General features: G+C 46.2%; 220 protein-coding genes, 3 pseudogenes, 1 riboswitch and 1 other annotated feature (2 of these 225 only partly in view). Of the genes and pseudogenes, 56 read left to right on the top strand and 167 right to left on the bottom strand.

All coding sequences use genetic code 11. From position 1 onward, the window contains the following. Positions 1-700 carry the 5' portion of a sensor histidine kinase gene (locus ABMB67_RS01695; protein WP_251222252.1) on the bottom strand. 359 nt of this gene lie to the left of the window's left edge, so 700 of the gene's 1,059 nt are visible here — the first part of the coding sequence; the start codon lies at positions 698-700; the stop codon falls past the left edge of the window. Continuing rightward, positions 697-1,371, bottom strand: a complete 675-nt coding sequence (locus ABMB67_RS01690; RefSeq protein ID WP_251222251.1) for a response regulator transcription factor — start codon at positions 1,369-1,371, stop codon at positions 697-699. Before ABMB67_RS01690 ends, ABMB67_RS01695 begins: the two co-directional genes overlap by 4 nt. Positions 1,372-1,537: 166 nt before the next feature. Between ABMB67_RS01690 and ABMB67_RS01685 the strand changes: the two genes are divergently transcribed. Then, positions 1,538-2,482, top strand: a complete 945-nt coding sequence (locus tag ABMB67_RS01685; protein ID WP_251222250.1) for an ABC transporter ATP-binding protein — start codon at positions 1,538-1,540, stop codon at positions 2,480-2,482. After that, complete coding sequence (locus ABMB67_RS01680; protein WP_354570911.1) at positions 2,479-3,129, top strand: ABC transporter permease; 651 nt, start codon at positions 2,479-2,481, stop codon at positions 3,127-3,129. The genes ABMB67_RS01685 and ABMB67_RS01680 overlap by 4 nt, the downstream gene beginning before the upstream one ends. A gap of 185 nt (positions 3,130-3,314) precedes the next feature. Here ABMB67_RS01680 and ABMB67_RS01675 read toward each other — a convergent pair whose 3' ends face one another. Both ABMB67_RS01675 and ABMB67_RS01670 read right to left on the bottom strand, forming a co-directional pair. Further along, positions 3,315-3,776, bottom strand: a complete 462-nt coding sequence (locus ABMB67_RS01675) for a carboxymuconolactone decarboxylase family protein (protein ID WP_251222248.1) — start codon at positions 3,774-3,776, stop codon at positions 3,315-3,317. A gap of 241 nt (positions 3,777-4,017) precedes the next feature. After that, entirely contained in the window at positions 4,018-4,908 is an 891-nt protein-coding gene (locus tag ABMB67_RS01670; RefSeq protein WP_251222247.1) for an RNA polymerase sigma-70 factor, read from the bottom strand. A gap of 133 nt (positions 4,909-5,041) precedes the next feature. Here ABMB67_RS01670 and ABMB67_RS01665 point away from each other — a divergent pair, with 133 nt between their 5' ends. Further along, complete coding sequence (locus ABMB67_RS01665) at positions 5,042-5,398, top strand: winged helix-turn-helix transcriptional regulator (RefSeq protein ID WP_354570910.1); 357 nt, start codon at positions 5,042-5,044, stop codon at positions 5,396-5,398. Positions 5,399-5,433: 35 nt separating this feature from the next. Here ABMB67_RS01665 and ABMB67_RS01660 read toward each other — a convergent pair whose 3' ends face one another. From ABMB67_RS01660 to ABMB67_RS01580, 17 genes and pseudogenes are all read right to left on the bottom strand, one after another. After that, entirely contained in the window at positions 5,434-5,832 is a 399-nt protein-coding gene (locus ABMB67_RS01660) for a RidA family protein (RefSeq protein ID WP_251222245.1), read from the bottom strand. Positions 5,833-6,070: 238 nt separating this feature from the next. Further along, positions 6,071-6,355 (bottom strand): annotated as a pseudogene (locus ABMB67_RS01655) (NAD(P)H-dependent oxidoreductase); the annotation flags it as partial. 159 nt (positions 6,356-6,514) lie between these two features. After that, on the bottom strand, positions 6,515-6,973 hold the full coding sequence (locus ABMB67_RS01650; protein ID WP_251222244.1) for a helix-hairpin-helix domain-containing protein: 459 nt from the start codon (positions 6,971-6,973) through the stop codon (positions 6,515-6,517). 492 nt (positions 6,974-7,465) lie between these two features. Further along, the gene (locus ABMB67_RS01645; protein ID WP_354570909.1) at positions 7,466-9,016 is read right to left on the bottom strand and encodes an NTTRR-F1 domain; all 1,551 of its coding nucleotides are present in this window, start codon (positions 9,014-9,016) and stop codon (positions 7,466-7,468) included. Positions 9,017-9,687: 671 nt separating this feature from the next. Further along, positions 9,688-10,002, bottom strand: coding sequence for a YbjQ family protein (locus tag ABMB67_RS01640; RefSeq protein ID WP_251222640.1), 315 nt, complete (start codon positions 10,000-10,002; stop codon positions 9,688-9,690). 258 nt (positions 10,003-10,260) lie between these two features. Beyond that, a complete protein-coding gene (locus ABMB67_RS01635; RefSeq protein WP_251222641.1) occupies positions 10,261-10,968 on the bottom strand; it encodes a DNA alkylation repair protein in 708 nt (235 codons plus the stop codon). A gap of 177 nt (positions 10,969-11,145) precedes the next feature. Continuing rightward, positions 11,146-12,180 (bottom strand): LCP family protein, encoded by a 1,035-nt coding sequence (locus ABMB67_RS01630; protein WP_251222642.1) that lies wholly within the window; start codon positions 12,178-12,180, stop codon positions 11,146-11,148. Positions 12,181-12,247: 67 nt separating this feature from the next. Continuing rightward, a complete protein-coding gene (locus ABMB67_RS01625) occupies positions 12,248-13,093 on the bottom strand; it encodes a polysaccharide deacetylase family protein (RefSeq protein WP_251222643.1) in 846 nt (281 codons plus the stop codon). Positions 13,094-13,369: 276 nt separating this feature from the next. Next, a complete protein-coding gene (locus tag ABMB67_RS01620) occupies positions 13,370-14,494 on the bottom strand; it encodes a WD40 repeat domain-containing protein (protein ID WP_354570908.1) in 1,125 nt (374 codons plus the stop codon). Continuing rightward, positions 14,491-15,945: a HAMP domain-containing sensor histidine kinase gene (locus ABMB67_RS01615; protein WP_354570907.1), complete on the bottom strand. Its 1,455-nt coding sequence runs from the start codon at positions 15,943-15,945 to the stop codon at positions 14,491-14,493. The genes ABMB67_RS01620 and ABMB67_RS01615 overlap by 4 nt, the downstream gene beginning before the upstream one ends. A gap of 4 nt (positions 15,946-15,949) precedes the next feature. Continuing rightward, positions 15,950-16,653, bottom strand: a pseudogene (locus tag ABMB67_RS01610) (response regulator transcription factor). A gap of 194 nt (positions 16,654-16,847) precedes the next feature. Beyond that, positions 16,848-17,915, bottom strand: a complete 1,068-nt coding sequence (locus ABMB67_RS01605; protein WP_251222647.1) for a DUF4179 domain-containing protein — start codon at positions 17,913-17,915, stop codon at positions 16,848-16,850. Further along, positions 17,890-18,438, bottom strand: coding sequence for a sigma-70 family RNA polymerase sigma factor (locus tag ABMB67_RS01600; protein WP_354570906.1), 549 nt, complete (start codon positions 18,436-18,438; stop codon positions 17,890-17,892). The genes ABMB67_RS01605 and ABMB67_RS01600 overlap by 26 nt, the downstream gene beginning before the upstream one ends. Before the next feature lie 62 nt (positions 18,439-18,500). Beyond that, complete coding sequence (locus ABMB67_RS01595; RefSeq protein WP_435528537.1) at positions 18,501-20,258, bottom strand: ABC transporter ATP-binding protein; 1,758 nt, start codon at positions 20,256-20,258, stop codon at positions 18,501-18,503. Between the two features lie 423 nt (positions 20,259-20,681). After that, positions 20,682-22,646 carry a methyl-accepting chemotaxis protein gene (locus ABMB67_RS01590; RefSeq protein WP_354570904.1) on the bottom strand — a complete coding sequence of 655 codons (1,965 nt, stop codon included), beginning with the start codon at positions 22,644-22,646 and terminating at the stop codon, positions 20,682-20,684. Positions 22,647-22,844: 198 nt separating this feature from the next. After that, positions 22,845-23,726, bottom strand: coding sequence for a LysR substrate-binding domain-containing protein (locus ABMB67_RS01585; RefSeq protein WP_354570903.1), 882 nt, complete (start codon positions 23,724-23,726; stop codon positions 22,845-22,847). A gap of 172 nt (positions 23,727-23,898) precedes the next feature. Further along, the gene (locus ABMB67_RS01580; RefSeq protein WP_354570902.1) at positions 23,899-24,939 is read right to left on the bottom strand and encodes an acyltransferase family protein; all 1,041 of its coding nucleotides are present in this window, start codon (positions 24,937-24,939) and stop codon (positions 23,899-23,901) included. A 214-nt stretch (positions 24,940-25,153) separates the two neighbouring features. On the opposite strand from ABMB67_RS01580, the gene ABMB67_RS01575 reads away from it, so the two are divergent. From ABMB67_RS01575 to ABMB67_RS01565, 3 genes are all read left to right on the top strand, one after another. Then, positions 25,154-27,856, top strand: a complete 2,703-nt coding sequence (locus tag ABMB67_RS01575; protein WP_354570901.1) for a UxaA family hydrolase — start codon at positions 25,154-25,156, stop codon at positions 27,854-27,856. A 541-nt stretch (positions 27,857-28,397) separates the two neighbouring features. Then, positions 28,398-28,703: a PadR family transcriptional regulator gene (locus tag ABMB67_RS01570; RefSeq protein WP_354570900.1), complete on the top strand. Its 306-nt coding sequence runs from the start codon at positions 28,398-28,400 to the stop codon at positions 28,701-28,703. A 251-nt stretch (positions 28,704-28,954) separates the two neighbouring features. Next, a complete protein-coding gene (locus tag ABMB67_RS01565) occupies positions 28,955-29,143 on the top strand; it encodes a hypothetical protein (RefSeq protein WP_251222672.1) in 189 nt (62 codons plus the stop codon). A gap of 195 nt (positions 29,144-29,338) precedes the next feature. Here the strand turns inward: ABMB67_RS01565 and ABMB67_RS01560 are convergent, their stop codons facing one another. Then, positions 29,339-30,784 carry a DHA2 family efflux MFS transporter permease subunit gene (locus ABMB67_RS01560; RefSeq protein WP_354570899.1) on the bottom strand — a complete coding sequence of 482 codons (1,446 nt, stop codon included), beginning with the start codon at positions 30,782-30,784 and terminating at the stop codon, positions 29,339-29,341. A 418-nt stretch (positions 30,785-31,202) separates the two neighbouring features. On the opposite strand from ABMB67_RS01560, the gene ABMB67_RS01555 reads away from it, so the two are divergent. Then, positions 31,203-32,612 carry a glycoside hydrolase family 18 protein gene (locus ABMB67_RS01555; RefSeq protein WP_354570898.1) on the top strand — a complete coding sequence of 470 codons (1,410 nt, stop codon included), beginning with the start codon at positions 31,203-31,205 and terminating at the stop codon, positions 32,610-32,612. Positions 32,613-32,625: 13 nt separating this feature from the next. On the opposite strand, the gene ABMB67_RS01550 is transcribed toward ABMB67_RS01555, so the two are convergent. The 4 genes from ABMB67_RS01550 to ABMB67_RS01535 all read right to left on the bottom strand — a co-directional run bounded on the left by ABMB67_RS01550 (position 32,626) and on the right by ABMB67_RS01535 (position 37,757). Next, the gene (locus ABMB67_RS01550; protein ID WP_354570897.1) at positions 32,626-33,402 is read right to left on the bottom strand and encodes an HpcH/HpaI aldolase family protein; all 777 of its coding nucleotides are present in this window, start codon (positions 33,400-33,402) and stop codon (positions 32,626-32,628) included. Positions 33,403-33,437: 35 nt separating this feature from the next. Continuing rightward, positions 33,438-34,478 carry an NAD(P)-dependent oxidoreductase gene (locus tag ABMB67_RS01545; RefSeq protein WP_251222676.1) on the bottom strand — a complete coding sequence of 347 codons (1,041 nt, stop codon included), beginning with the start codon at positions 34,476-34,478 and terminating at the stop codon, positions 33,438-33,440. A 178-nt stretch (positions 34,479-34,656) separates the two neighbouring features. Continuing rightward, complete coding sequence (gene leuA / locus ABMB67_RS01540; RefSeq protein ID WP_354570896.1) at positions 34,657-36,357, bottom strand: 2-isopropylmalate synthase; 1,701 nt, start codon at positions 36,355-36,357, stop codon at positions 34,657-34,659. Positions 36,358-36,418: 61 nt separating this feature from the next. Continuing rightward, positions 36,419-36,674: a binding site (T-box leader), on the bottom strand. 81 nt (positions 36,675-36,755) lie between these two features. Next, positions 36,756-37,757: a methyl-accepting chemotaxis protein gene (locus ABMB67_RS01535; RefSeq protein WP_354570895.1), complete on the bottom strand. Its 1,002-nt coding sequence runs from the start codon at positions 37,755-37,757 to the stop codon at positions 36,756-36,758. Between the two features lie 665 nt (positions 37,758-38,422). Between ABMB67_RS01535 and ABMB67_RS01530 the strand changes: the two genes are divergently transcribed. Together ABMB67_RS01530 and ABMB67_RS01525 are read left to right on the top strand one after the other, a co-directional pair. After that, positions 38,423-40,174: an ABC transporter ATP-binding protein gene (locus ABMB67_RS01530; RefSeq protein WP_354570894.1), complete on the top strand. Its 1,752-nt coding sequence runs from the start codon at positions 38,423-38,425 to the stop codon at positions 40,172-40,174. Beyond that, positions 40,143-41,952 (top strand): annotated as a pseudogene (locus ABMB67_RS01525) (ABC transporter ATP-binding protein). Before ABMB67_RS01530 ends, ABMB67_RS01525 begins: the two are co-directional and overlap by 32 nt. A 400-nt stretch (positions 41,953-42,352) precedes the next feature. Here ABMB67_RS01525 and ABMB67_RS01515 read toward each other — a convergent pair. The 4 genes from ABMB67_RS01515 to ABMB67_RS01500 all read right to left on the bottom strand — a co-directional run bounded on the left by ABMB67_RS01515 (position 42,353) and on the right by ABMB67_RS01500 (position 44,243). Next, the gene (locus ABMB67_RS01515) at positions 42,353-43,018 is read right to left on the bottom strand and encodes a YczE/YyaS/YitT family protein (protein WP_354570891.1); all 666 of its coding nucleotides are present in this window, start codon (positions 43,016-43,018) and stop codon (positions 42,353-42,355) included. A gap of 64 nt (positions 43,019-43,082) precedes the next feature. Next, on the bottom strand, positions 43,083-43,574 hold the full coding sequence (locus ABMB67_RS01510) for a YajQ family cyclic di-GMP-binding protein (protein WP_354570890.1): 492 nt from the start codon (positions 43,572-43,574) through the stop codon (positions 43,083-43,085). Positions 43,575-43,618: 44 nt separating this feature from the next. Next, positions 43,619-43,777, bottom strand: coding sequence for a hypothetical protein (locus ABMB67_RS01505; protein WP_354570889.1), 159 nt, complete (start codon positions 43,775-43,777; stop codon positions 43,619-43,621). A gap of 184 nt (positions 43,778-43,961) precedes the next feature. After that, positions 43,962-44,243 (bottom strand): DUF2642 domain-containing protein, encoded by a 282-nt coding sequence (locus tag ABMB67_RS01500; protein WP_354570888.1) that lies wholly within the window; start codon positions 44,241-44,243, stop codon positions 43,962-43,964. Between the two features lie 174 nt (positions 44,244-44,417). On the opposite strand from ABMB67_RS01500, the gene ABMB67_RS01495 reads away from it, so the two are divergent. Beyond that, positions 44,418-45,137 carry a class I SAM-dependent methyltransferase gene (locus ABMB67_RS01495; protein ID WP_354570887.1) on the top strand — a complete coding sequence of 240 codons (720 nt, stop codon included), beginning with the start codon at positions 44,418-44,420 and terminating at the stop codon, positions 45,135-45,137. A gap of 79 nt (positions 45,138-45,216) precedes the next feature. Here the strand turns inward: ABMB67_RS01495 and ABMB67_RS01490 are convergent, their stop codons facing one another. The 3 genes from ABMB67_RS01490 to ABMB67_RS01480 are packed head-to-tail and all read right to left on the bottom strand — an operon-like array spanning position 45,217 to position 47,247. After that, complete coding sequence (locus ABMB67_RS01490) at positions 45,217-45,798, bottom strand: LOG family protein (protein ID WP_251222685.1); 582 nt, start codon at positions 45,796-45,798, stop codon at positions 45,217-45,219. Between the two features lie 19 nt (positions 45,799-45,817). Then, positions 45,818-46,063 carry a glutaredoxin family protein gene (locus ABMB67_RS01485; protein ID WP_251222686.1) on the bottom strand — a complete coding sequence of 82 codons (246 nt, stop codon included), beginning with the start codon at positions 46,061-46,063 and terminating at the stop codon, positions 45,818-45,820. Further along, positions 46,060-47,247 carry an LL-diaminopimelate aminotransferase gene (locus ABMB67_RS01480; RefSeq protein ID WP_354570886.1) on the bottom strand — a complete coding sequence of 396 codons (1,188 nt, stop codon included), beginning with the start codon at positions 47,245-47,247 and terminating at the stop codon, positions 46,060-46,062. The genes ABMB67_RS01485 and ABMB67_RS01480 overlap by 4 nt, the downstream gene beginning before the upstream one ends. Positions 47,248-47,513: 266 nt before the next feature. Here ABMB67_RS01480 and ABMB67_RS01475 point away from each other — a divergent pair, with 266 nt between their 5' ends. From ABMB67_RS01475 to ABMB67_RS01465, 3 genes are all read left to right on the top strand, one after another. Then, a complete protein-coding gene (locus tag ABMB67_RS01475) occupies positions 47,514-49,493 on the top strand; it encodes a YjhG/YagF family D-xylonate dehydratase (protein ID WP_251222687.1) in 1,980 nt (659 codons plus the stop codon). 169 nt (positions 49,494-49,662) lie between these two features. Continuing rightward, on the top strand, positions 49,663-50,727 hold the full coding sequence (locus tag ABMB67_RS01470; RefSeq protein ID WP_251222688.1) for an AbrB family transcriptional regulator: 1,065 nt from the start codon (positions 49,663-49,665) through the stop codon (positions 50,725-50,727). 114 nt (positions 50,728-50,841) lie between these two features. Continuing rightward, a complete protein-coding gene (locus ABMB67_RS01465) occupies positions 50,842-51,021 on the top strand; it encodes a hypothetical protein (RefSeq protein WP_354570885.1) in 180 nt (59 codons plus the stop codon). A 134-nt stretch (positions 51,022-51,155) separates the two neighbouring features. On the opposite strand, the gene ABMB67_RS01460 is transcribed toward ABMB67_RS01465, so the two are convergent. From ABMB67_RS01460 to nikR, 4 genes are all read right to left on the bottom strand, one after another. Then, positions 51,156-51,542 (bottom strand): VOC family protein, encoded by a 387-nt coding sequence (locus tag ABMB67_RS01460; RefSeq protein WP_354570884.1) that lies wholly within the window; start codon positions 51,540-51,542, stop codon positions 51,156-51,158. Between the two features lie 29 nt (positions 51,543-51,571). After that, positions 51,572-52,981 (bottom strand): hypothetical protein, encoded by a 1,410-nt coding sequence (locus ABMB67_RS01455; protein ID WP_354570883.1) that lies wholly within the window; start codon positions 52,979-52,981, stop codon positions 51,572-51,574. A gap of 254 nt (positions 52,982-53,235) precedes the next feature. Next, positions 53,236-54,606, bottom strand: coding sequence for a hypothetical protein (locus ABMB67_RS01450; RefSeq protein ID WP_354570882.1), 1,371 nt, complete (start codon positions 54,604-54,606; stop codon positions 53,236-53,238). A gap of 420 nt (positions 54,607-55,026) precedes the next feature. Then, entirely contained in the window at positions 55,027-55,449 is a 423-nt protein-coding gene (gene nikR, locus ABMB67_RS01445) for a nickel-responsive transcriptional regulator NikR (protein ID WP_354570881.1), read from the bottom strand. A 194-nt stretch (positions 55,450-55,643) separates the two neighbouring features. Between nikR and ABMB67_RS01440 the strand changes: the two genes are divergently transcribed. From ABMB67_RS01440 to ABMB67_RS01430, 3 genes are all read left to right on the top strand, one after another. Then, the gene (locus ABMB67_RS01440) at positions 55,644-56,840 is read left to right on the top strand and encodes a cation:proton antiporter (protein WP_354570880.1); all 1,197 of its coding nucleotides are present in this window, start codon (positions 55,644-55,646) and stop codon (positions 56,838-56,840) included. A gap of 57 nt (positions 56,841-56,897) precedes the next feature. Further along, positions 56,898-57,374 carry a TraR/DksA C4-type zinc finger protein gene (locus ABMB67_RS01435; protein ID WP_354570879.1) on the top strand — a complete coding sequence of 159 codons (477 nt, stop codon included), beginning with the start codon at positions 56,898-56,900 and terminating at the stop codon, positions 57,372-57,374. A 291-nt stretch (positions 57,375-57,665) separates the two neighbouring features. Next, complete coding sequence (locus ABMB67_RS01430) at positions 57,666-58,490, top strand: uroporphyrinogen-III synthase (protein WP_354570878.1); 825 nt, start codon at positions 57,666-57,668, stop codon at positions 58,488-58,490. Positions 58,491-58,551: 61 nt separating this feature from the next. Here the strand turns inward: ABMB67_RS01430 and ABMB67_RS01425 are convergent, their stop codons facing one another. The 4 genes from ABMB67_RS01425 to thpD all read right to left on the bottom strand — a co-directional run bounded on the left by ABMB67_RS01425 (position 58,552) and on the right by thpD (position 62,182). Beyond that, the gene (locus tag ABMB67_RS01425; protein ID WP_354570877.1) at positions 58,552-59,121 is read right to left on the bottom strand and encodes a GNAT family N-acetyltransferase; all 570 of its coding nucleotides are present in this window, start codon (positions 59,119-59,121) and stop codon (positions 58,552-58,554) included. Between the two features lie 291 nt (positions 59,122-59,412). Beyond that, entirely contained in the window at positions 59,413-60,321 is a 909-nt protein-coding gene (locus ABMB67_RS01420; protein WP_354570876.1) for a copper amine oxidase N-terminal domain-containing protein, read from the bottom strand. Positions 60,322-60,404: 83 nt separating this feature from the next. Further along, complete coding sequence (locus ABMB67_RS01415; protein WP_251222702.1) at positions 60,405-61,100, bottom strand: AIM24 family protein; 696 nt, start codon at positions 61,098-61,100, stop codon at positions 60,405-60,407. Between the two features lie 137 nt (positions 61,101-61,237). Next, positions 61,238-62,182, bottom strand: coding sequence for an ectoine hydroxylase (gene thpD / locus ABMB67_RS01410; protein ID WP_251222703.1), 945 nt, complete (start codon positions 62,180-62,182; stop codon positions 61,238-61,240). 266 nt (positions 62,183-62,448) lie between these two features. Between thpD and ABMB67_RS01405 the strand changes: the two genes are divergently transcribed. Next, a complete protein-coding gene (locus tag ABMB67_RS01405) occupies positions 62,449-63,855 on the top strand; it encodes a hypothetical protein (RefSeq protein WP_354570875.1) in 1,407 nt (468 codons plus the stop codon). A 106-nt stretch (positions 63,856-63,961) separates the two neighbouring features. On the opposite strand, the gene ABMB67_RS01400 is transcribed toward ABMB67_RS01405, so the two are convergent. Continuing rightward, positions 63,962-64,363 carry a DUF2203 domain-containing protein gene (locus tag ABMB67_RS01400; protein ID WP_354570874.1) on the bottom strand — a complete coding sequence of 134 codons (402 nt, stop codon included), beginning with the start codon at positions 64,361-64,363 and terminating at the stop codon, positions 63,962-63,964. A gap of 230 nt (positions 64,364-64,593) precedes the next feature. Between ABMB67_RS01400 and ABMB67_RS01395 the strand changes: the two genes are divergently transcribed. The 6 genes from ABMB67_RS01395 to yxiS all read left to right on the top strand — a co-directional run bounded on the left by ABMB67_RS01395 (position 64,594) and on the right by yxiS (position 68,920). Further along, the gene (locus ABMB67_RS01395) at positions 64,594-65,403 is read left to right on the top strand and encodes a hypothetical protein (protein ID WP_354570873.1); all 810 of its coding nucleotides are present in this window, start codon (positions 64,594-64,596) and stop codon (positions 65,401-65,403) included. Between the two features lie 4 nt (positions 65,404-65,407). Continuing rightward, complete coding sequence (locus ABMB67_RS01390) at positions 65,408-65,791, top strand: GntR family transcriptional regulator (protein ID WP_354570872.1); 384 nt, start codon at positions 65,408-65,410, stop codon at positions 65,789-65,791. Next, on the top strand, positions 65,788-66,477 hold the full coding sequence (locus ABMB67_RS01385) for an ATP-binding cassette domain-containing protein (protein ID WP_354570871.1): 690 nt from the start codon (positions 65,788-65,790) through the stop codon (positions 66,475-66,477). The genes ABMB67_RS01390 and ABMB67_RS01385 overlap by 4 nt, the downstream gene beginning before the upstream one ends. Positions 66,478-66,554: 77 nt before the next feature. Next, positions 66,555-67,937, top strand: a complete 1,383-nt coding sequence (locus ABMB67_RS01380) for a hypothetical protein (protein ID WP_354570870.1) — start codon at positions 66,555-66,557, stop codon at positions 67,935-67,937. A gap of 18 nt (positions 67,938-67,955) precedes the next feature. Further along, entirely contained in the window at positions 67,956-68,654 is a 699-nt protein-coding gene (locus tag ABMB67_RS01375) for an MmcB family DNA repair protein (protein WP_354570869.1), read from the top strand. Further along, positions 68,651-68,920 carry a protein YxiS gene (gene yxiS / locus ABMB67_RS01370; protein WP_354570868.1) on the top strand — a complete coding sequence of 90 codons (270 nt, stop codon included), beginning with the start codon at positions 68,651-68,653 and terminating at the stop codon, positions 68,918-68,920. The genes ABMB67_RS01375 and yxiS overlap by 4 nt, the downstream gene beginning before the upstream one ends. 102 nt (positions 68,921-69,022) lie before the next feature. Here yxiS and ABMB67_RS01365 read toward each other — a convergent pair whose 3' ends face one another. Next, entirely contained in the window at positions 69,023-69,781 is a 759-nt protein-coding gene (locus tag ABMB67_RS01365) for a PRC-barrel domain-containing protein (protein ID WP_251222712.1), read from the bottom strand. Positions 69,782-69,946: 165 nt separating this feature from the next. On the opposite strand from ABMB67_RS01365, the gene ABMB67_RS01360 reads away from it, so the two are divergent. After that, positions 69,947-70,579, top strand: a complete 633-nt coding sequence (locus tag ABMB67_RS01360) for an SIMPL domain-containing protein (protein ID WP_354570867.1) — start codon at positions 69,947-69,949, stop codon at positions 70,577-70,579. Between the two features lie 133 nt (positions 70,580-70,712). Here the strand turns inward: ABMB67_RS01360 and ABMB67_RS01355 are convergent, their stop codons facing one another. Both ABMB67_RS01355 and ku read right to left on the bottom strand, forming a co-directional pair. Then, positions 70,713-71,474: an exodeoxyribonuclease III gene (locus ABMB67_RS01355; protein ID WP_251222714.1), complete on the bottom strand. Its 762-nt coding sequence runs from the start codon at positions 71,472-71,474 to the stop codon at positions 70,713-70,715. 156 nt (positions 71,475-71,630) lie between these two features. Then, positions 71,631-72,443 carry a non-homologous end joining protein Ku gene (gene ku / locus ABMB67_RS01350; RefSeq protein ID WP_354570866.1) on the bottom strand — a complete coding sequence of 271 codons (813 nt, stop codon included), beginning with the start codon at positions 72,441-72,443 and terminating at the stop codon, positions 71,631-71,633. Between the two features lie 113 nt (positions 72,444-72,556). Between ku and ABMB67_RS01345 the strand changes: the two genes are divergently transcribed. Further along, positions 72,557-74,398: a DNA ligase D gene (locus ABMB67_RS01345; RefSeq protein WP_251222716.1), complete on the top strand. Its 1,842-nt coding sequence runs from the start codon at positions 72,557-72,559 to the stop codon at positions 74,396-74,398. Positions 74,399-74,448: 50 nt separating this feature from the next. Beyond that, the gene (locus tag ABMB67_RS01340; RefSeq protein ID WP_251222717.1) at positions 74,449-75,318 is read left to right on the top strand and encodes a dimethylarginine dimethylaminohydrolase family protein; all 870 of its coding nucleotides are present in this window, start codon (positions 74,449-74,451) and stop codon (positions 75,316-75,318) included. Positions 75,319-75,585: 267 nt separating this feature from the next. On the opposite strand, the gene pepF is transcribed toward ABMB67_RS01340, so the two are convergent. Together pepF and ABMB67_RS01330 are read right to left on the bottom strand one after the other, a co-directional pair. Beyond that, the gene (gene pepF / locus ABMB67_RS01335; protein ID WP_354570865.1) at positions 75,586-77,373 is read right to left on the bottom strand and encodes an oligoendopeptidase F; all 1,788 of its coding nucleotides are present in this window, start codon (positions 77,371-77,373) and stop codon (positions 75,586-75,588) included. A gap of 328 nt (positions 77,374-77,701) precedes the next feature. Beyond that, the gene (locus tag ABMB67_RS01330; RefSeq protein ID WP_251222719.1) at positions 77,702-77,917 is read right to left on the bottom strand and encodes a YozQ family protein; all 216 of its coding nucleotides are present in this window, start codon (positions 77,915-77,917) and stop codon (positions 77,702-77,704) included. Between the two features lie 136 nt (positions 77,918-78,053). Between ABMB67_RS01330 and ABMB67_RS01325 the strand changes: the two genes are divergently transcribed. Continuing rightward, positions 78,054-79,430: an amino acid permease gene (locus ABMB67_RS01325; protein WP_390188794.1), complete on the top strand. Its 1,377-nt coding sequence runs from the start codon at positions 78,054-78,056 to the stop codon at positions 79,428-79,430. On the opposite strand, the gene ABMB67_RS01320 is transcribed toward ABMB67_RS01325, so the two are convergent. The 9 genes from ABMB67_RS01320 to ABMB67_RS01280 all read right to left on the bottom strand — a co-directional run bounded on the left by ABMB67_RS01320 (position 79,411) and on the right by ABMB67_RS01280 (position 88,707). After that, positions 79,411-80,040 (bottom strand): LysE family transporter, encoded by a 630-nt coding sequence (locus tag ABMB67_RS01320; RefSeq protein WP_251222721.1) that lies wholly within the window; start codon positions 80,038-80,040, stop codon positions 79,411-79,413. The two genes, ABMB67_RS01325 and ABMB67_RS01320, sit on opposite strands and share 20 nt — an antisense overlap. A 225-nt stretch (positions 80,041-80,265) precedes the next feature. Further along, positions 80,266-80,391: a YjcZ family sporulation protein gene (locus tag ABMB67_RS01315; RefSeq protein WP_251222722.1), complete on the bottom strand. Its 126-nt coding sequence runs from the start codon at positions 80,389-80,391 to the stop codon at positions 80,266-80,268. Positions 80,392-80,512: 121 nt separating this feature from the next. Beyond that, a complete protein-coding gene (locus tag ABMB67_RS01310; RefSeq protein ID WP_354570864.1) occupies positions 80,513-82,171 on the bottom strand; it encodes a nucleoside recognition domain-containing protein in 1,659 nt (552 codons plus the stop codon). Then, positions 82,161-83,279: an NAD(P)/FAD-dependent oxidoreductase gene (locus tag ABMB67_RS01305; RefSeq protein ID WP_251222724.1), complete on the bottom strand. Its 1,119-nt coding sequence runs from the start codon at positions 83,277-83,279 to the stop codon at positions 82,161-82,163. Before ABMB67_RS01305 ends, ABMB67_RS01310 begins: the two co-directional genes overlap by 11 nt. Positions 83,280-83,356: 77 nt before the next feature. After that, on the bottom strand, positions 83,357-84,805 hold the full coding sequence (locus ABMB67_RS01300) for a metal ABC transporter solute-binding protein, Zn/Mn family (protein WP_354570863.1): 1,449 nt from the start codon (positions 84,803-84,805) through the stop codon (positions 83,357-83,359). A 204-nt stretch (positions 84,806-85,009) separates the two neighbouring features. Continuing rightward, the gene (gene dcd / locus ABMB67_RS01295; protein ID WP_251222803.1) at positions 85,010-85,540 is read right to left on the bottom strand and encodes a dCTP deaminase; all 531 of its coding nucleotides are present in this window, start codon (positions 85,538-85,540) and stop codon (positions 85,010-85,012) included. A 14-nt stretch (positions 85,541-85,554) separates the two neighbouring features. After that, entirely contained in the window at positions 85,555-86,757 is a 1,203-nt protein-coding gene (locus ABMB67_RS01290; protein WP_251222726.1) for a GTP-binding protein, read from the bottom strand. Between the two features lie 301 nt (positions 86,758-87,058). Further along, positions 87,059-88,054, bottom strand: coding sequence for a zinc-binding dehydrogenase (locus ABMB67_RS01285; RefSeq protein WP_251222727.1), 996 nt, complete (start codon positions 88,052-88,054; stop codon positions 87,059-87,061). A gap of 17 nt (positions 88,055-88,071) precedes the next feature. After that, complete coding sequence (locus ABMB67_RS01280) at positions 88,072-88,707, bottom strand: phosphatase PAP2 family protein (RefSeq protein ID WP_251222728.1); 636 nt, start codon at positions 88,705-88,707, stop codon at positions 88,072-88,074. A 192-nt stretch (positions 88,708-88,899) separates the two neighbouring features. On the opposite strand from ABMB67_RS01280, the gene mobA reads away from it, so the two are divergent. The 3 genes from mobA to ABMB67_RS01265 all read left to right on the top strand — a co-directional run bounded on the left by mobA (position 88,900) and on the right by ABMB67_RS01265 (position 90,964). Beyond that, positions 88,900-89,508 carry a molybdenum cofactor guanylyltransferase gene (gene mobA / locus ABMB67_RS01275; protein ID WP_354570862.1) on the top strand — a complete coding sequence of 203 codons (609 nt, stop codon included), beginning with the start codon at positions 88,900-88,902 and terminating at the stop codon, positions 89,506-89,508. 55 nt (positions 89,509-89,563) lie between these two features. Next, entirely contained in the window at positions 89,564-90,466 is a 903-nt protein-coding gene (locus ABMB67_RS01270; RefSeq protein WP_354570861.1) for a diacylglycerol/lipid kinase family protein, read from the top strand. A gap of 69 nt (positions 90,467-90,535) precedes the next feature. Continuing rightward, the gene (locus ABMB67_RS01265) at positions 90,536-90,964 is read left to right on the top strand and encodes a CBS domain-containing protein (protein WP_251222731.1); all 429 of its coding nucleotides are present in this window, start codon (positions 90,536-90,538) and stop codon (positions 90,962-90,964) included. A gap of 124 nt (positions 90,965-91,088) precedes the next feature. Here ABMB67_RS01265 and ABMB67_RS01260 read toward each other — a convergent pair whose 3' ends face one another. The 4 genes from ABMB67_RS01260 to ABMB67_RS01245 form a co-directional block, all read right to left on the bottom strand. After that, the gene (locus ABMB67_RS01260) at positions 91,089-91,586 is read right to left on the bottom strand and encodes a L,D-transpeptidase family protein (protein WP_354571119.1); all 498 of its coding nucleotides are present in this window, start codon (positions 91,584-91,586) and stop codon (positions 91,089-91,091) included. A 45-nt stretch (positions 91,587-91,631) separates the two neighbouring features. After that, on the bottom strand, positions 91,632-92,987 hold the full coding sequence (locus ABMB67_RS01255) for a sensor histidine kinase (RefSeq protein WP_251222732.1): 1,356 nt from the start codon (positions 92,985-92,987) through the stop codon (positions 91,632-91,634). A 12-nt stretch (positions 92,988-92,999) separates the two neighbouring features. Beyond that, positions 93,000-93,407, bottom strand: a complete 408-nt coding sequence (locus tag ABMB67_RS01250; RefSeq protein WP_251222733.1) for a response regulator — start codon at positions 93,405-93,407, stop codon at positions 93,000-93,002. Between the two features lie 251 nt (positions 93,408-93,658). Then, positions 93,659-94,378 carry a LytR/AlgR family response regulator transcription factor gene (locus ABMB67_RS01245; protein WP_251222734.1) on the bottom strand — a complete coding sequence of 240 codons (720 nt, stop codon included), beginning with the start codon at positions 94,376-94,378 and terminating at the stop codon, positions 93,659-93,661. A gap of 175 nt (positions 94,379-94,553) precedes the next feature. Here ABMB67_RS01245 and ABMB67_RS01240 point away from each other — a divergent pair, with 175 nt between their 5' ends. Further along, positions 94,554-96,182, top strand: a complete 1,629-nt coding sequence (locus tag ABMB67_RS01240) for a GAF domain-containing sensor histidine kinase (protein WP_354570860.1) — start codon at positions 94,554-94,556, stop codon at positions 96,180-96,182. 56 nt (positions 96,183-96,238) lie between these two features. Here ABMB67_RS01240 and ABMB67_RS01235 read toward each other — a convergent pair whose 3' ends face one another. The 6 genes from ABMB67_RS01235 to ABMB67_RS01210 all read right to left on the bottom strand — a co-directional run bounded on the left by ABMB67_RS01235 (position 96,239) and on the right by ABMB67_RS01210 (position 103,344). After that, positions 96,239-97,090 carry a 5'-3' exonuclease gene (locus ABMB67_RS01235; protein WP_354571118.1) on the bottom strand — a complete coding sequence of 284 codons (852 nt, stop codon included), beginning with the start codon at positions 97,088-97,090 and terminating at the stop codon, positions 96,239-96,241. 113 nt (positions 97,091-97,203) lie between these two features. Beyond that, positions 97,204-98,337, bottom strand: coding sequence for a zinc-dependent alcohol dehydrogenase (locus tag ABMB67_RS01230; protein ID WP_354570859.1), 1,134 nt, complete (start codon positions 98,335-98,337; stop codon positions 97,204-97,206). Between the two features lie 70 nt (positions 98,338-98,407). Then, on the bottom strand, positions 98,408-99,121 hold the full coding sequence (locus ABMB67_RS01225; RefSeq protein WP_251222737.1) for an MgtC/SapB family protein: 714 nt from the start codon (positions 99,119-99,121) through the stop codon (positions 98,408-98,410). 176 nt (positions 99,122-99,297) lie between these two features. Then, positions 99,298-100,083, bottom strand: a complete 786-nt coding sequence (locus tag ABMB67_RS01220; protein WP_354570858.1) for an HAD family hydrolase — start codon at positions 100,081-100,083, stop codon at positions 99,298-99,300. A 43-nt stretch (positions 100,084-100,126) separates the two neighbouring features. Continuing rightward, positions 100,127-102,169 carry an ATP-dependent DNA helicase gene (locus ABMB67_RS01215; protein ID WP_390188786.1) on the bottom strand — a complete coding sequence of 681 codons (2,043 nt, stop codon included), beginning with the start codon at positions 102,167-102,169 and terminating at the stop codon, positions 100,127-100,129. A 104-nt stretch (positions 102,170-102,273) separates the two neighbouring features. Then, positions 102,274-103,344 carry a branched-chain amino acid aminotransferase gene (locus ABMB67_RS01210; RefSeq protein ID WP_251222740.1) on the bottom strand — a complete coding sequence of 357 codons (1,071 nt, stop codon included), beginning with the start codon at positions 103,342-103,344 and terminating at the stop codon, positions 102,274-102,276. Between the two features lie 169 nt (positions 103,345-103,513). On the opposite strand from ABMB67_RS01210, the gene ABMB67_RS01205 reads away from it, so the two are divergent. Beyond that, a complete protein-coding gene (locus ABMB67_RS01205) occupies positions 103,514-104,296 on the top strand; it encodes a glycoside hydrolase domain-containing protein (RefSeq protein ID WP_251222741.1) in 783 nt (260 codons plus the stop codon). A gap of 87 nt (positions 104,297-104,383) precedes the next feature. Here the strand turns inward: ABMB67_RS01205 and ABMB67_RS01200 are convergent, their stop codons facing one another. After that, a complete protein-coding gene (locus tag ABMB67_RS01200; RefSeq protein ID WP_251222742.1) occupies positions 104,384-104,761 on the bottom strand; it encodes a hypothetical protein in 378 nt (125 codons plus the stop codon). 262 nt (positions 104,762-105,023) lie between these two features. Then, complete coding sequence (locus ABMB67_RS01195) at positions 105,024-105,158, bottom strand: hypothetical protein (RefSeq protein ID WP_285890298.1); 135 nt, start codon at positions 105,156-105,158, stop codon at positions 105,024-105,026. Positions 105,159-105,299: 141 nt separating this feature from the next. Here ABMB67_RS01195 and ABMB67_RS01190 point away from each other — a divergent pair, with 141 nt between their 5' ends. Then, a complete protein-coding gene (locus tag ABMB67_RS01190; protein WP_251222743.1) occupies positions 105,300-106,694 on the top strand; it encodes a hypothetical protein in 1,395 nt (464 codons plus the stop codon). A 426-nt stretch (positions 106,695-107,120) separates the two neighbouring features. On the opposite strand, the gene ABMB67_RS01185 is transcribed toward ABMB67_RS01190, so the two are convergent. From ABMB67_RS01185 to ABMB67_RS01165, 5 genes are all read right to left on the bottom strand, one after another. Continuing rightward, the gene (locus ABMB67_RS01185; RefSeq protein ID WP_354570856.1) at positions 107,121-107,333 is read right to left on the bottom strand and encodes a YwbE family protein; all 213 of its coding nucleotides are present in this window, start codon (positions 107,331-107,333) and stop codon (positions 107,121-107,123) included. A gap of 15 nt (positions 107,334-107,348) precedes the next feature. Then, on the bottom strand, positions 107,349-109,775 hold the full coding sequence (locus ABMB67_RS01180) for a heavy metal translocating P-type ATPase (RefSeq protein ID WP_354570855.1): 2,427 nt from the start codon (positions 109,773-109,775) through the stop codon (positions 107,349-107,351). 105 nt (positions 109,776-109,880) lie between these two features. After that, entirely contained in the window at positions 109,881-110,090 is a 210-nt protein-coding gene (copZ, locus tag ABMB67_RS01175; RefSeq protein ID WP_285890310.1) for a copper chaperone CopZ, read from the bottom strand. A gap of 59 nt (positions 110,091-110,149) precedes the next feature. Continuing rightward, positions 110,150-110,446, bottom strand: a complete 297-nt coding sequence (locus tag ABMB67_RS01170) for a metal-sensing transcriptional repressor (RefSeq protein WP_251222747.1) — start codon at positions 110,444-110,446, stop codon at positions 110,150-110,152. 213 nt (positions 110,447-110,659) lie between these two features. Next, positions 110,660-111,469 carry a S1C family serine protease gene (locus tag ABMB67_RS01165; RefSeq protein ID WP_354570854.1) on the bottom strand — a complete coding sequence of 270 codons (810 nt, stop codon included), beginning with the start codon at positions 111,467-111,469 and terminating at the stop codon, positions 110,660-110,662. Positions 111,470-111,614: 145 nt separating this feature from the next. On the opposite strand from ABMB67_RS01165, the gene ABMB67_RS01160 reads away from it, so the two are divergent. From ABMB67_RS01160 to ABMB67_RS01150, 3 genes are all read left to right on the top strand, one after another. Next, complete coding sequence (locus ABMB67_RS01160; protein WP_354570853.1) at positions 111,615-111,962, top strand: YojF family protein; 348 nt, start codon at positions 111,615-111,617, stop codon at positions 111,960-111,962. A gap of 15 nt (positions 111,963-111,977) precedes the next feature. Then, positions 111,978-112,649, top strand: a complete 672-nt coding sequence (gene bshB2 / locus ABMB67_RS01155) for a bacillithiol biosynthesis deacetylase BshB2 (protein WP_354570852.1) — start codon at positions 111,978-111,980, stop codon at positions 112,647-112,649. Positions 112,650-112,937: 288 nt separating this feature from the next. Next, positions 112,938-113,456, top strand: a complete 519-nt coding sequence (locus ABMB67_RS01150) for a GNAT family protein (RefSeq protein WP_354570851.1) — start codon at positions 112,938-112,940, stop codon at positions 113,454-113,456. Positions 113,457-113,566: 110 nt separating this feature from the next. Here ABMB67_RS01150 and ABMB67_RS01145 read toward each other — a convergent pair whose 3' ends face one another. The 22 genes from ABMB67_RS01145 to recQ form a co-directional block, all read right to left on the bottom strand. Then, positions 113,567-114,466 carry an SMP-30/gluconolactonase/LRE family protein gene (locus ABMB67_RS01145; protein ID WP_251222752.1) on the bottom strand — a complete coding sequence of 300 codons (900 nt, stop codon included), beginning with the start codon at positions 114,464-114,466 and terminating at the stop codon, positions 113,567-113,569. Between the two features lie 67 nt (positions 114,467-114,533). Next, positions 114,534-115,757: a CaiB/BaiF CoA transferase family protein gene (locus tag ABMB67_RS01140; protein ID WP_354570850.1), complete on the bottom strand. Its 1,224-nt coding sequence runs from the start codon at positions 115,755-115,757 to the stop codon at positions 114,534-114,536. 32 nt (positions 115,758-115,789) lie between these two features. Beyond that, positions 115,790-116,587: an SMP-30/gluconolactonase/LRE family protein gene (locus ABMB67_RS01135; RefSeq protein ID WP_354570849.1), complete on the bottom strand. Its 798-nt coding sequence runs from the start codon at positions 116,585-116,587 to the stop codon at positions 115,790-115,792. 58 nt (positions 116,588-116,645) lie between these two features. Then, complete coding sequence (locus ABMB67_RS01130; protein WP_354570848.1) at positions 116,646-117,938, bottom strand: TRAP transporter large permease; 1,293 nt, start codon at positions 117,936-117,938, stop codon at positions 116,646-116,648. Then, positions 117,935-118,441, bottom strand: coding sequence for a TRAP transporter small permease (locus tag ABMB67_RS01125; protein ID WP_354570847.1), 507 nt, complete (start codon positions 118,439-118,441; stop codon positions 117,935-117,937). Before ABMB67_RS01125 ends, ABMB67_RS01130 begins: the two co-directional genes overlap by 4 nt. A gap of 47 nt (positions 118,442-118,488) precedes the next feature. After that, positions 118,489-119,565, bottom strand: coding sequence for a TRAP transporter substrate-binding protein (locus ABMB67_RS01120; protein ID WP_354570846.1), 1,077 nt, complete (start codon positions 119,563-119,565; stop codon positions 118,489-118,491). A gap of 132 nt (positions 119,566-119,697) precedes the next feature. After that, complete coding sequence (locus ABMB67_RS01115; RefSeq protein WP_354570845.1) at positions 119,698-120,648, bottom strand: hydroxymethylglutaryl-CoA lyase; 951 nt, start codon at positions 120,646-120,648, stop codon at positions 119,698-119,700. Further along, positions 120,648-121,850 carry a CaiB/BaiF CoA transferase family protein gene (locus tag ABMB67_RS01110; protein WP_354570844.1) on the bottom strand — a complete coding sequence of 401 codons (1,203 nt, stop codon included), beginning with the start codon at positions 121,848-121,850 and terminating at the stop codon, positions 120,648-120,650. Before ABMB67_RS01110 ends, ABMB67_RS01115 begins: the two co-directional genes overlap by 1 nt. 175 nt (positions 121,851-122,025) lie before the next feature. Continuing rightward, positions 122,026-122,676 (bottom strand): GntR family transcriptional regulator, encoded by a 651-nt coding sequence (locus ABMB67_RS01105; protein WP_251222760.1) that lies wholly within the window; start codon positions 122,674-122,676, stop codon positions 122,026-122,028. Between the two features lie 538 nt (positions 122,677-123,214). After that, complete coding sequence (locus ABMB67_RS01100) at positions 123,215-124,324, bottom strand: isocitrate/isopropylmalate dehydrogenase family protein (RefSeq protein WP_354570843.1); 1,110 nt, start codon at positions 124,322-124,324, stop codon at positions 123,215-123,217. 18 nt (positions 124,325-124,342) lie between these two features. Next, positions 124,343-125,545: a CaiB/BaiF CoA transferase family protein gene (locus ABMB67_RS01095; RefSeq protein WP_251222762.1), complete on the bottom strand. Its 1,203-nt coding sequence runs from the start codon at positions 125,543-125,545 to the stop codon at positions 124,343-124,345. Positions 125,546-125,560: 15 nt separating this feature from the next. Continuing rightward, positions 125,561-127,075, bottom strand: a complete 1,515-nt coding sequence (locus tag ABMB67_RS01090) for a tripartite tricarboxylate transporter permease (RefSeq protein ID WP_251222763.1) — start codon at positions 127,073-127,075, stop codon at positions 125,561-125,563. A 52-nt stretch (positions 127,076-127,127) separates the two neighbouring features. Further along, positions 127,128-127,658 (bottom strand): tripartite tricarboxylate transporter TctB family protein, encoded by a 531-nt coding sequence (locus ABMB67_RS01085; protein WP_354570842.1) that lies wholly within the window; start codon positions 127,656-127,658, stop codon positions 127,128-127,130. A gap of 87 nt (positions 127,659-127,745) precedes the next feature. Then, positions 127,746-128,774: a tripartite tricarboxylate transporter substrate binding protein gene (locus ABMB67_RS01080; RefSeq protein WP_354570841.1), complete on the bottom strand. Its 1,029-nt coding sequence runs from the start codon at positions 128,772-128,774 to the stop codon at positions 127,746-127,748. Positions 128,775-128,855: 81 nt separating this feature from the next. Further along, positions 128,856-129,701 carry an HpcH/HpaI aldolase/citrate lyase family protein gene (locus tag ABMB67_RS01075; RefSeq protein WP_251222766.1) on the bottom strand — a complete coding sequence of 282 codons (846 nt, stop codon included), beginning with the start codon at positions 129,699-129,701 and terminating at the stop codon, positions 128,856-128,858. 248 nt (positions 129,702-129,949) lie between these two features. After that, positions 129,950-130,990, bottom strand: a complete 1,041-nt coding sequence (locus tag ABMB67_RS01070) for a LacI family DNA-binding transcriptional regulator (protein ID WP_354570840.1) — start codon at positions 130,988-130,990, stop codon at positions 129,950-129,952. A 243-nt stretch (positions 130,991-131,233) separates the two neighbouring features. Beyond that, the gene (locus ABMB67_RS01065) at positions 131,234-131,713 is read right to left on the bottom strand and encodes a hypothetical protein (protein WP_354570839.1); all 480 of its coding nucleotides are present in this window, start codon (positions 131,711-131,713) and stop codon (positions 131,234-131,236) included. A 117-nt stretch (positions 131,714-131,830) separates the two neighbouring features. Next, the gene (locus ABMB67_RS01060; RefSeq protein WP_354570838.1) at positions 131,831-132,478 is read right to left on the bottom strand and encodes a DUF8580 domain-containing lipoprotein; all 648 of its coding nucleotides are present in this window, start codon (positions 132,476-132,478) and stop codon (positions 131,831-131,833) included. A gap of 75 nt (positions 132,479-132,553) precedes the next feature. After that, positions 132,554-134,008: a hypothetical protein gene (locus ABMB67_RS01055; RefSeq protein WP_354570837.1), complete on the bottom strand. Its 1,455-nt coding sequence runs from the start codon at positions 134,006-134,008 to the stop codon at positions 132,554-132,556. A 15-nt stretch (positions 134,009-134,023) separates the two neighbouring features. Then, entirely contained in the window at positions 134,024-134,962 is a 939-nt protein-coding gene (locus ABMB67_RS01050) for a hypothetical protein (RefSeq protein WP_251222771.1), read from the bottom strand. 305 nt (positions 134,963-135,267) lie between these two features. Next, entirely contained in the window at positions 135,268-135,606 is a 339-nt protein-coding gene (gene ytxJ / locus ABMB67_RS01045; RefSeq protein ID WP_251222772.1) for a bacillithiol system redox-active protein YtxJ, read from the bottom strand. 86 nt (positions 135,607-135,692) lie between these two features. Continuing rightward, on the bottom strand, positions 135,693-137,813 hold the full coding sequence (gene recQ / locus ABMB67_RS01040) for a DNA helicase RecQ (protein ID WP_354570836.1): 2,121 nt from the start codon (positions 137,811-137,813) through the stop codon (positions 135,693-135,695). A 175-nt stretch (positions 137,814-137,988) separates the two neighbouring features. Here recQ and ABMB67_RS01035 point away from each other — a divergent pair, with 175 nt between their 5' ends. Further along, a complete protein-coding gene (locus ABMB67_RS01035; RefSeq protein ID WP_251222774.1) occupies positions 137,989-139,578 on the top strand; it encodes an ABC-F family ATP-binding cassette domain-containing protein in 1,590 nt (529 codons plus the stop codon). A gap of 700 nt (positions 139,579-140,278) precedes the next feature. Next, positions 140,279-141,181 carry a DMT family transporter gene (locus ABMB67_RS01030; RefSeq protein ID WP_251222775.1) on the top strand — a complete coding sequence of 301 codons (903 nt, stop codon included), beginning with the start codon at positions 140,279-140,281 and terminating at the stop codon, positions 141,179-141,181. Between the two features lie 81 nt (positions 141,182-141,262). On the opposite strand, the gene ABMB67_RS01025 is transcribed toward ABMB67_RS01030, so the two are convergent. The 8 genes from ABMB67_RS01025 to ABMB67_RS00990 form a co-directional block, all read right to left on the bottom strand. Next, the gene (locus ABMB67_RS01025) at positions 141,263-141,862 is read right to left on the bottom strand and encodes a DedA family protein (RefSeq protein WP_251222806.1); all 600 of its coding nucleotides are present in this window, start codon (positions 141,860-141,862) and stop codon (positions 141,263-141,265) included. Positions 141,863-141,942: 80 nt separating this feature from the next. Next, positions 141,943-142,143, bottom strand: coding sequence for a DUF6501 family protein (locus ABMB67_RS01020; protein WP_251222776.1), 201 nt, complete (start codon positions 142,141-142,143; stop codon positions 141,943-141,945). A gap of 169 nt (positions 142,144-142,312) precedes the next feature. Next, positions 142,313-143,569 carry a 2-oxoglutarate dehydrogenase complex dihydrolipoyllysine-residue succinyltransferase gene (gene odhB, locus ABMB67_RS01015; protein WP_354570835.1) on the bottom strand — a complete coding sequence of 419 codons (1,257 nt, stop codon included), beginning with the start codon at positions 143,567-143,569 and terminating at the stop codon, positions 142,313-142,315. Between the two features lie 16 nt (positions 143,570-143,585). Beyond that, positions 143,586-146,435, bottom strand: coding sequence for a 2-oxoglutarate dehydrogenase E1 component (locus tag ABMB67_RS01010; RefSeq protein WP_251222778.1), 2,850 nt, complete (start codon positions 146,433-146,435; stop codon positions 143,586-143,588). Between the two features lie 306 nt (positions 146,436-146,741). Then, positions 146,742-147,032: a hypothetical protein gene (locus tag ABMB67_RS01005; protein ID WP_354570834.1), complete on the bottom strand. Its 291-nt coding sequence runs from the start codon at positions 147,030-147,032 to the stop codon at positions 146,742-146,744. A gap of 169 nt (positions 147,033-147,201) precedes the next feature. After that, positions 147,202-147,846 (bottom strand): nitroreductase family protein, encoded by a 645-nt coding sequence (locus tag ABMB67_RS01000; RefSeq protein WP_354571117.1) that lies wholly within the window; start codon positions 147,844-147,846, stop codon positions 147,202-147,204. 141 nt (positions 147,847-147,987) lie between these two features. Continuing rightward, entirely contained in the window at positions 147,988-148,971 is a 984-nt protein-coding gene (locus ABMB67_RS00995) for a class I SAM-dependent methyltransferase (protein ID WP_354570833.1), read from the bottom strand. After that, positions 148,961-150,265, bottom strand: a complete 1,305-nt coding sequence (locus tag ABMB67_RS00990; protein ID WP_354570832.1) for an FAD-dependent oxidoreductase — start codon at positions 150,263-150,265, stop codon at positions 148,961-148,963. The genes ABMB67_RS00995 and ABMB67_RS00990 overlap by 11 nt, the downstream gene beginning before the upstream one ends. A gap of 140 nt (positions 150,266-150,405) precedes the next feature. On the opposite strand from ABMB67_RS00990, the gene ABMB67_RS00985 reads away from it, so the two are divergent. Continuing rightward, positions 150,406-151,020, top strand: coding sequence for a lytic transglycosylase domain-containing protein (locus tag ABMB67_RS00985; RefSeq protein WP_251222782.1), 615 nt, complete (start codon positions 150,406-150,408; stop codon positions 151,018-151,020). 56 nt (positions 151,021-151,076) lie between these two features. Further along, a complete protein-coding gene (locus ABMB67_RS00980) occupies positions 151,077-151,595 on the top strand; it encodes a manganese efflux pump (protein WP_251222783.1) in 519 nt (172 codons plus the stop codon). 8 nt (positions 151,596-151,603) lie between these two features. On the opposite strand, the gene ABMB67_RS00975 is transcribed toward ABMB67_RS00980, so the two are convergent. The 12 genes from ABMB67_RS00975 to ABMB67_RS00920 form a co-directional block, all read right to left on the bottom strand. Further along, positions 151,604-152,659, bottom strand: coding sequence for a TolB family protein (locus tag ABMB67_RS00975; RefSeq protein WP_354570831.1), 1,056 nt, complete (start codon positions 152,657-152,659; stop codon positions 151,604-151,606). A gap of 14 nt (positions 152,660-152,673) precedes the next feature. Next, a complete protein-coding gene (locus tag ABMB67_RS00970) occupies positions 152,674-153,531 on the bottom strand; it encodes a permease prefix domain 1-containing protein (protein WP_251222785.1) in 858 nt (285 codons plus the stop codon). Further along, positions 153,528-153,854 (bottom strand): PadR family transcriptional regulator, encoded by a 327-nt coding sequence (locus ABMB67_RS00965; RefSeq protein WP_251222786.1) that lies wholly within the window; start codon positions 153,852-153,854, stop codon positions 153,528-153,530. Before ABMB67_RS00965 ends, ABMB67_RS00970 begins: the two co-directional genes overlap by 4 nt. 216 nt (positions 153,855-154,070) lie before the next feature. After that, the gene (locus ABMB67_RS00960; RefSeq protein ID WP_251222787.1) at positions 154,071-155,117 is read right to left on the bottom strand and encodes a TAXI family TRAP transporter solute-binding subunit; all 1,047 of its coding nucleotides are present in this window, start codon (positions 155,115-155,117) and stop codon (positions 154,071-154,073) included. Between the two features lie 29 nt (positions 155,118-155,146). After that, positions 155,147-157,051, bottom strand: a complete 1,905-nt coding sequence (locus ABMB67_RS00955; protein WP_251222788.1) for a TRAP transporter permease — start codon at positions 157,049-157,051, stop codon at positions 155,147-155,149. Positions 157,052-157,085: 34 nt separating this feature from the next. Continuing rightward, entirely contained in the window at positions 157,086-157,820 is a 735-nt protein-coding gene (locus tag ABMB67_RS00950) for a class II aldolase/adducin family protein (protein WP_251222789.1), read from the bottom strand. A gap of 1,074 nt (positions 157,821-158,894) precedes the next feature. After that, positions 158,895-159,872 (bottom strand): agmatinase family protein, encoded by a 978-nt coding sequence (locus ABMB67_RS00945; RefSeq protein WP_354570830.1) that lies wholly within the window; start codon positions 159,870-159,872, stop codon positions 158,895-158,897. Between the two features lie 2 nt (positions 159,873-159,874). Beyond that, positions 159,875-161,134 (bottom strand): imidazolonepropionase, encoded by a 1,260-nt coding sequence (gene hutI, locus ABMB67_RS00940; RefSeq protein WP_354570829.1) that lies wholly within the window; start codon positions 161,132-161,134, stop codon positions 159,875-159,877. A 1-nt stretch (position 161,135) separates the two neighbouring features. Then, on the bottom strand, positions 161,136-162,809 hold the full coding sequence (gene hutU / locus ABMB67_RS00935) for a urocanate hydratase (RefSeq protein ID WP_354570828.1): 1,674 nt from the start codon (positions 162,807-162,809) through the stop codon (positions 161,136-161,138). A gap of 41 nt (positions 162,810-162,850) precedes the next feature. Continuing rightward, positions 162,851-164,395 (bottom strand): HAL/PAL/TAL family ammonia-lyase, encoded by a 1,545-nt coding sequence (locus tag ABMB67_RS00930; protein ID WP_354570827.1) that lies wholly within the window; start codon positions 164,393-164,395, stop codon positions 162,851-162,853. Between the two features lie 20 nt (positions 164,396-164,415). After that, complete coding sequence (locus tag ABMB67_RS00925) at positions 164,416-165,996, bottom strand: BCCT family transporter (RefSeq protein WP_354570826.1); 1,581 nt, start codon at positions 165,994-165,996, stop codon at positions 164,416-164,418. A gap of 249 nt (positions 165,997-166,245) precedes the next feature. Further along, positions 166,246-167,733 carry a helix-turn-helix domain-containing protein gene (locus ABMB67_RS00920; RefSeq protein WP_354570825.1) on the bottom strand — a complete coding sequence of 496 codons (1,488 nt, stop codon included), beginning with the start codon at positions 167,731-167,733 and terminating at the stop codon, positions 166,246-166,248. Positions 167,734-168,035: 302 nt separating this feature from the next. Between ABMB67_RS00920 and bla the strand changes: the two genes are divergently transcribed. Then, a complete protein-coding gene (bla, locus tag ABMB67_RS00915) occupies positions 168,036-168,944 on the top strand; it encodes a class A beta-lactamase (protein WP_354570824.1) in 909 nt (302 codons plus the stop codon). A gap of 632 nt (positions 168,945-169,576) precedes the next feature. Here bla and cas6 read toward each other — a convergent pair. The 6 genes from cas6 to ABMB67_RS00885 form a co-directional block, all read right to left on the bottom strand. Then, positions 169,577-170,530 carry a CRISPR system precrRNA processing endoribonuclease RAMP protein Cas6 gene (gene cas6, locus ABMB67_RS00910; protein WP_354570823.1) on the bottom strand — a complete coding sequence of 318 codons (954 nt, stop codon included), beginning with the start codon at positions 170,528-170,530 and terminating at the stop codon, positions 169,577-169,579. 690 nt (positions 170,531-171,220) lie between these two features. Beyond that, on the bottom strand, positions 171,221-172,030 hold the full coding sequence (locus ABMB67_RS00905; protein WP_354570822.1) for a hypothetical protein: 810 nt from the start codon (positions 172,028-172,030) through the stop codon (positions 171,221-171,223). Further along, on the bottom strand, positions 172,008-173,030 hold the full coding sequence (locus tag ABMB67_RS00900; RefSeq protein ID WP_354570821.1) for a hypothetical protein: 1,023 nt from the start codon (positions 173,028-173,030) through the stop codon (positions 172,008-172,010). The genes ABMB67_RS00905 and ABMB67_RS00900 overlap by 23 nt, the downstream gene beginning before the upstream one ends. 1 nt (position 173,031) lies before the next feature. Further along, positions 173,032-173,754, bottom strand: a complete 723-nt coding sequence (locus ABMB67_RS00895) for an RAMP superfamily CRISPR-associated protein (protein ID WP_354570820.1) — start codon at positions 173,752-173,754, stop codon at positions 173,032-173,034. Beyond that, complete coding sequence (locus ABMB67_RS00890) at positions 173,751-175,826, bottom strand: Cas10/Cmr2 second palm domain-containing protein (RefSeq protein ID WP_354570819.1); 2,076 nt, start codon at positions 175,824-175,826, stop codon at positions 173,751-173,753. The genes ABMB67_RS00895 and ABMB67_RS00890 overlap by 4 nt, the downstream gene beginning before the upstream one ends. Then, entirely contained in the window at positions 175,826-176,683 is an 858-nt protein-coding gene (locus tag ABMB67_RS00885; RefSeq protein WP_354570818.1) for a DUF6602 domain-containing protein, read from the bottom strand. The genes ABMB67_RS00890 and ABMB67_RS00885 overlap by 1 nt, the downstream gene beginning before the upstream one ends. A gap of 361 nt (positions 176,684-177,044) precedes the next feature. Between ABMB67_RS00885 and ABMB67_RS00880 the strand changes: the two genes are divergently transcribed. After that, positions 177,045-177,395 carry a VOC family protein gene (locus ABMB67_RS00880; protein ID WP_354570817.1) on the top strand — a complete coding sequence of 117 codons (351 nt, stop codon included), beginning with the start codon at positions 177,045-177,047 and terminating at the stop codon, positions 177,393-177,395. Between the two features lie 374 nt (positions 177,396-177,769). On the opposite strand, the gene ABMB67_RS00875 is transcribed toward ABMB67_RS00880, so the two are convergent. The 7 genes from ABMB67_RS00875 to ABMB67_RS00845 form a co-directional block, all read right to left on the bottom strand. Further along, positions 177,770-178,504, bottom strand: coding sequence for a Fic family protein (locus ABMB67_RS00875; protein ID WP_251225052.1), 735 nt, complete (start codon positions 178,502-178,504; stop codon positions 177,770-177,772). 667 nt (positions 178,505-179,171) lie between these two features. Then, a complete protein-coding gene (locus tag ABMB67_RS00870) occupies positions 179,172-180,113 on the bottom strand; it encodes a fumarylacetoacetate hydrolase family protein (protein ID WP_354570816.1) in 942 nt (313 codons plus the stop codon). A 33-nt stretch (positions 180,114-180,146) separates the two neighbouring features. Continuing rightward, entirely contained in the window at positions 180,147-181,175 is a 1,029-nt protein-coding gene (locus ABMB67_RS00865) for a zinc-dependent alcohol dehydrogenase (RefSeq protein WP_251225054.1), read from the bottom strand. Between the two features lie 33 nt (positions 181,176-181,208). Beyond that, positions 181,209-181,982: an SDR family NAD(P)-dependent oxidoreductase gene (locus ABMB67_RS00860; RefSeq protein WP_354570815.1), complete on the bottom strand. Its 774-nt coding sequence runs from the start codon at positions 181,980-181,982 to the stop codon at positions 181,209-181,211. Positions 181,983-181,986: 4 nt separating this feature from the next. Further along, entirely contained in the window at positions 181,987-182,760 is a 774-nt protein-coding gene (locus tag ABMB67_RS00855) for an IclR family transcriptional regulator (protein ID WP_354570814.1), read from the bottom strand. A gap of 231 nt (positions 182,761-182,991) precedes the next feature. Continuing rightward, positions 182,992-183,732, bottom strand: coding sequence for an SDR family NAD(P)-dependent oxidoreductase (locus ABMB67_RS00850; protein ID WP_251225057.1), 741 nt, complete (start codon positions 183,730-183,732; stop codon positions 182,992-182,994). An 815-nt stretch (positions 183,733-184,547) separates the two neighbouring features. Then, positions 184,548-184,700 (bottom strand): hypothetical protein, encoded by a 153-nt coding sequence (locus ABMB67_RS00845; RefSeq protein ID WP_354570813.1) that lies wholly within the window; start codon positions 184,698-184,700, stop codon positions 184,548-184,550. Positions 184,701-185,049: 349 nt separating this feature from the next. Between ABMB67_RS00845 and ABMB67_RS00840 the strand changes: the two genes are divergently transcribed. Continuing rightward, positions 185,050-186,957 (top strand): heavy metal translocating P-type ATPase, encoded by a 1,908-nt coding sequence (locus ABMB67_RS00840; RefSeq protein WP_354570812.1) that lies wholly within the window; start codon positions 185,050-185,052, stop codon positions 186,955-186,957. A gap of 129 nt (positions 186,958-187,086) precedes the next feature. On the opposite strand, the gene ABMB67_RS00835 is transcribed toward ABMB67_RS00840, so the two are convergent. The 7 genes from ABMB67_RS00835 to queC all read right to left on the bottom strand — a co-directional run bounded on the left by ABMB67_RS00835 (position 187,087) and on the right by queC (position 191,748). Continuing rightward, the gene (locus ABMB67_RS00835; protein ID WP_354570811.1) at positions 187,087-187,593 is read right to left on the bottom strand and encodes a DinB family protein; all 507 of its coding nucleotides are present in this window, start codon (positions 187,591-187,593) and stop codon (positions 187,087-187,089) included. A gap of 103 nt (positions 187,594-187,696) precedes the next feature. Beyond that, positions 187,697-188,158, bottom strand: coding sequence for a hypothetical protein (locus ABMB67_RS00830; protein WP_251225061.1), 462 nt, complete (start codon positions 188,156-188,158; stop codon positions 187,697-187,699). 43 nt (positions 188,159-188,201) lie between these two features. After that, complete coding sequence (locus tag ABMB67_RS00825; protein ID WP_251225062.1) at positions 188,202-188,684, bottom strand: PaaI family thioesterase; 483 nt, start codon at positions 188,682-188,684, stop codon at positions 188,202-188,204. Positions 188,685-189,432: 748 nt separating this feature from the next. Further along, positions 189,433-189,930: a preQ(1) synthase gene (queF, locus tag ABMB67_RS00820; protein ID WP_251193444.1), complete on the bottom strand. Its 498-nt coding sequence runs from the start codon at positions 189,928-189,930 to the stop codon at positions 189,433-189,435. Between the two features lie 17 nt (positions 189,931-189,947). Next, a complete protein-coding gene (gene queE / locus ABMB67_RS00815) occupies positions 189,948-190,661 on the bottom strand; it encodes a 7-carboxy-7-deazaguanine synthase QueE (RefSeq protein WP_251225063.1) in 714 nt (237 codons plus the stop codon). Then, a complete protein-coding gene (gene queD / locus ABMB67_RS00810; RefSeq protein WP_251225064.1) occupies positions 190,658-191,083 on the bottom strand; it encodes a 6-carboxytetrahydropterin synthase QueD in 426 nt (141 codons plus the stop codon). The genes queE and queD overlap by 4 nt, the downstream gene beginning before the upstream one ends. After that, complete coding sequence (queC, locus tag ABMB67_RS00805) at positions 191,080-191,748, bottom strand: 7-cyano-7-deazaguanine synthase QueC (RefSeq protein WP_354570810.1); 669 nt, start codon at positions 191,746-191,748, stop codon at positions 191,080-191,082. Before queC ends, queD begins: the two co-directional genes overlap by 4 nt. A 119-nt stretch (positions 191,749-191,867) precedes the next feature. Next, positions 191,868-191,911, bottom strand: a riboswitch (PreQ1 riboswitch). 113 nt (positions 191,912-192,024) lie between these two features. Between queC and ABMB67_RS00800 the strand changes: the two genes are divergently transcribed. Further along, complete coding sequence (locus tag ABMB67_RS00800) at positions 192,025-193,257, top strand: aminopeptidase (RefSeq protein ID WP_354570809.1); 1,233 nt, start codon at positions 192,025-192,027, stop codon at positions 193,255-193,257. 185 nt (positions 193,258-193,442) lie between these two features. Here ABMB67_RS00800 and ABMB67_RS00795 read toward each other — a convergent pair whose 3' ends face one another. From ABMB67_RS00795 to ABMB67_RS00785, 3 genes are read right to left on the bottom strand one after another with little or no spacing between them, the layout of a single operon-like run. After that, positions 193,443-193,889 carry a DUF948 domain-containing protein gene (locus tag ABMB67_RS00795; protein WP_251225067.1) on the bottom strand — a complete coding sequence of 149 codons (447 nt, stop codon included), beginning with the start codon at positions 193,887-193,889 and terminating at the stop codon, positions 193,443-193,445. 25 nt (positions 193,890-193,914) lie between these two features. Beyond that, a complete protein-coding gene (locus tag ABMB67_RS00790; RefSeq protein WP_251225068.1) occupies positions 193,915-194,256 on the bottom strand; it encodes a DUF5665 domain-containing protein in 342 nt (113 codons plus the stop codon). 58 nt (positions 194,257-194,314) lie between these two features. Then, positions 194,315-195,184 carry a VOC family protein gene (locus ABMB67_RS00785; protein ID WP_354570808.1) on the bottom strand — a complete coding sequence of 290 codons (870 nt, stop codon included), beginning with the start codon at positions 195,182-195,184 and terminating at the stop codon, positions 194,315-194,317. A gap of 310 nt (positions 195,185-195,494) precedes the next feature. Between ABMB67_RS00785 and ABMB67_RS00780 the strand changes: the two genes are divergently transcribed. Further along, the gene (locus ABMB67_RS00780; RefSeq protein WP_251225070.1) at positions 195,495-195,734 is read left to right on the top strand and encodes a DNA alkylation repair protein; all 240 of its coding nucleotides are present in this window, start codon (positions 195,495-195,497) and stop codon (positions 195,732-195,734) included. Positions 195,735-195,835: 101 nt separating this feature from the next. On the opposite strand, the gene ABMB67_RS00775 is transcribed toward ABMB67_RS00780, so the two are convergent. Further along, the gene (locus tag ABMB67_RS00775) at positions 195,836-197,020 is read right to left on the bottom strand and encodes an alpha/beta hydrolase (protein ID WP_251225082.1); all 1,185 of its coding nucleotides are present in this window, start codon (positions 197,018-197,020) and stop codon (positions 195,836-195,838) included. Between the two features lie 261 nt (positions 197,021-197,281). Beyond that, on the bottom strand, positions 197,282-197,833 hold the full coding sequence (gene msrA, locus ABMB67_RS00770) for a peptide-methionine (S)-S-oxide reductase MsrA (protein ID WP_354570807.1): 552 nt from the start codon (positions 197,831-197,833) through the stop codon (positions 197,282-197,284). Between the two features lie 83 nt (positions 197,834-197,916). Between msrA and ABMB67_RS00765 the strand changes: the two genes are divergently transcribed. Continuing rightward, positions 197,917-198,840: a nucleoside hydrolase gene (locus tag ABMB67_RS00765; protein ID WP_354570806.1), complete on the top strand. Its 924-nt coding sequence runs from the start codon at positions 197,917-197,919 to the stop codon at positions 198,838-198,840. Here ABMB67_RS00765 and ABMB67_RS00760 read toward each other — a convergent pair. The 6 genes from ABMB67_RS00760 to ABMB67_RS00735 all read right to left on the bottom strand — a co-directional run bounded on the left by ABMB67_RS00760 (position 198,837) and on the right by ABMB67_RS00735 (position 204,416). After that, positions 198,837-199,169, bottom strand: coding sequence for a HesB/YadR/YfhF family protein (locus ABMB67_RS00760; protein ID WP_354570805.1), 333 nt, complete (start codon positions 199,167-199,169; stop codon positions 198,837-198,839). The genes ABMB67_RS00765 and ABMB67_RS00760 overlap by 4 nt on opposite strands. 286 nt (positions 199,170-199,455) lie before the next feature. Continuing rightward, positions 199,456-200,391 (bottom strand): chemotaxis protein, encoded by a 936-nt coding sequence (locus tag ABMB67_RS00755; RefSeq protein WP_251225074.1) that lies wholly within the window; start codon positions 200,389-200,391, stop codon positions 199,456-199,458. A gap of 420 nt (positions 200,392-200,811) precedes the next feature. Further along, a complete protein-coding gene (locus ABMB67_RS00750) occupies positions 200,812-201,729 on the bottom strand; it encodes a class I SAM-dependent methyltransferase (RefSeq protein ID WP_251225075.1) in 918 nt (305 codons plus the stop codon). Between the two features lie 268 nt (positions 201,730-201,997). Continuing rightward, a complete protein-coding gene (locus ABMB67_RS00745; RefSeq protein WP_251225076.1) occupies positions 201,998-202,765 on the bottom strand; it encodes a SurA N-terminal domain-containing protein in 768 nt (255 codons plus the stop codon). A gap of 423 nt (positions 202,766-203,188) precedes the next feature. Further along, positions 203,189-203,467, bottom strand: coding sequence for a hypothetical protein (locus ABMB67_RS00740; protein ID WP_354570804.1), 279 nt, complete (start codon positions 203,465-203,467; stop codon positions 203,189-203,191). Between the two features lie 28 nt (positions 203,468-203,495). Then, on the bottom strand, positions 203,496-204,416 hold the full coding sequence (locus ABMB67_RS00735; protein WP_354570803.1) for a dipeptidase: 921 nt from the start codon (positions 204,414-204,416) through the stop codon (positions 203,496-203,498). A 139-nt stretch (positions 204,417-204,555) separates the two neighbouring features. On the opposite strand from ABMB67_RS00735, the gene ABMB67_RS00730 reads away from it, so the two are divergent. Together ABMB67_RS00730 and ABMB67_RS00725 are read left to right on the top strand one after the other, a co-directional pair. Further along, positions 204,556-204,987, top strand: a complete 432-nt coding sequence (locus tag ABMB67_RS00730; protein ID WP_251225078.1) for an Hsp20/alpha crystallin family protein — start codon at positions 204,556-204,558, stop codon at positions 204,985-204,987. A 12-nt stretch (positions 204,988-204,999) separates the two neighbouring features. Next, complete coding sequence (locus ABMB67_RS00725; protein WP_251225079.1) at positions 205,000-205,302, top strand: YppG family protein; 303 nt, start codon at positions 205,000-205,002, stop codon at positions 205,300-205,302. Positions 205,303-205,427: 125 nt separating this feature from the next. Here ABMB67_RS00725 and ABMB67_RS00720 read toward each other — a convergent pair whose 3' ends face one another. Beyond that, complete coding sequence (locus tag ABMB67_RS00720) at positions 205,428-206,645, bottom strand: EAL domain-containing protein (protein ID WP_354570802.1); 1,218 nt, start codon at positions 206,643-206,645, stop codon at positions 205,428-205,430. 178 nt (positions 206,646-206,823) lie between these two features. Between ABMB67_RS00720 and ABMB67_RS00715 the strand changes: the two genes are divergently transcribed. Further along, complete coding sequence (locus ABMB67_RS00715; RefSeq protein ID WP_354570801.1) at positions 206,824-208,389, top strand: HD domain-containing phosphohydrolase; 1,566 nt, start codon at positions 206,824-206,826, stop codon at positions 208,387-208,389. 52 nt (positions 208,390-208,441) lie between these two features. Here the strand turns inward: ABMB67_RS00715 and metA are convergent, their stop codons facing one another. After that, on the bottom strand, positions 208,442-209,350 hold the full coding sequence (gene metA, locus ABMB67_RS00710; RefSeq protein ID WP_251222218.1) for a homoserine O-acetyltransferase MetA: 909 nt from the start codon (positions 209,348-209,350) through the stop codon (positions 208,442-208,444). A gap of 177 nt (positions 209,351-209,527) precedes the next feature. Here metA and ABMB67_RS00705 point away from each other — a divergent pair, with 177 nt between their 5' ends. After that, on the top strand, positions 209,528-210,205 hold the full coding sequence (locus tag ABMB67_RS00705) for a reverse transcriptase-like protein (protein WP_251222217.1): 678 nt from the start codon (positions 209,528-209,530) through the stop codon (positions 210,203-210,205). Between the two features lie 147 nt (positions 210,206-210,352). Here the strand turns inward: ABMB67_RS00705 and ABMB67_RS00700 are convergent, their stop codons facing one another. From ABMB67_RS00700 to ABMB67_RS00660, 9 genes are all read right to left on the bottom strand, one after another. Further along, positions 210,353-211,210: a PHP domain-containing protein gene (locus tag ABMB67_RS00700; RefSeq protein WP_354570800.1), complete on the bottom strand. Its 858-nt coding sequence runs from the start codon at positions 211,208-211,210 to the stop codon at positions 210,353-210,355. A gap of 4 nt (positions 211,211-211,214) precedes the next feature. Continuing rightward, on the bottom strand, positions 211,215-211,688 hold the full coding sequence (locus ABMB67_RS00695) for a DUF4352 domain-containing protein (protein ID WP_251222215.1): 474 nt from the start codon (positions 211,686-211,688) through the stop codon (positions 211,215-211,217). Between the two features lie 68 nt (positions 211,689-211,756). Continuing rightward, positions 211,757-212,584, bottom strand: a complete 828-nt coding sequence (gene nadE, locus ABMB67_RS00690; protein WP_251222214.1) for an NAD(+) synthase — start codon at positions 212,582-212,584, stop codon at positions 211,757-211,759. Between the two features lie 36 nt (positions 212,585-212,620). Further along, entirely contained in the window at positions 212,621-212,941 is a 321-nt protein-coding gene (locus ABMB67_RS00685) for a hypothetical protein (protein ID WP_251222213.1), read from the bottom strand. Positions 212,942-213,163: 222 nt separating this feature from the next. Beyond that, entirely contained in the window at positions 213,164-213,400 is a 237-nt protein-coding gene (gene tlp, locus ABMB67_RS00680; RefSeq protein WP_251222212.1) for a small acid-soluble spore protein Tlp, read from the bottom strand. Positions 213,401-213,461: 61 nt separating this feature from the next. Then, complete coding sequence (locus tag ABMB67_RS00675; protein WP_251222243.1) at positions 213,462-213,881, bottom strand: acyl-CoA thioesterase; 420 nt, start codon at positions 213,879-213,881, stop codon at positions 213,462-213,464. Beyond that, positions 213,881-216,196 carry an AAA family ATPase gene (locus ABMB67_RS00670; RefSeq protein ID WP_354570799.1) on the bottom strand — a complete coding sequence of 772 codons (2,316 nt, stop codon included), beginning with the start codon at positions 216,194-216,196 and terminating at the stop codon, positions 213,881-213,883. The genes ABMB67_RS00675 and ABMB67_RS00670 overlap by 1 nt, the downstream gene beginning before the upstream one ends. Positions 216,197-216,247: 51 nt before the next feature. Further along, a complete protein-coding gene (locus ABMB67_RS00665) occupies positions 216,248-217,858 on the bottom strand; it encodes a copper resistance D family protein (RefSeq protein WP_354570798.1) in 1,611 nt (536 codons plus the stop codon). A 179-nt stretch (positions 217,859-218,037) separates the two neighbouring features. Beyond that, positions 218,038-219,321: a glycoside hydrolase family 18 protein gene (locus ABMB67_RS00660; RefSeq protein WP_251222209.1), complete on the bottom strand. Its 1,284-nt coding sequence runs from the start codon at positions 219,319-219,321 to the stop codon at positions 218,038-218,040. 195 nt (positions 219,322-219,516) lie between these two features. Here ABMB67_RS00660 and ABMB67_RS00655 point away from each other — a divergent pair, with 195 nt between their 5' ends. After that, a complete protein-coding gene (locus ABMB67_RS00655) occupies positions 219,517-220,134 on the top strand; it encodes a TVP38/TMEM64 family protein (RefSeq protein ID WP_354570797.1) in 618 nt (205 codons plus the stop codon). 5 nt (positions 220,135-220,139) lie between these two features. Here the strand turns inward: ABMB67_RS00655 and ABMB67_RS00650 are convergent, their stop codons facing one another. From ABMB67_RS00650 to acnA, 6 genes are all read right to left on the bottom strand, one after another. After that, on the bottom strand, positions 220,140-220,598 hold the full coding sequence (locus ABMB67_RS00650; protein ID WP_251222208.1) for a VanZ family protein: 459 nt from the start codon (positions 220,596-220,598) through the stop codon (positions 220,140-220,142). A gap of 193 nt (positions 220,599-220,791) precedes the next feature. Beyond that, positions 220,792-220,932, bottom strand: coding sequence for an acid-soluble spore protein N (locus tag ABMB67_RS00645; RefSeq protein ID WP_251222207.1), 141 nt, complete (start codon positions 220,930-220,932; stop codon positions 220,792-220,794). Between the two features lie 59 nt (positions 220,933-220,991). After that, positions 220,992-221,135, bottom strand: coding sequence for an FbpB family small basic protein (locus ABMB67_RS00640; protein WP_251222206.1), 144 nt, complete (start codon positions 221,133-221,135; stop codon positions 220,992-220,994). A gap of 60 nt (positions 221,136-221,195) precedes the next feature. After that, positions 221,196-221,903 (bottom strand): DUF421 domain-containing protein, encoded by a 708-nt coding sequence (locus tag ABMB67_RS00635; protein ID WP_354570796.1) that lies wholly within the window; start codon positions 221,901-221,903, stop codon positions 221,196-221,198. Between the two features lie 80 nt (positions 221,904-221,983). Further along, on the bottom strand, positions 221,984-222,124 hold the full coding sequence (locus ABMB67_RS00630) for a hypothetical protein (protein ID WP_354570795.1): 141 nt from the start codon (positions 222,122-222,124) through the stop codon (positions 221,984-221,986). Between the two features lie 193 nt (positions 222,125-222,317). Further along, the gene (acnA, locus tag ABMB67_RS00625) at positions 222,318-225,035 is read right to left on the bottom strand and encodes an aconitate hydratase AcnA (protein ID WP_251222203.1); all 2,718 of its coding nucleotides are present in this window, start codon (positions 225,033-225,035) and stop codon (positions 222,318-222,320) included. Between the two features lie 262 nt (positions 225,036-225,297). Between acnA and sspO the strand changes: the two genes are divergently transcribed. Then, positions 225,298-225,459, top strand: coding sequence for a small acid-soluble spore protein SspO (gene sspO / locus ABMB67_RS00620; protein ID WP_251222202.1), 162 nt, complete (start codon positions 225,298-225,300; stop codon positions 225,457-225,459). Between the two features lie 189 nt (positions 225,460-225,648). Here the strand turns inward: sspO and ABMB67_RS00615 are convergent, their stop codons facing one another. Further along, positions 225,649-225,897, bottom strand: coding sequence for a DUF2524 family protein (locus tag ABMB67_RS00615; protein WP_354570794.1), 249 nt, complete (start codon positions 225,895-225,897; stop codon positions 225,649-225,651). A 111-nt stretch (positions 225,898-226,008) separates the two neighbouring features. On the opposite strand from ABMB67_RS00615, the gene ABMB67_RS00610 reads away from it, so the two are divergent. The 3 genes from ABMB67_RS00610 to ABMB67_RS00600 all read left to right on the top strand — a co-directional run bounded on the left by ABMB67_RS00610 (position 226,009) and on the right by ABMB67_RS00600 (position 227,265). Continuing rightward, a complete protein-coding gene (locus ABMB67_RS00610) occupies positions 226,009-226,146 on the top strand; it encodes a small acid-soluble spore protein P (protein WP_251222200.1) in 138 nt (45 codons plus the stop codon). 250 nt (positions 226,147-226,396) lie between these two features. Next, on the top strand, positions 226,397-226,852 hold the full coding sequence (locus ABMB67_RS00605; RefSeq protein WP_251222199.1) for a LytTR family DNA-binding domain-containing protein: 456 nt from the start codon (positions 226,397-226,399) through the stop codon (positions 226,850-226,852). Then, positions 226,849-227,265 carry a DUF3021 domain-containing protein gene (locus ABMB67_RS00600; RefSeq protein ID WP_354570793.1) on the top strand — a complete coding sequence of 139 codons (417 nt, stop codon included), beginning with the start codon at positions 226,849-226,851 and terminating at the stop codon, positions 227,263-227,265. Before ABMB67_RS00605 ends, ABMB67_RS00600 begins: the two co-directional genes overlap by 4 nt. Positions 227,266-227,312: 47 nt before the next feature. On the opposite strand, the gene ABMB67_RS00595 is transcribed toward ABMB67_RS00600, so the two are convergent. The 3 genes from ABMB67_RS00595 to selA are packed head-to-tail and all read right to left on the bottom strand — an operon-like array spanning position 227,313 to position 230,140. After that, the gene (locus ABMB67_RS00595) at positions 227,313-228,191 is read right to left on the bottom strand and encodes a TIGR01777 family oxidoreductase (RefSeq protein ID WP_354570792.1); all 879 of its coding nucleotides are present in this window, start codon (positions 228,189-228,191) and stop codon (positions 227,313-227,315) included. Positions 228,192-228,224: 33 nt separating this feature from the next. Then, entirely contained in the window at positions 228,225-228,734 is a 510-nt protein-coding gene (locus tag ABMB67_RS00590; RefSeq protein ID WP_251222196.1) for an acyl-CoA thioesterase, read from the bottom strand. Further along, complete coding sequence (selA, locus tag ABMB67_RS00585) at positions 228,731-230,140, bottom strand: L-seryl-tRNA(Sec) selenium transferase (RefSeq protein WP_251222195.1); 1,410 nt, start codon at positions 230,138-230,140, stop codon at positions 228,731-228,733. Before selA ends, ABMB67_RS00590 begins: the two co-directional genes overlap by 4 nt. A gap of 151 nt (positions 230,141-230,291) precedes the next feature. Between selA and selD the strand changes: the two genes are divergently transcribed. Next, positions 230,292-230,686, top strand: partial view of a selenide, water dikinase SelD gene (selD, locus tag ABMB67_RS00580; RefSeq protein ID WP_285890168.1) — the start only. It continues 655 nt past the right edge of the window; only the first 395 of its 1,050 coding nucleotides appear in the window; it begins with the start codon at positions 230,292-230,294; its stop codon lies off the right edge, out of view.

Below are 230,686 nucleotides of genomic sequence, written 5' to 3'. Positions count from 1 at the left end.
CCAGTTCAACATCCATGTGAAGATTTTTGGCGCTCCATTTCGGTTCCAACATCAAGATCGCCAGCCGTACTTGCTCATCGAGACGGTAGATTGTCTTTTCGCTGATAATTTCAATATTTTCTACCTTTGACAAATTAAGAATGCTGGTGGAAAGGTCAACCAAACGTTCGGATTCTTGAATGATACTATTCAGGTATTCCTGTTTCTCTTTCTCACTGAGGCTGCCCTCTTTCAATAATTTAGCAAAACCGCTGATGGAGACGATCGGAGTTTTGAATTCATGGGAAAAGTTTCGCACGAAATCAGCGCGCAAAGTTTCAATTCCTTGCAGTTCCTTTACCATTTTGTTAAAGCTCGCGGCCAGTGTATCCAGTTCAAAAACATAACTACCCTTTACCTCAACTGAGAAATCACCTTTGGCCACCTTGTTGGTCGCTTTCATCATATCCCGAATCGGTTTGACGGATCGCCGGCTCAGCAGTGCTGCGATCACAACACCAAGAAAAATACTAATGTACAGCAATACATAAATACCACGTTTTGGATCCGACTGATTCAGGTCAATTACTTCAAGCCAATTCAGTAAGAAAGCAAACAAGCCTGCAGATAAGATAGACAAAACCATCACAAAAAAAACGAGAGCCACTAAGGAAAACGCAAGACTGATTTTTTTCGGGAAGATCTCTTTGAGTGATTTCATACACGTTTTACCATTTTATAACCGAGCCCGCGCACAGTGACGATTTCAAAGCCTGGGTTGTCTTTGAATTTGTCACGTAATCGGTTGATATGGACATTCAACGTATGGTCATCGGATTCTGATTCCAGGCCCCAAATATCTTCAATTAGCTGAAGCCGGGTAAAAATCTTGTTGGGATAGCTCAACAGCTTAAACAGCAGATAAAACTCCTTCGGGGGCAGAACCGTTTGTACGGCTCCTCTTGTGACCATAAGGGTGTTGTAATCCAAAGTCGTTTCCCCCAGTACAAGTTTGTGCTCAGTGGCAATTTGCGCCCTGCGCAGCAGTGCCTTGATGCGGAATAACATTTCCTGCTCATCAAACGGCTTCGTCATGTAATCATCTGTACCCGCAAGAAATCCTTTATGTTTATCTGTGATTTCATGAGTGGCAGTCACCATCAGAATCGGGATGTCGTCTCCCGTACCGCGCAATTCATTGCACAGCTGATAACCATCCATTCCGGGCATCATCAAATCCAGCACAATCAAATCAAAGCGGCGTGTCTCCATCCTGCTCAACGCCTCAAGTCCATTTTTTGCAGTATAAGCGTTATAGCCCCCATGTCTTAGCACGGCACACATCAGCTTTTGAGTATTGATATCATCTTCGACCACTAAAATGTCAAACACTGTCTGTCTCCCCCTTTTCTACTAGTATACTCCTGAAAGATAAACTGAATATCAACAATGCTGCGACGTAAAAATTGAGGTTCAGTTGATGTTTGAAAATTAGAGTGCAGGTAGGCTTCACACAAAGTCACAGAGTGGAAAATTAAAAGTTAGGAGTGGTTATCTGATGAGTAAAAATAAAACAGGCATCTCCTCTGCAATACAGTTGGAAGATGTTAGCAAAAGCTTTGGCTCATACCGCGCCGTCAGCGACCTTTCGCTTGAAGTAAACAGCGGGGAGATCTTCGGCTTTCTCGGTTTGAACGGGGCCGGCAAAACAACGACCATCAAGATGCTTCTGTCGTTGCTTAAACCGTCCTCCGGCAGCATCTACATGTTGGGCAGCAAGGTTGATTTCGGCAACTATCAACTATGGGACAAAGTAGGATATTTGGAGGAAGCAACTTTCTATCCGGAGCTGACGGTAATGGAAAACCTGGATATTGCACGCAGAATGCAATTGATTACTGATCACAAGTCCATTGACCGTGTGCTTCAGAAGCTTGGTCTCGATATTCATAAAAACAAAAAAGCCAAAAATCTTTCTTTAGGGAACAAGCAGCGGATTGGATTGGCGAAGGCTTTGATTCATAACCCGGAAATTTTGATTCTCGATGAACCGACTAACGGTCTTGATCCGGCCAGTGTCGTTGAGATCAGAGAGCTGCTGTTTGATTTATCAAGAAACTTTGGCGTTACGATATTCATATCGAGCCATCTGTTGGAGGAACTGGCCAAATTGGTCGACCGCATCGGGATTATGCACCAAGGACAGCTGATCCAGGATATGAAAATGAATCAGCTGCAGCAGTCGCTTGAAAAACGTTTGGTTCTAAATGGACGCGATCAAAGCACGATGCAGCGTATTCTCACGGAGCATGGATATGATGTCAAGAATACAGCTGACGGACGTCTAGAACTTACGGAAGCCCGAGCGATAGCACAGCCTGAAAAGCTTGCGGAGCTGTTAGTGCGCTTCAATCAGCCTCCTACACATTTGAGTATTGTAACTGAAGATCTGGAAGGTTATTTTCTGCGAGCTATTCGTACGGCAGGGAGGATTCAATCATGAATATACTTTCCTTTATTCATAATGAAGTACGTAAAGTCTGGCGTTCCACGGTGTTTTGGGTTATCCTTGCGGCATTTGCAATCTTGCCTGCAATGGTCGGTTTCTTCAATAGTTCTGGGGACAATTGGGAGACCTATTTTTCAGGTTTGCTTGGTTCCATCGCTTCCTTGCTGGTGGTTGGATTTTCCTTTACATCCGCATGGGTCTTTGGACGGGAGTACACGGACAACACGATCAAGGATCTTCTCGTCAAGCCGATTTCGAAATGGTATAGTGTGTTGTCTAAATTCATCGTTATTACAATGTGGAATGTGCTTTTGGCGATTTTTTCCTTTTTGGTACTCGTAGGAGCGGGAATCCTCCTTGGAGTCAGTGATAGTTCGTTACCTTTTATTTTAGGTATCTTTTTAACTTTCATGACGATATCGCTATTGATTACAGTGGTCAGTACAACGAGCGCTTTATTAGCAAATGTTACCAAAGGTTACCTCGCCCCGATCGGGCTGACGTTTGTCATCGTTATTGTTTCCAATGTAGTCATGCAGCTGGGGATCGGCCCTTATTTCCCCTGGACTATACCGGTGCTGCTTCTAACCGGAACTGATATCGGATTCATCAGCATCTCAATTCTTGCACTACGGGAATAGCAGGGTTTGTCGGTACTGTTGCATGGTGGAGATTTGCTGAGCAAAAGTAATAATTCCATGGGAGATTTGCCACAACCATCTTAGCCAGTTACATGAAGTTGATAACTCGAGTTATACAAGCCCTCACCTCATTGTTGAGATGAGGGCTTGTTAAGGTTACGAAAAGCGATCCAACCTCCTCATCCTTATTTAACCGCTTGAGCCTCGTAATCTCCCGGAAGCAGTTGCGCTGCAAGGGCTAATCGATTCCAGCCGTTAATCGTAATCATAATAGCGACAAGGTCGATATATTGCGTTTCATCAAAATGCTTGCGGACCCTTTCATACACTTCATCCGGCACTCCGCCCGCTGAAATAGTAGTGACTGCTTCAGTCAATTCAAGAACAGCCCTCTCTCTTTCTGAATAAAAGGGTGTTTCGCGCCATGCGCTCAAGCAATAGATTCTTTGCTCGGTTTCACCGATTGCCCGGGCATCTTTCGTATGCATATCGAGGCAAAAGCCGCAGCCGTTGATTTGAGAGGCGCGGATTTTAATCAATTCGATTAGTTTGCTGTCAAATCCGGTCGTTTTCTTATACTCCTCCAATTGAAGCATTAACTGTAAAACCTTCGGGTTAGTCTTGAAATAATTGACACGCTGTTTCATCTTACATTCCTCCAGTGCTTTATTTTGGTCTTTCACTAATCAAGACAAAATAGAGGATGATTGTGTGACACAAAAAAGAGGATCAGACAAAACTAATTAGCATGGAACAGCAATGGCTTAAATCGCCGCAATCCCGTTGTGAGAAACCCACTCACATCGGGCTTTTAAAGATCGTGGCGGCTCCACTCATAGCTTAGGGGCTGGGAAAAAGGTAAAAAAGCAACCTTTTGTCCCAGCCCCTTTATGACAACCCGGAAATAGCAATATGACTTAATTTATCAGGGTTGAGTACAATATAAATTCTTTCAATATATTTCTCGTTTTTATCCAAAGTAAAACTGATTACATGACTGGGCTCACCATCGATGATTTGAAGTATACCTGGACGGTCATTGACTTTCACAGGCATAAGCTTTCCTTTGAAAGCACCTTTTTTGCTAATGCCCAATAAAAAGGCAGCGACATTTGTTTTGCTGTATATCGGGTTCAATGCAGAAGTAACTTTGCCGCCCCCATCAGTTACGACTATTACATCTTCTGACAGAGCCTCGATCAGCTCAGACATCTCTCCGGTCGTTGAAGCCTTGATAAATGTTTTGACAAGATGATTATGCTTTTCGGCTTTGCCGGTGGAAAGGGGCCATTGACCTGCTAATTTCTTTTTTGCCCGGCTGTGGATTTTTCGGCAGTTTGCTTCAGATTTTCCGATAACTTCAGCAATTTCCTTATAGCTGTAACATAGTGCTTCTCTAAAAATAAAGATTGCTCGTTCTGCCGGTGAGAGCTGCTCCATTATAACGAGAAACGCATAAGAGACAGCTTCATCGTTGATTATTTTATCCAAAGGGTGCTCTGTTGAATGTACCTGGGGTTCGGGAAGCCAGGGTCCTGTATATATTTCTCTTTTGTACCTGGCGGAATTCAGGAAATTTAAACAACGGTTTGTGATCATTTTGGCAAGGTATGCTTTCATGTCATTAATTTGAGTAAGATCTGGTGTGAAGTTCAAAAATAAGTCCTGTACGACATCCTCAGCATCGGTAATCGTTCCAAGCATCCGATAGGCAATAGAAAAGAGAAATGGTTGATATGTTTGATAAAGAGCATCTATTTCTGACATTTGTTCGTTCATGATTACATGCCTCTCCCCTTTTTTGTCCTTCAATAATCATCCTATACACAAGTTTAAACAAAAGAAAGAATAATCACAGCTGGCAATTCAATAGTTAAATTAATAGCAGAACTTCCCGAAGGAGCGGATTTAGATGAAAAATGAAACGATAGAAACCTGTGTGCCATCACGTGTGGAGATAAAGAAAACCGGGTTTGGTTATACATTGTCTTTAATAGGCGGCAAATATAAAATGGTGATTTTGTACTGGCTGGCGGAAAATAAAGTTATGAGATTCAATGAGTTACAGCGCAAGATCGAAACGATTTCGTTCAAAACACTGAGCGTCATGCTAAAAGAATTGGAAGCAGATGTCCTGATTAGGCGGGAAGAATTCCCACATATTCCGCCAAAGGTTGAATATTCATTATCTGAGCGCGGCCGCTCGCTTCTCCCGATTCTCGATATGATGTGTGAATGGGGAGAAAAAAACATGGAACCCTTAAAATAGAAAGGTTCCATGTTTGGATGAAGTGTGGCTGTCGTTTAAGCTTTAGCTGCCCATATTTCGATTTCTATCTTAATTTCAGGCAGCCCTAACGCCGTAATATAGGCTACCGTCATCGCCGGATATTCGCTGCTAAACAGCTGTTCCCACTCTGAATAGAGGAAATCCCAATCAATCGGCTCTACCGCCCAAATATTCACTTTAATAATATCTTTCGAGCTCAATCCTTCCGCTGCCAAGACTTTTCGAATGTTGGCAAAGGTATGCTGGATTTGTTCATTCATTTTGTCAGGGAATTGTCCGTTTTGATCGACACCGACTTGCCCGGATGTCACGAATAATTCCGCGCCTCTTGGAATTTTTGTAATATGTGTGTAATTGCCGACCGGTTCCGGCATATTGGCCGGGTTTTTTCGCGTGATTTTATTGTTATCCATTGATATTCTCCCGTCTTTAGAAAAATTCTGCTGCTTCTCCAGCGACCTCTTTTTAGACACACTTCACCCTTGAAGAGATTTCTAAAAGAAAACAGCAGTGGAGTATCCATAACCGGAGGATAATTCTTTAAGCGATCTTTTCTTCATAACTGGATACTCCTTTCTTCTGCACAGACGGATTAACTAAACTGGTAAACTTAGTGTATCACAATCACTTAAGAAAAATCATCCATGTTTTTTATTTCACCATTCCTTCAATGAAAGCAAGATATTCGTTTGCGCTTCGGCTAAGGGTGTCACGTTTAGGCTTCAATTCTTCTTCCTCAGTTGCTCCCGGTGCGTGCTCAGTTCCGTAAAATGCATAGACGGACCGGTAATCAGCCTGGCAATAAAAGAATGTCGTTTCAAATGGAATCAACAGCTGCTCGAGCGTATAACGATATCTCCCCTCCTCGCTATAATCAGCTTTCCTGATCCCGGCCGAAACAGCTAAAGCGACTTTGCGGTTCTTTAAATGATGGCCTTTTCTCATCGTTTTAGGAGAGGTAGGAACTGTTATTGTTATCGTGATGACATTTGCCTTATTATTGTTTGCGTCCATTCCTGGCTGACAAAAAAGCTGAGTCCCTTTGTTCCTTTTGGGACCCAACTTTTGGGATAAACAACATCAGAGCCTGATCGTCTACTTATACCAGGCTGTTTGCGGGCGGTTGGTCGGATAGCCTGTTATGTCCCGCTCCTTCTTTCGTTGCTCAGTGAAATCAAACCATTGCTTCTGACTATTCGGATGGTTCGCGTAGTGAATTACGCAACGTAATTGATCCTCGACACAAGCGTCCGTCCATACTCCTAAGTGCTGTTCTAACTCATCGAAAAGTTCAGCTCCGTTTTTATCTTTAATTTCATATAAGGAAAAGATGTTTAATTGATACAATAGCTTTTCAGCTAATTTGGGACCAATCGACGGTACCGTTTGAAATTCAGCCAGGCCTTTTAACGTTTTTGCTCGTTCAACAGGAATATGTAGCAGATTAGCCAGTTGATCAGGGCGAAAACTATGGATATCGCATCTTTTCACTTTTTCTTTTTTCAATGTTGCTTTTTCTGCTGCAGTAAGCGGCAATTTTGGATAAGAACTCAAAGAATCCCTTCCCTTCCTTTTTGAAATCATTCAGTAAAATGTTCAAACCTAAGCTGGTCCAGATTGTCAGGATCAATGATTGCCATCATGATTGGATTTTCGTTTTCATCTGTCATCGTATATGTTCCATCATGTGCGTCGAGCTCTTCCACCGTTGTGATAAATTTCTTGCCCTGATAATGAATGGTGACGATTCCGTTACTATCAATCCCGACTGATCCGGCTTCTACGGCAGCGGTCGCTTCATCAATCTCCCTACTTTGGGAGATGGTTCAAACAAAACTCCAGCCCCGATTACGAGAACCACACATAGGGCAGTTATTAATATGACGTTTTTGAATTTCATAGCGGACCACCATATTTTTCACTTTGTATACTTCTTTTCTTTACGTTTATTTCCTTCTGCAAATAAAATGGGCAATCGTTAAAGTCTGGTAAGGCTCATAAAAGAAGTCTCCGCATAATTGCAGAGACTTTTTTAGCAGGCTGGATTTAACTTAAGGAAATCCCGCCTGTATAATAAAAGAGATAAGAAGCTGCGAGTGGAGACCCGGTCGTTTCAAAACCGCAAACGATCGCAACTCTTGTGCCAGCAGGGATGGTTTCACCAATTCCAGTTAGCTCACCAGCTAAAATTGTATTTGCCGGATAAGCTGTCCCCCCCATGTATGGCGTAGTGACAAAAGTTTGTGTCTCAGGAAGTATGGTGAATGTGTTGCTGCCTGAAGGTGCAGTGGCTAAAGCAACATATGGGAAAATCTGTTGACCCGAAGGTGGAGTAAAGGCCAGATTCGTTACAGACATATATATACTATCAACAGTAGCATCAAATGGCATGACAAAGGAAAAAGCCTCGCCTGATGGAAAACTGAAAGTAGTTCCTCCTGTAACGGTCATAGAAGGGCTAAAGTTGCCAAACCCTGAAGCCAAAACAGTGGCGGATTCCCCTGTACTGTTAGTAGTAAGTGATACGGTATCACCTGAAGCGAAGGTAATTAATCCTCCACCCGCTCCTGCCGGTCCGGTAGCCCCTGTCGCGCCCGTAACACCAGTTGGACCAGTAGCTCCTGTTGGTCCGGTAATTCCTGTGACTCCAGTAACTCCAGTGGCTCCTGTTGGTCCGGTGACTCCCGTAGGCACCGTAACTCCGGTAGCTCCTGTTATCCCCGTCACTCCAGCTGGTCCGGTGGCCCCCGTCGGTCCCGTCATTCCTGTCGCTCCTGTAACGCCTGTCGCGCCCGTGACTCCCGTAGGTCCGATAATTCCCGTCACTCCAGTTACTCCGGTAGCCCCAGTTATTCCAGTAACTCCCGTCATTCCAGCTGGTCCTGGCGCACCCGTGGCCCCTGTAACTCCAGTGACCCCGGTAATACCAGGCGGTCCGGTAACACCTGTGGTGCCGGCAGGCCCAGTGACCCCTGCTATCCCAGGCGGTCCAGTAGCGCCCATAGGTCCGGTGATACCCGCTGGTCCGGCAGGTCCTGTAACTCCGGGAACACCAGTTGGCCCGGCAGGTCCTTGAATTCCCTGCGGACCTTGAGGTCCGGTTGGTCCCGTAACTCCAATGCCGTTCCCAGTACCTGTCAGTAACGAAATGTCATCTACGATTACATCTGCTGAGCCTTCCGCGGGTAATGTGTTAATGAGAATTAAGGCTTGTGCCGCTCCTGCTGGCGCCGGCAAACTGGTTTGATAGACTTCAATCCAAGTATCGTTTTCGACATTCGGTATTCTGTCGACATCTACATGAGTGATGATGCCATAATCCATAAAATTGAAAGCATTGTCGTAGTAATTAATCGCCAATGTCATGGGCGGTGCCGGCATGTCTCCTACTTTGGCAAGTGAGACAATAAGCTCAAAGCTTTCACCAGGAGAAACAGGAACAGTTTGGTAAACAAATGAGTTTGTCATTCCTCCGCTTAATTGGACTGCGCGAAACCCTGAATGACTTTCATTATTTATGATTGTCCCATTTAGTGAAACCCAGGGTGATAACGTGTCCGCTTCAAAACTTGTATTTGTTATGCGGTTTGTAACCATTGATTCCCTCCTTTACTCGAAAGTTGATTTCTTCCAAAATTTTTGGAATCTCGATATTTTATGAAAACTCGGACGCGCTTGCTAACGGCTTGTTGTAAAAAAATTAAAATCTACCATACCCTAACTGATTCGAAAAGACAATGAACTTCAGGACCTGCTAAAAACCGACCCGTGCTAGGAAAGAGCATTTGGCTATTTTGTTCTCTTCCCGCTCATATTCCACTTTTTGCTGTCACTTTCAAATTATTTGTTTATGACCTTTTTGTATTTCATACCATTAACCCTGTTGAGCGGAGAGAGCCGTCCAACAGGGTTACGGTTGCCTTTTAAATGTTAAATATTGATTCTTTTGTTTTTAGATTCTGATTCTGCCTTTCCATTCTGAGAAGACGGTCCAATTCAATTGAAGGGGATTTACAATGATTCTGTTTGTATAGCGGAGAGACACAAATGTCATCATCTTTCATAAAATGTGTATGGAATTTCAACAATTTGTTCAGCACATAGGAAGGAATAGTGAACCCTTTGTAGGAACAGACTGAATGATCATATGTTCAAAGAGATTTTATAATATAAAATCCGGTTTTTTCTTCTTCATCGAATCAGGGCCAACAAAACTTTTCTGGCTCTCACTATTCTGTTTTTGCCACTATGTTAGTAATGGAGCGCGCCTATGATAATTTGACAGCAGTACCTGTAGCGACAATCATCATCATGCCATCTCGTAATGTCTCGAAGTCTAGGTCAATCCCGATTACCGCTTCGGCACCCATACGTCTTGCCTTATTCTCCAACTCTCTTAAAGCTTCCTCTCTCCCTTCTTGCAGCTTGCTTTCGTACGCCCCGCTTCTTCCTCCAACAATATCCGTGATTGACGCAAAGAAATCCCTAACGACGTTAGCCCCTAAAATAATTTCACTCGTGACGATCCCCAAATACGAACTAACCGGTCTTCCTTCGACGATGGTAGTAGTTGTCATAATCATCGTACTGTCCCCACTCCTCACAATAAGATAAACGTTCCTTAAATTAATTCGCTTCTCTATCAAAAAAACCCTTCTTGAAATTGGGTCTAATTTCCTTCATCGCTCCTGTTTAGCCAATCATACTGGCTGCTGCCTTGATCGGCTTGTGCCGTGACGAGGGCTTCAATGAAACGAGCACGCGCTATAACCGAGGTCAGGAAAATCCGGGTTGATTCTGGCTCCATACCGGGATGACTGGGCCAGTATTGCTTAGCTTGTTTACTTACCTAAAGCTAAATAAAAATCTCGCGTCTCCTTGTCAAACTTTTCAATCGCATACCTTAATGTTACTCTGGGCATAGTCGCCGCATGTTTGTCCAAAAAATGTTTTAATGCATGATTATTCTTTTTACCAGCTTCACGAATCCAGCTTCCTACAGCTTTCTGGATCAACTCTTCTTGATCATTGATAAGGAGCTCAGCTATTTTAAACGTATCTTCTATCTCTCCCTTTTTAATAAATGCATATGTACTGACAATAGCTGTTCTACGTTCCCATAAGTTCTTAGAGTGCGCCAATTCATATAAAATATCTCTTGGTTTATCGAGAAGATAGATTCCGACCACTGAAGGAGCAGAGCGATCTACAAAATCCCAATTATTAATTCGTTCATGTCTGCGAATATACAAATCAAATAATGCCTTTCGTTCATCATTTGAAAGCTTTTTTTGTTTAGCTTGGTAATCCATAATACTGACAGCCCCCATCCTTACTTCATAATAAGGACTTTCCAAGACCTTCTCGATCTCAGACAAAGGCATACCGATGAACTGTTTTGCTAACTGAAAAACCGTGCGCATGTTAAGCCCCAAACATAATGTATCAGGATCAGAGCTTTTGAAAAATCGTTTCATTTTTTCCACATTCTGCTCATTTCGCTGCTTTTCTAATTCCTTAATAAAGTCATGTGCATAATAATCATTCATGTGTGTGACATCCCCTTTCTTTCATAACACCTAACATTATAATAAAAGATTCCGCTAAATATTTATTTTATATTGCGGCGTTCAATATAGGATTGAGGACAGCAGCTAAAAATCCCGATTTATCTCAGGAAAAACGGATAAAATCGGGATCATGTTTTTAAAATAACACCTATTCAATTAATCCCATTCTATTTCGTTATTGATTTTTTCCTGCTCGCCTAATTCCAGTTCCTCTTTTAGCCGTTGAGACGTATTGGATAACCCTTCCTCTGTCGGTATGAAATAGTAAATATTATTTACTCGTTGATCTTCACCATCAATCTTAAACGTTTTTATAGTGGAAGTATTGATTGAGGCATATGTCTGCTGTAAACGGAAAATTTCCATCGGGCTCAGGCTCGTCTTAATGTTCTCTCCTAAAATATTTGCAATTTCGCCAATTTTAAAGAGCGTATTTGTTGAAATTACTTCGTCAATGCTCGCCTTAATAAATTGCCGTTGCCTTTCTTCACGCGAATAGACATTATTCACTTCACGTTTCCTCATTCGAACGAAGGCCAAAGCTTCCTCACCATCTAATTTCTTCTTCCCTTTTGTGAAATAAATTCGTTCTTCATCAACTGAATAGAAATTCTTTTCCCAGAACGGTTCCTTAATATCGACGGTTACGCCGCCCAATACATTGACAATATCTTTAAATCCATCAAAATTAACAGCGACATATTCGTCAATCGGTATATCAAGCAATTTTTCTACTTTTTCAACGGTAAGTTTATGACCCCCATGGTCAAACATAGAACCATACATGTACGCGGCATTTATTTTATGAAAGCCTGCATAGGGGCCGGCCTCTTCTGTTGAAAATTCCACCCTAGTATCTCTTGGGATCGTTGTCATTGTTATTTGTTTGGTATTCGGGTTTAACGTTACAACTATTAGTGAATCTGCACGACCATTATGACCACTCGGATCGTAATCATCCACTCCCATTAATAAAATAGATATTGGGTCCTCACTGCCGACTGTCACTGCTTCTTCTCTAAGCTCAGAATTTCCCTCTGGACGCTCTAACTCTACATAGGCTTCTTTTGTTGCTCCATATATCGTAATTAGAAAATAAGAAATATATATAACGCCTGCAACAGCCAGTAGTAAAATTCCCCATATTACATTCTTTCTCCATTTTTTACCTTTTGATACGGAAGTACTCACGTATACTACCACCTTTAATTCTAGTATAAAACTGCTACTATTTTTCGAAATCGTATTGTTCTTAATGTTAAAAGAATTGTACAGGTTTCACTGCTTCATCGATTGCCTTCATCTCATACCCATTATCCTGAAAATACGAGAGCAGTTTTTCTAAATGGGCCATAGTAGTTGATTTCTCATGCATCAACACGACCAACGGCTTTTTGGAAATGTTGTTTACTTGGTTGATTACATGTTCAACGAATTCACCATTAGTCAGCTTCCAATCCTCTGAATCAATATTCCAATCCCACAGAATATGTTGTTCACGCTCAATTACTGCCTTGAAAGGGTCTGTAATGTAAGGAAATGAACCAAAAGGAGCTCTTATTAAACGTGTTTCTTGGTCCGTTATTTCTCTAATTGAATCAAGCGTCTCATTCATTTCTCTCGCGAAGTCTTCAGGAGATTTATAGACTTGCGCTACATCATGAGTGATCCCGTGAGCACCGACGGCGTGACCGCTTTCGACCATCTTTCTTACGATCGTTGAGTTATTTTCGATGTTAGGTTTTAGCATAAAAAAGGTTGCTTTTGCATCGTAACGATTGAGCAAGTTTACAATTTCCTCTGAAATGGTTGGATGGGGTCCATCATCAAATGTTAAATAGACAACTTTTTCCGACTCCTGTGAAATGCTAGTATCGGCGCTTTCTTCTTCCCTTGAATTGTTTTCGATTATTTGACTACTTTTCAAAAATGGGGTTTTTTCTTCATAGGATGCCGCTTCATGCACGATGTGATTCTTGTCTGTTGCTTCCTGCTTCTGGCCAATTACCATTGCCCCTAATGAAAAACATATATACAGCATCAGTAAAGCTAAAATTGATGCGGCTAGTTTTCCTTTCTTGTTTAACTTGTACGTTCTTAACATTCTCTCACTCCTAAACTTCTTTGACCGGTTAGCAATTCAGGCAAACCAAAATCAGACAAAATCTGCTAAATTCGAATATCCTTTACTATAAAGTAAAGTTATCATAGAAGTTTGACCTACTTGTAAACAAAATGTCACAAGATAATAGTGAGCAGAATAACGGCATCTTTTGGAGGTAGTAAAAAAGCGAAAGTGAAGGAAGGATACTTAGAATGGTGATTGATTTGATAAGGGAGTGTGCCAATAGAAAACTCCTTTTGACACACTGAAGACTGGCTAAAATTCGACAATATAAGCCTGGTCACTGCTGTGGATAATTGGTGCTGCTGAGCTTGGACCTTGAATGGAGGAGGTTTGCTTTCGACCATAGATAAGAAGGTTGTTGCTAGTTGGACTCCAATACATGTCGATTGGAATGATTCCCTGGTAGACGGGCTCCTGATAGATGATGTTTTTCCCTTGTAATCTTCCGGCATAAATTGTGTCATTATCATACAAGGAATAAGCTATTTTTTTTCGGTCGTTCGATAATTTGAAAGTGGCTACTTTTTCGAGCAAAGAGGAAAGCTCTCCATTACGGTGATCATATTCGTATAATGTTTCCCCTTGGCCAATAAACATGAACTGGTCATTTGTTAGCCATACAGGCTTCCCGCCGCCTATTTGGTTCTTATATTGAATAGTAATGCCGCTTTCAGTAATCTTTCCCATGAAAATATTAAATTCCTGACGAGCGTGCGGCCAGCTGGTGATCAACAAACCTTTTCCATTATCAGAGATGGTAACTCCTGTAAGGGATTCATACTCCACCCCATCTAAAGAATATTTGCGATGAGTACCAGAGGCTGTGTCATATATCCCAATGGTAGCGTGATTACGGTCTTTACCACCTATCATCAGATAGCTCACATACCGACTATTATTAGACCATGCAACGTCTTGGAAATAACCACGGTTGTTAAGTTCAAAATCCCTTATTTCTGTTTTATTTCCGTTAGTCAGTGAAAACAAATTTAAGGAGGCTCTCACCGAATCCACGGTTAATCCAACCATCTTCTTTCCATCGGGCGACATTGCTAGATTGAACGTGTTTTCGTCAATCTCTTTTAGAAGCTCAGGTTTTTCATAGGGAGCGGAGAGAGAGTAGAGGTCATTTTGTAATGACTCTGAAGACTCGTCTTCTCTAAAAACACCAACGACGGAATCGGAAAAGGACCAGCCAAACAGCTGAGTTAAGCTTGGTAACGAATAAATTGTTTTCACTTGAAAAAGTTGGCTATGTGACTCTTCTGCATCTTTTTCTTCTAAATCTGGAATAATTATCGTTTCTGATCTTCCTCCATAACACCCGGAAGCCATTATGACGAGAAAGAAGAGTACTATAAGATGTCTCTGTTTCATGATGAATTCTCCTCCATATAAGCGAACTCGACATTGACGACAATATGTTCATCCGTGTTGGAGATTGTAATTGTTCCTCCATGTTCATCAACAATTGTTTTTACAATGCTCAGACCGAGGCCCACGCTTCCTTCCTCAGTGATTTTATGAGTTCCCGCGTAAAAAGGCTGAAAAAGCTTTGAATACTGGTCAGTTTCAAGTGGCGTACTTGGATTTTTGAACCGAAAATGGATACTGTCTTCGGCGATACCGGCTTTAACCAATATACTTGAAAAGGATGAACTGTATTTAATCGCATTGTCTATGAGATTTATAAAAAGTTGTCTTAATCGGTCCGGCTGACCGGACATGTACAAGTTGTTTTCAATTTCACAATCTATATACTTCTTATATCTCTCAGCCCGGAAAGCCATTGATTCGCATACATCCCTTAAAATTTCACCAGCGTCAACTCGTTCAAATGAATGGCTGAAAGAGGTTCTTCTGGATACTTCAAGAAGCTTAATGACCAAATCGTGAAGCCGCTGACTTTCTTCTACAATATGGTTCATTCCTTTGTTGAAAAATTTATGATCTGCATCCCCTTTTTCTTTAATCATTTTGGCATATCCGATAATAGACGTCAGCGGTGTTTTAAGCTCGTGAGTGATATTATCAAAAAACCGTTTTTCCTGTTCATTAAGCTCCTTTAGCTGATCCCTGTCTCTTTCAATCGTTGATATCTGATCCCTTATTTTGTTGATCATATCATTGAAATTTTCTGCTAGCCGCCCAATCTCATCCTGTCTGTTAAAATGGATATCAACATCTAAATTGCCTTTTTTTATTTCGGAGGAGGCTTCAGTCAGTTTAATGATTGGTTTCGTAATATGTCCAGAGAGAATGTAGGAAAAGAGGAACGCTACACCAAAGATAAGAAGGGCGATGTAGAAAATAAAATTCAAAATCCCGCTACTTTGTTGATAGAGGAGATTGAAATCTTTTGCAAACCGTAATATACCTACTTTTGTACCGTCAATGATTACCGGATAAGAGAAACGGATCTCAGCCTGATCCTGCTTATAGGTAATATGATAAGCAGATTCACCTGCAATAGCCTGTTTAAGATCGTCATCCCTTTTTCCAGAAAACAAAGTCTCCTCTGAAGAAGACAACAAAACACCATCCACTGTATAGACACTAACCTCACTGCCTGTGGCATGAGTTAAATCATTAACCATTTCATCAGCCATATCCATGAAATAAAATTCACTAATTGAATACTGATTAATTAAAAATGCCTGACGAACATACACGGTACTATTTTTCTTTAAATCTACCAGGTCTGAGGTAACGATCTTCTGATTATTGGACCAGATCGTTTCCTTTACAGTATGATTAAGCACGAGAAAAGAAAGGATAAAAATTAGAAAAAAGCCGAGTAAAAACTTTGCTTTGATCGTTCTCAGCATTTCTTTATTCCTCCTGTTTCTCGAACTTGTAGCCAACACCAAATACAGTTTTAATCAAATCTCCTGCGTTCAGTTTTTTGCGGAGTCGTTGAATGTGGGTATCGACCGTTCGTGTATCTCCTGCAAAGTCATACCCCCAAACTAAATCTAATAATTCTGAACGTCTATAAATTTTCCCCCTGGAATCAATTAATGTTATAAGCAAATCAAACTCTTTAGGTGTTAATTCGACTGTTTTTCCTTCTTTCTTTACGAGCCTTTCATCTCGTACTATCGTGAGATGGTTAACTTGTATGACCTTCTTATCATCTTCAGCCACTTGCTCGCTTGATTTTGCTAGATGATCAAGCCGTCGAAGGATCGTCCGAATTCTGGCTACATCTCACGGACATCAAATGGCTTTGTAATATAATCATCAGCGCCAAATTCCAAACCTAGTACTTTGTCTGTAATATCTGATTTTGCTGTGATCATAAGAATGGGTATATTATATTTTTCCGTCACCATTTTACATAAATCTAAACCGCTACAATCTGGTAACATCCAGTCAAGAAGAAGAAGATTGGGTTTGAATTGATCCAAATGCCTCATTCCTGCGGCTCCGCTTGTCGCGATGCAAGTCTGAAAGCCTTCTGCATTCAGTCCATAAGACAGTAAATCAGCGATAGGTTCGTCGTCCTCGATGATGAGAATTTTTGTTTTATTCATGAACAAGTCACTCTTCCTTTGAAATTTGCAAATATGGGATCATTATAGCAGTCTAAATGAATCTAGTACACCGGCTTAATAGTGAAATAAATGCTGTTTATGTACCAACGCGTAAAAATAAAAATGACTGAACTAGTAAAGTCCAGTCATTTTAATGGTTAAAACATACCTTTCTTCGATCACTTCATTGAGTCTTACGGCAATGTCACAATAAAGCTTTCAAACATCACAGCCTGCTGGTGGTGGTAAGTCGTTGTCGTTTCTGAGCTGTCGCTGCTGCCGGAGGTTGTACCGGTCGTCTCTTCCCTAATAAATGGGGTGATGGTTAATTGCTTCACTGTATCATCAATTGGCGTAAAGACAGTTTTCCCTGAAAATATCGTCTCTTCGTTATTTACCTCTCCTGAACCGGCTCCTGAAATGACAGAAGTCAATTCTCTTCCTGCATCATCAACGACAGTAAAATCTACAGAGGCAAATAGAGCAGCTTCTGATGGTGAAATCAAGTCAAAATGAATAGCGGTTCCACCTAGACCGGTTTCAATTGTTTTGACAACGAGCTCTAAATCTCCAGCTTCTTGTCGCTCGTCTACGTCAATGACGACATTGTTCTTTTGTGGCGTAACTGGGAAGGAAAAGTTCCACTTCTCTCCATTGCTACCTTCAAGTGTTAAATCGAGTGTAAATGATTCTGTAGGCAGAGTATTTTCAGGATAATCGAGCTCGATTTCGAGCACACCGCTTTCCTGCCTATCATCTATTATTTCGTGTTGTGTGATACCACTTGCAACTGCCTTGGGCGTTTTTCCGTCTATCTTAATCGAGTCAAGCCCAAGCACATAGTTTTCAATCGGAGCGTCCGATTCCGCTCGATACCCGATGCTAAACCGTGTACCATCATAGAAAGCTTCGTCGATTACCACGGTAGTTCCATCGCTGTGATCAGACTGGCCAACCACCTGAGAAAGACCTTGCTCGCTGACTTTCTTCAACCCGTCATCGCCAATCTCGGTGAAAATCGAGCCGATCAGCGGAATTTGCGAGACGACATTGGCCATCGCCGGTGAAACGGAAGCTGAGCCGATCAGCAGCACACCCGCAAAAACTGCCGCACCTGCACTGTAGAGCCATAGGTGCTTTCTCGATTTTTTTCGAATCGGTTCGGCTTCGTCTACCGTTTTCTCTATAATCGCATCCAGTTTATCAACTGGAACCTGAATTTGATCGAGCGTTTCTTTAAATGAACGTGGCTCGCTTGTCATCTCCATCACTCTCCTTTAATTTTCCGCGCAAAAGCTGTAACGCTCTATGAATGTTTGTTTTGACCGTGCCTTCCGGATGGTTGAGCAAGGAAGCAATCTGCTTCACCGTGTAGTCTTCATAAAAACGCAGGAACAGGACGGTTTTATACTTTTCATCGAGCTTTCCGAGCGCATCGAGTAAGTCGAGCTGATCCTCAGGCTGAACTTCATTGCGGGCGCTCGCCAGGCTGTCGAATATTTCTTCGTTCATTGGCACAACGCGCTGCTTTTTTCTTAAATAATCAAGCGAAGTGTTGATAAGTATTCGAGTGAGCCACGTTGAAAAATACTGCTCCTGTTTCAAGTCGGCGATCGCTATAAGCGCCTTATATACCGTCTCCTGAAAAATCTCCAGCGCTTCGTCTTCATTGCGGACATAAATGTATGCCAGCTTATAAAGCTTGTTCTTCTCCTCCTCCATCAGCTCCTGAAAGGCTTGCTTATCTCCTCTTTTTGCTCGTTTGATTTGCGTTAGCTTTTTCAAATGCCTTGAACCTCCTTTCGTCCTCTATTAGAGAGTTGAGAATGACAAAACGTTTCAATTTATTATTGATTAAATTGCTGCTCTGCCAGTTTTCGATAGAGAGGATGCTCTGCAAGCAGTTCTTCATGCTTGCCAATTCCGGTAATGGAGCCTTTTTCCAGCATAATAATCTGATCGGCATTGATAACGGTCGACAGTCGATGGGCAATCGCAATTGTCGTGCGTCCCTTCATTAACGTTTGCAAAGCTTTCTGAATAACGCGTTCGGATTCACTGTCCAAGCTGGAGGTCGCTTCGTCAAGCATCAGGATTTTTGGATCGCGGATCAGTGCTCTGGCAATGGCGATCCGTTGTCTTTGACCGCCTGATAATTTCATCCCCCGCTCCCCGACCTTCGTTTCAAAGCCATTCGGGAAACCATCGATAAAATGAGCGGCATACGCCAATTCGGCAGCCTGCCTTACCTGCTCATCTGGCACATTTTCCAACCCATAGCAAATATTTTCGCGAATTGTCCCATCCATTAAAGGGCTTTCCTGTGAGACGTAGCCAATTTGATTTCTCCAATCCGAAAGCTTTACATCCTGGAGGCTCGCACTGCCATAAAGAATATCTCCTTCAACCGGCTGATAAAATCGTTCCAGTAAACCAAACATCGTTGTCTTCCCGCTGCCGCTCGGCCCGACGACAGCTGTTACTTTTCCGGCTGGAATCGTACAGTTAATATCGGTAAGCACCCGTTCTTCTTCCTGTTGCGCGGAGGGGTAATAGAACGACACATGCTGGAAGTGGATATCCTGTTCTTCTGCCGGAATTGGCGTATATGTTTTTATCTGTTCCTCGGCTTGCAGCTCATCTGCATCTGAAACTAGCTTCTGAATCCGCTCAGTGGCTCCCATCGCCTTTTGAAACTCAGTAAAAAATGATGTCAGCTGCGTGAAAGGGAAGATCAGCTGGAACAAATAGAGCATCATCATCACCATCGTTCCGGCAGTTAAAGCACCAGAGGCAACCTGGGATCCGCTGTAGCCGATCAGTAGGACGAGCACAATCATCATCACCATTGTCATCAGAGGGCTGATGATCGCTAAAATTTTTGCCTGTCTGATTCCGAAGCGAAATAAACGGTCGACGGCGCTCGTTCCACGGCTTCCTTCCTCCGCTTCGGCATTATACGCTTTGACTAACCGGATATCACCGAGCACTCGCGCCATTCCTGCCGAGAAGGAGGCCATTTCATCCTGTGTTTTCAGCGAGACCTGATACATTTTTTGTCCGGCGGGGTGGAGAACAACGATTGCCAGCGGTACGACAAGCAGCATCAAAAGCATCATTTTCCAATCAATGATTAGCAAAATAATAGCTGCCCCGAGCACCGTAATAATCCCGGAGACGAATGATACAAGCTGATCGGTAATCAGTCGTTTCAATGTATCTGTATCATGGGTCATCCGGCTCATCGTTTCCCCAGACGGAGAAGCATCGAAATAAGAGATCGGCAAGTGCAAAATTCGCCGCCAAAGCTGCTTCCGCACATCGGCTACGACCCATTCCCCCATATAACTCATTAAATAATACGAAACTGCCCCCGCTACCGCCTGTAATACGAAAGCTCCGATTAAAACGGCAATAAGCATAACATTCAGCTGGCCGAGCGCAAACTGGTCAACAATATCACCTGTAAATACGGGAACGATCAGAATTCCCGCTGTCTCGATCAAGCTCAATAGTAGGGCAACGGCTATCATCCATTTCGGAATTTTCGCCTGTTTAATATAAGATAAAAACACGTTCCAATTATTCTGTTGTTTCATGTCCATTCCTCCCCATTGTAGCGGTTATCTGCATACCTGACCGCCGCTGCATATCGTAGACGAGTCCGATCTGCTCGCATTGGTGTCATCAACAAAGGTTTTCATCGTCACTCCCGTCAAATTCGCTGCAACGTAAAGCGGCTCCCCGTACATAAAACAATAGACCCTTACGTAAGGTAAGAGTCAATGTTTATTTTGATATTCTATTGAATTCATGCTTGTAAAACATTAAAGAACCAGGTCATTCCGAGTCCACTGAAAAACTTCCTTTTTCGTAACTCGAAGAAGAGTAATGGCTCCGCACGTTGCGCGCCTTGCTTCGACAAACTCATTTGTAGCAAGGCTTCAAAATCAGGCAACGGCTACGCTCATTACTTAAAAGCTGCTGAAAAAATATGATTTTCACTTTTTCAGCAGCTACGTCATTTCTCAAATTTTAAATCGTTTCATTTTTTCATTCAGTTCTTGAACTAGCTGGTCTAATGTATCAGTATTTTGCGCAATTTGTTCAATTGAACTTGCGGTTTGCTGAGTCGAAGCGGTTGTTTGCTCAATCCCCGCCGCTGATTCCTCGGAAATCGAGGCGATATGGTCAATAAATTGCTGCATGTCTTCCGAGTCCTGTTCAATCATTTTCAAGTCTGACGTATTTTGATTAATTTTTGTAATCATTTCGGCTATCGCAGCCGTCATTTCATTCAATGTTTGACCGGTAGCATCAATCTGCTTCGTCCCAAGCTCGACCTGTGAGTAACTGGAGCGCAAGGCGTCCGTTGCCTGCCTGGATTCCGTTTGAATTCCGGAGACGATCGCTTTAATATCCTCCGTGGAGTGAGCGGCCTGTTCAGCAAGCTTGCGAACCTCATCTGCCACAACGGCAAAGCCGCGACCGTGCTCACCGGCGCGCGCCGCTTCAATCGCCGCATTTAACGCAAGCAGGTTCGTCTGCTCGGCCACCGCTTGAATCATGTTAACAAGATTAGTAATGTCGCTCGACTTCTGCTCCAGACTAACGACCTTCGTCACTGCTTCATCAACTCGCTGGTGAATCGTGTCCATTTGCGTAATCGACGTATCCATTCTTTCTTTTCCTGCTTCCGTCAGCTTAAGCACATTACTGGCTGTTGAGGCGAGATCATCTCCGGTTTTGCTTGCTGATGTTATTTTTGCAGAATACGATTGCATCGTTTCCGTTAAATCAACTGTAGCGGAAGCTTGTGATTCCGCTCCGTTCGACAATTCCTGCATCGTCATTGAGATTTGCTGACTGCCATTCATGATTTCCTCGGATGATTGTCTCAGCATCGCCGATTGCTGATTGACCCGCCCCGTTAAGTGAGCTAATGTCTGAATGATCTCGCGTAAATGCGTTTTTGTCTCATTTACCGATTTGAACAATTTTCCGATCTCATCTTTTCTGCTTTTTGTCGTCAATGCAGCGGTGAGATTGCCTTTTGCAATTTCATCCATCACTTCCGTCACGTCCTGGATTGGCTTCGAAAAGCTTCTGCTGATTGCCCAGGCGATGAACGAGATCGCCAAAACCGTTATCCCTAACACGATAAAAAGGATAAGGACGATTCTGTTTTGAAATTGTCCGATGATCGATTCATCCTGATTAAAATTAATAATCCCGATCACCTCGGACTGGGTAGGGTCAAAGAGAGGAATGTAGGTTTCTCTCAAATTGCCCCTATCCTCTGTCACCTCTTCTCCGCGCATGACTTTTTCAATAAGCGGCTCATTGAGTCTGCTGTCAATCACATCATCATGCGAAGAGACCATGATCTCTCCGTCCGTATTAAAAATGTTTAAATCAACTCGCTGTAATGAGTCAGTAATCGAATTGAGAAATGTACTGCTCAGACCAGTCTGAAGAGTCCCGATTGTTTCGTTATCAACTTTGATTGGCACAAAAGCACGAACGGCCAGGCCGCTGTTCCCAAATTCAAAGCCTGCTAGTTCCTCCCCATTCAAAGCGGATTGAATCACAGCCATCCCGCTTTTATCATCGCCGAACTTTTCGGGGTTATGGGCTCTGTAGAAGACGTTTCCGGCCGAATCGCCAAATTCAAATACGTCGATCCCGTGCTCGGCTTGTAAGCGAGTATACATATGTTGCATGCTGAGATGAAGCTGCTCCCGGTCGTGATTTAAAAAGGCTTCCTTCAATTCCACATCATTAGCATAAAGTGAAGTGAGGGTGAGTAAATCCGTCGCGGCCTGATTTAGCTGAAGCGAGACGGTCGCTTTTGTTTCATTTTTGTTCTCTGTTAATAAACGAGAGAACCCGCTTTGCATTTCTGTGTAAAAAAAGATGCTTACACATAATAAAGGAACGAGGGAAACGAGTAAAAAGATAGTAAATAATTTAGAACGAATAGACGTAAACAACTAGTGCGCCTCCTACTTCATGATGGATTCTTCGATATGACTAGATTAGTATATGATAATTCGACAAAATTTGCTATAAGCAGTATAAAAAATGATTTTTTGGAAGTTCATCTCGCAAAACGCAGCAAAAACTCCCATTTGCAGCATAGCTGCAAGTGGGAGCAAGTCATAATCTATAATATATCTACTTTTCTATCGTCACACGCTCCGAAACACATCGGTCATAAACTCCTGCATCAACGGACTGATCGGACGGTCATGCCGGTAGATCACTGAGATCGACCGGTCGTGAATGAAGTTTGGTAACGGCCGGACGGCAAGCTTGTTTTGTTTTACTTCTTCCTCCACTGCTCGCTCCGATAAAATCGTCGCCCCCGTACCGAGAATGACCATCTGCTTGATCGCCTCAATACTCGTTAATTCCATTTGAATATGTAAGTCAAGCTTCTCGCGCTCCGCCCATTTATCAATGATTTGGCGCGTGGAACCGGACTGGTGAATATAAATCGGGACTTGTTCGATATCTTCGAGCGTTATCTGCTCTTTCTCCGCTAAAGGATGCTCGGGGGAATGAACGAAGACGAGACGATCCGGGACAATCGCTTTACATAGCAGCAATGAATGCTGGAGAGGTTGAATCGAGACGATGCCGAAATCGACCTGCTTTGCTTCGACCATCTTGATGATCGTAGGGGCTGAATGAACATGGAGCGTAATATGGACGTTCGGCCGCTTCACATGGAACTGACTGCAAATCGGCGGTAACAGATAGCTTGCCGGAATCGTACTCGCCCCGATTTGCAGCTCGCCTCTTTTATACGATTGATAATCCTTCATCACCCGCTCGGCTTCCGATACGAGCAGAAGAATTTTCTCCGCATACTGGTAAAGCATCGAACCAGCCGAGGTTAAGACGATTTCTTCCCCCTTTTGTTCATATAAAATCACCCCTAAAGACTCCCGCAGCTTTTTCAAGTGGAAAGAGACGGTTGGCTGCTTTAATTTCATCGCGCGCGCGACTTTTGTGACATTTTTCGATTGGCAAAACCGATAATAAATATCGAGCTGCTGCAAGTTCATTGTAAACCCTCTCTCCCCCTTATAGATTAATTCTATCGTATCATGAGTAATTCATTGAAATTATTAATTATACGAGTGGGTTTCTCACAACGGGCTTGTGGCGTATGAAGCCATTGCCAGTAGGTCCAAAGCTAGTTTTGTCTCAAGCTCATTAATCGGTTTCATTCCTTATTTATTGTGAAGGAGTGAGTTCCCTCCACTTCCTTCTTTTCGCACCGTAACGGATTGGCTGCTCAATAAACCGCCAAGACAACGTGGCAACCACAAGCGTAATCCCCATTTGGATCAACATCCAAATGAGCCGATTTTCTCCATTTCCTGCCGGAAAGAACAAAACGATAATCGGATAATGCCATAAATAAATACCGTATGAACGAATGCCGAACCACCGTAGCCACTTCCATTCGAAAACACGATTGATCCAAGTAGAGGGGTGAACGGCGGCGACGATCAAGCCAGCTGTCGCCAACGACTGCAGCACCATACCACCGCGGTACAGGAAAGCATCATACTCGGTCGTCTTCCACATCATCCAAAGCAAACCGGCCAAGCTGACAGTCCCGATAAAATTAAGGGCGAGACGCGCCCCATTATGATCAGCCAGCTTCTCCTTGACGATTTGGCTCGGTAAACTTAGCGCAAGTGCCGCTCCGATCAGAAAAGAGAAGGCGCGGGTATCTGTCCCGAAATAGACTCTGCTAGTATCGAATAGCCCCGGTTGATAGAGCGCTGCCATTTCAACGATCGAAGCCAGAGCTCCGATGAAGATCAAACCAGTGAGAAGCTTGCGGTTGCGAACAAACCGAAGCCCAAGTAAAAGCAACACTGGCCAAACGAGGTAAAACTGCTCCTCAACAGCGAGCGACCAGAAATGCAAGAGCGGAGATGGCTGTCCGAAATTAGAAAAATAGCCGACATCGTTAAAGATGAACCACCAGTTCGTCATATAAAAAAGTGATGCGAACCAGTCCTCCCACAGCTCCGCTAATTGCAGAGGATGAAACAGCGCTGTCCATAGCGCGACAGCCAGTAAGACGACAAGCTGGACAGGAAGCAGACGCTTGATCCGCCGAATCCAAAAATGGCGAAAATCAATTCGGTTAGTATACTTCCACTCCATCATGAGAAGGTCTGTAATGAGATAGCCGGATAAAACAAAAAATACGCCGACACCTAAAAAACCACCAGAGACCGCTTCCAGAACGATGGTCATTCTTTGAACATAATATAGGTAAGAACTGTTTATAAGAAAATATCAGCCGTTTTTTTCATTCTGTGATAAAATATGTACATGAGCTCATCTATGCTAAAAACGGGACTTCGATTTTTATTAAAAAATTTATAAAACGCTTTCAAGCTTTTTGAGCATCGTTTTAGCCATGATGATAGATTGTTGATAGAAATCTACAGTAAGGAGTTTGAAAACTATGAATTTATCTTACAAATTTGATGAAGTTGCTAGACTTCCGTTACCGGAAGATAATGTCGCAGTGGCGACGCGTCAGCTCGATGCTGGTACGGTGATTCACTATCAGGGGCAGGAGCTGACTTTGGATTATACAGTCATGGAAGGGCACCGCTTTGCGGTAAAACCAATTGCGCCGGGCGATGATATGCTTTCGTGGGCACTGCCATTTGGCGTCGCGCAGAAGGAAATCCAGCCTGGAAATTACGTGATTAACGACGGAGTGCTTGAGGCGCTGAGTGTGCGTGGGCTTGACTTCGCCTTGCCGCCGGAGCCGAATTTTTCCGACGATGTACCGGAATTTGTTCTTGATGAGGAAAGCTTTCAGCCTGCCCCTGCCCTGCCCACGTATAAGGAAACACGGACGTTCATGGGCTACCGTCGCAGCAAAGCTCGCGGAGTTGGTACAAGAAACATGGTCGTTCTACTCGGTACGACTTCACGCACCGGCAGCTATGTGAAGCAGCTAGCTTCACGCCTACAAAACGAACTGCCGAATTATCCGCAAATTGACGGAATTGTCCCGGTCGCTCATACAGAAGGAGACATAAAGCAGCCGAACAACCTTCCATTGTTATTACGGACCCTTTCCGGATTTATGGTCAACCCAAACGTCGGTGCCGTTCTGCTCGTCGATTACGGAAATGAAGGCGTTACCAACAAAATGGTTGAAGAATATGCAAGAAGCCACGATTACCCGGTTGATGATGTTCTGCACCGCTTTCTTTCTATCCAGGATGGATTTGAAGAAAGCTTGGCCAAAGGGGAAGAAATTGTCCGACAATGGTTGCCGGCTGTAAATGCAATCGAACGGACACCCGAGTCAATCAGCCATCTTAAAATCGCTTTGCAGTGCGGTGGTTCCGACTCCTTCTCCGGCATTTCCGCCAATCCGTTGCTCGGTTGGATTTCAAAGGAGTTAATCCAGTATGGCGGCGCTGCCAACCTTGCGGAAACGGATGAACTCATCGGAGCTGAACCGTATGTTCTGCAGAAAGTTCGCGACGTCGAGACGGCACGCAAGTTTTTAACGTTAGTCGATGAGTTTAAGACACGGACGGCCTGGCATGGGGCGAATGCCGAAGGGAATCCATCAGGCGGAAATAAATTCCGCGGACTCTATAATATTTATTTGAAGTCGATTGGTGCCGCCCGCAAAAAAGATCCGGATATGCGTCTTGATTATGCGATTGATTACGGTGCGCCAATGCACGATTCAGGATTTCATTTCATGGACAGTCCGGGGAACGATCTTGAAAGTATCGCCGGCCAGGTTGCCTCCGGCTGTAATCTGATTTTCTTTACAACAGGAAATGGTTCTGTGACCAACTTTCCGTTTGTGCCGACGCTCAAGGTCGTGACGACTTCCCGCCGGTTCGAGCTGCTTTCAAAGGATATGGATATTAATGCCGGTCTGTATCAGGATGGCATGCCGATGGATGAGCTCGGCAAGCAAACATTTGAATTAATGTTGAAAACAGCCTCCGGTCAACGCAGTGTCGGGGAAAGAGCAGGCCATGCGCAAGTACAAATTTGGCGCAACTGGCAGCAGACCGATGCGAGCAAACTTAAAGAGCTGCTCACTAAGCCGGAGCCGACTGGTGAGCCGATTGCCATCCGCACAGACGGAGCAGTCATCCCTTCTGTCACATTCAGCTTTACGCGTCAGAACGATCATCTCGCCAGTGACGCCATCGGCTTAATTTTACCGACGAGTCTCTGTTCCGGTCAGGTCGCCAATATGATCGCCAAGCGTCTGAATGAAAAAGAGCTCGGTCAGGAAAAAGGTCTGTCCCGCTTTGTGGCATTGGCTCATACGGAAGGCTGTGGGAACTCGGCTGGTCAGCCTGAGCAGATGTATGCCCGCACGATGATGGGCTATCTCCGTCATCCGCTTGTCAAACATTGTCTGCTGCTGGAGCATGGCTGTGAGAAAACACATAATGACTTTATGAGAAATCAAATGAAAGAAAATGGCATCGACCCGAGCCGGCTTGGCTTTGCCAGTATTCAGCTTGATGGCGGCATTAAAAAAGTAACGGAAAAGGTCGAAGCGTGGTTTACCGGGCAATTGGCTGTCACCTCGCCGCGAAAAGAAGAAGTTGTCGGGCTGGAAGGCTTGCGTGTCGGCATTATCACTGACGGTTCTATCACAGATGTTGATGGAGAGCAGTTAGCTGCTTTAACAAAAATGATTGTCAGTGCTGGCGGTTTGGTGGTGCTTCCTGACAATAGCCAATTACTTGAAACAGAAGCTTATCATAAGCAAGTATTCACATCAGCGGATATCGAGCCGTCGCTATCTTACGGAGAACATGCACGCAAAAACGGTTTCCATATTATGGAGGCACCCACTACGCACTGGGTTGAAACGATCACAGGATTAGCTGCAACGGGTGTCGAGCTCTTTATTGCCTTGACGAATGAACAACCAATGCAGACTCACCCGTTTGTGCCAATGCTGCAAATTTCTTCGAACCTGACAATGCAGCAACGATTCGCCAACGATTTAGACCTTGTCCTAAGCGGTGATCCATCCATCTGGACAGAACAAATTTTAGAACGTTGTAAGCAAACAATCGAGCATGATTATACGCCACGTCTCTTCAAACAGGGGAACATCGATTTTCAATTTACCCGTGGTTTGCTAGGTATCTCTTTATAAAATATAGGGCGGGACAAAAGGTAAAAAACCTTTTGTCCCGCCCTATTACGCTTCAAAGTTTGCTTGAAGGCGTATTTGTCCGCAGCGTGCCACATGCAAAATTGTTGCTCAAAATCTTCCTAAAATTAAAAGCCGCTAGTAACGACAAATTGTATCTTTATTGAATAATACAATTATATCGCTGAGCTTAAGTCTTTAATTTGTAGAATCACATTTCCACGTTTATGTCCTTCGTCAACATATCGGTTGGCTTCAACAACTTGATACATCTCTTAAGGATTATAGCTATAGCACATCAGGTCCACCATGACACTCATAAACAACCGCCTTCATAGCAACCATTTCATATTGCCTCCCTCAGTTAATTTTTATTTATATCGTTACATTTTTTCGGTGTTCGGATTACCGTGTGGAAAATACGTTTAACAATAAAAACTTAACACGACATCATTTATTTTATTGACGTCATCTCCAATGTAGTTTATTATTACGTTATACGATATAACGTTTAACGTAATAATTGTTGGAAAGGAGTGGGAATATGGTTAAGAAAAACAGATTTTCTGAACCTTCATTGTTGATTTTAATAAGTCTGGCTGAAAAAAACCGACATGGCTATGCGATTATGGAAGACATTGAAAAAAATTATGACATTAAGTTAGGCCCAGGTACATTATATGGAGCCATATCACGTTTAGAGAAAGCAGGGTATATAAGTGTCCTTGAATCACAAGAACGTAAAAAGCCTTACAAGCTGACAGAGGAAGGACAAATCTTTTTAACTGAGCAAATTAAAGAAATTCAGAAAGTTGCCTCACTTGGTATGAAAAGGCTTGGTTTATTATGAAGTGGTTTATATATCTCTATCCTAAAAGTTGGAGAAGACGCTATGGCAATGAGTTGATTGAGGTATTAACACAAACAGATAGGTCATTCAAAACAATAGTTGACTTACTTTTAGGCATAATTGATGCTTGGCACATGGAACTAAGTGAAAGGGAGATCTATGGATTTCGTATGAGTCAAGTATTGGTTTTTATTAGCTTAATTAATGTCCTAATTATTTCGAAATTGATATCATTAAGGGAGGTTATTTTGTTGGAACAAATTGCGCTGATTGTTGCTATGCTATCTTTTTTCTTAGCAATTGTTGTTTTAATAGTGAATATGTTCAAAGTTGGAATTTTACCAGCCTTTTCGATTAAAACGAGGTTAGCTAAAGTATCAGTTGGTTTAATGGGATCTTATGCGATCTTTTTTATAACCTTTTTAGTCTTAGCAAATTAATTAGTTATTCATGCAAATATTGAGTTACTATTGTAAAACGCCAACGGAGCCAAAAAATAACTGCACCTCAATGTTCATGTCATTAACATGTGAGGTGCAGCATGAATTCGCCGCGTTATTCATTTATTTTTGCAACGATTTGGACACATCTTCAAATTTCAGTTATGGTCAAGTCCATTGATGCTATCATGTCCGTTAATGAAGGGCCCCTTCCTTCTGAGCTCCTCCATCCGGACTGATTGCTTTTTTCATAAAAAAAGCAATCAACAACGCGACCACGCTCAAGGCAATTGCAAACCAGTACGCGTGATGAACACCGATTGTCATTGCTTCATCAAGCATTTGTTGCGTTACCGGGCCGGTCTGGGATTCAATAAAGCGGCTGCTTCCCTGTGAAACGATACTGACAAAAATCGAAACACCGAGCGCGCCGGCAATCGGCTGTAACGTTGTCGCAATCGCCGTGCCATGCGGATATAAATGAACAGGTAAATCATTTAACGCATTCGTTTCAGCCGGCATCATAATTGAAGTAATCGCCACCATCAGCACTAGATAGACGGCCATGAATGTCCACGCTGACATTGATGGGTCAATCGTGCTGAAGAAAATCATCACCGCGACTAAGACAAGCGAACCCGGTATAATCAGTTTTCTCGGACCGAAACGGTCGAATAGCGTGCCCATTACCGGAGACAGCAATCCGCTTAACAACGCTCCCGGCAAAAGCAATAGACCGGCGAGCTTCGCAGAAAAACCGAGCGGCCCTTGCAAATACATCGGCATGATGATTTCAGAGGCGAACATTGCCATAACGACAATGACAAAAACGCAGACGCCCTGAGCGTAATTCCGATACGTGAATACACGGACGTCAAGGAGCGGCTCCTCCAGCCTGAGCTGCCGCCAGACGAAGAAAATCAGCGACACCAGGCTGATCGCAATAATCGTCAGCACGGGTGCCGACATAAAGCCTTGCCCGCTTTCGCCGGCACTGCTAAACGCATATACAATTCCGCCGATTCCGATGCTTGAAAGGATAATCGAAGGAATATCGGCTTTCGGCCGGGTGACCTCGCCAACGTTTTGTAAATACTTAAGCGCAAATAAAATCGAGAATATGGCAAACGGGATCACAGAGATGAATAGCCAGCGCCAGCCAAGCAAATCAACGATCACGCCTGATAAAGTCGGCCCGAGTGCTGGGGCGAACATAATCACAAGGCCGAATGTCCCCATAATCTTTCCGCGCACTTCGACTGGATAGATTAATAGCAAAGCATTAAAGATAACCGGGATCAACAGCCCCGTTCCAACAGCCTGAACCATCCGGCCAGCTAAAAGCATTGGAAAAGTAAGGGCACAAGCGGCGATCGTCGTCCCGAGTAAAAAGATCGACATGACACCGATGAACATTTGTCTTGTCGTAAACCATTGTATCAACAAAGCGGAAACAGGCATTAATACGCCCATAACGAGCATAAATCCGGTCGCCATCCATTGGACGGTATGGGCTTCAATTGAAAAGACCTCCATTAGTTCCGTCAGCGCAATATTGAGCAATGTTTCGTTTAAAATAGCAAAGAATGCCCCGATCATAAATGTGATCAGGATCGGCTTCGTCTTCATAGTAGGGTTCATTGGCTCCTCCAGGTAAATAAAATAAAAAAACTCCTTATCATTTCTGAACAGGAGGACAACCATGCGTATATACAGCACTATAAGAGACAAGCCTTTCATGCAGGAAAAGGCTTATGAGTTATCAGCTATATGAAAAACCACCATGATTTCATCCAACCCTATTCAAAAAACGACAAACGCAATGCGACTGTCTTTTTTCATGCAGAAGATAGTAATAATCTTCTTCAATAGGATTAGTAGATCATGGTAACCACCCTTCCGACTTTTAATCATCATAATCATAGCGATCGTATAATGAAATGTCAAGCACTTTTATGAGGAGCATGACAGGTATACTCGTTATGATTACGGATGGACGACTGTCATATTTTGTATAATACAGCATATAGTAGACAAAAATGGCAATGGAGGGGCTGCAATGATCATTCATGTCGTTCGGGGCGGGGAGACACTTTGGCAAATTGCCGGCTACTACAATATGAACATTCAGACGATCATCGAACTGAATCAACTTGAGGATCCGAACCAGCTTGTTAACGGTCAGACCTTGATCATTCCCGCCGCGGGAAGTGCCTATGTCGTTCGGCCTGGTGATACCCTTTCGGCGATTGCCGCGCAATATGGCGTCTCCGTCCAGGCACTCATCGCCGCAAACCCATCACTGAATCCTAACTTGCTTTATCCCGGAGAAACATTGGTTATCCCCCCTGTTCACTATGTCGTCCAACCTCAGGATACCCTTTGGCATATCGCCAATCGTTTTGGCACTACAGTCGAAGCACTTGTAGCAGAAAACCAGCTTTCCAATGGGAATTTGATTTACCCAGGTTATCCATTGATCATCCCCCGACCGCGACCAGTTATTGAAGTCAATGCGTACACTTATCAGGAAGATCAGGACGCGGCCCAAACGATCGCTTCCCTTAGCCCGCTGCTTACCTATATGAGTCCATTCGCATATATGATAACGGAAACTGGAGAGCTCGAGCCGGTTGAGGATGAGCTGACGATCGCTGCAGCCTGGCAAAATCAGGTGATCCCAATGATGGCCGTTACAAATTTCACGGCAACAGAAGCAGGTTCCAATTTAGCTCATACGATTTTGGCGAGCGCCGGCTTGCAGGAGCAGCTGCTCACAAACATTGTGACAATTATGAGAGAAAAAGGGTACAGTGGCGTAAATATTGATTTTGAAAATGTTCTGCCCGATGATCGGGAATTGTATAATCAATTTCTCGAACGGGCTGTTGCACGCCTTCATCCGGATGGTTATTTTGTGTCAACCGCAGTCGCTCCGAAAACAAGTGGCGCTCAGGCCGGCTTGCTGTATGAGGCTCATGATTATGAGGCCCATGGCCGGATCGTTGATTTCGTCATCTTAATGACCTATGAATGGGGCTACCGGCTTGGACCGCCCCAAGCGATTTCACCGCTATCCAATATGAGACAGGTCGTTGAATATGCTTTGTCTGTTATGCCGCCTGAGAAGGTTTTTTTAGGGTTTCAAATTTATGCGCGTGACTGGCTAATCCCTCATGTCGAGGGTCAGGAAGCAGAAACATTCAGTCCACAGGAAGCTGTGCAACGAGCGATTCGGTATCGTGCACCGATCCACTATGATGCCCTCGCCCAGTCTCCGTTTTTCCGTTATACGGATGAAAACGGGCAAGCTCATGAAGTATGGTTTGAGGATGCCCGCAGCGCCCAGGCGAAATTTGACTTGATCAAAGAGTTTCAGCTGCGGGGAGTCAGCTACTGGGCGTTGGGCTATCCTTATCCGCAAAACTGGACGCTATTAGAGGCGAACTTTACGATTCGAAAAAGGTAGAAGGTGACACCATTCAAGATGAAGCGCCGCGGATCGCGGCGATCCCTTGCTTGACGGCCTGCTGATACAGCCAGACATCACCTGAATAAGCGATAAAGCGGTAGCCTTTTTCTTTCCAGTGAATCGCAGCTTCCACATCCGAGACAAAACAGCCTGCTGCTTTGCCGTGCTTCTCACAAACTTCAACGACCTGCTCCATCGCCTGAATTAAACGTGGATGGTCATATTGCCCGCTAATGCCCATCGATTGCGAAAGATCAAGGTTTCCGACAAACACGACATCAACACCTTCCGTAGCTGTAATTTCCTCGACATTACTCAGCCCGGTTTCGTTCTCGATTTGAGCGATAATCAACGTTTCCTGATTGCTTCTTTTCATTTTCTCTGAAATGTCACCGCCAATATAATCATCGTGAGCAAGGCTGAAGGCTGTTCCTCTTTTGCCAAGGGGTCCATATTTCGTTGCGGCGATAATTTGTTCAGCCTGTTCTTTTGATTCAACAAAGGGAATCATCAACCCCATTGCACCGATATCGAGAATCCGGCTCAAATGGCTATACTGGCTATCCGGCACCCGAACAAAAGGAAGAATAGAAGCGCCACGATTATAGCTCATCAATTGGCGCATCGATTCCATTCCGATGCCACTATGCTCCATGTCATAAATAATAAAATCCGAACCGGTTTGCTCCAAAATAGCGGCAACCCCCGGGGTGTTAAACTCAAAAACCATCGTGCCAATCGCCGTTTTCCCTGCTGTAAGTTCTTCTTTCACCTGATTTTTTCTCATTATACTGACTCCTTTTCTGCGTAAACGCTTTCAAATTATTGTTGATTCATAGCTTGATAGTGGGCGAGTTTTTGCTGAAAGCCTGGACGCGTAATTGCTTCCGGGTTGACGACGCTGTCTGGAATAAGACCTTGGGATAGACGAATGAGCCCGCGAATATCCTCTTCGCCAAGTCCGCGGAATAATTCATCGGTAAAACCGATCGCATGCGGGGCGAGCACGACATTATCAAGCCGGGTTAATGGGTCATTCGGGTCAAGCGGTTCTGTTTCAAACACATCAAGTGCAGCTCCCTGAATGCGGCGTTCCTGGAGACAGACGGTGAGCGCCTGCTGATCGATGACCGGGCCGCGTGATGTATTAATGAGAAACGCCGTTGGTTTCATCAACGAGAGCTCACGTCCCCCAATTAAATGATAAGTAGAGTCGAGCAACGGACAGCTGACACTGACAAAATCAGCCTGCTGTAACAAAGTATCCAATTCAACCAGCTCCACTCCGAGCGCCTGCGCCTCCTCCTTTGAAACAAAAGGGTCATAAGCGATCGCCTTGAATTTTAACGGCTTGGCGATCGAAAAGAATTCCCGTGCAATTCCCCCGAGCCCGATCGAGCCAACGACTTTGTTGACGAGTCCGATTCCCATGTAATTCGGCGTTTCCTCCCACGTTCCTTGACGGACAATGCGGTCTTTTTCCATCACTCTTGAGCTTAACGTAAGCAAAAACGTCAAAATCGAAACAGCCATCGGTCGCCGGACCGCTTTTGGAGCAGTAAAGCAAATAAGATCAGACTCGGTACAGGCCGTTAAATCGACATTGTTATAGCCGACCCCGGCACGGGCAATCGCCGCCAGGCGCGTCACACCGTTGAAGGAATCCTTCGTATAGCTTGGATACAGGCTGATCACAGCATCATATCCCATTAATTGATCCGGCGTTACGATACTCTTATATTCTTTGAAAAATTCATATTCGATTTGAGGATGCTGATCAAGTAATTCCAGTCCGATATCCGCTTTCAATTCCCCATCCGGGTTCAGAAAATCTCTCGTAATCCCAATTTTAAACGTGGCCAATACTGTCTCCCCTCACTTTCGTCAATTTAATATGTAATATATCACTTTGCAGACGAAAACTCAACTTCTGATTGCAAGCAGCGGCGGCCAAGAACGAGGCTGAAGAAATGGATGAGGCCGGGCAAAAGCTGAAAAAACAACCTTTCGTCCCAGCCCCATGAACAAAAACCGTAAACTGTTACATTTTAGCAGCCGCAGCGGCCTGCTTTTGCACCGTGCCAGCTTCAATAAGCTTATTCACAGCGCTGAATAGCGCTCTGACCGATGACGTCATAATATCAACATCAATTCCGCATCCCCAGTAGACCGTGCCGTCTTCTGCCGTGATTCCGACATAAGAGGCTGCGCGTGATTCTGAGCCGGTTTCTAAGGCGTGCTCCTTGTAGACCAAATTCGAATAGCGAATGCCGAGCTTCATCTGAAGGGCATTGCTGATTGCATCAAGTCTTCCGTTGCCAACTCCCTGCATCTCTTCTACGCGACCATCCTTTTTCATTTGCACGGTCGTTTCAAAGTCATCGTGCTGGGTGAAGCTGTAGGTGATAAATTCGATTGGCGCCGTAAGATTGACGTATTCTTTTAAGTAAATGTCATAAATCTCGGCTGGAAGCAGCTCTTTATGCTGACGGTCGGATACTTGCTTAATCCGGTAACCGAAGTTCTCACGCATTTTTGCCGGCAGGTCGAAGCCGTATTGCTGCTCCATCACATAGCCGATTCCGCCCTTCCCTGACTGGCTGTTAATGCGAATGATGTCTCCTTCATATTCACGACCGATGTCTTTCGGATCAATTAACAAGTAAGGGACATTCCATGTTGCGTCTTCGTGCTCTTCGCGCCATTTCATTCCTTTGGCGATCGCATCCTGATGCGAACCCGAAAAAGCAGTGAACACAAGGTCGCCTCCGTAAGGGTGACGCTCATGAACCTTCATTCTCGTTAACGGTTCATATGCAGCAATAATCTCACGAATATTGCCGAAATCAAGCTTTGGATCGACACCATGAGAATACATGTTCAGCGCAAGGGTGACTATATCGACGTTCCCTGTTCGTTCACCGTTGCCGAATAACGTCCCTTCGACCCGCTGCGCTCCGGCAAGCATCGCAAGCTCCGCATCAGCGACCCCGGTCCCGCGGTCATTGTGAGGATGAACCGAGACAATGACATTCTCCCGGAAATGTAAGTTGTCGCTCATATACTCAATTTGGCTGGCGTACACATGCGGCATGGAAAACGAGACGGTCGCCGGTAAATTGATGATCACCGGCTGATCAGCGGTCGGCTGCCACACATCAAGCACGCGGTTACAGATTTCAAGCGCGAATTCCATTTCCGTCCCGGTAAAGCTTTCCGGTGAATATTGGAACATGAAATTTCCTTCCGTTTCTGCCGCATATTTCTGAAGAAGCTTCGCGCCGGATACGGCAATCTCGATAATTTCCTCTTTCGACTTTCGGAAGACCTGTTCACGCTGAGCGACAGAGGTGGAATTATATAAATGAACAACTGCCTTTTTTGCCCCGCGTAACGATTCAAATGTTTTCTTAATAATATGGTCGCGCGATTGGGTCAAAACCTGGATCGTCACATCATCCGGAATCAGATTTTCTTCAATCAGCGTCCGTAAAAACGTATACTCCGTTTCAGAAGCAGCCGGGAAGCCGACCTCAATCTCCTTAAAGCCGATATCGACCAATAATTGAAAATATTTCAGCTTCTCTTCCAGATTCATTGGCACAACAAGCGCCTGATTTCCATCACGCAAATCAACACTGCACCAGACCGGAGCCTCTGTAATATACTCCTTCTCGCTCCATTTCATGCTCGTTACCGGCGGGACGAAATACCCTCTGGCATATTTGTTTACATTTTTCATCGTTAAACCACCCTTTCTAATCTGCGTTAGTAAAACAAAAAAGCCTTCCATCCCTATCGACAATAGAGACGAAAGACTGTGACATCTTACGCGGTACCACTCTGATTTCATACCGAAAACCGGTATGCAGCTTTAACAGATACGGGGCTGTTTGCCCTTATATCCTCCTATTATAACGGATAGGAACCGTCTCCACCTACTATCATTTCAGCGAGCTACTTCAAGGCGAGTTCTGATTTTTTCCACGGCTGTTTTGCACCAACCAACAGCTCTCTGAGCGCTTCTAAAATCGTACTATTCCTCTTCGTCGTATTTTAAGTGTTGGCAAAATCATACTACATCCTCAAAAGCTTTTCAAGTTTATTTTTTGAAAATTTCATCATGGGCTGCGAAATCGTTTATGTTTGTTCACTGACAATGACCGACCATCCTTTCCCTTCGTAATCATTGTAACCTTTTGTTTTGCAGTAAGCGATTATTTTCGGTTTTCCTTCCACTGTTTCATGCTGATAGCCGATCGTTGCCTTCCCCTGCTTAAGCAGCTGTACGGCAGTTAAGGAACCGAGATCTTTATTCAAAATGTCTTCCCTCTGCTTGGAAGCAATCACGATCCCGTCTTTATTAATTAAATACAGCTCCGACTGTTCATCAATTTTCACTGCATCAATAATGTCATAAATGTACTCCCAGTTAAACCACGTCGTCAAAACGCCGATTGCATTGTTGGAATCATCGAATATCGGAGCGGCATAGTTCATCGTAAAGCCCTGGACAGCAGGGGCGTGATACATATCCGAAGCGTATACCTTCCCTGATTCAAGCGCCTGTTGAAACCATGTCTCCCTCGAAAAATCAAGCCCTGTCAGCTGGGCATTGCTTCCCGAAGCGACAACAATTCCGTCAAGATTGACAATCGTTAAATCATAATAGACCGTATAAATCTTTTGCAGCTGACCGAGCAGCATCTCCGCTTCTGAAATCGTCTCCGGCCCCGGCAAAAGCAAGCAATGTTTAACCGCTGTAAATGTTGTCCATGCCTGTACATCACAATTGCGCTCAAATAAATTCCGATCAATTTTATCAATCGTATCAAAAGCTACATCGACGGTACGTACTGCTATCACTTCATTTGTCTTTTCCTGAATCGTGCGAATCAGCTGATTATTGATCGTATTCGCTTTAAGATTGTCATCGGCAAATTTTTTAATTTCGTTTGCCACGACAGAAAAGCCGCGTCCTGCGTCCCCTGCTCTTGCCGCTTCAATGCCTGAATTAAGGGCCAGCAAATTAGCATGGGTCGAAATACGGTTCGTCGTTTTAATCGACCCTTCCATTTGACTATATAGCTCTTTAAGCTCACTCCACAGCTTGGATACATTGAGCTGTTTTTCTCCAATCACGGTCATCCCCCCAAAAAGTTCTATCAAACTACTTATTTTGACAAAAGAAAACAAATTCCTTTTGCAAAACCAAAAACTGTGTAAGGTTATCTAACATGAAAAATCCCCTGACTGAGAGTGCAGGGTGGAGGGATAAGATTGATGCTGAATTTCGGAAAAAAATAAAAGCCTTACTCCCGTTGCTTTGTCCTTACTCGCAGGAAATCTTTAATCATCATCTCCGTTGTCTCCGTCGTCCCAATAGCCGGTATCATCTCTGGGAGAGCCGGAATCGTTACTATTCCCTGTTAGTCCCAATTGATTTAAAATAACAATTATTACGATCCCCACCACTACTGTGTTCACTCAATGGGAATCAATAAAAGCCAAAGATAAAAAAGCGAGAAATAACATCGTGATAATAACAAATAAACGTCGTACTACTTTTTTCATCAATTTCACCACCTAATGAATGGAATGAAAAGCTATTCTTTATCTAGCAGGGAAATCCCTCTTTTAGACATAAGAAAATCGCCACAGCCGGCTTTCCCAGCGCTTGTAGGGAATCAGATAGCCATCGTTTACATCCAACCTCTTTTATTTTTTTGAAAATAGTTTATCTTCTCAAAAATAAGCTATGATAAAAGAGCTTTCATAGACGGGGAAACCATATCAGGAGGCAAGTCATGAACAAATTATTATCGTTTGTCACGCGTTATCGGCTAAGCGTCGGCCTTGCTCTTGCGCTTATGATGTTCGAGCTTGTCGCCGAGCTTGTTCTGCCGTTGTTTTTAGCGAAAATTATTGATGAAGGCATTGTCGCTCAGGATCTCAGCGTCGTGCTCAAATGGGGCGGTCTTATGCTGGGGCTTTCGTGTTTATCGTTTATCGCCGGAATTGCGAATTCTTTTTACGCTGCTCATGTCAGTCAAAACACTGGATATGATCTGCGCAATTTTCTCTATCGTAAGTCTCAATTTCTATCAGCCGAACAAGCCCATGCGTTTTCCAGCTCTTCTTTAATCACGCGGCTGACAAATGATGTTCTGCAAATTCAAACAACGATTTTTATGAGTCTTAGAATTATGCTAAGAGCTCCCCTTTTAATTATCGGCGGAGTGGTGATGGCATTACTGGTGAATAGCAGAGTCGCTCTTATTCTTCTTATTTGTATCCCGCTGCTCGTCTTTTTTCTCGTCTGGATGTTAAAAAAGGGGGCTCGGCTGTTCTCTCAAGTGCAGATGAGACTGGATCGGGTCAACCACAGCATTTATGAAAATTTAGCCGGAATGAAGCTCATTAAAGCCTTTGTCCGCTCCTCCCATGAAGAAAAACGGTTCTCAACGCGCAACGAAGCTCTCATGACGGACACGATACGGGCATTGCGTCTCATGGAAATGACGATGCCTCTCCTCTTATTAGTGATGAACAGCGCTATCCTGCTTATTCTCTGGTTCGGCACCGTTCACATTCAAACCGGCGGGGCGCAAATCGGAGAGGTCGTAGCAATCGTCAATTATGCGACGAGGATTGCGTCGGCGCTCCATGTATTTTCGATGATTATTCTCGCCTTTTCCCGTGCCCGGGCGTCAGCGGGCAGGCTTGTTGAACTACTTGACGTGGAGGTGGAGGTGGAGGTGGAGGTTGAACGCAATTCCTCCTCTTCTCCTCCCGTGACAAGAGCGCTGCCTATTCAATGCAAAGAAGTTGGCTTCCGCTATCCCGCCGCCTCACGCAATGCCCTGACGGAAATAACGGCAGACATTAAGGCCGGTGAAACGATCGCGATCCTTGGCGCGACCGGCTCCGGCAAAACGAGCTTTTTGCAGCTGATGCCACGGCTCCATGATGCCACTGCCGGTGAGATCATCATCGGCGGACGCCATATTCGTGAGTGGAACCTGAAGGACTTACGGATGACGATTGGCTATGTACCACAGGATGTTACGCTTTTTTCGGGGACGATTAAGGAAAACATTACCTGGGGGAAGCAAGTTGCGACAATGGAGGAGGTTCATGCCGCAGCAGAGGCGGCTCAGCTTGTCGAAACGATCGCGGCAATGCCTGACGGCTATGAGACCGTCGTCGCCCAGCGCGGTGTGAGCTTGTCCGGCGGGCAGAAGCAGCGAATTTCCATTGCCCGCGCCTTAATCCGCCGCCCCTCCATTTTGTTACTTGATGATAGCACGAGTGCGCTTGATACGAAAACGGAAGCTGCATTACTGCATGCTCTGGCCTCGTATTCCTGCACAGCCTTGCTTGTCACTCAGAAAGTGAGCACAGCGCGACAGGCGGATCAAATATGGATTTTGGAGGATGGCCAGCTTATCGAGACAGGCACGCATGATCAATTATATGAAGCTTCCTCTTATTATCAGCGACTTTACCAGTCTCAAACGAAAGGAGATGCTTTCGGTCATGTCCAATCCCTTTACTAAAACATGGCAGAAGCGGGGAGATCCATCCTCCTCCAAACGACAGCCGATACGGAACTGGTCGGGTACATTGAAGCGGCTCTGGACCTATTTGGCTGTTTTCCGAAAGCAGCTTCTGGTCGTGCTCGGTCTCGTCTGTCTCAGCTCCTTGTGCGCCCTGCTCGGTCCGCTTTTTATCGGCTGGCTGCTTGATCATTATGTTCTTTTAGGTCAGTATGAGGGGTTGCTTTTTTTCCTCGTTCTGTTATTTAGTCTTTATACAGTTGGCTCGGCTTCCGTTTGGCTGCAAAATACCCTGATGATTCGTCTTGCCCAGAAAACCATATTTGCGCTGCGGAAGGATTTGTTTCATCATGTTCATGCCCTGCCACTCTCTTACTTCCAGCAGAAGAAGCATGGAGACGTGATGAGCCGGTTGACGAATGATATTGAAAATATTAGTGCGACATTGAACAGCTCTTTCATTCAAATTCTATCCAGCATCCTGACGTTCATCGGTATTTTGACGGTGATGCTCTGGCTCAGCCCATTGCTGACAGTCCTAACGTTAACCGTTGTTCCGGCAATGATCGTTGGGATGAAATGGATAACAAACAGGACAGGTCCTTATTTCAAGGAACAGCAGCGTCAAATGGGAGAAGTAAATGGCTTTATTGAAGAAACGATTTCCGGCCGCGCTGTCATTCAGACATTTTCGCGCGAGGACGAGATGATTGCTGCTTTTCAAAGCAAAAATGCCCAATTAAAAAAAGCCGGCTTTTGGGCGCAAACGTATTCCGGATTTATTCCGAAACTGATGAATTTGTTAAACAGCATCAGCTTTGCGATTATCGCCGGAATCGGCGGCATTCTCGCTTTACGGGAATTGGTGACAATCGGCACGATTGTCATTTTTGCGGAATACGCCCGCCAGTTCACCCGCCCTTTAAACGATTTGGCGAATCAGTTTAATACGATGCTTTCGGCCGTCGCCGGCGCAGAACGGGTCTTTGACCTGATGGATCAGGAGGGAGAAAGTGATTCCGAGAAAGCCGTCAGTCTTGCCACAGTCCGCGGTGAAGTTTGCTTTCAAAATGTATCTTTTTCTTATCAAAAAGAAGATTCCGGCAAAACGGTTTCGGATATTCATTTTTCTGTTTCCCCTGGTGAGACGATCGCCTTAGTCGGTCCGACCGGGGCGGGCAAAACAACGATCCTCCAGCTGCTTGCCCGATTTTATGAGGTTGATGATGGAACGATTTCGATTGATCGCCACGACACACAGCAGCTCAAGCTCGCCAATCTTCGGCAGCACATTGGCTTTGCCCTTTTTGTTTGAGGCGACGATCCGGGAAAATATTCGCTATGGGCGCCTCAATGCAACGGATCAAGACATTGAAGAAGCGGCGCGTCTCGCCAATGCCCATTCCTTTATTTCGCAGCTGCCGGACCAGTATGACACCTTGCTCAAGGAAGGCGGCCGCGGAATCAGTGAAGGTCAAAAGCAGCTTCTGGCAATTGCGCAGGTGATTCTGGCCAATCCGGCGATTTTAGTGCTTGATGAAGCGACAAGCAGCATCGACACGTTGATGGAAATCAACATTCAGCAAGCGCTCGCTACTCTAATGAACGGACGCACGAGCTTTATCATTGCCCACCGGCTGCAAACGATTGAAAAAGCTGACCGGATCCTCGTTCTCCAACATGGACGGATCGTTCAGCAAGGAACCCATCAAGCCCTCCTGCAACAGGACGGGCTCTACCGGGAGCTTTATCAGAAAGCGGCAACGGAAACCGGATAGCCGTTTATCTCTTAACGGAAACTCGTCAATGAGGTGACCCAGTAAGGAAAAAATGGAATAGAAGCGGGTAATGAAAGCAAGGAGATTTTAGCGAAGGAGCTGAATACTGACAAACGCCAATTGAACAGACTCTTTCAAAATCAGGCAACGCTACGATTATTACGAAAAAAGCTGCTGAAAAAGTGGAAACGACCTTTTTCAGCAGCTTTATCCATTAGTCCCTCATTCCATTACAAGGACAGGTTGTGACAATGATCCGTTTGCTCGGTTACACACTAAGAAATACAGATATTTTAGGATTATGAGCTGTCTGACAGGCCCAAAAAGCTGCGAGCGAGCTCTGCGCATTTTCACATGCCCAAAATTCAACTCGCCGCTTTCCATGCAGAAACTATCACATTTACGATGACATCGGCGTCTTTGCCGCAGCTGCGGTTGCTTTCTCATCGAGCTTCGCGACCTGCGCTCGCCAGAAAAATAGCGAGGATTGGATCAAAGGTCCAATCAGCACGACTGCCAGGAAGGTTCCTACAAAGACCGGGCCGCCCCCAAGAAGCCAGCCACAGCCCAGCGCTGTCGCTTCAATCACTGTTCTCGTCAAACGAATCGACCAGTTCAGTCTGGCCGCGAGCGCCAATGTAAAGCCGTCCCGCGGGCCGGCGCCGATTCCTGAACCGACATACATCCCTGAGCCAAACCCCATCAATAAAATTCCGACTACAAGCAGCAAAATATGGAGCCACAGCTGCCCGCCATCTGGGAGAAGGCCACTGGCCAAAATCAGGTTGAGAAAGACTCCGACCAGGATCGCATTTAAAAAGGTTCCAATTTGCGGCCGTTCTCTGTCCAATTGATACTTCATCCCAATTAAAAGCATACCGATAATAATGACACCGAGCCCAATGGAAATTGGAAATTTAGCAGCTAACCCCGTGTGAAGCACATCCCACGTTGATACCCCCAGCTCAGCCTGAATCATACAGGCACAGCCCAGCGCCAGCAGGAACGTCCCAAAAATAAAGAGGACCCATTTCTGCCAGCTTTTATATTTCGATAATTTTCTCATCTCTCCCGTTTTCCTTTCTCGTTACCTCAATAGCCAGGATCTTCCTGCTCAGCTTGGCCTGCCATTAGCGATAATTGATAAACTGGACATCAATCGCCAGATCAGCTTCCCTCACAGCTGTAATCACGGCTTGGAGATCATCGCGGTTTTTGCCGGTTACCCGGATTTGATCATCCTGAACCTGGCTCTTAACTTTTAAACCGCTGTTTTTAATAAGGGCTGTAATCTTCTTCGCTGTTTCCTTGTCAATGCCTTGAATGAGCTTGGCGCGTTGACGAACCGTTCCCCCGGAAGCGTTTTCGATCTTGCCGTAATCCAGGCTTTTGACGGAGATACCGCGCTTAATCAGCTTAGATAAAAGAACGTCCTTCAGCTGTTCAAGCTTATATTCATCGTCAGATACGAGCACAATTTCTTCCTTTTCAAGCGCCAGGCTGCTTTTGCTCCCTTTAAAATCATAACGGTTTTGAATTTCTTTCGTCGCCATCGTCACGGCATTTGTAACCTCCGCCGTGTCAACCTGAGATACAATATCAAATGAACTGTCCTTTGCCATATCTCTGATCCCCTCCATTTTTTTTCGTAAGTTCTGCCAGTTGATTAGTGTGTTGAAATCGGGCTGTCGGTTAGCCTTGGCGGTTCATCCTCATGGCTGTCACCGCTTTCCTGACAGTTTGTGATCAGAATGTTCAAGATAATAAACGAAACAACAATCAGCCAGATCCACCATTTTTTCCAAAGCGGTTTCTTTTCTGCCATATATGTATTCCTCACTTTTCACCTTCAGCTATCTCCAGTATATCACAAAATGAGCTTGTCCCAAGTTATGGAATCATCCTCGGGTTTTGTCGCAACTCTTTACATGAGTAGATAAAAGCAGGCAGGAAAAAACGTGCTTTTCTGCCCGCCTTCTGTGTTTCAGGCAAGAAAGTTGGAATGGTACTTACCAGAAAAACGGAATAAAAAATAGTGAAGCAATCGCGCCAAGAGCGAGTCCGGTCGCAAAGCCGCCCCAGCCATATCCGCCGCCCCAGCCGTAACCACCCCAGCCATAGCCATAGCTGTAGCCGCCAAATCGACTTCCTCCCCCTAATGGGCGAAGATAAACATGGTCGCGGGTAACCCGTTCAATAATTCCGCGATGCACTCGTCCGTCCTTTGTTTGAATGTGGACCGCTCTGCCGATCCCCTGTTGGCACATGCGATAGTAATTTGCTGAACTCATGCAATCCTCTCCATTCATAAAATAAGAGTTTCACTCCATTTCAGCATATGTAATGAATCCTTTTTTGAATGGACAAGAGCACAAGGCGCATGTGGAAATGTGAAAGAAAGGATCGGACATTTTCGTTGGAAAGGCATAGGATAACATATAAATTGGCTTGAAGGAGAGATACACATGCCGACATATCATGATGCTCTGGCTTTTTACCGCATTCCCGCAGCTCATCCCGGGGGGATGGCTTTAACGAAGCAACTGCTTGACAAGGAAACAATTCCAGCTACTACCCGGATTCTTGATGCCGGATGCGGACTTGGAATGACATCAATCTACCTGGCAAACACATACGAGGCCGAGGTGACCGCTCTTGACCTTAACCACGAGATGCTGCGGCTGACAGAGGAAGCCTGCCGTCAAGCGGCTGCTGAGGTCAGCCTTTGCCACGCCTCAATCGAAGCGTTACCTTTCCCGGAGAATACGTTTGATTTCGTTATTGCCGAATCGGTGACCGCGTTCGCCGATTATGAAGCTGCATTGACAGAATACAAAAGAGTGCTTAAGCCGGGCGGCATCGTCCTATCAATTGATATGCTGCAAAAGCAACCAATCTCGCCAACAGAGCTTGAAGAGGTGACCGGCTTTTACGGCATCAAACAGCTTCTAAACGAAACGCAATGGCTGGATGTTTTCCAACAGGCCGGATTTCGCGAAGTAAAAACACTTCTCTCCCTCTCGATTGCTGAATATTTGCAGCAGGCCACCGATGAGGAAATGACCGCTTCCCCGCACGACTTTTCCGCGTCTCCTGCAATGGCTGCGATCATCGAAAAGCATTATCAGCTTACGGTAACGCACCTCGACAATCTCGGCTACGGTGTTTTTCGCGCGCAAAAATGAAAAGACAAAAGGGTAGCTTTTTTCCCTTTTGTCTCAGTCTCGCAGGTGGAGATAGTACCCGCTCATTTCTCTGCCCTTCCTACGTTTGCTGCTCGGTCAGAAATGTTTTTACTGACGGAGGCTGATATGTATGAAGCTGATCAATGAGTCCTGCCGCTGTCGTATCGACCATCGTCATCGAACGGAATTTCTCCTGCAAAAATTGCTGATCGGCCATATGATTAAAGAACGCGACAAGCGGATCATAATAATTAGCGATATTCAACAGGCCAAATGGCTTTTGATGCAGACCGAGCTGCGCCCAGGTGAAAATTTCAAAAAACTCCTCCATCGTCCCGGCGCCCCCCGGCAAAACAATAAACCCTTCGGCTAATTGCTCCATCTTCGCTTTTCTCTCATGCATCGACTCTACATAAATAAGCTCTGTCAAGCCAAGATGGGAAACTTCACGCGGCTCCATAAAGCGCGGCAGTACGCCGATCGCTTTTCCTCCGGCCTTTAGCACCGCATCAGCGACAGCTCCCATTAAGCCAACGCTTGCCCCGCCGTAGACGAGCGTAATATTTCGTTTAGCGAGCTCCTGGCCAAGGGCGATCGCCCCTTGACGGTACACTTCAGATGCTCCGTTACTTGAACCACAAAAAACAGCTAATGTCTTCATCTCTTTTCTCTCCTCCTGATCAGCCTTGATCACGTACAGCTTTCACTAATTTTTGCAAATCGGGGGTCAAACCTTTAATCGCCTGCTCCTTGAAGACGGTCACTGGTACGCCTAAATAGCCGTAGGCCTGAACTTCCTGCTCATATTCGGGGTTGTCTTTAATATTTTTCGTCAGAAACGCAATTCCTTCCGATTCAAGAAATCGTTTGACGTACTCGCATTCAATGCAGTCATCTGTAGTATAGACGAGCACTTGAGAGCTCATAAAGACTGTTTCCCCCTTTCAAGCAAATCGCTTTCTTTCAGATTGAGAACCGCTTTTTCTAAAAGCTTCTTTTCCTGGGCGAGCGAAATTCGGACATAGCCTTCCCCGCCCGAGCCAAAAGCAACGCCTGGGGTGACGACGATTCCCGCTTCGTCCATCATGGCGTAGGTGAAATCCGTCGACTGAAAGCCTTCGGGAACACGGGCCCATAAAAACATCGAAGCGGGAGGCTCGTTGACATCCCAGCCGATCGAACGAAACCCTTGGACTAAGCAGTCCCGCCGCTCCTTATAGATCGCCCGCAAATCATCGCTAAAGCTGGATGTATCCGTCAAGGCGCGAATCGCCGCTTTTTGAATCGGCAAAAACACACCGTAATCGAGATTCGTTTTGAGCCGCTGTAAGCCCTCTATCACTGTTTCATTGCCAACGACGTAACCAATCCGGCAACCCGCCAGGTTAAAGCTTTTTGATAAGGAATTAAATTCGATTCCTACTTCCTCTGCGCCGTCAACAGATAGGAAGCTGATCGGCTTCTGCTCATAATATAGTTCAGAATAGGCAAAATCATGCAGGACAATAATTTGATGCTTCCGTGCAAAAGCGACCACCTGTGCAAAGAACTCGTGTGTAGCAAGGGCAGGAACAGGGTTGCCAGGAAAATTAAGAATCAGCAGCTTTGCCTTTTGGCAAATTTCTTCAGGAATTTGCTCCAGATCCGGCAGAAAATGATTTTCTTCCTGCAAAGCCATCGGATAAGGGGTTGCCTCAGCAAGAGAAATACCGGCAGCGTACGCTGTATAGCCCGGATCAGGGACTAAAACTACATCGCCGGGATTTGTCACAACTAATGGCAAATGAACGAGACCATCCTGGGAGCCCATTGTCATCAGCACTTGCTTATGAGCGGAAAGCGTGACGCCATATCTCCGCTCATAATAAGCGGCAATCGCCTGAAGCAGCTCAGGTGTCCCTTCTAACGAATACCGGTACAACGAAGGATCTTGAACAGAGCGGCTCAGCTCTTCCATCACGTAATCAGGCGGTGGCAGATCCGGGCTGCCGATACTCAAGTCAATCATCCGCTGACCTGCTTCTACTTTCTTCCGCTTGTAAATCGCTAATTCGGTGAAAATGCTTTTTTGAAAACGAGCCATTTTTTCAGCTAATTGAATGGTCTTCACATCGATCCAACCTTTCCTCTATAATGCTTTTATTATAACAGGAATGAAAGATGCGAAACATCCCTGAAAGCATCAGCCACTAACAGCAAGATGAAAAGACAAGTGGCGATTTGTCCTTTTAGAATCGGAAAAATATTGAAAGAAGCCGTAGTATGACGTGAATGAAATCTATTTTTATGGTACACTAGATTCGTAATTTCAAAGCGCTTACAACCTTTCACTTAAAAACTAAGTTTTATATTATCGAACAAAAGGGGTCTAACACAATGAGCAAACATTTAGAGTACATTATCGGTTCAAATGAAGATCTTTATGAGGTGCAGACAAATGCGGCGGGGCCGGAGGGGTCTCTCCCTCTTACTCCTGATATGCTCCTGCATTCACCGAGCGGGGATTTGTTCGGTCTCTCGCAAAATGTCGGGATGGGCTGGAATCCGAGCGAATTAAACGGCAAGCAATTTCTCCTGCTAAGCACACAAGGCGGGATGCGCGGTGAAGACGGAAAGCCGATTGCGCTCGGCTACCATACCGGGCATTGGGAAGTCGGACTGCTTATGAAAGCGGCCGCAGAGGAAATTAAAGCGAAGGGCGGCGTTCCGTTTGCCGGCTATGTCAGCGACCCGTGTGACGGTCGTTCTCAAGGAACGACCGGTATGTTTGATTCCTTCCCTTATCGCAACGATGCGGCTCTTGTCTACCGGAGACTGATCCGCTCGTTACCGACAAGAAAAGCGGTGATCGGGATTGCGACCTGTGACAAAGGCTTGCCGGCTACGATGATCGCCTTGGCGGCGATGCATGATTTGCCGACGATCATCGTTCCTGGAGGCGTGACGCTTCCACCGACTTCCGGCGAGGATGCCGGTAAAGTGCAAACAATCGGCGCCCGTTATGCCAATGATGAATTAACGCTTGAAGAAGCGGCCGACCTTGGCTGCCGTGCCTGTGCCACACCTGGAGGAGGCTGTCAGTTCCTCGGAACAGCGGCCACATCACAGGTTGTCGCTGAAGCATTGGGCATGTCTCTCCCCCACTCGGCGCTCGCCCCGTCCGGTCAGCCAATTTGGGAAGAGATGGCGCGCCAATCAGCAAGAGCGGCGATTACGATGGAGAAGTTGAAGCTGACAACGAAGGATATTATCACCGATGATTCGATCTATAATGCGATGGTCGTTCATGCGGCGTTTGGCGGATCGACGAATCTGCTGCTGCATATTCCGGCCATCGCCCATGCGGCAAAATGCCGCATCCCTACAGTGGAAGACTGGAATCAAATTAATCGCAAGGTGCCGCGGATCGTCAGCGTTCTGCCAAACGGTCCGGAGCATCATCCAACCGTACGTGCTTTCCTGGCGGGTGGCGTGCCGGAAGTCATGCTTCACCTTCGGAAGCTCGGTTTGCTGAAAGAAAATGCGCTTACCGTTACCGGGGAGACGCTTGGTGCTGTTCTTGATTGGTGGGAGACATCCGAAAGACGGAAAGCGATTAAGCAGCGCCTGATTGATGCCGACGGCATTCAACCGGAAGATGTAATTATGAGTCCTGAACAGGCAAAGGCCCGTGGATTAACGTCCACGTTCACCTTCCCTGTCGGCAACCTCGCCCCGGAAGGCTCGGTCATTAAATCAACGTCAATCGACCCTTCTGTCGTCGATGAAGACGGTGTTTACCGCCATACAGGAAAAGTGAAAGTGTTTACGACGGAAAAATCAGCGATTAACGCGATTAAAACAGGCGGGATTGAAAAAGGCGACATCATGGCTGTCATCGGCCGCGGCCCTTCCGGAACAGGAATGGAAGAAACGTATCAGCTGACGTCCGCCCTGAAGCATTTGTCTTACGGGAAATATGTTTCATTAATTACCGACGCGCGTTTTTCCGGCGTTTCAACCGGGGCGTGTATCGGCCATATTGGACCGGAAGCGCTTGCTGACGGACCGATTGGCAAGCTGCGCGACGGTGATGTTGTCGAAATTATCGTTGACCGCAATGAATTAAACGGAAGTCTCAACTTTATCGGCGAAGATCCAGATGCTCCTCTCTCTTATGAAGAAGCAGAAAAAGTATTGGCAGCCCGTGACTCTCACCCCGATCTGGCGCCTGATGCCGATCTTCCGGATGATACCCGGCTCTGGGCTGCGCTTCAGGCGGCGAGTGGCGGCACGTGGAAAGGCAGCGTCTATGATGTTGACCGGATTATTGAAACACTTGAAGCTGGAAAAGAAGCGTTAAAAAACCGCAAATAGAACCGAGAAAGGGTTGACTTTATAGGCTTCGGCTTATCTAGTCAACTCTTTTATTTTAAAACAACTTAGTATGTGAAATGATAATTTCACTATTTCGTAAGGCGAAATGATATAAGTTGTGATACAATTAAGAAGATTAGAAATTAGTTAGTGATAAGGGAGTTCGCCTATGAACGCAACAGGAATACGATTAACAGAAACATTACTTATTGGTTTTTTAGGCGGCCTGGTGTTCTCATCGCTCCATCTTCCCCTTCCGTGGATGATGGGAGCTCTCGTTTTTGTGATGGTGTGGCAAGGGGTAACAAAGCGGGAGGCTCACTGGCCGTCCACCTTACGTGATAGTGGTTTGGTTGTACTTGGAATTTATTTCGGGCTTTATTTCACCGCGGAAACTTTTTTGAGTGTCGGGCCATATTTTTTACCATATTTAGTTGTCACGATTGTTTTGATCAGTGCCAGTATTTTCATCAGTACGTTAGTGACCCATTGGATTGATGTCGACAAAATGACGAGTGTATTCGGCTCCATTCCTGGGGGATTAAGTGAAATGGTGATCGCGAGCGAGTCTGTCCATGCCCGCTCGTCGCTCGTTGCGATTTTTCAAACGGTACGTCTCGTTACCGTTTTGTTTGTCGTGCCGACATCTATTTTATTTTATTTCACCGAACGTGGCGCCGCCAACACGGTGACTCCCTTTCAGGCTTTCACCTTTGAAGGATGGACATATTTATGGTTTGCGCTGCCGATCGTCGCCGGAATTTGGTTGCGCGACAGAATTCCGGCCGGGATCGTCATTGGTGCCCTTGTCGTCACCGCAACCTTGAATATCAGTCCGGTTGAATTAGCGGCAATGCCTCCACAGCTGCTGATGGCAGCCCAGCTTGCAGTCGGAATCGGGATTGGCAAAAACATTTCATTTGCTGATTTAAAAATCGGCGGAAAATACTGCTTCGTTTATTTTATTACCTCACTCCTGCTCATTTTGGTTTCCTTCGGCTTAGGCGCGACCCTTGCCTATTTCACTCCCCTCACCTTGCCGACCGCTCTATTGAGCATTGCACCGGGCGGTTTAGTGGAGATGGCTCTGACGGCTTCTGCCGTCGGCGGAGACCCGGCGGTTGTCAGTGCCTTTCAGCTGACGCGCATTGTTGTGATTATCCTCTTTGTGCCCCCTTTCTTAAAATGGTACTTCAGCTCCAAGCAGGAAGCAGAACAGCGGATGACGAACTAAGAAGGAGCGGCCTCGCCTCTCCTTCTTACCACTTCTTCACGGTTTCTCGGTACAACACAGGAGATAAAAAAACATAATAGACACAAACTGCGAATCAACTTGAGGAGGAGTTATATGAATTCATTTATCGAGGTAACGGATAAGAAGTCAAAAGAAAAAATACTGATTAATACCTTGTTAATCGTAGACGTAAGAGGAAATTGCATCACAACAACGTTAGGTTTTACGATATACAAATACAAAACTTTAGAGACCTATGAAGAAATCATTCAAAAATTAACGACCAAACCATAACCTTGAAGAGGCCGGGACATAGCTAAACATCAAACAAAATCATCCCACGGCGCAAACTTTTTCAAAAGCGATACTTGCACATCCGCTATCATTTGTTAGGCTATTCACCTTTGGTCCCGGCTTCCATGTTATGGTTAACGCACTGGCTCCACCAGCTGTAGAAGCTCGCCGTTTGGTCCGGTGAAAAAGCTTGTTTTCGCCCCGTCAATCGCCACATTCGGTTTGTCCGTATGAAACTCGATTCCTTTCCCTTCATAAAAACGAACCGCTTCCTCCATATTTTCAACCGTAAATGCTAAATGATTGACGATCCCCGCTGCCGCATACTCTGCCCCGGGCTGCAAATCCTCGATCAGCTCAATTTCATGAGCCGGGTCCGTTTCAAAATATAAAAATGCCATTGATCGCTTCTTATTATCTCCCTTCGTTCGTAGGGACATCCCGAAAATCGTCGTATAATAATGAATGGATTCCTCTAAATTTTTGACGATAATCGCCGTGTGTTCAATTTTTTTAATCATGTTCTTCTCCTCTTTTCTTCCTTATATTGTTAATGAATCAAGTAAACAAACACTATTCCGATTACAAACATTGAAGCGATATAAATACCATTCCAGCGCAGCCCAACGATCACACCCGGTTTTCCTACCGAGCTGCTGACAAGCAAATTAAATGGATTAACGGGACTGAGCGCCGCCGACATCGACCAGCTCATCATAAAAAGCAGCGCGAGAACGGCTGGTGAGGTCCCGATAACAGCTGGGTCCATCTGGATGATCAGGACGGTCACGACAACAATCGTATGAATGCCGATAAACGTCAGCAACAAAATCATCAGAACAACCGTAACCGAAAATAGCAGAAAGGATTCAGATGCGATCAGATTTAACCACTGATTAATGGATGCCGCAAATGCGGTATCAGATAATGCCGTGGCAAAGACGCCTGCACTGATAAACATTACGACTTCATTATTCATCGAGCGCTCCATGTTCCGGCGATACTCGGCAAACGGTTGATTCAGTGCCTTCCATTTCCGGTTCAGGATGCTCCAGACGACCGGAAACAAAATCGCCACAAGACTGACGAGCAGCATCATCGGCCATCTCGTCATATATTCAAGCAGGAAAATAATCGTCATTAGCAGCACGAGCAGCCCGACAAGACGGAGCATTTTCCGGCGATAGTAGGCGGCTGAACCGCTATTTGCAATTGTTGCTTGTTGCGACTCGGGCTCTTCTTTTGGCGTGTAGCGCTGCCACTTTTTATAATAAAGAGCATATAGAAGATTGCCGACGACTAATTGAATCAGCGCAAAGCTTATCCCGAGCAACATGTAATCGGTAACATTTAGCTCCAAATAATAAAGCACAAGAGCCACTGAGGCAAAATACGGAGACCAGAGAATCACCGTTGAAAACCCGACTAAATAAGCTTTGCCGAGTAACACGGGATGTAATTTCAAATCCTTGACCATATCATGGACAACGCGGATCGAGCCGAGATTTAAAATCGGGCCAAAACAAAACAAAAAAAGCGAGATGCTGGCAAACAGCTTCTTTGAATCAGCGACCATCTTCTGTAAATAATAGTGAATCGCCTGAAAATACCCTCCAAGCTTAAACGGAATGGAGAGCAGGGGAACGAGCAGCACCAATGTTAAAAGCGGCAAGTTCATCAGCACGCCATCGGACATCGAACGAAGATCCTCTCCCCGCATAAAGGCAAGAAAAAAACCGACGGCAAACATCATCGAAGCAAAATAGCGTGGAAACGGGCTTGCCTTTGGCAGACATAGAAAGAAAGCAGCCATTGTCAGCAATGTCATTCCATACTGTAAAACAAGAATCGGCACAAAGAAATGGACAAGATAGAAAAAGCACATGCTCAGCAGCAGCCCTGACTTCAGTGTCAGTGCTCTTGGTGTTACTTGAGATTCTGCTTTCACGTGAGCCTGCATACCTATCGCCACCTTACAATGTCAGAAAGTTAGCACTTCTTTCTTCGTGATCAGAGTCATTATGACCTCCCTTCGTTTGCCTCACCCCCTGCTATGAAACAGGGAATCTTCGAAAGTAAGCGTTCTCGCGTTCTCGCAACGAACGACAAAAGCCCTCTTTCTATCATACATGAGCGCTTCTCAATGCACAATCTCTCTTCATTCGGCGATTCGCCCGGAAAGGAGCTGACAGCTCCCCTCCGGCCCTGTCGCTTTTACAAGAGCAGATACCCGAGCAAGACGCCCATCCCCCCATATACAAGGGCAAAAGGCAAATTCGCCCATGTTACGCGGTATGGGTTTTGCTTCGTGATCATCGACGTCATTGTGACTGTAACGCCGTATACGCCGACCGCGGCAGTAGGCAGGGCACCCGTAATCAATACCATTCCGATGCTTAATGGATTCATAATGTCATAGAGCGGCTGCAGCACTTCGACCAGGATGCCGATTGTCGCAATCGGATGAACGCCGATCATGCTCAAGACCAAATAAGTGAGCTGAATCAAAATCAGGATCAAGAGCGGATATTCGGAAGCGGCAAAAAACGGCTGCTGAATATAGTGCAAAAAAGGCGTTTCATTCAGCGCGCTGGAAAAGAACGCCAGCGAGAGGAAAAGCACGACGAAATTTTGCATATGATTCGTCCGTACCTTCCACGTCCGCCAGCCAATCGTAATAAAGCTGTTCCATCTTTTCAACAAAATCGACCAGATAAAGGAAAAGGGCAGGATGACAAGGGTAACCGATAAAATAAAGTTCAGCTGAAAGACGTTTCCAATCGTCACGACAGCGACTAAAAAAACCGATAAAGCAAGAAATAATTTGACAATTTGGCCAACAAGCCGCCGTGGTTGCAGAGAGCGGGCAGCGCCTGTACCGCTCGGCTCATAGCTGATCGACTGATATTTTTTACGGCCCCACAGCCAGTCGGCGAGCAGCACTGTTACCGAACAAATAATCAGCCACGGCAAGTAAGTTATGTAGCTGACCCCTGTCGCATCGACGGTGAGCGCGACGATGATCTCCATCGGGCTCCACGCCAATGCGAGAGAGAAGCCGCGTAATGTCGTCTGGCTGATAAACGTATCGCGCAACTTTTTCTTCGCCTTCGCGAGATTTTCAAGCAGTACCTCCTGCGTTAATGGAATCGACGATAAATTGACAAAGGTACATAGCATATATGTAGTGAACGAGCTTCTAACATAAAGCTTGCCGAGACTTGAAACATTTGCCTTCATTACTTCATTCATGCGGCGGTCAAAACGCCCGGCGTGAACGACGCTGTTCATCCACGGCAATACGGTTAAAAAAGCGAGCAGTTGCATCGTCGACGTCATATAAAGCGGGAGATCAAGGATCGGCAGTCCTGAATAAAAATAAAAAAGCATTCCTATGCTTAAAAAAATACAGCCAAGCGTGCGAAACAGCCTGCTTGCGCCTTTAAAGGATAAAAGCAGCATTGGGATCGCCAAGGCGCCAATGACATAGTTTATTTGTGAACTGGAAATAAAAGTATTAATGACATACAAAATGAGAATAGCAGAATAAAAAATGTACAAATGACGGAATAGAAATGGAAACATGGCCTTCTCCTCTTCATTCGTGACGGACGAATTATTTCGCCTCTCTACGGATCATCATTTTTTACTTTACTCCTCTTTTCCCCCTCTTTCAACTGTTTATTACACAGAATTACTGTTGATGAAATAACGGACAGGCATCAAATGTTTACTATCAGGAAAGCTTTACAGCTATCCTTCATTTTCTCTTTCCCATACAATTCTGAATAGGAAACAAATGATCCGATTGACGACACTGCTTTCATTGGCAGTTACCGTTGTCTTTGGTACACAGCAGGAAGCCGAAGCGGCGGCGACTCACACTGTAAGTCCGGCGATACGATGTGGACTGAAATCAGATTGGGAGCTTGCGAGAGTATACAAAGAGCTTGAGACGAAAGGGCGATTTCCCTTCTCTCAAGCTCTTTGCCGATTCCGCAGGGCTTACTCCATTGACGCCAGCGGAGAAACGGTGAATTTGCCGTATTTAACCCCTTTTAAACTAATAAGCTGATCACTGAAGGTGCGAATGTCCTTCGCTTTGCCTTTCACGACAATAATCTCCAGACAGTTGCTGTGATCAATATGAAAATGCGTCGTCGCCAGTACCTGATCGTGCATTTCATGCTGAATAACAGTCAGCTCCTGCAGTAAATCAGACTGATGATGGTCGTAAAAAATCAATACACTTCCGGCGACCATTTGCTCGTCATCTTCCCACGTCTGCTTAACGAGGGCATCGCGGACAAGATCACGAACAGCTTCTGATCGATTTTCATACCCTTTTGTTTTAATCAGCTGGTCAAATTTCAGCAGAAGTCCTTCCTCCATTGATACACCAAAGCGTTTTAACTGTTTATTAGACAAATCGATCGTCACTCCTCACGATGAATAGGTATTGCAATTGTTCTGCACTCTTTTTCTTGTTTTCGCTCCTGTCTTATTATACAAGAATGCGGACGTCGAGCATAGCGCGATTACGTTCTTACGAAAAAGGATTGAACAACGGCAAAGATGGGAAGATAAAAAGGAATCTTACACGAATAAAAGAGGTGAAGCCAGTGCAGTCCTTTCACGTCATCCTGCTGCTTTTTATCGGATATATCGTTTTTACGATTGATAAAAAGAAAGAAGCCTTCCCTGTTCCAGTTGTTTTAGTGCTGCTGGGCGTATGCCTGTCCTTTATTCCTTTTTTTCAGTCGATTGAATTGACGAAGGATATGATCTTTGACTGGTTTTTGCCGGCATTATTATTTATCTCTGCCTACCATTTTCCTTTTTCGCAATTTAAAAAGCAGATTGGGATGATTCTGTCGTTAAGCACGGCAGGTCTGCTCGTCATGGCGTTATTACTTGCCGCTTTAATCTATATCATGGCCCAGCCGTTTGTCGCGCTTTCCTTTCTTGAAGCGCTCGTCATGGCCAGTATATTAACACCATCCGACCCGGTTACGGTCATTTCCATTTTAAAACAATCAAGCGGAGAAGCCGACCTTGCCTATGTCGTGGAGGGCGAATCCATGGTAAATGACGGGACAAGCATCGTTCTGTTTACGGTCGTGGCCGGAGTGCTAGCCAACGGGGACAGCTTTAAACTCCTTTCTTTTTTCTCGGAATTTTTTATCGTCTCGCTCGCCGGCGTGCTCATCGGCGCCCTCTTCGGCTGGATTGTCACAAAAGCTGTACATCTGACGCATCATCGCCAATATCAAATTATGCTCAGCATTATTCTCGCCTACGGCAGCTTTTACTGCGCGGAGCAGCTCGGCGTTTCCGGTGTGCTCGCCTCCGTCACAGCAGGGCTGATGCTCTCAAGAACGTTCGAAAAATCCGAGAAAGAGAAGCATTTCCGCCAAAGTCTCGACGGCTTTTGGGATGCAGTTGAACCGAGTATTTTAGCGCTGCTCTTTCTCGTCATCGGAATTGTCGCGACGAAGTATCTCAGCTTCGAGGACAGTGGACTGATTGTGCTTATCTTTGTCGCCACCTTGCTTATCCGCTATTTGGTCGTGGCCTGGACGTCTCTTATGAAACGATCATGGCGTCATCAAATGACCCGCCAAAAGAAAGCCGTACTGACGATGGCCGGGATTAAAGGAGCGATGTCTGTCGCGCTCCTGCTCTCGCTCGAAGCCGACCTCGGGGGAGAGCATCATCATATCATTTCCCTCACCTTCGGGACGATACTTGTTTCGCTTTGCCTGCAAAGCATTCTGATCTATCCTTTGACAAAAAGGATCAACAAGCCCAGACGATAGCCGATTCGTTTAAAACGTGAACCGGAGGGGAAGTAACATTGTATGGAGGTGGTACAAGTGAAACTCTCATCACAGCAAATCGAGCAGCTGCGAAACGAACTGCTTGAGATGAAAGCCGACCTGGAAAAAAAGCAGCAACAGCATGCGCGTGCCGACAATCAACAGGCGAGCGGAATTGACAATCATCCCGCCGACCGTGCGAGCGAATATGAAGAAGAGGTCATGCAGCAAACGTTCCAGCTTGCCGATCAGCAACGGCTGGAGGAAGTGCGCGCCTCTCTCAAACAAATCGAGGATGGAAGCTACGGCATTTGCATCGATACCGGAGAGCCGATTCCTTTTGAACGGCTGGCCGCGACCCCTTACGCCAAACGGACGATTGAGGCCCAGCGCGAATTTGACGAGCGCGCCCAAGCGCTGACAAACGAACAGGCTCATCGAGAAACAATGCGCTCCCTCACCGACGCCGAAACAGCCGCGCAAAGGAATTCCAACACGACCGCGCGCCTGCGCGAGGAGCATGATGCTTTTTAGCCGTGTCGAAGGTTCCGGCTCAAGAAGCTCTGCTTTTTGATGCGGGAACCTTTGCCTTAGTAAGGACAATACCCTTCCATTCTTTTTATTCCCGAAGAAAAACAGAGCGTAACCGATGGTATTAAACACTATAAAGATAACGCCCCACGCAAACAAATCGTTTCCCTTTCGCTGATACGCCTGGATCATACAAAGCATTGGAGATGTAAATCCTCTTCCCACTCACAGCATCTCGCCGCCCATGTTATAATGGATGGAGAATAGACAGCTACTGGAGAGGATGGAAAACGGATGGGAAAAGGATTAGAAGGAAAAACAATCGCACTTGCCGCGTCACGAAAGGTCGACGACATGCGGACATTAATTGAAAAGCAAGGCGGCATGTGCCGCTCTTACCCGTTACAAGGCACGGTCTTCCTCGCGGCTGAGGAGATAGCTCCTCAATGGCGGGCGATCATTAACGGCGCTCCGGACTGGTTTGTGTTCACAACCGGAATTGGCACGGACGCGCTGATTCAGGCAGCCGATGAAATTGGTCTGAAAGAAGAATTGCTTGGACTGCTGCAGCGCACCCCCATCGCTTTACGCGGCTACAAAACGCTCGCTGTGTTAAAGAAGCAAGGCATCACGCCGGAAGTCGTCGACGAGGACGGGACGACCGCTGGACTTATCGCTGCGCTTAAGAAAAAGGAGATTGATTTCAACGGAAAGCATATCGTTGTCCAGCTGCATGGCATCACGTTGCCCCGCCTGACAGACTATCTCGAACAGCAGGGTGCGAAGGTGACGACGATTCTTCCTTATCAGCATATTGCCCCTGAAGCAAAGGTTGTTGAGCAGCTTTATCAGGCGCTGCACAGCGGCGAGCTCGATGCGGTTTGCTTCACGACCGCGATCCAAGTACGCGAGTTATTCGATTATGTAAAGCAGACAGGCGACTATGCCCAGACATTGGCGCTGCTCGAAAGCCGGGTTGTAGCGGTAGCCGTTGGAAAAGTAACAGCCGAAGCGTTAAAAGAGGAAGGTGTCACACGGATTGTCGCCCCGGAAAAGGAGCGGATGGGGGCGATGATCATCGAATTGGCGAAATATTACAAAGATCCCGCTTTATCATAAGTGTCAGACGTGAAAAAGCCGATATCGAAGAGTCCCGCTTCGGTATCGGCTTTCCGCTGCCCTACTTTTCATCGCAGCTTTCCTGATTTTGATAATAAATATAACAGTTTCGCCATTCATTGAAATCAAACAAAAACGCTTCGCGCACGCACTCAAGCGTCATCCCGAGGCTTTGAGCGACTTTGACGGATGGCAGGTTCTCTGTATCGATATGGGCTTCGATCCGATGAAAATGCAGATGATGAAAAGCGAGCTTTAGCAGCAGCCGCACACTTTCCTTCGCATACCCGCGCCGCCAAAATTGATTATGAATCGTGTAGCCAAGCCTTCCCCATTGAAAATGATCCCGCATTAGCGTCGAAAGATCGACGACACCAAGATGGGCCCCGTCACTCCGGCGAAAAACGCCGAACACATAGGAAATATCCTGAAAAGCAAGCTGCTGATGCTGGTGGACGATCGCTTGAAACCACTCCCTCGTGCAGCGTGACAGATCAAGCGGCCCTTCATCAAACTTATGCTTGGACGGGTGTCTCGTTTGATAATGATAATACCAGTTCTCATAATCGTTGTCTTCGTGGAGCCGGATCATAACCTGATCCGATTCAGCTGCTAAGCGAAGGCGGTTCAATACAATCCCCTCTCTTCTTTCCTCTATAATTGATTGTATTACCCGATGCTCACTTTAGACCGCTGAAATGGGAAGAGCGTAAACATACGATTAGGATGACCAGCCCCTGGAATGATGGATAATTCATTCCGTTATTTGAAAATGAAAGAGCAGCGCGTAATGGAAAATTCGCTGAAATCGCATGTCGCGTGTATCGATCATTTTTCTGAAAGATACGGGACTTAGCGAAAAAGGACTGGGCAAAAGGTTTTTTCCCTTTTGCCCAGTCCCTCTATCAAAGTGATCTTTTATTTACTTCATTAACTCCTCAAGTAAAGCTTGCGGCACATATGTTTTTCCTTCTTTTACAACCGGTGCCTGCGCAAGCTCGACTGTTTCGCCGTTGAGCTGATATGCGGCTTCTCCGATCGTCAGTGCTGCGCTTTTGTCCGCTCCGCTGATTTTTACGGTACCGCGCTCCCACTTCACTTCATAGCCGAAGCTTTCGGCGGCCGCCCGTAAAGCGATCATCGTCGTGCCGTTTTCAGCATAGCTGTCCTCTTCGATCGGATACCAAACGAGTTCCTCGTCCTCTTCAATCGGATCTAACGCGATGATTTTCGTGGCGGTCGTTTGTGCAGGCAGCCTTTTCGTCTCGATATCATAGAAAACAGCCCATTCCCGTCCGGCTAAATCCGCTTCTTCAATCGCTTCGCCGGCTTTGTTTTCCAATACCGTTTCTTCATTAATAAAGACTTGCAGCTTCTTGTCCTCGCTTAAGTAATTCTCATCAAAGCGACCAACCTTTACTTGATCGACTGACTCTTCGTCAGGAATGATGACGACCTCAGGATAAATGACAGCCGGATAAATCATCAGCATCGGTTTCGTCCGGTCGTAAAAGACATAGAGCTCTGTCCCTTCTTCGATGCTATCAGTATCAAGACGCTCGCCCGTGTTGCTGCCGATCACTACATCATCCGTTAATGGAAAAATCGTAATTAGCGAATTTTCCTCATTTTCCACCGTGATCGTAAGGCCTTCTTCAGTCGTTTCCGTCTCTACAACCTTGCCGATCACCGGCTGATAGCGCTCTACCTGGGTGACTTCCTCACCTTCAATAACCTCTGGAGTCTCCTCAGCGGCGACAGTCGATAGACTTGCCACCGTCGCACCGCTAATGAGCGCAGATGCGGCGATTACTTTCATCATTTTTTTCATCATTCATCTCTCCCTCTTTAAAGCATTTATTTGTGTAACGACAGCACGCTCGGAAAGGTGACAAACTTCCAGAAAAATTTTCTTTAACCGGACCGATCTGAGCCGCTCTTTTCCTCATAAGGCTGAACAATCACAAATCCTTCGCCGGAAAACTCCATCTGAATCGATTCGCCGCTTCCCCGCCCGAGAAAAGTCCGGTAGCTGATATCAGTGCGAAACTCCGGCTTCAGATGACCTGACCAGGCAACGGTCGCATTCGGGTCGGTCACCACCGGTTTCCCCGGCTCAACGAGTAAAGTGAGCGGCTCATAATGGGACGTAATCGCCACTCTTCCCTGCCCTTCAAGCGTGACATTAAATAATCCGCCCGAAACGACGCCGGCCATTTTTCGCATCAGGTGAATATCCCATCTAACCGAAGGCTCAAAGGCCAATAAGTCATTGCCATTGACCGTAATCGACTCCCCGTTCAAATCGAGCACGGTTACCTTTTTTCCCTGATCCGCCAGGTAGAGTACGCCGCGTCCAGATGCCTTCATCAACGCTGTGCCCTCTCCGGAAAAAGCTTTTTTAAACATTTTCCCGACACCGTGTTCAAGAATCCCTTCTCGTTCAAATTTAATCTTGCCGTTGTATGAAATCATCGAACCCGCTTTCGCCCATACGTCCCCGGCCAGATTGACTTCAAGAATCCGCTCCGTTTCAAGCTCGAAATAATCTCGTGCCGCTTCATTTTGCTTTGTCTTTTCGATAAACTCTCTGATTGAATAATCTCTCATCCCTGTCACTCCCCGTGTTTGCTAAAAAGGTATTTTAATCCAAGGATTATTGATTGTCAATTCAGAATTTTCTTCTCGTGCCACCCGTCAACATAGATTCAGGGTGTGCCCGTATTCGGCACACCCCGTCTATCCGCTTATTTACTTTCCATTAGAACTTTCGTATTCGCGATTGATTCATCGATTGGCTCAATCGGTTCGATATTCATCCGGTTTGCGAGAAATTCCGGTCTCGGTTTTCCGCCGGAGAATGGCTCTACCAGTTTATTTTCAATGCTGTTGAAAACGAAGAAGACATTACTTCTTGAGAAAGGCGAAATATTACCGCTGGAGCCATGCATAATATTACATTCAAAGAAAAGGACGGAACCGGCCGGACCTGTCGCCCGATCAATCTGACCATCAGCCTTGTCAACGAGCCACTTCAGGCTTTCGTGATCCGGCACGCCGAGCTCCTGTTTCTTGAGCGACTGCTTGTAATTATCATCCGGGGTCGCTCCAGGGCAAGAGACGTACCATTTATGAGAGCCCGGAATCAGCATCAGCGGTCCGTTAAACTCATGGTTGTCGGTAAGAATAATCGAGCAGCTTACCGCTCTCATATTCGGCATTCCATCTTCCACATGCCATGTTTCGAAGTCGGAATGCCAATAAAATTCCTTCCCTTTGAAGCCTGGCTTAAAATTAATACGCGACTGCGTGATATATACTTGGCTTCCAAGCAGCTGCTGGGCGATGGAAACGAGCTTTTTATTTTTTGACAGCCGTTTAAAAAATTCACTGTTTTTATGAATTTCAAATACGGAGCGTACTTCGTCGCTGTCCGGCTCCAAGATGACGTCATCGCTCTGTTTCCCTTTATTCTCATTGAGTACCCGCTTTAGTTCCTGCTGTAAAACGTCTATGTCCTCCTTGCTAAATAAATCCTGGAAAAGGAGATAACCGTTTTCTTCATAGCGCGCCAGCTCTTCTTTGCTTAACGGCCCTCCCATTAAGTTGGAGTTCTTGTGGATGACATCATCTTGTCTCCTCAAAATGCTTGCCTTCTCCCCGATTCTTGAAGGATACAAATCTGCTACCATACCTATCACTCCTTATCAATTTTCAGATGAATTTCGGTAACAGTACATGCCATTCCCGTTCTATTTAAAAATAAACGTAAGAGATTCTCACTTTCTTTTCAAGCACCGCTCATCAGCGGATCACGAGAGGAACATTTTTATTTGCGCACAGGCATAAAATAACAAGACGCACCCTCTTTGTGGATGCTCATTTTTTGAATTGCCCTTACTTTCTGAAAGAAATACGGTAAACTAGAGATAATATAGAGAAAGGTAAGGAGAACATTATGCGCAAACTAGCTTCCATTGGTTTTATAGTATCTTTGTCCTTATTTGCCCTCTTTCATTTTATCGAACTGACCTATTCATCCGCTTTCATTACAGCTGCCCTTTCCTGTTTCGGCATCTGTTCGCTCCTTTTCACCCTGATTCTTTTGCCTTGGCGGGCGATGCTGCCACCGCTGTTTATGCTGACGGCGGCGCTTTTGATTATGATCACGAGCGCCGAGGTCGAACCGGCTCTATTTTTCTCGGAGGGGGCAAGGCAAATGCGGGCCCTGCTCGTCATGCTTCTGCTTATTCCGATGGTCGGCTGGGTGTTGAAGCAAGAAAACTATATCGTGGCTTTAACCGGCTTTTTTCAAAAGCAGCTGCAGACGAGCAAACGATTTTATTTCGGGATCCTAACGACTACGCAAATAAGTGCTTACTTTCTTTTGTTTGGTTCGATTCCAGTCATGTTTCAGCTTTTGCAAAACATAGTAGGCGCGAAAAAGGAAGACGACTGGGAAAGCTTCAAAGCCTCGGCTCTGCTAAGAGGCTTCTCGCTCAGCACATTGTGGGTGATCAGCACGCCGAGTCTCGCCTATGTCGTAACAATTATGAAAGCCGATATCGTTCTGATCGTCATTCAAGGAACGCTGATCGCCCTACTTGGCGTTGTTCTGGCGGTGCTGCTCTTTCATTTTGACGAAAAGGCCTATTCACTGAACATAACCGAGGAACTTAAACAGATTTTTTCCGATTATAAGAAGGACAAACAGCAAACAGCGCTTGTGCTCGAATTTTGCGGGCTGTTTCTCTCCTTGCTCGCGGCAATCTTTTTAATGAATTCACTCTTGCCTTTTGATATTTTAACGATATTGCCGATCGTGATTTTCAGCTGGACGCTGCTCTATTTTCTGCTCAAACGAAAAACGGTTCAGCTTTATAAGGAATTCAGGCAATACTTTTCGCCGGAAAACGGCCTTCCCATGCGGGCGAGAGAGTTTAGTATTTTCCTTGCGGCCGGCTTTTTAATTTATTCGCTAAACGGCTCAGGCTGGGGCTATGTTGTCGTGGAAGGGGTTTATTCCATTACAGAGCAAGTCGCCTGGTTAAACCTGCTCTGGTTTCTCCCGTTTACTGTGCCGCTGCTGGCGATGGGCGGGCTTATGCCTTCGACCGTGATGGTGCTTGTCGGCGGTATTTTGCAGCATATTCCGCTTCCCTATCCGCCTGAATTGATCGTTCTCGCTTTAACGACAGGCAGTGTATTCGCGGTATTATTGTCGCCAATGATCGTACCGGCGATCGTGCTCAGTGGTGAAAACGGCAGGTCACCTTTAAAAAACAGCCTGTTCAGTCAATGGAAATTCGCGCTCCTTTTTTACATATGCACCCAAGCCTACATCCAGGCTATCGTTTTGTTCTGAACGAGGAGACAATGCCCGATTACAACGAGACAGAAAAAAGCCCAAACCGCTGCTGCTTTCTCCGGTTTGGGCTTTATGTTCAATTCGCTTTTCTTTCTATACGAAACTACGATTCGAGCGGTTTTCGACCGGCATATCCTTCATCGAGTCCATGGTAGTGAGTAATTTCTTTTTCCCCTTGCTTCCAGCATAGAAGCACTTCTTTCTCTCCTATAAAAGCCGGAAAATCAACTAAGCCGCGATCAACATCTTTTAGCTGCGCTCCCGATGCTTGAATATTTTGAAGATGAAGCCTAAACTGCATATCAATAAACTCAAGCTTGCTTTCCAATAAGAAGGTGCTCTCCGTCTCCGTCTGAAGCTTTTTGTAGCGGGCGCTTTTCAGTCGCTGTAAAGTTGTAGACATCTCATGTGCCTGTTTTTGCAGCTTCTGGAGTTCATGGAGTTCCTGTTCGAGTGTCGGCAGCCATTCGTTTGCTTCCTCAACGGTAAAATAAATTTTTGCCATTTCTTCACCTCCACCTCTATTTTATAGCAAAACAGCCGCTGAAGAAAAGGAATCGGCTTCAGTTCCCCTTTTGCAACTCTTCCAGTCTTCCGGCTTTATCGATTCGTGCTAGATTTAGGCGCTAAACTGCAAGACGGCCTATTTTTTTACAATTGTATTGACAGTCTAATTGTACTAGTGTACCATCTAATTAATACACTAATACATTATGACAATGGAGGTTTTACAATATGACTGCCTGGTGGAATTTAACGAAAAAGGAACTGCGTCTAGGATTACCGGCCTTTCTGCTCCCGCTTATTGCGTACGCCCTTCTCGCAAGTATTATGTTTTATATCGGCTCACGTCAGAATATGAACTGGGAGATGGTCATGATCATTTCAGTCGTCGCGATTGTGCTCCATCTGTTTTATCTCGTTTATTACTTCTATTATAGCCTGCAAGCTGAGCGAAAACGGATGCACCTCTGGCTTCATAATCCACTGCCCGGCTATGGGTTACTGAGCGCTAAGCTGACAGCAGGGCTGATTTCGATGGTCGGTTCCCTGCTTATCATCGGCGCGGTTACCGCTCTTACCTATTTTTTTGCCGGAACATTTGACGACCTGTTCCCCGCCCTGGTTTTAGGCGATGTCCTCAACCTTGGGATCCTTGGCGGCGTTCATCTGTTTTTACTTGCGCTTAATTTTGCGATTTATTTCTTGTTTTTCTGGATGATTTTCCTTTTAATCAGCCGTTATATCGGCAGCTTTTTCAGTATTATTTTGACGTTTATTCTCTTTATTTGTTTCGTCAGCGGCTGGGCCTGGCTATCAGAAACACCGCTTTTCCGCTTTTTGTCCGAATGGGGAGAAATTAATCTCTTGCAAGTCTCGCAACGTTTCCATTTCTCGGCTGATGCATCGGAAGGAATTCAATTCTTCCTGACTAACGAAGGAGCCGGCAGTATTTATCTCGGTACGTACGTCAGTGAAGCGCTCGTTGCGATTGTTTTATTCGCCGCCTCCTGCTGGCTGCTTGACCGCAAAGTGGAGGTGTAAACTGATGACTGATTTGTTTCAATCCTCACAGCCGATTTATACGCAATTGGCGGATCGGATCAAACGCCAAATTCTCAGAGGCGAATTAGCACCGGGAGATAAGCTGCCGTCTGTCCGAGAAATGGGCATACAAGCAAACGTTAATCCAAATACTGTGAGCCGCACCTATCGCGAATTGGAAGGGATGAGCATTGTGGAAACAAGACGTGGACAGGGAACATTTGTGACAGAGGACGAAAACGTTCTGACAGAGATGAGAGAAGAACTGAAGCAGCGGGAAATTTCCCAGTTTGTCAAAGGGATGCAGGAGATGGGCTATTCCTATACGGAAATTGAGAATGGGTTGCATACGTTTCTACACGGGGAAAATGGAGGAATGAACCAATGATTATCTTCAAAAATGTCACAAAAAAATTCATGACAAAGACGGCGCTGGCCGGTATTGATCTTACATTGACACGAGGAAAAATAATCGGGCTCGTCGGGGAAAATGGAAGTGGAAAATCAACGACGTTAAAGCTGATCGCCGGCTTAACCCAGCCATCAAGCGGACAAATTATGATTAACGGAAAAAAGGGAAGCCGGACTATTGCAAAGGAGGTTTCTTATTTGTCGGAGCTTGATGAATATTATGGCTTTTACAACGTCGGTCAGACGATCGATTTCCATGCGACACAGTTCCCCGACTTCAACCTGGAAAAAGCCGAAGAAATTCGCACGTTTATGAATTTGGAGAGGGACGCGAAGCTGAAGCATCTGTCAAAAGGAAACCGCGGCCGCCTGAAAATCGTTCTTTCCCTGGCGCGTGAAGTTCCGGTCGTCCTGATGGATGAGCCGCTTTCCGGGCTGGATCCGATGGTCAGAGATTCCATTGTCAAAGGATTAATTTCTTTTATTGATCTTGAAAGACAGCTCCTGTTGATCACGACGCATGAAATTAAAGAAATCGAAATGCTGCTCGATGAAGTCATCGCGATTAAAGACGGCGCGATTGTCGGTCATCACAATGTTGAAAAGCTGCGTGACGAACGGAATCAAGGCATCGTCGAGTGGATGACGGACTTATATCAATAACGACGAAATGGCACACCTTTGCTTTCGGTGCGTGCCCCCACGCTGCAAAAGCGTTATAATAGGGGGAGGGAAAGGAGATGGTTAACACGAACCTTCATCCATTCACGAAAGCATTAGGTGTGCTTTGTTACGTCACATCGATTCTTTATCTCGTTGAGCATTTTTATCATCATCACCTTTTTGTCCTGACGTACAGCATACTTGGGGCCTTTCTGCTCGTCTGCGCTTTCTTTTTCTTATCAATGGTCAGCAGGCTGATCGTTGCCCTTTTGCTCATCGCGGGAACTATCTGCTTTTATGTAGAACAAATCGAAATCGGGGACGTCATTAGCGGCTTCGGGGAAAATATAAATCTTCTGTCGCTCTTTCTGCTCATTCCGATTATTGGCACCTTTATGTCTTCGGCCGGTTATTTGTCAGCCTTGAAAAAAGCTGTTCAAGAACGGGAGCAGCGCAGCGGACAGCACCCTTACCGGCTCAGTTTTTTATTGACGGCGACGATCGGGATTATTTTAAACTTCGGCTCCATGGCGATTGTGAAACGAATCGCCGAAGAAAGCTTCTCCAGCTATCGCGATCAAAAGCTGACTTTGACGATCATGCGCGCCTTTGCTTTTTGCATGCTGTGGTCCCCATATTTCGTCAATGTCGGGCTTATTCTCGTTTTATTTGACCTGTCGTGGATTGAAATCGGCGGCTACGGTCTGTTGCTGGCGGCGCTTTACTTACTCGTCTGCGCCTTGATGTTTTCCCGTATTTCGTTTCCGGATGATCCGCTGATCGAGCGTCAGCCTGTCAAGCGGACAGCGGCTTCAACGCCTTCACTGACGCCGTTTTTCTTTTTTTGCGGAACACTGGTCGGCTTATCGTTTTTCCTTGAATTTTTGTGGCATGTCAACATGATCATCATCGTTTGCCTGCTCTCGATTGTACTGCCGTTAATTTGGTCGCTGGTGACAAAAACGTTGCAAACATTTACGCAGGATCTATCGGTTCAAGTTCAGCATTCATTCTTCCAATTAAAAAACGAGATTGCTATCTTTATTAGTGCGGGCTTTTTTGGAAAGGCGATGGCCAGTACAGAAATCGGCGCTTATATTTCATCCTGGTTATTTCAAGCTTCCTTTGGCTCGGTCTATATACTTAGCTATTTACTTGTACTGTTGACGATCTTCCTGGCACAAATCGGCATTCACCCGGTGATTATCGTAATCGGCATTGGTAGCGCGCTCTCTCCAGAAAACTTTGGCGTCAGCGCTCACTATTTAGCACTGCTTTTGCTCGTCGCCTGGTCGATGGCTACCCAGCTCTCCCCTTTTTCTGGACAGATGCTGATGGCGGCTAAGCTGATGAATCAACCGGCGAAAACGATCATGAGGCAAAATGTCGCCTATGTCGCCGTGCTGACCGTCGTCCTCGTGACAGCGGTGTACAGCTTATATTTGCTTCATTTCATTTAACAAGAGAGGACATCATCTATGGAAAGTACGTTACATAAGCATTTAAAAAAACTGTCGTTGTACTGGCTAAAAGCAAAAATGACTGATTTATGCGCCAATGAAGTGAAATTATTCGTGCGCCGCAAGAAAATCCAGGCCGATGCGCTAGGGATCAATCTGAAGCGGAAGGAAGCAAGAATTATTGAAGTGAAGTCCTCCCGCTCTGATTTCCTGCGCGATGAGGTACTCCATTCCTCGTACGGCTATCATGCTGTTTCTGATTATACGTATATCATGACACCGGAGGACCTGCTTACTGTCGAGGAGCTGCCGGCCCGCTATGGGCTGCTTGAGGTTGATGACTATGACAATATCACCGTCAAAAAGAAGCCAACGAAAAACCCGAAACGGATCATGACGCTGGAAACGCTGCTAAAGCGCACCGGTCGCGCCGCCACAAATGCGGTTCTTTTTCAGGAGCTGTCAAAGGAAACGAAGGATGTGACCGGCGGGAAATTTGCCAGCAATGCCGCCGCTTCCCTGATTCATGCGACTTGTCCGGCTTGTAAAAAACGTCACAAATACCTTGTCGGTACAAAGCAGGAAGAAGTGGAGTGCCAGACGGCTTCATGCAGGCAAGCGATTCCGTTGGATAAAGCACGGGTTCATATCATTACGAAGTACAACGAAGACTTTTATGAGGAATTGTCAGCGTTAATCAAGGAGGATAAAGGATGAAACAACATTTTCTATTTGATGAGCAAATGATGATTCTCGTCTTTGCTCAATGGTGCATCAATCATGAGCTCGATCCGCGCGCCCTTTATCAGCGGGCTTTCCCGGGCCAGGGCATTCCGCCATCCCTGGAGCAGGCACTCTCCTTGACTGTCCCGAAGGAAGAAGCCGGCGAAATCGCCGATGACACCGTATTAGGGGTCCTTTCCCTTTATGACCAGCCGGAGCTTGCTGAATTAGTCAGGGCTGAAATCACAAAGCAGTCGTAATTTCTCAAAAGAGCTTAGAGGCTGGACAAAGGGAATTGACAACCTTTTGTCCAGCCTCTTGACAGATCGGCCCAATTAATCGGCGCGCATTTTTATTCATTCTTAATATGGTCTTCTCGCTTCCCAGTATGGCGGCTGGTCATAATGGCGGTACAACCTCATTTCATCTTCTCTCGTCAACGGCGTTTCTTCAAAATAATCCGGTGCCGCTTCAATTCGTTCCTTGTCGACATTGACCGTAATCGTCCGGTCACGCCAATTGATTTCCGAAATCCAGTCGGTGGAGACGAGCACCAATTCCTTTGACAGAAAGCCGCCGACATCGACTTCAAGATAACGAATGTTCCATGTGTCGCTTTCCAGCAGGAAGTCAGACACTCTGCCAACCTCGCCATTTATCGCATGCACTCTGTAATTTCGTACATCGTTGACACTTTGCAGATGGCTTTCCTCGCGCGTCTCAAGATCAACTGCCGCTCTTTCATGCGGCTCAACGGCTTCCTCACCGAACAACGATCGCCTAGGCTGCGTCAGCGGAGCAGCGCCCCAGCCATAATATTGGCCGAGCTCTCTTTCATACTGTCTTGAAATCGGCTCCTTCTCATCCGGCTTCGGGCTGTCCTTAATCTGCTCTTTCGTCGCATTGACCGAAATCGATTCATCCGCAATATGAACATCTGTAAACGCCTCTGGACTTAACAGTACCTTCCCTCCAAAAAACCAAGTCCGCGTATCCCCGATGAAGTAACGAACCACAAAGGATTCATCGTCAAAATAAAAATCATCAATCGAACCAATGTCGCCGTCTGTTGCTCTCATTGTAAACCGCTTCAGATTTTTCGCTTTTAAGATCAACTTCATCGCCTCCTTTTTTGTAATTGTTTATGTTGTACCCGCCTGATCAGCTCGTAAACCTCTTTTGACGATTGCCGGAAAAGATAGCTAAAAAGACATACTCGCTTCGCAAAGAAAATAATCTATAAAAGGAAGCGCTCATTACAATGACAAACAGTAGGAGAGAAGACGATGATCGATCCAGCAAACCGAGAGAAGGAATTGCCTCAAATCAGTGTCATTGGCGAAGCAGAACTGACTGTGGCGCCAGATCAAGCCGTTGTGACGCTCGGCGTAACAACAGAGACGCTCGAGCTACGTCAAGGCCAGAGTGAAAATTCGGCAGCAATGACCGCTATTCTCGATGAAGTAAGAAGATTGGGTATCGGGGAGGACCAGATTGAAACCGCGCTTTATCAAATTGACAGCAGGTACCATTATGAAGACGGGGTCAGCACGTTTGCCGGATATGAGATCACCCATCTGTTTCAAATTACGATCGAGGAAATCAATATGGTCGGCACAATTGTCGATGCGGCGGTGGAAAAAGGCGCAAATACGGTGAGAACGATTCAATTCACCTTGCAGCGGCCGGATATCTACCGGCAGCAAGCCCTTCAGCTCGCTGTTGAAAATGGGATCAGCAGCGCGCAGGCCATTGCGACAACGCTTGGCATCTTGCTGCCGCCCTATCCAAGCAAGGTTGAGCAACAGCCGACTTCGCCGGATTTCCCTTCCCCTCGACTGTTGAGCGCCAGCGCCGCCACTCCCATCCAGCCAGGGCAGCTGACGATCCGCGCCCACGTTCTTGTCGCCTATGAATGAAAGGAGTGACAAGAAGGTTATTCTTCCCTTTCGCCAGGCGAACCTCTACAGTAACCCCTTCATTCAGAGGGAATTCCAGGATAGCTGACGAAGCAGCGCCACTCCTTCGGAACTTCCCTTCTTCCACTCTATTTTATCTTCCAAGATCAACCGTTAGCCGGATCGGGCAATGATCGCTGCCGAGCACGTCAGAATCAATTCCGGCTTCTACTAACGCCGAACGGAGCCGCTCTGAAGCGAGAAAATAATCAATCCGCCAGCCGATGTTGCGCTCCCGTACTTTGCTCATATAGGACCACCACGTGTAAGCCCCTTCTTTCTCGGGATAAAAATAACGATAGGTATCAATAAATCCGGCGTCAAGCAAGCGCGACAGCTTTTCGCGTTCCTCGATCGTAAAGCCTGAATTGTTACGGTTTGCCCGCGCGTTCTTCAAATCAATTTCCGTGTGAGCAACATTCATATCACCGGTTAGAATGACCGGCTTTGCTTGATCAAGCCTTGTCACATACGAAAACAGCGCGTCCTCCCATTCAAGGCGCTCCCGTAAACGGGATAAGTCTCTTTTCGCGTTCACGGTGTACACATTGACGAGGTAAAAGCGGTCGAATTCCAACGTGAGCACCCGTCCTTCATCTGCCGCGATTTCTCCTTCAAATCCGTAATGAACCGCTAATGGCTCCTTTTTCGTGAAAACAGCGGTTCCCGAGTAGCCTTTGCGTTGAGCGGAATGAAAAAATTGTTGATAGCCGGGCAGCTCTAATTCAAGCTGACCTTCCTGCAATTTTGTTTCTTGGATGCAGAAAATATCGGCATCCACCGCTTGAAAATAAGTAAGAAATCCTTTTTTTACACAGGCTCGCAAGCCATTGACGTTCCAGGACACTAGTTTCATTCATGTACCTCTCTTCTCTTGCAGTCTACGTTGAAAATGATAGAGTGAAGGCTACTGCCTGTCAAGAACGGGACCTTCCCCGCTTCCGATCAAGAAAAGCAAAAACTCCAGCGCCCCGACTACATGTTGGGCTGCTGGAGTTTTGCCAAAGACGGCTCAGGCATTCTTTTTTGCTTTCGTTGCCGGCTTTTTCTTTTTCGTCTTGTCGATCGACGCCTGAAGGGCTGACATTAAATCGGTTACATTCGAGGCCGGCGCCTCCTGCTCCTTCGGATGAACCGTTTGCTTGCCCGTTCGCTTCTCTTCAATTAATTCCATCAAGGCTGTGCGATAATCGTCCTTGTATTTTGTCGGATCAAAGCTTGTTGTTAGCTGATCAATCAAAAGCAGCGCCGTATCGACTTCCTTTTTAGATAGTTCCTGGTCACTCGGCGTATTCGGCACGTCTTCCACTTTGCGCACTTCATCCGGAAAATGAATCGTTTCCATCAGCAACGTGTTTTTATAAACACGGACGACCGCGAGCTGCTCCTTTGAGCGGATAATGATTTTGGCAACACCGATCTTGCCGGATTTCAGCAACGCTTCACGAAGCAGCGCATATGCTTTTACGCCGCCATCTCCCGGTGCGATAAAATAACTGCGCTCAAAATAAATCGGATCAATTTCTTCAAGCTGGACGAAATCAATAATTTCGACCGCTTTTGCTTCATTTTCTTTTTTCAGCTTTTCCAAATCTTCCTCATCAAGGATGACGAATTTGTTTTTTTCATATTCGTATGCTTTGACAATATCTTCATTTTTCACTTCCTGCTGGCAGCCTGGACATATTTTCTGATATTGAATCGGCGTGTGGCATTCCTTATGAAGCTGCCTCAGCTTAATATCCTTATTTTCCGTTGCCGCGTGCAGCTTAATCGGAATGTTGACAAGCCCGAAGCTGATACTGCCCTTCCAAACTGTGTGCATCAAAGACACCTTCTTTTTTCTTTATAATGTGCTTGCTTTTGCCGGCAATTATGTATGAAGTGAAATCGAAACTAACATCCTAACGAGGAAATCATTTTCAAGGAGGATGGACGATGGATAAGCCAATGCTGCTAACAGCGGCTTCTGAGCCGCCCGTTGGCAAAGGCTGGCTTTATGAGCCTAAATACGACGGCTTCCGCTGTCTACTTTACTGGTCTAGCGACAAACCGCTTCTTGTCAGCCGCAACGGCAAAGAGCTGAACGGTCAATTCCCTGAGATCATCCAATTTTGCTCTGATCACCAGCAGGAGATTGAGCCGTTTCTTCCGCTGCTACTCGACGGTGAGCTTGTCCATTTGCTTAACGCCTTTAAAAGCTATTTTTCCGCTGTACAGCTTAGAGGACGGATGAAAAATGCAGATCGTATTTCAGCTCATGCCGCGGCTTTTCCGTGTCACTATCTCGGCTTTGACCTGTTGCAGCTCAAGGGCGACAGCCTGATCGATCTGCCGCTCGCCAAGCGCAAGAAGCAGCTGAACCAGCTCTTTAATAAGCTCGGCTGGTCACGGCAAATCGATCCTTATTCGGCGCAAAAGCTCCAGCTGATCGAGGAAACAGCGGATCTGTCCCGGCTCTCAGCGGCGATCGATCTTCATAACGGCGAAGGGATCGTCGCCAAACAGGCTACGAGTACCTGGAAGCCGGCAGCACGGACACGTCAATGGCAAAAGAGCAAGAACTGGCGCCTTGTTCCCGTGATCGTTACGAAATATGACGAAGCCAACGGCTATTTCTATGGCAGCGTCTTTAAGGAATCAGAACTCCTTGATATTGTCATTTTCAAGCATGGTTTAGCAGAGACGGAATGGCAGACGTTAGTCTCGCTCTTTCAAAAAAACGGGACTAGGAACGGATCGCTCTACAGGATGCCACCGGCAATCTGTGCCGCGATTGCCTGTATTGACTTTGATGGCAAGCAGCTGCGAGAACCTCATTTTCATTCTTTTTTGCTTGCGCAGGAGCCTGAGCAGTGCACGAGCAACGAAGCTGAAAAAGCGCTCCGCCCGCCGCCGGCCTCGGTTGCCGTTACCCATCCCGACAAGCCGATCTGGCCTGCTTTAAACATTCATAAGGATGACTATTTAACGGAGCTGCTGCATCTCGGCGATTATCTTTTGCCGTTTCTTCATGACCGGCATTTAACCGTTATCCGTTATCCGCACGGCGCCGATGATGAACGTTTTTTCCAAAAAAACTGTCCTGACTATGCACCGGAATTCGTTCAGACTGACCTGCACCATAACATTCGCTACATTCTCTGCAATGATGTCGAAACATTGCTTTGGCTTGGCAATCAGCTTGCGCTGGAATTCCATATTCCATTTGAACCGTTCCATTCCGCGTATCCGTCGGAAATTGTTTTTGATCTTGATCCCCCGTCGGTGTCAGAATTTCCTCTTGCTGTCGAGGCGGCCTTGCGACTGAAAGCGATATTTGATCAATTTCAGCTGCAATCCTTTGTCAAAACGTCGGGTGGAAAGGGATTACAGGTTTATCTTCCACTGCCAGAGGAAACCTATTCTTATGAGGACACTCGACGGTTTACCGAATTCGTAAGTGCGTTTCTTTGTGAACAGGAGCCGGATTGGTTTACGACGGAGCGCCTGAAAAAGAAGCGCGGCCGCAAATTATATGTCGACTATTTGCAGCACGATAAGGAAAAAACAATCATCGCGCCTTTTTCGCCAAGAGGAAATACCGACGGACGGATAGCGACTCCGCTTGACTGGAGCGAGGTTAATGCTCGGCTTGATCCGGCATCTTTTACAATCGCCACGATTCGGGCACGGCTGCTTGCAAACGGAAATCCGTTTCGTTTTTTTCAGCAGGCAAAAGCCAATCAGCCGCTGGACTTACTTCTTGAGCAGCTGACAAGTCTCACCTCCGTCAAATAAGTCTTGACCAAGGGCATACTAAACAAACGGATAGAAAAGGGAGGAATACGATGGGTCTGTTTACACGAAGCAAGAAAACCGCTTTCGCGACAAGCGAATACGACCGTCTCGAGCTAGTGATTATGTGTCAGCCTCAGTACATGACCATTCGCGATATCATCAATGAAACGCAAAAGAAATTTAAAAATGAAGGCATTCATATTTTGAAAGCGATGGAGCAGCATGAGCAGTTCGTCAATACATTGCGCGCTCATCATATTGATGTCGTTCTGCTGCCGGCGAACGAGCAATTTCCGGAACAGGTTTTCACACGGGATATCGGCTTTACACTTGGCCAGACGATTTTCGTTGCAGAAATGGCACATGACATCCGTCAAGGAGAGGAGAATTATTTAAAGGAATGGCTGAAGCAGGAAAAAATCTCCTACTACAATTTGATAGGCGATAAAATCGAAGGCGGCGATATTATTATCGACCGCGATACGATTTACATCGGTTTAAGCAACCGCACCAATCAAAAAGCAATCGACCATTTACAGCAATTATTGTCCCAGTTTGAGGTTATCACCGTTCCATTTCATGAGAAGTTTTTACATCTCGACTGTGTCTTTAACGTGCTTTCTCCTAAAGAAGCACTCTTTTATCCAGATGCGTTTAACAAAAAGGAAAGGGATTATCTGGAAACCCGCTATGAACTGATTGAAGTCACAAAGGACGAGCAGTTCACCCTCGGTACGAATGTCCTTTCAATCGGCGATAAAAAGGTTCTTTCCTTACCCGTCAACCAACAGGTCAACAAGCAGCTGCAGCAGCGCGGATATGAAGTAATTGAAGTTGATATTACTGAAATCATTAAATCAGGCGGCTCCTTTCGCTGCTGCACGCTGCCCGTCATTCGTGAAGAACCGAAAGAGCTATAGACACTAGGTAGTTTTCCTTTTGTCTATAGCTCGAAGGAAGAGGCTGGGGCAAAAGGCTGTTTTTTTACCTTTTTCCCAGCCGCTCTAAGCAATGAGCGGAACCGCCACGATCTTTTAAAGCCCGTTGTGAGTGGGTTTCTCACAACGGGCTTGTGGCGTGTGAAGCCATTGCCAGTAGGTCCAAAGCTAGTTTTGTCTCAAGCTCGTTTTCGTATGGAGCGTAGCCGTTGCCTGATTTGCTACGAGTGGGTTCTAGACCACTTCTTTTTACAGCTCGGCGAATTGATTGACCAAATCACCAAAGACTGCAAGAGCATCTTCAATCGTATCCGGCTTCGTTAAATCAACGCCGGTGTCTTTTAGTAATTCAAGCGGCGGCTTGGAGCTGCCGCTTTTTAAAAATTGCAGATAGCTGGTCTTTGTTGCCGCATCGCCCTGCAGCAGCCGTTCGGCGATCGCATTGGCCGCCGCATACCCCGTAGCATATTTGTACACATAAAACGGACGGTAAAAATGGGGAATCCGCGTCCAGCCGAATTTCACTTCTTCATCACAGTCAAGCGCACTGCCGTTATACGTTCGATAAAGCTCTTCATACATCTCATTGAACGCATCAGCGTGAAGCGGCTCTCCCTTTTCGACCTTCTCATGCGTCAGCTTTTCAAATTCGGCAAACATCACCTGCGTGAAAAATGTCCCTTTAAAGCTGTCGATGAAATGGTTCAGCAAATATTTTTTTCGGTTTGCCTCTTTGCTTTCCGCCAGTAAATAGCGAATCAGTAACATTTCATTGACGGTCGAAGCGACTTCGGCGACAAAAATCGAATAGCCCGCACTAATTTGCGGCTGATGCCGGCTTGAATACCAGGAGTGCATCGCATGCCCCGATTCATGCGTTAACGTAAACAGGCTGTCAAGATCATCGCGGTAATTCAGCAACACATACGGATGGACACCATAAATCCCGATGTTGTATGCTCCTGAGCGTTTTCCCGGCGTTTCGCGAACATCAAAATAGCGCTTTTCCTTAAAGCTTCGCAACGTCTGCTGGTAATCGGCGCCAAGTGGCTCAAGGCTGTCGATCATCGTGTCAAAGGCCTCATCAAACGATATCTCTTCCTTCACGCCGGAAACGAGCGGAACCGAAAGATCGTATGGTTTTAACTGCTCGACTTCAAGCAGCTTTTTCCGCAGCCGGATATACTCATGCATCGGCTCAATATTCGCTTTCGTCGTTTCAATTAACGTCTCATACACTTCTTTCGGGACTTCGTCTGAAAATAACCCTTTTTCAAGCGCGGAAGGATAGTGACGCATCCTTGAAATCGTTACATTGTTTTTAATCGCCGCTGACAGCGTCGAGGCAATCGTGTTTTTCATCTGTTTATACGGCTTATAATAGGCCTGATACGCTTCTGCACGCTTTTCTCTATCCTCATCTTCCATCCGCTTTGCATACATCCCTCTTGTTAACGGGACTTTCTCGCCATTTTCGTCGGTTACCTCTCCAAATACGATGTCAGCATTGTTGATCATGCCAAATGTGTGACTCGGCACCTGCAGGGCTTCCCCAAGCTGGGAAAGCGTTTCTTCTTTTTCTTCACTCAAAATATGCTTTTTATAGCGATAGCTGTCATACAAATCTTCTTCAAAATAAGCTAACTCTTTCTTCTCCGCGATATATTGTTTTAGCGTTTCCGGCTTCAGCTCGAGTAAAAACGGCATAAAGAACGACTTTGCCGCTCCTAAGGAAACCGCGAGCTTTTTGGCGCGGTCAAGCAAAGATTGGCTGGTGGTTACCCGCGTATCAATATCAGCCTGCAGCATCGCATAGACGTATACCTTTTTAAAGTCGTAATCGATTTCTTCCGAGAGGACGAGAAACGCATGCAAGCTGTCAGCATCAGCCAGTCGTCCATTATATTGGGCGAGCTTCTCAATCTTACTCTCCAGCACCTTATAGGTTTCCTCCCATTCCGCCGCCGTCGGAAAAATATCGGAAAGATTCCATTTTTCATGTTCCGGCACGTCTTTCCTTGACGAATAGCTCTTCATCATTAGCCCCCTTTTCCATTGCTTGCTTCTATGTATATTGTAGCTAAAGTATACTGATACATCGCCGGCAGTGCAATCATGACGTTCCTGCTTTTCCCAATAAAAAAACCTGAGGAGCATAATCCGCCTCAGGGAAAGGAGGCCACTGAAAAACCTCTTTTTCCGTAACTCGAAGAAGAGTAATGGCTCCGCACGTTGCGCGCCTTGCTGCGAGAAGCTCAATCGTAGCAAGGCTTTCAAAATCAGGCAACGGCTACGCTCATTACGAAAAAGCTGTTGAAAAAGTGAAAATCGTCCTTTTTCAGCAGCTTCAGGGAAAGGAAGCTGTTTATTCCTGAAATTCTTTAAACGGTTCTCTTCTTACTTCTTGATCCTCACCATGAACCTCATCGATTTCACCATCAATCGTGCCTTCCACGTACGCATCCAGCACCTGTTCATGCGTCATCGCCAAGCCTCGGTCGACCGACTGTTCGCTTTGTTCATCACCTGACTGATACTGATTGGTCGCTACTTGATTGGCTTGCTTTTGCTTTTCATTCATTTTCCATCCCTCCTTTTCCTTTAGTGTCTATCCTCCTTTTGAAAGCATAAGCGGTAAAATTGTCCAGCTGCTTTGCGAAATTCATGTACATACTCCACTGTTTGCCCAGGAAACAATAGAAAGGACTACGGAGAGGATGAAGTCTATGGCACATTCAAAGCAAGACAGCGAAAAGCCGCTGCAATGGTGGCAGCTGTCATTATTGGGAGTCGCTTGTACGATCGGAACCGGCTTTTTTCTCGGTTCAAGCATCGCGATTACGATGGCCGGGCCTTCGGTGCTGCTCGTCTATATCATCGCGGCTTTCGGAACATATTTCGTATTTGAGGCTTTGGCGAAGATGACCATTTACGACCCGCAAAAAGGCTCTTTTCGTTCGTATGCAAAAAAAGCATACGGGCGCTGGGCCGGCTTCAGCAGCGGCTGGGTTTACTGGGCCTCGGAAATGCTCATTATCGGCAGCCAGATGACCGCTTTGTCCATTTTCTCCCAGCTATGGTTTCCTGATCTTCCTTTATGGCTGTTAGCCAGCATCTATGCCGCTCTCGGCCTGCTCGTCATTATCGCCGGCAGTAAAAGCTTTGACCGAACGGAAAATTTGCTGGCGGTGTTGAAAATTTCGGCGATTTTCATGTTTATCATTCTGGCGTCCCTGGCCTTGTTTGGCCTGATCGGAACAGACCCGGATGGCACCCATATCCCGCGGACGGTAGAAGACGTTTTCCCACACGGCTTAAAAGGGCTGCTGCCGGCCTCCATCTACGGATTTTACGGCTTTGGCGGGATTGAAATTATGGGGCTTCTCGCTGTGCGGTTAAAACAAATGAAGGACGCGCCGAAATCAGGAAAAGTGATGCTGCTCACGCTCGGACTAATTTATGTATTCTCGATCGGCCTGGCCTTGATTATGGTGGCGCAAGCGGATTTTTCGCATGAAGAAAGCCCGTTTGTGACTGCTTTGACCGCTTATGCGATCCCTTATGTGAACCATGTGTTCAACGGTGTTTTTATTATCGCCGGCTTCTCAACGATGGTCGCCTCGATGTTCGCTGTCATTCGGATTCTCGTGACATTGGCCGAAGACCAGGATGCGCCGCGATTATTCGCAAAAAAGATCCATCATAAATGGGAGCTGCCTGCCATCCTGCTGACAACGCTCGGCATTATTGTATCGATCGTGCTGTCGATCTTCATGCCGGATCAAATGTATGAATATGTCACGACCGCCGCCGGCTTGATGCTGCTTTATAATTGGATCTTTATCCTCGGCTCGTACGGCCGTCTGCTCAACTTAACGAAAAAAGAGCAGATTAAGCGGCTGATCGGCTTTCTCTTTATTCTTTTGGGAGTGATCGGCACCGTTTTCCACGCCACAAGCCGGCCCGGCTTTTTTGTCAGCTTGCTCTTTCTGTTTTTAATTGCCATTGTCACGCTTATTATGAATCATCTGTGGAAGAAAAAAGGTGACGGCAACAAGCCATCACTGACCCTTTTTACAAAAACAACACGCTAAACGCATGCATGCCGAAATAAAGCCCAAACCCGATTAAAGAGAGACCTGATAAGACAGAAATCGCAACGAGAAGCCTCGTCGTAAGGAAGCGTCGCAATGTGCTCGCCAGTCCGGCCATCGTCACATCCCAGACGACAATTCCGGCAAAAATCGCCGCACTGTACAGCCACACTTGCCCAGGCTCTGCTTGCGTCAGCGTTTTCGCTAAAATCGAACCAAAAATGCCGAGCCAAAACAGAATGGTCAGCGGGTTGAACAGCGACATGAAAAAGCCGGAAAAAAAGGAAGCGGAATAAGACTGTTTAGCTGATCGTGAAGCTGTCAGGCCGACATTCTTCGCGCCCATTAAGCTTTCAATTCCTGTGTAGACGAGAACGAAAAAACCGAACAGCCATAAAAAGGTTTGCACAAAAGGCAGTTCAATCAAATGAACGACGCCGAAAAAAACGAGCAGCATATAAATGCCATCTGCGACGGTCGCTCCGAGGCCGACTAGCCAGGCGTGGAGAAAACCGCTTTTAATGCCCCTGTCCAGCTGGGCAGCATTGACAGGGCCGATTGGAGCCGCCAATGACAGCCCTAATAACACATAACCAAGAAGAATACTCATTTGCCCCTCCTCATCCAAAAACCAATGTACTAGCCTGATGCTTGTACCATTGTATTCAGGTGAGGGGCTCGTTAATACCTAAGAAAAACAGATGGCGCTCTTGATCAAGAAAAAGATGTGCCGTCGAGAAATCTTGGCACATCTTTTTCTTGCATGTACTAAGTTGCTGCAACGCCGACAATCTGCTAAGAGCGGATGACGTGCAGCGAAATGTCAGCTTTCGGCTTAGTATCCAAAGCCTCCGCCGAAACCACCGCCGCACCAACATGCGCCGACGATAATTAACAAAATAAAAAGCACGACAATTAAAGCAAATCCTCCGCCATATCCATATCCTGCTTCTGCACCCATTTATATCACTCCTTCTTGAAAGTAGGATGAAGCATCATCCTCACGATTCATCGTATGCAGGTGCACAAAAAACGTTTGGGCGCTTGTGAAAATAAGTAAATTGGCCATGCCTGCTGTCGCGTTATTCGAAAAAACGGATGATCGCAAGCAGGACGACGGCGGAAACAACTGACGTTATCAATTGCTTTATATAGAGAGCGGATGCTGCTTTCCAACGCAATTCCTTCGCTATTGTCCAGATCGTCACTAAGCAGGACGACAGCGTTGAAGCGATATACACAAGCAGAAAAACAGTGCCAGGAGCAAGGGCTGACATGAACGTACCGCCTCCTTCATTAAATAACAGGATCCCATCCTTTCTGATCATTGAAAAAACGATCCCGGCAGCCGCTTCCGCAGGGGCCCCGATCAGCTGGACGAGAGGCGCGGCGGCCCTCGTTAAGATTGCCAGAATCCCCACGTACTCGAACAGTGAAGCAATCAGGCATATGAAAAAAAAGATCGGCATAGCCTGAGTGAGAAATTGAAGGAAGACACCTTTTACGCGGAAGGCTACGCGTGCGGTCGATGGCCACTGTAAAAATGTTTTCCGTGCCTGAAAATAACGAAGCCATTTCTTTTCTTTGATCGGATACCACAGACGGTTATGAATGGCGGCAACGAAAGTCAACGTGAGCATGTACGGCAGGAAAAGCCATGGCAGTCCGGCGACGTGAAAAACGGACAACGTCGCTCCGATTTGATAGCTGCAGGCAGAACCGAATGAGATCAGCGATACACATGACGTTCTCGTAGTCAGGCTGCAGCTTCTCGTTTGCTGAACAGCGACAACATTACAGCCAAAGCCGGAAATAAACGGAACGAGATCCTGACCGTTCAAACCGATTTTGCTCATCAGCGGATCAAGTGTATCGACGATCCGGTCTTTTAGCCCAGAGTCATCAGCAACCGCGCTGGCAATGGAAATAAACAGGACAACAGGAAACGCCCAGACGAAGGAATAAATTCCTAATGTAAAAAGCCCGTAACTTCCTGTTAAAACGGCCTGAAACAAATCGGGAAAATTCGCTGTCCACAGCTCAAGCGGTTCGATTATCCGGTAAAGCAATGGTTCGAGCACGCTTGAAAGGCGATAAGCAAGCATCACCGGAAGGGCAAATAAGAGAAACATCATGATCAGTGCAAGCGGAATACCGCAAACGGGATGATCAAACCATAATGGTTTAGGATCAACTTCTTTGTGACGGATTTGAGCCATTTCCTCCCACATCGTTTGCGTAATTCGTTTTGTTTTTTTCAACTGATTGATGATGGTCGAACGGTTTCGCTCATCATGACGTCTTGCATCAACCATAATTAGTGGCCAGTCGCCAGCCCTTGCATGAGCTTGAAGAGCTGTCAAAAAAGCCGGCTCCATTTTATCGGCAAACGTAACAAGGACAGTCGCTTCCACGCCGTTCTTTGGGATGAGCGAAGCTAACTGCCTGATTTCTTCACTAAAATGGGTGCCTCTAACGACAAACAGCAAATGAGCTGCGCGCTCCAGCTCGATTCTCACAGCACGGAACGCTTCACTATCCTTCCTGCGCAATCCTGGTGTATCAACAAATACGGCCGACCCACTATGCCGTTCTTTCACAAAGATCGTTGACCCCTTTGCATTTAATTCCCTTCCCGCGCGCTGATTCGTCAGGCAGGCAAACACGCTCGTTTTGCCAACGGATTCCAGGCCGACCAAAACAATCCGTTCCTTAGCGACAGTCAACTCCTTAGCATTCACAATTAACCTCGCAGCACGCTAAATCCTCAAGCAGCATTTGGTTATTTTCATACTCTGCAAGGACTTCTTCCTTCATGTCATAGCCCCATCTTGTAAACAACTGCTTGACGACCGCCGCATACCGTGCCCGAAATTTGTAAATGAAGCAAAATACGGCGGAACGGTGCTGAACACTCGGACCTATTAAAAAGAGTCCTTCCGTTACCGTAGATTCATCAGCCTCCTCCGTTACGAGCGGCTTGCCATTTTCCTGCCATTCGAACAGCGAAGCAATTTGCGTCGCTCCTGAAGCAAATCCTGTCGCTAAAATAGGCTGTCCCGTTGTTTGCAGCACCTCGCCATTATCAAGCTCGACATCGTAGCCTGCATGATGTTGCGCGATTTTGGTTACTTTTCTGTTCTCCTTAAAAGAGACCCGTCCTGATTGAATCGCAACCTCCATTCTTTCATATGTGTACGGAGAAAGGGTCAAGCTCGGATCAGCGACCTTGTCATTCATTGACGTTTCCGTAACAACGGTTACTTGACTACCATTTCGGGCAAGATGAAAAGCGGCATCTGCGCCACTTTCCCCGCCGCCAACAACAACATAGTGAGCTTTCGCCAGCGCTTCATAGGAATCAACGTGCCCTACATGAAGCCCATGATGAGCTCCTTCTATTCCCGTTGCCCGAGGAAACTGAAATTCGCCGGTCGCCCAGAACAGCGCTTCACACGTCCATGTATCAGAATCAGTTTCGACAGTAAACAAGCGGCCTTTTTTTGAAACAGCGGTCACCATCGTCTTTTCTTTCACCTTCAAGTCGAAGTGATCAGCAAGCAATTCAAGATAGTCGGCATATTCATCACCATTTAGATGCTCTTTCCGAAAGGTATAAGCGGGCGATGTACCCGGAGTGACTGCGTTCAGGTCGAGAGCACCAAAGCCTTGTCCCGTAAATGAAGGGGTAATAAATCTCATTTCCCTCGGCCATCTTCTAAACGTAGAGCCGATTTCATCACCTTCTAACATGAGATAAGAGGTAAATCCCAGCTTTTTCAGGAGAATGGCAAGGCCAATCCCGGCAGGTCCGGCCCCAACGATGATGATTTTCTGATGGTGAATCATTTTGTAAAACCTCCATAAAAGGAATGAGCAGTGCTGATTTGAACAGCCTTGCTCATTCCTCATTTTTTATCGCGCGATTACTCAGCCTTTAACACCGTACGCAATGTTTCAATGTTTTCTTCCATAAGCGAAAAATAATCCGCGCCGGCTTCTACATTTTCAGTTGTTAATGCTTCAAGCGGGTGAAGATAAAGTGACTCCGCTTCTAAATAATCCTGAACGGTTTGCGCCACCGCCGGAGAAATATTCGGCTCAAACAAAACATATTCAAGCCCCAGCTCTTCTGCCTGCTCAATCGTTTCAATCAGCTGCTGCTGTGTAGGCTCATTTGTCGGAGAAAGCCCGGCAATCCCGATTTGCTTGATGCCATAACGCGCTTCCCAATAGCCGTATCCGGCATGTGAAACGATAAACGTATCAATTTGCGCATTTGCAGCAACTTCTTGAAATTGTTGGTCGAGCTCTTCAAATTGCCCGCGAAGCTCTTCAAAGTTCGCTTCAAAGTACTCTTCCTGCTCAGGCATTAGCTCAACGAGTAAATGTTTAATTTGCTCAGCCATCTCGATGGAAAGAACCGGATCAAGCCAGACATGCGGATCATGATCGCCATGAACATGTCCGTGATCATCATGCTCATGACCGTGGTCGTGCTCTTCCCCATGCTCATGATCGTGATCATCATGATGATCATGAATGGCAATTGCAATAGGCTCACTTTGCGCCACGACCTCATGATCGTCACCGAAAAGCTTTACTTGAATCAACTGCCCATCTTCCGCTACTCCTTCGTACGTGTTCGTTCCATTGTCAGGTACCACTTCCCACGCATCGTCATTCTCTGGATCTTCACCTGGCGCCAGTGTATACCAATGCCAATGATCGTGACCACTTTCCTCAATTTCATGGGCGGTTAAATGAACATGATCGCCTGTATGATAATGGTCTTTTACCCCTTCAATGCGCATAGTGCCACTCTCGACTTCCCCATCGTCGTGATTATGCTCATGCGCGTGCTCCTCTTCTGCACCATGGTCATGGTCGTGCTCCTCTTCTACACCGTGCTCATGGTCATGGTCGTCCTCATGTTCATGCGCATGTCCGTCCTCTTCCCCGTGTCCGTGATCATGATCATGATGATGGTTATCTTCGATTAACTCAACACCTGCACTCGCTTCGAGAACCGCTACTCCTTCATTTGCGACAGCCTCGACAATCCGGTCGGCAAAAGCCTCAATCCCTGCGCCATTGTAAATAAAGGCATCTGCTTCGGCGACGGCAACCATTTCATTAGGGGTAGGCTCGTATGTATGGGCGTCGGCGCCGACCGGTACGATATTTGTCACCTCAACGAAATCCCCGCCAATTTTCTTCGTCCAATCCTCCAACGGAAAAATCGAGGTCATGATCGTCAGCTGTTCCTCTGTTTCTTGACTTTCTTCCACTTCATCCGCAGTATCTGTCTCTGTGTTTGAGCACGCATTTAATAAAAGCAATGCCGTTGCTGCTACCATGAAAAACTTTTTCAACCTAAAAACCCCTCTCTTTTTTCGAAAGCATTACGATTTACAACTCAAAAAAATTTCTTACTCTATCTCATTCAATTCTGCCAAGTATTTCTTCACCCCACCTCTTAAAACGTAATTATTACGAATTATATCAGCTACTCCGCCTACTGACAACTATAAACTCTGGAAATGCCTGTTAAAAACAGGGCCGGCTTCCTGCTTGATTTATTGATCGCGATAGATCGCACTTCCCGTCGCTCCTGTTTGCCCAAGGTACTTTCCTTTGTACGGATCTGCTTGCCCGTTTACTTCGGCAATGACGATTTGACAAATTCTCCGGCCGACAGACAGCTTAATCGGGAGTTCGCTCGCATTGAAAAGCTCCAGGGTGATCTGCCCGGAAAATCCCGGATCAACCCAGCCGGCATTTTGAATAAACAGCCCGAGACGGCCAATTGAACTTCTTCCTTCGACAAAGGCCGTTAAATAAGGAGGAAGTGTTATTGTTTCGATCGTTGTTGCTAAAATAAACGAGTGAGCCGGGAGTATGAGTGTTCCATTATCCGCTGTGATTTCGCGATAGGAAATCGGTGTGTCCAACGTAATCAGGCTTTCTTTATGCCCGTCAATTGTCAGAAAATGATCGCTCAGCCTTAAATCAATCGAAGCAGGCTGAATTTGCTTATCATTGATTGGCGCAATCGTTATTTCATTTTGCTTGATTTTTTCAAAAATTGATTTACCGGTTAAAATCACCTTTGTCCCTACTTTCAGCTTGGCCTTTGGACATTCCATTGAAATGGATCATCGAGCGTTTGCCAATCCTGCATCATTTCCGTATCTGTTAATAAACAATCGTCCAATTCTTTAGTTACTGTTTCTTTGTCCAGTTCTGTGCCGATCAACACCAGCTTCGTATGCCGATCACCATATTGATCGTTCCACTCCTGCAGAAGATCAGGATTATCTTTTAAAATTTGCTGTTGCTCATGAAGTGGTAAACCGGCGACCCAATAAGAGATGGGCTCGACTGAGACAGATGGCCCGGCCTGCGACATAAGCAGTGCCAAATTATTTCTGCTCGCGCACCAGACGATTCCTTTCGCTCTGACCACATTATCCGGCATGGATTGAAGCCAATTGTAAAAACGCATCGTGTGAAAAGGCTCCCGCCGGTAATAGACGAAAGAAGAGATTCCGTACTCTTCTGTTTCCGGAGTATGCTCGGCATGTCCTGCTGTCAACTCGCGAATCCATCCTGCCGAACTGCTTGCTTCTTCAAAATTAAACAGCTTCGTATCCAATATTTCCATCGGATCGACTTCGGCCTTAACAGAGCGAATGATTTTCGCTTTTGGTTGCAATGTTTTCAACACGACTTCCAATTTCTCCAGTTCCTCTTCCGATACAAGATCACACTTATTCAAAATAAGCACATCGCAAAATTCGATCTGATCGATCAGCAAATCGGCAATTTCTCGTGCATCATCCTCTCCAAGTGCTTCCTTACGATCAAGCAAGCTGTCCCCTGAGCGAAAATCATGCCAAAAACGATTTGCATCGACGACCGTAACCATTGTATCCAACCGGCAAAATTTTGTTAAATCAATGTTAAGCTCTTCATCAATATACGAGAATGTTTGCGCCACCGGGATCGGTTCACTAATCCCCGTCGATTCAATGACGATGTAATCAATATTTCCTGCTTTTGCTAACTTCTCCACTTCAATTAATAAATCTTCTCTTAACGTACAGCAAATGCATCCATTCGACATTTCGACTAATTTTTCTTCTGTTCGCGACAGCTCTCCACCTTGCTTCACTAATTCAGCATCGATGTTTACCTCACTCATATCATTGACGATGACCGCTACCTTCAACCCTTGCCGGTTTTTTAGAATATGATTTAGTAAAGTTGTTTTCCCAGAGCCAAGATAGCCGCTTAATACCGTTACGGGAATCACTGTTTTCATCTTATCCTCCTCATAAATCGTAATCATTACTATTTATATAATAGAGAACGAGTGATAGATTGTCAATCTGTGAATGAGAAACGATGCAAAAACGCTCTTCGACCTCGCTACCGGGATCGGGGCATTTTTTTTCTAGTGAGAAAGAGGAGGGATGCTTGATGATAAATAGAGAGAGCTATTCAAGACGGAAAGCAACGAGTTGCGCGCCTTGCTTACGCCTACGCTCATGGCAAAAAAGCTGCTGAAAAAGTGAAAATCGTCCTTTTTCAGCAGCTTCAACCAGAGGGATTTTAGCCAATCCCTATTCCGTTATTTTCAGCGCGATTTTTCCAAATTGCTCGGCGTCTTCCATTCTTTTCAATGCTTCTATTCCTTGCGATAATGGAAAAACCTGATCGATCACCGGCTTTATTTGATATCTTTTAATAAAATGAAGCATTTCTTTAAACTCATCTCGGCTTCCCATCGTCGTCCCGAGCATCGTAAATTGTCCGTAAAAAAAGCTGCGAATGTCAAGCTTGACCTCATCGCCGGCCGAGGCGCCAAACGTTACGAGTGTCCCGCCTTTGCGTAATTGACCGAGTGATTTATTGAAAGTGGCCGCCCCGACTGTTTCAATTACGATATCTGCTTTCTCTCCATTCAGCTCAGCATTCCAGTCATGTTCACTGGCAATCGCCACGTCCGCGCCAAGTTCGAGCGCTTTTTCCCGCTTTGCCTGCGAGCGCGACGTCACAATGACACGCGCTCCAATCGCTTTCGCGAATAACAAAAGAAAAGTAACAGCGCCGCTGCCGACCCCAGGCAGCAAAATCGTATCCTTCGGCTTGGCATGCGCTCTCGTAATCAGCGCCCTGTAGGCAGTAAGCGCCGCAAGAGACAGCACGCCTGCTTCCTCCCATGATAAGTGCTCCGGCTTTTTTTCCACATTGAACGCGGAAATAACAATAGATTCCGCGAAAGTCCCGTGATCAGGCAAGCCGACGATTTCGAATCCGTCCGGCGGCGCGGCACTTTTTGTGACCCAGCCGAGGCTCGGGTTAATAATGACTTCGTCGCCAGCCGCAACATCCGTCACGCCTTCTCCAACTTCTTCTATAATTCCGGCGCCATCCGAACCGATGATCAGACCCGGCGCCTCTTCCGGATGGCGTTCCAGCACGAAAAGATCCCGGTGATTAAGACCGGCATAAAGCAGTTTCACCTTTACTTCCCCTGCTGCCGGCTTCACTTCCTCGATCTCCTGATAGGCAAGCCCGGCCAACCCTCTTTTCCCTTGATGAACCAATGCTTTCATCCGTTCCACGCCCTTTACTATGGAATATTATGTTCAATGAATTGATAAATAAAGATGGAAATGGTTAATAATGCTCCGCTTACTAAATATCCGCCGATGACGTCACTCGGATAATGGACCCCTAAATAAATCCGGCTGAACCCCATCAACAGAATGATGCTGGCGGCCGCCCCTACGAGAAAACGGCGCGATTTCCGCTTTTTCAGATGACGCCAAAGTAAAAACGTTACCGCTCCATAAAGCGTAAAAGCCGCCATCGCATGGGCGCTCGGATAGCTGAATCCTGTCTCTTCAATCATCTCAATGATCGACGGCCGCTCCCGTTCAAAATACGACTTTAAAAGCACATTCAGCGTGACCGAGCACAAAGAAACAGCAACGAAAAAAATGACGTCACGCTTTTTCTTCGTAAATAGGTACAGAATAAGTAGCATGACTGCTGAAAGAACGACAACCGGGATCGTTGAACCGATAAAGCTGAGCGCGATCAGCATAGCTGTTAAAAATGGATGCTCAAGCATTGAAACCCGCTGGATCAACGCTTCATCAAGAGCGAGTGTTGCGCCCGTGACAACCCCATAGGTCAGAAATAGAAAAAGCATGAGCAAAACGCCGCTGCAACGTAAAAGGAATGTCGATGATTTATGCTGCAATATTGTCACACCTACTTGTGAGAGATCATGATAGTTGGATAAGTTTACCTCTTATTTTAGCGTTTTCTATCATTCAATTCAATCGGTTTGTTTTTTACGACAGCTCTCAGATTGCGTAACCTTGTCTATTCTTTCTTGCCCCGTTTTCGTATACTGAAACTACTAATTCTTTTGAAAAAGGGAGCTGATCGGATGATGATTGATGGACTTGTATTGGCAGGCGGGCAATCGTCCCGCTATGGGAAGGCGAAAATGTTTGAACAATACAACGGAAAAGCATTTTATCAGCATAGCATCACCGCATTATCAGAAGGCGGCTGCCGTTCTGTCTACATCGTGACAAACAGCGGGCTCGCTCCTTCTATTTCTTCTGCCGATGCTGCGATTCTTGTTGAGGAAACAGCCCACCAGGGGCCGCTCGCTGCCCTGGCCTTTGCGATGGAACAGCTTCCCAGAACGGATTGGTTCTTTGTGCTTGCAGCTGATATTCCCTTTGTACGCGCTTCTTTGGTCGCCGACTTGATAAAAGAAATTGATTCCGCAAACCAAATCATCATCCCCGAGAGCGGAACGCGCCTTCAGCCATTGCTCGCTCTCTATCACCGCGACTGTCTCTCGATGATAAAACAGTTGCTTGCCAAAGGTTATCGGAGCTTTAAGCCTTTGTTACGGGAAGCGAGGCTGAAACGAGTTGCCTTCGCGGGCAATCAGGCAGATTTTATGAATATCAACTATCCGGAGGACCTCCGCGAGGCAAAGCGCCTTCTGTCCGACTTAAATGGCAAGGAAAAAATTGAGTAAAGACCTCGCTCTCAGGGAATAGGATGAAAAATATCCCCTTGAAAGGAAGCTGTGAATGGACAGGAAAAAAGCGTTGCTCGTCTATAATGCGCAGGCGGGACAAGCGAAAATCAACGACATTTTAAAAGATATTACGGACGTACTTGCTGCGGAATATCGGGAGCTGACGATGGTGCAAACCTTTCAGAAAGGCGACGGTGAGCGGATTTGCAGAGAGCGCGCCAGTGATTATGACCAGCTCTTTATTGTCGGAGGAGACGGAACGGTGCACGAATGTATCAACGGCTTAATGGACGTTACAAAACCGCCTGTTGTCGGAATTTTCCCTGCCGGTACTTGCAATGATTTCTCCCGTACTCTCGGGATTCCGCAAACGATTGCCGAAGCAGCTGGAGTGATCAAAGCCGGTCAAACGCTGACATGTGACATCGGAAGCTGCAACAAGCGGTATTTCACGAATTTTGTCGGACTCGGCTTAATTACGACCGTCTCGGAAGAAACAAATTCTACGTTAAAAAATTCAGTCGGTAAGCTGAGCTATTTTATTAGCGCGCTTCAATCGTTAAAAAAAGCCGAACCCTTTTCCTTTGCTTTGCAAACAGCCGAAAAAGTGGAACGAAGCGGGGAAGCGGTGATGATTCTGGCGATGAATGGCTATTCGTTAGGCACAGCCAATTTCCACCTTCCTGACTCCAAGCTCGATGACAGCTTAATGGAGCTCTATATCATTCAGGAATCGGGACTGAAACTACTGAAAAATATGTATTACAAAACATTCACCGCAGATTGGACGAAAGAAGCGGAAGGAATCGAGCTGATTCGCACCTCCTCCTTTTCCTTGACGACTGCGGAGAAAATGGAGATTGATATGGACGGTGAAATTTATCAGACATCCCCGGCTGCAGTCGCCCTGCTCCCGCGGAAGCTGACATTTTTCATGAACAAGCTGACAGAATGATGCATAATTTTTGACCTTTGGAAAATCCTAATACTTGTTCATAAATCTAACTTGAATGGAGTGACCAGGATGCCAAATCTAGATCAGCTCATGTCAAAAAATGTTGTTTCAGTCACCGGAGATCAAACGATCCAGGAAGCAGCGGCCTTAATGAAACAATACAATATCGGTTCTGTTCCTGTAGTGGAAAATGGTCAGCTGCAAGGAGTGATCACCGACCGCGATATTACGTTGCGTTCTACAGCGGAAGGCAATGCAACAAATGTGCCGGTGCGCGAATGTATGTCAACAAACTTAACCGTTGCCTCTCCTTCGATGGATGCGCATGAAGCCTCGGCTTTAATGGCTCAGCATCAAATTCGCCGTCTTCCTGTCGTCGATAACGGCCAATTAGTCGGTATGGTCGCGCTGGGAGACCTGGCAACAGAAGCGATTTATCAAAATGAAGCCGGCGAAGCGCTGTCGAATATTTCTGAGCATACTTCTCCTGAGCAGTAAGACGATACTACTGGCGCGATCCTGTGGAGAGGAAATTTTGCACATAGCTATAAAGCAAGCAGGGAAACAGATTCTTTCCTGCTTGCTTTATGCTAGTCAGCCCTTCAACCTTTCGCCCATTATGCTATGGCCTGATCATAACCTTTGTTCCAATTGGAATCGTTTGGGACAGTTCAATCACATCCTCGTTGAACATCCGAATACAGCCTTTTGATACGGCTTTCCCGATTGAAGAAGGATCGTTAGTGCCGTGAATACCGTAATGTTTTTTCGATAATGACATCCACATCGCTCCAAAGGGACCTCCCGGATTCGGCGCTTTATTAATAATGACATAATCTCCCGTCGGCGTTTCATTCAGCATTCTGCCAACCGCAATCGGATAGGTTTTAACCTCAGCACCATACTGAAATAAGGTCAGTGTTCTGTTTAACAACGAGACTGAAATAGAATAAGGCAATTGATCAGGGTCGGGCAACCCCGGAATAACGAGCGTCTGACCGACATATAGCGTATTTGGATCAGCAAGCTGATTTGCCTGCAGGAGGGTATTGAAGGCAATACGGTAATCCTCCGCAATCGAAAAAAGCGTTTCCCCCGGTTTGACAATATGCTTGTGCATGTAGGTCATCCCACCTTCCTCGCCTTTGGAATTACCATATGCACATCAGTCCATTTTATGCTTACTCCCGTGTAAAGGAAGACTGACAGAAAATGTACTTCCCTGGTTGAGCCTGCTCTCCACGGTGATCTCTCCCCCCATTTCTTCTACTAGCCCTTTCGTCAAAGCAAGGCCCATCCCCTGCCCTTCTTTCTCATCATGATCAGCGCGGCCGGTAAGATGAAAGATGTCTTCCAGTTTCTCCTCGGCAATGCCAAAACCACTATCTGTGATCATCAGCCGAAACTGATCCTCTTTTCGTTCCGTCTGAATCGTTAATGTTCCATTCTTCTTATTAAACTTAATCCCATTTGTCAGCAGGTTCAGCAGGATCTGCATGAATTTCGTCCGGTCGACCTGTAAAAACAGCTCATGCTCTTCGTCCATTTGCCGTATGATTTCAATATTTTTTTCCAACGCGAACGGATAGACAAACATGATACTGTCATCAATCACCTGAAAAACATTCACCTTCTCCCTCTTTTGAAGCTGTCCTGTTTTCCCTCTTTTCCTGCTCATCGCATTGAGTAGAAAAAGCATATGCTTTCCGGATTTGATAATTTTCTCGAGACGTTCCTGCTGCTTCCGATTGTTACGATCGGCTTCAAGCTGCATCAGTTGAGCATAACCGAGAATGCTGTTTAGCGGGATTTTTAATTCATGTGCCAATTGAACGGACAAGAGCGACGCGTATTCAAACTCTTTCTCAAAAGCCGCCCTCGCCTTTGCCAACGTCAGCGCTTTGTGCTGCTGGATGCTCTTGCCGATAAACAAAAAGCTTCCTTCCCCTTTCCCTTTTAAGCAATAAACCGTAAAAAAGATCTCATATGTATCCCCTTGCCTGTTTTGTAAAGTGAGCACCGCTTCCGCCCATTGATGTTTCTGACTTTCGTCTATCAGTGCGCTCGCTTTCTCACGCGATGAAGGAGCAACAAAAGCCGCTAATGTATGACTGGTGAGTCGCTTAATCGGAACGGCTGAAAAAGTAAGAAGGACGCGATTGGCCATCAGAATCGTTTCATTCTCATCACAAACAAAAATCCAAAATGAATCATCCTGTTCACCAGAGTTCTCCCGCTTTTTCCGCGACTGGTCCGTCTGTGGCGCTTTCCCATTCAGCCAATAGCCAAGCAGAAGCATCACGCCGGCGAGCAACGCATACTGAAAAACAAAACCCGTGTACAGAGCCGGTGATGTGGACAACGATCGTGCCAGACCTGAGAACGCAAAGGCGCCAAGTAAAACAATGATGACGATATAGACGAGTACATCCACCCTGTTCCACTTTTTGAACCCCTGATATAAATAGCCCAGTAACCACGCGAAACTAACTAAAATAAGCACAAAAAAAATCTCGTTCATCTCTTCTCACTTTCATGAAAAATATCCGTTTTTTTGCGTTATTCGCTCTTTTAGACAGTGGTATACGACTTCTCGAAGCAGATGAATATCAAGAGGCTTGTCGACAAAATCAACATGTGGAAAATCACGTAATTGTTCGCGGATATTCAAGTTTTGAAAAGCGGTGCAAATCGTAAAAGGCAGACAAAGTTGCTTATGCACCTTTGAAAACGTATGGACGCTTTCATGATTAATAAAATCATAAATTAACAGTTCAACCGGTTTGCTTTTCAGTTTCGTTATGACCTGTTCATGACTTTCAACGACATCCAGGTTTGTAAATCCCCAATCTCTCAACACGGTTTCAAACAGGAGCTTATAACCGTTGTACTCCTGATAGATTAAAATCGTTTTCGTATATAGTGCTTCTTCCGTTATCACCCAGTCCTTAACTCCCTTTTTGACTAAAATGCGTATGTTGAAAATTTTACCTTTTCGGACCCTTTCCTGTCTAATAGATACAGCACCCAAGTAGTCCGTTTTATGTACCCCATACGAAAACAAAGGAAGTAGTTAGTAAGTGATTGAACCCTTTCACAACCTTTCAGGAAACAAAGGGTGAGACAAGACTGACCATGACCAAGGGGCTGGGCAAAAGGTGAAAAACAACCTTTGTCCCGTTCCCTGCAACGTTAGCGAAGTAATTTTTGATGAGTCGTATGAATCCGGTGCTTTGAGATGTGAGCCGCTTTATCATAATCGAGAAAATAGGCTAAGTATGTTCTTCCTGAGGATTCGATATGCGAGATTTTATTTATATTGATAATATAGGAACGATGAGATTGATAAAAGGAGGAAGTAAGCTTTTTTTCCAGTGAATCCAATGTTTCCAATGTGACATAGGTTTTGTCTTTCGTATGAACAAGTGCTTCTTTGCCGTTTTTTTCAATAAATAAAATGTCGTTAATAGGAACATAATACGTCAGCTTTTTATTTTTTATAATCATTCGCTGTGAATCATTTCTATTGTTATTGGCCAACTCTTTCCTCTCTCTTACTTTTGCCAGTGCTTTATACAGACGTCCGGCCTCGACCGGCTTCACAATATAATCCGTCGCAGAAATCGTAAACGCTTCCACCGCGTAATCATCATAGCCTGTAATAAAAATAAATCTCAGCTGCGGAACGTATTCAAGACAAATCTTTATTGCTTCCATCCCATTAAGCTTCGGCATCCGAATATCGATCAAAACGGCGTCCACATCTCTATGAGATAAAACCTGTTCCACTACTTCTTTTCCATCAACTGCTTCTGCTACAACCGTAACATCAGGCAAATGATTGATAAACTCAATAAGGATTTCGCGTGAATCCGCATGATCATCAGCTACAATTACCTTTAAATTCTCCATCTTACCCCTTCTTTTCATTATATTTCTCAGAAGACTGCCATGATGAAACAGGTTAACCAGTTTACTACTGTGCTTATAGCCTTTACTCTCAATAATGTAACATTACTGGTAGAAAAAACAACTATGATCCTTAATATTTATATTGTAGAATAGGGGCACAATGGAGGTGGACTCAATGATGATGCCCCCTACGACACTTTCCCCGCTCCACTCTGAACACGTATACATGATCGTCGATCACAATTGGCAGATTACGGATCTCAGTCCATCGGAAACCAGATTTAGCAGCACTGCCCTCAAAAAAGCGACGATCGGAGACAGCTTCTGGGATACCCTTCCCCCGGCTTTTTCAGAACAATTGCAGAAAAAGCTTTGGACCGTTGCTCAAAGAAAGCAGCCGTTCCACTTTGTTGAAAAGCTGGAGGACGAAAAGAGCTTGCTTCATGTTGAAATGTCCTTCTGTATAAATCATACTATTATTCTGTTAAAAGATAAAACATGTGAGATTGAAATAGAAGAAGCGTTAGACGCCCATATTAAGGAATTGACCGTGCTCACGGAAACGAGTCATGATTTAATTTTGCAGGAAAAACCACAGCAGCTGTTCGATACGTTATTTGCGCACCTTTCCCGTTATTTAGACCTTGATGTTTATTTTAATTACCGATACAGCGAGAGCGGAAAAGAGCTTCATTTAATGAATTATACCGGTATTTCCGCCGATATCGCCGCCCGACTTCATTCCCTTCAGCTCGGCGAAGCGATCTGTGGGAAAGTGGCAGCTGAAAAGCAGATGCGGATAGCCGAACACGTCGCCACAAACGACGATCGGAGTACAAAACTGATTCGCTCGCTCGGCATAAAAGCCTATGTCTGTCATCCGCTCATTTCGAATAATCGTCTGCTCGGCACTCTTTCGTTCGGCTCAAAGCGGCGCTCGACATTTACCGAAAGTGAGCTGCAGCTAATTGATAAAGTGTGCAGACAGGTTGCAGCAATGATGGAACGGCTTTTTTTCATAATCGAGCTGAAAGAAAAAAACAATGAGCTTATCAGCAGTAACGAACTGCTGCTTCAAGCCAAGCAGGAAGCTGACAAAGCGAACAAAGCGAAGACTGACTTTCTCTCGATGATGAGCCATGAACTGCGCACTCCATTGAACTCCATTCTTGGCTTTTCACAAATTTTGTTACTCGACAAAAAGCAGGAGCTGACAGAAAACCAGGTTACGAGCCTTACAAAGATTGTTCATGCCAGTCGACACTTACTCACTTTAATTAACCAGATTTTAGAGCTTGTCCGGATCGAAGCGGGAAAACCGGCGATGACGCTTGAAAAAATAAGCGCCCATGAAGCCGTCACAAGCTGTATCAAGTTACTAGCACCATTTGCCGAAAGCAAGCATATCCTTATCCATCATTACGCTACGGCAAAACAGGTTCCCGCCATCAAAGCAGATAAAATAAGGTTTAATCAGGTCATTCTTAACCTGCTTTCAAATGCGATTAAATACAATTATGAAGAGGGACAGGTGAGCATCAGCTATTCAGTTCAATCCGATCATCTCACAATTACGATTGCTGATACTGGTTTTGGACTTTCACAGGAAGATCAGGCACAGATGTTTAAGGCGTTTTACCGTTCTCCGGCGCATGCTTCTCATGTTGAAGGCTCCGGAATCGGACTCACACTCGTTCAACAATTGCTGACTGAGATGGGAGGTTCGATCAGCTTTCAAACGGCTGACGGAATCGGCAGTAAATTTTCGGTCAAAATCCCTCTTTATCGGCCGGAAAAAGAATAAAAAGAGGCTGCTGAAAAAGTGAACATCGTCCTTTTTCAGCAGCTTCCTCCATCTCGCTAGCCGGTAATAAGCTGCTCGAGATTTTTCAGCTCAAGCTCAGCGAATTTTGCCTGCATTCGTTCATGATCAATTTGATAAAGGGCATCCTCCAAGGAGCAGTCCACCTCAACTTGGCAATGGATTTGGGCCAGTTTGCGGCAAAGGTGAAGCATCTCCTTCTCTTCCTGGATTTTACGCTGCTGAGCCGGCGTTAACGCCTCGACGTTGGCCAGCACACCTTCAATAGATTGATAGGTTTGCAGCAGCTTCAGTGCTGTTTTTTCCCCAATTCCTTTTACTCCGGGATAGTTATCGCTGCTATCACCCATAAATGCTTTTAAATCGACCATCTGATGGGGGTGGATCGCTTTTTCCGCGAAAAAACTTTCTCGATTATAAACCTGATAATGGCCGATCCCTTTTTTCAACAAAATCACCGAAATGTTGTCTGCGATTAATTGCAGAATATCCTGATCGCCGGTTAAAATCATGACTTCCGCCTCTTCCGCGTACTTTTGCGCCAATGTGCCGATGCAATCATCCGCTTCATAATTCGGCAGGCCGACGTTCGGAATCGAAAGCTCTTCAACTACTTCTTTTGCTAAATCAAACTGCGGAATAAGCTCAACCGGCGGCTCGCCTCGGTTCGCTTTATAAGCAGGGTAAATGTCATTGCGGAAAGTTTGACTGCCCATATCCCAGCAGCAAATCACATGGGTCGGTTCAAATCTGTTCGTCGCCGAGAACAAATGCTTGACAAAGCCGTGAATCGCATTCGTCGGTATCCCCTTGCTGTTTACCATATAATAGCCGCTCATCGCCGTGGCATAAAAAGAACGGAACAGTAACGCCATTCCGTCGACGAGCATCACTTTTTTATTCGTCAATTGCTTCCCTCCTTGCTCAAGTACCCTCTATCATACCACAAAAGCCCGGGGAGGATTACGCTCCTCTCTCCGGGCTGGCTGGCCGGCAAAGCGATCTAAGGCTTCAACACAACCTTCAGACAATCATCGGTCCGGTTATTAAATTTCTCATAGCCTTCCGCCGCCCGTTCAAGCGGGAGGGAATGGGTAATGATCGAGGAAGGGTTGAGCTGGTTTTTCGTAATCAGGTTGTAAATGTCTGGCATAAAATGACGGGCCGGCGCCTGTCCCATTTTCAGCGTAATGTTTCTTGTGAAAAATGGACCTAAGGGGAACATGTTATACAGTCCGCCATAAACGCCGGTAATTTGGACCGTTCCGCCTTTGCGGACTGCTTTTGTCGATATTTGGATCGGACCGAGTGTTCCCCCTTGCAGCTTCATCTTCTGCTCAATGAATTCCAGCGGTGACTTCTTGCCATCCATTCCGACACAGTCGATGACAACATCCGCGCCGCCTTTCGTCGTTTCCTTTAACACTTCCCCCATGTCTTCATGCTTCGTAAAATCAAAAACCTCGACCTTGTTGACTTTTCTGGCGAACTCAAGCCGGTACGGAATATAATCGACTGCAATTACCCGCTTTGCTCCTTGAAGCCAGGCAAACTGCTGGGCAAACATCCCGACCGGCCCGCAGCCTAATACGATTACCGTGTCTCCTTTTTTCACGCCGGCATTGACGACGCTCCAGTAGGCCGTCGGCAGGACATCGGATAAAAACAACAACTGCTCATCTTCAAGCTCACAATCATCTGGTACACGGAAAGGCGTAAAATTGCCAAACGGCACCCGTAAATATTCAGCCTGCCCGCCTGGATGATTGCCGAATTTTTCGGAATAACCAAAATAACCGCCAGAATCATAATGAGGATTGGCATTATCACATTGGCTCTCCAGCTTATGATCGCAATAGATACAGCGTCCGCACGCAACAGTAAACGGAATGACGACCCGGTCCCCTTTTTTGACACTTGTTACCGCGGGGCCCACCTCTTCAACGATTCCCATTGGCTCATGGCCGATTACATAGCCGATCGGCAGCGGGAAGTTTCCCTGGTATAAGTGAAGATCGGAGCCGCATATTGCCGTCGAAGTAATTTTGACAAAGACATCTTCCGGGTCTTGAATATCGGGTGTTTTCACTTCTTTTACTTGCACGACATATTTTCCTTGATACGTGACGGCTTTCATATCATCATCCCTTACTCATTTGTTTTTTGTTAGTATCTTGAGGAAGGGATCAGAATATACGTGCCTGTTTTTACTGTAAGTTCTCAACTTCAACCTGAAGAACGGTTTTCAACGATTTTAAAGCGTAAAAGACATCGGTCGTGTACGTTTTTTTATCGGTGACAATTAAGCAATTGATGACGATATCATTCACTTCCTCTTTGACTTTGACCCGCCTGATCCCAAAGCCGAGATGTTTCATATCTTTCAGCAGCTCAGTCAAGTCCGTCTCTTTTTCAACGTATAATTTCGCGCGGATTTCAATTTCGTGCAGCTTCTTTGGCCCAATCCATTCAAACAGATCAGGAATAATTCGGACACCAAGAAACATAAAAATAAGACCAAGAATTCCCTCGGTGTAAAAACCGACACCAAACGTAATCCCGAGACCGGCTGAAGCAAGAACAAGAGCAGCGGTTGTCAAGCCGGAAATCGCATCATTATTTCTTCTTAAGATCACTCCCGCACCAAGAAAACCGATCCCGCTGATCACATAGGACGGAATTCGGCCAGGGTCCATCGGGCGCGAATAGGCTTCCGAAAACAAAAAAGCTGACTCATAAGAGACAATCGTCAGCAGACAGGCCGTCACGGAGACAATTAAACAAGTCTTCAAGCCAAGCGGCTTTCCTTTCAGCTCTCGTTCCAGCCCAATAATAAGACCGCCTAATGCGGCAAGACTGATTTTCAATAATAAATCGTATTTCATCATTTCGGCTATGATGACTTCAACAATATCCTCCATCCCGCAACCTCCTTTCCCGTTCTATACCCGTAAAGGCGCCTTTTCATTCCTTCTCTCTTTCTTAGCATATAGCCGTTCGCCGTCATTTATGATTTTGCTGAAAACAAGTATAAAAAAGTTGTTCAAACGGTACATTAACCATTTGAACAACCGGTTCTTCAATATTGATGAGCCTGTCACGCTTGCTCCAAAATCGGGTAAAGCTCCTCCAGATGCTTGATTTCATAATCAGGAATGACATCATCACTTTTTGGCTTGTCGTGGCGGTTAATCCAGACAGACTTCATCCCGGCCCGTGAAGCACCGAGGATATCGGTCATTAAATTATCGCCGACCATCATTGCTTCGTCCTTTTCGATCCCCATTTTTTCCAGGGCGTGTGTGAAAATGGACGGATCTGGCTTGCCTTTGCCGAATGCACCGGATATGACAATATGATCAAAGTAAGGGACAAGCTCGGGGGTGATCGCAAGCTTCGTCTGCTGAAGGTCAGGAGAACCATTCGTGAGCAACAACAGTCGGTAATCCTTCTTCAGCTTGTCCAATACTTGAAACGACTCTTCGTAGACATAAGGGTGCTTGCGGCGCTCTTGCGGAAACCGTTCAGCCAGTTCATAGCCGAATGCCTCATCCTCAATGCCAAGCGCTTTTAAGCCATTTGTCCAAGCGTCCTTACGATAGCCGGGTACGACCTCTTTCATCTTTTTGAAGTTTTCATCCTCGTCAAGAAAATTTCCCCATAATCCTTCAAACGGGTTGATTCCGATCATTTGCGTAAAGGAATAGGTTTCGTAGGAAGCATACAGCTTTCTCGCCTCTTCTCTCACCGCTTTCTCAAGTGCCTTCGGATCAATGTCGTACTTCTCGGCCGCCACTTGACATGTCGCGTCAAATGCAGACTGCACGCTTTTTTGATCCCAAAGCAGGGTGTCATCCAAATCAAAGAAAATCGCTTTAATCATTGCCTATTGCCTCCGTCTCTAGCTTTGCTTCTACCTTACTCTTTTATTCTATCATGTTCTTCGCCTCGACAGTAGGCAAATCCGGCATTTCACCATCCAATCCTTCCATCTTCATCTGCACACCGTTCGGCAAATTCGCTCTGATTGCCGACTGAAGCTCCTGCTGCTGGCAGAGCTCAGGTGAAAGGATCGTAACCACTCCCTGATCGTGATGAGTGCGAATCAAACGGCCGATGCCTTGGCGTAAACGCAATAGCATATAAGGCAGATCAACCTCCGCGTAAGGGTTCCGCGCACGGTGTCGTTTTGCTGTAAATACCGGATCAACCGGGGGAAAAGGCAAGGACCAAATGATAACATTTGATAATGAAGGTCCCGGAATATCGAGTCCTTCCCATAGGCTGACGGCACAAAGAACCGTCTGAACATCAGCTTGGAAGAGCGAAATCAGCCGGCTGATTTCCTGCTCCCCTTCAAAGAGGAACGGCCACTTTTGCAGACGCGGCTCGCTTTTGACCGCCAGCTTAAACCGTTGCAATTCCTCGTGGTTCGTAAACAGCAGCAAGGCGCTGCCATCTGTCTTTTCAAGCAGGTTGACAGCATACTCAAGCTTTGCTTCCCACACGTCCTCGGTAAGCAATCGCGGCGTAAACAGCTTCATTTGCGCAGCATAATCAAATGGCGAGTCGACAGAAAACGATACGTACTCTTCAATCCCGAGACTGCTCGCAATATAGTCAAAAGAACCGTCGACAGAAAGTGTCGCAGAGGAAAAGATGAAAGGAATATTCTTTGAGAAAACCTGTTCCTTCAACACTTCTTCCACCATTTCCGGCATGATCACAAGCGTTACCAGTCCATCCTCACGCTCAACCCAAGAAATCACATTTTCCTGCTGCAAATAGAGCGTCAGCGCATGCTTGATCGTTTCCAGATGCTCCTCGACAATCCGCAGCTGATAGTCATCAATCGTAAACAGCTCACTCTCGAACACCATTTCTTCTTCAAGCTGGCCGATATAGCTGACAAGCCGTTGCAGCTCAGTTAGCACTGCAGCCGTTTTCAGCTCATGGCGCACTGTCCCGGGCACAGGACGGGCGTGCTGCTCGATCAGCTGTGAGACATACAAGCTTTGTGAAAGCAATTCTTCAATTAAAACGGCAAATGGTTCACGCACATCATTTTGCAAGAGCCTTGTTAACAGCTCTTCTAAACTGTTATGCCGATATTTATAGGTGAGCGCGTTTTGCGCGGCAACTTCCAATAAATGGCCTTCATCAAAGACGACCGAACTCGCTTCAGGTAGAAAAGGCAGCTGTCCTTCCCGTTTTCGCGCTTCATACGTCCAAACATGCTCCATATAAAAATCATGGGAGCAAATAATCAGATCAGTCGCCTGACGGTAATCCTCACGCGAAAGCGTCTGACCACAGCGATGACGTTTTTTGCAGACAAAGCAATCTTGAAAAGTGTCCCAATTGATTCTGCTCCACGCTTCATCATCCAGTTCAGGATATTGTTTGCGATCGCCATAAGGCGTAAAGGCCTGCATCGTTTGATTCGTGTGAACAAAGGAAGGAAGCCGATCGTAAACCATATCATAGTGGTCCGGATAGTCCTCTCTTGACCGTTCTGCTTCGAGCTTTTCAAGGCAAAGATACTGCTCCCTCGATTTAGCAAGCCGGACATCAATGGAGAGGCCGAGCAAATTTGACAGCTTATCAATGTCTCCGTCTTTTTTGACAAGCTGTTCAATCAGGGATTCATCCGCACAGGCAATGATTGCCGGCTTTCTCATATAGCGGGCATAACAGATCGCATAAAGCAGATAGACAATCGTTTTGCCGGTGCCGACTCCCGCCTCGGCAAACATCACTTTCTTCTCACGAAAGGCCTTTTCCAGTTGAAACGCCATAAAAATTTGTTCGTCCCGAAGCTCCATTCCGGCTTCAGGCAACAAATCATAAAAGACATCCCCAATCCATTCATTCAATTTCTCAAAAAAAGATTCATGTAATTCATATGCGAAAGGTAATTGTTGACTTGCTTTCAAAGGTAGACCTCCGTCGTTTAATATCGTAGGCATTGACGTTTCATTATCGCAAATAGCAAGAAGAACTGTCAATCTTCAACACGTAAAACAAAGCTGCCTCAAAAGGAAGTATCCTTTATGAGACAGCCTTGAAACAACTATTTAATTTCCGTTGTCCAATTGAACGGATCATCCAGCCTCCCTGTTTGAATGCCTGTCAGTGTATCATACAGCTTCTTTGACAATGGGCCGGTCTGGCGGTCATTGATCACCATTTTCCGCCCGTCCCAATTCAATTCGCCGACTGGCGAAATAACCGCAGCTGTACCCGTTCCAAAGGCTTCCTCCAGCTGTCCAGCTTCGTACGCCTGATAAATCTCTTCCATCGAAATCCGGCGTTCACTGACATTCATCCCCCAGCTCTTAAGCAGTTCAAGGATCGACATTCGGGTAATGCCTTCAAGAATACTGCCGTTCAACGCCGGAGTTACCACTTCTCCGTTTATTTTAAAGAAAACATTCATGCTTCCGACTTCTTCAATGTACTTCTTCTCGACTCCATCAAGCCATAGCACCTGGGATTGCCCCATTTCCGTCGCCCGTTCCTGCGCCTTATAGGCCGCTGAATAATTTCCCGCTGTCTTCGCCGTTCCCGTTCCGCCGCGGACAGCGCGCGTATAGCTGTTTTCGACATAAATCCCTACAGGATGGATGCCTTCAGCGTAATAGGAGCCGACCGGCGAGAGAATGACCATAAAGGTATACGCCTTAGACGGCGCGACACTCAAGTTCGGCTCAGTCGCGAAGATAAATGGTCGAATATAAAGCGATGTCCCCTCAGCTGTTGGAATCCAGTCCTTCTCAAGCTTTAAAAACTCCTTCAAATAGCCAAGCACTTTCTCTTCATCAATAGCCGGGATGCTCAGCCGGTCACTTGAACGGTTTAAGCGCTGCAGATTCTTTTCAGGTCGGAACAATAAAATACGCTCATCTTCCGTACGGTAAGCCTTTAAGCCTTCAAATACGGATTGACCATAGTGAAACACCATTGCCGCAGGATCAAGGGAAATCGGCTCATACGGCACGATACGCGGGTTAATCCAGCCCTCGCCTTCCAAATAATCCATCATGAGCATATGATCGGAAAACTGCTTTCCAAATACTAGATTTCCAGCATCGGGCTTCGCTTTACGCTTCGTTGATTTGATAATTTCCAGCCTGTCTGTCATAGTCCCTCTCCTTTACTACCAATAGAAATTAGCATGTCCTCTTTTATCGTACCACTTTTCGCTAAAAAATGGGAGCGCCAAACAAGTAAACCAGCCTATACGCTCTCGAACCTAGCTCAATAAGATGAACAGACAGGTTTTAAAAAAGCTCTTAGGAGGGAGTTACGATATGTCAGAACATTTCCGACAAATATTTCTTGGGCTTATCATCGCTTTCTTCGCTGGTTTTAGCCTTTTTTTCCTGGTGAGTAAAGATGGGCCAGATCCGGAGCCACCAAATGAGGAAACTCCGGTACCTGATTCTCCACTTTGGGGGGTTGATTCCGTCAATATTGCCAATGAGGATTTCATGAACTGTATCACCGGCAGTTTTGGAGATCCTGCGGTTTTTGGCCGTTATATGGTGGACAAAGAAGGTGTGTCCCATGGCTTAACGAGCGAAGAGATTGAATATTTGCACGCCAACGACATCGCGATTTTGCCGATCTACAATCATTTTGAAGATGCGACAACCTATGAGGCCGGCGTCGCTGAAGCAGAGCAGGCGATCGCCTTTGCAAATGATTATCAAATTCCGGAAGGCGTGGCGCTGTTTGCCGATATCGAGCCGATCTATCCGGTCGACCACCAGTTTATTCTTGGATGGCATGACACGATCTCCGCTTCTCCCTATCAATCTGGAATTTATGGTGTTTTCTCAGCTGACAGTGAGCTGACCGCAGCATTCCAGCAGGCTGTCGCGGAAAACGAAGAAATCCTGGCGGAAACCGTCATCTGGAGCAACCAGCCTCAGGTCGGGATTACAACAGAAGCCACGGCTCCTGAAGAATTTGCCATGGAAGGTCCTGAAGGCGGGCTCTTGTACGCTTGGCAATACGGACTTGATGCCGAAGTTTGTAACATCGACACCAACTTATTTCAACCGGAGATCCTTGATTATCTTTGGAGATAATAGAATGTAGAAAGATGCAGGGGGCTGAGACAAAAGGTTGTTTTTTTAATCTTTTGCCCAGCCCTTCTGACCATTTGGCCGTTTCGGCTATCTGGCGGTTACTGTACGGGACCGTTGTGCCTTTTGTTTGCTCAGTTCTTCTTTAAAGGCGATCCATTGCGCTTCTGGCAGCTGTCTCGCTTTTGTCTCCAATACCTCGCACAATAAAGTCTTATTTTTGTAAAACTCCGGTTTGCCCGCATTGTAATAATGTTTGACGGCCTCTTCTTCCTTTAAAAACGCTTTTCCGAGCTGCAAGAGAACGGTAACCGGCAAATCAGCGACTGACACGCTCTCGCTGTATCGTTGTCCGCCGCTTTGCTGCAATGCTTTTTTCAACGCTTTTTGGCGAATTCTTTTTTTCTTTGATTTTACTGTCAGACTGGCAATCACCGCTGCTTTCCTGTCCGCGTCAATCCGATTCATATCCCAACACTCCTCTTTCTATGTATTTATCATTGCAAGAAACGGCACGGCTTGTCCGTTTCTTGTTCTATCATCCTCCCTATTCTATCAAATAAAATCGTTATTTTTAGCAATACGGGTGATCTTCCTATAATTGCATAAATTCCGACATCGTTTCCATCCGGCAGTCGACAGTCTTCTTCCTTGCACCAAAAAAACAGAGCTTGAGACAAAACTAGCTTTGGACCTACTGGAAATGGCTTCACACGCCACAAGCCGTTCGTTATTCTTTATCCTTTTTCCGATCAATCGTTCCGTCCTTTCCGGTATTCTCGACCTGCTCCTTCGTTTGGTCAAGCCCTTTCTGACCTTGCTGTTCCGGCTGTTTTTTCTGTTTTTCCTCATGTTGCTTTGTCATGTTCTTTCCCTCCTTTATACAGAGGTATCATACCCGTCTCGGCAAAAGAGCTAACCTCTTTTTTCATCAGACACCATTTCCGCGCTTTCCACATAGACTATCGTACAAATGTCCAGCTGGCATCCTAAAGGAGTGATAACAATGGCAGAGCTCACAGCCTCTCATTGGATCTATTTGATCGGAACCTGTTTGATCATTTTGACAATGCTCTTTAGACAGAATGTTGTTGTGCCGGCGATTGTGATGACTTTCTTAGTTGGTTGGATTTATACCGGATCATTCGCCAGCGGACTGCAGACGATTTTTCAATCGAGCTTAACAGCGGCTGGTGAATTGTTTAATATTTTTTTAATTATAACGATTATGACCGCTTTGCTTCATTCGCTGAAATCGCTCGGCTCTGACCGCCAGATGATTACCCCGTTTCAGCGCGTCATGAAAAATGGTCATCTTTCATTCTGGATATTGGCTTTCGTCACTTATTCCCTGTCGTTATTTTTCTGGCCGACCCCGGCCGTTCCCCTGATTGCCGCCTTATTAATCCCCGTGGCGATCAGAGCCGGACTTCCGCCGATCGGCGCAGCAATTGCCATGTCGTTGGCCGGTCAGGGAATGGCGCTGTCATCCGACTACATGATTCAGATTGCTCCTATGCTGAGCGCAACCGCCGCAGGAATTTCCGTTGAATCGGTTGCCGATAGAGCACTTGTTTTATCATTCATTACCGGGGGCGTCGCTCTGCTTTTAGCCTATTTTTTCTTGCGGAAGCATATTCAGCTTCCAGATAACAGTCATCGGCAAACGAGTGAAACGGCGCAGGAGGCGACTGCCGCGAAGCGATTGGCATTTGCGATTTTAGTACCGGTGACCTTCCTGCTGATTATCGCCTATATGATTATCTCAAAGTTTTCAACGGCGCTTCCCGCGATGGAAGGCGGGGCCGGGGCTGCGTTAATCGGCGGCTCGGCTCTTCTATTGCTGATTGCCGCCACCGCAAGCATGAAGCTGAAGACCGCCTTGCAAAAAAGCAGCGACTATCTTGTCGACGGCTTCGTCTTTGCATTTAAAGCAATGGGCCCGGTCATTCCGATTGCCGGCTTCTTCTTTCTCGGCAGCGGCGAATTTTCAGCGCGGATCTTCCCTATCGCCGAAGGAGGCGAAGCGCCTTCTTTTCTGTTCGACCTAGTTCAGGCCGGACAGCAGGCCATCCCGGAAAGCAGTTTCCTCGCCGGGTTCGGTATTTTGCTCATTGGGATGATTACCGGGCTTGATGGTTCAGGCTTCTCGGGCCTGCCGCTTGTGGGAGCGTTATCCGGGGCATTAAGTGAGAGTGTCGGCGTCGATGCAGCCACATTAGCTGCGATCGGCCAAATGGGATCAATCTGGGTCGGAGGCGGTACATTAATTGCCTGGTCATCGCTCGTCGCCGTTGCCGGCTTTGCCAAGGTACCGGTCATGGAATTAGTGCGCAAAAGCTTCCTTCCCGTTATTCTTGGCCTCCTCATTTCGACCTTTCTTGCGCTGATCATCTTTTAAAAGCATACCCGCCATGATCTGTTAAAGAGCTTGAGACAAAATTAGCTTTGGACCTACTGGCGGCAATGGCTTCACACGCCACAAGCCCGTTGTGAGAACCCACTCACAACGCGGCCACTGAAAAACCTCTTTTTCCGTAACTCGAAGAAGAGTAATGGCTCCGCGCGTTGCGCGCCTTACTACGAAAAACCCACTCGTAGCAAGGCTTTCAAAATCAGGCAACGGCTACGCTCATTACGAAAAAGCTGCTGAAAAAGTACGATTTTCACTTTTTCAGCAGCTTCCTCACAACGGGCTTTAAAGGATCGTGGCGATTCCGCTCATTGCTTAGAGAGACTGGGAAAAAGGTAAAAAAAACAACCTTTTGTCCCAGCCTTGTAGCGTTAATTTGTTTTGTCTTCAGTGCTTTTAAAGTTTGACCGGCTCTTATTGCTCTTCCTTACTTGAAAGAATCGCTTTCACCCGTCCAACCTGGCCATCTTCAAGTCTGACTTTGATCCCATGCGGATGTGTGGCGGAGTTCGTTAATATATCCTTGACGGTACCTCTCGTCGTTTTACCTGTGCGCTGATCCTTTTTTAAGACGATTTCGACTTCAATTCCAGCTTTAATATCGCTTCTCCTTGTACCTGATTGCACGCTCTTTCCACCTCCTCATTGATTTTTCGCCAACGGCTGCAGCTTCACCTTTTGAAGACGCAAAGCATTCAAAACAACGGAAACCGAGCTGAACGCCATCGCCGCTCCTGCTACCCAAGGTGCGAGCAGCCCGATAGCGGCAATCGGAATCCCAATCGAATTGTAAAGAAAGGCAAAGAATAGATTCTGCTTAATATTTCTCAACGTTTTCTTACTTAATAGGATCGCATCAACGACGCTCGACAGGTCACCGCGCATCAGCGTAATATCAGCAGCCTCAATCGCAATATCTGTCCCCGTACCGACGGCCATTCCGACATCGGCAACCGCCAGTGCCGGCGCGTCATTTAATCCGTCACCAACCATGGCGACTACCTTGCCCTGCTGCTTCAGCTCGTCCACGACCGCGCTTTTTTCCTCCGGCAGCACTTCGGCTCTGACCTCTTTTATACCGACTTGCTTGGCAATCGCTTTTGCCGTCCGCTCATTATCTCCTGTCAGCATAATGACTTCAAGTCCGAGCTGCTGCATTTGCTCGATCGCTTGTTTGGAAGACGGCTTAATTGAATCAGCAACAGCCACAAGGCCCCGATAGTGCCCGTTAACGGCGATCAGCATCACCGTCTTTCCTTCGGCCTCCAAGGCCGCAATGGTTTCTTCTGCAGCGACATAGTCAATCTCCTGCTCGTTTAACAATTTCTTTGTGCCAACATAAAGCTCATGCTCTTCCACCTTCGCCTTAATACCATGGCCCGGTATCGCTTCAAAGGCGTCCGGGTTTGCAAGCGTGAGCTGAAGCTCTTCCGCGTGGTTTACAACCGCCTGAGCCAGCGGATGCTCAGAATTTTTTTCTGCCGATGCGGCGAGCCGGAGAAGCTCTTGTTCATGTTCTACTGCGATGACATCTGTTACAGACGGTTCACCTTTTGTAATCGTACCGGTTTTATCAAGGACTATGGTTTGAATCAAATGCGCGGATTCCAAATGCTCTCCACCCTTGAATAAGACGCCAAGCTCCGCCGCTCTCCCGGAACCAGCCATAATCGAGGTCGGCGTCGCCAGTCCAAGGGCGCATGGGCAGGCAATGACGAGAATCGCAATCGTCGGCAGCAGAGCCGCCCCGACTTGACCTGGCGTAACAAGGAAATACCAAATGAAAAACGTCAACACCGCAATGCCGACAACGATTGGAACGAAAATACCGGACACTTTATCCGCAAGCCGCTGGATATTCGCTTTTGATCCTTGCGCTTCCTCGACAATTTTCACAATTTGAGCAAGGGCCGTATCCGTGCCGACCTTTGTCGCTTCCATCGTCAGTGAACCATTTTTATTCACAGTCGATCCAATAAGCGCGTCTCCCCGCTCCTTCTCAACCGGGACACTTTCACCAGTTAACATTGATTCATCAACAGCGGATTGGCCTTGTAGCACAATGCCGTCGACCGGAATTTTTTCCCCTGGCTTGATCAAAAGCTGATCGCCGACTTTTACCTGTTCAAGCGGAATCGTTTCTGCTTTTCCGGCTTTCAGCACGGTTGCTTCCTTTACTTGTAATTGCAGCAGCTGCTCAATTGCTTTACTCGTCTTCCCTTTCGCCCGTGCTTCAAACCATTTCCCAAGGACGATTAACGTAATAATAACCGCAGACGTTTCAAAATATAACTCCGCCATCATCATTCCTGCCCGGCTTGCCTCATAGGCAGAAAACAAGCTGTAAAAATAAGCAGCGGACGTCCCTAAAGCGACTAACACATCCATATTGGCGCTCTTATCTCGCAAAGCACGATAGGCTCCCTGATAAAAAGGCGCGCCGATAATAAATTGAACAGGCGTCGCCAAAGCGAGCTGTACCCATGGATTCATCAAAAAATCAGGGATCCACAGAAAAGACAGAAAGTGAAAATGTGTGACCATCGACCAAACGAGCGGAAGTGTCAAAATAGCGGAAGCGAAAAACCTGACAAGCTGCTTGTTCATTTCCGCTTGCTTTTTTTCCGCGTGACCAGACGATTTCGTTTTCTCTTCAAGATGATAACCGATCCGCTCGACCGCCGCTTCCATCTCCTGTGGAGAAATCACCGTTGGCATATAAGTTACACGCGCCTGTTCTAACGCGAGATTGACAGATGCGCTATCGACTCCGGGCAGGCTCGATAGCTTCTTCTCGACTCTCGTCGCACAAGCGGCGCAGGTCATGCCTTCTACAATAAAGTCACTTTGCTCCTTTCTTACGTCATAGCCGAGCTTCGCAATTCGCTCACTGACCTGATCAATCGTAATTTTTTCAGGAGAAAAGAGAACTGTCGCTTTTTCCGTCGCTAAATTAACCTGCGCCTCGTGCACACCCTCCAACTTGTTAATCCCTTTTTCAATCCGCGATGCGCAGGCGGCACAAGTCATTCCGGCAATCGACAATGTTATTTTTTGTTCTTCATCCATCTTCATTTTTCCTTACCCCCGTATAGTATATAAAATGAATGAAATAAAGGCTGCGCAGATAAAGGAAAGCGCAACCTCGAAGCTACAGGTGGAACGAGCCGTTGATTATGAAGAAGAAACGACGTCATAGCCCTGCTCTTCAATTTCCTTTTCGATCGAGCTTCGATCTAACGTCGCTTCATTATAAGACACGCTTGCCGTCCCTTTAGCGAGATCGACTTGAACGCTTTCCACCCCTGACAGTTTCCCGACACTGTTTTCGATTGCTGCGACACAATGCTGACACGACATACCTTCTACTTTAATCTCAATCATCTTCACAACTCATCACTCCTTTATCATTACAATACCATAGTAGGGTATAGTTGACAACGCTAAATTTTTGTCAGCCTTTCAACAACTTCCATTAGTTCTGAAATCGCCTCATCGCCATTTCCCTTCTGGATCGCATCCTTGACACAGTGCCGCGTGTGATCCTCCATCAAATGAAGACTGACCTTTTTCATCGCTGCTTGAATCGCTGAAATTTGGATGAGAATATCGACACAATAGCGATCATTTTCAATCATGTTTTGAATGCCACGTACTTGCCCTTCGATCCGCTTCAGGCGATTTACTAGTTGTTCTTTTTCCTTATCATGACGATGGTCGACCTTTTTTACGTGATCCATAACCTGCCCCCTTGTACATTACTAAGGTATCCTATTTTACCTCCAGTATACTATCTCTTCTAGCAAAAGCAAAGCGTTTCGTACAGGATGAGCTGGAGACAAAAGGGGTAGCTAACCGCTTTTGTCTCAGCTCGAAGCAAGCGCAGAACGGAGTCAGTGCCGATGTTTTTTCTGCTCAACTTCGACTTCTGTCCCACCTCGCCACGTTTTCGGTTAGAATAGAATCTCCTCAAGGTCAGGAAGCGCATGGAAAACTTCTTCAACGGGAATCGCCAGTCCGTAGCGTTCTTCCCCACTCCACAGTCCCGGTACTGAACGGGCGTAGACGACGCCGACCACTTCCCCCTCTGCCGATAAAACAGGACTTCCACTATGTCCGGGGAAAATGGAATTGGAAATTCTCATCGTCTGATAGGCGCTCTGATTCTCGATAATCTCCCCACGATTGACGATTTGCGTCTGTGTAAGCGGATTGCCAATCACAAAAATCTCTTCCTCCGCAACGGCGGAATTCTCACGGAGAGGCAGGAAAGGCAATTGTTCGCCGTCCACCTTCAGCAAAGCGACATCGACCTCCTCCACCGCTTCAACCACTTCGGCATGGTAAATCGCGCCATTCGGGAATGTCACCGCCAACGGCTGCCTGTTTTCAATGACATGATGATTCGTCAGCAAATAGCCGTCGGGGGTAATCGCAAAGCCAGTTCCTCTGTTTCCCTGGCCTTGAATCGTCACGACCGCTTCCATATACGCTTCGACATCTTCTTCCTGAATGACCTGCTCAGACGTCCGGGCCAGTTCGAGCGCATCGCGGGAAAAATAAGCGAATAAACTGCTCACTCCTTGCAGGAGCAGCAACCCTGCTATAATAAAGACGCCAAGGCGGATCAAACGTTTCTTTTTAACACGCTGCGCCTGATCCTCTTCACTCTCCTCTTCCTCTGCTAAAAAATCCTCAAGAGACGGCTCCTCGTACTCTTCTTCTTGCTGCTCGTTCTCATTGTGTTCGTTATGTTCCTTCATCGGCTCCCCCTTACGCTATTGCATTGTCTGATGATGACAACCTTTGCTTTAGCAAACGAATATGAGTCAATTCATTGGTTGTTTCCTAAAGCTTGGATTATACTTATTATAAATCATCCAGCAGTGAGGATTAAAGGAGGAGCACATGGAACTGATTTCACTTGACGAGGTACAAGCCTACCTCAATCAATTTGCCCGGCGGGAGGTTTACCTTCATTTAGAAACGACAAATGGAGCGTATGCCTCACATCATGATGAAAATTTCTTTTCAGCAAGCGCGTATATTCGCAATGCTCTAATTGAATATGAACATGGAAAAATTATTGGGACCGGTCCGTATCGCGTCGGTCTTAAGCTGAAGATCGGCTGGGTTTATGCAGAAGGGCTTACGCATTACGAGCTTGACGAAAAAGGAAGGCTGCTCTTGGCCGGCCATGGCTTTGACGGCAAGCTTGCAGTTGCATTGGAACTTAGTGAACAGCCATTTGAATAAGAGGAGTGTCCGCTCATGAAGAAAGAAAAACATGTTTTAGTTATATTCCCTCATCCCGATGATGAAGCGTTCGGCGTTTCCGGAACGATTTCGATGCATAGGGCAAATGGTACCCCGGTGACCTATGCCTGCCTAACGCTCGGTGAAATGGGGCGCAACCTTGGCAACCCGCCTTTTGCAACACGGGAATCTTTACCGGAAATTCGGCGTAAAGAGCTCGTAAAAGCCGCTGAAGCGATGGGCATCGAAGATTTACGAATGATGGGCTTCAGGGATAAGACGATTGAATTTGAGGATGATGATAAGATGACCGCTTTAGTGTCTGACCTTCTGGAGGAAATCAAGCCATCCCTCGTCATTTCCTTTTATCCGGGCTACTCTGTCCATCCTGATCATGAAGCAACCGCCCGCGCTGTCGTCCGCGCGATGAGCAAGCTCAATAAGGAGGAAAGACCGCCATTATACGCGATCGCATTCTCCAATCATCATGAAGAAGAAATCGGGCCGTCTGATGTGTTAATTGATGTCAGCGAATTTGCCGAACAGAAAAAAGCGGCGATGTACGCTCATCTTTCACAAACCGCGTGGATGCTACCGGAAATGGAGCAAAAATGGGCCGACGGTGACGAGGATGCCTGGAAATGGCTGACGATCGAGCGTTTCTGGACGTATCCATTTTCTGATTAACAATATCCTTACTTTGCGGGAGGAAAAGCAACGGTGAGACCGCACAGGGCGTAGCCCGAGGAGGCTCACCAGCTTCCCGCGGAGAGCGAAGTCTCTTTCAGGAGCGGTGGATATCCTCTCATGTAGGTAAAATACTTGATCTCCCCTTCATAAACTTCAAAACATACTAATCATAAGAACGGTGCTCAGACAAAGGTTGGTTTTTTTACCTTTTGCCCAGCCCCGGTTGCACATTTTCACTTCTCCCTTTATAATAGTGTACTTGTGAGCAAGGAGAGGAGTGATTCGGTGCTTTTAACGCAGTTTCGCGCGGAAGAAGAGCAAAAAACCGCTGAACAAATAGAACAGAACTTAGAAGAGCTGGAATTTCAGCTTTTCCGAATGCAAGAGAACATGAAAGAAATCGCCAAAAGATGGAAAATCATCGGTATCGAACCGACAAATGAAGAAAAATGGGTGATTGTGTCAATGGTTGATGACGGCCACCTTTGCAAAATCATGCTCAATCAATGTGATGCGGCCGACCACGGCAGATGGGATTTCTCGATCCAGGCACAATATGAGGATCGCCACACGATTCACATCGGCGACATTAAAGGGCAGGAAAACAGAGGATACGGCTCGATCTGTATGAAATACTTAAAGGACCACGCCAAAGCGCAAAACGTCCAGTACATTAAAGGCGACCTCGCCAAGCGTGACTGGGACCATATTGATAGACTCATCCATTTTTACGAGAAGCATCATTTTGAGGTTGAGGTGGATTACGATGAAAAAGCTGGATCGATTCGTTGGAATGCCGGCTAGTAAACTGGTCAAAAATAGCAGCGGGTCCGTCGATCACCTCAGCTTCGCACGCTGCTTTGGAGATCCCGCAAAAAGGTCTTTTCTATGACCTTTCACGGGATCTTTTTTTCTTATCTTCTAAGACTTTGTCCGCGCACTTTCGTTTCTACTGAATAGAAATCGAATTCAGAGCCCATGAATAATGTCTTCATCTCTTTGCCGCCAAAGCAAAGATTTCCTGACGCTTCAGGGGTAAAGATTACACCGAGTGTTTCCCCTTCCGCGCTAAATACTTGAACTCCCCCTTCTGCTGTGCACCAAACATTTCCTTCACTATCTACTTTGATTCCATCGGGAAACCCATGGCCTCTTTTTAATGTTTTGGCGAACAATCGCTTATTGCCCAATGTCCCATCGTCGAGGACATCCATCACTGTAATTTGACTCAGGCCGCTTTCCGCGAAATACATTTGTGACTCATCCGGAGAAAAACAGAGTCCATTTGGGTTATCGACTTCATCTGTCACAAGCGTGACCTGAAATCCATCCGGGTGGATCATGTAGACGCCCTGACAAGGCTGCTGCTGTCGGCCAAACCGCCCATGACGTGTCGGCCTTCTGCCGAAAGTAGGATCGGTAAAATAAATCATCCCGTTAGAATGAACGACAACATCATTAGGGCTATTAAACGGCTTGCCATTGTATTCAGAAGCGATAACCTGATAGTCCGACATATCACGATTCATCCGCGCCATACGATAGCCTATTTGTTCGCAAACGATAATTCTGCCTGCCGCGTCATAGGCCATGCCGTTGCCGATATTCGTGTTTTCTCGCAAAAGAGTACAACCTTCGCCTTCCTTCCAACGCCAAGTCTTTTCATTCGTCAAAGAGCTAAATGTTAAATCCTGCTCCTTTTCACTCCAAATCGGCCCCTCAAAAAATCCTTCGACGCTTCCTAAAAGCTTCATATCCTGTGAAACATCAATCAGATCATGAAATTTTTCAGCGACAGCTTCATATTTCAGCATTGTGACTCCTCCAATTCATTTACGAAAAATAAATACTTGAGCGACTCTGTGCAAAATAGAGCACCAATTAGATAATTTTCTCTTTCATCAACTGATTGTACTCCTCATCAGAAAGCCCTAAATCTCCTTTATAAACCTCTTCATTAAAGGCGCCGACCCCCTGACCCAGATGACGGATTTCACAATGGGTTTCCGAGAACTTCGGAAAGATATTCGGAATGTCCAGCATACCGAAGATGGGGTGGTCGACCTTCTTAATACTGTTGCGGGCGATAAAATGCGGATCCGAGAAAATATCGTCCATTTCGTTTACCGGCCCCGCCGGAACCCCGCCGTCATCAAGTAAGTTGACGAGCTCTTTCATCGAAAGCTTTGCCGTCCATTGGTCGATGATGCTAACCAGTTGATCATTGTGTTTAACTCTGTCCGGGTTTGTAATAAAACGCGGGTCCTTTAACAGCTCAGGCATTTCCATCACTTCCGTCAGCCGCTCCCACGTTTTTTGCGTGCTTGCGCCGATAATGACCCACTTGTTATCCTTTGTTTTATGAATGTAGGACGGGCTCGCTACCGAGGTACTCATCGGCTCCCTTACCGGTTTTGTCTCGTTAATCGAATAATCTGCAATTTGTGATTCCAGCACCCTGACGAGCGGCTCATACAAGGAAACATCGACCACCTGTCCTTTTGCTTGATCGCCGTTTATAATAGCCAAAACGGAGCTTACCCCACCCATCACAGCGAACATCCCGGCCATCAGATCGGCGAGCGCGACCGGTGGACTGACAGGAGCGCGATCTTCGTATCCTTGAAGAGCCGTATAGCCGGAATAAGCCGTAGCAGGTGTACCAAACCCCGCTTTCTCCCTGTACGGCCCATCCTGCCCGTAGCCGGAAATGCGCGCGAGAACAATTTTCGGGTTGACCGCCTTCATTACGTCAAAGCCAATACCCCATTTTTCGATCGTTCCCGGACGGAAATTCTCGAGGACCAGATCAGCATCTTTGACAAGCTGCAAAAAAAGATCCTTCCCTTTTTCAGTACGTAAATCCAAAGTGACACAACGTTTGTTCCGTGCCATTGTGGCCCAGCGGAGACTTTCTCCATCTTTCTGCGGAAGAAATTGACGAAACGGATCGCCGACGCCCGGCATTTCAATTTTAATTACATCAGCGCCGTAGTCTGCCAGTAAAGAACCTGCAAACGGTCCTGCTACAACATTGGCGATTTCGATTACCTTCAATGATTTCAGGGGTCCAGTTCGCTTGCTTTCTTTCGTTAAGTTAGCCATTCTCCATCCTCCATATCTCAATTTATCTCTCTTTACTTCACATTCAGCCGATAGATTCCATCTTCTGTACCGATAAATAATGCTTTTGCGTTCGCTTCGCCAAAACATATCGTGACCGGCCGCTGATCAAGCAAGATCGTTCCGAGGCGCAAGCCTGACGGATCAAAAATATGAACCCCCGTCGGCGCGGCGCAATAAATATTTCCACGTTCATCCACCTTAATATCAGTAGGTGGGCCATCCGCAAACTCGCTCGCATAAGCCAGTGTGCGAACACGGGTCAGAGTCGCATCGAAAGCAATGTCAATCGTTAAGACGGAGCCTGTACCGCCATCTGTAAAGATGAGAGCGGCTTCCTCTCGCGCCAGACATACATTCAGTGGCCGGAGCGAGTCGTCGCGAGACGCCTGCACCGCTTGAAGATTCTCAGGTAAAACATAATAGATCCCGTCGCGAGACGCCGTATACATAATCCCACTTGAATGGATCGCAAATGCGACTGCTTCCAGCTGATTTTCTTCCGCTTCAGCAAAAACGGTTCGCTCTCCGTCGTGATAACGGACAATGGAACGCTCTACTCTATCGCAGCCGACGATTCGATTGTAGGCATCATAAGCCATCGCATGTAGCATCCCTAAAGAAGTCTCTGCCTTTTCCACTCCCCCTGCAGTCCACGCATATGTCTCACCATTGCGGTCGACGACAGTCAGTTGACCGTCTTTTTTTGACCACGCCATCGCGGCTGGAACAAGTTGCGTCGTTTTTTTCAAATCCTGATCGATATCCAGCACGTTGTAAAAAATGGGATGATAAATATTTGCTTGTAACATACACTTCCTCCATCATTTAAAAGGTTATAAACAGCTCCCTGCCCGTCAGTCAATCTTTCTATAAGCCTAAAAGGTTAGGAATCAATAGCGAAATTTGCGGGATGTACAGCAGCAACAGTCCGACAATGATACCGGTTATTAAAAAACCGATAATCTGTTTGGAGATGGCGTGAAGTGAAACGCCGGCGATCTGTGCTGCCGGATAAATATTAGCAGCGACCGGAGGCGTGATCATCCCGATCGATACGGCAACGACTAAAATCACTCCAAACCATGTAATATCGTAGCCCATTTGCATAACAGCAGGCAGCAATAACGGGACGAACAAATAGGTGATTGAGATGCCGTCCAGGAAAAAACCGGCCATCACGAGAATAAAGAAGATCACCGTGATAATAATGTACTGGTTCGTTGAAATTCCCATTAACAGCGTCGTTACAGCCGAGGCGATTCCGGTTGTTGTCACGAGCCAGGCCATTACGCCAGCACCGGCCGTGATGAGAAGAATCATCGCGGAATCCACTGCTGAGTCGACCATCACCGGCATAAAATTCTCCCGTTTTATTTGTCTGTAAGCAACAACACCAATAAACAAACTGTAAAAAGCAGCTACCGCCGCCGCCTCGGTCGGTGTGAAAATCCCACCGTAAATTCCGCCCAAAATAATAACCGGGGAAAGAAGCCCCAAAAAACTGGCCCAAAATGCGCGGAATATTTCTTTTCGGGAACCCCGAACCTGCCCTTTATACCCGTGCCGTACAGAGTAAAGAAAAACATAGACACAAAAGGCTAATCCCATCAGAATACCGGGAAGAATGCCAGCGGCAAATAATTTCCCAACCGATGCGCCCTCGGCGACGACACCGTAGACGATAAAGGTTATACTCGGCGGAATCACGACGGCAATTCCACCCGCTGCCGCGATAATCGAAGCGGCAAACGCTTTGTTATAGCCGGCATTGACCATTAATGGAATCAGGACAGGTCCTAGAGCAACAACAGTTGCCGGACCTGAACCTGAGATCGCCCCCCAAAAAGTGACAACGATAACCGAAACAATAGCCAGACCTCCGGGCATCGGACCAATCAACAGTTCTACAAATCTTACAATTCTTTGCGAGATTCCTGAATGATTAATAATGTTACCGGCAATAATAAAGAATGGAATCGCCAGCAGCGCGGTTGAAGAAACTGAAGCTTCCATAATATCGGCGAACATCGCCGGTGCCATTCCCGTTGCCAGCAGCGTGATTATTGAAGCGAGACTGAGAGAGATCGCGATCGGAATGCGCAAAATCATCAACAGGAAGAAGATGCCTAGAAGCAGTATGCCAATGGTGCCAGCGCTCATCGTTCATCCTCCTCAGCGCCTGAAATCGCCCTTTCTTTGAAAGCGCTTACAGAAACTTGAATTGTTCTCCAAATATAGAGCAGTGCACCAACCGGAATACATACAGAGAAAATCCATCTCGGCGCATTATTCAATGCGTTGATCGTCGTATTGTATTGATAATAATCCAACGTTTTCATCGTGCCGTAATACAGCAAAAAAGAAAACAAAATAACACTCGCGATCGTTGTCAGCAGCTCAACATATTTCTGATGCTTTCGAGGAAGCATATCGCTAAAAAGAGTAAAAGCCGGGTTTCTCTTTCTCATGCAGACAATCGGCGCCCCCAAAAACGTTACCATCGGAAATAACGCGCCTAACAAAGCATCTGTAAAAAGCAGCGGCAGATGAAGAATGTACCTCGACAACACATTGGCAAAGCAAAGTATCAGCATGAGCGTCATCACAATCGCCACGATATATTCTTCAGGAGAATACTTCGTTTTTGTTTTACCCTTTGGCATTTCTTTTCACATCCTGTCACACAATGAATTCTCCTACCCTCTTTTGATCAATGTGTTGCATCAATAAGCATCTTGACAAAATCCTGATCGTACGTATCCAACACTTTTTGAACATCAGGCGCTTCAGGGCCCATAACCGCTTTCCATTGTTCTCTTTCTTCCGGCGTCATCATATGGACGATCATCCCTTCGCTCTTGACGAATTCTAGGTTTTCTTCCATGCTCTCACGATTCTGCTGAATCTGCATCGGAGCATATTTTTCAAATAAAGTTGTCAGGATAGCCTGGTCATCGGCTGGAATTTCATCCCAGAGCTTTTTATTCATCACAACAGCAAACGGACTGTAAGAATATTGCGTATATGTCATATACTTTTGCACTTCATACAGCTTGTTCGCCGTAATCGCTCCTGAGACTCCATTTTCCTGGCCATCGGCCACTCCTTGCTGCAATGCGGTATAGAGCTCATTCAAACTCATATCCACGACATTTGCCCCGGCAGCTTGAAAACCGGCTATAACAATGTCACCAGCAGCGACTCTCATTTTCAGCCCTTGCATATCCTCCGGCAAAATCAGCTCTTTTTTATTATTCGTAATTTCATTCCAGCTGTTTTCCATCCAACCCATAAAGTAATAGCCGCTTTCCCCAGACTTTTCTCTGTAAAAATTCATGACTGCCTCATCGTTCAATGCTTTATCTGCTGTTTCAAAATCATCAAAAAGAAACGCTGTTGTCGGAACACGGAACTCAGGTACGTACCCGCCTAATAATGGGGAGCCAAAGACACCAATATCAATCGTTCCTTTCTGCACCATATCCACAGTCGTATTCATATTCCCTCCACCGAGCTGAGAATTAGAAAAAACTTTACCCGTCAGCCGGCCATCTGTCTTTTCTTCCAGCTCCGCGAAAAGATCAGTCCAAATTTGTACAGCTGTATGACTGTCGCCAAGCGGGGTCGTCAATTGAAATTCATGGGTGAAAGAAGATCCCTCTGTAGCCGAAGGGGATGAAGAATCTGGCTGTGAATCTGTATTGGCAGAGCCGCAGCCCGCTAATAAAATGGATAGGGCGATCCCGATAAACAAGCCAAATGTGATCCGACTTTTTCTAGTATTCATGATTCTCCTCTTTTCTTTTCGTTTTTTCGTTTTGTTTTCAAAAGCGGCTGTTGAACGGCAGATGTTATCATTAAAGTAAAAGGCTTCCCACCTCCCTCCGGCCTGGACGGGTTGATCCATTTTTCTGCTGCTTTAGTCGGCTTGCTTCACTTGTTTTTTCGGTGCATCGTGTAATTTGTTAGAATGACCCGCTTTATAAACTGCGCTTTCCAGCGGATGGCCTACCAATTGCTCCGCAAAGGAAGCGTTTTCAATCAACTGATCAAATGTCAATCCGGTCTCAATTCCCATCAGTTCAAGCATATGGACGACATCCTCAGTCGCGACATTGCCTGTCGCGTTAGGAACATAAGGGCAGCCGCCAAGTCCACCAATCGCCGTATCAAACGATGTCACTCCGGCCTGCAGCGCTGCATAAATATTGGCTAAGGCCATCCCTCGCGTGTTGTGCAAATGAAGATTATATTTCATATCCGGGAATTTTTCCTGAACTTGAACCATCGTTTCGTACACATGTTTCGGATCAGCGACACCGATCGTATCGGCAACCGTAATGTAGCGAATTCCCATACTCTCGTAAGCCTCTATGACATAAAGCAGTTTGTCAATCGGCATCCTTCCTTCAAAAGGGCAGCCGAGTGCGGTTGCCATTCCACCTCTGGCGATAACCCCATTCTCCTGGGCGAGCCGGGCAACCTTCTCGTGTTCTTTTAAGGCTTCTTTTGTCGTCTTATTAGCATTTGATATACTATGGGAATCCGAGACAGACAGCATTAATTCCCACTCGTCGGCGTTCATGTTCACAACTCTCTCCGCTCCACGGTAATTCGGAACGAGAACATTATAAACAGTGCCCGGCCGACGCTTTATTTTTGCCATTACTTCCTCAGCATCTGCTAATTGCGGAACAGCCTTCGGATGAGCAACCGATGTCACTTGAATCGCTTTAAAGCCACAATCTGATAAATCGTCAGTCATTTTAATTTTTTCTTCTGTCGGAATAAATCTCGATTCGATTTGTAATCCGTCACGTGGGCCAACTTCGACAATTTCAACCTCTTTCGGTAAATGGAAACGATTCATTAAATAACACCCTCCTCGATATATCTTTCCAGTTCTGCTTGAGTAATGCCTAACTGTTGATACACTTCTTCATTGTGTTCTCCTAATTGCGGCCCGACACTTTGCACCGTTCCCGGCGTTTTTGAAAACTTTGGTACGACACCAGGAATCGAAACTTTGCCCAATTTAGGATGATCCATCTCAATAATGGCCTCTCTCGCCTTATATTGCGGGTCTTTAAAAATCGAAGCAATATCATAGACAGGACAAATAGGAATCCCATTGTCATCGCAAATTTGTTGGATTTCTTCTGCTGTGTGCTGCTTAAACCATTTATCTATCATCTGATGAAGCTCATCTTTGCGAAGAAGGCGCGCCTCGTTCGTTGAATAATCCGGATCCGTTTTCATTTCCGGCCGCCCCAGAACTTCTGCCAGCCGATAAAACGTCGGGTTTGTACTCGTAGTTAGCGCCAGCCACTCTCCATCTTTTGCTTGAAAGGTGCCTACTGGTGCAGCATTCGTTTGCTCGTTTCCAGTACGTTCTTTAATGGCCCCGGTATATCCGTGTTCGATCACAACTGTCTCTAATATCCGAAACAGTGATTCGAATAAAGCAATATCGACATCCTGGCCAGGCCCATTTCGTGTATCGCGGTGATAGAGGGCTACCATCGCCCCAAGTGCCGCGAAAATTCCTGTTACATAGTCGGCCAGCGGAACCGGCGGCGAAAGCGGTGGCCGATCAGGATAGCCGCATAAATAGGTGTAACCGCTGAACGCCGTTGCCGACGTGCCGAAGCCGGCTTTATGCCTGGCGGGACCGGTGTGACCATATCCGCTCACATGAATGATGATAAGATCGGGGTTTGCTTCGCGAATGCGCTCGATCGGCAATCCCCACTTGTCTAACGTTCCCGGCCTGAAATTTTCAAATAAAAGATCAGTATGTTTAACAAGGCGTAAAAACAGTTCCTGTCCTTTCTCTTTTTTCAAATTTAAGGTGATCGCTTTTTTATTTCGGGTTACTGCCACCCATGGCAATGATTCCGCTTGTTCCGTCGGCTGCATGCCCCGCAGCGTGTCTCCTCTCCCTGGCATCTCAACTTTGATGACATCGGCGCCATAGTCACCTAGCAGAGAGGCGGCAAAGGGGGCAGCAAATACTGTTGAAATATCCAAAATTCGCACATTCTCCAGCGGCCCTCGCTTTTTGTCGAGCATAGAAACCCTCCTCCGTTATTAAGCGCTTTCATTTCAGTAAACAGCTTGAATCCTGCTCCCGATTATGGAGCATGGATCCAATGACATGCGGTAAACGACATCGCTTCCATACGCTGACGATGATATGTCTGCTTCACCACCGGCCCTCCTTTTGTCCGCTACAAAGAGCTATAATTTAATCTCTGGCCCATTTTATAAAGTACTCTGCATCGTTCATATAGTGCTCACGCGTCACAGCTTCAGCCAAATCTTCATTTCTGCTTTTTACCGCTTCAAAAATCGCGGTATGCTCATCAAGAAAGTTTGGTCGAAACCCGACGTTACTATGGAAAATCCGGTAACGGAGAATCTGTGACCGCAATTGATCCATCATGCTGATTAAAGGCTCATTATGACTCGCAACAATAATCGTGTCATGAAATTCCGTGTTTTTACTAATGACTTTAGCCGGTTTGTTTTGCTCGAGGAACTGCTGACATAGAATCAGGTTTTCTTCAAGCAGTTCAAGCTGCTCTGTTGTGATCATCTTCGCCGCCTTCCGTGCCGCTAATCCCTCCAGCACTGACCGGCATTCGTAAATGCTGATAATCTCTTCTTTCGTAAGCTCCGTAACTACGCAGCCTTGACCCGAGGTAAACTCAACCAGCCCCTCACGCTCCAGCTTGCGAATCGCCTCCCGTATCGGAGTTCGGCTCGCATTGTACCGTTCGGCAATTCTTGCTTCGATCAGCTTTTCTCCTGGAGCATATTCGCCATTGATAATCGCGGTTTTTAACGATTCATAGACTATCTCGTACAAGCTTTCTTTTTTTAAGCTTTTTCTCACATCACTCCACCCACCTGTGAATACAATATTTATGATTTAATACAATTATATTTTTTGTATACAATTATGTCAATTCATTTTTTTGAAAATTTTTATTTTAGTGATAAATAAAAACACCTCATGCGATTGATAGCATGAGGTGTTTAGGCCGTAGAAAAGCGAGGGTGGGTCAAAAGTATTTTAACCTATATGACTAACCGAACAAATGAAAAGAGGGGGATCTGCCGCTCCTGAAAGATAACTCCGCTTTCCGCGGAAAGCGAGCGACGTGTAGCGGAAATCAACGAGTCTTTCCTCTAATCATATTCTATAAAAAAGCCCGTTGACCGTCTCTTTTTACGAGACTTTGCCGACAGACTGAACCACATCATGCGTTATATCGCATAATGTGGTTCATCAGATACTTGCTTGAATAAGTTTTTCAGGGGGACCGGAAATCTATTTCAAGAAAAAAGCGAATGGCGTCTGTACCCCGTTTCTTTTAGCTCATTTTGTGCAGCCTGCTTTCACCCTTTCTCGCTAAGGGAGCAATCAGCTTCTATTGCAGCTCACCGAGAGGAATCTTTTCCATCTCTTTCACAATCGCATCTCCCAGTTCGACGGTCGAGCTTTCACCGCCGATGTCGCGCGTTTTCACCCCGGAAGCGACGGCGCGGGCAACCGCTTTTTCGATCAGCGAAGCGGCTTGCCGCGCCGCTTCATTCTGGTGCTTATCAGCAAGCCAGTCGAGCATCATCGAACCTGATAAAATTGTAGCGATTGGATTGGCGATCCCTTCCCCGGCGATCGTCGGAGCAGAGCCGTGCGCCGGCTGAAACATGGCGTGATCGTAGCCAATGTCGCCTGAAGGCGCCATTCCCATTCCGCCTACTAACGCAGCGACCAAATCTGAAAGAATATCGCCAAACATATTTTCCGAGACGATGACGTCATAGTTTTGCGGATTTTGGATTAACCATAAAGATAGAGCATCGATGTACGCATAGTCGGTGGCGACTTCGCCTTTATATTGGTCGGCCACTTCCGTATAAACCTTTCTGAAAAAGGCAAGTGACTTAAAGACATTGCTCTTATCGCAGCATGTCACAATTTTTTGGCCATCGCTGACCCGGCCATTTCTTTTTTGTGCCAGCTTGAACGCATAATCGCAAATTTTCTCCGTCCCTGTTCTTGAAATCATCATCGTGTCGGCGACGACCTGATTGACGATCTGGCTCCCTCCCTTAAAGGACGTAAACAGCCCTTCCGTATTTTCACGGACAATAACCAAATCGATGTTTTCTTTGTTTTCCAATGGAGTTTTGACGCCCTCAAATAGTTTCACCGGTCTCACTCCGGCAAAGAGGTCAAGCTCAAAGCGCAGCGTTAAGATGACCTTCCCTTGTACCTCTGTACCATCTTCCCAGACGACTTCGGGGATTCCCATACTGCCTAAAAAAATCGCATCGCTTTCTTTACACTCCTCATATGTGGAATCCGGAAACACATCACCCGTTTTGACATAGTGGCCAGCACCGGCATCGTACTTCTGAAAATCAAGGGAAAACCCGCTGACAATTTTCTCCGCGGCCTGAAGCACTTTGATTCCCTCCGAGATAATTTCCGGGCCGACGCCATCTCCTGGTAATGTGGCAATGTTAAATTTCATCCTGTCCGCTCCCCTCGCTTAAATAATATTGTTTTTCTTGAATTCTTCTATTTCTTCGGCGCTTAAGCCCAACTCCTGATAAACCTCCTCATTGCAGCTTCCTTTTTCCAACCCTGTATTTCTGATTTTCCCCGGCGTGCGGGAAAACTTCGGAATGACATTAAGCATTTTCACCGAACCGAAATCATCGTCCGGCACATCAATAAAGTTTTCGCGGAAATTAAAATGAGGATCCTGCAACATTTCCGCTGTATCATAAACGGGAGCAATTGTTGCTTCATATTCCATGAATCGTTTCAGAATTTCTTCCTGCGTGTGGAGAATCATCCAATCGGCCATGATTTGTTCCAATTCTTCGGCATGTTGCAATCTCGCCTGGTTATCTTTAAATTTCGGATCATGAATGAGCTCCTCCCGCCCGATCGCTTTAAAAATCCGCTCAACAATTGATTGCGCACTACCGGATACAGCAACCCATTTTTTATCCTTCGTTTGGTAGAGATTTCTTGGAACGGACCACTCCGAACGATTTCCCATCCGTTTCGGCAGAACACCGAGCTGATCATATTCCATCACCTGATTTCCTAAAATACCCATTAACGCTTCATATATTGGCAAATCAATATACTGGCCCTTTCCGTCCGGAGAGTGCTCGCGCTCATAGATCGCCGTCATCGTCGCGAATGCCCCGAGCAAAGCTGTAGCTTGATCAGCAAGCGCAAAGTTTGGCAGGAGGGGACCGCTGTCAGGAAAACCGTTTATATTGGCAAAGCCGCCCATTGCTTCTGCCAATGTGCCAAATCCCGGCCGACTGCTGTAAGGCCCGTTCTCGCCAAACCCTGACACCTTGACCATAATTAATTTTTCATTTACCGCCGACAAGTTCTCATAATCAATATTCCATTTTTTCAGCGTGTTAGGACGGAAATTGGTTATCACTACATCCGCTGTCTTCGATAACCGGTAAAACAGCTCCTGCCCTTTCTCCGTCCCCAAATTTAAGGTGATCGGCTTCTTGTTCCGCGACATCAGCTTCCATTCCAATGACTTGCCTTCCTTAATCTTTCCGGCGAACCTTAAAGCGTCTCCTTTTGGAGGCTCCACTTTGATCACATCGGCTCCGAAATCGCCAAGATATGACGCCAGCTTCGGGCCTGCAATGATTGATGATGCGTCAATCACTCGTAAGCCGGCTAACGGTAACTTGTTCTCATTTGTCATATATACCACCTTCAGTTATCCTTTATTGTCAACACCGATATCTTTGTTGCTGCCTTTGATCCGCTTGATGAGCGATTTGATAAGCGGGAAGAAAATAGCGAGTAACGCCAAAGCCAAAATCGTTCCACTAATCGGTCGAGTAAACAGGACACTAATCTCCCCGCCGCCTATTTGAACAGCACGTCTTAAATGAGATTCAGCCAGCGACCCAAGTACAATTCCAATGACAATCGGACCAATCGGGAACTTGATTTTTTCTAAAAAGAAACCGAGCACGCCGAACACTAACATAATCCACAAATCGAACACATTGTTTCTCAACGCAAAGGTTCCAACGACGCAGAATAAAAAAATGAATGCGCCTAAATAGCTGTAAGACACTCGCAAAATACTTTTAAACAGGTAGATAAACGGCCTCGCTAAAACTAAGATCAGCACCATCGACAAGAGCAGCGCAATAAAAATGGTATAAACGAGCTCCGACTGGTTCGTTAAAACCATTGGTCCGGGCTGAATGCCGTGAAGAATAAATGCTCCTAAAAGGACGGCCGTCGTCGCTCCACCGGGAATCCCAAGGGCGATAAGCGGAATAAAGGAACCCATTGCCGCCGCATTGTTTCCTGATTCCGGCGCCGCAATCCCCTCTGGTATTCCTGTTCCAAACTTCTCCGGCTCCTTCGACCAGCGGACCGCTTCACTGTAACTGACCATCGCCGCAGTAGTGGCCCCGGCCCCCGGTAAAATTCCGATCCACGTGCCGATGAAAGAGGAGCGCACGATCGTCGTCGAGATTTTCTTGATGATGCTTCTGTCAGGCAGTCTCGTCGTCGACTCCCGCACGGCCTTTTTCAATGTATGGTCTTCCTGAGCTTTCCGGAAGATTTCAGAAATGGCGAAAAGTCCAATTAAAACAGGAACGAACGGAATTCCGGCATAGAGCTGCTCATACTCAAATGTGTAGCGATGCGCGCCCGAGCTCGGGTCAATCCCGACAGTCGCAATGAACAATCCGAAAAGAACACCAATTAAACCAAGAATCACCTTTTTATTTGATAAGGAGGCGACAACGGTTAAACCGAGAAACGCAATCGCAAAATATTCCGCTGAAGAAAAGCGAAGCGCCAAACTGGCTAAGAAGGGAGTTAAAAAGATTAAAAACAACACTCCGACCAAGCCGCCGATCGCCGAACTGAAAATGGAAATTCCGAGCGCTTTTCCCGGCTCCCCCTTTTTGGCCATCGTATACCCGTCAAACACCGTCGCCAAAGCTTCCGGGGTACCGGGCGTCCGGAATAATATCGCACTAATGGACGCTGAAAAGACCGAAGTCACATAAATCGTAGTCATGATAATAAAAGCAGCGATCGTATCCATCCCGTATGTTATCGGGACTAAAATGATAACGAGCATCGTTCCACTAATGCCAGGAGTCGCCCCGCCGAGAAAGCCGACGATGACGCCTAAGACCAAGGCCAATAAATAAATAGGATCCAAAATATTCATTAAGCCTAAAAACAGTGCTTCTCCCATTGGTATCTTCCTTTCTCATATCAGGATCTGTTCACCGTCGAAAAGCCTGATATTAATAGATAAGCAAACTTAAATCGCGAAAAATTCCTACACCCCGCGGAAGCGGAACACGAAGAAGATTGATAAATAGAAACGTAAGAAAAGCGGTGCCCAATACTGATGTTAAGACAAGGGATGACCACTTTTTCACACCCATTAATAACGTAATGGCGACTAAAATAACGAGTGAGGAAAGAATAAAGCCAACCAAAGGCAAAAGAATGACGTACGCAAAAGAGATCGCAATCATCAGCCATAATCGATTCGGAAATGCAGGCGCTTCGTCGACAAAGTCAGAATCATCCAATTGAGCTTCAACGCCTTCCTGCTCCTCTGCCGCATCCGCTCTGTTCGTTTTCTGTTGAATGATTGTTTTTACTAGCAAGATGATTCCAAGAACCAGCATCGAGCTTAAAAGAAAGGTCGGCCAAAACGTCGAACTTAAAGTTGCATCTGTTTCTCTCTCGACAATCTGTCCTGTCTGAATGAGGAAAAAAGCGCTGAACAAAATTGTGATAATCGAAACAACAATATTTGTTCTCATGAAAATCCTCCTATCATCATTTTTGCTGAAGGGGTTGTGCCAAAAGCCTTATTCTTTTGACACAACCCGTTTCTGCATGTTCTTTTCTTACTGCCCGCCATTTAAAATTTCATCATACAATTCAATCGTGCTTTGGATGCTCTCTGTATAATCCTCTGAATTCAGCCAGCCATCTCTCAAATGTAAAAAGGAATCTCTTTCATATTGCTTGTATCTTTCCGTATCTTTCGCCTCTTCGAGAGCGCTTTCTAAAATTTCCACGATTTCAGGAGGCGTGTCGCCGTGGACAACAATTCCTCTCATACCGCCGATTGTTAAATTCTCTGAGCCTAGCTCACCGCCCGCAGGAACGTCCGGGTACTCTTCAATCCGCTCATCCGCAAAAGCAAGAATCGGAATCATATCTCCCGCCTGAATATATTCGTTTACGGGACCGAACTCCTCCAGCAGCAAATTAATATGACCACCTAATAAGTCAGCCTGCATCTCACCGGCACTATCAAAGGAAACATAATTTAACTCAATATCAAATTCTCTCTCCAGTACTGTCGCCGCGATCTCGTCAAATGTTCCGACTCCTGTTCCACCGATCGTCAATTGACCCGGGTTCTCCTGAGCGTATTCAATCATTCCTTCGATCGTATCGAACGGACTGGCGTCGGTTACATGAAGACCCAACGTATCGTATTGAATGCGTGCAACAGGCGCGTATGCTTCTAACGGATTCGTGTTCACTCCGGTTAAATACGTAGCCGGATAATTGGCCATCGCCCAAAGCGTGTAGCCATCCGGTTCTGCCTGATTTAAAATATAGCTTCCGGCAATCGCTCCCCCTGATCCTTCCATATTAACGACATTCACATTTACCCCCAAAATATCTTCCAGCTCGAGCGCGATCGCCCGTCCGAAACTATCAGAGCCTCCTCCGGCTCCCCATCCAACGATTAACTCAATATCCCGTGTCGGATAATCAACAGCTTCCCCTGAGCCTGCTTCGCCTCCACCGTCACCTTCCGTTGCTGAACCGTCTCCATTGGCATCATCTGTTCCACCACATGCAGCAAGTAAACACATGAATGAAATAATAAGGACGACAAAAAACTTTTTGCTTTGCATCTTACAACCCCTCCATATTTTGTTAATTTATAGAAAATAAACGTAATAAACAATTTTCTGAATTTACCATCTACATATGTGCTACTTTTGATAAGCAAGCATCTGTTTCGCTTTTTTATAAACTGGATAATCAATCATTTTTCCATCAAGCTTAATCGAAGCCAGCCCATTCTTCTCAGCTTCTTCAAATGCTTCGACCACCGCCGTGGCGTAGTCCACTTCCTCTTTTGTCGGTGAAAACACTTCGTTGATAATGCTGAGCTGTCTTGGATGGATAGCCCCTTTCCCTTGAAAGCCGAGCGATTTGGCTTTAAATGAATCCCGTTGTAAGCCATGATCATCCTGGAAATCAGGATAGACACTGTCAATTGGTGGAGCGATTCCCGCTGCCCGTGAAGCAATCACAACATGCGATTTCGCATAGAGAAATTCTTCCCCTCCCTCGGTCCGAATCGCATTAATATCAAGCTCAAAGTCGACAGCGCCGAAAGAAAGGGCGCAAATCTTGTCAGAGGCAGTGGCAATTTCATACGCATTCATAATCCCCTTCGCCGTTTCAAGAATTGGGCTTATTCTTCTTTCCGCCCCATCAGCCGCTCCTTTCCGCAACATTTCTACTGCTTTTTCAATATCTTCCTTTTGCTCGACTTTCGGAATAATAACGCTGACATCTTTCAATGTCGCGACCGCGAGTAAATCGTCTTCAAAAAAAGCAGTCTGGCGATCATTGATTCTGATAAAAATTCTTGGAGAAAGCTCCACATCTTCCAATGTGGCAATCAACTGCTGTCTCGCCTGCTTTTTTTGCTCAATCGCGACGGCATCCTCTAAATCGAGAACGACCGCATCGGCTTCAGAAGCAATTGCTTTCATGACCATTTTCTCGTTATTTGCGGGACAAAATAAAAGGGAACGAATTGGTTTCACTGTAGCACCTCCGGGTTGTTTTAAAGTTTCACTCACATGATTAAAGCGCTTTCATATATTGACTTTTAAAAAAGCTAAGGGAACTTAGCAAAACCCATCATCGACACTCCTTCTCTTTGCATTTTTTCTGCGGTAACGCCTCTTGCTCCATTACCTTCATATAGAAGGCTGAGGAATAAACGTTCAAGCAAACTCGAAAGCCTTTACCCCTCAACCATGTCTATTCGCTTCTTTTTTCACAGTCGTTTTCAGGCCCGATTCAACAAATTGTTGCCGCAGGAACTTCTTACAATTAACTCAGGCTGCAGCAGCGTAGTCGTCGGGACGAACGCTTCTTTATGTTTAATAAAATCAATCATGTGCTCTGCCGCTAATTCTCCCATTTCAAAGCTCGGCTGACTGATCGTCGTCAATGGTGAGGCCAAATGCTGCGACCAGACCGACTCGTCAAAGCCGACGTGGCTGACATCATTTGGAATGGAAAGCCCCAGTTCATTGGCAGCCTCGATCACCTCTGAGATCATTGAAACATGAGAAGATAAAATCGCATCAGGACGATCCGGCGCCATAAGCAGCTGTTTCACCGCTTCTTTTGCGGTTCCCGGCTTTTCTTCCACTTCCCGGATCATCATTTCATCGGCAGCGACTCCATTGCTCTCCATCGCCCTGCGGTATCCTTCAATTCGATCCTCTCTCGGACTGATCCCTTGCGAAGTATAGGCGATTAGCGCAATCGATTTCCTGCCTAAATCCCTTAAATGATTAACGGCCAGCATTGAAGAGCGCACATTGTCGATAATCACCGTATCCAAAGCCATCCCGTCTATCCTGCGGTTGATCAGAACCAACGGATACTTCTCGTCGATCAGCTCCTGAAACAGCGGCTTGTTTTCAATCATTGGGTTAATAATGATGCCGTCTACCTGCTTCATTTTCAGATTTTCAATATGCTCTCTTTCAAGCTGGGGATCATTATTAGAATTGCAAATCATTAAGCTGTAGCCGTTAGCATGGCATCTTTTCTCGACTCCCTCGATCACGAGCGACCAAAAAGTCGTTTTCATATTGGCGAGAATAAGGCCGATGACATTTGACTTCATTTGCTTTAAACTTCTCGCCAACGAATTCGGCTTATAATTCAGTTCCTTAATGATTCGTAATACTTTCTCCTTTGTTGCCTCATTGACGTATTCAAAATTGCCATTGATAATTCGTGAAACCGTTGTTTTTGAAACGCCGGCTTTTTTCGCGATTGTATCCATATTTACTTTATTGGCTTTATTGTTCATCGGCATCCACCCTACTCGCAATTTCTGAAACCGATTAATGAAACCGGTTTCGTTGATCGGTTAACTAGATCGTAGCACAGTGCAAAAATATCCGTCAAGAACATTTTAAATTTTTTGTTTATTGTAAATTCAGGAAAGATGGACTTCCCGCCTGTTCAATCAACAGCAAAAAAGCCTCGGCAAAAGGCTTCTTTCCCCTTACTGCCGAGGCATCGTCACCACTATGACAGGTTTCCCTTCCACTCACTCCCCGTATTTTTCCCGCCATTGTTCCAGCCACTTCGAATAGTCTCCTTGAACTTCTTCCGCGGTTTTTCCGTCTAAAGAGCTTGGCGCTCCGGCCACATCATTCTTTTTTGATACGGGAAACGACCAGCCACCGATCACTTCTCCGTTTTGCAGCCATACGGTTACGGACGTTTTTCCCATATTGAATTGCTCATCTAAAGGATGATTTTTAACCGTGAAAGAGACCGTTTCAATTTGCTTATTTAAATATTCATCCGGTTCTGTATATTGGACCGCCCACACTTGCTCGTTAGAAAGCTCCAATAATTCAGACTTTGCAAACGTTCGCCGGCCTTCTCCTTCGTATGAAACGACCTCGTATCCTTCATGACGCAGAAAGTCCTGCGCCATGACCGCATGATTACTTATTGATTCATCGCCAGTACAGCCGACAAAGACAAGCATTATAAAGACCAAAACGATGTATCTCAGCAAAGAATTTCCTCCCCTTTTTCGTAATGGCTACACTCATTACGAAAAAGCTGCTGAAAAGTGAAAATAGTCCTTTTTCAGCAGCTTCCTCACACCGGGCTTAAACAGATTACGCAGGAATTACCATTCAATGGTATCAAGCATCGCCCACATAGCCGGGGAAATGCCTTCTGCCGCTTCCTTCTGCGGAAGAAACAGCGTAAAGCCAATCAATTGTCCATTGTATTCTTTGGCCGTATGAACGATCACGGTCACGCCATCCTCATTTGTAATTTCTTCTTTAACCGTATATTCAATATCCGCTAACGGGACGTCTTCTCCCTCGACGATTTCTCCCTCGGCATGCTCTGTGATCATCTGCTTGATCTCCTGTGCATCCGCTCCGCTTCCATGATTGATCACCCTTGTGAAAAACGAATCATCATAATTAGACAGGATTACATCGCGGTTCGGCTCCTCGCTCTCAAGCATAAAATCCTGAAGAATGTAAATGCTGTAGCCGATGGCGCTGCGGTGAAACTGCGCTTCTCTCATTTCCGTTTCGCCTTCAACTGTCACCGGAATTTCCTTAATCTCAGCAGCATCACTGGAGCCTATCGGACTCTCCAGCTCATTGCCAGTTTCAGTTTCCTCCTCGTCTGCTGGAGGGACTTCGCTTTGTTCGTCCGCTGTTGCCGGATTGTCCGGCTCATCATTTTCATTGGCGCTACATGCGGCAAGCATAGCAACGGTTACGACTACACATCCGATCACAAAAAGTCGTTTCATACGATTCCCCCTTTTTTTCTCTTATGAAACGACAGGTGCTTCGGATAAGTTTCACCAGCTCAGTTCATTTCCGTTTTAGTTATCTGGAGAAAATGAAACAGAAAGGCTGTCGGTAAAATGTTGGGTGTACGTGACATTTTCAATTTGAACAACGAGCTCATCCGCTTCGAGCTGACGAATGCCTGATAATTCAACGGAGATATGCTGCCCCAGGTCATCGATATTCCCGTTCATGCCAATCGTATGGAGATCATTGACAGGCTGGTCCCCTGTCTTATACGTTAAGTAAAGCGGCGGACGTCCAGATTCAAATCCTGTCCTTTCGTAAAAGGATGCTTCCGTAAAATAAGGAATCGCCAAGGATCGAGTGGCGTTTTCGTTCGCTTTCACGAGCAAGGTCCATTCCAATGTATTCTGGCTATAAGTTGCTTCCTGAAAAACAAGCTCCGCGCCAAACCATGTTCCAATGCTTTCTTCATAGATTTCCTGCTGGCTGCGGTCAATGCTGAGCAAAAGCGAGTCTCTAATAAGCGGAATCGCAAAAGATACATCTTGATCACTCACATATGTAGCGCGCTGGACCTTTAGCTCAAACTCAGTCGGCAGCTCGTCGACCGGCTCGAATTGAATAAATTTTTCTTCATTTTCCCGAAACATTCCCTGGTAGAAAAAGCCGATAGTCGTCTCGTCTTTGCTGACTAAATCAACGGCCAGATCAAGCAATGGATCCCCATCCTCTGACTCATCGCGGAAGAATAGTTCCATCCCAAATGGAGTAATGCGCAGCTCCTCCATGTAAATGCTGTTTCCGTCTGCGCTGAATGCTTGCTCAATCGGAATGCTAACCGTCTCCACCTGATCGAAATCCAGCTCCATCGGGATCGAAACTTCATTCAGCTCATAGCTTTTCCCGCCCTTGTGAAGCGTTAAATCAAATAAATGCAGCTCGCTGATTTGCCGGATCACTTCTCCATTTTCATTGCGAACCGGATCAAAAATTAACCGATCATGATAGCGGCCCTCGACCATCCGCGCTTCATCCGTCATCCATTGATTTGAGTAGGAGCCATTTGATTCCAGCTCTCCCTCTCCACCAATTCGCAACCTTCCGCTCAGGACAGGCAAATTGTAGTATTCATGAATTTCTTCGGACAGGTCAACGCTGTAAAACACGTGAACCTGATCCGGCGTATACCAGATCTCCTCAATGATCAAGCTCTCCTGGCCACCTTCTTTAAATGGAATTTCGATTTCAGGAGTAATCGTATTCTCCAGCTCTCTCGCCCGCGTTAATCCTCTTGTACGGCTGAGCTTAAGCTGATCCCATTCTTCACGCGTCGCCTCCGGGATTTGAACGCTCAGAGGATTAAAAAATTCCTCCGCCTCAGACTCAGTCTCCGACGGCTCCTCCTCCTGTTGACTTTCTTCCTCCTGAGGTGCCACTGTTTGTTCCGCCTGCTCATTCCAGAGCGTATAGCCCGTTAACCCGATAAGCAGGATAATCACGATAATCCATTTTTGCTTTGTCATGAAAACATTAGCTCCTTAAGCGAGCTCAACCAGCTCAGTTCTCTGCTGCTTTAACGCTGCAATAGTACTTGTCAGCGCTCGATCCTCCCGTTCAAGTTCACCAACAATCCGCTCAACATGATAGGACATTTCGGTTGCTTGAGTTAAGGAATCCTGAATTTTGCCGTGTACCATCCAATCCACGATAAATCCATCGAAAAAATAATCAGCGAAGGTCAGGAAGCCATCTATTTCTATCGTGCAATCCGTATAAGCATTCACATCTTTAAGCTCTTCTTCAAAATGGCGCAAGGCGCGCTGAGCATGGTGAATTTCAGACCGCGCTTCATCAATATGACCATGCTTCATCGCTGTTGAAATCATTCCCCCGCCAAACATATCCCAGGTCGACCAGCCACTGGCACTTTCGAGTGACGAAATCGCCTTTTCAAGCGAAGCTCTTGCTTTTATCCCTGCCGCTATCGCCTCTTGATACTCTTTTAGCTGGGCTTTTTTCTCTTCTTCCTCATCGATTAACGAGGAAAGCCGCTCATTCAAAACAGAATCCGTCGCTATCAGATAGGCTTTCTTTTCTTTAATCAACTGCTCATATTCCTTCACCGGTTCAGACAGGGAGTGCAATAACAGCTGTATTTCCTTCAGCTCTTCTTCCAGATCTTCAATTGTTTGCAGCGCTTCTTCATATTTCAGCTGCGCCTGCAGCACTTCCTGCTGTTCCTTCTCCATTTTCTCCAAGCGCCGGCCGACAACCGTATAAAATAAATTTGTAAAACTAAGCTTCTTTAATTGCTCGACATCGGCTCTTTCACGCTCCAGCTGCTGTCTGAGCTGTTCCGCTTTTTGATGTCCCTCTGTTAAATGAGTGATAGCCCGCTCCTTATGAGCGCTCCACTTTACATATAGCCGCTTTCGCTCCTTCACTTCCGTTAACCGTTTCTGGTATTCTGCTAACATCCCGATCACCTCTATTTGATTTACGATAGATTGATGGAAAAGGTTTCATCCCTTCTAATCTGGCAGGCTACTATACATCCAGGTGAAACTGCTCTATTCCGGCGCCACACTGCTCCTACGGCTTAGATCAAAGAGAGGGTGTGGCAAAAGGGTTGGTTTCCTTTTGGCACACCCCCGAAACGGTAAAGTAGAGTTTGCCCGCCATTTTTACGGCGAGCAGGATGAATAAAGCCGTCTCTTTTTTTGAATTTCTGCCCGGTTTCCCAAATCAACCTCGAACGTTGACCGGCCTGAGGCATTTTTTATTACAACGCTGCAAGCTGCTCTTCAAGCTGATCTGTTGTAATTCTCCAATGTGAATCATGCCAGATGACATGTTTGTTTTTGACGATAAACAGCTGAGGTGATTCATGCTTGATTTGCAATTCTTCTGCTATCGCGTTGGAAACAGGCCGCTGTTCAATCACTTTCACCAGCGCAAATTGCAAGTCCGGTTTTTGCTGCGCTTCGATAAAATCCTGAAACACTTGAAACGCTTCGGCGCTGATCGGGCATGATGTACTATGCTTAAGCAAAAAGACCGTCCTTGAAGCAGATTCTTCCCAAAGGTCGTGCCATTGTTCAATCGACTGTAATTCCTGCATCTCAATCATCCTTTCATTGCTGCAGCTCGCATGTAGCCTGTTTTTCTACTCTAATCATAGCACACATTCCATATAAATGTTCCCACCTATTTCCATGCGCTGATGACAAAATGAATATCCTCATAGGAAATTGAATCAGGTAACGCCTCTTTTAATGGCTTCAACCGCTCCCAACCAAGCTCCTTCATTTTCTCTTCAATTAACTGCCTTTTTTGTGGCTCGACTCTTTCCGCCAGCCGCAGCTCGATCCCGGCTTCCTCGGCTTTGATCAGATGCCTGATAATCGTTTGCTCGGTGAACCCGAATTCCGCTGCTAGTTCCTGAACTGTAGCACCATTTAAAAACGCTTCCGCTGTCTGCTTAAATTGGCCGCTTCTTGCTTTTTGTTCTTTGCGGCGCACGGCCGTCCCCTGACCTGATGCCGGCTTCCGCTCCGCAAAAGGGGCAAGAATCGCCAGGAACAGCTCGCCGTATTTCTCCAGCTTTTGCTCGCCGACCCCGGAAATCGATTGTAACTCTTCTTTCGTCAACGGTACTTTTCCGCTCATTTCCTTTAACGTCCGATCGGAAAAAATCATGTACGGCGGAACCCCCTGCTCTTCGGCCAGCCGCTTTCTCTCCTGCCGCAGCGCTTCGAAAATATCATCCTGTTCTTCCACCGCTTCCGGGATCGTTGTCTCTGACAAGAGCACCTTCGCCTCACCCGTTAAAACAGGAACCGCTTTTTCCGTGAGCTGCAGCGTTGGAAAAGAAGAATCAGTCGGCTGTAAATACCCTTCCGCGGTCAGAACATCAATCATATCAGCAACCGCCCGCTGCGTCCATTCCTTCATCAAGCCGTATGTCGACACATCGGCCAAGCCGAACTGTTTTATTTTCTGGTTTTCGGAACCGACGAGCACTTGAGCGACAATCGTTTTGCCGAAACGTTCACGCAGCCGCTTCACACATGAGAAGATAATCTGCGCCTCCCGGGTCCGGTCTATTTTTTCACCGCTGTCGACGCAGTTCGAACATTTGCCGCAGCTCTCTCCGTCCTCGTCTCCGAAATAGTCGAGAATGTAGTGCTGCAGGCAGCGCTCTGTATGACAATAGCTTGTCATCTGCTGCAGCTTCTTATATTCCATCGCCTGCCGCTCGTCGATCCGATCCGACTGCTCGATCAAAAACGTATGCGTGCGAATATCCTGAGCCGCAAACAGCAAAATACAGTCACTTTCCTCCCCGTCACGTCCCGCGCGCCCCGCTTCCTGATAATAGGCTTCAAGCGAGCGCGGCAGGCTGTAATGCAAAACAAAACGGACATTCGACTTATCGATTCCCATACCGAACGCATTCGTCGCGACAATCACTTTCTTTTTATCATAAATAAACGCTTCCTGACTGTCCGACCGCTCTTCTTCCCTCATCCCGCCATGATAGCGGGCTACTTCAAAACCGGCGGCTGACAGCTCTTCAAACAGCTGGTCGACTTCCTTGCGCGTCGTCGCGTAAATAATGCCTGATTCCTGCTTGCGCATCGTCAAGTAAGAACGAATAAACTCCTTCTTATTCACTCCTTTTTTCACTTCAAAGCGCAAGTTCGGCCGGGCAAATCCCATTGTAACCGTGCTCTGCTCGCGAATATGTAAATACTGCTGTAAGTCAGCGCGAACCTGCTTGGTCGCGGTAGCCGTTAAGGCGAGAACGGTCGGCTGATCGTTCAGCTGCTCCAGCCATTCGGGAATCCGCAAATAGCTTGGGCGGAAATCATGCCCCCATTGCGACATACAGTGGGCTTCATCAATCGCCACAAGCGAAAGGGAAACCGCTTGAAGCAGCTGTTGAAAATGGGGATGCTCCAGCCGCTCCGGTGCGACATAGACGAGCTTATAGGCGCCCGCTTTAATTTGGGCATGACGCTTTTGCTCCTCCGCCGCAGTTAAGGTGCTATTTAAAAAGGTTGCTCCAACCCCGTATTCCTGAAGGGCATCCACCTGATCTTTCATCAAAGAAATAAGCGGAGTAATGACAACGGTCACTCCCGGGAGGAGCAGGGCCGGAATTTGATAGCATAATGACTTCCCGCCTCCAGTCGGCATAATCCCAAGCGTATCGTGACCGGCAAGCACCTGCTCAATAATCGCCTGCTGTCCCTGGCGAAAATGCTCGTAGCCGAAAATCGTTTGCAGCTTTTCCTGCGCTTGTTCCATTTGTAGCGTTTGCATCGTCCTCTCCTTTCCATGTGTTCTCACACTTTTTTTACTTACCTGCTATTATAGCAAATTCCTGCTCCTCTTTAACATGATAGAAAGACGCAAAAATATTGTTAGAACCCTATCCCTTTGTCTACAATGAATGGTATAATTCATAGGATTATGTTCAATGGAGGCTTACGCATTTATGATTACTGTAACAAATGTAGGACTACAATATGGGGACCGCAAGCTATTTGATGAGGTCAATATTAAATTCACACCGGGAAATTGCTACGGCTTGATCGGAGCCAATGGGGCTGGTAAATCGACATTTTTAAAGATTTTATCAGGTGAAATTGAGCCGCAGTCAGGGGACGTTCACCTTGCACCGGGCCAGCGGCTTGCCGTATTAAAGCAAAATCACTTTGAATACGAAGAGTTTGAAGTTTTAACGACGGTCATTATGGGACATGCCCGCCTCTATCAGGTGATGCAGGAGAAAGATGCGATTTATATGAAAGAAGATTTCACAGATGAGGACGGCATCAAAGCAGCCGAGCTTGAAGGCGAATTTGCCGAATTGAACGGCTGGGAGGCCGAATCCGAAGCGGCTGTTCTATTAAAAGGTCTCGGAATCGGCGAAGATCTTCACAATAAAAAACTCGCCGATTTAACCGGTGCTGAGAAAGTTAAAGTTTTGCTCGCACAGGCGCTGTTTGGCGAGCCGGATGTTCTCTTGCTCGATGAGCCGACGAACCACTTGGATTTACAGGCGATTGAATGGCTTGAAGAATTCCTGATTAATTTCGAAAACACGGTAATCGTCGTTTCCCATGACCGTCATTTTTTGAATAAAGTATGTACCCATATTGCTGATTTGGATTTCGGCAAAATCCAGATTTACGTCGGCAACTATGATTTCTGGTATGAATCAAGCCAGCTTGCGCAAAAGATGGCGCAGGATCAAAACAAGAAAAAGGAAGAAAAGATTAAAGAGCTACAAAACTTTATTGCCCGCTTTAGCGCGAACGCCTCAAAATCAAAGCAGGCGACATCGCGTAAAAAGCTGCTCGACAAAATTGAGCTTGATGACATTCGCCCGTCATCACGGAAATATCCGTATGTTCACTTTGCGCCGGAGCGTGAAATCGGCAACGATTTGCTGCGGGTCGAAAATCTGTCGAAAACAATTGATGGCGAAAAGGTGCTCAACGGCATCAGCTTTACGATGAACAAGGATGACAAAATCGCCTTAGTCGGAAGCAACGAAATCGCCAAAACGACGCTCTTTAAAATCCTTGCCGGTGAACTGGAGCCGGACAGCGGCAGCTTCAAATGGGGCTTGACGACATCGCAGGCTTATTTTCCAAAGGACAATTCCGCTTACTTCGAGAATTGTGACTTGAACCTCGTCGATTGGCTGCGTCAATACTCACCGCAGGATGACAGCGATACGTTTTTACGCGGCTTTCTCGGTCGGATGCTCTTTTCCGGCGAGGAAGTGAAGAAGAAAGCAAGTGTGCTTTCCGGAGGGGAAAAAGTCCGCTGCATGCTTTCCAAGATGATGCTGAGCGGAGCCAATGTCCTGCTGCTTGATGAGCCGACGAACCATTTAGACCTTGAATCGATTACCGCTCTGAACAACGGATTGATTTCATTTAAAGGCTCGCTTATATTCTCATCTCATGACCATCAATTTAACGAAACAATCGCCAACCGGATTATCGAACTGACTGATGATGGGCTGATCGATAAAGAAATGAGCTACAACGAATATTTAGCACTAAAAAAGTAAAACAACATACAGCATGCCACACAAGGTGCGAACCCCAAGCGAACATGAAATTCCCGGGAGGTTCGCACCAAAAAACAACCGAAATATGAATCATCATGTGAAACTATGTAAGAAAACAGCCAAAAAGCCAGCCCATAAAAGCGAAGCCTTACCACTCTGCGACCAAACACCACCGAAAACCAAGGTATTTTCGCTATCGCACTCTATGGGAGTGCGTGGATTGAAATCCGAATTAACAGCAAAAGACGAGCGAGATATACAGAATCGCACTCTATGGGAGTGCGTGGATTGAAATTTTCCTCATGACTCCAAAATGATAAAAAAGATGAATCGCACTCTATGGGAGTGCGTGGATTGAAATTATCTACCAATTGGTTACTAATTGAGTAAATTAATCGCACCCAAGAAGTGCGATAAGGATCCGCACTTCTTGGGTGCTCGTCGCAACTCTATGGGAGCGCATAGAAGGACTGTAAAAGTGCTGATTCCGTTATTTACGTTGTAGTCACCATTTTTCGTTCGAAAAAGATTCCGCTCTACATTATAATTGAATCTGGCATGCTAGTATGAAGGAGGCTGCTGAAAAAGTGAAAATCGTCCTTTTTCAGCAGCTTCTTATAGGTTCCTTAAGTGCGGGCTCTTTTCTTTAAATTTGTTTTTAATACGGTACATGAAATTATTTTGAGGGGATGAAATGAAGATGTCAGTTAAGCTTGCCTACTCCCTGGCGATTATTGGTGCTGCTTTATGGGGGTTAGTCGGGTTGTTCGTACAAAATCTTTACGCTCACGGGCTGACAGCTTGGCAGGTTGTCGCGATCCGCTCGTTTTTTTCAATGCTTCTTTTGCTCAGTTATCTGCTCGTTTGGAAACGGCAGGCGCTACGGATAAAATGGCGCCATCTTCCTTATTTTATGGGGACTGGGGTTATCAGCTTTGTCTTTTTTAATTGGTGCTTTTTTAAAGTGATCGAGCAGACGAATTTATCTCTTGCGGTCATGCTATTGTATACGGGTCCCTTATTTGTTACGATCATTTCCCGTTTTCTCTTTAAGGAATGGCTGACAGCAAGAAAAATGGCGGCGATTGTCGTGACATTACTAGGATGCAGCTTTGTCGTCGGCTTCCTTCCCCAGGGAAGCATCGTGCTGACAGCCTCTACCTTGCTAATAGGCATCGGCTCCGGTTTTTTCTATGCGCTGTACAGCATTTTCGCCAAGCTGAGCAGCCGCTATTATCAGCCTTTGACGATTACGGTATACTCCTTTATTTGCTCGACTGTCTTTTTGCTTTTTTCCAGCAATCTCGTGCATACACTGCCACTTCTTCTGCAATGGGATGTAATGCTCAACAGCCTTGGCTTAGCTTTTTTCTCGACGACGCTTGCTTATATTCTTTACACAAAAGGACTGAGCCAGATTGAATCAAGTCGGGCGGCGATTTTGTCGACGATTGAGCCGGTCATCGCGATTTGCGTCGGTTTTTTCTTTTTTCACGATGAGCTGACGTTCTGGCAGTGGAGCGGGATTCTTCTCGTCTTTATCTCGATGTTCCTGGTAGCTGAATCCTCTTCCTCTAAAGAAGCCCGAAAACGGCTGACCTAAAAAAACAAATAAGGCTCTACGCTCATCACGAAGAAGCTGCTGAAAATCGTCCTTTTTCAGCAGCTTCTTTCGACACACCTTTTAATGATCATAGCCACGGTTGCGCTGTCGTCTTTTTTTGATAAAGTGATAAAGCAATACGAGGCAGCCGAGAATCGCAAGCGCATAAATCATATGTTCGACAAACGACGACCAGTCGGTAATCGTTCTTCCATAATAGAAGCCGACCAAAAAGTAAAACGTAAGCCAGACGAAGGCAGAGCTAAATCCGACTAACGCAAATAAGCGATAGGAGATGTTAGACAAACCGATACTAAACGGTACCGCATGGCGAATGAAAGGGAAAAAATAACTGAAGCTGGCCGCTTTCAAGCCGTATTTCTCCAACAGCTCCTTGCCCTTTTCCGCCCGCTCATGCCAAATCGATTTTTTTCGTTTCACCGGTAAGTGGGCGCGCTTTGAAACAACATGGCCGCTGACATAAAGAATCGTCCCATGACACATCACACTTGCGTATAAAATAAAGAAAGTCGGGAGCGGCTCTAAATAATAAGTAGTCGCCAGCAGACCACCCGTCATTAAAAGAACTTCATTGGGAACTGGAAAGAAAAACAGACCAACCGCCATGATTAAAAAAAGTGAAATATAGCCGTGCTGCCTGATAATATCAATCAGAAACATCCAGTCCACTACGCTCCCCCTCTTCCCTGCATCGCCATAGAAGCGGAAACGAGGCACCTCTCCCATGTCCGCTTTTGCTGTTATCCCTTAAAGTACTCTTTATAATAGCCACCTATTTTTCCGGTATTGTCGATCACAAAATAAAATTCTTCCGTTTCATTTTTGAGCTCATATGTTTTTCCAGCAGTCAGTGCCCGGTTCACCATGTATTTTTTTGCATTTGTATGTACGCATTCTACGGTGCGAATGGTCGGGCGCGTTTGCCACGTGTTGTGAATCATTTTCCTATCCCACTCCTTTTCCTTCTATCTTACTATTATAAGGTCCGCTTGCTTAATTGCAAACTGTTTCGCTTTCCTTAGCTGCCGCGAAAAAAACAGGGGATGGCTCACTAGATCAAAAGTCCGACCTGGTGAGCCATCCCGCTAAAGAGATAGAACCATTATTGACTTAGCCTTCCAGTAACAAAGATTCTGGATCCTCTAAAAGCTGCTTTACTTTTACAAGGAAGCTAACGGCTTCTTTCCCATCGACAATCCGGTGATCATAAGACAATGCAATATACATCATTGGACGGTTTTCAAAGTTCTCCTGGTCAATTGCCACTGGCCGCCATTGAACCTTATGCATCCCTAAAATACCGACTTGAGGTGCATTTAAAATTGGCGTAGACCATAAGGAACCGAATACTCCTCCGTTCGTAATCGTAAACGTTCCACCTTGGAGATCAGAAATTGCCAGCTTATTATCGCGTGCTTTTTTCCCAAGCTCGCCAATTTCACGCTCGATTCCAGCAAAGCCTAAGCGGTCTGCATCACGGACAACTGGAACAACAAGCCCTTCATCCGTTGAAACGGCTACACCGATATCATAGTACTTCTTAACTAAAATCTCGTCGCCCTGAATTTCCGCATTTAATAACGGGAACTCTTTCAAAGCACCGATAACGGCTTTTGTAAAGAAAGACATAAATCCGAGCTTCACGCCATTCTTTTCAAGGAAAACATCTTTACGACGCTTGCGCAAATCCATAACAGCCGTCATGTCGACTTCATTGAACGTTGTTAACATCGCTGCTGTTTGCTGGGATTCAACAAGGCGCTTGGCGATTGTTTGACGACGACGGGACATTTTGATCCGTTCTACCGGCTTAGCAGAATCACTGGAGGCTGCCGGTGCTTTAGCCTGCTGTGGCGCTGCTGGCTGCTTTTGCGGTGCAGCTGGTGCTGTTTGATGCGTTTCAACATCCTGCTTGCGAACACGGCCAAGCGGATCAGCTGTTGCTACGGCGCTTAAATCAATACCGCGCTCACGGGCAAGCTTTCTAGCTGCCGGTGAAGCGAGCGGTCTGTCCTGACCAGTTGCCGGCGCCGGCTCAGCTTCTTTAGCCGGTTCTGCTTTTTCTGCGCTTGCTGCCGGCGCTGGTGCTGCTTCCTCTTTCGGAGCGGCAGGCGCTGCGCTTGCCGCACTTCCGCTTTCATCGATCACAGCAATCACTTCGCCAACCTCAACCGTATCGCCTGGTTCCTTTTTGAATTCAGTAATCACGCCGGAATGTTCAGCTGTAATTTCAACGTTTACTTTATCCGTCTCCAGTTCAGCGATATATTCCCCCTGGTTTACCTGTTCGCCCACCTGCTTTAGCCATTGGGCAATTGTTCCTTCAGTAATCGACTCTGCTAGTTCTGGTACTTTGATTTCAATCACGGGAAAAGGCCTCCTCTTATTGTTTGCGTGTCAATGATTCTGTCACAATGCGTTCTTGTTCTTTTTTATGTGCGGTCGGGTCACCTTCAGCCGGACTCGAACGGTGCGTTCTTCCAATGTAGCTGACCGTCGCTCCCTCTGGTGTAATTTCCCGGATACGAGACTCCATAAACGGCCACGCACCCATATTTTTAGGTTCTTCCTGAACCCAGACAATTTCCTTTAAATTGCTGTAGCGGGCAAAGATGCTGCGAATCGGCCGTTTCGGGAACGGATAAAGCTCCTCGACGCGGGCGATATGGAGCCAGCTCCAGTCCTGATCTTTGCTTTTCTGCATTTTATCGGCAATATCAATCGCGACTTTCCCACTACAAAGGATGATCCGTTCGACCTTATCTGTATCCTGCCCCAACCCTTCCTGCTCAAGGACAGGCTGGAATTCTCCCTCGGTGAAAGCATCGTGAGTAGATGCAACCATCTGATTCCGAAGCAAGCTCTTCGGCGTCATGATAATGAGCGGACGTACCGCATCCTTTTCTAAAATCTTCGCTTGGCGGCGTAAAATATGGAAATATTGAGCCGCTGACGTACAATTGGCAATTGTCCAGTTGTTCTCGGCAGCGAGCACAAGGAAACGCTCAACCCGGCCGCTGGAATGCTCCGGTCCTTGACCTTCGTAGCCGTGCGGCAGCAAAACGACAAGGCCTGACTTTTGTCCCCATTTTGCTCTTCCTGCTGAAATCCACTGGTCAAACATAACCTGGGCACCGTTGGCAAAATCCCCGAACTGCGCTTCCCATAATACTAATGTTTCCGGAGCTTGAACATTGTAGCCATATTCAAACCCGACAACAGCCATCTCCGATAACGGACTGTTATGGACCGCGAAGGAAGCATTGGCTTTTTCAAAGCTTTGCAGCGGTGTGAAAATCGAGTCATTTGTCCGGTCATGCAGCACAAGATGACGATGAGCAAACGTACCGCGCTCCGAATCCTGACCTGTTAAACGGATCGGCGTGCCATCATGCAGAATCGTCGCAAATGCCAGCGTTTCCGCAAGACCCCAATCGACCTTGTTGTTCTCTTCAAAGGCGCTTAGACGACGCTTTAAGATCTTTTCGAGCTTTTCATTCGCTGAGAAATCCTCCGGCCAATCCAACAGCTGTTGATTGATTTCCTTCAGCGTCTCAAGCGGAACACTCGTCTTGACCTTTGGCAGACCGTTCACGACAAAGTCCGGCGGAACGAGCTCCAGCACTTTATTCGATTTGTTGGCCGCCACTTCATCATATTGCGACTGCAAATATTCCTGTGTTTCGCGGTCGAGTTGATCTCCGTACGTTTCTTCGACAACGCCTCCGGTCGAAAGCTGCTTGGCATAGATTTCGCGCACGGTCGGATGCTTGCGGATGATGTCATAAAGACCAGGCTGCGTAACGGCCGGCTCATCCATTTCGTTATGACCAAAGCGGCGATAACCGACTAAGTCAATTAAGAAATCCTTCTTAAACCGTTTCCGGTATTGAATTGCTAAGTGAATGGCAGCCATACAGGCTTCAGGATCATCAGCGTTGACATGGAGAATCGGAATTTCAAATCCCTTTGCCGGATCACTCGCATATGTAGTAGAGCGAGAATCATGCGTTTCCGTCGTGAAACCGATATTGTTATTTGCGATGATATGAAGAGACCCGCCAGTCTGATAACCCCTTAAACGGCTAAGGTTAAGCGTTTCTGTCACCACTCCCTGACCCGGGAATGCCGCATCACCATGAATTAAAATCGAGTAAGCCTTCGACACATCCTGCTGCGGGAAGCCTTTCGCTGTGCGATCTTCCTGTGCTGCGCGCGCGTATCCTTCGACAATTGGACTGACAAATTCCAGATGACTCGGATTGTTCGCCAACGTCACGGTCGCTTCAGCGGTATTTTCTTCCCGAATCTGTCTGTCTGCTCCAAGATGATATTTCACATCCCCCGTCCAGCCTTCATTAATTCCAGTGGAACCTTCAGAAGGGACAAGGTCTTTATTTGGCGCATGTAAAAATTCAGAGAATACTTTCTTGTATGGTTTGCCAAGTGTATGAGTAAGCACGCTTAACCGTCCGCGGTGGGCCATTCCAATCAAAACATGCTCTGTTCCTTCATGGACGACTCCTCTGACAGCTTCATCAAGCATCGGCACAAGCACATCAAGTCCTTCAATTGAAAAGCGCTTCTGTCCAACAAAGGTGCGGTGAATGAACTTTTCAAAGCCTTCCACTTGTGTTAATCTTTTTAACAAATTAACTTGCTGCTGTTTTGTCAGATTTGGCAAATACATGCCTGACTCCACCATTTTAATGAGCCATTGGCGCTCATCCATATCTTGAACATGGTTAAATTCAAAGGCAATCGTTTTTGTATAAACTTCGCGCAAATATTGGATTGCGGCCAATCCGTCCTTCACATGCGCAGGAGCATCAGAGCAGAGTAGATCGACCGGCACCTCTTTCAAATCCTCTTCCGTTAAATCGTAGCGACTCAACTCAAGCAACTGGCTGTTTTTCCTGTCTTTGATGATTGGATTTACATCTGATGCTAGATGTCCTTTTCTGCGAATCATATCTGCTAGTTTAACGGCGTTAACACATTTTCTGATCATATCCGGCGAAGCAGCAGAAAAAACCGGCGAAGCCGCTCGCTTACTCCCCTGCTCATCTACAGAGGCCGGAGGCGGTCCCCAGACATCAAATAGTTCCCGTAAGTCTTCATCGACTGCTTCTGGATTGCTTGAATACTCTTCGTAAAGCTCGATTGCAACGCCAAGGTTGGGACCATGAAATCCTTGCCATGGTTCGTCCACTTTGTGCTCCTTGCTTGACATTTGATAAAAACCCCCTAGTTTAACTTCAATGGCAAATCTATGAATGTTAACAATTACAACGCTTTCAAGTCATTTTAACATAATTGTCACATTTATTAAAGGAAATCCAAGCGCATTCATAGATTTATTTTGATCGATTTTCTAACGAATGGAACCAGCGAATTTTCTGCTCTTCCTTCGCCAGAAGAATTTCGCTTTCAATTAGAAAGTGTAGTACTTTTCATATAGAAAATCCAGTTCTTTTCTAAAGATTTTTTTATTTTTTTTCGCCTGATTTTTTCCTTCATAAAAGCATGAAAAACGAATTTATTTTTTGCGTGAAATCTCCTCGTCAAACCAAGCTGTAATTTGCTTTTTTTCCGTTTCTGTAAATTGGAACATCGGCGAGTCACAGCCTTCTTCCCGGAGGACGATCTGTAAAACTTCTCCAGTATCGTTCGCGATGATTAAAGCTTCCGGATCCAGCAATTGCTCAGGAAGGTCCGCTCCGGAAAACCGGGCAACATAATGAGTCCATTGCTGAACCGGATAGGAGTCGACGAGATTGAATCCGTCAAGCTTGCACTCCCGGTACTGTTCAAATTGTAAATCAATCATTTCTTCGCCTGCTTTCTGTAAAGTCATTCATCCAGTCATTTATTATCGCAAACCTGCTCTTTCCCTGCAATCGGCAATTGCCAAATAAAAAAACTTGCCCCGAACTTTTCTTCGGAACAAGTGTTTCGCAAAGGGCAACGGAGATACAGCACCGTCAATATCTCAAGTCTTAGGTAAGGGAATTATACGACATTACATCCTCCAGCGGCCGGCGCGCAGAACGGTGGGCAGGCTGAGCCGCCTTGCCGATCGCCAGCAGCATAACAGGCGCATAACGTGAAGGGATATCAAATGTTTCGATCAATGCTTCGCGGCTGAAGCCGCCCATTGGACATGTATCATAGCCGCGCGCTTTAGCGGCAAGCATAAGCTGCATCGCAGCAAGTGACGTACTTAAAAACGCTTCATCGCGTGGGAAAGTGGAATTCCCTTCGTATGCTTTGTTGATTTGGCCGACTAAAGTTTCCTTTACTTCCTTCGGCATAAAGCCATTATCGACCGCAGTCTGATAGATTGCCTCCGCCTCTTTATTCGCCTCCAAATCACCAAGCAAAATAATCACCGCCGCACTTTCAACAACCTGCTTCTGGTTGTAGGCAATCGGCAACAGCTCTTCTTTTCTTTTTGGATCATCGACGACGATAAAGCGCCAAGGCTGAATGTTCCATGAAGACGGGGCCTTTGTCGCGATTGTGAGCAGCTCTTCCAGCTCCTCGCGTTCAATCCTTGCTTCCGGATCAAATTTTCGGACAGAATGGCGTTCTTCAATCGTTTGAAAGACGCCAAGCTCACCTTGCTGGGCAGTACGTTGCATCATGATTCCTCTCCTTTGTCTCTATTTTCCTTCTATCGTAAATGATAATTCCACCATCTGTAAACTGTTTTCCTTAATAGGAGCAACCGCCACGACTGTCTACACTAAAGGATGCCCGAATGGAGACGGGCTGATTCCAAGCTACTTTTTTTTGAAAACAAGCAAATACCAGCCGCCTTCCTTAATAATGGGTGTCATTTTTTTCAAGCGAAACTTCGCTTTCCTGCCGTATTCGGTCAATTCCCGGGCCGAGGGGACGGGATACATCTTTTCATGCGCGGACATAAAGCTATTAAAAGCCGACGCGAACGCCTGACCGTGCTTTGAATGAACGAGCGGGGAAATGATCAGCAAGGTGCCTTTTGGCTCAAGAAGCCGATTTGCTTTGATAAACAGCTTCTGACGCTCTTCTTGTGAAAAATAATACAAAAGATTGTTCATCATCACCATCTGAAACGTTTTTGCCGTCTCATACTGATCAATATCACCGGCGATAATCTCAATGCCGCTGTCTGTCAGTTCTTCCCGGGCTTTGGCAGCGACCGTTTCATCCACTTCGATTCCACATAGCTCAAGCTCTTGGTTCGTTTCTTTCAGCCGGCGCAAATAACCGCCATAGCCAGTACCGATATCAAAAACCGCTGTCACTTTTTCTTTTTTGACCGAGGAAGCGACCTTCGGAAAAGCAATCGTCTCCAGCAGAGCTGACGTACGGGCGACGGTATCGCTATAATTCTCCTCAAAGAAGGTAACCTCTTTCCCCTGAATTAAATCACGATAGGAGAGCATCGTCGGGATATGAAGCTCCATCATTTCTTTAATAAGAATACCGACTGAATTAGGACTTTCCTTGGAAACATATTTAACGAGCTGACGCTTCGGCTTGATTTTGCCATTGCGCTTCATCTTCAAATGACCAAGGACAATGCCGACGTCCACCCAGCGTTGCAGAAGATCCTGATTCCAATTGTTGCGGGCCGCTACCTCCTCCACAGAGGCACCCTTGGAAAAATGGTGGAACAAATCGAGGCTGTAGCCAAGATGAGCATGCCAGGTCGGCAAAAAAGGCTCATTTTGCTTCATCCATTTTCGCGCGTTCCATAAGCGCAAATATTCAGTTATCATCGTTGTTCACCCCACCTGTTGCTAGCCAAGGATAATCATCCTTCTTTGTGAAAACATGCTGCTGCAATATCGTTCTCTTCCCCCGGAAGAAGAGATGCAAACCGTCTTTCACCTGGAAGGGAATAAGGCCAAGGCCGGAAACATTCATCATTTGCTGATCATGCAGCCTCTCGTTTTGTACTAAGGCGCGGATCGCGCTCAGCCGCAGCCTCTGCCATGCTCTTCCCGTTGGGCTGTACATTCTCGCAAACAAGTGGCTAAGCCAGGAGACATACTCCACCCGCCGCTTTCTGACATCCTCGAACCAATGAAACAGGGAATAGTCCGTCGATTTACCCGTTTGATACATCCAGCCGATCAGTTTACCTAAAATGTCAGCATCCTGAATAGCGAGGTTCATCCCTTCTCCGGCCATCGGATGAACGCTGTGTGCTGCATCACCGATCACAATCAAATTAGACCGGAAATAGCGGGAAACCGTCTGCCGGACAGGAACCATCAGTTGTATCTCCTTCCAGTCGGTCACCGTCTGAACATAGCCGTCAAGCCGCGGTTCAAGCCGGGCATAATGCTCATGGACCGCCTGGGGGCCAGCCTGCTTCAGCTGTTTATATTCTCCGGGTCTGATCTGGAGCACGCTCCGTACGCGCTTATCAGGTAAGGGAAACAGTCCGAGAAAGCGCTGTTCATCGGCAATCATTTCTCCTTCCGTCAGCTCCGGCGGACAGGCGAAGGAAAAGGTAAGAAAATCATGATTATACGATTGCCTCTTGAACGTCAGTCCGGCTATTTTGCGGATTTTCGAGCCCCGCCCTTCCGCTCCGACGATCATATTGGCTGTTATGCTGTGAATCTCATTTTGATATTTAATCCGTGCTGTATAGCTCGTCTGCAGGTTGAGAAAAACAGCCGGACGGACTATTTGAACAGTTTCGTAAGTGAGCGCCTCTTTCAACAACAGCTCGCGCAAACGATCATGTGGAATCATCGCCGCCATCGCATGCTCCGGCAGAACCGAATAATCCATTAAGACGTGAAGCAATTCCTCACGTCCCCGGCCGACTTCCCTCGTATGGATCGCCTCAAGCGGGTACATCTCTGCCTTCACCCGCTCCAGCATGCCTAAGCGCTTGAAAATTTGCAGCGTTTTTGGCTGAAGCAATTCACCTTTATAAAGATGCCCGGCTCCTTCCTCCCGCTCCACGACAACCACCGGAATTCTTTGCCGCGCCAATGTCAGCGCAAGGCTTAAACCAGCGACTCCTCCGCCGATAATCAGCACCTCTGTCTTCATCCTTTTCACCACCTATCGCCACATTTCCCTCAAGGTCGCGCTCTGAAACTAGCAGATCGAACAATGGTAAAATACCTATTTTGTTATGAAGCACTTCGGTTTATAATGAGATCATGCTTACCGTTAAAGGATGGAAACACGTGAAAAAATTTATGACGATTGTTTTTTTCGTTTTACTAGGACTCTTTTTCCTTGTTTTATATACATTTTTAGATCATGATCAAGTACGGCAAATCACCTATAAAACATTAATCGCTGAACATCACATTCCGAAGGATTACGTGCCGATTTACAAAGAAGCGGCTGAACAATATGACATCCCGTGGGAGCTGCTTGCTTCTGTACATAGAGTAGAAACGATTTTTTCAACGATGGACCCGTTAATAAGTCCGGTTGGGGCGCTCGGACATTTTCAATTCATGCCGAGAACGTGGATCGGCTGGTCGTACCCCGGGGGGCAATTAGGTGAGATTGAGGATGAGATCGATTTGACCGATCTCGAGTTAATCACAGAGCACAATGGATACGGAGTCGATGGCAGTGGAAATGGCAAAGCAGACCCGTTTGACTTGCGTGATGCCGCTTATGCGGCGGCCTACTACCTCGCTGACCACGGGGCGGCTAATGGAGAGATTGAAGAGGCGCTGTTTGCTTATAACCAGAGCGACGATTATGTCCGGGAAGTGATGGGCTACTATGAATCCTATTTGGATTATTATGAGCTTGTTTCCTTCCCAACAGCAAAATATAAATAGCATGACCGACTACAAAGCGGATGACGAGCATAGACTAAAAAGCAAGAGGTGGCGCTATGCTGAACATCCTGGTTACGTTTTTACTTTCGCTGTTAGTCAGTCTTGACGGCTATGTCATCGGCTTTTCATTCGGGTTAAAAAGGATCCGGATTCCCTTGTCGATCGTGATGATGATTGCCGGCTTTTCCTCTGTCGTGATCCTTATTTCGATGGGGGTCGGTCATCTCATTGGTGAGCTTGTCCCGACAAAGAACATTCAAGTATTTGCCGGGCTGCTGTTAATCGGCGCCGGTCTTTATCACTTTTTACAGGACCCTCCCTTGTATCGCCGATCTTATTTTTTAATGATCGCCCTCTTTATGAACATCGATAATATCGGCTACGGCATTCAAGCCGGCCTGGCACAACGGCCGTTATCCTTTGCGCCATTAGCCGGGCTGCTCTTATGCGTTTCAATGGTTGTCGGCGTCATTCACGGTCAGGAAACAAAGAACCGCTTCCTACTCCGTTATGTCTCAATTGCCCCGGCCCTGCTTTTTATCCTTCTCGGTTTAAGCAAGGTTTTGCTTAGCTGACTTCGCCTTTACCCTTCTTCCTTTATTGCGGAAGTCACGCTGACTGTGATCTCTGTCAGTTCACCCGTCGTAAGGTCGTAGCGGTGAAGATGATAGTCAGGGGCCCGGCTCGGAAAAGCGCGATCTTCGGTGAAATACAAATACTTTTCTCTGAACACGGGTTCCATCACATATGTTTTTAAGTTGGTGACCTGCTCGACTTCTTTTGTCGCGAGATCGAGAAGCAACAATTCATATTGGAATGTTCCGCCTTCATCCGCATTCGTAATCGTGGTGAGGGCCAGCTTTTGTCCGTCCGGGGAAACGGCGAGTCCGTACAACTCCTCGTCCCAATAACGCGGCTCGATCTTTGTCAGCTCGCCCGGCGCTTCAAGCGGCATCATAAACAAGCTTTGTTTCACCTCAAACATCTCTTCCGCTGTTTCCGCCTCCTGCTCATCGGCGAACATTGTCACATACAATGCCTCATCGGTGCCGGAAACAGCTATGTCAGACATATCATATTCCAGCCGTTCTGTTAGTTGTTTCATTTCCGAGCCATCTAGCGGAATCGCAAAAATGTCAAATTCATGCGGTCGCTCCTGGGCAATCGGTGAATAATTTTCAAAGGTCGCCGCTTTCAAGGCATAGACTGTACTGTCATCACCGCCAAAGCTTAGCCTCGTAATCAACTCCCCGCTTTCATAAACTGTTTCCCGCTCTCCGCTGACCGTGTCAAGCTTCACGACTGAGCTGTTCCAGCCGGTCTCCTGCTGAATGGTGGAGACATAGACCACATCCGTTCCATTCGGTGAAAAAACCGGGGAAGAAATGCGCTCATTTTCGCTTTCTGTAAGCAGCTGTTCTCCAACGCCGTTTTGTTCCGCCAGATAAAGGCCGACTTGACCATTGACCGCATAGCGATAGAGAAGCCGCGTTTCATCATGCGAGACGTCGAAGCCATCGATCAATCCAGTGAATTCATTCGCTCCGGCCGGCCGATGAGACTCCCCGATAGACCAGAGAACTACAATGCCGAGCAGCACAGCGATGGACAAGCTTAATGCTATTGTTTTTTTCTTCACGCTTATCTTCCTCTCTATCTCATATACACGACGACAAACATGATCATCATACACACCGTTAAGCCGGCACCGACCCACATCCACGGGCTGTTCTTTTTAGCCGCTTCATATTGCCACCAGTAGGAAAGCGCCCAAAAGACAATCAGTCCAAGCGGAAACAGCATATAAACGGTCAAGCCGGCAAAGATCAGCAACCCTGCCAAAAAGAAACCGGCAAAGCCGACAATGACAATGCCTGCCAATAAATTAAAGAGATGCACTCCTTTCCGCTTTTGCTCCTTCTTCTTGGACAGCTTCTTTTCCACCGGCGTTTTCAGCGCTGTCAGCACAACCAGCGTCAACGTGAGCAAAATCAGCCCGCCTCCAAAAAGCTGAAGCGGCATGATGTAAGCTTGCGTGCCTGTATCAATAATAAGCAGCCCCAAAAAATAAAAAGGGATTTGCCCCGCTAAATAAAGATTCATTAGCAGCTTGCGATTTCCCATATAGGCTGGAAAAAGGGCGAGCAAGAGAAAGCCGAGCCCCGAGAGGATGACAATTGTCATCCAGAGAGAATGCGGCTCTGCAAGCTGAACCGCTCCGTGTAAATAAGCAAGAGCGGCGAATAGGATCGAGCCGCCTCCTAGTAAAACGAGCAGTTCTTTGCGATATGGAAACAGTGAGCGCTGTAATTGCTCCCCCACCTCCTGATCACCGCCAAAATCGGCGATCGCCAGCGCGATCGCCTGCTCTTCCGTTTCACCCTTCAGCTGATAGTGTTCCTTAGCCTGCAGCAGATGACTTCGCATTTCCTCCGCCAGTTCATCGCGGTCTGCCTGGTCACATTCGACATGCCGGAGGATCTCGTTAATATACTCGTCGATCGTCTTCATACCTCGCCCTCCACGCATTTATAAATAAGCTGATGAATCGTGTTCCAGTCATTCAGCTTCGCCTGAAGCCCCTTTCGCCCTTCATCGGTAATCGCGTAATATTTGCGGCGGCTCCCGCCCTCACTTTCCCTCCAGTACGACGTGAGCCGTCCTTTTTTCTCTAAACGCTTCAATGCCGGATAAAGGGTCCCTTCGCTCATATTATAAAGCTGATCGCTCGTTTCCTTTAAAGAGCGCACGATTTCATAGCCATACATATCCCGCTGCGAAATAAGGGACAGCAGCAAAATATCAATGCTTCCTTTCATTAATTCTTTATCCATCTCACACCACCCTTACATTGCTTGTTTTTTACATTGTAATACGACGCACATCGTATTACAAGGGTAGATAACATAAGAAACCCTCCAGAGGCGCCTTGTCCTTGCAGCGCTCCTTCTCAATTTTCTCCCGCTGAATATAGATGAAAAAGCTGCCGCGCAAGGTCCAGGAGGAATGCCTTGCACGGCAGCTGCCGGTTTTATCTAGTTAGTCAACGGTTATTCTGGCTTGATTTGATCAGGAATTTCAATTTCCAATTCTTCATAATAGCGTAACGCTCCCGGATGTAGAGGCGCTCTCAGCTCTACAACATCTTCCGGATCGAGCGTGACGGCAGAAACGCCATCCTGGAACGTACTTTTGTTATCATAAATAATTTTTGTTAATTCATAGATAACATCATCAGATACACTCTTCGGTGCAACAAACAGCGACCAGACTGATACGGTTAACGTATCATCCGGTGTTCCTTCATACACGCCCCCCGGAATCGTAATCTGTCCAAGGTACGGATTGGCCTCGATTACTTGCTCCACTTCATCCTGAGCCAATGGAATCAGACGCAACGGCGTTGTGACATCGACTTCTGAGAAGGCAGAGGTCGGGAATGAAGAAACGAGCAGCATCGCGTCTACGCGGCCATCTCTAAACATTGAATTAATATCATCGTTACCAGCATTAATAATTTGATTTGGCTCAATCCCGAGCGTTTCTAAAATCGCTCGTCCGGCGATATCATGCGTTGTATTGGCGCGTGATAAAGCGATGTTTGCTCCTTCCAGGTCGCCCCAGCTTTCAATCGAAGAGTCCGCATTGACAACGAGCTGCAAACCTTGGTTAAAAATCGGCGCAACAGTTCCAAATCCATCCATCCCTTGCTCATAATAAAAATCATATGCTTCAAAGTTTGCTGTCAGGCCAAGCGTCAACTCCCCTTGATGGGCCAGCTGGACGTTCGCCACGCCACCGCCGGTATCTTCCACAGAGGCAGGAATACCAAGCTCCTGATCAATTAACGTTCCCATAACCCCGCCCAATGTATAAAAGGAACCACCAGGGGCGGATGCACCTACGACCATTCTGTCAGGAAATACCGTTTCGCCTTCTCCAGCTTCTTCACCCGATTCATCAGAAGCCTCATTTTCAGCAGCAGGTGCTTCTGCTTCATTTTCATTTGCAGCCTGATCATTTCCGCATGCGGTCATGACGAGCAACATTGCCATCACAAGTAACGTCACAAACAAATACAGTTTACTTTTTTTCATGTTTACTTTACCCCTTTTGCTATGTGTAATTAGGAAACTCTCGGATTAGCAGCTTCCTTGTTGGAACCGGATTTCTGAACAAGCATGTAAATATTTAACCCTGATAGTAAAATCAAACTTAAGCCAATGAAATCAAAGATGTATGACTGATTAATTAATAATAGAGAGCCGGCCAAAAGCAGCAGTCGATTCCAAAGTGGCAAGTAAACTTTGAACCAGCCTTTTAACGCTGCTCCGAATGCCAACACACCGATCACCGCCGTCAGCACACTGACAATAATTTGCGAGACCTCTCCATCCAGCAATAGCGCGGGATTGTAGACAAACATAAACGGGATGATAAAGCCGACCAGTCCTAATTTGAACGCCTGCGTAGCAACAACCATCGGCGAACCTCCCGAAATTCCCGCCGCCGCATGAGCTGCCAACGCAACCGGAGGTGTAATATTTGAAATATTGGCAAAATAAAGCAAGAACAGATGGACTGCCAGCACATCGACTCCCAATGGAAGTAACGCCGTTGGCAAAATCGATGCTGTTACGATATAAGCCCCCGTCGTCGGCATTCCGATTCCCAATACTAAGGCGACAACCGCCGTTAGAATGAGAGAAAGGAACAATACCCCCTGCCCTAGTCCAAGAATAATGGAGGCAAATTGGTGGCCCATGCCCGTCATGCCCAAAATACCGACAATAATTCCCGCAGCCGCTGTCGCTGTCGCAACAGACGCGGTGTTTTTCGCGCCCATTTCCAAGGCAAACACCATATCTTTGATCGACATTCGCGTTTCTTTCTTAATCGCCGGAATGACGATCGCACAGACAATCCCAAGTAACGCCGAACGCAACGGAGAGAGATTAAAACCGATCAACGCCACAATCAGGACGATTAACGGTAGGAGCAAATATCCCTGCTTCCTGAGCAAGGTGCCCAGTTTTGGAATCTCGCTTTTCGGCATTCCTTTTAAATTCGTTCTTCCCGCCTCTAAATCAATCACCCAAAAGACAGAAATATAATACAGCAGCGCCGGAATCAAAGCCGCAAAGACAATCGAGGTATAGCTTACCCCAATCAATTCAACCATGATAAACGCCGAGGCGCCCATCACCGGCGGCAGCAACTGCCCTCCCGTCGAAGCAACGGACTCAACCGCTCCGGCGAAACTCGATTTGTAGCCGCCCCGCTTCATCATCGGGATCGTCATCACGCCGGTACTGACGACATTCGCCACCGGACTTCCGTTGATCGAACCAAACATCGCGCTTGATAACGTCGCGATCTTCGCCGGACCTCCTCTGAACCTGCCGGCAATCGCCAGAGACAATTGCATAATGTAACGGCCTGTCCCGTTGATCTCAAGAAAGGCCCCAAAAATGACGAAAGGCAGCACATACATGATCCCTACCGAAATCGGTATGCCAAAAATACCACTCGTGCTGAAAATAATACTAACCGTCTTTTCATAGGAAAAACCGCTATGCCCGTATGCTCCCGGCAACAGATCGCCGAACAGGGCATATAAAATCGCCAGCACCGCCAAAACAGGAAGTCCATATCCTAATGTTCGTTTTGCCACAACCAGTGTAGCAATAAGCACAATGCTCCCACAGACAATATCCCAGAAAGTAGGCGCGATCCCAATGCGATAAATCATTTCACGGTATTGAAAAAAGACATAAATGCTGGAAGCAATCGTTCCTAGCGTTAATATAATCTCATACAGATTACTTGCTTTTTTCCTAGAGGGCCAATAAAGAAAGGTTAGCACGACCGTTCCTGCCAGGAATGTGCTCCGTAACACGAGCGGATCCACTGTTAAAAGCTGGAGCGCGATAATATGATAGAGCGCAAAAATAACTGCCAGTATCGTGCGAAACTCAACCTTGCGGGTTGCAGGTTTTTCATCAGCTGTTACTTCATTTTCATATGACATCTTTCTCACCCCTCCCCCTGTTCTTTCCCGATCATTAAAGCTTCAATAAATGGTTCTGATACTTACGGGAGTAGAAATCCCACGCTGTATCGTAATATTCACGTTCCTTTGTCCCTTCACTAAAAATGCCATCCGTCTCTTCAACAGGAATAGGGCGAGGTGTTCCGACCTGGTGGGCGATTAATTGCATTTTTGCTGTGTGTTCCAATGCCAATGTGTTCAAGGCCGCTTTTTCGACCGAGCTGCCAACAATGGTCGCCCCATGTGATCGCAAAACAACCGCCATCCGGTTCCCAAGCGTTTCCGCCATGGCCGCAGCCTTTTCCGCTGTATCCACTTGCCCGGAATAATCATGGATTGGAACTTCCGGTGCGAAAATCGTTCCTAAATTATTTACAGGCATAATCGGCACGCCCGAAATACTGAAGCTCGTTGATAAAATCGGATGACAATGGACAATCGCTTCCACTTCCGGACGCCTTTTGTACACCTCCGTATGGATGAAACGTTCTCCGGGGGCTTCTACTTCGCCCGGCAATGTCTCGCCTTCAATGTCCATTGTGACAATATCTTCCTCCGTAACATCAAATAAATTCTTGTTGCTTTCATGCAAATGACCTAAGATCAAGAATTTATCGCTGTTTGGAATTCTGCAGCTAATATGGCCATAAGTCAGTTCAAATACGCCTTCCTCATTTAAAATTTTGATACAGTTCACAATTCTTTTTTTCAAATCTTCGACCGAATCGCGATTCACAAATTGTTCCATTCGACACCCTCCAAATAAATGTATGTGTAGTAGACTGAAAAGAAAAAGACTTCAGATAGCCTTTACCACATTGGACCTTGAGCTCTGCCAGTTTTTCGCTGAGCGGCGGCCCTGTGGACGATCCGTCCGGCTAAGCAACCACCAGCTCACTCCCCTTTACTGTCAACTCCAAAATCCGCTTCTAAAGCGCCACCACCGAAACCCTAAAAGTTTTTCAATAAAATGTTTCAAGGATTTCTTACATGTAGTTTAATATATTCGCCCCCTCCGTTATATGTCTGAATAGACAGAAACACCACGATCATTCTGTAGTATCAAACAACTTCTCCCGCTCAAAAAACAAGCAATTTTTTCACCATAACACACATACCCCTATACAAAATTACTATTGTTAGATAATATAACAATCTTTTATCATTTTCCCTCACCGCCCCCCAAAATCATCCAAGGAAAGGCACCAACCATCATCAATCTGCCATTTTGTAGGAAGGCACAAAAAGCGCCTTAATGAAAAAAGAAAAATGCAGTGCTGCCAATCTGTCGACAGGCTTTTTGGGTAGAAGGATTTGTCACGATCAGAGCTTCGAACCCGCTCCCGGGATGGGGGCACGCTTTCCGCAGGAGGGCGTTGAACTAACCGGCACGCCGGTGGATTTCAACCTGCCCTCTCCTCCTGCAGGAGTCGGCCCTCCCATCCCGTCCGCTTTTTTAGGGGGAAAAAGGGAGGTTGCTTGACCATAAAGAGAGAGATCTATGAAAGAGGAAAGCAACGATTCAATGTGTCTTTGCTGAATTGAAACAAGAGCATGGAGGGTTGGAAAAAAATTCGATGCAGACGAGGGTGTTTTTGCTGCCATGTACCTAAAAAAATTAGCCAACTTCCACTGGAGAAGCACACAGCCTCCAGTGGCACCAAACGTAAAAGGGCCTTTGAGAATCATCTCTCAAAGGCGTTTTGTCTATGGTCTGAACAGAAAGTAGAAGTCTACTAGAAATAATTGCCTCCTGTCTCTGTCAAGGATCAAGGACGCATTGATTATATCAGAGCTCACAATGCTAGTTTGAAACTCCCGCTTAAATTCGTGGTGATTCCATCATTTTTCCTGTTACAAATTGCAGCCATGCGTAAACACCGATTTTCACTGTTTGCGCTACAGCAGAATCCTTTGTCGGATCTAAACAGACAAAATCAATATGACGAACAGCCGGATGTTGGCCAATTTCTAATAAAGAATCGAACAGTTCTTCAGTGGACAAGCCCCCCGGTGTAGAAGCCGGTACTCCCGGAGCGGTCGAGATGTCGAGCACATCCATATCGACAGTAACGTATATTCGATCCACGTTTTGCGCTAATTGGTGCAGAGCGTGCTTTACAGTATAAACAAATCCTTGTTTGCGCGCTTCTTTCAAGGTCACAATACCAATCCCATGCTCCCTTGCGTAGGTTATCAGCGGTTTGGCGTTGAAATAGCCATGAAGACCAATATTAACGATGTGTTCTCCTTTGATTGTTAATCCATCTACTAATTGCCGGATCGGTGTGCCGTTTGCCGGTCCCAACTCAGCTGGATCTCTTACATCAAGATGAGTATCAAGCTGAAGGATTCCGATTGTCTCATCTCGATAAGCTGTTTTAATCCCTCTTACTGCGCATGCCGTTGTTGAATGGTCACCGCCAATCATTGACGTAACCGTTCCGGGGTAACGTGCAGCCAAAAAAGCAGCTGATTCTTCAATGCGGCGATGAGATAGCTTAATATCAGTGGTGTGCATCTTAACATCTCCAGCGTCAACGACATTGGCATGACGTAAATCGATATTCTCGTCTAAATTGTACGTCGCAAAGCCTTTCCACATCCGACGAAACTCTGCCGGGTATAATGACGCACCCGATACACTGATTGATGAGCGAGATATAGGCGCTCCAAACAAAATAAGATCTGGATTTTCTTCGTTTTCATCGAGCGGTCTGATCCACTGGTGAACATGCGTCGGATTAGAAGTTTTGACATTCCATATCCATTCAGGAGGTTGAAACCAATTCCCATTCATACTTATCCCACCACCTTTACGCCGTTCTTCCAAACGGTTTTCACATGGTTGACTCCAAATAAGTATTGCAATTCCTGATAATTCTTCACATTCCATAACACGACATCCGCCTGCTTACCTGCTTCAAGGGATCCGATTTGATTCTGGCGCTTTAGTGCACAGGCCGCATTATATGTAGCCGCGGTCAACGCTTCTGCTGGAGTGAGTCGCATCGTAATGCAAGCCAGGTTCATAACAAGTGGCATGGATGTCGTTGGTGAAGAACCTGGGTTGCAGTCGGTTGAAATGGCGACAGCAACCCCCATATCAATCATTTTCCGCCCGTTGGCTGCCTGCTCGCGCAAATAGAGGGCCGTTGCCGGAAGCAGACAGGCAATCGTTCCCGCCTCGGCCATTGAGCTAATCCCTTCATCTGATGCCTTAAGCAAATGCTCTGCTGAAATCGCTCCAACTTTGGCAGCCAATTCTGCTCCGCCGTATGGGACAATTTCATCAGCATGGATTTTCGGAAGAAGCCCGTACTTTTTCCCCGCTTCCAAAATCCGCTCTGACTGGTGCGGTGTAAAAACATCTTTTTCGCAAAAGACATCATTGAACTCAGCGAGCTGCTCTGCCACGACGGCTGGAAGCATCTCTTCAACCAAATGATCAATAAATCGGTCTTCATTGCCCTTGAACTCAGGTGGAACGGCATGAGCCCCCATGAATGTCGGCACGATGTCCACAGGATGAATGCTTTGCAGCTGTTTCATCACACGCAACTGCTTCAGCTCTGTTTCGATCGTCATCCCGTAGCCGCTCTTTCCTTCCACGGTTGTCACACCGTGCTTTAAGAAGGAGTCGAGTCGCTTCGCTGTCTCGCTAACTAATTCTTCCTCCGAAGCCTCACGCGTCATGCGTGCTGTCGCATGAATTCCTCCGCCAGCATTCATGATTTCCATGTAGGAAATTCCTTTAAGCCGCATCTCAAATTCCTTTTCACGGCTCCCTCCGTAGGCTACATGTGTATGGGGATCAACCAGTCCAGGAGTAACCAAATGACCGGCCGCGTTAACAATTTCAGCTTCAGCGATTCTGGTTGAGAATTGCCGTTCAAGCTCAGAAGTCGTGCCTACCGCCTGAATGACGCCATCCTCCAACCATAGGCTCCCATTCTCAATAAGGCCAAGCTCTGACATCGCTGTTTTAGAGCGTGGCCCGTTCACCTCTGAGGCCAAAGTTGCAAGCTGTTGAATGTTTTTAATCCAAACCGGTTTTCCCATTTTATTTCGACTCCATTTCCAACATTGGAATGTTTACCCCTTTTTCACGTGCCGTTTTCTTCGCTAATTCATAGCCGGCGTCTGCATGGCGGACAATTCCCATTCCCGGATCGGTTGTCAGCACACGCTCAATCCGCCTTTCAGCCTCCTTCGTTCCATCCGCGACAATGACGACGCCCGCATGCAGCGAATAACCCATCCCGACACCACCGCCGTGATGCAACGATACCCATGTCGCACCACCGACCGCGTTAATCATCGCATTTAAAATAGGCCAGTCTGCGACCACGTCTGAGCCATCTTTCATTGATTCCGTCTCACGGTTTGGCGAAGCAACTGATCCTGAATCCAGGTGATCACGCCCGATGACGATCGGGGCTTTCAATTCTCCTCTCGCTACCATTTGATTGATGATTTTACCGAATCGTGCTCTTTCGCCATAACCGAACCAGCAAATGCGTGACGGTAATCCTTGGAATTGGATTTTCTCCCTCGCCATACGAATCCAATGACATAGATGGTCATTGTCACTAAATTCCCGTAAGATTACCTCATCAAGTTTATAAATATCCTCCGGGTCTCCTGAAAGGGCGACCCATCTGAACGGCCCTTTTCCTTCACAAAATTGCGGACGGATATAAGCCGGCACAAAACCTGGAAAATCAAAAGCATTTTCTACTCCTTCATCCTTCGCCACTTGCCGGATATTGTTTCCATAATCAAAAGTAATCGAGCCTTTTTCCATCATTTCAAGCATTGCTTGCACATGCTTAGCCATGGAAGCTTTCGAACGTCTAACATACTCTTTTGGATCAAATTGACGGAATCGTGCGGCTTCCTCCAATGACATCTTTGCAGGGACATAGCCATTTAACGGATCATGGGCTGAAGTTTGATCGGTTAAAATATCCGGGATAAACTCTCTGTCCAACATATTCGGTAAGATGTCCGCCGCGTTTCCAATTAATCCGATCGATAAAGCTTTCCCTTCCTGCTTGGCCTCAAGTGCCATTCGGATCGCCTCGTCGAGCGACTCCGTTTTAACATCAGTATAGCGGGTCTCAATTCGCCGATCGACGCGACTGACATCGACGTCAATTGCGATACACACCCCTCCATTCATCTTGACAGCAAGCGGCTGGGCGCCACCCATTCCCCCCAGTCCTGCCGTGACGGTAATTGTATGCTTTAACGTCCCTGAAAAATGCTGCTTTGCAACTTCGGCAAATGTTTCGTACGTGCCTTGAACAATCCCTTGTGAACCGATATAAATCCAGCTTCCCGCCGTCATTTGTCCGTACATCATCAATCCCTTTTTATCAAGCTCATGGAAGGTTTCCCAATTTGCATAAGCCGGAACGATATTTGAATTGGCAATCAGGACACGCGGCGCATCCTGATGTGATTTAAAAATTGCGACCGGCTTACCCGATTGGACGAGCAATGTTTCATCATTTTCCAGCTCTTTCAACGACTTTACTATCGCATCAAAGCAATCCCAATTACGCGCTGCTTTTCCAATTCCTCCATAAACAACAAGCTCCTCAGGCTGTTCAGCCACCTCTGGATCCAAGTTGTTCATTAGCATCCGCAATGCGGCTTCTTGAAGCCACCCTTTCGTTTGCAATTCTGTGCCTCGATAGCGAACTACTTTTTCTGTATCTACTTGTTTCATTTCCAACTCCTCCTCATGACTCTCACTTTTTATCTAGCTCTCTACAACAGGCGTCCCACTTTCTCTTCCACTAGGGCTACTATCTCGCCTGAATGAATCAAATCCGTTACATTCTCTAAGTAAGGATATAAATACTGGTCTTCAGTCAATGGCGGTACAAATTGCCCGATCCGCTCTAGTACAGCTTTGGAAGCTGAGCCAGGCACAAGATTTTCTTCAATGAATTGATGGGCGCTATAGATAGAAAGAAGCTCGATTGCCAAAATATATTCCAGCTTTCTTGAAATCTCAAGCGCTTTTTTCGCTGAATTATAGCCCATTGCCACATAATCTTCCTGATCTGCACAGGTTGGAATACTATCAACACTTGCCGGTTGCGAGAGCAGCTTCATTTCATTCAGAAGCCCTGCCTGCGTATACTGCGGAACCATCAATCCGGAATGTAATCCCGGATTTCGAACGAGAAATGACGGATATCCGGATAATCGTGAGTGAATAAGCCGGTAATTTCTTCGTTCGGACATTTTTGCCACTGCCGTCGCAGCGATACATGCAGCGTCCATTTCCATTCCGACATAGGAAGAATCGCAATTGCTTCCTGAAATCGGCTCACCACTATTTTCGTCAGGCCATAATATCGGATTATCACAGCAAGCATTCATTTCAATTTCAATTGTTTCCAGCGCATCAAGCAGCTTTTTTTTCGCCGCTCCATGAAGCTGGGGAATTGCCCGCAATGATAGGGGATCCTGCAAACGATAATCGATCGACTGTTCTGCAATTTTCGAGTTCTGTAAAATTTTACGAATATTAGCCGCCGTATCTTTTTGGTCACGATGTGGTCGAACACTCATCAAGCGGTCATCAAGCGCCCGAGTCGTTCCTCTCAATACTTCGAGCGTCATTGCCGCGATAATATCTGCAGTCTTAACTGCTTTTAACAAATCATAAAGAGCAAGGGCGCCAAGCGCAGTGGGGCTCGTCGTGCCATTGATTAAAGCCAGCCCTTCTTTTGCTGAAAGAGTAATCGGCTCCAACCCTGCTTTTTCAAGTGCCTCTTTTCCTGAAAACAGCTTGCCATTGACGTATGCTTTCCCTTCTCCGATGGCAACTAAAGCGATGTGAGCTTCAAGGCTTAAATAGCCGACGGAACCATTTCGTGGAACGAACGGTATCACATGATGATTGAGCATATTGCGGTACATCTCGAGAGTCCTCAACTGGACACCCGAATATCCTTGGCCGATATTTTGCAGCACCATGACGATGATCGCCCGAACACATTCTTCTTCAAGCGGTTCCCCGACCGATACGGCATGAGACAGCAAAATATTCCGTTGCAGCTGCGCGACTTCGTCAGCGGATATCTTTTGTGTGGAAAGCGCTCCAAAACCGGTGTTCACCCCGTACATGACCCGCCCTTCTTCAAGCCACTTTCGGAGCAGACGGGATGATCGTTCGACTCGCTGCCGGTACATATTAGAAAACTCAACGTGCACTCCATTCCTGGCAATGGACACAAATTCCTCCAGTGTCATTTCATTTCCTAAGACTACCTTCTTCACCCCTTGATCCACTACATCCATAGTTTCCCTCCTCACCAGCATCACTTTTCAATTTTGTCGATAAAGAACATTTTTACCGCCGATATCACCTGCAGCACAAAGACGAACAGTACGACCGAACCTCCTAACGCCGCAAGATATTTCACTCCGTCTACTCCCTGTTCTCCCCCGGCAAAAGCGACCATCACATAGGCGATAACAGCGATGGAAATCGCCCAGACCAGCATCTTCCACTTCGCAGGCTCTTCGTCATAACGGATGTTCACCGAACAGAGAGTTGCAATCGCCCTTATCATCGAATCGGCTGCAGTGGCAAAGGAAAGAATCAAGGCAACCATGACGACCGGGATAAGAATCGCCGCCAGCGGTAAGTTGGCCAAGAAAGCCCATAACCCTGAAACAGCTCCGCTTTCCTGAATTGTCGACACAAGGTCAACCGTCTGATTTTGCTGCCAATGGAGGGCTGTCCCCCCAAAGACACCGAACCAGAGAATGCTAAATAACGCAGGCAAAATCCAGTTGATCATCATGAATTGACGAATTGTACGACCATAAGAAATAATGCCCAGAAAAATTCCCATTAATGGTGCATAAGCAACCCAAATCGCCCAGTCATACAACGTCCACCACATGACAAGCGCTTCTCCGCCGATTACGCCCGGGTCAAGTCCCCAAATCCAGAAGTTCTGAAACCAATGAGCCATTCCCGCTGTTGTTGTCTGAAGAATGTAAAGCGTAGGACCGATAATAATCAAGGCAATAAGCAGGACATAGAATACTTTTGCATTAATATCGGACATGCGGCGTATTCCCTTGTCCAATCCTTTTAAAGCAGAAAGCGTGAATAAACCGGTTATGATGACAGCCAACAGCAACCAAATGATAGGACCTTGCTCGATACCGTAAGTTGTCTCGATACCTGAACCGACTAACGCTAAACCCGCCCCAAGTGAGGACGCCAAACCGAGAGCGATGGCCAAAACTGCCAATGTATCAATGATTCCCGGCCAGATCCCTCGAGTGATTTTACTGCCAAACAGCGGAGTAAGCGTCCCCGTTACGGACAATGGCTGCTTCCGGTTAAAATACATATAAGCGACTACGAGACCACTAAGCGAATACATCGCATATGGAATGAATGTCCAATTGTAAAACGAACGACCCATCGCGTAAATCGCCGCTGTCATCGTTCCCGGTTCCACACCGGTATTCTCCATTTCTCCATAAATGTTCCCGAAGTAAATGATCGGCTCATTGACGCCATATGTAATCACACCGGTGGCGATCCCTCCCGTTAAGGCCATGGCAAACCAAGTAAGAAACGAATATTTCGGCTTTGCTTCTGCTCCGCCAAAACGGACGTTCCCCAGCTTTGAAAACGTAACGATTATCACGATAAGCAAGGTTACAATTGAAATAATTTGATAAAGCCAACCAAGACCACGTAACGATCCAACAAAACCGTTCATTGTGATGTTTGTTAAAAGTTGATTATTAACAATACCTAAAAGAGCGCCTCCACCGACTACAAGAAAAGCCGGCAAAAAAACCGATAAACGCGTTTGTTGCTTCTGGCTTCCCCCGATTTCAGGTGTGTGCTCTTTCTCGGTCGCCATTGACATCGTAGATTCCCCCTTCGAAATAATAATTTGAAATAAGATAAAGAAGTGGAATCAATAAGAACATTTTGCTCTCAAAAACGCCTTTCATTTATCTTAATTTACTGAAAATTATAAAGATCAGCGCTTTCAAAAAATAGATACTGTACTTTCGAAATGGGATACTTTTTTTCGAGAGAAGCCATACAACCTTGCTAACTTCATTAAAATACTTTCATTTATTTTCGATTATTGCACTTATTTTCGATTTTTTTATTTGCGTTTTCCTTTTCTCATCGATAACCTATATTCTCTTGGCGACACTCCTGTCATTTCTTTAAACTGCCTTGTAAAATAGCTCGGGTTGCGAAAACCGACTTCATAAGCAATCTCTTTTATGGACAGTTCATCTGAATGCAACAGGCGCTTCGCTTCATTCATCCGTTTATTCGCCAGAAGCTGCCGGAATGAATTGCCTTGCCGCTTCATAAGCAAATGGCTATAGTACGCCGTGCTCCGACCGACAGCCTGGGCGACAACATCCAGTGACAAATCCGGATCACTATAATGCTCTTCAATATAAAGCAGCCCCCGTTCCACGACATCTTTTTTTGACAGTGCTTCCCCCTCCAACGAACGATCAAGTAATTCATAGAGAAACAGCAGCATCTCCTGCACAATTCGATATAGAACGCGATTGTATAAAATCTCGGCGAAAATGTTCATATAGTACTCTTCCATCTCTCCATGATCGAGCTTGTATGTTTTCATAAACCTTCTCACCTGGGCCAGAATACTCGTCAGTCTCGTCCTTAATGTTTCCGGATTTGGAAATGGCGTCTCCATATGCAAAAACTCGCGCTGCATCCACTGTTTAACTTGCTGCTTATCGAAGCGGTTCAGCATATCCACCCATTCCCTTTGCTCGGAGGAAGTCAAAAATGGATCCATATCCATCCACACCTCATATTCCTTTTTCGGTAAAATCACTTGACGATAGCCGATAAAAAAAGTGACATCCAATAGTCTTTTAGCGGCTTGATACATTTCGTGAATGGATTTCTTCTCATCAGCAGATGGAATAATGACGGCTGCAAGTGGCTCTGTACTAAACGCTTCCCACTCTCTTAAAACTTTCCAGGCCTCTTCCTTTAAATCTTCAGCTGAATTTTTAACGAGACAAATCACAACATCAGTTAACGGCAAAAGCACCGGTTGCACACGAAATGGAAAATAAGTCAAAAACTGCAGCAAATCTGCAAGCTTCTGCGGACGCTCCGGATGCAGAAGCATTAAAGCCGTCCCATGAGCATTCCGCTCCTCTTGAACGAACAAGCTGCGATATGAATATTCTTCCTCCTGATAAGTCGATAAAACAGACGCCTCCCCCCTTCCTGTCACAAGGGACAAAGCTTCTTTCAAACATTGTCTAATTCGCGCAGGATCCAACGGTTTTACAAGCAAATCAACACTTTTTATTTCAATTGCCTGCTTCGCCCGTTCAAATGTTGCTTCCGCTGTAACAGCGACAATTTGTGGCGAATACAGTTGAACATATTTTCTCACTAGGCCCCAGCTTTCAGCTGGAATCATATCTAATTCCAAGTAAAGAATTTCTGGCACCTCTTTCTCCAGTAATGCCATTGTGTCTTCAACAGTTTTCGCAGAAAAAACTTCATTAACTGGAATCGAATACGTCGAAATCAACCATCCAATCACAACACTTTCGTTCGGATCACGTTCCGCTATAATAATTTTCATTCGCCATCTGTCCTTTCAATGTAACTACCTTTACTTCCTTTACAATTAGATCAAGTATACTATTATTTTTTTAATGTAATCATTATAAGCCTCTAACTTGCTACCTATATCCAAAGAACCTAATTTCATTAACACCTGAGTCCAGATATAGAAAAAGCTTACTAAAATCCCTTATTTCAAGGTAAAAACAGCATACCGAGCGCAATGAATAAATTAGGTTGACAAATAAGATTACAAATGTAATATTTAATGGCGTACCTGCTTTTCAGAGCTACAAACCATTCGAAAAAGGAGAGCTGAAAATGAAAATGACAAAAATAGCAACGGTGATCGGGATAGGAGCTTTATGCTTGTTTGGATGTTCGCAGAATAATGAGCAAGCAGCTCCGAGCCAGCCGAAGCCTGAGAAATCCGAAAGTTCGATGGAAGATATTTTTACTCAGCTCGAAGAAGAGTATGAGGCCCGCCTTGGCATCTATGCATTAGATACGGCTACAGGAGAGACCGTGGCCTATCGGTCGGAGGAACGTTTTATTTACGCTTCTGCCCATAAACCGCTTGCAGTCGGCGTCCTCCTCCAGCAAAAATCAATTGAGGAATTGGATGAACTGATTACATACTCACCTGATGATTTAGTAAACTACAATCCAATCACTGAAAATCATGTGGAATCGGGCATGACCTTAAAAGAGCTGAGCGACGCCTCCATCCGCTACAGCGATAACACCGCCGCCAATTTAATTTTTCATGAAATCGGCGGACCAGAAGGCTTTAAGGAAGGACTTCGCGCGGTCGGGGATCATGTAACCGAGCCGGAAAATATTGAGCCAGAACTAAATCATGTAGAACCAGGTGAAACACGAGATACAAGCACACCAGAAGCATTAGCGACAAGCTTACAGGAATTCGCCCTCGGCGATGCCCTCCCCGCCGAGAAACAAGATCTGCTCATCGACTGGCTCAAGCGAAACACAACCGGCGATGCCCTCATCCGCGCAGGCGTGCCAGAGGGCTGGGAAGTCGGCGACAAAACCGGAGCGGGCGCTTACGGCACCCGAAATGACATCGCCATCATCTGGCCACCCGGCCAAGAGCCAATCATCCTTGCGATACTTTCCAGTAAAGACGAACAAGACGCGGCATACGATGACGAGTTAATCGCCAGAGCGACTGAGGAAGTGATGAAACTACTTATTAAGACGGATTATTAGTACTCAAGGGAAAAGCGATCTCATAAATGAGAGAAAAGTCATGTATGACTATGAATCTTGCATGACTTTTTCTTAATCTTGGATAGCTAAACTAGAAAGGCCCTGATGATGCTCCTTACCTCTATCCTGTTCTTACATTCTAAAGTATTGCAAATCGACGCACTCATATAGAGTGCGACATTAGCTGCGATCCATTCTATTGAAACTGACTTTGATTTCAATCCACGCATTCATATAGAATGCGATCGCGAAAATACCCTAATTTATAACATTTCTTATTTAGAAATTAGTAGTTTCCCGCTGTTTTAGTTTAACTGCTCAATATTTCAACCTATTTTATTACATCTTGTCACAAATTTTTCCGTATTTCATTAGATTTTTGGTGCGAACCCCCTAGAGATTTTATGTGTGCTTAGGGTTCGCACCAATTCATTTTTTTGTCGTTAAGCTCAATTTTTGATTAAAGGAGTAAATTTCTCTTGTCTGTTAATAGAGATTTCTCCTCTCAAGCAGGCAGTGTGGTCATAAAGTGCAAGTGGCATACAGAACGGTACTTTGATTAACCTAACACTTTTTTTAAAAGTCAATGCGCTGCTTCAGTCTCGTAAAAAGGTAAATCAGTTTCACTCTTCTTATCCCATTTTTAACCGTTTTTCAACTAACTCATTTTTATCTCCGCGTTTCTCATTAAAGTCGATAGAATAGTGTCCAAAACCATGAGTGGTATTCTTACCAAGATGTATTTGGGTACCTGCCTCAAGTAGTGGAGTAAATGGCGTAATGTTTCCTTTAAAATGGGCCCACCCTTCAATTCCTGGCAGGTGCAGCTTGTCTTTATGATTCATAGAATAGCGCTTGAAATCATTCAATTTCCAGCTTTGCGACTCAGTTTGAATATCAGCTGCAGCAGCCAGCATGACCTCTTCGTTCCAATTGAGTTCATAATCAGAATACGCCTGTGTTAAAAGCGTTAATCTTCGGCTAAGAGAGCGAATAATATCAACAAAACTAAGTGAATAAAGAGTTCTTTTGCTAACTTGTATTCTTACTGGACTTTGAAACCGAATATAGACTGAGTGTGTCTCTCTTTCTTTGCACATTAGTGCACTTTGCTGAATATGTCTAAGTGACCACTTGCCATCCTTCCAAATAATTTTCTTCTCAACGGGATCAGAGATTTCTCTCAAACGAAAAGGAAGGCGCTGTTTCCCTAACCCTCGTTGCTCCATATCTTGAAAAGCATCAAGAAACAAGCTTGGATTGCTACTTGCCTGTCCAATCAATGTAATATCAAATGTAAGTCTGTCCCCTTTATTCCAAATAGTCTTTTGAGGGGTTATCACCCTAAGAACAAACGGATTTACTGCACCGCCTTCATTCCCAACAGAATTAAAATGGGTGGCATAGCCGCACTCATTAGAAACCGAGCAGAGAAAACATTTCAGCTTGGGAGTTGGACACACAAAACTTCGAATGGAGTGACCAAGCACCCCACGAATTGCCGAACCTAAAAATTGAGGCAACCGTCCGCTTTTTTCCGCTTCAAAGGAAGCTCGTAATGTAGTGACTTTTAAATGCTCAAACAAAGTATCCACCCCCGGTGTTAAGAAAAATATTCATAGTGAAAATTAAACTTTATCCTCTTCCTGTTCTGAATTAGAAAGAGAAAAAACTCAATTAATATATAACCATTTTGAACTACAACTGTTTGGTATCTCATTCTCGAACAGCTGCAATGATCATATAGAGTGCAACTGAAGCGTGGTGTATAAGGATTAACTTGTAAAAATTTCAATCCATGCACTCATAGAGAGTGCAACATAATTCTCCGATTCCTGTGTTATGGTTATGACTTCAATTTCAATCCATGCACTCATATAAAGTGCAACAGCGAAATATTATACCAATAACGAAAAAAATGTATTGCCCTAGAAAATATCCATCAGTTTTATTCATTTATTAAAATTCTTCCGCTGTTATTTTACATATTTACACAGTTCAATTATTTTTTGGTGCGAACCTGCCAGGGATTTTATGTTTGCTTTGGGTCCGCACCATTTTCCTTACAAACATCCACACACTTGTCTCCAGATAAAAGTGAGGTTAGTTTCGACCTTTTTAACACGTCGTGCCGCATAAAGCATGGAGTAGAGTTCGTTAAATCTACTACTCTCCTTGTGATTCTTCTATTAATCCATTGGAATCCAATCAAGATAATTCGGCAATTGTATGAATTCACAATATTCTAATCGAATCACAAATGGAATACCGTTGAATTACTCACTACTCTGCTCCAATGTTACTTGAACCAGTCCATGAGGCAGTCTCTTTGGCTTGTCCAAATAAATCGCACTGTTGTAGTCATCTTTGGTTGATATTGCCGAAAGCATGAGTCCTTTGTAACCGCCAAGTAAGAATAAAAATTGATTGTTGCTGTCAGTTTTCGAATCATTCAAAATCGCTTGGATGTTTGTCCGCAGTTCATTCAAGATGTGCATGTCCTCTTCTTTTTTTACCTGATTATATATCCCATTGATTCTCTGAACCAACTGCTTAAGCTTGGTCTTTGTAGCTTGATCTGTCTCTCTAAAATAACATTCTGGCTTGTTTTTTGATTTTGACATATTATAAAAAAGTTCCCCGGCATATTCCGCGTCCGCTCTAAGCATCTCTACAGCAACATTGGGAAAGAACTCGGCAATTTCAGTTGGTGTATCCTCTTTGGATATGTTCTGTACTTTTTGCAGTTGATATAGCTGAATATCCTCGCTCTTCACTCTAATATCATCTATCATCAATGAAGGTTTGCCTTCCTCTGCTCCAATACGTGGCAAAGCTCCTTTAATAGAGGAACCAGGAATATAATATTGCGTCGCTGCAGGCGAGTATCGTGGATAAGTCCCGTACTGGTAGAACGGATAAATGATATTAACTGTTTTCTTGTTCACATGCTCGGAAACCTGCATATCTTCCGGTACGAAATCGCCTGCCGCTTTATAGAAGCCCTGGTGATCCCTTGGAGATAGAATCAGTGTTGAGTAAGTTTTCAATCGATATTTATATTTACGAAGTAGCTGGGGTGTCATAATGTTTCCTCCTTTCGCTGTGGAGTGGGAGTAAAAAGGCATTACCAAACACGATATCCCGCGGTTTATCCTTTGGATTAAATGGTGATAGGATTGAGCTGCCAGCTTTTTTCCGATCTTTCGTCACCAAAATTATGCTTCCCGCATCAATAAAGCTGATAAACTGACCAGAGAACTCCTTATCCCATCCTCCTGCTGAATGGTAGGTGCGCCTTTCCGAAGTAAAAAGCTTTAGTGACGATTCTTCGAAATCAATTCTCTGGGGTAATAGCATCCCCAGATTCAAATAGGTATTTGGCTGATCAGCTGAATTCTCCCCCTCCAAAGATTGTATGCGATTCACTATAAATGTATTAAAGCCTTGGGATGCTCTTGCCCCCAGGAAAAAACGTCTTTTACTCTCTTTTGCAAGTTGTAGAACATCTAACAATTCAGCACTCTCGTCACATTTATCGGCGCATAGATAAAACGAAAATTCAGAAACGATCTCCTTTTTTCCTTCCTCTAATACTTCGACGACGTTGACTTCTGGTACGGAGTACACATTGGGATCTAGTCCTGGTATGTCATACCTGAGACTGTCAATCGCCGCGTGAATCTGTTGGGAGGACTCTATGCACGCAAAGGGATATAGTTGGTCTGCATGGTTCGGGTTGTCCATTGCCTTATAAATCTCCGCCAATTTCATGAAGGTGCGATCCTTTATTGCTTTATAGGTCTTTTTGTCCTTCTTGCTATCAGACCGATCAGATGGCTGTCCAGTCGGTGGATCCAGCAAGTAAGTTTGGGGAGAAGGAAAATAATCGCGAGGCAGCATATTGGACAAAGAGAAGTAGAACTCTCCCTCCCTAATCTTAGAAACCAGCAACGTTGCCCGCTCCGAAGAATATTGCTCCGCATACATATAAATTAAAGCGCCAAATATTCTCTGAGAATCTGGCAGCTGCGTAAGCCGTCCCGTTAGCGACATCTCTACTTTATAGGTCACAGTTTCAGTCAAATCAATCTCCCTCCCGACTCACTTCCACCTGTATTCGGCCGTATCCGCGACTTCCGGAATTACCCAAACGGTACATCCCGGTATTAAACTGATAGATAGCATTTTCTATAAATCTCGATGTAACTTCTTTTGGCACTGTTAACTGATCAAGCATATAAAAATGAATCTCCCCTGAAAACACCACACCTGGACGAACCGTTTTATAGGTTCGTGGATTTGCGACTACTTTTGGTTCTTCATGAGGTTCATTGGCCTCTATCGAGTTTTTCGAGTCAATAGAGAATGCCTCAGCATCGCCTGTTTCTATTAGTTGCAAATCATTAAAGATCAATTTCGGCGTATGATTAAATCCTTCCATTCCAAACAGGTACTCCGCCGATGCTTTATGGATTGCTTCTTCAAAACGTTTTTCAACTCTTTCTCTTTGGAATCGCTCATCCTTCTCTTTCATTTCTTCAATCCAGGTTGAGCTTTCTTCCTTCTTGGTGCGCAAATACTCTTGGTAGGCTTCCGTTATCAACTTCGCTTCTTCGGAACTTTTACTCAGATCCCGCACAATTCTTCTCAAGCTTCCTTTGAAGGAAGATGCCGGAATATAAGGCTTGCCATTATGATCAGTCACGGTGAACAGGTCAATACCACCAATCTCAAATGTTCCCGGAGAACCACCTATAAACAGATTAGAAAGTGTAGTCACTTTTAGTCGGATCGTATTCACGCTCATCTTTTATCTCCTTTCGATGGTCTATGTTGTTTATTCGCTTTTTTATTTTTGTTGTTATTATCTCTGTACAAAGTTTTGTACTGTATAGATAGCTCATTCAATCGATAGAAAATAAGCAAGGAATCAATATAGTCATCCGTCCAAAGGTTTGTTTTAGCTCCGACTTCGCGAAAAGCTTTTTCATCAAAGAATAAACCCGGTGGTGCTTTCTTATCTGATTTCCTTTGGGCCTCTAGCTTTTTAATATCTTCTTTCGACCGATCATTCACGGATTGAAGCATCTCAGCCACTGTCCCGATTTGACCCTTGTCCATTTTTTTGAAGCGGTGAAACATGGAGCTGGAGATTTGTAAGTCCCGGTATGCTTGAACCCTAGGTCTATTAGGAGCATTATACTTTGTTGACACCGTAAAAATATTACGGAATTGAAGCACATCATGCTTTTTGATAGTAGTATTTTTATTCAAGGAACCATACAAGCTCTGATGATACAAATACCTCAACGGTTTATTGAACAATGTGCTTCTTATCCTTTTTTTATCAAAATCAAATCTCGTAAGCAGAACTTTATCTCCATCCATAGCAAAACGTTGATCAGAAAATAGTAGTAGCATACGCACATATCTTTCTAACCGTTTACGTTCACGAAATCCAAACTTCAACACCTTTTCTGACTTCTTCTGTTGGTTCGAATTATCTCTTCTGTCATAGCTATGTTCTTCTTTTGGGGCAAGCAACTGTCTCAGAAGTTTTTCAATCAGTAACAATTCATACTCTCTCAGCTCTTTATTGCCGCTATCCAAATGCTCCGGCAATAGATGATACAGAACGGCGTTGCTGAATTTAACCTCACTGCTACCAATCGTCTTGTCACTAATCTTGCTTAGCAGCCCGTATAAAAAATGATGCGCGGCGAACCCTTTTTTCATGGCTCCTTTCAATAGAGCTATATCATCTATAAAATAAGCCCATGGTGATTTCTTCTTTGCATCATAATCCTTTAATATATAATCATTAATACTAATCTTCATATAAGAAGACTTTTCAACCTTATCCTTGTCGTTTCGTGAACAAGTCTTGGCCTCATCCAATTGACGCTGCACTCGCTCATAATAATACCGAATCGGTTCACGGTTGAATGTGAAATCAATTCCTACGCTCATGGAAAGCTGCGGTAGTTTGGTGTTTGTTTTTAGTTTGGCTATCTCTTTATTCAGCTGCACCAAAATCTCTTTACATAAACTAACACCCTCCAATAAATGAGCCGCAGTCACTGCGAAGAAGATGTCATCCCCGGCCATATATAATGGATACAGCTTAAAGCCGGTATACTTCTTCTGATATTCCCCCGCCTTCATATGTAAATAATCCAGACTTATGAATTTGGACAGTACTTGGCTGATCGCATTATATATCGCGTAATCTCCAAGTTGTTGAAACAAATCTCCCATACCATCTAAATCAGCTTTAATAACAGCGATACGAAAATGGTTATCGTTATCCGACTCTTGTTGGGAATAGAGCGCATTAATATCGCGAGAAAACGCCGGATATTTTTTATCTGGTTCACTTGATAATGGAAGTTTATTCCCTTCAGGGACGCTGCAAAATTGAAATAACAAATCTCTATGGCTCGATATGATCTCGTTCAGGCAATCCCGCTGTTTAAGGCGGTTTTTACTCTCTGTAATCGCCCCTAACTTATCCTCATCTGTCGAAAGTTTCTTCTCTAAGACAGCGTATTTAACTAACAGCTGGCCTTTAAATGATTGATAGTACTTTCGAAACAATCGACCCAGCTTCTCTGTAATCTGTTCTCGATCTAGCGAGGTGGTGAATATACACATGCCTGAGCATGTTAGCAGTCGATCTTCAATCTGGTCACTAAACTCACCCTCTTCTCCCTCGATCCCAATGTCCCTAAAAAACGTCTCGGAAATCAACTGAGATGAATTCACAATCTCCCGAAGTGTACCGCTGTTGGCCTGATTTTCCTGGATATATGCCTGCAGCACATAGTAAAGGAATGTCTGTACTTTATCAATCGATACAGCAACAACATAGTCGCCCATCACGAATCCTTCCTTTCCGCATTAAATAATTTGGCGTAGGCGCGGTGCGGGAACAGCAAAGGGTTATTAATTAGCATTAACAGTTGATTCAATTGGAAATTAAACGTGAGCAAAGATACAAGTGTATCATCTTGATCTTTCACCTCGTAATCTTTCAGCTCGACATCCGTTAAGAGTTCCTCGTTGCAGATTTTTTTAGCAGGGCTCGTTTCATGAAAATTAAGCTTCCTAAACCAGTCTTGCAGGTTCCCCCCTGTATTATCCTCAATATCAATACGCCCTCCCTTATCAACATCATCGTTTACAGCAAGGAGTACAAAATCAAATTTGTGCTTGATCTTCTCATCTACTTCAGGTTTCAATGCACATAAAATCTGAATAGGACATGTCGACTTCTGTGTAGGAACAGAGCCAATAGCAATGCGATCAGCTATTCTTGCGATTGAATTTTCTGCGGTTTTTAGCTCAGTTAAGTTATCGCACCATTTTGTGATCCCGTCATTATTTAGACTTTGACTCTTGCATTCCACCACAACAGCTACGGCTTCGATTGGGATAAATTTCAAACGTCCGTAACGGAAAATATAAGGCGTATATGTTCCATCAAGTATAGCTAAATCGACCTCGCTGGAGATGTTCCCTTCCGAGTCAATAATAAAGACAGAATGCTCTATGACGAATTTCTTTGGGATAATCATGTCAAACAACTGCCCCCAAATATCCTCACGGGCAGAACCAATGCTTGTTCCATGTAAATCATGTTTCATATAGAGCTGGCTTACAATCGATTGCTCAACTTGCCGATAGTTTACTTTAATATTAGTAATCAGTTTCTGTTTACGCATTTCATCAGTCATCCTTCATCCCTCCAACTAATAAACTCCAAAATAAACAGATTTTTGATATAATTCAACATCCCTATACAAAATCCCTTCTAATACCACTCATTTTGACGCACGAAAAAAGATATAAAAAAATAACTCCATCTATTGTATTGGAGTTACTTCTTCGGGATTTCATTATTATGGTTGAACGGATATTCGATAAACGTACCATGATATTGATCATTTTGATAATCACACTCATAGAACTCATATAGAGTGCGATGGTGCGTGACAGAGTGATGATGTGTAATAAATAATATTTACTGTATTATTGAACTATCGGGACAGATTATAGGTAAAAAATTACACAGTGAAAATTTAGGAGGATGTAGTAATGAAGGTCAAACGAATTGTTGCCAATGTTGAGACACAGGACATTTCTAAAGCAAAGTACTTTTACGGAGAAGTGCTCGGACTTGATCAACTGATGGATATGGGGTTTATTACAACTTACGGTTCGCTTGAGAAAATGGACATTCAAATTAGCTTTCTCGCAGAGGGTGGTTCAGGAACACCTGTGCCTGACTTGTCAATTGAGGTTGATGATCTCGACAATGCACTAACTCGCATAAAAGAAGCAGAGATTCCAATTGAATATGGACCAGTTGTGGAGCCATGGGGGGTTCGGCGCTTTTATGTAAAAGATCCATTCGGTAAACTCGTTAATATTCTCACCCACCTTTAGATAAATGAGATATGTGTTAAATATCTCATTTAATCGGGCGCTTTTGTTTTTTCAACAAAAGCGTTACTGCGTAGTTCGACCAAGTAACACGGCAGCGATTTCAGTCCATGCACTCACAATAGAGTGCGATCTGGAACCGTGACAAATATCAAGGACAAGAAAAAAGAATTTCAATCCACGCACCCATATAGAGTGCGATAGCGAAAATCCCCTAATTTATAACATTTATTTTTTAGGATTGGTAATTTCCGGCTGTTTTAGTTCTGCTTCTCAATATTTTTTTATTACATTTTGTCACAAATTTATCCATATTTCAAAAGAATTTTGGTGCGAACCCCCTAGGGATTTTATGTGTGCTTAGGGTTCGCACCAGTTCATTTTTTTGAAATTAGTTCTAAATATTGATTTAAGCTTTCTCTTTCCAATTCAGTTACCATACTGATAAATGGTTGATAATTCCCTTTGAAGCCAGCTATATCTAAGGCTTCATAGTATTTGATTCGATTTTCCACTTTGAACATAATAGGCAGGTAACCAGAAGATAGTAATACAAAATTCAGTAGCAACCGTGCCGTGCGCCCATTCCCATCTCTGAACGGATGAATGTTTACAAATTGACTGTGAAGCAGACTAGCCCGCTCTACCGGATGAAGTTTCTCACTTTCTTCATACCATTTCATCAAGTTGTTCATTTCCGCTGGAATGTGATAGCTTGGTGTAACCTTGTGTGATGCACCTGAAATTTGCACCTCTTCTTTTCGATATGTTCCGGCTGCTTCCCGATCAATTCCAGCTAGCACAATTGCGTGAGTGTCCTTGATGAACTTTTCAGATAGCGGTTGATGGAGATGCTCTTCCATATACAAACTCGCTTCCCTATGATTAATAATTTCTAAATGCTCTCTTAACGATTTCCCCCCAACGGTTACCCCGTCTTCTAAAATCGCTTTCGTTTCATAGATCGTTAATGTATTTCCTTCAATCGCATTTGAGTGGTATGTATTTTTCACTAAAAAATCCTTTTTGAGAGACTGGATTGTCTCTGTTGGCAAAGGTCGATAAGTATCCAATTCTTCCTTTAATCGATCAATTTCACTAAATAGGGACATCAGTTATTTCTCACCTTCAATCCACGCACTCACAAAAAGTGCGGTAGTAGATATATTTATAGTTCCCAACTATTCAATTTTTAAAATTCCTGCTCTTATAGAGAGGACAACAACTATTTTATTTAACACTTGGTATATATCATTTAATCACCATTTCAATCCACGCACTCACAAAGAGTGCGATGAAAGGGGCCGAATAATATAGCACACGTCACCGAATTTCAATCCACGCACCCACAAAGAGTGCGATTTGCGTTATAAGCTTCTCCCATTGCACGATTAAATTTCAATCCACGCACTCACAATAGAGTGCGATTTTAGACTATATTCCAAATTGGCATAAGGGGGTGAATTTCAATCCACACACTCACAAAGAGTGCGATAGCCAAAATCGCCTAGTTTTTTGAAGTTATTTTCACTAAATGAGGCGATGTTGCTTGTTTGAGTTGGAATTCACTTAATTCCCTCATCATTTATTACATAATAGCACACAATTCGGTCGTTTTTTGGTGCGATCCTCCCAGGGATTTTATGGGCGCTTCGGGTTCGCACTGGAAAGGTTTTGGTGAGCGATGCTCTGTCTTTATTTTACCTTATTCTGAATATTTGTACATGAAAAGGATCGGATCGAGTGTTAACTAGCACTTGATCCGATCCTTTAGTCGTCTTATTTATCGGCTGCGACGGTGTTGCGGAGCTTGCCGACTTTTTCTACTTCGACGATGACTTCATCACCTGGCTTGAGCCACACTTGCGGGGTACGGGACATACCGACGCCAGGAGGTGTTCCTGTGGCGATGACATCGCCTGGTTCGAAGGTCATTGATTGTGATAGATAGGACAGGATGTACGGGATGTCAAAAATGAGATTTTTTGTGTTGGAATCCTGCAATGTTTCCCCATTGAGTGTCAGCTTGATGTCGAGCTTGTGCGGATCCTCGATTTCATCTTTTGTGACGAGGACCGGCCCCATTGGAGCAAAGGTATCCGGCGATTTGCCTCGTACCCACTGGCCGTCTCCAAGCTGAATATCGCGCGCGCTGACGTCATTGATAATCGTGTAGCCGGCGACATAGTCCATTGCTTCTTCTTTGCTGACTTTTTTCGCCTTTTTGCCGATGACGAAGGCGAATTCGGCTTCATAATCGATTTCGCTTGAATTTACTGGTAAGAGGATTTCTTCATCCGGTCCGATGATCGCATTGCTGTACTTTGAGAAGATGACAGGTGATTTCGGCACGTCCATTCCCGTTTCTTCACAGTGGTCGAGATAGTTGAGTCCGACACAGACGAGCTTTCCGGCTTTCGGAACTGGCGCCTGAAGCGTCACTTCTTTCTCAGTGTAAACGATTTTCTCGCCATTTGGCCCTTCCTTATCACCATCTGCAACTAGCGCAATGACTTCTTCAGCCGCTTTTAATGCTTCGTCCCCTTTTTCAAGAAAACGGTTCATGTCAGATGGGACGATCGCATCGGCAAGCGCGTATGGACTTGTCACACCTTGATCAGACAGCAAAAGAGTATAGCCATAATTTAAATCGATCATCTGCTCATTTACTAATGCTCCAAGTCTCGTAATTCCATTTGTCGTAAACGTTGCTAATTTCATTGTCTCTTCCTCCTAGATTCATATAGTCATTGATTAAAAGCGGAAAACGGGCTTCGGTACTTTTTTGGCGATAGCATCTTCAAACGCCTGAACCGCATCCTCAGGATCATAATAAGCGACGAGTTTATCGGTTTGGATTAAGCCTTGATCGAGCATTTTGATCGCCCGTTCAAAATCAAACCAAGTTGACGCGAAGCTCGTATAAATCGTAATTTCCTTACGCACGGCAATGGAAAGATTCGCTTCGACCGGCTTGGCAAATAAGCCGATTAACGTAATGCTTCCTCCCTTTGCAACGACATCGAGAGTCGTCTGGAAAATCGGTGATGCCCCTGAACACTCAAGCACCGCGTGCACGGTTTGACGTCCATACAGCTCCTGCAAGGCGTCAGTGATCGATTGCTGGCTGACATTGATTGTTTGGCAGCCGAGCTCTCTCGCAATCGGAAGACGGATTTCTTCGTCGGAATCAATTCCAACAACGACCGGTTCTGCGCCAACCGCTTTAACCATTTGCGCCGCCAAAATTCCGATCGGGCCAGGTCCAGTGACGAGGACAAGGTCGCCGGCTCTAATATTGCTTCGGTCCAAAACAGCATGCGTCAGCACGGAAGTCGGTTCGACGAGACATGCTTTTTCAAACGATAATGAGTCGGGGATTTTATGTAAATCTGCTGGCGGAACTGCGACATACTCGGCAAAAATTCCGTCACGATGCATTCCGCGAATTTGAAATTCATTGCAAATATGACGGTTGCCACGAAGGCAGCTTTCACATTTTCCGCAATAATTAATCGCTTCAATCACGACACGGTCTCCCGGTTTAAAGTCCTTTACTTGCGCTCCAACCTCGGCAACCTCACCCGAGCACTCGTGTCCCATGATAACGGGAGGCTGGATGAAATGGTGAGTAGGCGCAAAATGATACGCGTGGACATCCGAGCCACAAATCGAGGCATTTTTAATTTTGACGAGTACTTCATTTTCTCCTATTGTTGGAGTAGGAACATCAAGAACCTGTACACCACCATGCGTGCGTTCTGTTTTGACAACTGCTTTCATCATTGACCCTCTTTTCCTGATTTTTTACAGGGCTTACGCCATCTTCCCGAAGGTAACTCCACCATCAATGTAGAGAGGCGAGCCCATCATAAATTTCGATTCATCTGAAGCAAGGAATAAGGCGGCGCGAGCCACATCTTCCGGACGGCCGAGATCGCCGCTAAGCTGACGTTTCCGGATCGTGGCAAGCCCTTCTTCCGGATCATCATAGGAATTCTTTAAATAGTTCTCCACGAATGGCGTTAATATCGTCCCCGGAAGAAGTGCATTTACGCGGATATTGTAAGGAGCATAATCAACCTGCATCGATTTTGTCAGCGCGAGCACCGCTCCTTTTGTCGCCGCATAGACAGCGCGGTTCATCAAGCCGATTTCCGCGATTGTCGAGGACATATTAATGATATTTCCTTGCTTGCGCTCGATCATTTGCGGCAGGACATATTTGGACGGTAAAAACACGCCTTTCATATTGACGCTGACGACCCTGTCCCACAGCTCCTCACTAAGCTCGTGCAGCGGGCCGACTCCGGAGATGCCGGCATTATTAAACAGAACGTCAATCGCGCCGAGCTTGTCAGTCGCTTCATTGATCATCGCCTCTACTTCATCGGCTTTCGTGACATCGGCTTGAATGAAAATCGCCTCTCCGCCCTCTTCGCGAATCGCCTGAACCGTTGCTTCGCCATCCTCTTTCGATAAATCGTTAATAATCAATTTGGCTCCTTCAGCCGCGAATAACTTGGCTGTGCTTCTTCCAATCCCTGAGCCTGAGCCGGTAATCAAAACAACTTTTTTTTCGAGTCTCATCGTCTCATCCTCTCTCTTCCTTTTGATAGCCGGCATGTTGGGAGATGCGCTGTCCCAGGCGGATGATCTCTTCCCTCGCCAGCTCTTCTTTTTCTTTCCAGACTGTGGAACTCATCGATATACTTACCGCGGCGATCATTTTGTTGGTATGGTTGTAAATTGGGGCAGCCACGCAACAAAATCCTTCCACCGCTTCATCGCGATCGACCGCTATTTGCTGCTGCCTGATACGCCCAAGCTGTTCATACAGCTCTGTTCGCGTTGCCACCGTATACTTTGTTTTCGGCTCCAGCTCCTCTTCAGGAAAGAGATCGTCCAGCTCTTCTGCCGGTAAATGAGACAGCTGAATTTTGCCAAGCGCTGTTGCATAAGCAGCAAAGCGCATACCCGGATCAGAGACGAGCCGCATCGGTGAAGCGCTTTCTTCTTTGGCGAGATATACGACATCCCGGCGATCAAGCATTGCTAATTGCACGGCTTCTCCGACATGACGAACAGTCATTCTCGCTTCCTGATGAAATGATTGCATCAGGTTGAATTGACGAAAGTACGAAGCGCTGATCACTCCCAAAGTCGGTCCGAGAGCGTATGTATCCCCTTTTTCCTTTGTGACCCAGCCTAAAGATTCTAACGTCGACAACAGAGAGTACATTGAGCTTTTATGAATATCAAGCCGATTAGCGAGATCCATTAATCTGAGGCTTGAAGGCTCCTGTGCGAGAAGGGCGATTATTTTATCAGCCCGCTCAATCGCAGGAACCCAGTATTTTCTTGTCATTAGCTTAAAACCTCCAAAACGCCATCGTTAAGGTTTTGTATAATAAACCTTGTTTTATATGGCAACATTAATATAGCACATAAAGTAACCGCTTTCAATATTATATTCTAAAAATTCATATCATTTTTTATAGGTTAGCAGAAACAAAAAGAAAAAAGAGGAAGCATCATCAGGCGGGCGAACCTGATAATCCTCCTCGGACAATAATGAAACCGCTTAAGCTTCAGACGACTATAATGTGAATCCCCCATCAACAACGATCGTCTGCCCTGTTACGAATCCAGCATTTTCAACTAGCCCGAGTGCAACTTCCGCAATATCTTCCGGCGTTGAAGCTCTGCCTAGTGGTGTACCGGCTGATAAGCGTTCAACGTGATCCTCTTTTCCTTCAACCCAGCGTGTCATCACGATGCCCGGCGCAATGGCGTTAACTCTGACATCCGGTGCCAGTACACGGGCTAAAGATTTCGTCACGCTAATCGCCGCCGCCTTTGAAGCGGCATAGGCAATCGAGCTGCCGGCCCCTGTTAAGCCCGCTATTGAGGTAATATTAACAATCGCTCCTTTGCTTTTCTTCAGATGGTCGGCACAAGCCCGACTGACCATAAAGACTCCTTTTGTATTGACGGAAAAAGCGCGGTCCCAATGCTCGCTGCGAAGCCCGGCCAGATCATCAAGCTCGACAAAATCAGTCGTCCCGGCATTGTTGACTAGAATATCAATTTGGCCAAAGGTCTTTATCGTTTCTTCGACCATTGCTTCAATTTCGCCTTCCTCCGCCACGTTGGCGCGAAACACAAAACCATTCACTCCAAGCGCTTTTATTTCCTCCAGCGTCGCCTGCGCTTCCTGTTCAGAGCGTGAATAATTAACGACGATATTGACCCCTTTCTCCGCTAAACGAAGAGCCGTCGCCCGGCCAATCCCCGTACCTCCACCTGTAATAATTGCCGTTTTCCCTTTAAGACTCATCTTTTTCGCCTGCCTTCACCATTAATTTTTCCTCTACTATTTTCGGCATGGCCCTTCAAATCCCCTGCTAACTGGAAGAGAACGATTGAATTGGTGAAGCCGGCATGTGATCGCAAATCAGACTATGGGCTTGGTAGAAGATGCTGGTTTTATGGAAGAAAAACAGAGAAGGACAAGGATTGGCTTAGTAGAGGTATTTAACCTAAAGAGAGCTTGAATTACGTAGAGGTAACGCAATTGTCCAATAGTGACGACATGCGAAGAGGAGGTTTCAATCCTTGCACTCATATAGAGTGCAAGGAATTGCTTCATAAAGTCTAACCCCGACTCGTATTTCAATCCACGCACTCACAAAGAGTGCGACGACTACATGCTATTTACATTTGATGGCGATGTTATATTTCAATCCACGCACTCACAAAGAGTGCGACAGCGAAAATTCCCGGTTTTGGGGCATGTCTAGTCGCAGAGTGGGAAGTTTTCGCTCTTTTTGGGCTGTTTTTTAATATTTCTACCCAATTTATCACACACTATTCCATATTACCCTTTGTTTTTGGTGCGAACCTCCCCCGGGATTTTATGTGAGCTTGGGGTTCGCACTAAAGCAGTTTCGCTCCATAAACGCCAATAATAATAGCGTTGACCTTAAAGAAGATCGGCTTTCCACCTCCCTCATCAGACTTCGCTTTATTCTATATTTACACAATTTCTTCTCTCATTCAATTGTTTTTGTACTCCTGTGAGCCCCTCAGATTAAGTCTTTTTGAGCTTGTTAATGTTTATTAAGTCAATTAATTTCTAAGTCAAGCGCCAAATTAAAATTGGAAAGCAATATGTAAGGAGGTTGAGCCAAGTGTACCTTCTTCTTCAACTTCTAATACCCCTAATTCTTTCTCATCAGCAATTGCTCCTTCTGAACATGCCCAAAAGTAAATCGAGTTCCCAGCCATGGTCTGAATCATCTTCATTTTGTAGCTGGTCCACTTGATTACCGGAAATCTCTGAAGAACATCCCATCAAGATGGTACTTACCGTTACAGTTGTACCTGCTTGTCTCCATAAATTCTTACCCATTTTTTCATTTTTTCCTCTTATGTACTCATTACCGTCATTCTAACTCTTATTAATAATAATTATCGCCAGGCTTAACAACCAATTATCTAATGATATTAATTATCATATTAAAATAAATAAAATTTATGTTATAATGCTTTATAAGCTTTTAAACAGACGTAAAAAGCTCACAAGTAATGATTTTTATTCTCAATTAAAAGGTATTAATTCACCTAGTTGAGAATTGCAGGAGGAGAGAATACGATGATTGCAGACACACAACATCCAGCAAGACCATTCAAATTATGGAGTCAATTCCAAACCCATTGGGAGCTGATTTTTGCTCTTCTCGCCGGGCTTTTCATTTTAATCGGATGGCTTCTTTCACAATATGGCTATGCCGGACTTTCTGTGCTTGCTTATGTGCTCGCCTTTGGAATTGGCGGATTCGCGAAAGCAAAGGAAGGCATTATTGACACGCTCGAACACCGAAAATTAAATGTTGAAATGTTAATGGTGCTGGCCGCGGTCGGCTCAGCATTGATCGGCTATTGGGTAGAGGGCGCGATTTTAATTTTAATTTTTTCCTTAAGCGGAGCGTTAGAAACGTACACGATGAACAAAAGCAAGAAAGAAATATCGGCTTTAATGAGCTTACAGCCGGAGAAAGCGGTCCGCTTCGAGGACGGAGTGGAAACGAGTATTCCCATCGAGTCGTTGCGGGTCAATGATGTCATTATTATTAGAGCCGGTGAACGAGTGCCGGCTGACGGTGAACTGATTGACGGGGAGACAACCTTTGATGAAGCTGCGATCACTGGAGAAGCGATTCCGGTAGTAAAAGCGAAAGGTGATGAAGTATTCGCAGGAACGGTCAATGTAAGAGGAACGATTCTCGTCAAAGTGACGAAGCCCCTGAGCGAAACGCTGTTTCAGCGCATTATTCATATGGTGCAAACCGCACAGAGCGAGAAATCGCCCTCCCAGCTTTTTATTGAGCGGATGGAAGGCACTTACGTCAAAGTTGTCTTGCTTGTCGTCGCGGTCATGATGGTTTTGCCGCATTACGTGCTTGGCTGGAGCTGGACGGAAACCTTTTACCGGGCGATGATTTTGTTGGTTGTCGCCTCGCCGTGCGCCCTCGTCGCTTCCATTATGCCGGCGACATTGTCAGCCATTTCAAGCAGCGCCAAACGGGGAATTTTGTTTAAAGGCGGGGTTCATATCGAGAACCTCGGCCACCTTAAAGCAATTGCCTTCGATAAAACCGGAACGCTGACGAACGGCAGTCCGGAAGTAACCGATGTCGTTATCCGTGATGGACTGAAGCAGCATTCCTTTTTCTTTCACGTCGCCTCTCTTGAAACATATTCAAACCATCCACTGGCGCAAGCGATTGTCGCCTACAGCGAGCCACAGTTAACGGATGGCATTACGAAGCCGGAACAGATGGAAGACATTTCGGGCTACGGGGTTCAGGGACTGTTCGCTGACGGGCAGTGGAAAGCCGGAAGCGCCGCCTTTGTCGGCGAACAGGAAGCAGCTGCATTTCATAATAATGTGGCAGAGCGCCTCGCGGCCGAGGGGAAGACCGTCGTCTTTATTAAGGATGACAAGGGAATTGCCGGCGTGATCGCTTTAAAGGATTCCATTCGTCCTGAAGCCGTCGCGGCCATTGAGGCACTGCGAAAAGAAGGGATTACGCCGGTGATGTTGACGGGAGACAGCGAACAGACCGCAAAAGCGATCGCCGCTGAAAGCGGATTGACTCATTATGAAGCGGCCTGTCTGCCGGAAAAGAAAGTAAGCCATATTAAAGAGCTGCAACGGCAATTCGGTACGGTGGCGATGGTCGGAGACGGGATTAATGACGCCCCCGCTCTGGCGACAGCCAATGTCGGTGTCGCGATGGGAGACGGCACCGATGTCGCCCTTGAAACCGCCGATGTCGTTTTAATGAAAAATGATTTGCCGCGCTTAGCCGAAGCGGTGAAGCGCTCGAAGAAAATGAACCGGATCATTAAACAAAACATTGTCTTTTCATTGAGTGTTGTCGCGCTGTTAATCGCCTCGAATTTCATGCAAATAGTAGATTTGCCCCTCGGTGTAATCGGCCATGAAGGCAGCACGATTCTTGTGATAGTAAACGGATTACGGCTGTTAAGAGGATAGTAAAACAGCAGGAGCGCTCTCAACATAGCTTGAGACCGCTCCTTTTTCATCCGCTTTCCTCCCTGACAACTCACCTGTTTTCCAATCAAATTAATCGGCATGTAGTTATCAAGTGACAGCGCTTAACCTCTAAGACTGCTCTCTTGCCGCTTTCATTGCGGCTGTTTCTTCTTCATTCGGCCCATACACACCTGGCGCTACCAGTCCCGCCTGCCTCATCAGAATGGTGAGCTGACCGCGATGATGAATCTGGTGACGGACAAGTTTGTCAAGCACACCAGCATACGTAGTATCAATGAAACCAAACAGCTTCACTTCCTCAACGAGCTTATTGTCCTGCCCCGCCCATTTTCTAGTAAATTCGGCAATCGCTGATTCGCTCGTACTGCTATAAGCTTTGACGATAGCCGCTGCAGAGCTTTCTTCAACTGCCGGAATTTCCTGTTCCAGACCAAGATGATTAAGAAATACGCTAACGCTCTGGACAATATGCCAGGCGATTTCACCGAGCGTACGCGGCTGTGCCTCTGACACTGCCTGGCTTAATGAGGCGTCTGTCAGCTTGTCAAGCACCTGTCGTGTGAGATCAGCTTCCTCTTTCCAATCGTTCAGAAATTCTTCGACCGTTCCATACATGTTCATCACTCTCCTTATTCATCATTCAATTAATCGTTATCGTTTTTCTAAGAAGCTACATTCTTTATTATACATTCAATTTTCCATCCGGGAAGTAAACTCATTAGAATGCTGCAAAATCTACAGTATCCGTAAAGATCATTCCAAAATAGCGGTATCTAATATGAACCGTCTTTACTTCTTCGTTATGAATCACACTAACGCCATAGATTTCATCTTTTTCAGAATAAGGGGAAGCTGCTCTTTTTATGGCTGCTTCCTTCATCTCGGTAAAACGGTATTTTTCCGCTTCTTCACCTGTAAAATCATCGGTTATGATGAAACCTTGTGAGGCATTGCTGACTTGTAATCCTGTCTTTAAAGGCTTCTGATCATGATTTATCCATACCTCTACGATGTCCACGTCACGATAGCCTTGATTGCTAATACCAACAACTACTGATTTATTGTCCTCGCTTGCCCCAAGGGTTCCAATCTCTATTGGAGGATTTAGCTTCAAGACGCAATAAACACTGGCTGCCATGATCGCGAAAAACAGAACGGAAAGCCAAACGTTTTTCTTCACATTCCCCCTCCTTCACACGGTAATCTTCGACCTTTCCTCTTTGTTACTTTTTCTTATTCACAATATAGAATGTTCCAAGACTATGGGCGACAAGGCTTTCATTATCATCAGTGATTTGACATTCTGCGACAACCGTTGTTTGTCCTCGGTGTAAAAATTTCGTTTTCGCATATACTTTACTGCCTACACCTTTTTTGATAAAATTCATTTTCATTTCAAGTGTGTATACTTCTTGGTCTTTCTTCAATTCATTCACGATGTTCATTCCGATACTTATATCCGCTAACGTATAAAGCGCTCCGCCTTGAGCTACACCATATGTATTTTCATTAAACTGCCCCAGTTCCATGACTAACTCCCCGTCATCTCCCCAATCAATTCCTAAAAATCTCGCAAAATAATGAAGTCTGGCTCTTTTATCGTCTTTTGCTTCAAAAGGAAGCTTGTAGAGCTGGACGACTCTCTCAATTTCTTTTACTTGTTCAGCAGACAATCCTTCAAGATCATTCATAAGTTTATCAAGCATCTTTCCAACACCACCATCCTAAAATTTCAGACATCTTCGTCATCTTATTATACCGTAAGAATTAGCGTATTTCGGTAAAACTTATGACTTACTTTAGATGTTACATATCAGCTTTTTGCTAACGATACTGTCAGGCATAATTTTTTGCACTCAGTAAAACAAATCTAATAATCGATACCTTATAACCGCTTTATCCATGCATTTTATATAGATTTTCAATTATCATTACGAATAACTGTAGAGAACAAAGGAGGGTTTTCATGAGTGTGACAGCATATACTGCAACTAAAATATGGAACGATGGGGCATATGTACGCGGTGCGTACGGAGTCATTCAGAGGCTATAGCCATGTTTTCTTATCTCTTATGGTTTACAACCGTGATCCTCATGATCATTCATACATATCGCGTTGCCACTAATAAGAAAGAGAATGAAAATAAAACAGCCCAAACGATTTTTATCGTGGTGATTTTTATGGTTCTGCTTCAGAATAACCCATTCTTTAGCCGGTTTTAAAATAGGAAATGATTACTTAGAGGCTGGAAAAAAGGTAAAAAACCTTTCCTCAGCCTCTTATACCACTAATCAAGCCACAGAAAGCCCTAGGTACTCTCGTACAACGCGTAGCTTAAAAGTAGAGCTATATTTAACCATAAGAAAACACCCCAAAAGGTAGATTTGACTCTGCCTTTTGGGATGCTCTCATTTTTGGTCATTTTTTCATTTACAAGGAACTCTTTCTTCCTTTTACCGATTATCAACCGTCTCCGGATACATATCATGGTTCATCAACCGGTGCTCGGCGATTTTTTCGTATTTTGTGCCGGGCTTGCCGTAGTTGGTGTACGGGTCAATTGAAATCCCGCCGCGTGGCGTGAATTTGCCCCATACTTCGATATAGCGCGGATCCATTAGCTCGACGAGGTCGTTGAGGATGATGTTCATGCAGTCCTCGTGGAAATCGCCGTGGTTGCGGAAGCTGAACAAATAAAGCTTCAGCGACTTGCTTTCGACCATTTTTTTATCGGGAATGTAGCTGATGTAAATCGTCGCGAAGTCCGGTTGATTTGTTTTCGGACAAAGCGATGTGAACTCAGGGCAGTTGAATTTCACAAAATAATCGCGGTAGGCGTGCTTATTTTCAAACGCTTCGAGCAGCTTTGGATTATATGAGAATTCATAGCTTGTTCCCTGGTTGCCTAATAGATTGACTCCTTCTAACTCTTGTTCACTTCGACCACTCATCTGTCGTTCCTCCTTGATTAAACGCCGCGTTTGTTGCCCCAAAGCAGGGTATGAAGCTGCGGCAGTACTTTGACGTCATTCATTTCCTTCGATTCAATCGTGCGCTCAATCAGCCATTCAAATCTTGAGAGCAGCTTGGCGACCAGCGCCTCGTCATCGGTTGTCGTACTATCATCATTGCCGATCTGAAGAAAGAACGGAACCGCCGGGTAACGTTTGTGGACGTGTTCGGCATAAGTGAAGTCAGCTTCATCAAAGATGACGACCTTTAGGCTGGCGTTTGAGCTGGCGGCTGTCAGCTGTTCGATATAATGATCAAGCTTGGCAAAATCCGTTTCCATACCGGAGCTCGGCGGCTTCGGCGAGATCGTGACATCATCAATCGCCAGCATCCAGTCCTGCCAAAGGGAGCCCTGGGTTTCAACGGCGACCTTCCAGCCGCGTTGATGACAAAGCTCAATCAGCTCGCCGATTCCTTTATGGAGCGCAGGGTTTCCGCCGGAGATCGTCACATGGGAAAAGCGCTCTCCCCCGATCTTCTCCAATTCACTGACAATCGCTTCCGTCTCCATCAGCGTGCTGCGCGCGCTGCCATCCCATGTAAAGCTCGAATCACACCACGAGCAGGAATAATCACAGCCGCCTGTTCTGACAAACATCGTTTTTTGGCCGATGACCATGCCTTCCCCTTGAATCGTCGGACCGAATAGTTCCATTACCGGAATTTTCATTGCAATTCCTCCGCTTTCGGCCGGTAGACGACATAGCTCGTCGGTGTTTCCCGCACGACGACTTGGAGGCAGTTCGGCTTGTTCGGCAGAGTCACAAGCTCCTGCTGGACCGCCTTCCAAATTTGCTCGGCAACCCGTTCGGTCGTTGGCGCGACCGCTTCATATTCTGCATGATCGTTCAGGAGCGTATGGTCATAGCGTTTATGGACAATTTCCTTCAGCCGTTTAAAATTGACGAGAAAGCCAAGCTCGTCCAACGAATCCCCGGCAATGGTAAGATTGATAAAATATGTGTGCCCGTGCATCTCCTGGCACTGTCCGGCCCGTTCATCGGGAATGAAGTGCGCAGCGGCAAGGTGCATATCTTTATTCAGCTCATAACGGTACGAGTGAGGAACCTGCGGATAAAATTGCTGGATCATGCGCTTTCACCTCCGCTCTTGTCAGCGAGATAGCTTTCCAGTCCCTGGCGACGCAGCTTGCAGGCCGGACATTCGCCGCAGCCGTCACCGCGGATTCCTTCATAGCAAGTGAGCGTCTTTTCTCTAACAAAGTCGAGCGCGCCAAGCTCATCGGCGAGCGCCCACGTTTCCTTTTTATTCAGCCACATTAACGGGGTATGGATGACAAACTGAGCATCCATCGCCAAATTTAAGGTGACGTTCAATGATTTAATAAAACTGTCACGACAGTCGGGGTAGCCGCTAAAATCGGTTTCACAGACGCCGGTGATCAGATGGCGCGCGCCGATCGCATCGGCATACACCGCAGCGAACGATAAGAAGAGATGGTTTCTCCCCGGGACAAAGGTTGATGGCAGACCGCCATTTTTCCCTTCCTTCACCTCAATATTGCTGCGGGTAAGGGCATTGGCCGACAGCTGATTAATCAGCTTCATATCGAGCACATGGAACGACACACCGAGCTCCTCGGCAATTTCCCGTGCGCAATTGATCTCATCAGCATGGCGCTGACCATAGTCAAATGTGACGGTCGCCACTTCTTTAAATTGTTTTAACGCCCATAGTAAACAGGTCGTGCTATCCTGGCCGCCGCTGAACACGACGACTGCTTTTTCATCTTTCATCTCTCATTTCTCCTTTGAGAAAGAGCATCCGATAAACTCCAGTCATCGGATCAGTTCCGTTTTTCACGATCAATCAGGAACAAATCCGGACATAACAAGAAAACTGTACAAGGCACAGTTTCAGCATAGTTTTTTATAGAGGGAGTTTGCGAACCTCTTGATTTCATTCAGCCTTAATCATAGCATAGATGACCCGCCCGCGGCTATCCTTTTGCCTTTCGTGAAATTTTTGGTAAAATCATCATGACAGATATGATACAGAAATGAGGAATGAATATGAGCAGCTTTCAGGAAAAGATTGAAAAGTACGCCGAGCTCGCTGTTAAAGTCGGCGTTAATATTCAGCCAGGTCAAACATTGGTCGTCCGCACGCCGCTGACAGCCGTCGAGCTTGTCCGCGCCGTCGCCAAAAAGGCCTATCAGGCCGGAGCAAAACATGTGCATGTCGACTGGAGCGACGAAGCACTGATTAAGACAAAATATGAGCTTGCTCCTGACGATGCCTTTCATGAATATCCGGAATGGATCGCGAAAGGGTATGAAGAGCTTGCGGCGAACGGGGCAGCTTTTTTAAGCATTACCGGCTCCGATCCCGACCTGTTAAAGGATGTCGATCCGGAGCGTGTCGCCAACGCCAATAAAGCGAGCGGAAAAGCAATGGAGGGCTTCCGTTCCTACATTACGTCCGACAAAATCAGCTGGTCGATTGTCGGTGTTCCGTCTGAAGGCTGGGCGAAAAAGGTTTTCCCGGACGCCACGACGGAAGAAGCGGTCAATAAGCTGTGGGATGCCATTTTTGCAGCAACGCGGATTAACGAGGCTGACCCGGTCGAGGCATGGCAAACGCACCTCGCCACATTGGATGAGAAAATGCATGCCTTAAATGACAAGCACTATCATGCCTTGCATTACATGGCGGAAGGAACGGATCTCGTGATTGAGCTGCCGGAAACTCATATTTGGGTCAGCGGCGGCAGCGTCAACAAGGAAGGGATTCCGTTCGTCGCCAACATGCCGACAGAGGAAGTGTTTACCTCGGCGAAAAAGACCGGCGTCAACGGCACGGTGTCAAGTACAAAACCGTTGAATTACGGCGGCACGCTGATTAATAATTTTTCGTTAACGTTTAAAGACGGCAAAGTAATCGACTTTAAAGCCGAGGAAGGCTATGAAACGTTGAAGCGGCTGCTCGACACGGACGAAGGGGCCCGTTACATCGGTGAGGTCGCGCTTGTCCCGCATCGCTCGCCGATTTCTGACACGAATATTATTTTTTACAACACGCTCTTTGACGAAAATGCTTCGAACCATCTCGCGCTGGGCAGCGCCTATGCGTTCTGCATTGAAGGCGGGAAGGAAATGAGCAAAGAAGAGCTGGAGAAAAGCGGCTTGAATACAAGCCTGACTCATGTCGATTTCATGATCGGAGAAGCCGATATGAACATTGACGGCGTCTACGAGGACGGCAAGCGCGAGCCAATTTTCCGTAACGGAAACTGGGCGTTTTAAATTTTGCCGTAATCCCGCAGTGGAGAGCAACATCTGCGCTTTGCGTTTACATGTCTTCGGCACAGTCTTTGCAAGAAGGAGCCCTCCTTCTTGCAAAGCGGATCCTTTTAGTAAACGATGGCGTTCAAAAAGGCCACCCCGCAAGATAATTTTACGCTTGCGGGGTGACCTCTTCTTATTTCCGTTTAGGAGAGCGCGGCGGTTTTTTTCTCTGTTCTCGCTTTATTTGCTTTGCGTAAATAGTAGAGGAAGGCGATCGACTTCATCAACCCTTTAACATTTTTCCGTTCAGCTGCGTCGATTCCCGCTTTCGCCTGCTCACTGCGCTCAAACGTGTAAGCCGAAACAGTCGACGTCAGATGATGGGCGGCTTTTCCCGCTTCTTCGACGATGTCGAATACCGGGTCGAGCTTCGCGACTTTATGGTTGATGTCGATCAATGTCTCATTTGTATTATATAAGACAAGCTTCGTTTCGCTTGTGACATCCTGCAATGTTTTCTCGGCTTGGGCGACAGTCGTCGCCGTCTTGTCAAGCGTGTTTGTCAGCTTGCGTAAAACCGGGATGAGAAATCCGACCAATACAGCAAATCCAAGCGCGATAATAAATACTCCAATCCCTAACCAATCCATCCAATCACCTCAATGTTTGTCGTTATCATTCTCGATATTGTTCCACAATTTCAAGTAAATTAGCGATTGATTCCCCGATAACCGGCAAAGAAATCATCTGGCTTAACAGAAAAACGAGCAGGGCAATAAACAGAGCTGTGCCGATCGTCAGTCCGACTCCGCGCGAAATGCCGGCGAGCAAATTGACCTTAATCACCTCTTTTTTGTTCGTAAAGTGATAGGCCATGTCCTTCAGGCGGCCGTTTGTGGTCATCTCTTCCAGCTTATTTAACAGCTTTTCAAAGCGCTCATTTTCCTCGGCCCGCTTCTCATCCTTCCGATGCTTTGGTGGAAGCTTCCGTTTCTCCTGCTCGGCAGTCAGAGGCATGTGACCACTCCTTTCTTACTTGAGTCGCATACCTCTTTTTACCCTTGACTGTATTCGATTAAACGACTTTCTCTCCGTATGTAAGAAGGTGGATTGCCGTCCCTGAAGGATCCTCCACAGCAACGCGATCATCAAGCTCCGTAACCGGGAAACCGAGTGACTGAAGGCGCTGGACGACCGCCGTTCTCTCTTCCGCGCTCGGCAGAATGAGCGTGAAATAGCGGAGGCCGGTGCTTTCCGGCGCGGGAGCAGGCGCGCCGAGCCCGTTCCATGTATTTAAGCCGATATGATGGTGATAGCGGGCGGTTGAAACAAAAAGTGCCTGCGTTCCGTAACGACAAACCACTTCGAACCCGAGCCCCTCACAATAAAACTTTTCCGTCTCCTGCCATTCCGCCACATGAAGATGAATATGGCCGATGATTGTCTGTTCGCTAATTCCGCTCCATTCCTTTGCTTCTTCTGACAAAAGATGTTGATAATCAAGCGGCTCCGTCGCCATCTGCACTTGGTCCTTCTCCCACTTCCATGTCTCAGACGGGCGGTCGCTGTAAATTTCAATTCCATTGCCATCCGGATCAGCCAGATAAATCGCTTCGCTTACGAAATGATCGGCCGCTCCCTGTAAGGGCCATTTCACCTCCAGTAAATGGCGAAACAGATCCGCTAAATCGCGACGTGATGGCACGAGCAGAGCAAAATGATACAAGCCTGTCGTCCGTCCATGCTTTTTCGTGACATGTTCCGGCTGTTCAAGGATAAGCAATGGCGACAGTCCGTCAGCGGTAAGCGTCGCCCGGTCTGCTTCTTCGTGTAAGACGCGGAGGCCGATCACCTCTTGATAAAATTTTAAGGAGTGCTGTAAATCGCTAATTTTCAAAACTACCTGCCCAACATGAATGTTGTGCGCATGATGAAACTCTTTCATCTTCTTCACTCCTCCCTCTCATCGTCCTGAATGATATGTCGTCATTTTATGTGAGAAATAGTGATTTGTCGAGTAATCTGCCGATGAAGAAAAAAAAACAGGAAATACTAATCGTAAGGAGGCCACTGAAAATCATCCTTTTTCCTAACTCGAAGAAGAGTAATGGCTCCGCACGTTGCGCGCCTTGCTTCGACAAACCCGCTCGTAGCAAGGCTTTCAAAACCAGGCAACGGCTACGCTCATGACTAAAAAGCTGCTAAAAAAGTGAAAATCATCCTTTTTCAGCAGCTTCATCATAAGGAGGGATTTTATGACACATCCATATCTTTGTCCAAACTGCAAAACAAACCGCTCACGCTTCAACTTAATTGAGCAGGTCGCAACACCGGTCAAAATTGATGCGCAAAGCGGTGACATTTTGGAGTCTTATGACGCGGGCGAGGCCGGTCCTTTTCATCTTCCTTACCGGGGGCCGCAGCTTAAAGTGCAATGTGCGACCTGCGGACTGATCGAGGACGAGCAAATGTTCATAAAACGGGCTCAGCAGTAAGAAAACCGCGTGGCGTTTCTTCTGCTTGAATTCCCGGACACATGTTACGCAAAAAATGCATCAAAGGGGCTGCGATTCCCTTTTGATGCATTCCGGGACATTTACGGAACCCGGTTTTCGCCTGAAGCATACTCGGGACTTAAGAAGGACAGCGCCTGCTTGCCAAGCAAAAAGCTGCCGATCGCATAGGCTTCCACCTGATCCCGCAACTGCGGGGTCCCTTTCGTCCCGTTAAACACTTGGAGCTTATATGGCTCATATTGCGGCTCCGCTTCAAAAGAGTTGTGTAAAAACTTTGCCGTTTCACTTAATCCGTGGTTGCCGCGGTACATCACCTCATAAAAGGAAATGAAGCCATGCATCACACCATTATAGCGAATCGCCTCGACGGGCACGCCATGCTCAGCTAATCGCTCGGCATATGCTTCTCCCTCGTCCCGGAGCGGATCAAACTCAGCCGTAATGACTAACGCCGGCGGCAGCTGGTACAAATCCTCCGCTTCAAGTGGCGACGTGTATGCCAGCTTCCACATTGCCTGGTCCGGCGTATACGTATCCCGCGCTCTAAGCATGACATTTCGCGACAAGAGATAGTAGCCACTATCATACTTCAGACGTGAATCGAATTCGATATCCTGAAAAGTTGTCAGCGGATAAAGCAAAGCCTGCGCCGTTATAGCAGGTCCCTGCCGATCGCGGGCCATCAGAGAGACAACTGTCGCAATATTGCCACCGGCACTGTCACCAACAACTGCTATTTTCGTTGGATCTCCATTGATTTCATCCGCGTGGGACTCCGCCCATACGAGCGCGTCATAGCTGTCTTCAATCGCTGTCGGGAACGGATGTTTCGGTGCCACGCGGTAGCCGACGGCAATAACAATACTGTTTGTTCGCGCTGCTAAAGAGCGGACGATGTTATCGTGTGTATGAATGCTGCCATAGCCTTCCATAAAGGCCCCGCCATGATAGTAGAGAATAATCGGATGAGGTCCTTCCTGCAGGGGCTGGTACATCTTTGCTTCGATTTTACTGCCATCAGATACAGGAATGTCAATCATTTGACTTGTATAGCTGGGCTTGCCGCCTTGGGAAAAGAAGCTCGGGGCTTTCATATCCGGGGTGACAAGATTATGATGAACGGCATGGAGGAGCACAGCTGTTTTAGGTGGAACCTTCCCCGCTTCCGTATGCATCCAGAAATGAACGGAAATAATAACAATTAAGGCGCAAACGATCCCGGTTAAGGAAACAATGCTTGCCCAAAGTGTAAATTTCTTTACCAATTTCTTCACTGTGCTCCCCTCCTTAGATGTCTGATAATTCTATTATTTCTATCATACCAAATTTTAAATAGATTTGTAAGAGTTTTTACGATATTTTAATAGATTTTTACACAATGATGAAATATGTCGAACTTTGTTTTGTATGCGCTTACAATATTATATACTGAATAACTTGTCCAAGTGTGAGAATAAAGAGGAAATGTGTCAAAAGAAAACGGCGTTTTCTTTTGACACATCCCAATAGCAGCGACTGCCGTCCGCCTAGCGCCAGTTTTCCTTAATAAATTCATCTCTCCCGGACTGCGCACGGTCCTGTTTATATTCGGCCGGTTTTTTCTTATGGAATTGCTGGTGATAGTCCTCTGCCCGGTAAAAGGGGGCCGCTTCTTTTATTTGCGTCACGATCGGTTTTTTAAAACGTCCGCTCGCCGCGATGTCTTCCTTTGAAGCTTGCGCCAACCGTTTTTGCTCGGCTGTATGGTAAAAAATCGCGGTGCGGTATTGCGGCCCGCGATCAGCAAACTGACCGTCCGGATCGGTCGGATCAATTTGTGGCCAATAGAGGGAAAGCAGCTTTTGATAAGAAAACAGCTTCGGATCAAAGGTAATTTGCACGACTTCATAATGACCGCTGTTCCCTGCTTTTACTTGTTCATAGCTTGGCTGTTCAATATGACCGCCCATATAGCCCGATTCAACTGCGATAATTCCCGGCTGCTCTTCAAACGGACTGACCATGCACCAGAAGCAGCCTCCGGCAAAGGTCGCTTTCTCGTAGCGGTCCTTATCTTTTTCTTCGTTCATTTCGTTCATTCCGTTCCCTCCTTCCTCTTTTCAACCGACTAAATAGCACGGCAATCACATACACTAAAAAAGAAAAAACATAAGGTGATCGCATGAAAAAAATCATTCTTTTCGCCGATCCCGGCATTGATGACGCTATTGCCCTGCTCTATGCGTTGCGCCAGCCATCCTTCGATATTCTCGCTGTTGTCGCCGAATACGGCAACACGTTTCGCCGGTACGCCGTCAGCAACAGCATCTATTTATTACATGAAGGTGGAAGGAGCGACATACCGGTATTTACCGGGGCGGAGCGTCCAATTACCGGCGAAGCGCCGGATGTTCAGCCGACGATCCACGGCCCTTACGGATTGGGCGATTTACACCCTTTTTTAATCACGGAACAACCGGCCGAAAACATTGACCAGCTCATTCCACTGCTTGATCAGCACGCCGAAGAGCTTACCATTGTCACACTCGGGCGCCTGACCACATTAGCTGCACTTTTTTTACTTTATCCTGCTTTGATGAAGCGGATAAAGGAATTTCATCTCATGGGAGGAGCTTTTTCTGTGCCGGGAAATATTACTCCCTTCGCCGAGGCAAATATTTACGACGATCCGGCCGCCGCCAAAATTGTCGTCCAGCAGGCTGCCAATCTCACAATGATTCCGTTAAATGTCACGAATGAGGTTCTTTATCCGCCCGAATTTTTCTTTGAGATGGAAGCAGCAGGAGCCAATCCGCTCATACGGCGGCTCGCCGAGTTTTATCAGCGCTTCAACAGTCAGGAAAATGGCTCGATGACAATTCCGGTTCATGATTTACTAACCCTCGTCGCGCTCGCTGAACCTTCCTTGTTCACGTACAGCCATTATCGCGTCGCCATTATTACAGCGGAAGGATTAAGCAGAGGAATGACGGTGGCTGATATGCGTCCACTTTCAGAGCAGCCGCCGGGGCCTTATCCACGCATCGCCTTGGACGTCAATGCTCCGGCCGTGCTGCGCCATGTTTTTCATCTTTTCACCGCTTAGCCTTCTGACTTTTGATGGACAAATTCAATTTCATCGAGCTTGCGGCTATATTTTATCGTTACATCGTGGTCGTTAAAATACCAAATATCGGCTTCTTCTATATAGAATATAATCCCATCTACAGTAGTCTCGGCCCCTATTTGAGCTGGAGGCTCCTGTGTAATTCCTAACGAAAAACCGCTTTGGATCGAACCGCATCCGCCATAACGGGCAAATAAGCGAATATAATGTTTTCCTTCGTCTGCAAAGGAAAATTCATCTTTAAACCATTGCAATGCCGGCTTTGTAATCGTAATGTTCATTTCACTCACTTCCTTCATAATTATCATATCAATTTATCACCAGACTGTCTAAAAAAACACAAACAGGCATAAGGCCATAAAAGTTTCCCCTTGGAAACTTTTATGGCCTTAGTGAATAAAATATCGTAATCCTCTACACAAGAGAAGGAGAATCGCGATGAATAAAACAAACTTTTACGGATTGCTGCTTCTTAAGCTGGGACTGCTGACAAAAGAACAGCACGAGAGCTTGAAGCAAATGCAAAAAAAGAAGCCGGTTTAAATGGAAATTGCTCCTTTTAACCCGGTTCCTTTTTCGTTGAACCACTGCCAATCAGGCTGTAGGCTGTGCGTGACTTTCAGCGAGAAGTTCATCGATTTTCTCCACAAGCTGAACAATTTCCGGCTTGCTGATCTGCGCATCCGCGCCCACTTTCTCTCCTTTATGAAACAAGTCGTCTGTAATCAAAGAAGAAAAAATGACAATGGGAACGTGCTGGAGCTGCGGATTGGCTTTGCAACGCAATGTTAGGTGATGTCCGTCCATCTGTGGCATTTCAATATCCGTAATAAGGAGATCAATTGCGCCGGCAACAGCGTCCTTTCCCGCGAGCGCCTGCTCTTCAAGGAACTCCCAGGCCATTTTTCCGTTTTCAAAAAACATCAAATTCGTGTAACCCGCCTCGGACAACGTATCAGAAAGCAGCTTTCTCAGCACAGCAGAATCCTCGGCAATGCAAATCAGTTTCGCTGACCGTTCCCGTACCCCCATCGCTTTTACACGATCAACACTCAATCCTGTATCAGGGTTAATATCGACGACAATTTTTTCGAAATCAAGCAAAAGGGACATCTCATCCTCCAGTTTCACGATGCCGATCGTATGGCTTAAGTGTCCCTGGGCGAGCTCGCTCGGCTTATCGATCTGTTCCCAGGAAATCCGGTGGATTCTTGATACGCTATGAACGTGAAACGCGACTTTCATCTTATTTAGCTCGGAAATGATAAATTTATCCTGATCCGGTTCCTCCGATGCGGGTAAGTTAAGCACTTTTGCCAAATCAACGACCGGAATAACCTCCTGCCGCAAACGGATGACGCCTTCCACATGCTCATGTCCATTTGGAGTGTCGGTAATCGGCAAAGGATTAATAATTTCTCTCACCTTTAATACATTAATTCCAAATGTGCCTTGAGCGACTTTAAACATTACGATTTCCAGTTCATTCGTACCGCTTTCCAGCAAAATCCCGTTATTGTTCAACTGCATTCGGCTACTCCTCCATCACTCATGTCCGCCTCGGCGATTGCGCCTTTATTCCTAAGACGAAACGAATAGTATTGATACCTCTAGTGTATAAGAGCTAGTAACATCGGGCAAGTTTAATTTTTCGAAAATAGAGGAAAAAAGTGGCGGGAATCGACCTATTACAAAATCGCTTTATAAGCGCGACGTGATGGAGCTGTTTTTTTAACTGCCCTGATGTGTTCTTCCATAACAGCTCTTGTAACATAAAATAATTTAAATAAAAAAATAAAAGAGGCTCTGGTTCTGCACGAACTACTTGAAATAAAAAAACTTGAAACAAAAGGTAAACATATCAGCTTTTACCTTTTATCTAAGCTCAAAGCCGTTGCCATACTCTGCTTCATAAATTTTACTTCTGTCCCGTTTTTTCTTGATTTTAGATCATTGTTTTTTTACCGCATGAATGTAATGAATTGTTTCAAACGCAGTTAAATAATCATTTCGATTGTTAAAAAAACGCTCTTTAATTTTTGTAGGAGATAAATGCTCATAAATTAGCAACCCTGCTTTCTCTAACATTTTCTCCATTTCTGAAAATGAGAAACAAGCTTTCATCGGCTCTCCTCCAGCTGCAGCCATTTTCACCATGTTTTCAACTCTGTTGGAAAGCCCTTTTTCCTTAAAAAGTCTTTCATCGGCATAGTCAAAAACAATAGAGCTACCAGGTGGAACTTTATCAAATAAATACTCTAGTAAGTTGGAAAGTTCATCTTTCGTTAAATAATATGAGACTCCCAGTAAACTAAAAAATGTTTTTTTATACGTAAAGCTCTTTTCAAATAGTTTTTCATACGAAAACATTTTTGTGAGATCCATTGGAATAAAATGAAGATTACTCGGTATTTTCAACCTAACTTCATCCAACCTTTGGATTTTAAACGACTGTGTTGTTGGATAATCAATTTCAAAAATTTCAACAGTGTTTTCCAATTCATGATACCGTAAAGAGAACGTATCTAATCCTGCCCCAAGTATGACATATTGCTTAACCCCTAAACTAAATTCATTTAGGAGAACATTTTCACAATACGCTGCACGCGCCAAAGGCGTTGGTGATAACTGTACTTGCGTTATCCATTTTATTATTTCATCTGGATTATCCTTAAACTTTTCCGCAATTTCTCTGTTAAAGAACGGAATGCCTTTAACCATATTCTCTTTTATGTTTTGATACTCTTTTGGTGAAATTAATTTTATGGCCATAAAATCATTGAAAATTTTTGGCGAGTCATATTTACTATGGTAGGCTCGTCCAAAAGCTGCCACTAAAGAAGTTAAACTGGACTCATTCTCTTTCATACCAACTTCCTCCCCACAAAAAATAAGATTCCCCTCGGCCAAGAGAATCTCATTATATAAGATAAATTAAAATTTGTAAATTATAGCACAAATATATTTTTTTGTCAATCATTTTAACTTCTATTGAAAAAGCTGCTGAAAAAGTGAAACTCGTACATTTTCAGCAGCTTTTTCATAACGGGCTTTAAAAGAGAGTGGAGGTTCCGCTCATGCTCATTGCTTAGGGGCTGGGCAAAAGGGAAAACCCCTCTCATCCCAGCCCTTTGTATTAAATATGAATCGTAATGTCGCTTTCTTCCCGTAAATCTTCAATGATTTGCGAAAGCTGTTCCTGCTGCTTTTCGCTTTGCAGCTGAGCCTGAAGCTCTTCGCGGTAATCTTCGAACGCTGGTAGCTCGCTGCTGCCTTCACCGGCCATTTCCACCATTTCATCGTAAGCAGCCTGAAGCTCTTCATCCGATACTTCCTCGGCCGTTGTGTGGGCTTCAACATACTTATCACGCTTCACAAAATCGGAAATGTCCGCCCGCAGTTCTTCCATCGTGACACCTTGCTCATCAAGAGTCTCTTGAAGCTGCTCCTCAGATTCAAATTGTGACGTAATCAAATCAAGCTCGGCATCAATTTCTTCATCCGTTGCTTCGATTCCTTCATTATCAGCTGCCTGAATAATCATGCGTTCATTAATAATTTGCTGCAGCAGCTGTTCTTCCAGCATTTCAAGATAGCCGGCCGCTTCTTCGCTTTCAAGCTCAATTCCTTGTGCTAATAGCAGGTTGGCCTGCTGCTCCAAGGAAGCGACATAAATATCCTTATTGATATCCTCGCCATTTACTGTTGCAATGACGTCGGGTATGTTCTCCGTATCAAGGACTGACTGAGGATCCTGTGCAACTTCCTCACTGTCTGGAGCCTGTTGATCGGTCTCGGTTGCTTCTCCTTCCGGGGTATCAGCTTGCTGATCTGACTCTCCCCCGCATGCTGCAAGACTGAGAGCCAGTAGGCCAGTCCCAAAAATCATAAACATCTTTTTCATATTTTTCTCAATCCCCTTCCTTATCAAAAACCTTTAGTTATTGTAACACAAATGACATCTCCTTACACCGCGAACAATGGCTTCCTCCAACGTCTGCAGACTTGATCACCATTATTATGAAAATATATGAAAGAAAGAAGACGCGAAAAACCTTGTTATTCCACTGCGGGTAGAAAGGGGTGTATAACACTTTCAAAAACTGTGTAAATTTTCAACCGCCAGCTGATTCCACTGACCGAAAAGAAGAAAAAACCCGGGATAAAGGTTGACTTGCACCTTTTCCCCGGGCTTAAGGCAGTGAAAGAACTCTGAGGCTGCAACCTGCTGATCAGAATCTATAGGAAGCAGCCGCCTTCGGTACAGAGATTGCGCAAGAGCGATCGTTTCATCTCACTGCTCTCATTCAGTTGCGCGGGTTATCTGTTAGCATTGATCTTGTCCGACAATGACAAGACCGCCACCACCGTCTGTTTCCTGGTAGTCAAGAGTAACTGTCCGGACACTCTCCACCACTCCTGCTTCTATCGCCACTTCAATCCCGTTAATCGTTTCCCTTACATCGGTTTCTGCCGGCTCATCCAGAGCCAGTCCAAGCTTCGGGCCTCCTCAGCCCATGCCTGCGAAAACGACCCGGATTGTAGAGATTCCGTGCTCTTCCATCGTGCTTTTCACAAAGTCGCGCGCTTTATCTGTAATATTCAACGCTGTTCCACCTCACTTTATGCTCGTTTTATTTTGGAACCGTTCTTCTGAAGTTATCCCCGAGAAACCCTTTGACAACTGTCGCAGAATAGTGCTTTTCCAATTCATTGACCAGTTTACCATAGTGCCCGCTATGCTTCAATTGATCGACATAGACATCAATCCCGTCAAAATCCGAGCCGAAGCCGATATGACGGCTTGCCCCGAGCTCACACATATGCTCAACATGACGCAGGACATCGTCAATCGTCGCCTGCTCCTTCTCTGTCAGAAAGAGCGGGTGGAAGACAAGTCCGATAAAGCCGTTACGCTTAACAAGAGCGCTAATTTGTTCGTCCAGCAGGTTTCGGCGATGTGCGCACAGCTTATAGGCATTGGAATGACTGGCAATTGGATAATCAGCCAACTCGATCACATCCCAAAATCCCTGGATGCTTAAATGCGAGACATCCGTCAATATTCGTCTCTTATTATGAAGCTCGACCACCTCTTTGCCGAGCAGGGAGAGTCCGGCCCCGCGTGGCTCGCCGACGCCGTCCGCACAGAGATTGGCCTGATTCCAGGTTAAGCCGACAGACAGTACGCCAAGCTGCAGCAGAATCGACAGCTTCGTCAAATCATCGCCGATCGGATCGAGTCCTTCCAGCGTCAATACCGCCCCTATTTCGCCCTCCTGCAGGTCATCCAGCTCACTCCATGTTGTCAAATGGCGCATGAACGGATAAGGGGAAATGATCTTCTCATGAAAAAGCGAAATTTGCTCAAGCACAACCTGAAATTTTTGCTCCTGCTTGATCCATGGCTCGACAAAGATCGCAAATAGCTGAACCTTGACATTCCCCTCTTTCAGCCGGCTGGCGTTCGTATCGATTTCAGCAGCATCGAAAAAGGAGCGGTTCGGCTGCTCCCACAGCTTTAATAACGCATCACAATGTGTATCAATAATCACGGGCTACTCTCCTTTCATTAAGAAAAACTCACAGCTTCTCCTGCTGAATTAGGCCGCTGAATCCGCTGTTGGCATGCACATTTACCGCCTCTGCACATATGGATATAGTGACAACTAGCATAGAGGAGGAGGGACGGACATGTCTGAGCAGCGTGAGTCCAAAAAAAGCCATGGCTATCATGATATTTTAAGATCGATTGATGATTTCTTTACTAACACATATCAGCAATTACACGATCATCCGTTGTTCCTTGCTCCTATTCCGGTTCGCATCAGCGAGGATCAGGAGCATTGGATCGCTGAGGCTGAATTGCCCGGGATTGACAAACGGCAAATTCAGCTTGACATCTACAGACAATCAATCCGGATTCAAATTAATAATGAAGAGCATACCGAGTACGCTGATGACACCAAAGGAATAAGGAAGCGCCAGTCACAAACACAAATTCGCCAACGCACGATTCCAGTTCCGTTCTATATTGATGAAAAAAGCGTCAAGGCAAGCTATAAAAACGGCCTGCTGCGCATCAAAATTCCAACAAAGCGCAAGCCGATCTCAATTGATTCGTAAGGAGGAAAAAGCATGTTCCCACGGCAGCGTAACCGGCAAATGCCACCCTATCAGCACGGCAGCCATCCATATCCGTTTCCGCCGCATCAACGGCCCGGTCGCCCTTATCAACAATATATGCAGCAAATGGACCCGTCATCTCAAGCGTTTGGCTATAAGCCTAAGAAGACATCATTTTTAAAATCAGCCTTCATCGGCGAAAATGGCAGCTTTGATGTCGGCCGGACCGTCCAAACCGTTGATCAAGTGGTGAAAACTGTAAGCCAGGTCAGCCCGATCGTCAAACAGATAGGCAGCTTCTTTTTGAAAAAATAAAGCTGCCCTCTTTCTTGCCGAGTGAGCCTTGTAAGAAAAATCATTGCAGTAAGCTTGCAAGGCTTTCGATCTCTTTCCTTTTCCAGCACGCTGATCCGTTTTAGTGCATAGCCGAAAGACTTGCTTTACAGCAAGCCTTCCTGTTCAAATAAATAGTCGTATGGGATATCAAGAAATAAATAAAGATCCTCTGAAATCGGATAGGAATAAGTCCGGATCCGTTCATCCCGGTCAATATCCGTGTACAAATCCGAAAGAAAGCCCCTCTTTTCGATATTCATCCGCACAATATTTTCTAAAAAATACGGCCGCCAGCTCCAGTTTTTAAAGCGTCCTTCCTCACGAAGCACCCAGCTTTCCTCTGCATTTTTTTCGGCATTCGACGATTGCTGGAAGCCCTCCGCATTGCAAAGATACACGCGAAACGCGTACCCGTCACATTCTTTTGCCACTTTCATAATCATTTCGTCATATGTATCTTCGGGATTTATCATTTTCATGACCTGCTTCAGCTGCTGGTTTAATTCATTCGTTAACGTCAGTTGAGCTTCCATCTTTTTGCGCTCATAAACGATAAAATGCTGAAATTCCTTTTGCATTTTATCCTTGCAGCAATCCGCCTCGACAAAGTCAGCCTTTTCTCCTTGCAAATATGAGCCTTGGTAATAGCGACCGCCATTTCTCCAGGCATAGTTGAGCTGATTAAAATTTGTAATCCCGTCAAACAGCAGCGTCGCGCCGATTTTACGGGAGAGCATCGATAAGGAATGATGAACTTCACGATACAGGTGAGGAAGCGCATCCTCATCCAAAAAAGCGACGTTCACCTTCACGATATTCGGCTTTAGCACCGCAATCCGGTCGAGGTAGCTGCCTGTTTTCCCCACTTCGTCAATCGCTATTCTGATGCCCGTGCTTTGAATATAGGCGAAAAAATGCTTGTATTCACTGATCCGTTCGACAATTTCATTTTCCTTTAGCTTCAGAACGATCTGGTGGGGATTCAGGTCATACTCGTTAAAGGATTCGAGACAACGGATAAATGTCTCAGCATTATCCTTGTACAGCAGCTCAATGTCATAGGCAAAAAACAAAGTCGACGTTTGATCTGTTTTCACAAAAGCGTCCAGCGCGCTTCGCTGTAAGTATTCGTTCAGTTCCAATCTATATTCATCGGGAATGCTTTTATCCTCCAGAAGCCCGTCAAAGCCTTTTATCCCCTCGTCGGTTTCCAGCCTTGCCAATACGTCATAGCCAACGACCAGCTGCTTATCTGCACTGATAATCGGCTGGAAATATGGCCGGATCATCTGTTTGTTCATCATGACATCTAATGGATCCATTCATCCACCTCCCTAACAACCCTTCCAAAAACACTCACTTCTTATTATAGCATAGCTTTGAAAAAACGGTGAACGACGTGACAAAATTAGAACGTTTCAGAAAAAGGATTGTTCGATCCCGCCCGGCGCTTTACAATAGAAACTATCAATGACTTTCAAGAAAGAGGCCGAGCCACACATGGGTACGTACCAGACATTTGTGACGCAATTATTTAAATATTATTTTATCAGCTCCCTCATCTCGGTCATCGGAGTGGGTGGCGTTCTTTTCGCGACAACTCTTCAGGTTGAACAAGGAGATATTCCGGTGCTGCTGCGGATTGTGGTCCTTTCCTTTTTGATCATGATTGTCGTCGAATGGCTCGTTTACCGCCGCGACTGCAAGCCGATTCAACAGACTTTCAGCAGTCCCGCCCCCTCAAAAGAACAGCTTCGAACCGCATTTGATCAAGCACACCGCTTCCCGATGCTGACCGGGCTTAGAGTAATGGGGCCCCATTTGTTCGGGTTAAGTCTTCCCGCTCTTCTCCTAACCTGGCAGGCGATTCGTAACGGTCAGCTTTCCTTTTCTTATGATTATTTGTTTTATGCTCTCCTCTGTGCCGGGCTTATTTCAGCAATGCACGCCATGATTGAATATTTTAAAGCGTCGCAGGCCGTGGAACCCGTCCTGCTCAAATTGCAGCAGCTTTCACGTGAGCTCTACCAGGAAAAATTATCCTTTCATGGAAAGGTACTCGTGTCGATTCGGACGAAATTTCAACTGAGTGCTCTTTTGATCGGTGCATTTCCACTGCTTCTTTTCAGCGTCGCCACTCAGTTCAGGCTTTCACAGAGCCCATCATTGCAAATGGAGCAATTTATTAGCTGGTCCCTCATTGTGCTCGCTATCGGCATCTGTTTGTCAATGTATGGCGCATGGTTGCTCTATACAACCATCATGACGCCTTTGACCCGACTGACGAAAACGATGAACGAGGTGGAGCAGGGCAAGTTTGACGTGCGGCTTGAGGAATTTTATTCGGATGAATTCGCGATGGTTACCGACGGCTTTAATCATATGGTCGAAGGGCTGGAACAGCGGGAAGTAATGAATCGGAAAATGAACGAAAGCTTTTTCACGACATTGGCTGCCGCCCTTGATGCCCGTGATGCCTATACGGCTGGTCATTCCGAGCGCGTCGCCCGGTACGCCGTCGAAATCGGCCGCAAAGCGGGCTTTTCAGCCGAAAAAATAGCGCTAATAAAGAAAACCGGCCTGCTCCATGATATTGGGAAAATCGCCATTCCCGATGCCGTCCTGTTAAAGGAAGGCCATCTGACCGATGAGGAGTTCACGATCATTCAAGAGCATCCCGTGCGCGGAGAAGAGATCCTGAAGCAAATTCAGCCGCCCGAGCTGATGGCTGCCTATCTCCCCGGGGTCCGCTCCCATCATGAACGAATGGACGGCCGCGGCTATCCCGATCAGCTCCGCGGCAAAGAGATTCCGGTAATGGGAAGAATCCTCGCTGTCGCCGACGCGTATGATGCGATGACTTCCGACCGCCCGTACCGGAAAGGGATGGACGTGGAGAAAGCGATTGCGATTTTGGAAGCGGGAAAAGGAACACAGTGGGATGAGCGTTACGTCGATTATTTTATTGATTGGTTACGGGAACAGAAGCAGCTCCACCCGGAAGAAAACCGTAAGAAAGCCGCTCAACCGGCAAACGAGGAAGCGTCTGCGCTCTCGCTAAAATGATCGCGGGGTGTCAAAAGGACATACAATCTTTTGGCACCCCTGTTTTTGTTTCTTATTCCAAATGATACGGTGTTTCCTGATACACATAATAATTGAGCCAGTTTGAAAAAAGCAGATTGGAATGAGCTCTCCATCTCAATTTAGGCAGTTTTTCAGCATTGTTTTCAGGAAAGTAATTTTCCGGCACGTCGATTTCCATCCCTTTCGTCACATCGCGCTCGTATTCCTCCTGCAATGTACAGGCATCATACTCGGAATGTCCTGTCACAAAAATTTGCTTGCCATTTTTTGAGGCCACTATGTAGACACCGGCCTCTTCTGACATGCTGAGCAACTCGAGATCATTCACCTTCTCGATATCCTCGCGTCTCACTTCTGTATAACGGGAATGCGGCGCAAGAAACTCATCATCAAACCCGCGCAGCAGCTTGACATTCGGCTTTTCAATTGTATGCGTGTACACCCCGAACTTCTTCTCTGCTAACGGGTACTTCTTAATGCCATAATGGTGATAAAGTCCGGCCTGTGCTCCCCAGCAAATATGCATCGTTGAGGTGACGTTGTTGACGCTCCAATCCATAATCGAGGTCAATTCATCCCAGTAATCCACATCTTCAAACGCCAGCTTCTCGATCGGCGCTCCGGTGATGATCATGCCGTCAAAGCGCTCCGTCTTAATCTCATCAATCGTTTTGTAGAAGGAGGCCAAATGCTCATGTGACGTGTTTTTTGAAACATGGGTATCTGGGTGAAGCAGGGAAACTTCCACCTGCAATGGCGAGTTACCGAGCAAGCGCAGCAATTGGGTTTCCGTTGTCTCCTTGACAGGCATCAAATTTAAGATCACAATCTTTAGTGGACGAATGTCCTGAGTGTAAGCGCGGCTCTCGTCCATGACGAAAATATTTTCTGCATTTAATATCTCTTTAGCAGGTAAATGATCGGGAATTTTAATCGGCATTGCAGTACAAACTCCTTTACTAATCAATCTGTTTTTTGTATGTTCTCTTTTCACTCCATCCATACTACGAAAAAAACGTAACATTTCGATAATTTAACTTATCATGAATAGGATGATTTCGCAATTATTATGAAGAAAATCGGCTGCGTCGTTTTTCTTTTAAAAAGGGTGATGACAATGAAAGTCCGTATAGAATGCCATTATCAGCCAGCGAAAGGAAAGAAAACGTTCGAGCTACAATCGGAGTGGCTGCGTCTTGAAGACGCCCTTCTTCTCGTGGAAGACCTTGAAAAAACAGGTCGCCTCAAGCTGGCTGTTTTTTACGATCAGCAGGAGTCAAGCTGGACGAAAAAAGAAATCCTCCGTTTTCTTAAACAACTGGAAACCGAACCGCAGCATGTTATCGCCTACATCGACGGCGGCTATGACCGTTCAACGAAAAAAGCCGGGATTGGCGTTGCGATTTATTATGAGCAGCATCATTCCCAATGGAGGCGCCGCTTCAACGACTGCCTTGAACTGCTGCAGGATAACAATGAAGCCGAATATGCAGCGCTGTACCGCTGTATCCAGGAGCTGGAGAGCATGAATGTTACCCAGCAGGAGGTAACGATTCACCTCGATTCGATGATTGTCGCCAATCAGGCATCCGGAGAATGGCCGTGCTATGAAGAGAACTATTCAGCCTGGCTCGACCGGATTGAACAGCTGGCTAAAAAGCTTGGCCTTATTTTACATTACCAGCAGATTGACCGCAATCAAAATAAAGAAGCGGACAGCCTCGCGAGTCAGGCGCTGACCGGCATTCAGATTGAAAGCACAATTGAACGCAGCAGCCGGCCGCCAAAGGCATAACTTCAAGCCCTAAACCAGTGAAGTCGCCACACTTGCCGGCGTCGTTCCGCCCATTGCTTAGGGGCTGGGAAAAAGGTAAAAAACAGCCTTTTGTCCCAGCCCCTGCAATATTTTTCAGCGCGATCTCGGCTTTGCCACGCCCCCGTTTTATCGCTGAAGAGCGACCACTTTTTCGGCAAGTCCGGTATCGAGCCGGGTAACCCCGAGCGGCTCAAGTACACGGCCATATTCTTCGTGATGAAAGTCCGAGCCCCCGGTCACGTAGAGCGTCTTCTTTTGCTCCCGTTCAATCTCGTTCACAAGCGCAAGGTAGCGGGTGACCGCCTCTTCGTCATGATCGCGGTGGTATACTTCGATTCCATCAAGCCCCCACTCCGACACCCACATCTTAATGTCCTCGTCTTTATCATAGTAAAGCGGATGGGCGACAACAGCGATCCCGTCCGTCTGATGGATTCGGTCGATCGCCTCTTTCACCGACAATTCCTTTGATTTCTCGACATAGGCCGGCTTTCCTTCGGCTAAATAACGGTCAAATGCTTCGGCCACCGTGCCTACATAGCCGGCATCAATTAACGCCTTAGCGAGATGAGGCCGTCCGACGCTTCCGCCATCGACATAGCGCAACACCTGCTCCGGTGTAAGAGAAAGGCCGAGAGCAGCAAGCTTCGACAGCATCGTGTGCAGCCGTTCTTGCCGCAGTTCCTTTTGCTCAGCGAGCATCAGCTGCAGCGCCTCATCCTTCCAATCGAAGGCATAGCCGAGAATATGAATGCTTTTTCCTTGATATGTAGTTGAAAATTCAATACCGGGGATGACGGTGATGCCAAGCTCCTGTCCTGCTTGACGCGCTTCATCGATCCCGCCGACGGTATCATGATCCGTCAAAGCGACGATGTCAAGCCCCGCCCGGCTGCATTTTTTCATTAGTTCAGACGGAGAGTACCCTCCGTCTGAGGCCGTTGAATGCAAATGCAAATCAGCGTTTTTCGCAGTTTTTCTCATTATGTTATTCCTCACTCAGGGAAATATCCCAAACAAGCTGGCCGGTTCGCAAATGGTCGGTATACACAAGCTCATACCGGCTTCCTTCTGGCACAAGAAACGCGATCTCACCGCGGTTCGTGCGACCAGGATGAAGCTGTCCGCCGAGAATGCCTTTTGTTTCGATCGAAGAGACATGATTATACGCATACCCCTCCTCGTCGACCAGTGTCATTTTATACATCGAAAATTCATAAACGGTGTCACGAACGTTTTCCAACGTCAGATCAGCAATCACATAATGCGAGCCAGCCTCTTCTGACGGCTCCGTTCTGACGGAATTCAATGTGATTTCCAGACCGTTCACCTCGCGGCCCTGCCCATCATCGGCCACGGCAGAGGTTGTCCGTCCCTCTGACTGGTTCAGGCCGCTGTAGCCAATCAATACAATCAATCCTAAACATAAGCTTAAAAACAGTAATACTTTCCCCTTCATCATTTCTGTCTCTCCTTCACCTTGTCTTCCTTGTACGTTATGATTTATGGAGAGAGGTTATACCAGAACTTTTACCTCCACCATGTATCGAAAATGGTAACAGGAAGCTGGCGTTTATGTTCCGTCTGTATATAACGGGCTTCAATTTTTTCTTTTACTTCCGCTTGAACGCTTCTGCCTTCCAAATAATCGTCAAGCTGCTCATAGGTCATCCCGAGCGCCACTTCATCCGGCAACCCCGGCTTGTCGTCTTCCAGATCGGCCGTCGGAGCTTTTGTATATAAGTGCCCAGGAGCCCCAAGCTCTTTCAGCAAAGCTTTCCCTTGCCGCTTCGATAAACCGAATAACGGCACAATATCGCAGGCGCCATCGCCATGCTTTGTAAAAAAGCCGGTGATTGCTTCAGCGGAGTGATCAGTGCCGATGACAAGACAGCCGTAATGAGCGGCGACATCATATTGAGCTTTCATCCGTTCACGCGCCTTCGTGTTCCCTTTTGCGAAATGCGATAGCGTTTCACCCGTCGCCGCCTCAAACGCGCGAACCGACGCATCGACCGCTTCTTTAATATTAATCGTCAGCGTCTTTGTCGGTGCGATAAATTCCACCGCCGCCTTCGCATCCTCTTCATCAAACTGCTCGCCATACGGCAGACGAATCGCGTAGAAACTAACCGATTTGGTCGTCGCTTCCTGATTTAATTCATCCACTGCCAGCTGCGCCAATTTACCAGCCAGCGTTGAGTCCTGTCCTCCTGAGATTCCGAGCACAAAGCCGTTTGCCCCGCTCTGGACAAGATATTCCTTTAAAAAGTTAATGCGGTTGCGGATTTCGATCTTTGGATCGATTTCCCTTTGGGATTGCAAATCAGCAATAATCGATTTCTGTGTGACTACCATCATTCATCCTCCTATCTTTTCTTGTCTCCTATTATATCAAGTTTCATGCTGAATGGTAGGTATCCCCAACTTCACTAACTGTTCTTCTTTTCCCTCTTTATTCAGGATAAAACGTTGTTTCTCGCCGAGCAAGTCAAAATGAGGAAAAGGCTCTCGCTGATGAAGCCACTCTTCCTTTAAACCATATTGCCTTCCCCACTTTACAAGCTTCTTCCGGTCAGCACAAGCGACTTTTGTAACAGTTGTGCAACCCGGAAAACGCTCGTCCAGCCAGTAATGGGTGAGAAAAGCAATCTCGCCCGCTTCGGCCTGCCTCTTCCAGGCAAGTAATTCAGCCCTCTTGATTCCAAATGCCATCTTGACCCCTCCATCTAAATATGCTTGTCATTATAGCATAGGAAATGACGATTTACTGTTCTTTTGTTTGCCGCCTTGCGGAAAGCTGTTAGGAGCTGATTGATTATCAGCTCGCCGCATATCAAAAGCTGGAGATAAGCCGAAAAAAGTGTGCCAAAAGGAAGAATTCCCTCTGGCACACCCCCGAAGCAGCCGGTGGCATTTATCTTACCGGCGCCGCTTCTATTTTTGTTTGTTATAGCCTTGCTCACGAGCGTCGATTTCATCGGCGATTTCCTCGTCGAACGCCTTCATGCTTTCTTTCCGTCTTTTATTTTTGGCTTTTACCGCTTTCTTCTGTTCGCGTGACATGTCCGTATGGGCGACTGCCTCTTTCGCAGCTTCCATATTATGCTTCGTGTTTTCCTTCATTTTCTTCAGCTTTTCTGCATTATCAGCACGATTATCCGGCTTTGCCATCATAATCCCCCCAAAAAATAATTAGGTGTTGCGTTTATTAGTATGGAGAGCTGCCGGGTATTTATACATGCACGATTCGTTTATACGCCTCATCCCACTCAGGCAAATGCTTGCGGATTGAGACAGGACGGAACGTATCTTTTTTGACGCAGACGTGGGTACTGCTTCCGACGACGCAGATCATCCCGGCTTCATTGACAACTTCATAATGATAGGTCACCCGCAGTCCGTCATAGCCTGCGACCCACGTCTTTACCGTGACGATATCGCCGTATGTCGTCGGGTTTTTGTATGAGACTTGGATATCCGTCACTGGGGAGAGGATCCCTTCCTTTTCCATTTCGGCATAATGAAAACCGAGCTCTTTCACCAGCTCCGTCCGGCCTAACTCAAACCAGACAAGATAATTGGAATGATGAACCACTCCCATTTGATCCGTTTCAGCATAGCGTACGACGACTGGTGTTTCTGTCACATGCATCACTTATGTCCCCCTTCTGTAACGAGCAAACGCAGATCTTCTTCTGTAATTGTCATTAACTGCTCAGCGTCATGCGCCTGCTGCTCCTGCAGGCGCAGAGCCTGAAGCTGCACAAGCCGTTCAAACACATCTACCGCATAACGGGCGTTAGCCGGATGCTTCTTAAGCATCACCTCTGTTTCCAAAATGCTCTTCGCCCGGCCGCTAAAGCGGTAGTCAGCCTGCTCAGCGCGTTCAAGCACGATCTCGACAAGCTCTTCCTTCGTGTAATCATCAAAAGAGAGCTGTTTTTTAAAGCGCGAGCGCAAGCCGGGATTGCTCGCAAGCAGTCTTTCCATCTCCTGCTCGTAGCCGGCGAGAATGACGACGAGATTTTCCTGATGAACCGTCATTTCCTGAACGAGCGTATGGATTGCCTCCATGCCAAAGTCGCCTTTTCCCGCTGAAAGCAAGGCGTATGCCTCATCAATAAACAACACCCCGCCTAACGCGTCGCGGATGAGCTCCTTCGTTTTTTGTGCAGTCTGCCCGACATAGCCGGCGACAAGATCGGCGCGGCCGGCAACGACCAGATGCCCTCTCTTTAACAGGCCGATTTCGTGCAATGCTTTTGCAAACAGCTCGGCAACGGTCGTCTTTCCTGTCCCCGGATTGCCGGTAAAGACGGCGTGAAGTTGCAGTGGAAGCGCCTGCAACCCCTGCTCCCGCCGTTTTTGCTGAACATCTGCAAATGACGTGAGCTGCTTGATTTCCCGCTTAACCGCTTGTAAGCCGACTAGCGCTTCAAGCGACTGTATCGCAGCCTGCTCTGTTTCTTCGTTTGCCTGAAAATGCTCGGCATCAAGAAACACGAAGTCATCGGCTTTTGCTTCCGTCAGCGTCAGCTCGGCTCCCTTTTCAAAAATCGCTTCCAGGACAAGATTTTTTACCGTACGGGCATTGCCGAACGACTCATCGACAGCCGCCCGTTCAATTCTACGCTGAAGCTCTCTTTTCGCTCCCTGCGTTAGCATATAATCGTTTTCCAGCGCCATCTTCGCCCCGATCTGCAGCAGCTCGTCAATCGTATAATCCGGTAAATGAATATGGTTCTGCTCGGGAAAGCGGCTGCGTAAACCGGGATTGGAGCGGAGAAACGTGCGCATTTCCGCGGGATAACCAGCTAAAATAACGGCAAATTGTCCAGCGTATTTTCCGCTCGTCATCGCCGAAACAAGCGTATCAATCACCGCTTGTCCATAATCATTTCCCGAAGCATCCGCCCGGCGCAGGCTGTATGCTTCATCGATAAACAGAACGCCTCCAAGCGCCCGTTCAATCGCCTTTTGGGTTTGCTCTTCTGTCTGACCGACATACGCGCCGACGAGAGCGGCACGGTCAACCTCGTACACTTCATCTCGTGTCAAAAGGCCAAGCTCATAATAAATTTTCGCGATCACACGGGCTAGATGAGTTTTCCCCGTTCCGGGATTCCCGGTTAAAATCATATGCATCGCCATGCCGTCTTTTATTTGAAAGCCCTGCTCCTGTCTTTCTTTTTGATAATGGAGAAAACGATGAAGCTTGGCGATCCGTTCTTTTACCTCGTTCAGACCGATGAGCGATTGCAATTCGACAAGAGCCTCAGGCTCTTGCTCCTCCGCCGACTGCGGCAGCAGCTCATCCAGACGCGAAAACAGCAGCTTTATGTCTGCTTCCGCCTGTTTTATTTGCTTAAACTGAGCTGCCGAATAATAAATGCCCTGGACTGAGTCGGCGTACTCCCCCGTCGCCTCGAGAATGCGGGAAAAAGGCTGCTTCAGCTCTGTCATCAGCTGATACAAACGCTCGAGTCTTTCCCCCTCTTTCTGCTGGAGAAGCAACTCCCGACCCCGTTCCCACTCTGCCGTCAATTCCTTCTCAAAAGAGAAAAACCGTTGGGCGATCCGGCGATAATCGTTCGCTGCTTTCTTCTTGGCCGAGCTATGATCGGTCTCGCGAATAACAGGAAATTCAGGTAGCCGCAGTTGATTTCCGATTTTTTTCAGCATGATTTGGCAGGTGATTCTCTGGACGAACCCGCTTTCCGGAGACAGTGTCGCCGCTCTTTCTTGCCACCGTTCAATCACCGGGTCAAGCTGTCCCGTTCGCTCAAGCCGGGCTGACGCCAGCAGGGCATACAATTGGGCCCGGTAAACCGGCGCCAGCTCTTCCTCCCTGCCTTCAAGCGCTTCGAGAATTTCCCATGCTGTTGCTTCCTGCAAAGGCTGTTCTTCTTCGCTTCTATTTTCAAGCCACTGCTTTATATCCGCCAGTGACCATTTACGCTGCAACATCTTTATCACGTCCTCTTGACTCGTCTGCCCCATTTTACCATGTTCACAAAGTTAATGGCAGTAGATCCCTCTTTCCATCACATTGCGGGCATAGGTTTCCATCACCGTGCCGTCGTCCGCGAGAAAGTCAATCGGATGTTCCTCCTGCCAGGTCTCATTGCTTGAGGTCACATGGAGAAACACTTGATTTTCAAGCGGAGCGATAAAGGAGCCTCCCTCATAGTGAATTTGCACTCTGGCGACGTTCTCCGGCTGTTGAATCATGCCGAAGGTGACATATGTCGCCGCGTACTCCTCATCATGCCAATTGCCGCTCTCGACGCGGAAGGTGCGGATTTTTTGCTCTTCCTCCACGACAGCTGTCCCTCCGACTGTCAGCATCGCCGCAGGAAGCCGTTTAAAGCCGCCTTCTGCTTGCTGTAGCTTTTCAGCAACGAGCTGCTCGCCATTGACCGTGTAGACGACATGCCATTCATCCTCTACTTGCTGCGCCACTGCGACTTCAATCACATCATCGTTTTCATACGTTTGCGAAATCGCGCTTTCAATCGTCGGATAAACCGTCTGATCCATGAGCAGCTCCTCCTGCACAGTCAAGCTCGACATGACGCCATGATATCCGACGAGAATACTAAGCAGGAACAGCGAAAACGCAAGCTGAAATTTGTTCCGGCGCAAAAGAAGAAAAGCAGTCGCAGCAATGGCTGTCGCTCCAGCTAAAATCAGGATCGCCGTAACAGAAGGGGCAAAGCCGATCATGCCGGTTTGAAGCTGCTGTTCAGAAAGATAGAGGAACATCACCGAGACAATTGATTCTGTCTGCAACGTCTGGGCAACTTCATGAGGAGGTGTCTGCTCCGTCATAAACGCCGAAATCGCCAATATGAAATAAGCGAGCAAAGATTCAAGGCGAAAGCTTCCTATCACGCCGCTTCCGTCAAGCTGTGCCGGCTTCCGCCTGCCAAGCCAAAAATGGTGAAGACCGAACAGAAGCAGCGGCGCATAAATCAAATGCTTAAGCAGGAGAAGCTGTCCATAGGTGATTTGCCAGGCTTGAACGTATTGCGGAACAATGTCATTCATCAGCAAAAAACCGGACAAGGTAACAATCACGACTGCGAAAACGGCAAGCGGGGAAAACCAGCGAAAGAACTCTCCCGGCAGTCCATCTTTTGCCGCCCAGGCTAGTATAGTGAGCGGCCCAATCCAGACTGCCACTCCGGCGAGATGAAGACTGTTGCCGATCAATCCTGTTATACCGGCTACGGCAGCCCCATGGCCGGCCCAGCTTACTGTAATGATTAAAACGAACAGCAGCAAAAGGGCAAAAGCCGACGTTTTTCTTGAGCGTGACAATGGTATCATGCTCAGCAGCATCCAGGCGAACACGCTCGCAAACAGGAAAGCCTGTCCAGCAGCGTATTGCAACAGCACCGTAAATACCGCTTCAAAAAATTCCACCTGAAACTGACTGTACAGCATATAGACAAGGCGGATCACCGTCAGCAAAAGCGACAGCGGGATCGCAACGACAGCTGCTTTCAATAACCAAAGCGGCAGCGTGACTGTACCCTGTTCCTTAAGCATAAAAAAAGACAAGGTGAAATAGCCTATTAATAAAATGAAGCTGGCATAGAGTAAGAGATTACCGATAATTTCCATATTAAATGTGAGCCTCCAAGCTTTCGGCGGGGTGATGTCATTCGTACATTTCCTACAAAATCACTTTGCTTTAATTTTAACAGAAGATTGGCGAAGAGAACATAGAAGAGAGGGCGAGTCTTCCCATCATAACAACAAAGCAGGAAAGGAACGCCGCTTTCCTGCTTCGTTTCGGTTAGCTACACCCGTTTATTCACGTCAAAGTTATCTTGAATTAACAGCCAGTTTTGCGGAAATTCGATTCTTAAAACCCAATAGCTGACCCCGCGCAGCCCTAGCTCCTTGACCAGATCAAACTTCGCCTGAATGCTGCGCGCATCTTCAAACCAGACTTCATGCTCCGTGCCGTCTTCTTCCTGGTAGAGGAAAAACGGCGACTGCGCTTGTTCATCATATTGAATTGTCGCGCCATACTGTGCGGCCAGTTCAATCGCCTGCTGCGGGCTGATCGCTCTTGCAAACTCTCCTCCCGGCTCAAATGGCAGTGTCCAGTCGTAGCCGTAAAGCGGAATGCCCATCATGATTTTTTCGACTGGCATAACAGATGCTGCATATTCCACCACTCTTCTTACCTGATCAAGCGGGGCAACGGCCATTGGCGGGCCACCGCTCCAGCCCCATTCGTATGTCATCAGTACGGTATAATCGACTATTTCACCATGGGCCGGATAATCATGCGCTTCGTACCATGCTCCGGCCTGTTCGCCGCTGACTTTTGGCGCCAATGCAGTCGACACTGTATACCCATGTTCTCGCGCACGCTGTACCGTGAGTCGCAAAAATTGATTATACGGCTCGCGATCTTCTGGACGTAAATGCTCAAAGTCGATATTTAAGCCGAGGTAGCCTTTTTCCGCCATAATCGCAAAGGCTTGATCGAGCACTTGATTTTGCAGGTTGATATCATTCAAAATGGCTTCTCCCAAATCAGCATCGAATTGATTTTCGACCATATTGGTAATGACAAGCACAGGGACAATGTGAAATGGGTAAGCGGCTTGAATCGACGGGGTGTCTTCGACTGGGATGAGCCCTCCTTCGGGCGTCACATGGTAGCTGAAAATCGATAAGTATGTCAATTCGTTGCCGACTTCCTGAATGACTTGAGGCTCGGTCTCCAATGGCGGGCGGGGCTCAATATAGCCGTTGACATCAATCGCAATCCGGCTGCGGGGTGGTAGAGCAAGCCTTTGATCAATCGCCAGCGGCTGACTTGGGTTTAACTGATTTAACGAAACGATCTCATCAATCGACACTTGAAAGCGGCGGCTAATTTCATATAAGCTGTCGCCGGGCTGAACGTAATAGAGGCGCCCGCTTATCGGAATAATCAACGTTTGACCAATGACGAGGTTGTTCGGGTTTGGCAGAGCATTTGCCTGAATAATCGCTTCAGTTGTTGAATCATAGGCATTGGCAATCCCGGTCAGCGTTTGCCCTGGCCTCACGACATGAATTTGCACAGCACGTTCCCCTCTCCCCAATACATTTGCTTCATTGTACGCGCGAAAGGATTGTCCTATCACAAAAATTCACGAACATGTCAGGAACCGGATGGAGACAAACCGGGAGCGGTGTGAGAAACTGTTGATAACGAGGCTGCTAACCAGAAATTCAGCGTGAAAGGAATGAACATTATTAAGAAGAGTTTTATTGTTTTGAGCTATGTAATCGTCGCTGTTCTGCTTTCTTTATATGGTGAACAACTGCTTCACTGGCTGCAAACGGGCGGAACCCGCTCGCTCATTTTAACATCCGTGGCGGCGACATTGTTTGCCCTTTTTCCGGTGATTCCTTATCCGGTCATTGGCGGGATTCTCGGTGCGGCCTATGGTCCCTGGCTCGGGAGCGGTCTGACGTGGCTCGGGTCATCACTGGCGTCGATCGTGATGTTTGCTGCCGTACGCTACGGCTTTCAAGATTGGGGCAGCTCCTTGCTTTACCGTTATAAGCACGCCGCAAAGCTCACTCATTTATTTGAACGAAACGCCTTTATGACCATCTTTCTCTCACGGTTGATTCCGATTATTCCTTCAATCGTTGTTAATATTTATTCTGCTTTAAGCCGGGTCCCGTTCTGGCCCTATGCTTGCGCTTCGTCTCTCGGGAAAATCCCGTCGATGTTTTTGTTCGCCATTGTCGGAAATTCCCTCGTGACCAGTCCGGGAAATCTTGTTTTTATTTGCTTCGTGTATGCGGGGTTCTTACTCATCGTTTATTTGCTTTACCGCTTTTTCAATCGGCAGGCGCCGTCTTTTGGCCGCAAACCCCTGTAGCAGCTTTAGGCATGAAAGAGAACAATACGGCGTTTCAGCCAGAGCGTCACATAAAAGAAGCCGTAACCGATCCACACTCCTAAGGAATTCAGAATTACATCATCAACATTTGCGACACGGTGCGTAAACAGAAATTGACTCGTTTCTATCATGAGGGAAAAGCCCATGCCGATCAGGACGACGACAAGCGCGTGGCGAAGATGTCTCCAAACTGCCGGCAATAAAAAGCCAAATGGAACAAAGAGAAGAATATTACCGACTAAAATTCGCAGAGGATCAAGAATCGTCGGGCTAAAAACGCCGATGCGGTAAATGCTCCGGAAAGGAATGAGATTGTAATTTCGTCCGCCTGGCCCGGCCGGTCCAAGGGAAGCCCCGTAATTCCAGGCCAACAGCGTAATATAAAGGACAACGACAATATATAGGAAAAGCAATGTTCGTAAAATCAGCGTTTGCTGCTTCATCATCTTAGCCTCCTGCTGCTACTTCATCCTCTTCTATTATTTCGTCGATCAAGAGGTTTGACAAGTCATTTTGCTCGACAAAGGCGAAGAGGAATGTCCAAAAAGGTCGAGGCTGGCACAAACTGTGAAATTCCCCCATTGAAAAAGCATCTCAACGCCGCACGTGCGGTCATTGAGATGCTCCTTTTTCTCCCTATCCTTTTGGCGGGATATAATCCGGCTGTTCATTGCTTTTCGTATTCATTTGTTTCCCTTTATTAGAACGGCTTTCTACCGGCTGTGTCCCAAGGTGATCGGGCCGAAATTGAGCTGAAGTTGATTTGGCACTTTTCATATTAATCCCCTCCCTTTTTACTATCTTTCCTCGCGAGAAGACAATTATACAGACAGCTGCTACAGTTCTATCCGCTCAGCCGGAATGGCCCGCTTCAATTCCCATTTTTCCTCTAAGCGGTCCAGTGCATCCTGATCATTCATCAACTGTTCTTTGTTTTCTTGCACTAATTCCTCAAATGTTACTTTTCTGACTCTTCTCAACATAAACACTCCTTTTTCTTTTACATCTATTGTGGAAAAAAAGGAGTGTTTTTATACCTGTTATTTCTTTTTTGGGCTAATAAAGACATTTCCGGCTTCATCCAACGTCAATAAAAAGATATCTTCAGCATTTGAATAGCCGTACTGCTGAATGGTTCCCCTCAGCCAGTCGAGCGTTCCAACCTTTCGCACATTTGCTTCAATAATATGACCATCTTCGATCAGCACGCTCGAATATCCTTTCGACCGCGGACTCTGCTGCAAGTCATTCGGGGTCGCCGCGTCATATTTTGATTTTTTGATGACACTGATCGTCCCGTTCATTTCCAAAATCGCATAATCGATCTCGGATAAGTCACTCGCGCTGCGCAATCGTAAGTCCATTAAAAACGATTCAAGCGTAATTTTCGCTTTGCGCAACTCATCGTGCAAAATTTCTCCATGCTTCATTAAAATAATCGGTTCGTCTTCAATAATCCGGCGAAAGCGCGGGGTATGGAGAGCCACAATCGATAATGTTAAATGCAAACCGGCAGTCAATGCCGCTGCGGCAACCGGACCGCTTAAAGGAAGCTCTCCGTCCGTTAACGGCTCTCCGAGAATATCGCCGATGACGACGCCAAAAATAAAATCGAGTGCATCAATCGAACCCATCGACCGCTGTCCGAGAATTTTTACTATTAGAAAAATATATACATAGACGATGCCGGCCCGAATCATAAAGCCATACATCGGTAATGTCTCAGAACCCATCCAAAAGTCGAACATCTGCTTACCTCCGGGGACCTGGTTTCCAACGGATGAGACGTCTGTGGCGTTTTTTCCGTCAAAACCTCCTAATGAACGATTTACTTTTGATCCCGACTCATTTTCTCTGCTTCCACTTCTGAGTAAGAAGCAAATTCAGTGTCTGCTTCGTTGCGCTTCCCCTGCTTTTTCGCATTGTTATTGCGCTGTGCATTGGCATTTCCTTTTTTCTGTCTACCCATATGCTTTTGGCCTCCTTCTTACAGGAATTTTTTGTTCAATCACGTTTTAGGTTATCCTAGTGTGGTTTTCTTCACTCAGCCATCTTTATCCATTACGGTACGTGAAATTATTATCTAATCAGGCAATGGCTTCCCTCATTACTTAAGGGCTGGGAAAAAGGTTATTTCCACCTTTTTCCCAGCCCCATTTCAATTAGACGTTTGCAATTTTATTGCGGAGTACCATTTGTAGAATACCACCGTGACGGTAGTAATCCATTTCAACTTCACTGTCGAAGCGGACAACGACGTCAAATTCTGTTTTTGTGCCATCTGCTGCTGTCGCGACGACTTTCACAATGTCGCGCGGCTTGACATCATTTGTAATTTGAACATCGAATGTTTCCTCGCCTGTTAAACCAAGCGTTTCAGCACTGTCCCCCTCCTTGAATTGAAGCGGAAGAACACCCATCAATACAAGGTTACTGCGGTGGATCCGCTCATAACTTTCAGCGATAACGGTTTTAATCCCGAGTAGGTTTGTTCCTTTCGCTGCCCAGTCACGTGAGCTTCCCATACCGTAATCTTTACCGGCAAGAATCGCCAGACCTGTATTGTCTTCTTTATATTTCATCGCTGCATCATAGATAGACATTACTTCTCCAGTTGGCCAGTATGTTGTATAACCGCCCTCTGTACCAGGAGCTACCTGGTTACGAATCCGGATGTTCGCAAATGTTCCTCGCATCATCACTTCATGATTACCACGGCGAGATCCGTAGGAGTTAAAGTCTTTCGGCTCGACTCCTTTAGAGATGAGATACTTCCCTGCTGGAGTATCCTTACCGATCGCCCCGGCCGGTGAAATATGGTCTGTCGTAACAGAATCGCCAAACTTCCCGATTACACGCAGTCCGCCAAGCGGCTTAATGTCTTCCGGATCTGGAGAGAGCCCTTCAAAGAATGGCGGATTCGCGATGTACGTTGAATCCTCATCCCACTTATACAGCGCATCATCAGTTGTTTCAATCTGATTCCAGCGCGGATTGCTGCTGAAGACTTCCTCGTACTCACGACGGAACAATTCCGGCGTAACCGTCTTATTAACGACTTCTTTCACTTCGTCAGCAGTAGGCCAAATATCAGCGAAATAAACATCGTTGCCATCCTTATCCTTGCCGAGCGAATCGTTTCTCAAGTCGATATCGACAGTTCCCGCAAGTGCGTATGCGACAACAAGCGGTGGAGAAGCAAGATAGTTCGCCTTGACAAGCGGATGAATCCGTCCTTCAAAGTTACGGTTCCCTGATAACACAGACGTTACCGTTAAATCGCTTTCGGCAATTGCTTTTTCAATTTCTTCCTCTAAAGGTCCCGAGTTACCGATACATGTCGTACAGCCGTAACCGACAATGTTAAAGCCGAGCTTCTCCATATACGGAAGCAAGCCGGAATCTGTTAAATAACCTGTTACCACCTTTGAACCAGGAGCAAGGGACGTTTTGACAAATTCAGGTACTTTCAGTCCAAGCTCTACCGCTTTTTTCGCAACTAGCCCCGCACCAACTAAAACATACGGGTTAGACGTATTCGTACAGCTCGTGATCGCGGCGATCGCAATCGAACCGGTCTTCATAGTTGTGTGACGGCCATCCTTAAAGTTAACCGTAACTGTCTTGTTGAACTCATCTTCTGTAAGTCCGAGTCCCTGCGTTCCCTGAGGAGCGACAACCGCACTGCGGAACGATTTTTGCATATCAGTAAGCGGAACAAGATCCTGCGGACGCTTAGGACCTGAAAGGTTTGCTTCGATTTTGCTAAGATCCACTTCCACGACATCTGTGTACGTTGGATCCGCTGTTTCACCGGCAACATAGAACAGTCCGTTTGCCCGGCAGTATGCTTCAACAAGCTTGATCTGCTCTTCTGAACGACCCGTTAAGCGCATGTAATTAAGAGCTTCTACATCCACCGGGAAGAAACCACAAGTTGCACCGTATTCAGGGGCCATATTCGAGATTGTCGCGCGGTCGGCCAATGGCATTTCAGCAAGGCCCGGACCGAAGAATTCAACGAACTTGCCGACAACCTTCTTCTCTCTTAACACTTGCGTTACTTTTAAGGCGATATCCGTCGCAGTCGTACCGCTTGGAAGCTCACCAATAAGCTTAACCCCGATCACTTCTGGCACAGGGAAGTAAGAAGGCTGGCCAAGCATACCCGCTTCGGCTTCAATACCACCGACACCCCAGCCAAGAACGCCGATTCCGTTGATCATCGTCGTATGGGAGTCCGTACCTACTAACGTATCAGGGAATGCGACTGTTTCGCCATCCTGTTCAACAGCATGAACGACATTGGCAATGTATTCGAGGTTTACCTGGTGAACGATACCTGTTGCCGGCGGCACTGCGCGATAGTTGTCAAACGCTTTCTTCGCCCAGCTTAAAAATTGGTAACGCTCCTCGTTCCGTTGAAACTCCAAATTCATATTGTACACAAGGGAGTCATTTGTCCCTGCTTTATCAACCTGTACGGAGTGATCGATAACAAGATCAACAGGGATTTCAGGGTTAATTTGATCAGGATTCCCGCCCATATCGGCCATCGCCTTACGCAATGAAGCCAAGTCAACAACAGCCGGCACCCCGGTGAAGTCCTGCAAAATAACACGAGATGGTTTGAAAGGAACGTCAATATCCTTCAATTCACTCGTGCCCCATTTGGCTAAATTTTCCACATGTTCTTTTTTGATAACATAGCCGTCATATTGACGCAATACTGATTCCAATAACACTTTTACTGAGTATGGTAGATTCGAAACGTTTCCTAAACCCGCATCCTCCAGGGCTTTTAACGAGTAATAGTTGATTGTTTTTCCATCCAAAGAAAAGGATGATCGCGCGTTGAATACATCATTACTTTTTGACATATGTATACCCCTCCTTCACATGACTATCATAACGTAAACTGCCGGGATTGTCTAAAATCATGTCTCTAGTCCCCCCGCCTACCATAGTCTAGAGGTAATTTTTCGCTTCCCAAACAGTCCTTCTTTAGCATAGCAAAACTTGTCTAAAGAATAAATGAGTTTTTCTAAATTTCGTATGTTTTCGTCTTCCTCTCAGCAAAATATCGGTTTAATGAATAAGATCGATCTGCAAAACAGAAGGTAATACATGGAGGTGAAGGAAATGGCGAAGAAAAAAGCAAACCACCAGATGACCGGGATGAATGATGCCCCGGCTCAAGGGAAGGACACCGGCTACAACGGCGCGTTTGAAACCGAAGCGGCCAACGAGCCATTAACGGAAATGCAGCGTCAAAACAATAAGAAAACGAAAAAAAGACAGTAGATGAGCGATTGGGACGAAAGGGCTCTGACCGGATGAATGTCCGAACAACTGATAGAGGGCGTTGACCAGGCTGCTTTTAAAATCCCCTACCGAAGAAACATGCTTGGTAGGGGATTTGCCCAGAACGGAGCTACTTCCATGTTATTTCTTCTCCACTTCGCCTTCTGTCCCAGTCTCTCCAGTTCCTTTTCAAATCTGTTGCTTCAGTTCATCGATTGTTTGCTGGAAGTGCGCGAGCTGCTCGTGCTGATGCTGTGTCGAAACGGTTAGCGCTTTTTCGATTTGAAGCTCGGCTTCCTCAATTTCCTGCCGGGCCTGCTTCATCCGTGTTCCTTCATCGGGCTGGTGGCGTTCAATCGCCGAAAAGGCTTCCTTAGCCTGTTCCACAGCCTGCTGTGCTGCTTGAAATGCTTGCTGCTTATCCTTTTGATAAGGCATTGTTTACTCCTCCTTTGTTTTGCTGTCCCCTCTAGGATGTACAAAAAGCCGGGTGATATGCGGATAGGAAACAAGCGGTTGACATACTACTAGGAAGAAGGAGGGATGACAATGACGGAGAAAAACACATATAAGGATCAGCGCCGCAACGCGCCAAGAGGAGCGGACTCCGGCCAGCCTGAACCGTTAAGTGGCTCAAAGAAGGTAAAACAGGCCAATCACGTCAATCAAACAAACGGCGAAGGCTGACCCCCGTGAATCATTGAACGAACATAAAGTAAGGACGAGGCAGAGCAAAAGGTATAAAAACAACCTTTGGCTCCGCCTTTTTCGCGTGCCCTGCTGCTGTTTTGCAACTCACCTCCTCAGGGCCGCCACTTACCTGCCACGATTTGCGACTTACTTGATAAAGGGAGACAGCACAGCCTTTTATGACTACACTGGTAGTAACAAAACAAAGAACATATTGATTTTCTTTTTTCAGAAAGCGGGTGAGGAGTTGAAAGTCCATTTGGATATTAATGACAGCTATCAGGAAACGGTAATCACGATTCAATGCAAGGAAGCGGATCAAATGATTTTGGATCTCTTGCACGATATCAAACGCAGAGAAGCGCCATTTATTGTCGGCCAGCAGGGCGAGATGCAGCATTTGTTAAAACCGGAAAGCATTCACCTGTTCCGCGTTCAACATGAGAGCGTCCACGCGATTACCGCCGAAGGGGCGTTCAAAGTAAAAGAAAAACTCTATGAACTGGAGGAACAGCTGCCATCCGGCAAATTTGTCCGTTTGTCAAAATCGGTAATTGCCAACCTTTACGAACTGAGCCATTTTGAAGCATCGTTTCACGGAACGCTGCGCGTCTACTTTCATTCAGGCGAAACCGAATACGTTTCCAGACATTACGTCAACGGCATTAAAGAAGCATTGAAATTGAACAGGAGGAAATCATGATGGTAAAAACCTTTTTATTCAGAAGTATAATGGGGATCTTTTTCGGGGCGTTTCTGACCGTCCTGGCGGCGATCTGCTTTGTCTATCTTGGCCAGCAGCCTGTGCTCGATGGTGAGGTATTTGTTAAAAACGCGCTTGGCACCTTGTTTTGCGGCTGGTTTTTCACCGTTAGCCCGCTCTATTTTGAAGTCAAATCGTTAAAGCTCTCCCAGCAGACGCTGCTTCATTTTTGCACAGTCGCGCTCCTATACTTCGTACTCGCCTTCGGCATCGGCTGGATTCCCGTTCAGCTAAATAGCATTCTCTTTTTTATCGCCCTGTTTCTCGTCTTCTACGCCGTGATTTGGAGCGCCTTCTACCTTTACTTTCGTCATGTCGCCAAAACATTAAATGGCGAGCTGAAAAATTTATAGGAAGCAGAGGCTGGACCAGCTCGTTTTGTCCCGCCTCTTGGAGCATCCTACAGTTCCGTTAGCGCCTCATCCATTGTCCTGAACTTGAACGAGAAGCCTTCCTGCTCAAGCCGCTCCGGAATGACCCAGCGGCTTTTTAAGACGAGCTCCGTTTCCGTTCTGATGATCCGTGCTCCCAGCTCAAGCAGCCATTTTGGCGCCGGGAGGCCAAACGGCGCATGATGGCTTTTCCGCAGCTTGCGCATAAACTCGCGATTCGTGATAGGAGCCGGCGCGGCGCAGTTAAACACGCCACTCAGCTCCTGTCTTTCTTTCAAAAAGAGGATGATTTGAAACAGATCTTCAATATGAATCCAGCTAAACATTTGCTTACCTGTTCCCTGTACCCCTCCGAGACCAAAGCGCACTAAATTCCGATACGGAGTCATCACGCCTCCTTCTTTCCCTAACACAATCGCAATCCGCAGCGCGACCTGACGCGTTGCCGCTGGCGAAAAAGAAAAGAAGGCCTTCTCCCACGCTTTGGCGACATCAACCGAAAATCCAGCGCCAATCTCACCTGCTTCCTCGGTCATCGGCTTATCTTCAGCATGGCGGTAAATCGTCGCCGTACTGGCATTGATCCACAGCTCAGGTGGTGTTTGGCAGAGGTCAACTGCTTCCCCAAGAATGTTCGTTGTCTCAAGCCTAGAATGCAAAATCTCGCGCTTATTCCGCTCATGATAGCGGCAATTTACTGATTTTCCAGCAAGATTGATTAACAGCGCCGCGCCTTCCAACGCCTCGATAATTCTGGCGCGATCATCCCAGCTGATATGCACGCTTTGCCTTGAGATGATTTCCACCTTATAGCCAAGCTGTTCAAATCGTTTCTCAAAATAACGTCCGACAAAGCCGGTTCCTCCGGCAAGCACGACTTTTTCCATCTTCTCCCCCAATCGACTACTTCACGCGAGTCTCTATTGATCCTTCATAAGTGCTTCGAGCTTTTGCCGCTCTTTGCGCTCCTGCCTCCGCTTTTGCCGCTGCTCGTGCCGCTCCTGTGCTCCTGCATATTGGTATTTCTCTTCCTCCGTTTCAGGCACGACAGGAGGCACCGGCGTCGGCTTGCGGTTTTCATCAAGGGCGACGAAGGTTAAATAGGATGTCGCCGTCAGCCGGCGCTCCCCGGTCAATAAATTTTCCGCTTCCACCTTCACATAGACTTCCATCGACGTATGGCTCGTATAACTGACATAGCCTTCCAGACAGATCGCTTCCCCGGTCTGAATCGGTGAAATAAAATCAAGGCTGTCGCTTGAAGCGGTGACGACCATGCTTCTTGCGTGGCGCATCGCGGCGATGCTCGCCACCTTGTCAATATAGGCCATCACATTTCCACCAAAAATCGTACCGTAATAGTTCGTATCAGGTGGTAGGACGATGTCGGTTAACACCGTGCGTGATTCTGATGCTTTCTTTTCCTTCATTTTACAGATCTCTCCTTTATGCACTCCTGCAAGCGTTGATGCAAAGCTGATTGCTCGTTTTCTTCAATCGTGCGAAAATCTAAAGCAACTTGTTCGTTCACAATCCGGCTGATGACAGCCGGCGAGCCGTTGCGCAGCTCCCGCTGAAGCTCATTGGCGCTCCAGATTGGATGCGTCAGCAACAGCACATACGTCGGCAGCTGGACTTCGGGCATCGTCCCGCCCCCAACCTGGGAAAAAGACTCGGTGACATCCGTCTTCCATGCCGGATCGAGCGCTATCTGAAACCGTTCGATCCGCTCGAAAACCTCCTCCTGCGTCAACAGGACAGCGCGAATCGTCGGGATTTCCGTTAACGCTTCTTCCTCATCACGGTAATGGGCAAGCGTCGCTTCCAGCGCGGCCAATGTCATTTTATCGACGCGCAGCACGCGGGCGAGCTGATGTTTTTTTAAGCGGTCAATCCATTTCTTTTTCCCGGCGATAATGCCGGCCTGCGGTCCGCCTAAAAGCTTATCGCCGCTAAAGGAAACGAGATCAGCTCCCTGGGCAATTGCCTCGCGCACGGTCGGCTCGGAACCGATTCCTTTTTGCTTGAAATCATAGAGCACTCCGCTTCCAAGATCCTCAAACAATGGCAGATTATTGGCGTCGGCGAGCGGCTTTAGTTCTTTTGCCGGCACGGCTTCCGTGAAGCCGATCATTTTAAAATTGCTCGTATGAACCTTCATCAGCAGTGCTGTCTCGGCTGTAATCGCCTGCTCATAATCATAAAGATGCGTTTTGTTTGTCGTTCCGACTTCTTTCAGCACCGCCCCGCTTTCCTCCATAATCGATGAAACGCGGAAGGAACCGCCGATTTCCACCAGCTCTCCGCGCGAGACGATCACCTCTTTCCCTCTCGCCAATGCTGAGAGGACGAAATAAACAGCTGCCGCGTTGTTGTTGACGACGATCGCCGCCTCCGCCCCGGTCACCTCTCTCAACGCCGCCTCAATCAAATCATGACGGGAACCGCGCTTACCGCTATGCAGCTGATATTCGAGGTTCGTGTACGAGGAAGCCGCTTCGATCACCTTCTTTTGCGCCTGCCCGCTTAGGCGTGCCCGTCCTAAATTCGTATGTAGTACAGTACCCGTTCCATTTATGACATGCTGCAACTTTACGCTCGCTTCTTTGCGGGCGTAAGCCTCAAGCTGATGAAACAGCTCTCCATCTATGTTCCCAGGAGCGAGGCTTATTTCATCATCACCGGCAAGAAGCTGTTCCCGCACGGAGGCGACGACGTGCTTCAGCATCGCTGTCAGCTGCTGCGACGTTAGATGATAGGCGCCCATTATCTCCTCGAAGCGTTGATGCTTTTGCAGCTCATGGATCGCAGGCAGCTGCCTTGCTAAATGCTTCACGACCCTTCCCCCTCTTTCTGTCTCATATCAATGGTCAAGCCGATCACCTGTCGCTCCTTTCGTTTTGCTTTACTTTGTTTTCTTTTCTATTGTAGGATAAGACATTGAAGGATGCAAAAACTATTCATATAAATGATAGGAGGTGGCTCACTTGGACGAGAAGCACAAAATCCGCCTGACTGCTTTTTCAACAAAAGCTGGTTGAGGCTGCAAAATTGGTCCAGAGGACCTGGCGCAAGTTTTGCGTCATTTGCCGAAGCAAGATCATGATGAAAATGTGCTCGTTGGATTGGATACATCCGATGATGCCGGGGCTTACCGCTTAACGGACGACCTGGCGATGATCCAGACGGTTGATTATTTTACTCCTGTCGTTGATGATCCTTATATGTTCGGCCAAATTGCCGCCGCCAATGCCTTAAGCGATGTTTACGCGATGGGCGGAAAACCGACGACGGTCTTAAACATCGTCGGCTTTCCAATCAAGACGTTGGCGCCTGACATTTTGGCAGAGATTCTTAAAGGGGCTGCTGATAAAACGAGGGA

This window comes from Halalkalibacter oceani (assembly GCF_040544555.1).
In the GTDB taxonomy this organism is placed as follows: Bacteria; Bacillota; Bacilli; order Bacillales; family Bacillaceae_D; genus Halalkalibacter; species Halalkalibacter oceani.
Note: the sequence above shows the minus strand (reverse complement) of the source record. Positions and strands in the feature narration are given on the sequence as shown.

Coding starts and splice junctions, on each gene's coding strand:
- ABMB67_RS01685 (WP_251222250.1), top strand. CDS start 1,538: ATGAGTAAAAATAAAACAGGCATCTCCTCTGCAATACAGTTGGAAGAT.
- ABMB67_RS01680 (WP_354570911.1), top strand. CDS start 2,479: ATGAATATACTTTCCTTTATTCATAATGAAGTACGTAAAGTCTGGCGT.
- ABMB67_RS01675 (WP_251222248.1), bottom strand. CDS start 3,776: ATGAAACAGCGTGTCAATTATTTCAAGACTAACCCGAAGGTTTTACAG.
- ABMB67_RS01670 (WP_251222247.1), bottom strand. CDS start 4,908: ATGAACGAACAAATGTCAGAAATAGATGCTCTTTATCAAACATATCAA.
- ABMB67_RS01665 (WP_354570910.1), top strand. CDS start 5,042: ATGAAAAATGAAACGATAGAAACCTGTGTGCCATCACGTGTGGAGATA.
- ABMB67_RS01660 (WP_251222245.1), bottom strand. CDS start 5,832: ATGGATAACAATAAAATCACGCGAAAAAACCCGGCCAATATGCCGGAA.
- ABMB67_RS01645 (WP_354570909.1), bottom strand. CDS start 9,016: ATGGTTACAAACCGCATAACAAATACAAGTTTTGAAGCGGACACGTTA.
- ABMB67_RS01640 (WP_251222640.1), bottom strand. CDS start 10,002: ATGATTATGACAACTACTACCATCGTCGAAGGAAGACCGGTTAGTTCG.
- ABMB67_RS01635 (WP_251222641.1), bottom strand. CDS start 10,968: ATGAATGATTATTATGCACATGACTTTATTAAGGAATTAGAAAAGCAG.
- ABMB67_RS01625 (WP_251222643.1), bottom strand. CDS start 13,093: ATGTTAAGAACGTACAAGTTAAACAAGAAAGGAAAACTAGCCGCATCA.
- ABMB67_RS01620 (WP_354570908.1), bottom strand. CDS start 14,494: ATGAAACAGAGACATCTTATAGTACTCTTCTTTCTCGTCATAATGGCT.
- ABMB67_RS01615 (WP_354570907.1), bottom strand. CDS start 15,945: ATGCTGAGAACGATCAAAGCAAAGTTTTTACTCGGCTTTTTTCTAATT.
- ABMB67_RS01605 (WP_251222647.1), bottom strand. CDS start 17,915: ATGACAAGCGAGCCACGTTCATTTAAAGAAACGCTCGATCAAATTCAG.
- ABMB67_RS01595 (WP_435528537.1), bottom strand. CDS start 20,258: ATGGACATGAAACAACAGAATAATTGGAACGTGTTTTTATCTTATATT.
- ABMB67_RS01585 (WP_354570903.1), bottom strand. CDS start 23,726: ATGAACTTGCAGCAGCTCGATATTTATTATCGGTTTTGCCAATCGAAA.
- ABMB67_RS01580 (WP_354570902.1), bottom strand. CDS start 24,939: ATGACCATCGTTCTGGAAGCGGTCTCTGGTGGTTTTTTAGGTGTCGGC.
- ABMB67_RS01575 (WP_354570901.1), top strand. CDS start 25,154: ATGAATTTATCTTACAAATTTGATGAAGTTGCTAGACTTCCGTTACCG.
- ABMB67_RS01570 (WP_354570900.1), top strand. CDS start 28,398: ATGGTTAAGAAAAACAGATTTTCTGAACCTTCATTGTTGATTTTAATA.
- ABMB67_RS01560 (WP_354570899.1), bottom strand. CDS start 30,784: ATGAACCCTACTATGAAGACGAAGCCGATCCTGATCACATTTATGATC.
- ABMB67_RS01555 (WP_354570898.1), top strand. CDS start 31,203: ATGATCATTCATGTCGTTCGGGGCGGGGAGACACTTTGGCAAATTGCC.
- ABMB67_RS01550 (WP_354570897.1), bottom strand. CDS start 33,402: ATGAGAAAAAATCAGGTGAAAGAAGAACTTACAGCAGGGAAAACGGCG.
- leuA (WP_354570896.1), bottom strand. CDS start 36,357: ATGAAAAATGTAAACAAATATGCCAGAGGGTATTTCGTCCCGCCGGTA.
- ABMB67_RS01530 (WP_354570894.1), top strand. CDS start 38,423: ATGAACAAATTATTATCGTTTGTCACGCGTTATCGGCTAAGCGTCGGC.
- ABMB67_RS01515 (WP_354570891.1), bottom strand. CDS start 43,018: ATGAGAAAATTATCGAAATATAAAAGCTGGCAGAAATGGGTCCTCTTT.
- ABMB67_RS01510 (WP_354570890.1), bottom strand. CDS start 43,574: ATGGCAAAGGACAGTTCATTTGATATTGTATCTCAGGTTGACACGGCG.
- ABMB67_RS01505 (WP_354570889.1), bottom strand. CDS start 43,777: ATGGCAGAAAAGAAACCGCTTTGGAAAAAATGGTGGATCTGGCTGATT.
- ABMB67_RS01500 (WP_354570888.1), bottom strand. CDS start 44,243: ATGAGTTCAGCAAATTACTATCGCATGTGCCAACAGGGGATCGGCAGA.
- ABMB67_RS01495 (WP_354570887.1), top strand. CDS start 44,418: ATGCCGACATATCATGATGCTCTGGCTTTTTACCGCATTCCCGCAGCT.
- ABMB67_RS01490 (WP_251222685.1), bottom strand. CDS start 45,798: ATGAAGACATTAGCTGTTTTTTGTGGTTCAAGTAACGGAGCATCTGAA.
- ABMB67_RS01485 (WP_251222686.1), bottom strand. CDS start 46,063: ATGAGCTCTCAAGTGCTCGTCTATACTACAGATGACTGCATTGAATGC.
- ABMB67_RS01475 (WP_251222687.1), top strand. CDS start 47,514: ATGAGCAAACATTTAGAGTACATTATCGGTTCAAATGAAGATCTTTAT.
- ABMB67_RS01470 (WP_251222688.1), top strand. CDS start 49,663: ATGAACGCAACAGGAATACGATTAACAGAAACATTACTTATTGGTTTT.
- ABMB67_RS01465 (WP_354570885.1), top strand. CDS start 50,842: ATGAATTCATTTATCGAGGTAACGGATAAGAAGTCAAAAGAAAAAATA.
- ABMB67_RS01460 (WP_354570884.1), bottom strand. CDS start 51,542: ATGATTAAAAAAATTGAACACACGGCGATTATCGTCAAAAATTTAGAG.
- ABMB67_RS01455 (WP_354570883.1), bottom strand. CDS start 52,981: ATGCAGGCTCACGTGAAAGCAGAATCTCAAGTAACACCAAGAGCACTG.
- ABMB67_RS01450 (WP_354570882.1), bottom strand. CDS start 54,606: ATGTTTCCATTTCTATTCCGTCATTTGTACATTTTTTATTCTGCTATT.
- ABMB67_RS01430 (WP_354570878.1), top strand. CDS start 57,666: ATGGGAAAAGGATTAGAAGGAAAAACAATCGCACTTGCCGCGTCACGA.
- ABMB67_RS01420 (WP_354570876.1), bottom strand. CDS start 60,321: ATGAAAAAAATGATGAAAGTAATCGCCGCATCTGCGCTCATTAGCGGT.
- ABMB67_RS01415 (WP_251222702.1), bottom strand. CDS start 61,100: ATGAGAGATTATTCAATCAGAGAGTTTATCGAAAAGACAAAGCAAAAT.
- thpD (WP_251222703.1), bottom strand. CDS start 62,182: ATGGTAGCAGATTTGTATCCTTCAAGAATCGGGGAGAAGGCAAGCATT.
- ABMB67_RS01405 (WP_354570875.1), top strand. CDS start 62,449: ATGCGCAAACTAGCTTCCATTGGTTTTATAGTATCTTTGTCCTTATTT.
- ABMB67_RS01400 (WP_354570874.1), bottom strand. CDS start 64,363: ATGGCAAAAATTTATTTTACCGTTGAGGAAGCAAACGAATGGCTGCCG.
- ABMB67_RS01395 (WP_354570873.1), top strand. CDS start 64,594: ATGACTGCCTGGTGGAATTTAACGAAAAAGGAACTGCGTCTAGGATTA.
- ABMB67_RS01390 (WP_354570872.1), top strand. CDS start 65,408: ATGACTGATTTGTTTCAATCCTCACAGCCGATTTATACGCAATTGGCG.
- ABMB67_RS01385 (WP_354570871.1), top strand. CDS start 65,788: ATGATTATCTTCAAAAATGTCACAAAAAAATTCATGACAAAGACGGCG.
- ABMB67_RS01380 (WP_354570870.1), top strand. CDS start 66,555: ATGGTTAACACGAACCTTCATCCATTCACGAAAGCATTAGGTGTGCTT.
- ABMB67_RS01375 (WP_354570869.1), top strand. CDS start 67,956: ATGGAAAGTACGTTACATAAGCATTTAAAAAAACTGTCGTTGTACTGG.
- yxiS (WP_354570868.1), top strand. CDS start 68,651: ATGAAACAACATTTTCTATTTGATGAGCAAATGATGATTCTCGTCTTT.
- ABMB67_RS01365 (WP_251222712.1), bottom strand. CDS start 69,781: ATGAAGTTGATCTTAAAAGCGAAAAATCTGAAGCGGTTTACAATGAGA.
- ABMB67_RS01360 (WP_354570867.1), top strand. CDS start 69,947: ATGATCGATCCAGCAAACCGAGAGAAGGAATTGCCTCAAATCAGTGTC.
- ABMB67_RS01355 (WP_251222714.1), bottom strand. CDS start 71,474: ATGAAACTAGTGTCCTGGAACGTCAATGGCTTGCGAGCCTGTGTAAAA.
- ku (WP_354570866.1), bottom strand. CDS start 72,443: ATGCACACAGTTTGGAAGGGCAGTATCAGCTTCGGGCTTGTCAACATT.
- ABMB67_RS01345 (WP_251222716.1), top strand. CDS start 72,557: ATGGATAAGCCAATGCTGCTAACAGCGGCTTCTGAGCCGCCCGTTGGC.
- ABMB67_RS01340 (WP_251222717.1), top strand. CDS start 74,449: ATGGGTCTGTTTACACGAAGCAAGAAAACCGCTTTCGCGACAAGCGAA.
- pepF (WP_354570865.1), bottom strand. CDS start 77,373: ATGAAGAGCTATTCGTCAAGGAAAGACGTGCCGGAACATGAAAAATGG.
- ABMB67_RS01330 (WP_251222719.1), bottom strand. CDS start 77,917: ATGAATGAAAAGCAAAAGCAAGCCAATCAAGTAGCGACCAATCAGTAT.
- ABMB67_RS01325 (WP_390188794.1), top strand. CDS start 78,054: ATGAAGTCTATGGCACATTCAAAGCAAGACAGCGAAAAGCCGCTGCAA.
- ABMB67_RS01320 (WP_251222721.1), bottom strand. CDS start 80,040: ATGAGTATTCTTCTTGGTTATGTGTTATTAGGGCTGTCATTGGCGGCT.
- ABMB67_RS01315 (WP_251222722.1), bottom strand. CDS start 80,391: ATGGGTGCAGAAGCAGGATATGGATATGGCGGAGGATTTGCTTTAATT.
- ABMB67_RS01305 (WP_251222724.1), bottom strand. CDS start 83,279: ATGATTCACCATCAGAAAATCATCATCGTTGGGGCCGGACCTGCCGGG.
- ABMB67_RS01290 (WP_251222726.1), bottom strand. CDS start 86,757: ATGAAAACAGTGATTCCCGTAACGGTATTAAGCGGCTATCTTGGCTCT.
- ABMB67_RS01285 (WP_251222727.1), bottom strand. CDS start 88,054: ATGAAAGCATTGGTTCATCAAGGGAAAAGAGGGTTGGCCGGGCTTGCC.
- mobA (WP_354570862.1), top strand. CDS start 88,900: ATGATGATTGATGGACTTGTATTGGCAGGCGGGCAATCGTCCCGCTAT.
- ABMB67_RS01270 (WP_354570861.1), top strand. CDS start 89,564: ATGGACAGGAAAAAAGCGTTGCTCGTCTATAATGCGCAGGCGGGACAA.
- ABMB67_RS01265 (WP_251222731.1), top strand. CDS start 90,536: ATGCCAAATCTAGATCAGCTCATGTCAAAAAATGTTGTTTCAGTCACC.
- ABMB67_RS01260 (WP_354571119.1), bottom strand. CDS start 91,586: ATGCACAAGCATATTGTCAAACCGGGGGAAACGCTTTTTTCGATTGCG.
- ABMB67_RS01255 (WP_251222732.1), bottom strand. CDS start 92,987: ATGAACGAGATTTTTTTTGTGCTTATTTTAGTTAGTTTCGCGTGGTTA.
- ABMB67_RS01245 (WP_251222734.1), bottom strand. CDS start 94,378: ATGGAGAATTTAAAGGTAATTGTAGCTGATGATCATGCGGATTCACGC.
- ABMB67_RS01240 (WP_354570860.1), top strand. CDS start 94,554: ATGATGATGCCCCCTACGACACTTTCCCCGCTCCACTCTGAACACGTA.
- ABMB67_RS01235 (WP_354571118.1), bottom strand. CDS start 97,090: ATGCTCGTCGACGGAATGGCGTTACTGTTCCGTTCTTTTTATGCCACG.
- ABMB67_RS01230 (WP_354570859.1), bottom strand. CDS start 98,337: ATGAAAGCCGTCACGTATCAAGGAAAATATGTCGTGCAAGTAAAAGAA.
- ABMB67_RS01225 (WP_251222737.1), bottom strand. CDS start 99,121: ATGGAGGATATTGTTGAAGTCATCATAGCCGAAATGATGAAATACGAT.
- ABMB67_RS01220 (WP_354570858.1), bottom strand. CDS start 100,083: ATGATTAAAGCGATTTTCTTTGATTTGGATGACACCCTGCTTTGGGAT.
- ABMB67_RS01215 (WP_390188786.1), bottom strand. CDS start 102,169: ATGCCTACGATATTAAACGACGGAGGTCTACCTTTGAAAGCAAGTCAA.
- ABMB67_RS01210 (WP_251222740.1), bottom strand. CDS start 103,344: ATGACAGACAGGCTGGAAATTATCAAATCAACGAAGCGTAAAGCGAAG.
- ABMB67_RS01205 (WP_251222741.1), top strand. CDS start 103,514: ATGTCAGAACATTTCCGACAAATATTTCTTGGGCTTATCATCGCTTTC.
- ABMB67_RS01200 (WP_251222742.1), bottom strand. CDS start 104,761: ATGAATCGGATTGACGCGGACAGGAAAGCAGCGGTGATTGCCAGTCTG.
- ABMB67_RS01195 (WP_285890298.1), bottom strand. CDS start 105,158: ATGACAAAGCAACATGAGGAAAAACAGAAAAAACAGCCGGAACAGCAA.
- ABMB67_RS01190 (WP_251222743.1), top strand. CDS start 105,300: ATGGCAGAGCTCACAGCCTCTCATTGGATCTATTTGATCGGAACCTGT.
- ABMB67_RS01180 (WP_354570855.1), bottom strand. CDS start 109,775: ATGGATGAAGAACAAAAAATAACATTGTCGATTGCCGGAATGACTTGT.
- copZ (WP_285890310.1), bottom strand. CDS start 110,090: ATGATTGAGATTAAAGTAGAAGGTATGTCGTGTCAGCATTGTGTCGCA.
- ABMB67_RS01170 (WP_251222747.1), bottom strand. CDS start 110,446: ATGGATCACGTAAAAAAGGTCGACCATCGTCATGATAAGGAAAAAGAA.
- ABMB67_RS01165 (WP_354570854.1), bottom strand. CDS start 111,469: ATGAAGGAACATAACGAACACAATGAGAACGAGCAGCAAGAAGAAGAG.
- ABMB67_RS01160 (WP_354570853.1), top strand. CDS start 111,615: ATGGAACTGATTTCACTTGACGAGGTACAAGCCTACCTCAATCAATTT.
- bshB2 (WP_354570852.1), top strand. CDS start 111,978: ATGAAGAAAGAAAAACATGTTTTAGTTATATTCCCTCATCCCGATGAT.
- ABMB67_RS01145 (WP_251222752.1), bottom strand. CDS start 114,466: ATGCTGAAATATGAAGCTGTCGCTGAAAAATTTCATGATCTGATTGAT.
- ABMB67_RS01140 (WP_354570850.1), bottom strand. CDS start 115,757: ATGGCTAACTTAACGAAAGAAAGCAAGCGAACTGGACCCCTGAAATCA.
- ABMB67_RS01135 (WP_354570849.1), bottom strand. CDS start 116,587: ATGTTACAAGCAAATATTTATCATCCCATTTTTTACAACGTGCTGGAT.
- ABMB67_RS01130 (WP_354570848.1), bottom strand. CDS start 117,938: ATGAGCGCTGGCACCATTGGCATACTGCTTCTAGGCATCTTCTTCCTG.
- ABMB67_RS01125 (WP_354570847.1), bottom strand. CDS start 118,441: ATGCCAAAGGGTAAAACAAAAACGAAGTATTCTCCTGAAGAATATATC.
- ABMB67_RS01120 (WP_354570846.1), bottom strand. CDS start 119,565: ATGAATACTAGAAAAAGTCGGATCACATTTGGCTTGTTTATCGGGATC.
- ABMB67_RS01115 (WP_354570845.1), bottom strand. CDS start 120,648: ATGAATCGTTTCCATTTACCGAAAGAGGTTGAAATTGTCGAAGTTGGC.
- ABMB67_RS01110 (WP_354570844.1), bottom strand. CDS start 121,850: ATGCTCGACAAAAAGCGAGGGCCGCTGGAGAATGTGCGAATTTTGGAT.
- ABMB67_RS01100 (WP_354570843.1), bottom strand. CDS start 124,324: ATGAAATTTAACATTGCCACATTACCAGGAGATGGCGTCGGCCCGGAA.
- ABMB67_RS01095 (WP_251222762.1), bottom strand. CDS start 125,545: ATGACAAATGAGAACAAGTTACCGTTAGCCGGCTTACGAGTGATTGAC.
- ABMB67_RS01090 (WP_251222763.1), bottom strand. CDS start 127,075: ATGGGAGAAGCACTGTTTTTAGGCTTAATGAATATTTTGGATCCTATT.
- ABMB67_RS01085 (WP_354570842.1), bottom strand. CDS start 127,658: ATGAGAACAAATATTGTTGTTTCGATTATCACAATTTTGTTCAGCGCT.
- ABMB67_RS01080 (WP_354570841.1), bottom strand. CDS start 128,774: ATGCAAAGCAAAAAGTTTTTTGTCGTCCTTATTATTTCATTCATGTGT.
- ABMB67_RS01070 (WP_354570840.1), bottom strand. CDS start 130,990: ATGAACAATAAAGCCAATAAAGTAAATATGGATACAATCGCGAAAAAA.
- ABMB67_RS01060 (WP_354570838.1), bottom strand. CDS start 132,478: ATGAAACGACTTTTTGTGATCGGATGTGTAGTCGTAACCGTTGCTATG.
- ABMB67_RS01055 (WP_354570837.1), bottom strand. CDS start 134,008: ATGACAAAGCAAAAATGGATTATCGTGATTATCCTGCTTATCGGGTTA.
- ABMB67_RS01050 (WP_251222771.1), bottom strand. CDS start 134,962: ATGTTAGCAGAATACCAGAAACGGTTAACGGAAGTGAAGGAGCGAAAG.
- ytxJ (WP_251222772.1), bottom strand. CDS start 135,606: ATGCAGGAATTACAGTCGATTGAACAATGGCACGACCTTTGGGAAGAA.
- recQ (WP_354570836.1), bottom strand. CDS start 137,813: ATGCAAACGCTACAAATGGAACAAGCGCAGGAAAAGCTGCAAACGATT.
- ABMB67_RS01035 (WP_251222774.1), top strand. CDS start 137,989: ATGATTACTGTAACAAATGTAGGACTACAATATGGGGACCGCAAGCTA.
- ABMB67_RS01030 (WP_251222775.1), top strand. CDS start 140,279: ATGTCAGTTAAGCTTGCCTACTCCCTGGCGATTATTGGTGCTGCTTTA.
- ABMB67_RS01025 (WP_251222806.1), bottom strand. CDS start 141,862: ATGTTTCTGATTGATATTATCAGGCAGCACGGCTATATTTCACTTTTT.
- ABMB67_RS01020 (WP_251222776.1), bottom strand. CDS start 142,143: ATGATTCACAACACGTGGCAAACGCGCCCGACCATTCGCACCGTAGAA.
- ABMB67_RS01010 (WP_251222778.1), bottom strand. CDS start 146,435: ATGTCAAGCAAGGAGCACAAAGTGGACGAACCATGGCAAGGATTTCAT.
- ABMB67_RS01005 (WP_354570834.1), bottom strand. CDS start 147,032: ATGATTGATTTACAATTTGAACAGTACCGGGAGTGCAAGCTTGACGGA.
- ABMB67_RS01000 (WP_354571117.1), bottom strand. CDS start 147,846: ATGCAACGTACTGCCCAGCAAGGTGAGCTTGGCGTCTTTCAAACGATT.
- ABMB67_RS00995 (WP_354570833.1), bottom strand. CDS start 148,971: ATGATAACTGAATATTTGCGCTTATGGAACGCGCGAAAATGGATGAAG.
- ABMB67_RS00990 (WP_354570832.1), bottom strand. CDS start 150,265: ATGAAGACAGAGGTGCTGATTATCGGCGGAGGAGTCGCTGGTTTAAGC.
- ABMB67_RS00980 (WP_251222783.1), top strand. CDS start 151,077: ATGCTGAACATCCTGGTTACGTTTTTACTTTCGCTGTTAGTCAGTCTT.
- ABMB67_RS00970 (WP_251222785.1), bottom strand. CDS start 153,531: ATGAAGACGATCGACGAGTATATTAACGAGATCCTCCGGCATGTCGAA.
- ABMB67_RS00965 (WP_251222786.1), bottom strand. CDS start 153,854: ATGGATAAAGAATTAATGAAAGGAAGCATTGATATTTTGCTGCTGTCC.
- ABMB67_RS00960 (WP_251222787.1), bottom strand. CDS start 155,117: ATGAAAAAAAGTAAACTGTATTTGTTTGTGACGTTACTTGTGATGGCA.
- ABMB67_RS00955 (WP_251222788.1), bottom strand. CDS start 157,051: ATGTCATATGAAAATGAAGTAACAGCTGATGAAAAACCTGCAACCCGC.
- ABMB67_RS00950 (WP_251222789.1), bottom strand. CDS start 157,820: ATGGAACAATTTGTGAATCGCGATTCGGTCGAAGATTTGAAAAAAAGA.
- ABMB67_RS00945 (WP_354570830.1), bottom strand. CDS start 159,872: ATGAATGGGAATTGGTTTCAACCTCCTGAATGGATATGGAATGTCAAA.
- hutI (WP_354570829.1), bottom strand. CDS start 161,134: ATGGGAAAACCGGTTTGGATTAAAAACATTCAACAGCTTGCAACTTTG.
- hutU (WP_354570828.1), bottom strand. CDS start 162,809: ATGAAACAAGTAGATACAGAAAAAGTAGTTCGCTATCGAGGCACAGAA.
- ABMB67_RS00930 (WP_354570827.1), bottom strand. CDS start 164,395: ATGGATGTAGTGGATCAAGGGGTGAAGAAGGTAGTCTTAGGAAATGAA.
- ABMB67_RS00925 (WP_354570826.1), bottom strand. CDS start 165,996: ATGTCAATGGCGACCGAGAAAGAGCACACACCTGAAATCGGGGGAAGC.
- ABMB67_RS00920 (WP_354570825.1), bottom strand. CDS start 167,733: ATGAAAATTATTATAGCGGAACGTGATCCGAACGAAAGTGTTGTGATT.
- bla (WP_354570824.1), top strand. CDS start 168,036: ATGAAAATGACAAAAATAGCAACGGTGATCGGGATAGGAGCTTTATGC.
- ABMB67_RS00905 (WP_354570822.1), bottom strand. CDS start 172,030: ATGACACCCCAGCTACTTCGTAAATATAAATATCGATTGAAAACTTAC.
- ABMB67_RS00895 (WP_354570820.1), bottom strand. CDS start 173,754: ATGAGCGTGAATACGATCCGACTAAAAGTGACTACACTTTCTAATCTG.
- ABMB67_RS00890 (WP_354570819.1), bottom strand. CDS start 175,826: ATGGGCGACTATGTTGTTGCTGTATCGATTGATAAAGTACAGACATTC.
- ABMB67_RS00885 (WP_354570818.1), bottom strand. CDS start 176,683: ATGACTGATGAAATGCGTAAACAGAAACTGATTACTAATATTAAAGTA.
- ABMB67_RS00880 (WP_354570817.1), top strand. CDS start 177,045: ATGAAGGTCAAACGAATTGTTGCCAATGTTGAGACACAGGACATTTCT.
- ABMB67_RS00875 (WP_251225052.1), bottom strand. CDS start 178,504: ATGTCCCTATTTAGTGAAATTGATCGATTAAAGGAAGAATTGGATACT.
- ABMB67_RS00870 (WP_354570816.1), bottom strand. CDS start 180,113: ATGAAATTAGCAACGTTTACGACAAATGGAATTACGAGACTTGGAGCA.
- ABMB67_RS00865 (WP_251225054.1), bottom strand. CDS start 181,175: ATGAAAGCAGTTGTCAAAACAGAACGCACGCATGGTGGTGTACAGGTT.
- ABMB67_RS00860 (WP_354570815.1), bottom strand. CDS start 181,982: ATGAGACTCGAAAAAAAAGTTGTTTTGATTACCGGCTCAGGCTCAGGG.
- ABMB67_RS00855 (WP_354570814.1), bottom strand. CDS start 182,760: ATGACAAGAAAATACTGGGTTCCTGCGATTGAGCGGGCTGATAAAATA.
- ABMB67_RS00850 (WP_251225057.1), bottom strand. CDS start 183,732: ATGAGTCTTAAAGGGAAAACGGCAATTATTACAGGTGGAGGTACGGGG.
- ABMB67_RS00845 (WP_354570813.1), bottom strand. CDS start 184,700: ATGAAGATGATTCAGACCATGGCTGGGAACTCGATTTACTTTTGGGCA.
- ABMB67_RS00840 (WP_354570812.1), top strand. CDS start 185,050: ATGATTGCAGACACACAACATCCAGCAAGACCATTCAAATTATGGAGT.
- ABMB67_RS00835 (WP_354570811.1), bottom strand. CDS start 187,593: ATGTATGGAACGGTCGAAGAATTTCTGAACGATTGGAAAGAGGAAGCT.
- ABMB67_RS00825 (WP_251225062.1), bottom strand. CDS start 188,684: ATGCTTGATAAACTTATGAATGATCTTGAAGGATTGTCTGCTGAACAA.
- queF (WP_251193444.1), bottom strand. CDS start 189,930: ATGAGTGGTCGAAGTGAACAAGAGTTAGAAGGAGTCAATCTATTAGGC.
- queE (WP_251225063.1), bottom strand. CDS start 190,661: ATGAAAATTCCGGTAATGGAACTATTCGGTCCGACGATTCAAGGGGAA.
- queD (WP_251225064.1), bottom strand. CDS start 191,083: ATGATCCAGCAATTTTATCCGCAGGTTCCTCACTCGTACCGTTATGAG.
- queC (WP_354570810.1), bottom strand. CDS start 191,748: ATGAAAGATGAAAAAGCAGTCGTCGTGTTCAGCGGCGGCCAGGATAGC.
- ABMB67_RS00800 (WP_354570809.1), top strand. CDS start 192,025: ATGAGCAGCTTTCAGGAAAAGATTGAAAAGTACGCCGAGCTCGCTGTT.
- ABMB67_RS00795 (WP_251225067.1), bottom strand. CDS start 193,889: ATGGATTGGTTAGGGATTGGAGTATTTATTATCGCGCTTGGATTTGCT.
- ABMB67_RS00790 (WP_251225068.1), bottom strand. CDS start 194,256: ATGCCTCTGACTGCCGAGCAGGAGAAACGGAAGCTTCCACCAAAGCAT.
- ABMB67_RS00785 (WP_354570808.1), bottom strand. CDS start 195,184: ATGAAAGAGTTTCATCATGCGCACAACATTCATGTTGGGCAGGTAGTT.
- ABMB67_RS00780 (WP_251225070.1), top strand. CDS start 195,495: ATGACACATCCATATCTTTGTCCAAACTGCAAAACAAACCGCTCACGC.
- msrA (WP_354570807.1), bottom strand. CDS start 197,833: ATGAACGAAATGAACGAAGAAAAAGATAAGGACCGCTACGAGAAAGCG.
- ABMB67_RS00765 (WP_354570806.1), top strand. CDS start 197,917: ATGAAAAAAATCATTCTTTTCGCCGATCCCGGCATTGATGACGCTATT.
- ABMB67_RS00760 (WP_354570805.1), bottom strand. CDS start 199,169: ATGATAATTATGAAGGAAGTGAGTGAAATGAACATTACGATTACAAAG.
- ABMB67_RS00755 (WP_251225074.1), bottom strand. CDS start 200,391: ATGCAGTTGAACAATAACGGGATTTTGCTGGAAAGCGGTACGAATGAA.
- ABMB67_RS00750 (WP_251225075.1), bottom strand. CDS start 201,729: ATGAAAGAGAATGAGTCCAGTTTAACTTCTTTAGTGGCAGCTTTTGGA.
- ABMB67_RS00745 (WP_251225076.1), bottom strand. CDS start 202,765: ATGAAAAAGATGTTTATGATTTTTGGGACTGGCCTACTGGCTCTCAGT.
- ABMB67_RS00730 (WP_251225078.1), top strand. CDS start 204,556: ATGTCTGAGCAGCGTGAGTCCAAAAAAAGCCATGGCTATCATGATATT.
- ABMB67_RS00725 (WP_251225079.1), top strand. CDS start 205,000: ATGTTCCCACGGCAGCGTAACCGGCAAATGCCACCCTATCAGCACGGC.
- ABMB67_RS00720 (WP_354570802.1), bottom strand. CDS start 206,645: ATGGATCCATTAGATGTCATGATGAACAAACAGATGATCCGGCCATAT.
- ABMB67_RS00715 (WP_354570801.1), top strand. CDS start 206,824: ATGGGTACGTACCAGACATTTGTGACGCAATTATTTAAATATTATTTT.
- metA (WP_251222218.1), bottom strand. CDS start 209,350: ATGCCGATTAAAATTCCCGATCATTTACCTGCTAAAGAGATATTAAAT.
- ABMB67_RS00705 (WP_251222217.1), top strand. CDS start 209,528: ATGAAAGTCCGTATAGAATGCCATTATCAGCCAGCGAAAGGAAAGAAA.
- ABMB67_RS00700 (WP_354570800.1), bottom strand. CDS start 211,210: ATGAGAAAAACTGCGAAAAACGCTGATTTGCATTTGCATTCAACGGCC.
- ABMB67_RS00695 (WP_251222215.1), bottom strand. CDS start 211,688: ATGATGAAGGGGAAAGTATTACTGTTTTTAAGCTTATGTTTAGGATTG.
- nadE (WP_251222214.1), bottom strand. CDS start 212,584: ATGGTAGTCACACAGAAATCGATTATTGCTGATTTGCAATCCCAAAGG.
- ABMB67_RS00685 (WP_251222213.1), bottom strand. CDS start 212,941: ATGGCATTTGGAATCAAGAGGGCTGAATTACTTGCCTGGAAGAGGCAG.
- tlp (WP_251222212.1), bottom strand. CDS start 213,400: ATGGCAAAGCCGGATAATCGTGCTGATAATGCAGAAAAGCTGAAGAAA.
- ABMB67_RS00675 (WP_251222243.1), bottom strand. CDS start 213,881: ATGCATGTGACAGAAACACCAGTCGTCGTACGCTATGCTGAAACGGAT.
- ABMB67_RS00670 (WP_354570799.1), bottom strand. CDS start 216,196: ATGTTGCAGCGTAAATGGTCACTGGCGGATATAAAGCAGTGGCTTGAA.
- ABMB67_RS00665 (WP_354570798.1), bottom strand. CDS start 217,858: ATGGAAATTATCGGTAATCTCTTACTCTATGCCAGCTTCATTTTATTA.
- ABMB67_RS00650 (WP_251222208.1), bottom strand. CDS start 220,598: ATGAAGCAGCAAACGCTGATTTTACGAACATTGCTTTTCCTATATATT.
- ABMB67_RS00645 (WP_251222207.1), bottom strand. CDS start 220,932: ATGAAAAGTGCCAAATCAACTTCAGCTCAATTTCGGCCCGATCACCTT.
- ABMB67_RS00635 (WP_354570796.1), bottom strand. CDS start 221,903: ATGTTCGACTTTTGGATGGGTTCTGAGACATTACCGATGTATGGCTTT.
- ABMB67_RS00630 (WP_354570795.1), bottom strand. CDS start 222,124: ATGGGTAGACAGAAAAAAGGAAATGCCAATGCACAGCGCAATAACAAT.
- acnA (WP_251222203.1), bottom strand. CDS start 225,035: ATGTCAAAAAGTAATGATGTATTCAACGCGCGATCATCCTTTTCTTTG.
- sspO (WP_251222202.1), top strand. CDS start 225,298: ATGGCGAAGAAAAAAGCAAACCACCAGATGACCGGGATGAATGATGCC.
- ABMB67_RS00615 (WP_354570794.1), bottom strand. CDS start 225,897: ATGCCTTATCAAAAGGATAAGCAGCAAGCATTTCAAGCAGCACAGCAG.
- ABMB67_RS00610 (WP_251222200.1), top strand. CDS start 226,009: ATGACGGAGAAAAACACATATAAGGATCAGCGCCGCAACGCGCCAAGA.
- ABMB67_RS00600 (WP_354570793.1), top strand. CDS start 226,849: ATGATGGTAAAAACCTTTTTATTCAGAAGTATAATGGGGATCTTTTTC.
- ABMB67_RS00595 (WP_354570792.1), bottom strand. CDS start 228,191: ATGGAAAAAGTCGTGCTTGCCGGAGGAACCGGCTTTGTCGGACGTTAT.
- ABMB67_RS00590 (WP_251222196.1), bottom strand. CDS start 228,734: ATGAAGGAAAAGAAAGCATCAGAATCACGCACGGTGTTAACCGACATC.